The sequence below is a fragment of the Glutamicibacter sp. NPDC087673 genome, assembly GCF_044743255.1.
Taxonomy (GTDB): Bacteria; Actinomycetota; Actinomycetes; order Actinomycetales; family Micrococcaceae; genus Glutamicibacter.
On record NZ_JBIUWB010000003.1, the window covers coordinates 57,672 to 286,005 of the forward strand.

Sequence of the window (228,334 nt, forward strand, 5' to 3'; positions counted from 1 at the left end):
GGCGTTTCCTATGTCATGCCCGTGCTGAACGAAGCGGACTACCTTGAAGAAGCGGTAAGTTCGATCTTGGGGCAGGACTATTCTGGCGAGAAGGAACTTGTACTGGCATTAGGGCCCAGTACTGATACAACAAACAACGTTGCCCGACGCCTGGCTGATGCCGACGCAAGAATCGTATTAGTCCATAATCCTCTTGGCAGAACACCCATTGGTCTCAACTTGGCTATTCGGGCGTCTACTTTGCCGATAGTTATTCGCGTCGACGCCCATAGCGAGCTGCCGTCGCACTACACACAACGTGGAATCGAAACTCTTTTTCGCGTGAATGCGCACGACGTTGGGGGACTGATGGACGCAAAAGGGCGTACACCTGTCCAGCGAGGAATCGCAGCGGCTTATCATTCGAAGTTTGGTTTTGGCGGACCGGCATATCATTCGGGTGCCCCAGAAGGCCCTGCTGAATCTGCGTACCTCGGTATCTTTCGTCGCGAAGTATTTGAAGAAGTCGGTTACTACAACGAGGAACTATGGCGAGCCCAGGATTGGGAACTCTGCTTGCGTATTCGCCAGGCGGGCCACACCGTTTGGTTCGATCCAGAACTAAAGGTCGGCTACTATCCGCGTGATAGCTTCAAATCCTTGATTAGCCAGTCCAAGGCCTCGGGGACTTGGCGAGCAGAAATTGCGCGGCGCTTCCCTGAAGGTAAGTCGTTGCGCCACGATGTTCCACCACTATTGCTTTTGGGGGTTGCAACGGGACTAGCGGCAACTGTAATTGAGCCGCTAGTTCGCGAAGCAGCCCCAACCGGTGTGAGCGTAGTTTTGAACTTGGCCAAGGCCGTACCTGCGGTCTATGCAGCGATCGCGTTGGCTGCGGGGCTGACTAGCAACGCAAAAGGATTGAAAGACAAGTTGCTGGCAGCATGTGCTTTCCCCGCAATCCATTTGCCTTGGGCTTTTGGATACATCAAGGGTCGTTTTTGCGGGGCAGCCGGCACTGTCGACAAAGGGCGCGTTAGGTAATCATGGTTGAACGTCCAAAGAATCCAACGCTCGAACAGCTGCGTGCGGTCTGCCAACCTCCGGAAGTCCGTGCGCGTAAGAATGCCGAGCACTGGACAGCTGAGCTGTACCTGCGCCATATCTCCATTTACCTCACCGCAATACTGGTGCGCACGCGTATCAGTGCCAATGGCGTTACCGGCTTGATGATTCTTGCGGGTTGGTTCATGTCTCTAGCGCTGTTGATCCCTGGCATCTGGGGACCGTTGCTGGCAGTAATCTTGTCGCAGCTCCAGCTGTATTTTGACTGTTCTGACGGAGAAGTCGCACGTTGGAGGGGAACTCAATCTCCTCGCGGTATTTTCATTGACATGGTTGGGCACCACACAACAGAGGCGCTGATCCCAATTGCTTTGGGCTACCGAGTCTTCAGAGAACTATCTGCGGATGATTCCTCAGTTGAGCAGGCCTGGCCTACACTGTTCATGGCCGCTTGCCTGTCGGTTCTTCTGGTCCTGAACCGTTCGCAGTCACTCATGGTTCATGCGGCCAGAGGCATGGCGGGTCTCGGGAGATTGCCGGATACTGCCGCCGCCAGATCTGTTCCAACAATTTCATTCGTTGGAAAGCTGCGTTCCTTGGCTCGCTTCTTGCCATTCCATAAGCTACTGCACGCAGTGGAACTATCGCTGATCATTCTTGGATGCTCAATTATCTCCGTAATCGTTGGTATTCCAGGAGTCGCTGAAAAGTGGATGATCTGGATCCTGTTGCCTGCATGCGTCTTGGTGAACTTTGGGCATTTCCTTTCCAATATGGCCTCGTCCCGACTCAAAGCATAGTTTGACCTAATTCCGTATATCCCACCGCCTTAGAGGACAAATGCCTGCAGAGATCAAGCCAACCATCGGCGTAGTTGTGTTGACCATGGGTAACCGCCCGGTTGAGCTCCGACGCGCCCTGGAATCTTTGCTGGCCCAACGCTCAGTGCTGATTGACGCTGTAGTCGTAGGCAACGGATGGGATCCTACGGATATCCCTGAAGGGATCAAGACTCATTTTCTTCCAGAGAATTTGGGCATTCCGGCCGGCCGGAATGCTGGAGTGAACCAGGTAAATGGCGAATACTTGTGCTTCCTCGATGACGATTCATGGTTCATCGATGATGACTTCTTGATTACGGCTGTCGAACGGTTCAAGCATTACCCTCGCATGGGGCTGTTGCAGCCGCGCATCACTGATCCGGAAAACGAAGAACAGAATCCACGACGTTGGATCCCGCGATTGAAAAAACGAACGGCAGTTGAACCAAGCAAAGTTTTCCACGTGGGTGAAACTTGCCTAGTTACTACCCGTAGAATTTTTGATTCCACCGGTGGCTGGGCAGGGGGATTCTGGTACGCGCATGAAGGCATCGAACTTGCCTGGCGTGTATGGGACACCGGCACTTACGTCTGGTATGCCGGCGACATGCAGATTGGCCATCCAATCGTGGATCCACGACGCCACGACGAGTTCTATCGTTTGAATGCCCGAAACCGGGTGTGGCTGGCTCGCCGTAACTTGCCCGTGCCGCTGCGTTGGATCTATCCAACAACCTGGATGCTCATTGAGTGCTTGCGGCTGCGACACAACAAAAGCGCTGTGTCCCAGTACATAGCCGGATGGCGGGCAGGTTGGACCGGCAGCCCCTGGTACCGTGAACCACGGCCTAAACTTAGATGGAAAACAATAGTTCGCATGACCCTCGCGGGTCGTCTGCCTATTATCTAACGACGAATACAAGTGAGCGCCACTAGCTGAGCAAGCGAAGCTATTACCTTACTTCGAAAGGGACCCATGACTAAAACTGTTTTGACGTACGGAACTTTTGACCTGTTCCATATCGGCCACCTGAATATCCTGAAGCGTCTTAAGGAGAAGGGCGACCGCCTGGTTGTTGGCGTATCCACTGATGAGTTCAACGCCATCAAGGGCAAGAAGCCTGTAGTTCCTTTCGAACAGCGTCTCGAGATCGTCCAGGCCATCAAATACGTAGACCTCGCCATTCCCGAAGAGAACTGGGAACAGAAACGTACTGACATCAAGAAGTACGATGCAAAGGTCTTCGGCATCGGCGAAGACTGGAAGGGCAAGTTTGACGACCTCGGTGATGAGGTCGAAGTTGTCTACCTTCCACGTACCTCCGGTATCTCGACAACCGAAATGAAACGTGTCCTGAGCGAGTTCGATGAGCGACATGTCACGTCGTTAAAGAACACATTGGACACTTTGAGCCAGATCGTAAAGGAACTGAGCTAGTAAACTCGTTTGGTTGTAAGTTGTTGTTTTCGAGATTTGAAAGTACTCATGGCTAGCGAGCACATCACAGACTCCATCAAGTCCAGCGTAAAGGGCGCCCTGCAAAAAGTGGGGCGACGTCCGGAAGCAAAACGGATATCCCGTCTGATGGGGCTAACCGGTCGTCCGTCGGCCAATGTGAATGTTGGTGTATCCAATATTCCGGTACCAGGATCTGTAGCGGTTTACTTCGGAGATGGCGCTGACAAGATCTATCAGGTGACTCAGTGGCTTCCGGTGCTTGAAGAACTGCATGAGAAAGAAGAAGTACTGCTGGTCTTCCGTACTTTGAGTGCTTTCAAAGCGGCGGAGAAATTTACAGACCTGCCACGGATCTATGTACGCCGATTGACCGATCTCATGGATCTTTATGATGACAATGACCTGAAGCTGGTCATATACACCAACAATTCGCGCACGAATTTCCAGTCCCTGGATCACCCAAGGCTTGTTCACGTGCATGTAAACCATGGTGAGAGCGACAAACTCTCGATGGTTTCGAATAAGGCCAAGGCCTACGACAAGGTTTTTGTCGCAGGCCCTGCAGCCATCAAGCGCCACGAGGCAATGTTGATTGACTTCGAGTTCAACAAATTAGAAGTCACCGGTCGTCCGCAGCTGGATATCAACTTCGAACTCGAATTGGAACCAAGCGAGAAGTTCGATGTCATGTATGCGCCGACGTGGGAAGGGGAAAACGAAGACAACAACTACACCTCGTTGGACAAATACGGTGTTGCCATTGTCGAGTCATTATTGGAGAACCCTTCTTGGCGCGTCGTCTACAAGCCGCACCCACGAATTCAGGAAAGCAATACTCCTGGCGTTGCTCAGGCACACGCACGCATTCTGGAAATGATCGAAGCTGCCAATGAAGCCGGCGCAGAGCACGTGATATCCGAACAGGGCAATATCTTGGCCATGTTCGAGTCGATCGATGCGCTGATTACCGATGTTTCCAGCGTAGGCCTGGACTACCTGTACCTCCACCCGGGCAATCCGTTAGTCATTTCCGACCGACGTAGTAACCGCGAAATTCTTCACCGCGATGCACCCGTTGCGCAGGCCTGCCACGTGGTAGACCAAGATAGCGTGAAGAACGTTGGAGACCTGCTCGCCGATGCACTGACTCGTGACGGACACAAGGATCAGCGCATTGAAATGCGCCAGTTCTACTTTGGCGACCTGAACCGAGGCGATTCAACTAAGCGGTTCCAGGACGTCATTCAGAAGCTGATTGTTGAACGTCAAGGAAAGCTGGAGAACTTCCGGGGTTGGCACAGCTAGAGGTCCGCTGACTCCTTGGTCCCGATTCGTACCATACGAATTGGGACCAATTGCTTTAAGCGCCAGATAATGACAACGCTCCAGTCGAGGCAGACTCTATGGCCATTTGCAGGTGTCCGTGGCGGTTTCAAACTGATTTGAGCGCCCATGGGCGGTAATCTTAGACTGTGGATCACATGAAATGACGGCCACTGCCGTGTGGTGCTAGCGGCCTATTCATGTTGTACACGCGCGATTTCCAGGCTGTTCCGCTGAAAGACTGACGCGGGGGATAACAGCTAAAACATTGAAGGACACTATTCGTGGCAGTTGAAATTCGAGCTATGCAAGACTTGGCGCAGTCAGCGATGCAGACTTTGCGTACCCAGCGGTTAAAGCGCAAAAAGTATCGCTACTACAGCGGCTACCAAGAGCTGAACCTTGCAATTCGTGATGAAGTTCTGCATCTGGACGCTAGCGTTGCCCATCCCGTGCAATCCGTTTCGGTATTACACGGTAGCCACATCGTTCTTTCTGTTGCGCCACTTACGTCTGATCTAGTCAAAATCGGTCACGATGAATCCCATCGAATCTATGCTGAGATCTCTCTGGATCCCCTTCTTGATCGGTGGCAAGACTATCGCGAACTCGCTTCCAGCAACGAAGAGCCGGAATCCAGCGTTCCTGATTCGGATGACGCAGATGACAACCAAGTGACTCTGGAAAATGACCTGTACGCCGGTACGGTTCGTCTTGCACTGACCTTCAGCTCCGAATTCGATCAATTGCCTCCGGGAATCGCATGGTTGCAGCTAACTGAAGACGGTGAATTGCTCAGGCGCAAAGAGGTCCGGGAACGGATCGACGCCGGGGAACTAATCCTCAACGGCCCTGTTATCGCCCACCGTATTCTGGGGCGGTTCTCGTCGACTACTTTTAGCCATGACACGGTCTATAATTCAGGCGAACGCAGCGTAGGACTTTATATCAATAAGAAGGCCGAAGTGGCTTTGGCCCTGAACCGTCCTCTACGCTTCAAATATCGAATTCGTACTGACATCACCCGGATCCACGACGGCATGCTGTCGTTGGGCGGAGTTCTGGAAACGCAGAGCGACCGGTTGTCCTCAGTCACTTTGCAACTGGTTGGACGTAAATCGGAATTTGCAGTTGAAGTTCCAGCGGAGCTGGTTTTCGACGAAAAGCATGCAGCAAAGCGCTTTGGACGTGCTATCTACAGCTGGTCAGCAACCCTGGATTTCAAATCTGCTGACTGGGAGGCGATCGATCGTGGCGATAACTACGATCTCTATCTGCTGGCGACTTCGAATTCCAGCGGTGAGCTTGCACGCATTCGAGTGACTCGTACCCCGTTTGCCGTGCGCAGCACGACGCGTGCAGATGCGGTGACAATCGGTGAAAAGACTCTAGCGATTTCTCCGTATTTCACCTTCAAAGCAAAATCAACATCGGTGATTCTGGAAGTGTTCGACAAAGAAGCCTTTGCCGTACTTGCTAACGCTAAACAGCGCAGTTTCCCAATCAGCCAGCCATCGGATTCGAAGCCGATTTGGATCGTCGGCGAACTATCCTACAAGGCTCAGGACAACGGGCTGCATCTGTTCAAATACCTGCGCAAAGAACGCCCAGATATTGATGCATACTATGTCATCGATGAGAAAGCTCCCGATTTGCGGAATTTCGATTCCATGGATCACGTCGTTTTCCATGGCAGCAAAGAACATTTTGAATTGGCTATTCGTGCGCAACGAGTCATCGGCACGCACCATGCCGATTACTTGTACCCAACAAGGCACCATAGCTTCTCCTCGCGTTGCCGCGCTACTCGGGTGTTCTTGCAGCATGGCGTCATGGGAACCAAATGGATGGTTCCCAACTACGGCAAGAATTCACCTGGCTTTGCGACGGACCTTTTCATGGTTTCCTCTGAGCGCGAGAAGCAGTACATCGTTAAGGACTTCCTCTACTCGCCTGGCGAAGTCAAGGTCACCGGGCTATCGCGGTTCGATTCCTTGCTGGCGACGGATTTGAGTGTTAACGAGAACATGCTCCTGATCATCCCAACGTGGCGTGATTGGTTGCAGAATGAGGAAGTTTTCCTAGAATCGGACTATCTCGAGCAATGGAAAAACCTGCTTAATTCGGCGGAACTTGCCGAATTAGTCCAGAGGTATGGCCTGGAAGTTGTTTTCTGCCTCCATCCCAACATGATGCAATTCAGGGATCATTTTGCTGGCGCGCCCGCTCGACTAATTGTCCAAGGTGAAATTGACGTCCAGGAACTAATCAAGACCGCGGCAATCATGGTCACGGATTACTCTTCAGTGAACTTTGACTTCAGCTTCCTGCACAAGCCTGTTCACTACTACCAGTTCGATCGCTCTCGCTTCTTGGGACCGAGCGGATCGCATTTGAACTTGGACGACGAATTGCCAGGCCGCATTGCCTTTGACGCAGAAACATTGCTGGATGATCTTTCACGTACCCTGCAACGAGGGAAAGCCATGGAAGACAAGTACCGCCAACGTGCTGACGTGTTCATGACCCATCGGGACCAAAACAATTCGCAACGCATAACGGAAGAAATCGAGCGAGCCGAGCTGCGCGGCAAACCCAACGTTGGCTGGCGTGCCGAATTGCCGGTTAAGTTGAAGAACAAGTTCCGTAGGAACAAGCGGTACTTTGACGTCATGCGCAAGCTATACAAATTGTACAAGCTTGCTCCCATGGAAGAAGACCTCATCGTCTTCGAATCAGGTCTCGGGAATCAGTACGGCGACTCTCCTCGGTATATTTACGAGGAATTGCTGCGACAAGGTGACACACGTCGCAAGGTATGGGTTTACTCGGGCAAGCACCGCTTCTCCGATCCTCTGACGACTACCGTTAAGCGATTGTCACCGGAATATTTCTGGCACCTCGCACGGGCAAAATACTGGGTGAATAACCAGAGCTTCCCGCACTATGTGAAGCGTCGCGCGAAGGGAGTGTTCCTGCAGACCTGGCACGGAACACCACTCAAGCAGATGGCACTCGATGTTCGCGAAGTTCAAGGCCGCGATGAGGGGTATCTTGAGCGTGTTACACGAGCAACGCGCCAATGGACGCACCTCATTTCGCCTTCTCGCTACACGAGCGAGATCATGCGATCCGCCTATGCATTCTCAGGCGAAGCCGTGGAGCTTGGCTATCCCCGAAACGACATCTTGACCGGTACCGACGTTGCTGAGCAAGAAAAGCGTGTTCGTGATGAGCTTGCGATACCCCCAGGAATCAAGACCGTACTTTACGCGCCGACATTCCGTGACGATGCGGCTTCAAGCCGCGGTAAATTCAGATTCGACCTGCCAATGGATCTGGAGGAGTTCGACCGTCGTTTTGGCGAAGATACCATCTTGATGTTGCGCATGCATGTGCTGGTATCAAATGCCGTGTCGATTCCGGAGAGCCTGCGGCACCGCATTATCGATGTCTCGAGTCATCCAGATATTCAGGAACTGTACCTTGCTTCTGATGTATTGATTACTGATTATTCGTCGGTGTTCTTCGACTACTCGCTGTTGCGACGACCAATTATCTTCTATGCATACGATCTGGAGAACTACCGGGACAATCTGCGTGGTTTCTATTTGGACTACGAGAGTGCGTTGCCTGGCCCTATTCTTGAAGAAGAGAACGACCTTTGGGATGCACTATCGTCAGCTTTGGCGGGGGCTGATCTGCCAGGGGTGAATCGAGACGAATTCATTGAAAAGTTTGCCCCAAATGATGACGGACATGCCGCGCGGCGCGTTGTTGAGCGCTTCTTCAAGTAAGGAAGACACCGCAGCTTATTGAAATTGTGGTGCCGGGCCTCTTGCAGGCCCGGCACCACTATGCTGCTGAAGCTGGCTAGTGATCAGTGACGCTGTCTTCTTGCACTAGCGCCAGCGTTTCTGCAATGAAACGTTGCATGCTGGCACCGGGGGAAACGTCGCCAAAGTAGTAATTGACCAGTCCTCGTAGCTGCGGGTTGCTGCCGGCCAAGGCCTCTCGCGCCAGCCGGCTGATTTCCGTTGCCGACGCAGCTGTAAGGGCAGGCACCTGTCGCAGCGCTGGAGTTTCATCAACGGTAGCCTCGGTGGACACTGGTTGCGTCACGAACATTGGTTTCCCTGTCGCCAAAAAGTCATAAGCAACTGCGGAAATGTCAGTCACGCAAAGGTCGGCAGCTGACCACTGCCAGCCCCAGTGGGCCGAGTCATCGAAAATGAATTGGGCTTTTGAAGTTTCGCTGTGCGCCCTCAGCTGTTTTCGGATTCTTTCTACGCCTTGCCCATAGGGTTTCGCACCCATTCCAGAACGTGGATGGGGACGAAAAATAACGTTGAATCCGCCGTCCTTGATCAGGGCGTCAATTAATTGTTCACCATGGGATAGTACTGAGCCATAATTCATGGAAGGCCGGTCGCCTTCCCACGTTGGGGCATAGAGAAGTGTTGGTAGTTCCTTATTCAGGTTCACCGGCGACGCATAATCCACATCTATTTGCGGACGCCCAATTAACCGGCATCGCAACGAAGCGTCGAAATTGCGCAAGTGATTTACCAGGCGATCTTTAGCTGCTACACCGGCTGAAAATACATAATCGTAGGCCTTGAGCTGGTTGGACCACATGTAGGCTTTTTCGCTTTCGCCATGGCAGATGAAGACATGATTAGGCGCATTGAACCGCATGATTTGAAAGTTCCGGATATTTTGATTCACGTAGAACACCACACGTAGATCCTGGGATTGCATGAATCGCTCAACATCTACAACGGCGGGGGCGAAGTGAATCGGTAGCGGGCATTCCTTGCGCAGCGACAGTGCAGTATCAGGACTTCGTACGATGATTACCACCGGCACGAATTCTGCCAAGGCTAAAAGCGGTTCGTACCATTGCCTGATCTGGTAGGCGTTGGCCATCTCATCGGGAAAGTGCAGCGCTACCTTGTACCGGTCAGCGTCCACGGGCAGGTGACGTAGTTCTGTGGCGTGGTTCTGAATGAACTTCAGGTGTCGCCGTGTCTCAAAGCGCGATTGCACTTTCTTGACGACGCTATTGACGGTTCGTAACACTTTCACAGAGAATCCCTCACCACTTAATTCGAAGCATGACCAAGCATAATTCGCTGGGCAGGCTTTCTTCGGGACGTTTGCTATAAGCCGTTTTGCGTCGCGCTCGCCCGTGGCGTTATTCCGATTCTTCTTCGAAGTCCGCGGCCCGGATTGCAAGGTCGGGAATGTTGGATTAGCAACGCGTGCAAGTAGGGATTGGCAGGTCGTCTACGATATGCTGTGGTGAGTGCAACACCGGCATCGAGCTCTGAAAACTGGTTTCAGTTTGGGAACTTGGCCTACGGCAAGCTAAGATGAAATGTCGGACTATGTTTCTATAGGAGTCATCATTAGCGAAAAGCGTTCTGATCGATCGTCACACGGCGAACTCGATCGCAACTCGCCTCTGGTTTTTTCAACCAGGGAGCTCGGCCGTTCGCCTGGCTCAATGAAAACTCTCAATGAGCAGGTTTCGGCACCCGCAGATGTGGGAAATGCACTCATCGGTATTCGTGGAGGATCTGAGCTTGACTTAGATCTTCGCTTTGAAGCCGTGCATGAAGGAATTCTGGTATCGGGTACCGCTACAGCGCAAATCGCTGGGGAATGTGGACGATGCTTGGAGCCCATCGAGTACGACTTCGAGGCTGATATTCAAGAGCTCTTCTATTATGAAGAGAGCGAAGAATTCGAAGACGATGATGATGTGGATCAGTATTGGGTGGTCGGTGACTTGATTGACATCGATCCGGTAGTACGGAGCGCAGTGGTTACCGCCCTGCCGTTCCAGCCGGTTTGCCGGGAAGATTGCTTGGGGCTCTGCAGTGAATGCGGAATCAGTCTCAACGATGACCCTCAGCATGATCATGAGATTCTGGATCCACGTTGGGCAGCGCTAGCGCAGCTGTCCGACATTGTCGCAGAGGATGCGACAAATGATAAAACGTCAGACAAGAGAGAAGAGAAGTAGTCGTGGCTGTTCCAAAGCGGAAGATGTCCCGTGCGAATACTCGTGCCCGCCGTTCTCAGTGGAAGGCTACCGCACCGAACCTGGTGAAGACCGTTGAAAACGGTCGCGTAACCTACAGCCTGCCTCACCAGGCTAAGGTTGTCACCGACTCGGCTGGTACCGAATTGTTCCTTGAGTACAAGGGTCGCAAGGTCGCAGACGTCTAAGACATGTCTTCAAAAGAAGGACTTATGAAGCGTCTCGGAATCGATATTGATTCCGAGACGTTTCGTCTTGCATTTACCCACCGCTCATATTCCTATGAGAACGGTGGCATTCCAACGAATGAACGCCTTGAATTCTTAGGCGATTCAATTCTTGGCTTCTGCGTTGCAGAATACCTATACGCAACTTTCCCGAATCTGCCAGAAGGCGATCTCGCGAAGCGGCGAGCGGCTATCGTCAGTACCCGCGCCTTGGCGATCATTGCCCGTGATCTGGAAGTGGGGGAGCACCTGCTCCTAGGACGTGGGGAAGCCCAGTCCAACGGAGCCAATAAATCCTCCATTCTGGCAGACACCATGGAAGCAATTCTTGGGGCCACCTATTTGGTTCAAGGCATGGAAGCTGCGCGCTCGTTTGTGCTTCGTTTCGTCACTCCACTGCTGGAAGATCATCGGCTGCTGGGCGCGACGACTGACTGGAAAACTGTAATCCAGGAAGAAGTAGCCTCCCAAAAGCTAGGCGAGATGCACTACCAGGTCACTGGTTCCGGTCCTGACCACGCACGCACCTACCTTGCCGAACTCCGCATCGGAAACGAGGGATACGGCCAGGGACATGGGCCATCCAAGAAGGAAGCTGAGCAGGAAGCGGCGCACAAGACTTGGCTGTTGCTGCATCCAGGTGAGCAGCTACCTAAGGGATAGCGTTTAGTTCATGCCAGAACTGCCAGAAGTTGAAGTAGTCCGCGAAGGGCTGGATAAGTGGGTTCGCACTCGAACGGTACTAACCGCTCAAGTGCTGGACCCGCGTTCCGTCCGCCGTCATGCCGACGGCGTTGAAGATTTTGAACAGACATTGAGCGGTTGCTCTATCGCTTCCGTGGTTCGCCGGGGCAAGTTCCTCTGGATGGACCTCGAAGGCCTTTCAACTCCTGCAGCATTGGTTGCCCACCTCGGCATGAGCGGTCAACTTCTTGTCGAAGAACCTGATGCTCCCGATGAGAAACATCTAAAAGTCAGGCTCTCACTCAGCGAAAGATCCGATTTCCCCAGTGAACTGCGTTTCGTAGACCAGCGTATCTTTGGGGGAATGTTCCTCTCCCCACTGGTTGCAACAACCGATGGGTTGCCTGCCGGAGCCGGGTCGCTAAAAGCATCGATCCCACAGGCGGCCGCTCACATTGCCAGAGACGTGATGGATCCTCACCGCAACCCCGAAGACCTGTACGTCGCGCTTCGCAAAAAGACGACAGAACTCAAGAGAGCCATTCTGGACCAGGGGATCATTTCCGGAGTCGGCAACATCTATGCGGATGAAGCACTCTGGCAAGCAGGCCTTTCAGGTTTGCGCAATACTGGCACTATCAGGCGTCCAGAAGTGCAACGCCTCAATAATGCTTTGGTTGATGTGATGACACGCGCCCTCGCCGCTGGTGGTACGAGCTTTGATTCTCTATACGTGAATGTTAACGGCGCTAGCGGTTACTTCGCCAGGTCCTTGAACGCCTACGGGCGCGAAGGCAAAGCCTGTCTGCGTTGCAGAGAAAACGGTCGTGAGTCTCTTATTCGTCGTGATCCCTTCATGGGCCGTTCTTCCTACAGCTGTCCCGTGTGCCAGCCGCGACCACGCCGAACAAGACGTTAGCTGCGATTCCAAAGTATCGTTTACTCGTGGCTGGCACTCCCGGGGATCCGATCAAGAGGCAACACGCGATTCGTGCTAGCCCCGGGAAGTCAATTCACATGTTCGATGAACAACGACTACGTGATCCTGAACCCCACAGTGACGATTCCGTCCCAGGCTGAAGGCTGTGCGGATTGTCCGCAAAAGTCCGAAACTTTATCGACAAGTGGTTGTGCCGCAGACTCTGAACTAGCGGCAACAAATAATTCAAGTGCACCATCCGGGCGGCTTGTAATTTTACCTGAAATGCCTCCAATTCGTGCTAATTTCTTGATGGTTCTACCTGAATATGGACGTAACTGAACAGAACCGCTCTCAGAGTCGAAAAGGTACCTTTGGCGAAACGGAAAACCGTGCTTAGGCAGTGCGGGTAACGTTAGTTTCGAAGCCAAACCTTCTGCGAACAGATTACGCACCGCAGAGGGATCAAAGCGGATCGTTTTGAACGAGTCACCGGTGGGCCTGGAAGAGCTAGGGAAGAACGAGTCAAGTATGGCTTTTGGAACGTCGCGACCAGTGCCGATCGATGGATACATATTCACGCCAATCTGTGGCCGCGAATTGATTTCAATTATCACGTAGTTTGCCTCGTCAGATCCGTCGTAGAGCACGTCTACTCCAGCTATATGGATATTTGGGAGAACGCGCACTGCTCGTATCGCGGCTTCCTTGATAGCATCAGGAATAGTCTCTGTTACGTCCTGGACATCGCCACCGGCAGATGCATTTGCAACCCTGCGTAATGTCACTTGTTGATTTTTCCGTGGAATAGTGTCAATGGTCAGTCCTTGGTCCGTCAGACACTTGCGGACCTCGTAATCAACTTTGATTAACCCAGAACCCAAAAATGGATTTCTGGTCCGACGGTTGTTTTTGATGGCGATTAGTTCTTCAATGGTGGATCTTCCATCACCAACAATATTGGCGGGTATCCGCTTGACCGCGCCGACAACACGATTTCCTATCACAAGTAGACGGTAGTCGTCTCCTCCATGATGACGCTCTAAAAGGATCGTATCTTGTTTAAGCATGACAGTCAGTTCATGGAAAGCATCCCGAAGTTCGTTCCAATCGTTGAGGTTCGAGAAGACACCACGGCCCATTGAACCTTGATTTGGCTTCAAAACGAGAGGATATCCCATTATTAAACCGAGTTCACGCAGCTGTTCGTATGTTGTGTTCGATGTCTCTAGCAGAATACTCCGTGGCGACGGTATTGCGTGTCTTGTGAGTATCTGGTTGGTTTCTCCCTTTCTATCGAGGCGAAGATAGTCTGCTCGTGGGGTAAGTGAGTCGGGCCTAGCGAAATTGAAGTCGATCTTAGTGGTGCCATCTGAAATGGAGTAGAGGTGTAGCTCGGGCGCCGTGAATGTCACTTCTAGTCCTCGTCGCCATGCTTCTAAAGCGATCGCGAAACTTGAAAGGCCACTACTCCCCAAGCGCCGGCCCATCAATCGAGATGAGAAGTGAACGGGCCAAACTACTACCATGCTTATCTCCTTCGAGGGGGGCACCCAACTAATCTATGTTCTCGTAATCATTGTTTCACGGATGGTCGTCAACTGAATCGTGACCCAACGCGTTCGTCTCCCCCGAGTTTGGCTGAAGATATTCTATTCGTAAGTGACACAGCTGCGCGATTTATTCTTCCTATATTTTTGATTGTAGAAGTGCGAATCTTAAGCTATCAGCTGGGGACACACATCGCCTATAATCAATAGTTCTACGCCACCACTTGCGCGGTGGAGAACCCGCATTCAACAATGTTGCTAACCTAGGGGACAAGAACCCAGTCGGACGTGAAAGCCTTCATGGCATGGTTTGCACCCTTAGGAAAAATTCTGGCTCGGTATCTACCTTTCCGCGTTACAGTGAAGGCCATACTTTTAACCAACCCTCGGTGCTCGTGTATTAGTTCGTTTTCGTAGTAAATACGGATCACTGCTCGTGTGTCTTTGCTGCAACGATCAAGTCGAAGAACATGGTTAAGGCAAAGCAGAGTACCAAACTGTGATCTTTGACGATCCTTCACTTCGACTCCTTCATGTGGAATGGAAGGGAGGGCGCTAGAAACCTTTGGAGTCTCCTGTAGGCTAGTTATTTGCTTTGGGGTGGAGTTTCCAAGCTTCTTCGCTTCAAAGTCGAAGGTTGTGATGAGGGTAGTTACACTTTCCGACCGGCCCTCGAATATAACTTGAATCTGTGAGCCAGGGACTTTGTGACCAAAACTCGGAAAGCGCCATCCTCGCGGACGAGATCCACTTCGCCCGGTAAAGCGAACGATCTTCTGGATATCGACGCCAGAAAAATCGAGCCTGATGACAGGTAAGGAATCGATACAACCTATGACATAATTCTCAAAGATTTCTACTCTGAGAAACGGACCAAAATTCCAAATTAATGAGTAGATATGGTTAGATTCTGAACTTAGTTTGTCTACCACTCGGATGCGTTGCAGATCATCGGACATGAATAATGATCGATTATGGGTAGTGCCGGTGAACCTGGAGTTTGATGCTCTTACATAAATTTCCCCGAGTTCTCCGACTCGGCTGCGAGTCATCGAAACATGGTCATATTTTCTGTCATGCCGGGGTAAAGATTTATAGTCCAGCGCAATTGAATTGTGTGCAAATTGACTGAAAGCATACTTTGTCATGGCATCTTGCATTTGATAGCCGAAAGGTCCAGCTTCAGTCAGTAATTCGTAGCCATATTTCCAAAGGTACACGTGGAGATCATCCGAATGTTTGTGGTAGGCCCCGTTGTACGCAGCTATAAACGCCAGATATCCAGCCGAACTATCGCTCCAAGACGTGCGATGAAAAAAGTATCCAGAGACCGGTTCCGACAATGTGCGGGTACCGGGTTCACTACCTCGCGAACCGCAAGAAGACACGTAAGCAAACTCCTCGCTATTGAAAACGTTGTTCCGTGCTCCTGAAAGAGCAACTTGCGCAGTATCACTTAGTGGGAGAAATTTCCCGTCTGGTTGAACACAATGAATCGTATGCGATTCGGCACTCGCGAGTATCTTGCTTAACTCAGGGGGAATAACACCGAAAGCAGCCTCCATGAACAATGAGTGTTCGTGAATATGTCTAGCTATCATTAGGTGATAGGACGGACTGTGTTCGATATGCACTCCTTCGGACGTGAAGGAATATGCAAAATACTCAGAAATACGCGTCAGGGAGCGGGCTAAGAAGTTGGATCGAGTGGCATGCTCTGCCCAGTCAGCATAGACTGCATAGTCTCGCAGAGACTTTGCCTGGAACATACCGTGATTGTTTTTTCCAGCATAGAAATCGTCTGTGTACAGGAGTGCCGCGGTTTGGTCCATTAAACGTTGTAGTTCACTGATCAAACGGGTTCTTTTATGCCTCATACAAAGGTGATGTAAATGGATAGCTGCAGCTAATCTTTGCGCGGTGGTTTCATCATGATAGACAGTCTTGTAGCTTAAATCGGATTCCTGCAATGAGCCATATTGTTCAATCCAGATTAGAACGAAATTTTCAACATGGTCGAAGTCTTTGGCGGAGGACTCCAAAGCTGCGTACCACCCAGAAAGAAATATCCACCCCTGTACAAAACGATTCACGCTATTGTTATTCGATAGTTGAATAGTTCCATTCACTAATATCTCCACAGATCCCCAGTTGGGATGTGAGAGCGAGCCGGACAGAGTAAAATTCTGGAGATTCCTGAGGGTGCTCATGGTTGAACTTGATTTAAAACGATTCACGATGTACTGACGAATTTGGATTTGGTCCAGAGAATCGAAGACGTCAGGATCGTTGATATTTCTCTCCAATGAAAACAACTTTCTACGTGATCCTCTGGAAGTTCAGGGAGGAGTGCTATCTAGTGAATGTAGAGTCAAATGCGAGATATTGACACTTCAATAAATTTTATCATTGAGTCACCAGCATACATATTTTTCTGAAAGTGATGGAGTACTATTTCCATTCAGTAATAAGTACCCGCGCGGAAACACTAAGGATTAATTTGGGCGAAAGAACTTCTCGAAGCTCACAAAAATCGAGAGGTGCTTGAAGGGTTGATAGCAGACTAGGGCGTCAAGATCTACACAAGATCACGAAAAGTCGACCACTGTTTACCGTACGCGGTTTGATGCCACTGTCTTTCGAGAGAAAGATGACACCATACCCAAGAAGTAGCCTTCCGAAGATCGTGACCGTGCCGTACAGCTGGTCCTGGATCGTCTCCCCGAACACCCATGCGTGCACGCGGCTTGCAAGGTCTTTGCTCCGATACTGGATGCCGGTCCCGAGTCCTTGCGTCGTTGGGTGTTCCCGACCCATGTTGACACCGGAGTGAAGGATCGGTCAACCACCGATTATCAGGATTAGCGCAAGCGCCAACCTGCCCAAAACCGGGATCTGAAGGAAGTCAATGAAACCCTGAAGATTACATCGATTCTCTTCGCGGTGAAGCTGGACCCTCGCCGACGCTGATCTGCCGGGGCATTGAACAGTTCAGGGCCGAAGGTCATGTGGTCGAGTTGATCTGCGCCGTCCTCCGTCAGCAGGCGTGCGGGTCGATGCACGAACCAGCGGGTCTGGAAAACAAGACAGCGGGCACTGCGCGCCATCGAGGACGCCTAGATCATCGACTCGTGGCGCGGGCGCCGCGATCCAGATGCTGGGGGAGCGGCTTGGGCCGGAAATCCTCTACAGTCGTCAGAAGATTGCCGCATAGCTGCGCCGCAGCGGCTTCCCCGAGCTCTCCAAACACACGGTTGACCGGCTAATGCGGGACACGGGCACGAACGGCCTGGTCAGAAGACACGCCCTGCATCGCCACCCGTGACGGTGTATGTTCAAAAGTCAGCTCGGTGAGCTTTATCTGGTTAATTTCAGGTCGCAATCCAGCCCGTTGATCTGTTGTGCGCTGGACGTACAGCTTCACCGAGGGCGATACCAGTGCCAAGTGGCTCATCTCGTTCGCGCCATGTTGTCATACTCTTGCTCTGCATTGCGCTCAGCGGCTTGCGGGCATTCATATTTGAATCATTCGCCCGTATCAGCCTCGCCAGTGCGTTATTGACTCGAAGCCGATCAGTAATCATCTGGTCGCGCCTTACGCTATGTACTCTAAGCGCGGTCTGCACATCGCCTGCTCGACGGTCACACAGCTTTTCAAGATCCATTACTAGTGCCGATCTAGTTACTGTATTTTCGTCCAGATTGTCTGTTTTCCCTTGCCTCGGAGCCATTTGGCTGAAGGAGCGGGTGCTTCAACCACACCACATATCTTTCCGGCGTTAGTCGTTCGGATATGTCGGCTCCGTAAGAACCGGTGGACTCGCCCATGATAAGAACAGAGTCGATATTGTCCTCGGTTCGGCGCCTGATCCAGGTTGCTACATGGGTGAGGCCGGTGGAACTGGTCGAGAAGGTTTCTTGAGCCAGAACCCGACCTGAAGCCGATTCGAAAATCGCGTATGCATGCGTTGCTGCGTCAGTGTCCACGCAGAAATTAAATTGCTAGTGATCAGCCGTAATTGGCATAAGATGCCGCCTTCTTGTGAGCCGTGTCGTGTCCGATATCGGCCCGGGAGAAGTTCACTACGAGGCAGGCCTGTATGGGGCCACAATCCACGAAGATTGGGTTGGCTTCTAGTCAGGCCGTCGCGGTAGGCGGGGTCGATGCCTGTCCGTCCAGCCAGACGGACAGATACCGGAAATGACACCCTTTAGGAGTCAATCGGTTCATGAGTCACATCGGGTCCGAAGAACCAATATCACCCTGCCAGCTAGTCCCAGGCCAGCCCCTACAAACAGTTACAGACGGTTCAGAAGGGATTGCGAGCCCTACTTTTCTTTCAGGTTCACCTCGCTATAAGTCGAAGAGGGCTTACCGCTAATAAACTAGTATTCTGCTGGCGCACCAGCAGTATTCGCTTCTATGATCCTATGGATAGATAAAGGCTAGACGTCGTGACACGGATGGATAGCCGAGAGTAGAAATGTCCCCTCCTTCAGGAAGTATGCAAGATACCGGAAACGTCTGAGAATACTTCGTTGTTCTCTGGAAATTTCCTGGTGCCTATCGAAACCTGCATTGCTGAAAGTGTTTCTAACTTTCAATAAAGTAAAATTCTGCTCGAAGTGGAGATGTTCTATGGATCGCAGATGGCCGGATGATGACTAATTTGTATAAGCAGCTGCTGCTGCTATGAACTTCAGGTGCATTTCGAAAGATAAGTTATCAAGGTGTTATATTGGGCGAATGGATAATATTTCTGTCCCAGAAGCTGCGGATTCCAAAACGATAACTGGCACCGTTGCGCCCGTCATCAGATATGACCCATTGCGACAAGACGGCGCTAAAATGGCTCTCCTGAACGGGCAGTCCACAAACGTTGTCGGAGATAGAAGATACACGATAGACGGAGCGGCTATATTCGACGGCCGCGTCATTTCGGCTCGTGAGAATCTAGATTCTCTCGTCCCGTTGATCGCTGGTAGTGATACCCTTCGGAGCACCGGAGCAAGCTGGATATCTCGGACCCGCAACCCCAATGCTCTATTTGTGGTGGACGAGACGAACCAAGAAGCCGTAGTGGTGCCAGACCCGCTCGGCGGCGCGATAGTCTACTACTACAATGTAGAAGGGAAATACTATGCTTCAACAGATATAGCTTCATTGAACAGCGCATTGCAAGCTGACGGTGTTCGAACGACTAAGTCATACAACTTCCAAGTCGAACGACTTTTAATTGGTAATTGTGGTACTACTGATTCTAGCTATGACGAGATTAAGACACTAGATTCATTTGAATTCATCCAGATCAAATCTGGAACATTCCAAATAGTTAATATGAGAAATGAACTTTTGGAAAGCAACTCAGACTCTTATTTCGAGTTGCTCAGGAAGACGCGGCAAGACATTATCGAGAACGTTGTTGCTGTCGCAGGGTCTCGTTCTCAGATGAAAATCGCTCACATTACCGGCGGGTTTGATTCGCGTCTGGTGCTAGGAGCAATCACCCACGCAGGAGTAAAGGATAAGTTCAGATTTTTCTGTTCCGGTCCCGAGAAAACTCGGGATCGAATCATCGCGGATGGCTTGACCGAGCAATACGGATTAAAAAGGACAACTGGTCCAGGACTTGTCCCTGGACCAGCGCATTCCATCACTGAGCGACTTTTAGGTCCGCTATTTCACAGTGGGGGAATTCTTACCACAGGTCCTAATGGTAGAGAGATCCCAGTCGATGTTGTTGCTGTCGGTGGTGGATACGGCGAAATGTACCGAACCGTCTATGCAGACCGATTCGCCGAAATTGACAGGAATGATCCGAATGCAGCTATGCGGTCGATGCTTCCATGGTCTAACAAAGATTCTACGTATATTTCAGAGGAAGCCTGGGCCTCCTTATCACGGTCGATCAACGCAAAATGGCAGTCGGTCGCCGATCAGTACGAAGAAAAGGATTTCCGGGGTGATGCCCTTTGGATACATCGTCGCGCTAGGTTTCACTTTGGACAAGGTTCGATGGCCTGGAGCCGCGTAGGGACCCGAATCGATCCGGCTTATTCCCTCCATGGATTCAGGCTCGCAATGTCAACACCAATTCTCCTACGTTCGGGTAATGCCCTAGGCTACGATCTCATGCAATCATTCGATCCGGATCTGGTTAGCTTCGAGTTTGATAAACCGCGCTTTGAATCTGACGAATTCCAGAACTTGAGACGATTCAATGGTGTGCGTTCGTTGCCTTTGGGCAGACCGAGTTCTTATGAAAATGCTCCCAGCACGCCTCATACCAAGAATCGTGTCATTCCTAACACGTTGGATCCATTTATTTTGGACGATAAGAATCCCACTGCCGCGGAGAGAGCACAATTCGTCGAGCAGGCAAACCGTCTTGGCGTTAATTTTTGGCAGTCCGCTAGCTATACTGATGCTCAATCTGTTTTGACCAGGATGTTAGCGGATAAACAAATTCGTGGAGCGGCACCGGACTTAAACTGGGCGTATGTAAACGACCTATTGAAAGACAAACCCTTAACTCGTGGACGAATCAGGGATATATATTCGGTAGTCGCCTTAATCTCCTGGCATGCATCATAACAAAACTGGGCACCGTTCTTTACCCCTTTTCTCGTATAAATCGTGGGGTAAAGAACGGTCCATGGCATATCAACCCAAAATATTTAATATTTAGGGTAGCTAGATAAATTCATCTAGAGAGGTCAAATCCTTAACCGCGAGGGTTGTATTCATCAACTCCCGTAGGACAGACCCAATGAGCGTCCCGGATGGCGGAGCATGGCCCAATGCGAACTCTGCTAGGTAGACACCATGGTCATCTCCCAATAGATTTTTCCCTTGTACCAACTCACGCGTTGTCGTCTTGAACCAAAGCGGCTGCAAATGTTCTATACGGTGTGAATCACCTAGATTTTGAAGGTAAACCAATCTGCGCGGTCTATGTAGAGTTGATTCAGTGACCACTGACGTTCGTGACGCACGATCAGTACGGATTCGGCAGTATTCTTTCCAATCATCGCGGCGCAGAGTGTCGTGCGAAAAATTGTATTGACTACGAAGATAGTCCTTGACGAATCTGGGGGAGTATTCGAATATATCTGTTTGTGGGTTCCAAACCAATGTCGTAGTTCGGCTCGAAGTGTCCAGCCCGGCGTTCAAAGCAGCATATCCACCACCGGATCCACCAACCAGAATCAGTTCAGTCTCTAAAATCTGATGCAAGGCATCGAGAGTTGCGGACAGGTTTTCTCCGAAATTGTCGGTTGCGTCCCCTAAGTACCAGGCCAGCTTGAGATCGCGATCAGCATCGAGAGCTGGATCCGCAATCGCAATCAATGGTAGCCCAAGCCTCTTAGTCATGCCGAGACCGGAAAAAATGGTCCTAATTGAGTGGTTCGATTCGATATCGCTCCACTGAAAAATATCGGAGTAGCCTTATGAGTAGTCTCTTTAATATTTTCGTTGATGTAGAGGTCAATGTTTTTCTGCCCAGCGGCAAACTGGATAGTGTGAATTCCCGGAATGCGATTCCACGTATTCCTAAAATGCTCTAAAGAATCCCACAAATAGTGAAACTGTTTCCATTGTGCGTAGTTCGAATAGTTCATATTAAAATCTCACCATACCTAAATTTTTTGATTAAATATCAGTGCGATGTTTTTGGATCGATTTAAAATGCTCAAATTTCTTACCCGAAATGAGGTCCGTTCTCAATCGAGCATCTGCGCTCACCAAGTGGTTGCCTAAAGAATTGTCGATCGATGCAGCGAATAGATGTGCACCCCCAGGCTTGGGAGTAATTTCATTAACAACGGCACCGCTTGGTGAGGCCAACAAATCAACTCTGACAAATGGTGCTGGAATGCTATGACCTATTCGCTCAGCGATTTCGTAGAATTCTGGAGGAATCCCGTGCCCAACAAAAAGTTCCTTCGAGTATTTACCTGTGTTAACTAGGTTTGAATAGTTGTCGTACCAGCAACGTTGTACTTTAGGAATGCGAACGGTCTCCAGCGCAAGGAGCGGCTGACCGTAAAAGGTGTAGAATTTAATGTCGCGAGCAGGCTGGTCTACGACTTTATCATCAAGAATCAAACGTTCGCGGATCCACTGATCTTACCGCTCGTTATAAGATTCTTCATACACTGGCGTAAGTCAGTGAAATTAGAAATTATATGATTATTAACAAGGTCTATGATGGAATCAGCGGTTATGAGAAATACGCCCTGCGACATGACTCCTGTGAGTGGCTTTACGACAGTATTTCGCTCAAGGGGTATTTGATCGTGGTTAAAACTCCTCAATTCTAGTGCAGGGCTAGACAGTCCAAGACTTTCAGCGAAGGCATAGGCATTTAGTTTCTCGTCCAATAGCCACGCACTATTCTCTCGGTGGCCGAAAGCTTTTCTGCTCTCCCAATAGAGTAATGAATGGAAAGAAGCAGGAGGCTGATGGGCAGGGCGTGGTTTTAAAGTCCGCGGCCTTATCATCTGTTTGTTAAGTCCGAAGTCAAAAGGTAGGCTCGAAACTACTTCCATGGAAGAATTGGTTCGAATCATGCACGTAAAATGGTATTTGCCAGGAGCTAGAGATGGTGGCGTTTCCCATGTGTTCGAACTGCCTGCTTTGGACGTCGCGGTGACCTCGTTGCCACGGTGCAGTTTGAACGTGTATTCGGCGTCGTCAGGTCCGCCCGTCAGCCGCGCGTTGACTTTTAGGCCCAAACCTCTTGTCAATAATTTATAATTAGTCATTTAGTGTCCTAGCCCTTAGCGAGTTCTTCAATTATTTTATTGTAGAAGTCGTTTTGGTAGTGGTATTGAGAAGGGCCCCATTTGTGATTTTTGTCAGATAGAGAAATCTCAGGTCCTGGTTCTATGGTTGCGAAACCTAATCCAGAAAGGTAATCGTAGTATCGTTGGTATAGGGTGTTCGCCGTTGCTGAGTCCATGCCCCTGAATTGCGGAGTTGGAGTTCCCTGTATCGTTATGTCTGTCCAATTTGCCTTGATTAAGCGCGATTTTTCCAAGAGCCCCTTAGCCTGCAATAGGATCTTTAGTTGATCCGCGGATTTTGACCAAATATCAAAATGCCTATCGCTACCAAATCGAATTAGCGTTCGTGGAATCTTAAACGTTGACAGTAGATTTGAGCTAACAAGTTCAGTGGAATTCGTTATATAAGTTCCGCCGTGTATGCGGTATGCGCCTAGGCGCTCACTCAATATATCGAACAGGAAGATATCAATTTCGTCACTGTTTTGGATGATTTTAGGGAAAAGGGAGGACTGGATGTCTCCTCTAACCATTCGAGAGTTAAAGTTTAGCGGCAATGACTGAACTGGAATTCGTTTTTCGGGCTTAGATGCCGCACTAATTAGCGATTGCCTCGCGACATAGTGCGTTAAGGAGTTTTCATTTTTTATTAGCTCGTATGTGTCGCGCGAAACGCAACCGCCGTATACGAAAAATTTCTTCATTTCGTCCTGGAAAGTCGTTTAGATATCGTAAACATTCATATCTCGTCTGTATTGGCATGTATTCTTGTTGCTATAATACCGGTATTCTGATGTGCGGTCGCGAAGGGGAGACTCCGTGTCAGGCTTGGACCTCTTGGAGGGATCCAGTCGGACTTGAGAAATTCGAATGTCACTTGACCTTAGGGTGTTGGAAGTACATCGGATTCAGAACCGCAGGAAGTACGGAAAACTACGTTAGCTCAGACAAGATTTGCTCATTGAACGGCGCCCAAGCGTCAACAGCCCACTGGCCAAAGCCTTTGTCGGTGAGCGTCACACAGGCCAGACGATGTTCCGGGTCCACCCAGAGGAATGTGCCGGACTGGCCAAAATGCCCGAAAGTGGTACCGGGATGGTTTGCACCTGTCCAGTGCGGCGCTTTGGATGAACGGATTTCAAACCCGAGTCCCCAATCATTCGGGTTCTGCCGGCCATAGCCGGGCAGAATTCCAGCCAGGTTCTCGAAATGCACACGCGTTGCCTCGCTCAATGTTTCTTGCGCCACGATAGTTGGTTGCAAAAGTTCGGCAGCGAATTTTGCTAGGTCCGCAGCGGTGGAGCGGCCATCCTTTGCGCAGCTGCCGGCAATTTCCGTATCAGCCATGCCCAGGGGAGCGAAGACCGCTTCCTGGGCATACTGGGCCATGCTGATTCCGGTCTGTTGTTCCAGATGCTCTGCGAGCTTTTCAAAGCCGTAGTTGGAGTATCCGCGTTTAGTCCCTACAGCAAAGCGGATGGTTTCCGAATCAAAATCGTAGCCTGCGGTGTGCGCCAACAGGTGGTGCACGGTTGAACCCTCTGGCCCTGCAGGGTCTTCGAGGGTGATGGCTTCTTCTTCCAGAGCAACCAAGAACGTGTAGGCACTGAGCAACTTGGTCACCGAAGCCAAGGGGTAAACACGTGCAGTATCACCGTGCTGGTCAACGATTGCACCATTGCCGTTCACCACCACGGATACCGCGTTGTCACTTGGCCACTGGTCAATCTGCGTCAGAATGCTCATAGAATGATCTATCCCTCGATTTTCTTCCTCGGATTTTGCGAGCACAACCAGATAATCCCCAGTGCGCTTCGCTAGAATTGCGACAAGGATTGGGTTTGATTGCCCAACCCAACTTTAGCGATTTGGCCCAAACATAGGAACTTCACGCCGTGCATCTCAAGACTCTCACCGTTCGCGGATTCAAGTCTTTCGCATCGGCGACCACTTTTGAGTTTGAACCGGGTGTCACGGCTGTTGTAGGACCTAACGGTTCCGGCAAGTCCAATGTGGTTGACGCGCTGTCCTGGGTCATGGGTGAACAGGGTGCCAAGACGCTTCGCGGCGGCAAGATGGAAGACGTGATCTTTGCTGGCACTTCTGGCCGCCCACCACTGGGACGTGCCCATGTGTCCCTGACAATCGATAACTCTGATGGCCAGCTGCCTATCGACTATGCAGAAGTCACTATCTCCCGCACGCTGTTCCGTACGGGTGGATCCGAATACGCCATTAATGGAAGTTCGTGCCGTCTTCTGGACATTCAAGAGCTGCTTTCGGACTCCGGTCTGGGTCGAGAAATGCATGTGATTGTCGGACAGGGGCAGCTGGACCGCATCCTGCACGCTACCGCTGAAGATCGGCGTGGCTTCATTGAGGAAGCGGCCGGCGTGCTCAAGCACCGCCGGCGCAAGGAGAAAACACTGCGCAAGCTGCAAGCGATGCAGGGAAATCTGGATCGTCTTGAAGATTTGAGCGCCGAGGTTCGCCGCCAATTGGCCCCACTGGGCCGGCAAGCGAAAATCGCTCGCCGTGCGCAGACGGTGCAGCTTGATGTCAGGGATGCAAAGTCCCGTCTTCTGGCAGATGATTTGGTAACACTGAACAACAAGCTTGCACAGGATATTGATGACGAATCCAAGATCCAAGCTCAGCAAGAAGACGCTGCGGCACGTCTGGAACGCATCAAGAAGCACATCGCTGAACTGACTGCCCAGATGGAAACCATTACCCCGCGCCTGGTTCAAATCCAGGAAACGTGGGTTTCGTTGAGCACGCAGGCAGAGCGTTACCGATCGCTTGCCGCGTTGGCTCGTGAACGCGGGAAATTGCTGGAAAGCAATGAAACCCATTTCGATTCCAGCCGTGATCCTGAGCGTTTGGAAGCTCAAGCTGAGCGAATGAGCGAAGAACTTGAGGAACTTGAAGAAGCTCTTGAAGACCGCCACGAGATTCTTGCTGAAGCTGTAGAGGCTAAAGAGCAGGCCGAGGAAGCATCACGCGCCGAACAGCAGCGGATGGCTGCCATGCTCCGTGCCGCGGCGGACCGTCGAGAAGGCATGTCACGGCTCGCCTCGCAGGTGGCTTCCGCACGCAGCCGTGTCGACGTGACCCGGGCCGAAATATCCCGACTCCAGGAAGGCGTCCAGTCCTTCGACTCGGACCTTGAACTGGATTTGCGCTCTCACGCAGAAGTTGCCAGTGATCTTGAAAAACAATTGGCTGGCGAAGCCCAACTGAATATCGATTTTGAGAGTTCAGATCGGGAACACGCAGCATTGTCAGAAGAACACAATGCCGATAGCCAGTGTGAACGCGAGCTATCTGTGCGTGTTTCCGGATTGCGTGCTCGCCTTGAAGCCCTGAAGTTGAACTCCAAACCAGATGATCAGTCGTCACAGCTTCTTGGATCAACATCCGGACTGCTCCTCGGTCGTTTGGGGGAGCTGATTACGGTTAATCCGGGATATGAACAGGCCGTCGCCGCGATTTTGCGTGACAGTGCAGAAGCTTTGGTAGCCAAGAACCTCGGTGATGCGTTGGATCTCATCGAAGACCTCCAACAGCAGCAGGCCAGCCAAGTATTCCTGCACGCCGAAGTTCTTCCAAGTGGTGCAAAGGCTCCTGCGATGCCTAATGCCGTCAGCGCTCGTGAAGTTGTAGCTGCCGATGGCCCGCTGAACAGTTTGCTTGATCAGCTTCTTGTTGGCCATTACATCATTGAGGAAATGAGCCAAGCTCCTGCGGCTTTGGTGCAGAACCCATCTGCGCTGCTCACCACCTTGGATGGCATAACTGTTTCGGCAGTTCGCAGTTCCGTGGGGGACTCAGCAGTTGCTTCCCTGATCGCGCAGCAGGCCTTAGTGGAACAGACGGAAACTGAACTATCCCAGTGCCAGGAAGAACTTTCTACAGTCGAGCAACGATTGGCTCAGCGGGGACCAGAGCTTTCCATCGCTCAGCAACAGCGAGATGAAGCCCAGTCGGCGTTGGCTGAATCTGATGCCACCATTGATGAATTATCCACGTATCTGGCACGTCTTGGACAGAAACTTCGCAGCGCGCGATCGGACAAAGCCAAGCTGGAAGAAAAGCTCGAAGCAACGCTGGAGAAGCTGGAAATCGAGCAGGAATCTCTGGAAGAGATTACCGAGCGCATGGAGCTAGCTTCAACGGATCAAGATGAAGAAACCGTTGATGACGCGGCACGAGCAGCTCTTGCAGATGCTGCAGCCGCGGCACGACAGCAGGAATTAGAAGCCCGGCTTGCCTTGCGCAGTAGTGAAGAGCGCGTTTCTGCGTTGCGTTCGCGCGTTGAGGGGCTGCGCCGCACTGCGGCCGCTGAGCGCAATCACCGTGATGTTGCAGCTCGTCGAGCTGAGCAACGCAAGGCGCAAGCAGCCAATGCGATCCGTATTGAGCAAGCTGCTGAGCGCGTCCTGCGTTTCATTGAAGTATCGGTATCGATGGCTGGCCAAGAACGCGAAGAGCTGGCCGGAAAGAAATCCGAACTGGAATCCATGCTGGGCAGTCAACGCAAGGAAGCGGAGCAACTCTCCGCCGAGCTGGCCCGTCTTGCTGATGCTGTGCACCGTGATGAGATGGCCCGTGCGGAACTGCGGATGCGCATTGAAAATCTTGAGACCAAGGCCCTGGAAGAACTGGGATACACCCCTGATCACCTCATCGCCAACTACGGTCCAGACCAGCTGATTCCGGAGGCCCTCGACGAAGATGACAAGTGGGGCGCGCTGCGGCAGAACGTTGATGAAGAAGGCAATCCTGTCGGCACCCGGGCATATGATCGCGTCGAGCAGGAAAAGCGGCTGAAGAAGGCCGAACGCGACCTGGCGGCCTTGGGCAAGGTCAATCCGTTGGCACTTGAAGAGTTCGCTGCCTTGGAGGAACGCCATAAGTTCCTTTCCGGCCAGCTCGAGGATTTGAAGAAGTCCAGAGGGGATTTGCAGCAGATTATTGCCGACGTTGATTCCCACGTCGAGCGGGTGTTCACCGAGGCCTATAACGACACAGCCGTGCAGTTCAGGCGGATCTTCGATCGCCTCTTCCCAGGCGGCGAGGGCCAGCTGGTGCTCACCGATCCCGAGAATATGCTCACCACAGGCATCGAGGTGGAAGCGCGTCCGGCCGGCAAGAAGATCAAGCGGCTCTCGCTGCTCTCCGGTGGCGAGCGTTCGCTGACTGCTGTCGCGTTGCTGGTCGCCATTTTCAAGGCTCGCCCATCGCCGTTCTACGTGATGGACGAGGTGGAGGCGGCCTTGGACGATATGAATTTGGGGCGCCTGATCACGATCTTCGAAGAGTTGCGCGAGTCCTCGCAGCTGATTGTGATTACCCACCAGAAGAAGACCATGGAAGTAGCTGATGCCCTGTACGGCGTCACTATGCGCGGCGACGGGGTTTCTACGGTGATTAGCCAGAAAATGGAACGAGCTGTGACGACGTAGCTATTGCGGTAAAGTAGGGAATTGCAGGAGCGAGCTTGCTTGCTCTGTAATTCACTGTCTCTACTGAGGATGACATGGCATTTTTCCGTAAACGTATCAATGATAACCCTGCTGTTACGAAGAGTCCTGTGCATCGGGAATCAAGGCAGGAGGATGTCCTCCCGAGCGGGTCGGTGCTCCAGGGACCTTCTCCATTGGTGAGTGTGGTTATTCCCGTTTACAACGCCATGCCATTCCTTACGGAACTGCTTAATTCTCTGGAAGCCCAGGACCTGAAGCCAGAAGAATTCGAAGTCATTGCCGTGGATGATGGCTCGACGGATTTTGGCGGAGAGATTTTGGATGTCTATGCGAAGCGAAATTCGAACTTCATCGCCCTGCATCAAGAGAACAGTGGTTGGCCGGGCAAGCCGCGCAATGTAGGCATTGAGAATGCGCGTGGAGAATATGTTTTCTTCATCGACAGTGATGACCGGCTCGGGCCTCAAGCGCTAAGGCGCATGACTTCATTTGCGCTGGAGCACGACGTGGATGTCCTCGTGCCGAAAATGGTCGGTTTGGACGGCCGGAGAGTTCAAGCGAAGCTGTTTGAAAAAACAATTCTCGATGTCGACTACGACTTTATTCTGCGGACCCTTTCGCCGCAAAAGATGATCCGGCGACGGCTTCTCAATTCGCATGGCATCCGCTTTGTCGAAGAAAAAGTCAGGCTTGAAGATGGCATCGCCATGGTCGAAGCCTATTCCGCTGCTCAGCGAATCAGCATCCTGGGCGATTACAACTACTACGAGATCCGGCTAAGGTCGGACGGCCAAAATATTAGTACGCAGCAAATCGATCCTGCCGGTTACGTAGGTTCTTTGACCAAGATCGCGGAAACTATCGCGACGTACACTGGGCCGGATCTGGAAGTGGCCAGGAAGCGCATTGCCGGATTGTTCGTTCGCAAGGGTTTGCGTTTCTATGACGGACAACGTTTCCTGCGTTATACCGCAGAACAGCGCGCAGCATGGGTGTCGAGCCACAAGAGTTTCTTGGAAACCTTCCAACTGGATAATTCTGCAGCGCTCTTCAAGCCGCAAGAGGCAAAGCTGGTCGATGCCATCCTCGCCGGCGACTTGGAATACCTGGAGCAGCTTGCCCAGAATAAAATGGAAGCTGAGAAAGCGCCTGCAGTTGTTTCGGTCGAGAATACTGCTGAACGCATCTGTCTGGTCGTCGATTTTCCAGTCTCGGGACCGTCGCCAATCGGCATTCATATAAGGGATCGAGACACCGAAACCGTGGCAAGAGGCGAGCTTGCAGTTGACGAAAGCGGATCGCGGCTCACTGCATCTTTCCCGCGTGCCGCCGTGCTTGAATCGATTTCTCGCTTGGGCAACATCTTCATCGAGTATCAGGGCGTTCCTGCAAAGCGGATCAGGATGGGGAAAAGCGTTGCGAGCCAGGAATTCTCGGGTTTGCTGGTCTACGCAACGGCCAATGGATATATGAGCATAGATGCTCGCCAAGCTAAGTAGCACCGCGCTATAGGGAGCCGGGGTGCCAGCCTTCCCTGGGACAGGCTCCCTCCTGCAGAACACAGAGAGGCTCGTAGTTGCCTCAAACAGCAACTACGAGCCTCTGTGCAGCTAGGCGAACCCTAACTCGCAACGCCTACGAACACGTATTGAGGGTTCCGTCATTTCGGTAGGCAACAGTCTCGTCGAGAACCAGCGGACCACCTATGAGCACGTTAGTCCAACCTTCCATGCCGGTCAGCGCTGAGCCTATGGACTTAGGCAGGCAGGACTTTTTAGCCAGCAGCATTGGCGCGCCGTTGTAGCCTGCAGCAACGGCACCGCTCAGTCCGTCGGGGAAGCTCTTGCCGTTGGCAATGAACTGGCGCTGCGCACCATTTGGCCAGAAGGCCTTGGCGATGACAGCACTGGTGTCATAACGCGTTTCTCCGCCGTAGCGAGCGATCCTGGCATTCGGAAGCGCTTTTCGGATCTCGTTTTCCGCATTTCTGGAGATCGCCAGAGGTCCACCAGCCAAGTACACGGTGGAGGGATTCAGGCGCTTGAGCTGCTTCAAGATGGTGCTTGGCACGTATTTCTTGCTGCTCAGCAGCAATGGAGCCTTGCGGTCTGCCGCGACAGCTGCCATGGACAGGGCATCAGGGAACGAGCGTCCAGATGCCACAAACACGTTCTTTGCAGAAGACCAATTCGTAGCAATCTCTGCGCTGGTTCCATAGCGCGTGTTTCCTGCTTCTCGGGATACCGGTGCATACTTCTTCAGCTGCGTGAACGTCTTGCTGCTGACTGCGGTCGGGCCACCTGCAATGATGATGCGGGACGGATTGAGCCGCTTGATTTCCGCAGCCACTGCGCTCGGCAGATAGGCCTGCTTGGTCAGCAACAGCGGTGCATTGTGGCGGTTGGCCAGCGAGGTAACTGATAGTGCGTCAGCGAAGTGCTCGCCGGAAGCCACGACAACAGTTTTGGCCCCGTAGGGGAAGGTGCGCTTGGAGATCGCAACAGGCGTTCCATAGCGGTTGGAGCCAGACATGCGTGATGGGCCCAAGCGGGTCGGCCAGACATCCATATTGCCAAAGTAGCTGGTAGTCAGCTTGTACTGCGTGCTGCGGCGGTTCTTCGCAAAGTCGCGCAGCGACGTCAGATCGCCGTTCCACACGTTGGCATCCACATTCTTCGTTGACCCCAACAAATTGGAGTTGGAAGAATACTGCCAGACATTGAACGTGGTCCAGCCTTCAGGAAGTTCGCGGGGATTCTTCGCAACGTCAGCGGTGGGGAAGATCGAGACGTGCAGTGGCCAGGACTTGAACGCTACAGAATCGCCCGTGCACTCATCCCACCACGACTGGGCCGTGTAGATCATCGGCAGGCGACCGGTCTTGGCCTTGACAGTATTGCCGAAGTCCTTGATCCAGGTAACCAATTGGGAGGGCGTCATGCCGTAGCACATATCGCCCTTGCCCTGCGGATAAGCGGTCTTGTTGTACGGGTTCCACTCGATATCCAGCAGTGGGGGCATGGTGTACCCGTCATTGGTCCAACCGCCACCGTTGGCCATGAATTCCCTGGCCTGAACGGCACCGGAAGAATGGGCAGGCATGGCGAAATGGTACGCACCGCGAATCAGGCCGGCATTGCGCGACTTGGTGTAGTTCTGGCTGAAATTCGGGTCCTTGTACAAGGAAGAAGGCCACGACTGGGTGGCCTTGATGTAGGCGAAACGTGCCCCGTTTGTCTTGGCAGTGGACCAGTCCACGTCGCCCTGATGGCGGGAAACATCGATCCCAAGGGTGCCGGGTGGACGCCAGGTCCGCAACTCATCAAGTGAAGCCGGCGCACCCACCTGGAACGGAACGGATGCCGCAGAATCATTTGACGACAGCTTCGCGAGATCCGCTAGCTCGTCCATGGTAGGGATCGTCGCGTCACCGGTTTCGGCAATTCGCTTGGCTCCCTGGCCCAGCTGGGCATCGAGGTGCTCGAGCTCCATTTCGGCCAGCGCCTTGTCGGCTAGCCGTACGCGTTCTTTCTTGGAAAGATCATCGTCTTTGGACAGTGCCTTGGAAATTTCTTCAGCTGCTGGAGTGGCAATAGCAGCCGGCGCACTTGGTGCTGGCGCCTCGGACTCAACTTCGCTGGTGCTGGTCCCAGTGGCCTCGGCCTCGCGAGACGGCGTAGACGATGGTTCCGGCGCATCAGCCACGGTAGCAGTGGGCGAGGGAGACTGAACAGTTTGAGCGGAGGGCTCTTCTGTTGGCGAGGCGAACCCCGGACCAGCAGAAAGCGGGATGGAAAGTGCGGCTATAACCGCAATTGATAGAGCTTTGGATCGTCGCGTCCGGATAGCCGGCATGGATTCCCCTGAATAATCGAGTGCAAGTGAAATGGCGAAAGCCTTTGCTAGTATATCTACCCGATGTTTCCCGGCAAGATTCCGGGAATTAATATCGCCGCCGATGCCAAGGGAAATCTAAAACTGCGGAATTGCTTAATCGGCCAATTCCACCGGTTTTATGGTCTTTGGAACCAACAGCCAGGCAATCACTCCGACCAGGCCCACGACAGCCGAAATGTTGAAGGCCAATTGGAAGCTGATCATGTCGGCCATGGCCCCGGCCAGCAGCGGGCCGATGATGGAGCCTAGATCGGTGCACATCTGGAATCCGGCCAGTGCCTTGCCGCCGTTGCGGCCGGAACCAATCACGTCAGCCACGGACGCTTGCTGTGCTGGGCCCAGCAGCCCGCCGCCAATGCCTGCCAGGACCGAGAAGACGATGAAGCCAGCCAGGGACGTCGAATACCCCATCGCGCCAATGGACACGAGCAGGACACTCATGCCAATGACCACGGGGATCTTGCGTCCAATGCTGTCTGTCAGGCGACCGGAGAACACCAGTGCGCAACCATTGCCGATGGCAAACACCGTCATGGAGATTCCGGCGGCCGTGGCACCCATGGTTTGGCCGAACACGGCCAAGGCGAAAAGCGGGATCATGCTGTTGCGCACGCCGAACGCCAGCCAGCCGTAGCTGAACCCGGAGAACAATGCCGCCCGGTAGGCGGGGGAGACCAGCGCCTCGCGGGTGGTCACCACTTCAATATCGGAATGCCTTGATCGCGGGTTTGCCGCATCTGCATCCAGATCGCGGCGACGGCCCAAGGCCATGTAGACCACGCCTGCGGCAATCACCAGGGCGGTACCGTAAATCAAGAACGGAATACGCATGCCCAGCGGGGCAAGCAAGGTTCCAAGAACCGGGCCGAAGACGTTGCCCAAGAGGAATGAGCCGGCGTACAAGCCTGAGATGCGTCCACGGGATTTCTCCGGAGCCAGGCGCGCAATTAATGCCATCGCTGAAATGGTGAACATGGTCGAACCGAACCCGCCCAGTCCACGAGCAATCAATAGCTGCGTATAGTCCTGGACCACCGCGCAAAGCAAAGTCGATACCGCAACCAGCAGAACGCCAGTGACGTAGATCTTGGGCTCGCCGAGCTTGCCTACCAGAACGCCTGCTACCGGTGCGAAAATCAAACGGGTAAAGGCGAAAATGCTGACAATAATCGTGGCGGCCGCATTGCCGACATCAAAGCTCACTGCATACTGGGGCAAGATGGGGGCGATGAGCCCGAAACCCAATGCGATGATGAATGCCGCAACCAGCAATACGCTGATCTCTTGGGGGATGGGCGCCTTGGCAGCACGGGTGGTTTTCAATGCCATATCAATTGAACAGATGGTTCTGCCGCTCAGCGAGCAGTAACCCTCAGCCTTTCTGGAACGACGAGCGGGGCTAAGCAACCCACCTGCCAGTCTAGCCTTGAATGCAAAATGTGCTGATGCTGGTGCTGCCTGCCATATGATCCCTAAATCGTTGGAGATATGAGACGATTTAGAGCGTGTCTGATTCGCTTATATTAACCATCATCATTGTCGCGGTTGTTGCCGTGGTGGCCATTGGCGTCATTGCCTTCGTCACCAAGGGCCGCAAGCCCAAGACTCCGTATACGTCAGAGCGCGATGCAGACGACTTGCCAGCTGGCCAGAGCGCTGAGGGCGATACTGATGCCGCAGCGGACACTGCCGGTGCAAGCGATGCGCCTGTCGCGGTCCAAGAGCCTGCCGCACCTGCTGCGCCACAGCTCGATGTTCCAGAACCAGTGCAGGGCCGTCTGGCCCGGCTGCGTGCGCGACTGACCAAATCCAACAGCATGTTCTCCAAGGGCCTGCTGGCCCTGCTCAGCCAAGACTCGATTGACGAGGATGTCTGGGAAGAGATTGAAGAAAATCTGCTGATGGCAGACCTGGGTACCGAGCCTGCGCTTGAGCTTGTTGACGCACTGCGTGAACGAGTGAAGATTGAAGGCAGCAAGGACCCGGCTCGCGTCAAGGCAATGCTTCGCGAGGAACTGCTCAAGCTGGTGGATCCTAGCCTGGACCGCAGCTACCTGCCTGAACCGCATCCGGACCGCCCAAGCATCATCATGGTGGTCGGGGTCAACGGTGTTGGCAAGACCACCACCATCGGCAAGCTGGCGCGAGTACTCGTTGCGGAAGACAAGGACGTCCTGCTGGGCGCCGCCGATACCTTCCGTGCCGCCGCCGCCGAGCAGCTGGCTACCTGGGGCGACCGCGTGGGCGTGCCTACCGTGCGTTCCGAGATCGACGGCGCCGACCCGGCCTCCGTTGCCTTTGAAGCCGTTTCCGCGGGCATCGAGCAGGAAGTCGACATTGTCATGATCGACACCGCCGGCCGCCTGCAGAACAAGGTCGGCCTGATGGACGAGCTGGGCAAGATCAAGCGTGTGGTCGAGAAGAAGGCCACCATTGACGAAGTCCTGCTGGTGCTCGATGCGACTACCGGGCAGAACGGCCTGCAGCAGGCCAAGGTCTTCTCCGAGGTTGTCAACGTTTCGGGTATCGTGCTGACCAAGCTCGATGGCACGGCCAAGGGCGGCATCGTCGTGGCTATCCAGCGTCAGCTCGGTGTTCCGGTAAAGCTCGTGGGATTGGGCGAGGGCCCGGATGATCTCGCGCCATTCAATCCGGAAGACTTCGTGGACGCACTGCTCGAAGGCTAATCGATAATTCCATATTTCCTGATCTCCCCGCCATTTGAAATGGCGGGGAGATCTTGTTTAAGCGGGCGCTGCGCATCTGCAATTCCTGCACAGAGCGGTTTTGTTCCTGTTGGGCCATCGGCGCACACAGGGCTTGGGATCAAGGAAATCTTGCAGTGAGGTCGATCACACCGCCTGATTCCGGGGCCGGAGCTTTCCTTGGAACCCCCGCGGAAAAGATCAAGTCAGCGAGCGAATAGAACTTTCCCGGCGCCTTCTGGCCGCAGCTCGCACAAGGAAGCAGTGGCCAGCGCTACAGAAAACGTCCAGACTACTTGGGTAAAGATGTTTTCTGGGGAAGTGTGTCCCATCAATCTGTACGCACTGCATGAGGGATACTCCGGTTGGTTCTGGATGCCCCCGTGCGGCTAGACCAGCCGGTAAAGGATCCATCCAGAAGTGTCGTCGAACCAAGACCTGCCCATACCAGTCAAGCAGGACCCTCAGCCCAGGGCTTTCCGCATGGACATCCAGGGCCTGCGTGCCATCGCCGTAGGTGTTGTTGTGCTGTACCACTTCTGGGGGCACTATCTGCCCGGCGGCTTCGTCGGAGTCGACGTGTTCTTCGTGATCTCGGGATTCCTGATCACTTCGCATCTGCTCGCCAAGCCGCCGAAGAGCATTGGCGATGTCGTCAATTTCTGGATGAGGCGAGTCAAGCGGCTGATCCCTGCCTCCTTCTTGGTGATCCTGGCCAGCGTCTTGGGCATCTGGCTCTTCGCACCGTCCACGGTGTGGCAGGACTGGGGACTGCAAGCGATGGCCGCGACGTTCTACTTCCAGAACTGGTACCTGGCACTGACCAAGGTCGATTACCTTGCCGAAGGCGAAGCTCCAAGCCCCTTCCAGCATTTCTGGTCCCTGTCTGCAGAAGAGCAGTTCTATTTCGTATGGCCAATTCTGATCGGCCTGCTGATCTTTGCTGCCATCAAGTCCGGAATCAAGCCGGCAACCGCCGCGTTGGCCGGGATCAGCGCCGTCTTCTTGATTTCCTTCGGATACTCGCTATACGCAACCGCGACTGAACCGGGCAGCGCATACTTCTCGACCTTTACCCGAGTCTGGGAATTCTCGGCAGGCGCCCTGGTGGCGGCCTTGGGAACGCGTGCGCATGCGGCCAAGAAGGATGCGATGAGCTTGATCGGGTCGTGGGGCGGAGTCCTTGCCATCGCATTCAGCGCGGTGGCCTTTACCGGGCAGATGCCATTCCCCGGATACATTGCAGCGATTCCCGTATTCGGCACCGCACTGATCCTGCTCTGCCATTCCACGCACAAGTACTCGCCGAACATGTTCTTGAGCAGCAAGCCGTTCCAGTTCTTCGGTGACAATTCCTATGCCATCTATCTCTGGCATTGGCCGCTATTGATCCTGATGCCGTTCATGGTGGATGATTTCAAATGGCCCCAGAAGATCATTGCCCTGGCCTTGACGCTGGTCTTGGCTGTTTTGACGCAGAAGCTTGTCGAGGTTCGATTCCGTAAGTTCATTGACGCCTCGGTACTGCTCACGGCGCCACGCTTCCTTGCCACGGGCAGCCTCGTCTTGGCTTTGGTTGCGGGAGCTTTCTACCTCAACACCGAACGCATTATCAATGACGCCCAAGACGTCGACAAGGCCTTGGCCCAGGTCGAAAAGGAGCTGGGCGAAAACTGCTTCGGTGCCGCGTCGCTCAGTGAATCATGCGGTGAAGCAGTGAATATCGAGACGGCCTACCAGCCGGTGGCTCCCGCCCCGGTAGTTGCGAAGACCGACAAGCCGGTTGTCTACAAGGACGATTGCTTCGCCAGCCAGGACGCCGACTACAAGGACCGCCCGGTATGCAACTATGGTGATGGCAAGATCAAGGTAGCACTGGTTGGAAACTCGCATGCAGGCCAGTGGATTCCTGCCTTGGAACCTATGGCGAAGAAGAATGGCTGGAGTATTGATACCTATTTGGCCAGCCGATGCGCCGTCATGGGCGAACCCCAGGTCTTTGACTCCAAGGCACGGGAAAAGGGCTGCGCTGATTATGGCAGCTGGGTGACCAAGCAGATCGAAAAGGAAGACTATGATCTGGTGATCAGCTCCAACCGCCAGTCCCTTCCGGTTTCCGGATACGAAATGGAAAACACCGCTGAGCCTGCCCAGAAGGCCTACGAAAAGATTCTCCAGGACTGGGCCGGCACCGGCGCCGCTGTAGCGGTCATCCGGGATACGTCCTTCCCGGGGGAGACCGTGGAGAATGTGCCTGACTGCGTGGCCTCCAGCGATGGCGAATTCAGCGAATGCAGTGGCGAGGCGAAGCAATGGATTCCGATGGATCCGCAAGCCGACGCGGTGAAGGCCCTGGATAAGCCGAATATTATCGACGTCGACATGAATGACCAGCTGTGCGAGGACGGACGCTGCTTTGCGGTAGTCGGTGGCATCGTGGCCTATTGGGACCACTCGCACCTGACCGAAACCTTTGCCGAGTCCCTGTCCCAGACCCTGGAATCCCGGCTGAAGAAGGAACTGGATTCGAAGGAACTGTTCCCGGCAGCATAGGGCTTTGCGGCACCTTGCTCGATAGGCTCTGGCTTCAACGCATTAATTGCGTTGCAGCCAGAGCCTATTTCTGATTCCTGATGCCCGTGACTGCCCCAGGAGCATCGCGGCCCAGGCGAAAAGCGGAAACGCTTGGCTCATCGGGCAGCCAGAATCGCCAGGGGAACTGCGGTCCGCCGGCTATCCCCGCGACGCCAACGCGGGGTCCAGTGCGCAAAGCCTCCGGGAGACCAGGGGCAGCATGGAGGGTAAAAGGTGCAGCGAACAGATCCAGCCCGTCATGTTCCACTCTCGTGAGTCCCAATGCGGTGGCCAAGTTCCCCGGTCCACGGGCCAGCTGGATTTCCGGGATGGGGCTGCGGGCGTAGCGGATGGGCCGCTTCTCCAGTCTTCGTGCGTGGGCCAGGTCGGCGCCGGAAATAATTTCGCCAGAACGTATCAGCACCCCGGACGCAGCTCCTGGCGGTGAGCAAACGAAATTCAGGGCGTAGTGCATTCCGTAGGTGAAGTACACGTACGCGTGCCCGGGTTCCAGGAACATGGACGCGTTGCGTTCGGTTTTCCTGTCCTTCGAGTGGCTGCCCGGATCATAGGGCCCTGCGGTTCCCAAGCCCATGTACGCTTCGGTTTCGGTGATGCGCACGCTGACCGGTCCATCACTGGAATCCACGGTGAGTACTGCCCCGAGCAACCGGGGCGCAACGTCCAAGGCATCGGGCAAGAAGAAAGATCGGTCCATGCTTCCAGTGTGCCTGCTCCAGCTAAATTGTCCCCGGCCCCTGTAAGGATCATGGGTACTTGAAACTTGGGGGTTCAAGCAACTCGCACTCGTGAAATGGGGAATGAGCATGAAAGGTTCTTAGCAACTGCAACCGCACTGGCCGGAATTCTATCGCTGGCTGCCTGCGGGGTATCGGCAGAAGAGTTCGAGGCTGCGCAAGCCTCGAGCGCAGCCATAGCTGCTGAAAAGGAAGCACTGCGAGCCCAGCTGGCAGAAACCGAAACGCAATTGGCCCTGGCCGAGGAAGAAGCAGCAGGGCTTCGCGCAGCCGAGGAAGAACGCGCAGCAGCCGCAGAAGCCCAGAAGGCCCGCAAGGCGAAGGAAAAGGAAGACAGGGAAGCTGCGGCCGCGGCGGAAAAAGCCAAGGCCAACAAGGCCAAGAAGGTCACCAAACGGGCTCTGGCGCACATCGTGAAGCAACCGGACTCGCACATCGATGAGAATGTGACTCTCTACGGTTTGGTCACCCAGTTCGACTCCGCGACCGGTCCCTGCACCTTCCGGGCCGAGCTGAGCCACGCGCAGGTGGGCAAATACGACTACGAGCACAATTCGATGTTCACTGCCGGTGACGGCCTGGCGGACTGTGATGCGCTGGATGACATCGTGGCCGAGGACATTGTCCAAATCACCGCCACGGTGACCGGATCCCTGAGCTACGACACGACCATCGGCGGATCCACTACGGTGCCGAAGTTCCAGGTCGTGAAGATCAAGCGGCTGTAGCCGCTGCCGGAGTCCGCCTTGCCAGCCCGGCATCAGCAGAAAGCACTTTCTGCTGATGCCGGGCTGTTCTTTTGACCGTCGGCCAGCAGCACCGTGAACTGTTCGAAACGGCGGCGAAACATTGCCGAGAAGCAAACGTTACCCCCGGCAGGAACTTGATACACAGCGGAAACGAAGCAGCGAGTGTTCGGAAACATCGGGCGCGTTAGATAGTCATAACACCACCGATACACCGAATACCTTGAGGGGAAGTGATCCAGATGGAGTTGGATGTAGCCAGCTTATGGATCCTGATAGCTGCCGCACTCGTATTGCTGATGACACCGGCACTGGGACTTTTCTACGGCGGCATGACTCGCGCCACCGGCGTGGTGAACATGATGCTGATGAGTTTCTCCGCCGCGGCGATCACCGCCGTCGTCTGGGTGCTCTGGGGCTACTCGTTCTCCGCCGGGGAACCAGCCATCGCCGGAATCGTCGGCAATCCAATCAGCGACTTCGCCATGCACAACACCGAGCAGTCCGAGCTGCTCGCCGCCGGGTTCGCCGGTACCTTCGCCATGATCTCGGTAGCCATCATCTCCGGAGCCATCGCCGACCGTGCCCGCTTTGCGCCATGGCTGTTCTTCGTCCCGCTGTGGGTCACCCTGGTGTACGCACCGGTGGCCTTCTGGGTCTGGGGTGGAGGCTTGCTCTCCGCAGACGGATTCCTGGGCAGCATCTTCGGCGAAGCCATTGACTTCGCCGGCGGCGCAGTGGTCCACACCAACGCAGGTATCGCAGCCCTGGTCCTGGCCCTGAAGCTGGGCCAGCGCCACAACTTCCACGATCGTCCGCAGCCGCACAACACCCCGCTGGTCATGCTCGGTGCCGGCCTGCTGTGGTTCGGCTGGTTCGGTTTCAACGCCGGTGCGGCGACCACCGTCGAGCAGGCTGGACTCATCTGGGTCAACACCCTGGCAGCTCCGGGTGCGGCCGTCCTTGGCTGGATCCTGGTTGAGAAGCTTCGCGGTTCCCGCCCCAGCTCGCTGGGTGTCGCCTCCGGCTTGGTGGCCGGCCTGGTCGCCATCACTCCTTCTTGCGCAGATGTGGCCCCGTGGGCCGCGATGCTGCTGGGCATCCTGGCTGGAGCCGGTGCAGCCTGGGCAGTGAACCTGAAATGGAAGCTGGGCTACGACGACTCGCTGGATGTTGTCGGCGTGCACCTGGTCGCCGGCTTGATCGGAACCCTGTTCCTTGGCTTCTTCGCCCTGCCAACCGAGGAAAGCGCTGGCGGACTGTTCTACGGCGGAGGCGTCGCACAGCTGATCGCCCAGGCAGCCACCCTGATTGTGGTCATGGTCTTCTCCGCGGTGATGACCTGGGTCATCGCCACGGTCATTGGAAAGTTCAGCCCATGGCGTGTCGCGGCAGATATTGAAATTGCCGGGATCGACGAGGCGGAGCACAACGAAAATGGATACCAGCTGGTTTCCAAGTAAGGAGCGGAACCTGGAAAATAACGCAACACAAGCACGAGGGGCAGGGCGTTTCTGAAACGTCCTACCAAGACCGCCGGTGGGCCATGCAGCCACCGGCGGTCCTGGCGTGTTCACGCCCGGTGGCGGGCACATGTGTAAATCATGGGAATCGCCTAGTGCGCTGGCATCAGCGGTGCACCGGCCCCTAGCGTGGCATTCACCAGCCGATTATTCCCAAGCAGCTAGGAGAGTGCCATGGCCAGCGAACCACAACAGCAAGCAAGCCCGGGAGGGGAACCGGTGTTGTCCGGCCCCGGCCAGGACAGCGAATTCCTGACCACCAACCAGGGAGCTCCCGTCAGCGATACCGACCACTCGCTGAAAGCCGGAGAGCGCGGGCCCACGTTGTTGCAGGATCACCACCTGCGCGAGAAGATCATGCATTTCGACCACGAGCGGATTCCGGAGCGCGTGGTCCATGCCCGCGGGGCTGGCGCCCACGGCTCCTTCATCAGCTACGGCAACGCCTCCGAACTGTGCCGGGCCGATTTCCTCAAGCCGGGAAAGCAGACCCGGGTCTTCGTTCGGTTCTCCACCGTGGTCGGTTCCCGCGGCTCGATGGACACGGCCCGCGATACCCGCGGCTTTGCCACGAAGTTCTATACCGAAGAGGGCATTTTCGACCTGGTGGGCAACAACATCCCGGTGTTCTTCATCCAGGATGGCATCAAGTTCCCGGATCTGGTCCATGCCGCGAAGCCGCACCCGGATACCGAGATCCCGCAGGCGCAATCGGCCCACGATACCTTCTGGGATTTCGTCTCCCTGCATACCCCTGCCCAGGCCCACGTGATGTGGCAGATGAGCGACCGCGCGATACCCCGTTCGCTGCGCATGATGGAAGGCTTCGGCGTGCACACCTTCCGCATGGTCAACGAGGCGGGCAAAGCGTCCCTGGTGAAGTTCCATTGGAAGCCCAAGCTCGGCGTGCACTCGCTGGCCTGGGAAGAGTCCCAGCTGGCCGCCGGCGCGGATCCGGACTTCCACCGCCGCGATCTGGCCGAAGCCATTGATGCCGGAGCCTACCCCGAATGGGAACTGGGCGTGCAGATCTTCCCCGACGACGGTTCGGGGGTCTTCGAAGGCATCGACCTGCTGGATCCGACGAAATTCGTGCCAGAAGAGCTGGCCCCGGTCCAGCCGCTGGGCAAGATGGTGCTGGACCGCAACCCGGAGAACTACTTCGCGCAGACCGAGCAAGTGGCCTTCCACCCCGGGCATCTGGTTCCGGGCATCGATATCAGCGACGACCCGCTGCTGCAGGCGCGGCTCTTCTCCTACCTGGACACCCAGCTGACCCGCTTGGGCGGGCCGAACTTCGCGCAGATCCCGATCAACTCGCCGGACTCGCCGGTCAACGACATGTTCCGCGACGGCTTCCACCAGCACCGGGTGCCCAAGGGCATCGCGCCGTACAAGCCGAATTCGCTGGATGGCGGCTGCCCGTACATGTCGCAGGTTCTCTCTGGCCAGCAGCCTCCGCTGGACTTCCCGCAGCCTGTGGCCTCCGGGAAGAAGGTGCGTTCCGAACCGGCCAGCTTCTCGGACCACTACAGCCAGGCGCGCCTGTTCTACATCAGCCTCTCGGCCGTGGAGCGCGCCCACGTGCAGCAGGCCTACTCCTTTGAGCTGGGCAAGTGCACCGATACCGCGATCCGCCAGCGGCAGGTGGAATGCCTGGCGAAGATCGATACCCAGCTGGCCGCTGGTGTGGCCCAGGCACTGGGCCTGCCGGCGCCGGCCGCAGTGCAGCTGGATGACCCGGTGGCCAGCCCCGCGCTGTCCCAGATCGGAAAAACCTGGCCGGTGGACGGGCGCAAGGTCGGGGTGGTGTTCAACAGCGGCAACCACCAGCATGTGCCGGCAATAGCCCAGGCGCTGGCCGAACGGGGCATGTCCCCGCTGCTCGTTTCGGCCTCCGGCGGCGAGGTGGCCCCGGACCTGCCCATTGACCGCACCTACCTGACGGCGCGCTCCATCGAATTCGATGCGCTGGTGCTCATCGGCCCGCTGCCGCCGGCCCCGGACGCCGCGGTTGCGCTGGATGCCAAGGCCGGCGCCCTGGGGGCAGGCGGGGTTCCCATCGACCCGCGCGTGGCGTTGCTGGTTGCAGAGGCCTACCGGCACAACAAGGCCATCATCACCCTGGACGGGCTCTCCGATGGCCTGCTGCAGGCGGTCGGCCTGGAGGAAGATGCGCCGGGCATCGCACTGGTCGAGCTTTCGGCGGTGGCCGAAAGCGCCGAGCAGCTGCTGTCCACCCACCGCGCGTGGGAGCGTTTCCCGGTCGCCGAGTAGCAGCGCGGCCACGCTGGCCTACTAGGTGGCGCGGCAGGTGCATGACTCGATGCGCCTGCCGCGCCGGCCTGGCCCAGCAGCAGGGCCGGCGGCAATCAACTGGCACAGATAGCTGATGAAAAGAGGTGCAAAATGCCTTCAGGAACCGAAAGCCATGCCGGGAACGGGAACGCGGCCGAAACCGCTGCCAAAGCCCGGCACGCTCCTGGACCCGATGCCGAATCCAAACCCGATTCCCCGCCGGATATGCACTCCAGGTCCTGGAAATACGCGGCCAAGCGCTCCATCAGGGAATTCTCCCGGAAGAAATGCACGGATATGGCGGCCTCGCTGACCTATTTCGCGATGCTCTCCATTTTCCCGGCCCTGCTGGCGGTAGTCTCCCTGCTCGGAGTTGCCGGCCAGGCGGAGAACATGACCCGCAACATCCTCTCGCTGATCCAGGAACTGGCCAGCAAGGAAGTGGTCGAAACCCTGCGCCAGCCCATCGAGCAGCTGGCATCGGCCCCGTCGGCAGGCCTGGCCCTGATTGCCGGTCTGGTCGGTGCGCTATGGAGCGCCTCGGGGTATGTCGGGGCGTTCGGACGGGCAATGAACCAGATCTACGAGGTGGCCGAAGGTCGCCCGTTCTACAAGCTGCGTCCGCTGATGTTGCTGCTGACACTGGTGCTTCTTGTGGCCGTGTCCGTGCTGGGGATGCTGCTGATCGTCTCCGGTCCGCTGGCCCAGGCGCTGGGCAACGCCATGGGGCTGGGCGAGGGTGCTGTGGCGATCTGGAACATCGCCAAATGGCCGGTGATCGTGCTGTGCGCGATTGTGCTGGTAGCAGTGCTCTACTACGGGGCTCCCAATGTGAAGCAGCCGAAGTTCCGCTGGATCAGCCTCGGCTCGGCCATCGCGCTGCTCGTGCTGGCGGTAGCGACCGTCGGCTTCTTCTTCTACGTTTCGAACTTCGGCAACTACAACAAGACCTACGGCGCCATCGGCGGGGTCATCGTGCTGCTGCTGTGGCTGTGGATCGCCAACCTGTCGCTGCTGTTCGGCGCGGTTTTCGACGCGGAAACCGAGCGCGGGCGCCAGCTGCAAGCGGGGATTGCCGCCGAACGCTCGGTCCAGCTTCCGCCGCGGGATACCAAGGCCAGCATGAAGCAGGAGGAAAAAGAAGTGCAGGACATCAGCGACGGACGGCAGCTGCGTTTCGCCAGCGAGCTGGACGCCGAAGAGCAAGCGGATGCGGAATCCAGGCGGAACCCGGAAAGCTGAGCAGGAGCCGAAGCTGGCCATCGCCTGACGCGCCTTGGCGCGGGCCGGCACCTCGGTAGCGTGTGAAACGACCAGACCATTACAAGACAAAGGAGCTCATCATGGCCAACGAAGAGGCAAGCAAAGTCATCAGCATCATCAAGGACCTGCGGATCGCCATGGTCACAACCCACAGTGCTGGACGGCTGGCTAGCCGCCCCCTGACGCTGATTGAAGCCACCGACGAAGGAGAGCTCTGGTTCTTCTCTACCGCCGACGCCGGGATTGTCCAGGAAATCCGGGCCCAGGGACTGGTCAATGCCGCGTTCAGCGGATCCAAGGCGTGGGTGTCGGTCAGCGGCCACGCCGAGGTGGTGCTCGATGTCGCGAAGAAGAAGGAACTGTGGAACGCCGCGGTGGAAACCTTCGCCAGCGAAGGCCCGGAATCTGCCCAGACAGTGCTGCTGCGCATCGATGCCGACTCCGCTGAATACTGGGAGAACCCCGGCGGGGCAGCGAGCCTGGTGGCCGGCTGGGTGAAGCAGAAGCTCACCGGAAAACCTGCCGAACCCGGGGACTCGAATAGCGTCGAACTCTAGGGCGCCGGAAGCTGGCAACGGCCGCTGCTCCGTCTTCCCGGAGCAGCGGCCGTATTGCTGTGCACATTGCCTGGCGCAGAGCTATGCCCCATGGATACGCATCCATGGGGCATAGCTGGTAGTGCGGTTTAGGACAGGTCGTCCTTGACATCCTTGGCGGCGTCCTTGACGTGTTCTCCTGCTTGCTTTGCCTTGGCGGCGGCCTGGTCCTTCACGCCTTCGGCTTGCAGGCGCTCATTATCAGTGGCATCGCCGTAGGCCTCCTTGGCCTTGCCAGATGCTTCCTGGGCCTTGTTCTGGATCTTGTCTCCAATTCCCATGATTCTTACCTCCTGTGTGGATCTGGTTACTGACAATTTGAACTATAGGGCAGATTGCAAATCGGGGTCCCGAAGCTGAAAGTTTGCTTGCGGCCAACTTTGCAGATCATCACAGTGCCTCCTTCGCGGCGGAAAATCCCATAAGCTGCCTCGCTGAGTTGCGTGGTCCTTTGCGGTTATCAGGAGTCATTCAGCTGGGCCGGGCACGAATGGGCCGTGACCTAGACTGGCCAAAAGTTCCGCGCAGAGAAGGAGAGCCGATGGACCAGCGGCCGGTGTCGTTTAGAGCAGCCGAACCAGGATCCCGCCCCCGCAACAGCGAGTCATGGTGGGGCGCCGAAGAAGCGGTGCGTGCGGCCGCCGTGCGCTGCGAGGGCAACCCGGAAGCGATGCTGCGTACGCTGGAAAGCTCGGGGGAGAACCCTCCGGTGCCAGCGGCCGGACAGACCCAGCGCCTGTGGGAGCTGCTGGCCTCCGTGGCCGCCACCGACCTGGTTGCGGCCAGGACGCTGGAACCGCATTTGGACGCCGCGGGAATCCTGAGCCAGTCGGGCATGTCGTGGCCGGCCGGCACTGCATGGGGCGTTTTCGCCGCGCAGCCGCCCAACGCCACCCTGGAAGCGGTTCGCCAGTCCGGCGGGGGATGGGAGCTGAATGGCGTCAAGCCCTGGTGCTCGTTGGCCGCGCAGCTGACCCATGCCCTGGTCACCGCCCCTACGCCCGAGGGTGTCCGGCTGTTCATGGTTTCCTTGCGGCATCCGGGCGTTGAACCGGCACCGGATGCCTGGGTCAGCCGCGGCATGGCGCAGCTGCCCAGCGGCAGCGTGAACTTCACCGGCGTGCCGGCCCAACCGGTGCAGGACGCCGGCTGGTACCTGTCCCGTCCCGGGTTCGCTGTCGGGGGCGTTGGCGTCGCCGCCTGCTGGTTCGGGGCAGCGGTGGGAATCTACCGCCATCTGCTGCGAAGCGCCCAAACGCGCACCCCGGATCAGCTGGCCCTAGCCTGGCTCGGCGAAGCAGACCGCTTGCTGGCCGGCTGTGCCGCGCTGCTGGAACAGGCCGCCGGGCTGGCCGATGCCGGAGCGCTGGATGCTATTTCGGCCCATCGGGTCCGCGGCCAGGTGGCCGGGGCGTGCGAGCGGGTGTTGCAGCTCAGCGGCCAAGCCACCGGCCCGGGCCCGCTGACCGCCGATGAGGAGCATGCGCGGCGCGCAGCAGACCTGGGCATCTATCTGCGCCAGCACCACGCGGCCCGCGACGACGCGGCGCTGGGCCAGTTGATCGCGGACCGCGCCGGCACGGAAGGCGGCAGCGCATGGTGAACTTCACGCATCAGGACCAGGGAACATCTGCAAGCTGCTGGCAGCAGGCTGGGCTAGAGCGGATCGCCGCACTGGATCCGGAGAAGCTCTTCCACGCAATCGCATCGGTGATTGTTCTGGCCGCCCACCCGGATGACGAGACGCTGGGAGCCGGAGGGCTGATCCGCATGGCGCTTGGCCGGGGGATCGATGTCCACGTGATCGTCTGCAGCTTCGGGGAAGCCTCGCACCCGGACTCCACAACACACTCCGCCGCCCAGTTGGCCGCGCTGCGCCAGGCCGAACTGGCCGAGGCCATGGACACGCTGCGCGCTCAGGGACCGCGCAGCGGAACGCTGCATCTGCACTGCTTGGGCCTGGGTGACGGGAAACTCGAAGCGCAGCAGGAGCCGATCCGCGCAGCTCTTGAGCAGCACGCCGGCGAGCGCTGCCTGATCGCCAGCACCTACCGCGGCGACGGGCACCCGGACCACGAAATCCTGGGCCTGCTCGCCGCGGACTGCGCCCTGGCGCACAATGCCTGCCACCTGGAATTCCCCATCTGGTTTTGGCACTGGGCGCAACCGGACCGGCAGCCCAGCTTCAGGTATTGGCGCCGGCTGGCCTTGGATGCTTCCAGCGCCCAGGCTAAGGCCCGCGCCCTGGAGGCCCACCGTTCCCAAACCCGGCCGCTCTCTGCCCTGCCAGGAGACGAAGTCCTCCTTAGCGAAGGCTTCCTGCAGCATTTTTCCCACGGCGGCGAGATCTTCCGCGCCACCTGGCCTGGCCACAAGGACGCCGCGTCGGCTCCGGCGGTCTTCGACGAGCTCTACGGGCAGCGCGAAGATCCGTGGGAATACCGCAGCAGCCGCTACGAGCAGCGCAAGCAGCAGATCCTGCTCGCCTCCCTGCCCCGGGAGCAGTATGCGGCGGTACTGGAGCTGGGATGCTCCATTGGGGTGCAGAGCGCCGAACTGGCCCGCCGCAGCACCAGCCTGCTGGCGGTGGATGCCAGCGCTACCGCGTTAGCCCAGGCCCGGCGTGCCGTGGCCGGAATGGAGCATGTCCGCTTGCTGCAGGCCACGGTGCCCCGGCAATTTCCGCAGCTGGAGCCGGGAAGCGTGCAGCTGGTAGTGCTCAGCGAAATCGGCTATTTCCTGGCCGCCGATGAACTGGAGCAGGTGCTCGCCGCCAGTGCTGCAGCACTGGAAGCCGGCGGAGAGCTGGTGCTCTGCCATTGGCTGCATCCCATTGAAGGCTGGCCGCTGGACGGGGAGGATGTGCACCGGATAGCGGGAGACCTGGGGTGGGAGCGCATCGTGGAGCATCGCGAGCCCGATTTCCTGCTTGAAATACTGCGCAAGCCCGCTGGTGCCCATGGGTAGGCAGCTGGCGGCCATGGCGATCATCATCCCGGCCCATGACGAGGAAGAACGCTTGGGCCGTTGCCTGGATTCGGTGCGTGCGGCCATGGACCGGTTGGCGTGTGCCCACCCGCAGCTGCAGGTCCGGGCCATCGTGGTTGCCGATAGCTGCACCGACCGCACGGTACAGGTTGCCCAGCGGCAGATCAGCGCAGATCGGCGGATCAGCTTGCTGCAGGCCAGCTTCGGCAATGTCGGAGCCAGCCGGGCTGCCGGGGCACGCCACGCCCTGGCCTGCCTCGGCGCGGCCGCGGACCCGGACGCCATCTGGTTGGCCAGCACCGACGCGGATACCTGCGTCGCCGAGCATTGGCTGGAGGGCTTTGCCTGCCTGCACGCCGGCGGGGCCGATGCGGTGGCCGGAACCGTGGAACCGGACCGCGGCGAACTCGATGAGCACATCTTCGCCTTATGGGAGCAGGCCTACCAGCCGATCGAGGGGCATGGCCACATCCACGGCGCGAACTTCGGCGTGTGCGCTGCTGCCTACCTGGCTGTCGGAGGCTTCGAGCCCTTGGCGGCCCGGGAGGATGTGGCGCTGGTCGAGGCGCTGCGCCGCGCCGGCTACCGGGTCCAGGCCACGGCCCGGTTGCAGGCGATTACCTCGGGGCGCTTGCGCGGGCGGTTGCGCGAGGGCTTTGCAGACTATCTTGCCGCGCTGGATCACCAGATGCTCCACGCCCGCTAGCGCCCAAGTCAGCGGTCCCGGTCCCTGGCATAGGAACAGCCCCCGGGGAATCTGCGCGGATGCGCGGTTTCCCCGGGGGCTGTGCCCGTTGGGTCGGTGCTTGCTGCTACACGCTGCTGCCGGACTCCTGCGTGGCGTACCTGTGTCCCAGCTTGCTGGGGTCGAAAGGTGGGACCGCGTGGGCGAGCGCAGTGTATTGCCAGTACTTCACGCGGAATGCGGCCATTCCGCTGTGCTCGGCCTGGCCGAACAGATCCTTGATCTTGCTGCGCGGCGCGCTGGCCTGAACCACTTCCAAGACTGGAGAAGGCTCGGAAATGTGCAAGAACTTCAGTTCCTCGGTCTGCGGTTCAACCATCGCGACCAGCACTGGCCGCTTGTGCACCGAGACCAGGCCCATCACATCATCGAGCGCTTCCAAAGGCTGTGTCATGACCACTGGCATTCCTTGGGTCCAGCCATAGCTGCTCAGATGCCTTCTTCCCTCGCGTGATCCCAGCAGCTCTGCTACGCGCAACGCGGTCTGGGACCTGACTAGCCTTCCTGGCATGTGAACTACCCTCCACTTCTAGACGATACTTCTCACTTCAACAATGCAGTTATCCGTCCCTCCGGACTGGGCAGCGTGGCCCTTAAAATACGCTGTGGACCATGCGGCGAGCGGTGGGGACTCGATAAAAAATTATCATTGGCCCACCAAGTTGTTGCGAAGAGGCCGCGATTCTGAGGAAATTCCCAGACTTTATTCTCTACTAGTCAGTATCCTTATTCAGCTACCGTGATTGCGCTGCTCAGTCCCGCCCAAGATCACGCAATGCCCGGTGCGCCGCATGCCAGCCGGCCATGCCATGCACCCCGCCGCCCGGAGGGGTGGAGGAGGAACACAGGTACAGTCCCGGCACGCCCAGCGAATAGGGATTCAGCGAGGGCGAGGGGCGGAAGAACTGCTGAGAGCCGGCCAGTGATCCGCCGCCGATATCCCCGCCGACCAGATTCGGGTTCCAGGCCTGCAGCTGCGCCGGGCCGCTGACCACCCGCTGCACGATCCGGTCCTTGAAGTCCGGCGCGAACCGCTGGATCTGCGCATCGATGAGGGCCCCGGCATCCCCGATGTAGCCTTGGGGCACGTGGGCGTAGGACCAGATGACCTGGCGGCCGGCCGGGGCGCGCGAAGCATCGGCGCTCGAAGGCTGGACCACCATCACGAACGGGCGTTCGGGCATTGACCCGGCAGCGACCTGGCGCTCGGCCCGGGCCAGCTCGGCGGCATCGCCGATGACATGCACGGTGCCGGCTTGCGCGGTGCGCGCGTCCTTCCAGGGAATCGGCCCATCGAGCAGGTAGTCCACCTTGTAGGCCGCGGTGCCATAGCGCCAGCGCTCGAACCGCCCGCGCAGGCGTGCCGGGAGCCGGTCACCGGCGAGCTGCACTACCTGGCGGGGCGTGGCATCCAGGAAAGTGAGGTCCGCGTCGGGGAGCTGAGCAAGGTCAGTGATCTGGTGCCGGGTATGGATCTGCACCCCCAGCCCGTCGAGCACCCGCAGCAGCGCGTCGATGATGCTGCCGGTGCCGCCTTGCGCCACCGGCCAGCCCCAGGACTGGCCCAAGGCCCCGAAGAGCACGCCGAATCCCGAGGTGAACGGATGGGAGAGCGGCAGCATGGAATGCGCGCTGGATCCGGCAAAGAGCGCCGCGGCGTGCCGGGTCCGGAACGCGGCGGAAGCCAGCAGCTTCGCCGGCGGCAGCGCGCGCAGCCCGAAGCGGGCCATGAGCACCGGATGCGGCGGGATGCCCAGCAGCGGGCTGGTGGCATTGTCCAGGATCTCCTGCGGATGGCGCACCAGCGGCCCATGCAGCAGCTGCCAGATCTTCCGGTCGGCGGGGAACTGCGCCATGGTGGCTTCCAGGTCCTGGTGCAGGAAGACCGACTCGGCGTCGTCGAGCGGGTGGGCCAGCGGATAGCCGTGGAAATCCCACTGCAGCCCATGGGCGGCCAGATCGAAATGCGCGAAGGCCCGGCTGCCATAGGCGAAGGGGTGGGCGGCAGCTCCCAGATCCACGATGCTGCCCTCGCCCAGCGTGCTGCCGGAGGCCGCGGCACCGCCGGGACGGGCATTGCGCTCGAAGACCTGGACATCGAATCCCTGCTCGGCCAAAACCGCCGCGGCGACCAGCCCATTGGGGCCGGCGCCGACAATGTTCGCTTTCTTTGGGGTCATGGGCGGTGTTCCCCCTGTTCATCGTTCACTGGCGGGGCGAAGCGCTCGGGCCAGGTTTCGTCGCTGAGCGCCTTGAGCTGGCTGATCTGCGACTCTGCGCGGTGCGAAAGGTCCTGCAGCAGCGTCTGGTCCAGGCGCGGATCATGGGGCAGCATCAGCAGCAGCGTCTGCCACATGCGCAGCTTGGCATTGAGCAGCCCGGTGAGCACATCGAGCTGCACCTGCGCGGCGGCCAGCTTGCGCATGCGCAGCGGATTGAACGGGTTGACGTGCCCGGCGAGCTTGGCCGCCGGAGCGAGCAGGCGGGCCATCGGCCGCTTGGTGCAGCCCAGCCGGTCCATGATCCGTTTCAGGTCATCCTGATCCGCTTGGACCTGCTGGTGCAGCGATTCGAAGCGCTGGGCATAGGCGGTGTCCGCCCAGGTGCCGTGGGCGGCCTTGAAGTGGTTCAGTCCCGATTCGGAACCCAGCAGGTGTTCGCTCAGGTACCGGTGCAAAGTCGTCTGGTCGATGGTGTTGTGCGGCATGGGCCCGTCCTTAGTTCTCGCCTGGGGTCGCAGTCTTCTGCTGGCTGAAACGCTAGGGCACCGGCCGCCGCTGGCCAATGGCCGGGCACTGATCCGCAGGCAGCACCCAGCATCCGGCGGCTATCGGGCGGGGAAAGGCCGGGCTTTGAGCAGCCGCGCCAGATGGGCTGCGTTGCGCGTGGCGATCTGCGTGGCGTTGGCCGTGACCTGCGGGGTCTGGTCCAGATCCTGGTAGTCGGTGGTGTGCATGGCCTGCCCCACCCAATAGGTGGAGCCCTGGGCTGGCAGGGTGAACCCGACCTCGGCCAGGCCCTGGCCCAGCTCCGCAATCACGTGGTGCGCGCCGTCCTCATTGCCCACCACGGCCACCACGCCCACCTTGCCGAAGAGGATCGGGCGGCCCTGCTCGTCGGTCTGGGACAACTCGGCATCCAGCCGCTCCAGCACTCGCTGGGCCAGACTCGAGGGGTGGCCCAGCCAGATCGGGGGTGGCCAGCACCACGATGTCCGCGGCCAGCAGCTTCTGCCGGATCCCCGGCCACTGGTCGCCGCCTCCCATGTCCTTGAGTACTCCGGGCTTTACGTCGAAATCGGCAATGCGCAGGATCTCGGAGTGGACCTGGTGCTCCTCGAATTCCGCCGCCACCTGCCGGGCCAGCAGATCGCTGCTGGAGGCTTTGGGCGAAGGGGAAAGGGTGCAGACCAGGATCAGTGCATTGATCGGTGTCTGAGCCATGGCTATCATTCCTTGTCGTCGAGGGTGCTCCCGGGCAGCAGGATCAGCGCTTGATGCGTGCATCAATGCGTGCGGCCAGCTGCGTGGCGGTCTGCATCGCCCGCTCCAGCGATGCTGCGGTATCCCATAATCCGGAGTGCTGCGCGTGCGCCGGGCCGAAGGGCAGCTGGGACAGGTCGTAGCGCAGGTTGCTGCTGGCGGCCTGCAGCACTGCGCGGACCATGCCCAGCGCTGCGGCGACATCGGCCACCAATTGCGGTTTCGCATGCTGGTCAAGCCAGCGCAGGTCATTCACGGCGGTCATGGCCAGCGCGCCGAGTGCGGCCGAGGATTTCGCGGCCTGCAAGCAGGCCGCGGCGAGCTGGCGGTCGCGCTGCTCCGAGGGCGGTTGCGCGGAGGCTTCCCCGAAATCCGCGGAGGCCTTGGCATCCCGGTCGGCCATGCCCAGCGCGTCGATCCGCAGCTGCTTGGCCCGGGCCTGCAGGCCGGCGAGCTCTGCGTGGGCGGGTCCGGAGGCCGAGACGTAGCCGGCGGACATGGACATCAGCGCGGCGGCAGCACCGAGCATCAGTGCCGCCGCGGCTCCGCCGCCCGGGTTCCCGTCCGATTCGGCCAGCTCTTCAAGCCAGGGTCCTATGCGCGCCTCGCTGATCGGACGCTGCGGGCCGCTATTCGCCATGCCCCTGGTCTTGGCTCATCGAGCCTTCACCGGGCGGGGTTTCGCCCGGCGGCACCGAACCGCCCGGCTCCAGTCCGGTAATCAGCTGCTGCTCTGGGTCGGGGTTGGATGTGGCTGCGGCTTCGCGATTGGCGTCTTGGGCTTCATCCAACTGTGCGTCGGGCTGCGACGCGGAGGATTCCTGCGGGTCCATCGGCTGCTCCTGTCTGCATCTGGGCTGCGGGCTGGGGATCCAGCCCTTGTCCGCTCACGCTAGGCCAGGGCCCCGGCGGGCTCAACAGCACCGGGCGATTCACACGGAACGCACGGATTGCGGTGCGCTGCCTGCCGGAATTCAGCTGGCCGGAGGCAGTCCAGGCGCCAAGTGCTTGAGCACTGCGGCGTGCAGGCGCGCATCGGCCAGCAAGCGGAAATGCCCCAGCGTGGGCAGCTTGATGTTGGTGGCTCCGGCCAGGTCGCAGCCGCCGGGGATGTGCGGGTCGAAGCTGCTGTAGATGGAGATGATCCGGGAATTCACGCTCAGGTTGGCCGAGAGCTTGAGCAGGCCCTGGTCGTTGGGCGACAGGGAACGCAGGGAGCGGACCGGCGCATAGCGTGCATAGCGCGAACCGGAGAAGGGGGTGCCAATGGCGATCATCCGATTGATCCGGTAGCCCTGCGGCGAGGCGGACATCAGGTACTTGCCGATCAGACCGCCCTTGCTGTGCGCCACCAGCACCGCATCGTCGAGCTGCGCCCGGTCCAGGTAGCTGGAGACCACCTGGGACATCTCCGGCACCGTGCCGCGGTTGAAGCCGAGCTGCGGGATCACGTGCACCGGGTGGCCGGCCTGGTGCAGCGCGTCGGCCAGCGGGAGCAGGAATTTCCAGGATTCCCAGATACCCGGAATCAGCACCACCGGTTCGGCTGCCGGATGGCTGCCGGAGCGCAGCCGGCCGGCCTCCGTACCTGGCAGCAGCGAACGCAGCTGCCAGGCACCGGCATAGAGATAATCCTGCAGCCAGGCGCGGGACAATACCGCCCACCGCGACAGCCTGCTGGACAGGGTGCTGGTCTCCACCGGTGCTCCTTTGCTGCGTGTTGCGCTGTGGGACCGGTTGCGCCGCGACGGGGTCCCAAGAGCATTATCACCACATGAGTAGGGCTGAGTCCGGCAGCGACATTGCCCGGTCTGGGGAATTCCGGGCGTGGGGCCGCCGGCCATCCCGCTGCCGCGGCGAGCCGAGGCCCTCTTCATGGCCCATGCCAGCCCACGTGCCATGTGGGGCCTGTAAATGGTTCAGCCCAGCAACCAGCGAAGATGCGCCCCGGGAGCTGCAGATTGCATCCAGTTAGCGCACGCCTGCCTGCTGGCTGCGCCGGATTGACGCTGGATTCCCGAGCCGATTTTAGGGTGCTGCAGGCCTCGCGCAGGTGCCGAAACCGCATCGAGCTGGTACTGGATTTCCACGCGCGTGGCGTGGCCGCGATGGCGCGGAGGGGAAAGTGGTGGTGCATGGAATCCTCACGCTGCTGAAGAAGGCTTCAACTAGCCATGGATTAATCATCGCGCCGGGGCTATTCTGAGGTTCTGTTGAGTAGTTGCAGTTTTTGGGGGACTGGCAAGTTATGAAACGACAACATCATGGTTTAAGCAGCTCTGTGCCGCGCGGCGTTTTGGGGAATGGCCGGCGGCTTCCGTATGGGGCGCTGGCCATTGCAGCGGCCTTCGCTTTAAGCAGTGCATTGGCTTGGCCCGGGGCGGCCGGTGCAGTGCCAGCCAGAGCCCAATCGAGCACACTGGCCTTTCCCGCCGCGCCAGCGCCGGCGCTCGGGAGCGAGCCTGTCACCGCACCGGATCTGGGCGGAACATCCGCTATCCAAGTCCTCGGACTGAGTTCACTTGGCGGAAGGACCGGAGGGTCCGCGCCCGACCCGCTGGCCCACGTGGCCGCCAATCGGGCGGCGATGACAGCAAAGACAAGTCCTGGAGCGCTGGCACAGCCCGCGCCGCTAGCTGCCGACCAGGGCATTCGTCCGGCAATGCTGAGCCCTGGTCTGCTTTTGGAGCATCCAGTGGCCACCCGCCGGATTTCCAGCCCGTACGGTTGGAGGTTCAACCCGACCGGGTTCGGCCGCCAAATCCATATCGGCCAGGACTATCCAATTTCCTGCGGTTCGCCCGTGCGCGCTAGCGAGTCGGGCCGGGTGGTCGTCGCGGGCTGGGCCGGGCATTCGGGCCAGCGCGTCACCATTGACCACGGGCATGAGGTGCAGACCGGATACAGCCACAACTCGCTCTTGCTCGTCAGAGTGGGCGAGCTTGTCGTCCAAGGCCAGATCATCGCCCTGGCCGGGACCACCGGCAACTCCACGGGGTGCCATGTGCACTTCGAGGTCATCGTCAATGGCCAATGGCATAATCCGCGCAACTACCTTCCTTCAGGCGGAGGGCAGCGCCAGGCATTGTTCGCTTCGACGCAATTTGCAGTGGATGCCGGCAGTGCGATGCGCCATCAACCGGCAACAGGAAGAAGCGGGCAGTACGCCGGGGCGGCCAGGCATCACGGATCGACCCGAACGGAGCATCCAGCGCCGCCGAAGACCACGAGGCACTCCCACGCGGATCCGCTCCAGCCGCCAGCGGCGAGCAAGAAGAAACAAGCCGCGCCAGCCAAGCCGAAGGCCCAGCCGAAAAAGGAATCCGGCAAGCTCCGCCCGGCCCCGCGTCCCGCGCAACCGGCACCAGAGCCGAGCAAGACGCACAAGCCGAGCGAGACGCCCGAGCCGCCGCAAAAGTTGAATACCGGAAGCCCGAAGGCCACGCCATCTGCATCAGCGTCACCAGCACCCGTTTCGGCCAAGCCGAGCGCGCCGAGCGCAGCGCCGACGCCCAGCACTGCACCAGTTGCTGAGCCGAGCCCGTCGACGGCGCCGACCGCCTCGCCAAGTCCTTCGGCACTACCTTCCAGCGTGTCGCCATCAGCTCCGGATAGCGTTCCGGAGGCAACGGAATCGACCAACTCCACGCCAACCTCTGAACCAACCCAAGTGCCTGGACCCAGCGAGGAAACTGGCGTCGAGCCCCGGGAGGACCAGGGCCCAGGCGGTAAGGATGCTCCAGCCAGCGAGGAACCCACCGACCCTGCAGCTCGTGTCGAGCGCCAAATAGGTGCAGCCCAACCCAAAACCGTGGACTTGCAAGCACAAGAGCCGGAGAAGAAACCGCCAGTGGCCAAGGCCCTGCCACCGGCCAAGTCCACAACTGCGAAAAAGCCGGCCGCGAAGGAAGTACCGGCTGAAAAGTCCAAGCCCGAGGTTGCAGTGCCGGCTGCCAAAAAGCAGGCCAAGCCGCCAGTGAAGCCCAAGGCCCCGGCCCCGGCCCCGGCCAAGCCTAAAGTTGCAGCGCCCGTGAAGCAGGTCGCCAAGGCGCCGGTTGCAACCCTGCCCAAGCCGAAGCCCACGCCTGCCATTGCAGCGCCGGCTGTGCAGAAAGTTGCCCCGGCGCCGGCCAAGCCGAAGCCTCAGGCGACAGCTGCGGTGAAGCCCCAAGCGGGCGCCCCGGCCAAGCTCCCGCAGGCGCCGGCTGCAGCCGCACCACCTGCCAGCGAGGCCAAGCCGTAGTCCGTTGCTGCCCGGTCCCTTGATGCTGCTCCCGTCCTTTTGGGCGGGAGCAGCGTGGTGCTGGGGAGGAGACAACTGGTGAAACGCTGCACAGCTGGTTAGTCCAGCGCCCGATTATTGATATTCTTGGGAGTTGAGTCCTGTGCGATTTTCCAATGCGCACCACAAGACCTATCGAAAGAAGTGCCCGGCACGTGTTTAATTCACTTTCCGATCGCCTGACAGCAACCTTCAAGAACCTGCGCGGCAAGGGCCGCCTGACTGAAGCGGATATCGACGGTACCGCACGCGAGATCCGCCGCGCCCTGCTTGACGCCGACGTTGCCGTACCGGTGGTCCGCGGCTTCGTGGCCCAGGTGAAGGAACGCGCTCTGGGTGCCGAGGTCTCCGAGTCGCTGAACCCGGGCCAGCAGGTCGTCAAGATCGTCAACGAGGAACTCGTTGGCATCCTGGGCGGGGAAACCCGCCGCCTGAACCTGGCCAAGAACCCGCCGACGGTGATCATGCTCGCCGGCCTGCAGGGTGCCGGCAAGACCACCCTGGCCGGCAAGCTGGCCAAGCACCTGAAGTCCGAGGGCCACACCCCGTTGCTGGTGGCCTGCGACCTCCAGCGCCCCAACGCCGTCAAGCAGCTGCAGATCAACGGCGAGCGTGCCGGCGTGCCGGTCTACGCACCGCACCCGGGCGTCTCCTCGGAATTCGACACCGCCACCGGCGACCCGGTAGCGGTAGCCCGCGACGGCGTGGCCGAGGCCAAGGCCAAGCTGCACGACATCGTGATTGTCGATACCGCCGGCCGCTTGGGCGTGGACACCGAGATGATGGCCCAGGCCGCGAACATCCGCGCCGCCATCAACCCGGATGAAGTCCTCTTCGTCATCGACGCGATGATCGGCCAGGACGCGGTCAACACCGCCCAGGCCTTCCACGAGGGCGTCGACTTCACCGGTGTCGTGCTCTCCAAGCTCGATGGCGATGCCCGCGGCGGTGCCGCGCTGTCGGTCGCCTCGGTCACCGGCAAGCCGGTCATGTTCGCCTCCACCGGCGAGAACCTGGACGACTTCGAGATCTTCCATCCGGACCGCATGGCTTCGCGCATCCTGGACATGGGCGATGTGATGACGCTCATCGAGCAGGCCGAGAAGAACTGGGACAAGACCGAAGCCGAGCGCATGGCGAAGAAATTCGCCGACCAGGAAGACTTCACCCTGGACGACTTCCTGGCCCAGATGGCCCAGATCAAGAAGATGGGCTCGATGAAGAAGCTGCTGGGCATGATGCCCGGCGCGCAGATCTCCCGCCAGCAGCTCGAGCAGTTCGACGAACGCCAGATCGACCGCGTTGAGGCCATCGTCCGTTCGATGACCCAGCACGAGCGCGTGGCTCCGAAGATCATCAACGGCTCGCGCCGCGCGCGTATCGCCAAGGGTTCGGGCGTTTCGGTCTCCGAGGTGAACCAGATGCTGGAGCGTTTCGCCGAAGCGCAGAAGATGATGAAGAAGATGGCTGCCGGCGGCGGCGTCCCGGGCATGCCGGGGGCCGGCAAGGGCGCTGCCCGCAAGGCGAAGGCCAAGGGCAAGGGCAAGAAGCAGCAGAAGTTCGGCAACCCGGCCAAGGCCGCGCAGGCCGAGCTGGAGGCCAAGAACAAGAAGGCCGCCGCCCCGAGCGGTGCCGCCTTCGGGCAGGGCGCCAACCAGGACTTCGATCCTTCGAGCCTGAACCTGCCGGCGGGCTTCGAAAAGTACCTTGGCAACAAGTAGCAACCAGTCCTTGCAGGGCGGCGACCAGGAGCACACGCTGGTCGCCGCCCTGACTCTTTTCTTCGAAGAACCCCAGGCGCAGCAGGCCGAAGCCAAGGTCCGCGAGCTGCTGGCCGCACGCGAAGTGATCTCGCTGGTCTCCGTGCCGGTGCCCTGGAACGGGCTGGCGATGATCGAGGCCAGCCTTGCGGTGAACCACGAGGGGCTCTTGCTGCTCGATGGCGCCGCGGGCGCCATCAGGCTGGGCCAGCAGGTCGAGGACTTCGCGCTGGCGCTGAAGCTGGGCACCGGTGCGCTGTACATCGACCAGGACGACGCCGAGGTGCAAACCGGGGAGCCCATCGAGGATCCGCGGCTCGACGCCATGCCGCCGGGGCGGACCGTGGCCATCGGCGCGCTGAACGAGCCGGACATGGGGGTGTGGGCCGCTGCGAGCAAAACCAGCTGGCAGCTCCTGCCGCCGGAATCCGCCGGCGCAGCCGTGGCCGTGCACGAAGGCTTCCTGGTGGGCGGCGTGCTGGCTGCCAGCCAGCATCCGGCGATCATGCTCAGCCGCACCGGCGCGCGCTTCACCGCGAGCTTCTGGTTCGAGAAGCAGCCGGCCAAGCTCGGCGGGCACCCGGCCTGGGTGCACATCTGGCCGGTCGCGGCCAGCCCCGCCTTCTGGCCTCAGGCCTCAACACCCGCCCGGCGCGAACTGGACTGGCTGCTCGCCAACCAGGACAGCGTCGATAGCCAGGAGCTCGACGAGCTGGCCGGGCTTGCGGTCGGTGCCGAGCACATCGAGCGGCTCAAGCAGGCGCTGGTGGGCACCGGCAGCCTGCAGTCGGCCCAGCTGGTGCTGGAGACCTTCGGGCATCCACCGGTCCTGGCCCGCTATCTGGACGACGCCGATCTTCCCGAGGGCGTGCGATGGATCGAACCGGTGTCAATGGCCCGGGCAGTGGGCCGTGCACTGATCGCCGAATCCCGCACCTCCGGTGCCCGGCGGCGATGGTACAACACGTTGTCGTGGAAACCCGCCGCGCAGCTGGCGCTGGGGCTCATCGAGGCCCTGGTGTTCTCGCTGGTGCTTGCGGGCACCCATTGGCAGCAGCCCTGGGCGCCACCCTGGGTAATCGTGCTGCTGCTGGTGCTCGGCTCTGTTGATGCCACCGGGAATACCGTCCTCGGCGCGGTCCGCTGGTTCCGCGCCCGGCGCCGGCGCTAGCGCCAGGCAACCACCCGGGCGCTGCCTGCCAGGACGGCACGGGTTACCGCCTATGATTGACTTATCGCCATATCCAATTAACCAAAGGGGTTACTTTTCGTGGATTCAACCGGGTTCAACTACCTCAACCTAGAGTTCATTTTCATGGGCGACAAGCCTGAATCTGCACAACTGGTACGCACCGCGCTGGCCGATCGCCGCCTGCTGGGTTTCATTGGCGGAGCTGTTGAGCGCGAGAACTCCACTGAAGTAGCCGCCGAGGTGGCCACGGTGAGCGAAGCCCGCGATGCGGTGCTCTACCGCATCGATGCCAAGGGCAAGCTGCGCGAAGGCTCGCGCGTGACCAAATTGGTCCACGAGCTGAAGAACTCCACCGGTGCCAGCTACGTGCTGGTTGACGGGGACGAGATTGACGGCCCCAACCCGGATGACGAGCAGCTCGGCGAGTACGGCGGCACCAACGAGCTGCTGCACGGGCCGAAGCTCAAGGGTTCCGAACTGGTGCTGGCAGCAGGCTTTGCCGAGAACGAGATCACCGTTTGGGAGAATGCATCCGGGCTGATGGCCATGCCCAAGGAACCGGTCTATGCCCCGAGCATCTCGCGCTCGAACCGCCCGTACCTGTGCTTGGACCGTACCGGCAATGTCATTACCGCAACCATCGAGGCCAAGGGCTCGCGCCGGACCATGTTCGGTTCGTCGGTGTCCATGGTGGTGGACCTGGAACGCACGGCAATCCTGGAACCGGAAGCCGGTTCGCCGGCAGCGGTGCGCCTGGATGAGCTCAACAGCTTGCTCTTTGGCTGGGACGAAGAAGAAATGCAGATCATCGAGCAGCTGATTTCGGATCCGGCCGACCGCTCCGAGGCCCAGCAGCTGCTGTGCAGCAGCGGGGACCTGAAGGATATGAAGCGCCTGGTCTCGCTCTTCGGCTTCGATACGCGCAGCATCGATTACCTCACCGGCCGTCCGCTGCCCGAAGACCGAAGGGTGATCACCACCGGCGGCCCGTTCAAGACCTTGAAGTCCGCATTGGCTGAGCAGGAGCGCGAGGCCACGGGCCTGGAACGGCTGCTGTACCGGCACAACTGGAATCCGAAAGCGCTGATGGGTTCGGGTGCCGCCGTACTGGCCTCCGGCGCGGCAGCGCACCTGGTCCTGGCCAAGAGCGGCAAGTTCGCCTGGTTCCCCAAGCCGGCGCGCCAGCTGCTGATGCTGGCCTGGTACGCCGATGGCGCCTTCTATCTGGGCAAGGGCATCGTCGATGCGCTGAAGGCCAAGAACAAGCGCTAGGCGCTCACCGCAGGCAAAGGACAGCCCGGCGGGAAGCTGGATCCGCTTCCCGCCGGGCTGTCTTCTGCTTTTCGTTCCTAGCCGCGTTCCTTCAGCTCAGGGAAGTCGGTATCGCGGTATTCGCCGCTCGGGGTCGTGCCGGCCGCATGCTGCTCTTCCTCGGCCAGGCGCAGCTCCACGCGGCGGATCTTGCCCGAGATGGTCTTGGGCAGCGCGGTGAATTCGAGCCGCCGGATCCGCTTGTACGGAGCCAGGTGCTCGCGGCAGAAGCCGAGGATGTCCTTGGCGACCTCCGCGCCGGGCTCGACGTGCGATGCCAGCACCATAAAGGCCTTGGGCACCGAGAGCTTCAGCGGATCCGGCGAAGGCACCACCGCCACCTCGGCCACCGCGGGATGCTCCAGGACCACTGACTCCAGCTCGAAGGGGCTGAGCTTGTAGTCGCTGGATTTGAAGATGTCGTCGGCACGCCCCACATAGGTCAAGACGCCTTCATCATCGCGTTCGGCGATATCACCCGTGTGGTACACGCCGCCACGCAGCGCCTCGGCAGTTTTCTCCGGATCGGCGAAATAGCCCTTCATCAACCCGGCAGGCCGGGGATCCAGTCGCAGGCAGATTTCCCCGATTTCGGCCAGCTGCCCGGTGGTCGGATTGCGCAGCTCCACCGCATAGCCCGGCATCGGGCGGCCCATCGCGCCGACCTTCACCTCGGTACCCGGCGAATTGGCAATCTGCACCGTGCTTTCGGTCTGCCCGTAGCCATCACGGATCACCTGCCCCCACGCGGTGCGCACCTGGTCGATGACCTCGGCATTCAACGGCTCGCCGGCAGAGACCAGCTTGCGCGGGGGAGTCTGCAAGCTGCCTAAGTCCGCCTGGATCAGGTAGCGCCAGACGGTGGGCGGTGCGCAGAAGCTGGTGACCTTCTCCGTATCCATCTGGTTCATCAGCGCCAGCGGATCAAAGCGCTCGTAGTTGTAGACGAAGACCGTCGCTTCGGCGATCCACGGGCCGAAGAAATTCGACCAGGCGTGCTTGCCCCACCCGGGGGACGCCACATTCAGATGGACATCGCCTGGTTCCAGGCCGATCCAGAACATCGTTGCCAGGTGGCCGATGGTGTACGAGGTATGGGTGTGCTGGACCAGCTTCGCCAATGAGGTGGTGCCCGAGGTGAAGTAGAGCAGCATGTTCTCATCGGCCAGGGTCGGGGAGTCCAGGCGGAATTCGGCCGGAGCGTCGTGGGACTTGGCATAGTGCAAGGTCCCTTCGGCGGCCTGCCCGCGGACCTGCACGATCCGGTAGTCCCCGGGGACTGCTTCGAATTTGGCGACCTGGTCATGGCTGGTGATCACCCAGTTCGCGTTGCCGCGCTCGATGCGGTCGGCGAGGTCCGCGCTGACCAGCTGCGTGGTGGTCGGGATGATGACTGCGCCGAGCTTCATGCCGGCGAGCATCACTTCCCAGAGGGCCACCTCGTTGCCCAGCATGACGATGATGGTATCGCCGCGCTGCAGGCCTTCGTCGGCAAGCCAGCGGGCCACCTGGGTGGAGCGGCGTGAAAGTTCGGCCCAGCTGTAGCGTGCCGAGCTGCCATCGGGTTCGGTCAGGATCAGTGCCGGCTCATTGGCTCGCGCCGGGTCCTTGGCTACCTCGTCGAACCAGTCGTAGGCGAAGTTGAAATCGGTGAATTCCGGCCACGTGAACTCTGCCCGAGCCCGGTCGTAGTCATCGCGTGCTGCCAGCAGCAGATCGCGTGCTGCCCGGAACTTCTCGGTATTGCCCATGGGGGTCCTTTGCGTGATGGGCGCCTGCGCCCGACAGAATTCTTCGGTCTTCAGGATTCAATATACTTCAGTGCACAGTTCTGGCGAATTGTTGCGTCACCATGCGCGGTGCAGGTGCTGAATTTCACGAATTTTGTCCAGTAGCTTCCAATACGGGCATGCATAGTGACCGAACGACCGATCCGGCTGAACCCGCTGGCGGGGACGCTGCCGGTGGCAGGCTGGCCAAGGCGCCTGCGAGCAGTGCCGGGCAGGCAACTGGACTCGCAGATGCCGATGGTCTAGCGTCTGGACTATGCCAAAGGAAGAGACCCCCGCCAAGAAGCACAACCCCCTATTGGTCTTGGGAAAAATCAGTTCCATCCTCGATTCCTTTTCACTGCGCCAGCCGGTGATGAACTTGGCCGATATCCGTGAAGCAACGGATTTGCCTGCCTCCACGGTGCAGCGGCTTGTCGCGAATTTGGTGGGGCAGGGTTTCTTGGACCGCGAGGATGACGGCTTCCGCATCGGGATGAAAATGGCCTACTGGGCCGCGCCGGCGACCCGGGGGCGGGAAGTGCTGGACGTCATCAGCCCGTCGTTGCGCGAACTGCGCGACGTCACCGGGGAAACAGCCTGCCTTTTCCGTGCCGAGCAGCAATTCCGCGTGTGCGTGGGCATTGCCGAAACGCGCCACGCGCTGCGCAGGGAAATGCACCTGGGTGAGCTCGCCCCATTGCATGCCGGATCTGCCGGCCGCGTGCTGCTGGCCTGGAAGCCCGAGCTCATGCAGCGGTTGCAGGAATCTCAGCTGCAGCCGTTGACCGATGCCACGATTACCGGCATGGCCAACCTGGAAAAAGCGGTTCAGCAGACCCGCGCCGATGGCTTCGCGATCACCACGGGGGAGCGTGAAAGCGGGGCCTCGGGACTGTCCGCACCGGTGTTCGATTCCGCGGCGGGCCTGGTGGCGGCGGTGACCATCAGCGGACCCACCCTGCGCATGCCGCGGGAGACCTGCCAGAGCTGGATCGAGCCGTTGCTGGACACTGCTGAACGGATGACCCGGCTGATCGGCGGACGCTTCCCGGGCGAAACCCACCGGCCTTCCGCCTAGCGCCGCCCGCCCGGTCCGAGGGCTGCGGCGGCACCAGGCAATAGCGGCACTAGAGGCTGGTGCCGCAATCCGGGGTGGCATCGGAGGGGATCACCCAGGCAAAGGCTTCTGCCTTGGAACGCGCCCCCTGGGCCGACTTGGAACGGTTCGGCTCGCCCAGCTCCTGCAGCAAGGATTCGGAGAGCCCGACGAGCCCGGCAAAGCGCTGCGGCGTGAGCCATGGCGGCTGGGTGGCGAACAGGATGTCCTCGCTGGAAGTGTTCCCGCTGGCCCCGGGGGCGAAGGGACAGCCTCCCAGGCCGCCGAGCGCTCCATCAACCAGGGTGGCTCCTGCCGAAATGGCTGCCAGCGTATTGGCAACACCCAGCCCCCAGGTATCGTGGCCGTGGAACACGATGCGCCGTTGCGGGGTTTCGCCGCGGACCCTGGAGATGAGCGAGGCGACCTGTGCCGGAACTGCTTGGCCCAGGGTGTCGCAGATGACGATGTCGCAGGTGCCCTCGGCCCGTGGATCATTGGCGATCTCCAGCACGCGCTCGGCGGGGACCTGCCCCTCGAAAGGGCAGGTGAACGAGGTGGCCAGGCACAGCTGGATGCGCCCGCCGGCTTCCTGGGCATAGCGCACGGCTTCTGGCAGGGCGGCAAGGCTTGCTTCCGTGCTGCGCCCGATATTCGCCTGGTTGTGCGCATCGGAAACAGAGAGGCAATACTGGAAGTTCCGGATACCCGCCTTGGCCGCCTTGGCCACATGCCCCGGGGTCGCCACCCAGATCCAGCAGCGTTCCAGCTCGTCGGGGCGCAGCCCCCGGGCAACATCGAGGGTATCGGCCATGGGCGGCACCAGGTCGGCACGCGCCATGGAGCCGAGCTCGATTTCCTGGACTCCGAGCCGGATCAACTCGCGCACGGTCCTGATTTTCTCCGGGGTGCTCAGCAGCTTCCCGGTCAGCTGCAGCCCGTCACGCAGCGTGACGTCGCGCAACGCGGCTGCGGGGGTGAATGAGTAGCTCACGCGATATTCCTTTCGCCAGCCGAGGCTTGCGCGATTTGCGCATCGGTCATTCCCAGCAATCCGCCCAGTACCTGTTCGGTATGCTCCCCGAGGTCGGGGCCGAGATTCCGGATGGGCAGCGAGGTGCCTCCCATGACCGGGACGATGCCGGGGAAGCCGACACCGTGCAAGGTTTCCTCGCCGGTGGAGACATCCAGATGCTGGATCATGTTCCGGCAGATGTATTGCGGCTCGTTGGCAATGTCCTTTGCGGTGTAGATCGGGCCGGCAGGAACTCCTGCCGCGTCGAGGATGGCCAGGGCCGTGCTCGAATCCACGCTTGCGGCCCACTGGCCAATGGCGGCATCCAGCATTTCCCTTGCCTCCCAACGCTGGGCATTGCCCTGCAGCCGCGGATCGGCCCCGAGCTCCGGCCTGCCGATGGCTTCCATGTAGCGGCGGTAGATTCCGTCACCGTTTCCGGCGACGACAATGCTGGCCCCATCGGCGCAGACATAGGCATTGGATGGCGCAATGCCTTCCATGCGTCCACCGGTGCGGGTCCGGGTTTCGCCGTAGGCGCCGTGGTCAGGGAGCAAAGATTCCATCATGGAGAACATCGCCTCGTGCAGCGCCACATCGATCACGCGATGGTCCAACCCGAGGGAGGCCTTTTCCCCGCGCGCCATCTCCCGCTGGTAGAGCGCCATCACCGCGCCGAACGCGGCGTACAGTCCGGCAATGGAATCGCCAATCGATACGCCGACACGAACCGGCGCGCGATCTGGATCGCCCACCAGATTGCGGAAGCCGCTGAAGGCTTCGGCCACGGCGGCAAAGCCCGGGCGCTCGGAGAGCGGCCCGGTCTGGCCGAAGGCCGAGATGCGGGTGATCACCAGGTCCGGATTCACGGCGCTGAGTTCCTCTGGACCCAGGCCCCACTTCTCCAAGGTGCCCGGACGGAAGTTTTCCAGCAGCACATCGCAGTGCTTGGCCAGTTCCAGCACGGCCTCCCGGCCGGCGTCGCTGCGCAGGTCCAGGACGATGGACTTCTTGTTGCGGTTGATCGTCCGGTACAGCATCGAGACGCTGCCCTTCTTGAGCCGCCAATTTCGCAGCTCGTCCCCGGTTCCCGGGCGTTCCACCTTGATGACTTCGGCGCCGAAGTCCGCCAGGAGCCGGCCTGCAGTGGGGGCGGCAATGTAGTTGCCCAATTCGAGAACGCGGACACCCTTCAATGGGGCGATGTGCTCTGACATGTTCTGCCGTTCCTTTGCTGTCGCGCTAAATGAAGATGTTGAGGATCATGACCATTGCAAGGGCCACGATGGATGCGACCGAGACGCCTACGCTGACGGTCTTCAGCGCACCGCGCACGGTCTGCCCGAACAACGACTGCAGGAGCCAGAAGGTGTTCGAGGTGACGTGGACCATGAACAGCGCTCCGGAACCTGCCGCCAACGCGATGAGCACCGGGTCGATGCCCAGGCTCGGGGCGATCGGTGCCAAGAGGCTTGCGGCAGTAATCCCGGAAAGGGTTACCGAGCCAACGGCAATGTGAAGCAGGGCCGCGATGCCCCAGACCACTACCAGTGGTGCAACGGTGCTGGCCGAGAAGAACTGGCCCATGATGTCGCCCAATCCAGCCGTGGAAACCGTGGCTGCCAAGGAGCCGCCGACACCGGTCAGCAGCAGGATCTGCCCGCTTTCCCTGAACCCGCTGGCCACGCCGCGGTCAATCGCCTTCTGGCCGATGGTGTAGCGTGCCACGGCGATCGTTCCGACCAGGCCGATGAGCAGGGCAACTACCGGATTGCCAACCAGCTGGATCCAGCTGGCCTCATAGCCGAGGATTTCGGCCAGCGCGCCGCTGGCGATGAGCAGCAAGGATGCGAGCAGCGGCAGGAAGAGCAGGGACAGGGGCGCCTCGCGGCGCTGCCCGGTCTGCACCGCGGTGGCCGCGGCGGCCGTTCCGGCGTTACCGGTGCGTGCCGCATCCTGGCCGGTTCCTTCGCCGCGCTCCAGCTTGCGGGTTCCCGGTGTCGGCTCGTCTTGCGCCAGCAGCTGCTCATCGCTCTCGGCTTTCCAGAAGCCCCGGTCGAAGAAGAAGGACATGATGGCGACGGAAATCAAGACCGTGGGCACGACGACCAGCAGGCCGAAGATCAGCATCTTGCCCAGGGGAACTTCAAGCATGCCGGCCAAGGCGACGGCGCCGACGCCAGGGACCATGAGGACGATGCCGACCTCGCCGGCGATGGCCATGGCCGTGGCAATGCGCGCGGTTCCGTGCTTGCCGATTTTCGGCGCCATGCGCCGGGCCAAGGGGGCCGCGATGACCAGTAGCACATCGAGGAAAATGGTCTGCAGCGCGGTGCTGACAGCCAACGCCATGGTGTAGGGCAGCCGTTTGGGGCCGAAAGTGTTCAGCAGGTGCTCGACCAGGCGGCGGATGGCGCCGGTCTCATTGAGGATGGAACCCATCAGCACGCCGAAAGCCACCAGTAGTCCGACTTCCACCATGATGTCGCCGAAACCCTGGGTGATGGTCTCGATGGTCTTGGTGACTCCCAAGCCGGTGGATAGGCCCAGGTAGAGCGAGCCAATGACCAAGGCGATGACTGGGTTGACCTTGAATCTCACGATAAGCACCACGGCGGCAAGCACGGCCACCGCGGTATTTATCAGAATCGCGATATCGGACATGTTGGATCCGTTCTAGAGGAATCGGGGAGCAGTGTGACATAAGCCACGGCATGAGAACTCATAGTATGAGTGTCAGCTCACGATGTAAACTATTGGCTTCTTAAGCGGGAAACCTCTGGAAATAAACCCGCGGCGAACCCTGGCGGCTTGACGCGAGGAAGGGGAGCGGTGATGGGCTGGCGGACGTTTCGAGGGAAGAGAAAAATCCAGGGCGCCTGCCGAAGCCATGTCCGGAATGCGCCCTGGATGCTCGATCCGGTTGCAGCCGCTGGCGAAGACGCTGCTGGTGGCGGGCTCTCGCAGCGGGCTTCGGGGTCGGAGTGCCGGTTGCCAATGCAGCAGCACCGGCGCTCATGTTGCGTCTTAGTCCCTTTGATGCAGGAGAATCATGCTTATTTTAGTGGTAAATCGGTGGTAAGGTCGTGGTATCAGGGAATCTCGGCGAGAAAGGCAAGGGGCCTGCAGGTGGGAATCACAACGACGATTGGAACGGCTCACGCGGAAACGTCTCGCATGGATTTCCGTGAGATTGTGCGGAGATTGAACGCATCCCTCGGAGCCGCAATGGTATCCGCGATAGCGGGCGCGAAGGACCCTAAAGCAAGCTACCGCTGGCAAAAGGAGAACGGAACGGTCCCCTCGGATGCGTCCCAAGCTCGTATTCTGCTAGCTCACCGTGCGTGGATGATGGTCTCGGATGTTGATGGAGAACAGGTAGCTCGCCAATGGTTCCTCGGCGCTAATCCCTGGCTCGACGAGATTTCACCCGTCGAAGCCATTTACCAGGATCGGTTCAAGGCTGTGATCGATGCAGCCGAGGCCATGTCCTCAGGTGGGTACAACGGATAATGAACGGCACATCGGAAGAAGTGGACGGTCAGCCGAGCATTGTGCGCGAACCCCTGGCCGGCTTCCGCATCGCAGCTGAAAGCTACGGTGCGATTAATCCCCCGAAGCGGGGTTACTTCTTCCCTGATGATGTCGGAGTATGGAACAGGTATGACACAACCGGCCGCACTCTGTACGCGGCGTCCACGCGCCAGGGCGCCTTTACTGAATGCCTTGACGGTTACCGGCTGGACCGTAAGTCCCGGACTGCCATCGACTTCATGGCAGAACTGTTCAACATCACACAGGCAGAGGCCCACGCTCTACACATCGAGGAGCAGAAAGCGCTGGGGCACGATGAACCCGGAACGTTTCCTAGAAATTGGCGCGAAGGCCGCCGGCTCTACGAACTGACGAGCAAGACCGACCTGCTGTGGTTCGACCTGAACACAGCGCATTCGCTGGCCTATATCGACCGGACCTTAGGCTCCGAAATAGCCAATACCTGTGGTGTGAACGCCGTTGACCTATCTCACCTGCTCGGAGCAGATCGCAAACTCACCACCTTGATTTCCACGAGATTGCGTAACTTGCGGCTCCGCGATGGTAGCTTCGCGGACGGGATCCGCTTCACTTCCCGCCACGGCGTCGGTACTTGTTGGGCGTTTTGGATGAGGCGTACCGATGACGGGCTCGACAACGAACTGGTCTTCGCAAGCGAGGGCCGGAAGATACGCGCAGACGATCGGGATCTGCTGAATGTCTCTGAACGGTTCAACATCCGTTTTAGCTAAACGGCTATTCTGCTTCTATGTCTTCTTCTGATCGTGCAGCCTGGGCCGTTAGCTTATCCGTGCTTTCTGATAGCGATCCCTGCAGTTTGTTGCACTGGTGGCCAACGTGCAGCACTAGAAAATGCCCTCACTCTCAGGGCTTTCGCGGCGGTTGCCATTGGACGCAATGTTTCAATGTTCTCGGAAGCTTGGCGTGGCGCGGCAGGCTATTTACTTCTGGTGCGGAAAAGCTCGGGAAACAAACCCATAGGAACCAGCATCGTCGACTCCGAATGAAGTGCACTGCCCTCGAACTTCGCGCGCAGACAGAATCTGTTGGATGCTCTCATCGCAAGGCGAATCCAGGGCACCTGCCGAAGCCATGTCCGGAAGGCGCCCTGGATGCTGGAGGTCCCTATCCCTTGAGATTCGGGAAGTCGGTGTCCCTGTATTCGGTGCCCGCGGGGGCGCCGGCGCGGTGCCGGTCCTCTTCAGCCTGGCGCAGCTCCACCCGGCGGATCTTGCCCGAGATCGTCTTGGGCAGGTCCGCGAATTCCAGCCGGCGGATGCGCTTGAAGGCCGAAAGGTGCTCGCGGCAGTAGGCCAGGATCGATTCGGCCAATTCCGGTCCGGGCTCATGCCCGCCGGACGCGACGATGTAGGCCTTGGGCACCGTGAGCCGCAGCTCATCCGGTGCTGGAACGACGGCCGCTTCGGCCACGCCCGGATGCTCAATCAGAACCGATTCGAGTTCGAAAGGGCTGATCTTGTAGTCGCTGGATTTGAAGACGTCATCGGCGCGCCCCACATAGGTCAGGACGCCGCGTTCGTCCCGCTCGGCGATATCCCCGGTGTGGTAGACCCCGTCCCGGAAGACCTCATTGGTCTTTTCCTCGTTCTCGAAATAGCCTTTCATCAGCCCCAGCGGGCGCTGGGCGGTGACCAGGCAGATCTCGCCCACATCGCCTTCTTCCCCGGTGGCCGGATCGCGCAGCACGATCTCGTAGCCGGGCATCGGGCGCCCCATGGCGCCGATGGTGATGGGCTCTGCCGGGGGATTGGCGATCTGCACCGTGGTTTCGGTCTGCCCGAACCCGTCGCGGATCACCTGCCCCCAGGCCTTGTGGACCTGGTCGATGACCTCTGCGTTCAGCGGCTCGCCGGCCGAGACCAGTTTCTGCGGCGGATGCTCCAGCGCACCGAGGTCGGCCTGGATGAGCAGGCGCCAGACCGTCGGTGGCGCGCAGAAGCTGGTGACCTGCTGGGCGTCCATCTGGTTCATCAGGGCCACTGGGTCGAAGCGGTCGTAGTTGTAGATGAAGACCGTCGCTTCAGCGATCCACGGGGTGAAGAAGTTGGACCACGCGTGCTTTGCCCAGCCCGGCGAGGCGACGTTCAGGTGGACATCGCCTGGTTCGAGGCCGATCCAGAACATCGTGCTCAAGTGCCCGACCGGATACGAGGTATGCGTATGCTCGACCAGCTTGGCCTTCGAGGTGGTGCCGGAGGTGAAATAGCGCAGCAGCGTTTCATCGGCGCGGGTCGGGTGCTCCAGGGCGAAGGCCGCTTCTGCCGAGGATGACTGGGAGTAGTCGAGGATTCCGGCCGGTGGCTGCCCGCCGATCTGGATCAGCGTGTAATCGCCCGGCACCGATTCGAACTTGGGGATTTCGCCCTCGTTGGTGACGACCCATTGGATATGGCCGCGGGCAATGCGGTCGGCCAGATCGGTGGGCGTCAGCTGCGTGGTGCAGGGGACCATGACCGCACCCAGCTTGATGCCTGCCAGCATCGATTCCCAAAGCTCGACCTGGTTGCCCAGCATGATGGCGATTGAATCCCCGCGCTTGATACCCTGGTCGCTGAGCCAGCGCGCAAGTTGGGTGGACCGGGTTGATAGTTCTGCCCAGGTCCGCTGGGTGCAGCTGCCGTCGGATTCGGCGATGACCAGTGCTGGGCGCTCGGAGCGCTGCGGATCCCGGGCGACGTGGTCGAACCAGTCGAAGCCGAAATTGAACTCGGTGAATTCCGGCCAGGCGAACTCGGCGCGAGCCTGGTGGTAATCCTCCCTTAGCTCCAGGAGACGGTCACGGGCTGCTCTGAATTCTTCGGTAACGCTCACAACTAACCTTCCGTAGCTCTGGGTAAACCACCAAAACCCAAGGTGAGGTGGATCACCAGTCAATATACTTGGAAGTCCTAGCGAGTGGAAGATCGCCACCGATATAAAACCGGGCCACCCCATGATTGCTGTGCGAAGTCGGACTGAATCCCGGTCCCTGGTTACGCGGTGACCAGAGCCCAGCTAGCAGTTTGTTCCCGATATCCCGTCTGCAGCCGCGGCGTGTGGCCTTGCATTATTTCTGGGGTCCGACTGCCCGGACGCAGGCTTCGTCGTTTTTGGCCTTGAGGTCTTCGACCAGGGCTGTTAATGCTGCATTTCCAGGGCAGTGGTTTTACCGATCCTCGCGGATGCAACCCGTACGCCGGGGCAATGGCATGGAATGCAGTGGCTGCAGTGTGGCCCGGGGCCGCTGCGGAATCTGCCTGATCGGCGAGCTCGTCTGCCTGTTCCATTGTTGTCGCATCAGCGGTTTCGCTTGCGACCGGAGTAGTTGAAGCGGGTAGAAACGTGCTGTTGATTGATCTGGATCCACGAGCAGTCCAGACCTATCCTCTATTAAGTGCCGACCAAGAAATGGGACTGGGTGACCCATGGTTAAAGCCAAGCGGCTTTGTCCGGGCAGCCCATTTTCCGTGAAATCTGAGTATCAACTGCGATGCCCCATGGAAACAGGGATCGGGTTGCACTTGGGGATAGAGTCTCTCGAAGACGGCTAGAAGTTGTACCATATCCAGTACTGACCAAGGAGGGGCATGGCAATCACAGCGAGTGAGGCGCGCCGCGATCTTTTCGGCTTGATCGAACGAGTCAATCTTGACCATGCCGAAGTGGAGATCTTGTCAAAGCGCGGATCTGCAGTCCTCATGTCTAAAGATGAGTATGACTCTCTGGTGGAAACGAGCTACCTTCTGCGCTCGCCGAGGAATGCGCTCCGCCTGCTTGCTTCGCTGGAAGCGGTACGCGGTAGCCAAGTGTCCGAGCGTGGACCTATTGATCCCTGAGTGAAAGACTGCTGACCTGGACGACTGCCGGCTGTGAAGACTATTTCCACTGGCAGACCCAAGATCGCAAAACGCTCAGGCGTATCCATGCGTTGATTGAGGCTGTGCTGCGCTGTGACCCATTTGAGGGTATTGGCAAGCCTGAACTGTTGAGGCGTACCCTGGCTGGCGCATGGTCGCGCCGCATCGATGAAGCTAATCGACTGGTCTATATTGCCGATGATCGCGCGGTGGCAATCCTGCAGGCCAGATACCGTTAGTGAACGGTTTCAAGCATTCGGTCGCCTGGCAGGCGTGCGTTATCGCGGCGCTTCGAGGGGAACGTGCGGGCGATATCCCTATTGATGGGCAGATCGCTTCCATGGACGGCTGCAAGGGTCCGGCACGCATGGCCCGTGCAGGGCACGTTGTAATCCCAAGCTGACTCTTTGTCCTGCCGGCAGGGTGTGCTCAAGATATTCGGCAGCCGCTGGCCCGAGGCATTTGACCCCATTGCCCGGGTGAATGGCTTCGGGGATGTCGATGTTCAGCAGCTGGACTCGAGTTTCTGCGCCCGCCACCTTGGCATCCATGGTGTCGCCATCGCCATCGGCAACCCGGGTGGCCGTACCGCGATTCTCCGATCCGCCACTGCTGGTGAGTTCTATGGCACTGGCAAACAGCGACCCTGCCGCCGCAAGGAAATCCGGATGGCCTTCGTGGTTTTGGCAGCGGGGGTTCTTGGTGTGCGAGCAGGGGAGGCTAATGCCATCCCCGGAACAGAATTCGCTGTGATCGGCTGAACATCCCAATTTCATTGAAGCATCAAGTAATTTGCGATAGGCTGTTAATCAATAAGGAATCGATGCACTTGGAAAAGGAGCTTGCCATGTCAGTACTCCAGCAAGACAAACTAGCGGCCACCACCCACATGAACGCAGTCCAGCTCAAGGTCGGCGACATGAAAACCATGAGCGAGTACTACCAGAAGGCCCTGGGCCTTGAAGTGCTGGCCGAATCAGCCGAAGGCACCCGCCTGGGCCGCGGAACCCAGGAACTGGTCAACCTGCAGAACGCGCCAGGACTGCAGCTCCCATCGCGCAACGAAGCGGGCCTGTTCCATACCGCGCTGCTCTTCGACACCAAGGCTGATCTGGCTGCGACCGTCCTGTCGGCAGCCCAGTTCGACCAGAGCCGCTTCGTGGGCAGCTCCGATCACCTGGTATCCGAAGCGTTCTACTTCACCGACCCGGAGGGCAACGGCATCGAGCTGTACTGGGACCGCCCGCGCGAGACCTGGAGCTGGAACGGCGGCGAGGTGGCCATGGACACCATCTACCTGGATCCGAACACGTTCCTCAATGAGCACCTGACCGAGCAGTCCATTGCCGGACAGCGCAAGGCCGCCGCGGATGTAGGCCACGTGCACCTGCAGGTGGGCGATGTCGCAACCGCCCGCCAGTTCTACGTCAGCACCCTGGGCTTTGACGAAACCACCACCCTGGGCGAGCAGGCACTGTTCGTCTCGGCCGGCGGGTACCACCACCACATGGCCATGAACGTCTGGAACTCGCGCGGAGCCGGCCCGCGCAAGGACACGCTGGGGCTGGGCGAAGTGCTGATCAACGTCCCGACCGAAGAAGAAGTAGGCAAGCTGGCCGAGCGGCTGGCCTACGCCAAGGTGGCAAACCACCACACCGGAGCCGAACTTCGCTTCCGGGACCCGTGGAACAACGAACTGCGCGTCGCCGTAGGCTAACGCGGATCCGGCGCACCGAGGCTTCATTGTCCCCGGCGCGCTCGCCGAATCGGCGAGCGCGCCGGGGACACTTCCTGTCTTCACCCGGTTCCGGTGCCCAGGGCCTCCAGGTGCTCGGCAATGGTCTTGGCGGTCAATGGACGCGTCCGGAATGGCCGAACATTCCCTGCCCCGGCCTGCTTGAGCACCTGCTGGGCGAAGGCGGCCGGGTTGGCCACGTCCAGGTGGGTCAGGTTCTCCGGGGCGTACTGCCACCACTGCGATGCCTGGAGGGCCTGGACGGTCGGCGCATCGAAGCGGTCGTGGATCTTCTTGGCCGGCAGGCCGCCGACCACGGTGTACGGCTCGACGTCGCTGGTGACTACGGAATTCGAGGCGATGACCGCGCCGTCGCCGATGGCGACCCCATGGCCCAGCGTGACCTTTTCGCCGATCCATACATCGTTGCCAATGGAGATCTTCCCCGGCGTGTAGCCGTACTTCGTCGTGCCCAGTTCCGCGCCGTGATCAGCCGCGTAGGTGCGCATCAGCAGCCGCTGGTTGTAGAACACCGGGCTGGTCGATGCCCACTCCAGGGGGTGCTTGGCTCCCATGACAGTCATGCCCTTGGCGATCGAGGTGAACCGTCCGACGCTGATGGCCTTGTTGAGCTTTGAATGGGTGTAAGAGAACGCGCCCATGCGCGGAAGGGCTGTTCCGCTGGTTCCCCAGAAGGTGGTGTAGGGATCCAGCGCGAGGTCTTCCTGGTAGCTGATCCACGCCTCGGGATTGCAGGTGCTTCCGGTGTCCTGGAAATCCTTCATGCCCGGAACCGTCATGAGGATCCGGTGGCTTTTGAGCAGCGGTCGCAGTTGGGACATCTGAATTCGCATGCGATCGACTTTATGGGACCGGACTTGGAGAATTGTCAGCAAGTCCCGAACGCGCGCTGGATGCGAGCTGCTGCCCGGCTACTGCTTGGGGCGGAAGGAGAGGTTCTTGTGCGTGGTGAAGTACGGCAGGATCATTGTTTCGGGCAGACCCAGGCGCTTCATTTCCATGGCCTTGCCCACGCGCAGGCGCAGGTTCACGTCCACCGCTGCATCCTGGTCCTGGGTTTCGCCCAAGAGCTGCGGTTCCACATCGAAGACCGCCAGCTGCTCGTCCACACTGCTGCTGGCCACGGCCGCGATTTCTTCCTTGCTGTCCCGATTGACGAAGACCAGCTCGAAGGTTGCCGGTTCGGGCAGGTCTTCGACGTGGGCCCGATGCTCCACCCGCACCTGCAATCCCTGGCCGTCAGGGAAGTCGACGCCCCGCAGTTTTGCTTCGAAATGCGGGACGCGGTTCTTCGCGCCGAGCTTCTTGAGCATCTTGGCTATGGACATGGTGTCCTCCCAAAGTGAGACTAGATCGCGAGCTTGGTACTCGCTGGCAAATGTGCGGGCCTGCTGCGACATCCGGGCGGCCAGGGCGGGATCGTCCATGAGCTGCTGCACCCGGTCGGCCATGGCCTGGATATCGCCATGGCGGACCAGGAAGCCGTTATGCCCATCGGTGATGCTGTCGGCAGGGCCGAAGTTGATGTCGAAGGACACCGGGATGCATCCCTGGGCTTGGGCCTCGAGGATGACCAGCGCCTGGCCCTCGTTGGTCGAGGTGAATAATTGGGCCGTGCAGGAAGCGAAGTGGCGGGGGAGCTGGTCGGAGTAGCCGTGGAAGATTACCGACTCGCGCAGGCCCAGCTCGGCGGCCCTTTCCGCCAGTGCGGCGTGTTCGCTGCCCTCGCCCACAACGTGCAGTGTCGGCCGCTTGCCGCGAAGGGCCAGCTCGTGGAGGACATCCAGGGCGGCGGCTACGTTCTTGTTGGGGGTCAGCGAGCCGGCAACAATGAGGTCGGTCGAGCTGCGTGCCGGCATAGGTGGCTGCACCATTGCGGGCTTCAGCGGGTTGGGAATGACGAATGCCGAGTCTGCTTCGCCGAAGCGGTCGACATAGGCCTGGCGCTGGGCGTGGGTCAGGAAGACAAAAGCATCCCAGTTGGATCGTTCTTCGATGATGGGTTCGTGGCCCTTGGAGAGCTGGCCGCTGGCAAGGTCCTGCCCCTTGGCCACATGGATGCTGTGGAACGCGAATACCTTGGGCACGTGCACCGGTTTCCAGGAAGCGAGCATGGCCGCGGTGTACTTGCTGTCGATGACCACCAAGGAGTTCGGGTGGTCGACGATCTGCGACAGCCAATGGCGGTAGAACGACGCCGCGCTGGGGAAGCGGGCCACCAGGGTTCCGCTGTGGTCAAAAGCCTCAACGATACGACGGGCCTTCCCGTCATGGAACTTCATATCGGACAAGAAGGCGGTGCCATCGGCGCGGTAATACGTGGTCTTCTTGATCCCGTCTTCGGGGCCTGCGACGCTGTGCTCGCAGAACAAGGCGGCGTCCTGGCCAGGGTGGTGGACGGACTCGCTTACCGTGAAGTCCAGGCAGCCCGGTTCGGCCTTCCGCTCGGGGATGCTGCCCTGCGGCTGCAGGTCATGGTCCGCCAGATGGAGGTAGGGATTGAGCACCCGGACCTTGGGCGAAAGCTTACCGCGCGCGGCGAGTTCCTCAACGATCTGCGGGAGCTGTTCGTTGGGGCCGAAGGTCACCACCGCGGCAGAACCGTGCCGCTGGGCGAAAGCGGCCGCGCGCTGGGTGCAGACGGTGGTCATCCCGCCGAATTCGCGCTCGAGCTTCCACGTGACCATGTAGGCGTCCAACTGCTGTTCCCTGATATCCACGGAGAATGATCCTTAGTTTGACCACGGCAAAGTTAATTTCGCGCGAGGATATGCAGTTCCTCGCGCCAAACTCCAGACTACGCGGTGAAGCTAGGCGGGCGCTGGGAAGACACCGTCGTGTCGGCCTCGATTTCCCTGAGCTGCACCTCAAGGCGGGCCCAGTGGCCGCAGAGGCCGCCAACGCGGATTCGAACGTATCTTCGAGAACGCCATGGCGCTCGCCGAACGCCGTGGGAGAATCGCCGGGAAGGCTCCAGCCCTTGCTCTTCGGCGCGAAACTTCCTATGGTTCAGGTTATGGGGTACTCTCCTCACACTTGTTGGAGGCGCAGCGCGTCTCCGGTAAAGGACGGCACGTCATGTCGAGCAAATCCCCACGCAAGGGCGAAGCGAAAAAACCAGGCAAGAGCATCAAGGAAAAGCGCGCTGAGAAGCGGCTGAAGCACGCGGAGGTCGCTGTCGATCCGGTGCGCAAAGCTGCCAGATAACCACTGATTGGCACCGGCTCCCGCGCGCGGAGCCGGTAAATGAATCGAGTCCCTGCCTATGGCGAACGACGCCGGGCAGGGACTCGAGTATTTTAATTGCCGGTTTTCCGGGCGCCGCTTACGGCAGCTGCGGGTCGACCTCGAAGTGCTCGGCCACCTGGGTGATGACCTCGTGGGCGCCCTGCAACGACACCGAGGAGAGGAAGATCGAGTCGTCGACCTGCATGACCTCGCCTTCCAGCTTCTCCCACAACGGGTTGGAGGTGAACTTGTCTTCCTGGGCGCGCGACGCGTCGCCCTCGGCGCCTTCCGGGGCCCAGGTGGACTGGAAGATCACTTCGGCGTCGGCCTTCAGGATTTCCTCCGGCGACAGCGGAACGAAGATCGACTCGGTGGTATCCGGGGCATCCTCCGGGCGCGGAATGCCCATGTCCACCATGATCTCGCCGATGAACGAATCGGTGGCGTACAGGCGCGCGGTGTCCTCGCCGGCGAAACGCACCAGCGAGTAAGTGGTCTCGGGCTTCTTCGCCAGGATTTCCTTGCCCACCGCGGCGGCGCGGGCCTCGTAGTCAGCCACGGCCGTTACCGCCTGCTCCTTCTTGCCCAGGGCCTCGCCCAGCAGCACCACGTTTTCCTTCCAAGTTGGTCCGGTGGACTCGGAGAAGATGGTCGGGGCGATCTTGTTCAGCTGGTCGTACATGGCGCCCTGGCGCACGTCGGCGGAGATGATCACGTCCGGCTCGGTGGCCAGCAGCTTTTCCAGATCCGGTTCGGTGATGGTGCCGACGTTCACGGCCTCATCGGTCAGCTCGGTGATGTCCCCGAGGTACTCGGGGAAAGGGTTGTTGCCCTTGCGGTATTCGGTGTAGGCCACCAGCTCGGCTCCCAGCAGCATGGCGGCATCCACGTAGGAAGGGTCCAGTGCGGCGACGCGCAGCGGGCGTTCGGCCAGCTCGGTGGTGCCGCGGAAGTGCTTGATGGCCGCCGGGAAGCTGGAATCGGCTTCCGCGGTGGCGGCGGTTTCTGCCGGCTCGGTGCTCGGGGAGGAGCTGGCGCAGGAGGACAGGGCCAGTGCGGCCGCGGCCAGTGCGGCGCTCAGGGCGAGAATGCGGGGAGTGTGCATGCGAGTGCTTTCCATGAAGGTGATTGACTAATTAGCGCATGATGTATTTTTGCTTGCCCCACTTAGGCAAGGGTAAGCTTAGCGCGCGAGAAGAACAGTAGCATGGATCCGGCCGTCCCGGTCAAGGTCCTGCGACATCATTGCTTCGCATATCCTGCACGCACCCGCCGCGCACCGCGCGGCCCGAGAAAGGCCACCGACCATCGACCGCACCACACCGCGCATCAGCTCGCTGCTGGCCCTGGCCGCCGGCGTGGGCGCCGCCATCGGGCTCAGCCTGTGGATCGGCAGCACCACCTCCAGCTTCGCCGAGCTGCGCCACGCGCTGCTGGCCCCCGACGGCCAGGTCAGCGACATCGCCATCCGCGAGATCCGCTGGCCGCGCACCGTCACCGCGCTGGCCGCCGGCGCCGCTTTGGGGATGGCCGGCACGCTGATCCAGGGCCACACCCGCAACCCGATCGCCGAACCCGGCCTGCTGGGCATCAACCAGGGCGCGGCCCTGGCCATCGTCTCGGTCGCCGCTTTCACCGGTCCGCTGCCGGCGTGGACCCAGGCGCTGCTGGCCCTGGGCGGAGCGCTGCTGGCGGCCCTGGTGGTCTTCGGCATCGGGCGCATCGACGGACGCGGGGGGTCGCCCATGACCTTGCTGCTGGTGGGCGCGGCGGTCACCGCGCTCTGCGCCGGAGTGGTCTCGGCCATCGTGCTGCTGAGCGAGGCCGCCCTGGAAACCCTGCGCTTCTGGCAGGTCGGCTCCGTGGTCCAAGGCTACGAATCCTTCTTGTCGCTGTGGCCGCTGCTGGTGGCCGGCACCGTGCTGGCGCTGGCCAATGCCCGCGGGCTGAACGCGCTGACCCTGGGCGAGGATTCCGCCCGCAGCCTCGGGGTCACCGCCCTGCATGCCCGCGGGCTGGGGCTGGCGGCGATCGTGGCACTGTCCGGGCTGGCGGTCACCTTGGCCGGGCCGATCGCCTTCCTGGGCCTGCTGGTACCGCATATTTCCCGGCGCATCTTCGGCGCCGACTACCGCTGGGTGATTCCCGGCTCGGCCCTGTGCGGCGCGCTGCTGCTGTGCGTGGCCGATGTGCTCGGCCGCATGCTGGCCCGCCCCGGGGAACTGCCCGTGGGCGTGGTCATCGCGCTGCTCGGCGCGCCCTTCTTCATCTACGTGGCCCGGCGCCGCAAGGCGGTCACCGTATGAGCGCCCCGGCGATCCGCACCCCCGCTTCCGCGGTGCGCGCCCGGCGCGCTGTGGCTACCGGCCTGATCCTGCTGGCCGTGGCCCTCGCGGCCTTCTGCCTGCACCTGGCCATCGGGGGCACCCCGATCGCGCTGGGCGATGTGGTGGCCACGCACTTCGGCGCGGCCCCGGATCCGCGCACCGAGCTGACGATCATCGAGTTCCGGCTGCCGCGCAGCGTGGCTGCGGTGCTGGCCGGGGCCGGCTTCGGAGTGGCCGGGGCGCTGACCCAGAACGTGGCGCGCAACCCGCTGGCCAGCCCCGACATCCTCGGGGTGACCAACGGCGCGGCCCTGGGCGCAGTGGCCGTGCTGGCCCTGAGCGTGCACGCCGGCGGGCGTTCGGAACTGCTGGTGCACTACGGGCTGCCCATTGCCGCCACCTTGGGCGGCTTGCTGGTCTCGACCCTGGTCTTCGCGCTGGTCTGGCACAGTTCCCTGGAAAGCAACCGGCTGGTGCTGGTGGGCCTGGGCTTCTCCGGGCTGTGCGCCGCACTGACCTCCTGGATGCTGACCCTGGGAGAAATCTACAACGCCCAGCAGGCGCTGACCTGGCTGGCCGGGACCATCAACGCGATCTCCTGGGCCGACCTGGCCTTCGCGCCGGTGGTCATCGTGCTGGGACTGGCCGCGGCCGCGCTGCTGCGCAACCAGCGCGAGGTGCTGGCGCTGGATTCGGATACCTCCCGCGCGCTGGGCATGAACCTGGGGCGCGACCGGGTCCTGATGCTCGGCATCGCCTCGCTGCTGGCCATTGCCGCGACCGTGATCGCCGGGCCGCTGGCCTTCGTTGCGCTGGCCAGCGGGCATGCCGCGCGGCTGGTGGCCCGCGGCACCATCCCGCCGGTGCCCCATGCCGCGCTGATCGGGGCGATCTTCGTGCTGCTGGCCGACCTGGTTGCGGCCCGGGCTTTCCCGGTGATCCTGCCCGCCGGGGTGGCCACCGCGGTGATTGGCGCCCCGTACCTGATCTTCCTGGTCATCCGCCAATCCAAGGTCCGCCAACGCGGCTAGCGGTTTATCCACAGCTGGCGATGGCTGCCAGCTCGGGCCTCTGGCCGCGCCCATGATGGGTCCATGGGCATCCACCAGCTAGCCGCAGCGATCCAGATCCTGCGCGAATCCATCACCGGGTCGCTCCCGCGCGGAGCGATCCAAGTGCTCCTTGAGCTGATGGCTTCCTGCTGCGCGCTGCTGGCCAAGCTCTCCTGCACCCTGCGCGAGTCCGATGACCCGCGGGTGGCGGCGGGGCATGCACGGCTGATTGAAACGCTCTACCGCTACACCCTGCGGGAGCAATTGCACTGCGCTATCCATCTCGAATCAACCGGCGCCCACCTGCTGGAAGACGATGAGCTGGCGGCCGTTTCCGCATCGCGGACCAGCTACGACCGCCCCGCCCGACAGCATTCAGGCCGCGCCCACTACCAGAACACCGGCGACTTCCTGGCCAGCTGGCTGGGGATCAACGCCCATGAGGGGCAGCACCGGGTGAATGACGCGCACCTGCTCATCGCCCGGCGCCTCATGGATGGCAGCACCGCCGCCCCGCGCTTGTCCCAGCTGGCCAGGCTCTACGCCGAAGCGCCGGATCTGGACCCGCGGCTGATTGCCCGCACGGCCCGCGCACTGGACAAATTCGAGCCGGCTGACACGAGCTTCCAAGGCCGGCCGCTGGAACCGGCCGCCCGCAATGAACAGGGCCAACTGCTCGATCACCAAGCCGCGGCCCTGCTGCAGGAACCTGACCGTGCCACCCGCGAGACCCAGCTCGCGGCGATGCTTTCCGCCGAGCGCAGGGCCCGCAAGCAAACCAGGAACCCGGCACCCGGAATCTATCCGCGAGGCACCGTGGGCGACTGCGACAAGTACGAGCTCTACATCGCCGGGACCCAGCGCGAGGAATTCCGCTCCACCCTGGCCCAGGCCGATAACCCGCGTACCAAAGCAGGCAAAGCCGCCCGTGCCGCCAAATCCGGTTCAGGCGCTGCCCCTGATGATGGCCAGAACGCCTCAGAGGACCAGCAGGAAGCGGATCCCGGGGCAAATGCCGGGCAATCAGCCACCGACGACCTGTTCAGCAGCAAGGAACCACCACCGCCATGGGCCCAGGACGGGCACGGGGAGGAAGAATCCTTGTCCGGAGCGCAGCAACAACCTGACAAGCTTGTTGATGAGCAGGAAACGCGCGGCGCAGGCGGAGCAGGCGAAGGCCTCCAAGCGTCCCTGCTGCTTGGCGATGGGGAGGTTCCGGTGGCCCAGCGCCGGCTCAACGCACTATTGGCCGCGCTGAGAGGGCGCACGGCAGGTGCCGCGCCCAATGGAATCATTCCAAGGATCGGCATCCATATCCAGTTGCGCGATCCGCAGGATCTTGGAGATCCGGCCAAGCTTCGCGCCACCTCCGACCACGGGGTGAAACTCGATTCCGTGGACACCGCACAGCTGATCTGCCAAGGCGAGATCTACCGGGTGGTCTTCGGACCCGATGGGCAACCGCTGGATGTAGGACGCAAGGAACGCTTCTTCACGGATGCAATGAAGCGCGCAATTTTCGCCCGCGACCGCGGATGCATCGTCCCGGGATGCACCGCACCGCCTGAAATGCTCGAATACCATCACGACAACTGGTGGGAACGTGGCGGGTGCACTTCATCGCGCAATGGCAGCTGCCTGTGCCGGAGGCACCACCATGCCATTCATGCAGGATTGCTGACCCTGGTTACCGTTGGGGGACTGGCTCACATCCTGCTGCCCAAGCACCTGGACCCGATGCAGGTACCGCGAAGAAACAGTGTTCCGGTGGCCGCCTGAGCACCCGGAGCCGCGAACTGCTGCACCTGCCGGCGTGGCCAAGATGCTATGGGCGCGAGAGCGCGACCTTCAGTCCGAAACCGATCAGCACCGTCCCGGTGATCCGGTCCATCCAGGACACCGACTTCGCTGAGCCCAGCCAGCGGCCAGCGATCCGAACCCCGTATACCAAGGCCACTGCCCACACCAGGGTCAGTGCAACATGCACCGCCGATAGCCCCATGCCCATGAATAGGGCGTTGGTGCCCGCCGGGGTGAACTGCGGGATCGCAGCGATATAGAAGACGCCGATCTTCGGGTTCAGCACGTTGGTCACCAGCCCGGTCAGGTAGGTTCGATACCTGCTGTGCGATACCGGGACATGGATCGTGGCCAACTGCTTGCCCCGCAGGCTCCGATGGATCATCTGCCCGCCCAGGAACACCAGATAGGCTGCGCCGGCATAGACCAGCACCTGGTAGGCCAGAGATGAGGCGGCCAGAATTGCCGAAGCTCCCGCGGCCGCGGCCACACCCCAAGCGAATACTCCCGTGCAGATCCCCAGCGCCGCCAGCAGCGCTTCACCGCGTCCCCGGGCAATGGCCGATCGCAGGATCAGCGCGGTATCGACACCCGGAATCAACGTCATCAGGGCGGCAACTATACTGAAACCCAGCAAGGCGGAAGCAACGGTCATGCACTCAATGCTAGAAGCTGCAGCTGGGCGCAGGCCCCAGGGTGAGCAAGCTCATGATCTTCGCCCGACGCGCGGGGCCAATTAGAGTTGGCCACCGCGCACGCTCTCTGGCATAATTGCAGGGTACTCGATTCGCAGTGGCCCCTCTCTCCGCTATGAGTCCTGTCCTTTTAGAATCCGACCAGTAAGGCCTGCCCCACAGGTGCTAAAAATTGGATTCGACCATGTTGAGAAACAGGAGACCACAAAAGTGGCCGTAAAGATTCGTCTGAAGCGCTTCGGTAAGATGCGCGCACCTTTCTACCGCGTTGTCGTCATGGACTCGCGCGCTAAGCGCGATGGCCGTGCCATCGAGGAGATCGGCAAGTACCACCCAACCGAGAACCCATCGGTTATCGAGATCGATTCGGATCGTGCACAGTACTGGCTGTCCGTTGGCGCTCAGCCAACCGAGCAGGTACACGCACTGCTGAAGATCACCGGTGACTGGCAGAAGTTCAAGGGCATCGATGGCCAGGAAGGCACCTACAAGGTTGCCGAGCCTAAGCCAGCATTCGTTGCTCCTGACAAGGGTTCGGTGATCCTCCCAGAGGCAATCACCAAGAAGGCTGAAAAGCCAGCTGCTGAAGAGGCAGAGGCCGAAGCTACCGAGGCTGAGTAACAGTGCTCGTTGACGCGCTAGACCACCTGGTACGCGGGGTTGTCGAGGAACCGGAAGACGTCAAGGTCGCCTTGAAGTCCACCCGCCGCGGCGACCTGCTCGAAGTACGTGTGAACCCTGAGGATCTCGGTCGTGTGATCGGACGCCAGGGACGCACCGCACGAGCACTGCGCACCGTAATGGCAGCGTTGGCCAAGGAGCCGGTACGTGTCGATGTAATCGACACCGACCGTCGCCGAGGCTAAGCAACTTAGAGGTCTGGCTTTTAAGTTGGCTTCGAAACGAAAGGAGTTTCCGTCCTAACTAGTGACGGAAACTCCTTTCGTGTTTACCCCTAGAATTTCCATTCCAGTCTCCCGGCACACGCCACGGAACACAGTGCAGAAAGAGCAGCAGACTATGCGATTGCAGGTTGCCCGCATCGGCAAGCCCCACGGCATCCGTGGCGAAGTCACCGCCCAGGTCATGACCGACACCCCGGAAGAGCGCTTCACCGCTGGCGAAGAACTCATCGTCGTCGACGGCCCGGTCAAGACGCTGACCATCGCCAATGCGCGCTGGAACAAGACCATCCTGCTGCTCTCCTTCAAGGAAATCGCCGACCGCAACCAGGCTGAAACCCTGCGCGGCGCGCGCCTTGAGATTGAAGTTTCCGACCAGCCGGAAGACGACTCGGACGAATGGTACGAGCATGAACTGCTGGACCTGAAGGTCATGCTCGATGGCGAGCAGGTCGGTACCATCACCGCACTGCGCACCAACCCCGCCCAGGACCTGCTGGTCTTCGAAGACGCTGACGGCCAGGAGATCTACCTCCCGTTCGTCGACGAATTCGTCCCAGAGATCGATCCGGAAGCCGGCATCGTGGTCATCACCCCGCCGGCAGGCCTGCTGACCTTGAACAGCGATGAAGACGGCAGCGACGAAGAGGGACAAAAGTAAGCCATGCGTCTTGACGTCATCTCGATTTTCCCTGAGTACCTCCAGCCGCTCTCGCTTTCGCTGATTGGCCGCGCCGCCGAAGACGGCATCCTGGATCTGAACGTCACCAACCTGCGCGACTTCACTGCCGACAAGCACCGCAAGGTCGACGACACCCCGTACGGTGGCGGCGCCGGCATGGTGATGATGCCGGAACCATGGGGACAGGCACTGGACGCGGTGCGCCCAGCCGATGCTGGCGGCCCCAAGCCAACCCTGATTGTCCCTTCGCCTGCAGGCGCCGTCTTCAACCAGCAGATGGCCTACGACCTTGCCGAGGAAGAGCATCTGGTCTTCGCCTGCGGCCGCTACGAAGGCATCGATGAGCGCGTCATCGAATACGCGCACGAGAACTTCAACGTCATCCCCGTATCCATCGGCGATTACGTGCTCAACGGGGGAGAAGTGGCCGTGATGGTGATGGTGGAAGCCATCGCCCGGCTGATCCCAGGAGTCATCGGCAACCCGGAATCGCTGGTAGAAGAATCCCACTCGGATGTTCTGCTGGAATACCCGGTGTACACCAAGCCGGCCTCCTGGCGCGGCCGCGATGTCCCCGAGGTGCTGCTCGGTGGCAACCACCAGCGGGTGGGACGGTTCCGCCGCGACGAGCAGATCAAGCGCACCGCAGCGCGTCGCCCCGACCTGATCACGCAGCTGGATGCCGAGAGCCTGAACCGCAGGGACCGCGATGCCCTATGGCACAGCGGATTCGCGCTCGTTGACGGTGCCATAACCCCCAAGTCCGAATTGGACTGGGCTACCGGCGCCGGCACCGAGAGCGACTAAGAGGCCAAAATCACTCGAAAGCCATTTCGGGCAAACTCGCATCGGCTTCGCTGATACGGCATAATTGTTTCTTGGTGTGTTTTTGTTCGACTCCTGCCGCAGGGGGAAGCTCGAGCAACAGAAGACCGCCGCACCGTTTGCTAGAGGCAATCGGTGGTACAACGTTCCGGGGATTTCACTGGTTTCGACCGGTGTCGGGCCCCGCTACGAGGATTCGGTGACCTGCGGCATTGATCCTAGGAGATGCACTATGCATATTCTTGACTCTGTTAACGCAGCCTCGCTGCGCTCCGACGTTCCAGCCTTCGGCCCAGGCGACACCCTGAAGGTTCACGTCAACATCATCGAAGGCAAGAACTCCCGTGTTCAGGTCTTCCAGGGCTACGTCCTTGGTCGCCAGGGCCAGGGTGTTGGCGAGACCTTCACCGTTCGCAAGGTTTCCTTCGGCACCGGTGTTGAGCGTACCTTCCCAGTTCACTCCCCAATCATCGACAAGATTGAGGTTGTGACCAAGGGTGACGTTCGTCGTGCAAAGCTGTACTACATGCGCGATCGTCACGGCAAGGCTGCTCGCATCCGCGAGAAGCGCGACTTCAGCGCAAAGAAGTAATCTGCGTTCTTCAATGAACCGGATTGCACGCACTGAGCGGGCAACAATGAAGCGCCGGGCCTTTTCATGGGTCTGGCGCTTCGCTGTACTCGCCATCATTCTTGGTCTGCTGGCCACCATCGTCATTCGCGCCACCCTGATCGACGTCTTCCATATCGAGTCCAACTCCATGGAATCCACGCTCAACCCTGGCCAGAGCATCGCCGTAGACCGCCGCGCTTACTCGGATGCCGAACCGCAACGCGGAGACATCATCGTCTTCGATGGCCGCGGCTCGTTCCTGCCCTACGCCAAGGCCAGCTTCGCTGATGATCTGCTGGGGGCGTTCAGCCTCACCGGGAGCAGCAATAAGTACGTCAAGCGCGTCATTGGCGTTGGGGGAGACACCGTGGAATGCTGCAGCGCCGATGGGCGACTGCTCGTCAACGGCGAGCCTGCAGACGAGCAGTACATCTTCGCCGGGGATGCTCCGAGCGAACAGAAGTTTTCCGTAGAAGTGCCGGTTGGCCGCTTGTGGGTCATGGGCGATCACCGCTCCACTTCCAAGGATTCGCGGGCATTGCTGGGCGCAAGCGGCGGCGGAATGATCAGCGTCGAGCGCGTCACGGGCAAAGCGACCGAGGTGATTTGGCCGCTCGATCAGCGTTCAGTAATCAGATGACACGCCGTAGCAACCGGCGATTTTGATAGCGCCAGATGGGTAGAACTACCCATCTGGCGCTATTTTTCTAGGTTAATGGAATTAATTCGGATGGATTTCCATCCCACCCGATTTGCTGTGCAATTGGTGTGTAAATTTCGCGACAACACTCAGGATCCACCAAGCTGACTAGGGATTAGAAAGAGAAGTCCAATCTTAAACCAATACTACTGGCACGTAAGTTGTAACCAAGCTCGATGAGGGTAGAGCTATTTGACTAGGTGAAACGGGTTCTGGAATTTATATTTTTGTTGGATTCGATGGTTGAAAAGCTGTGTCGGAACCAAGTATTGTTTCATTTTGGTAACAACACCTGTGCTTACGCGCGCGCCCTTAGGTAAGGGGACGCGCGGGCACTCGCACCATAAATCTGGGAGAAGCATTAATGCCACATCCAAAAAAGAAGACTGCGCAACGCGGCATCGTTGCAGCAGCCGCGACCGCCTTGGTGGTCGGCTCTAGCTTCATGCCTGCCGCAGCGGCGCCAACGGCCTCCGAATCGCCGTCTGCGTCCGCTACGGCAAGCGAGAAGCCTTTGGCCAGCGAAACCGCTCTGGACACCGAGGGGCTCGACAAGGCTATTGAGAAGGACCTCAATAAGTCCGTTGAAGAGTACGTCAAGGACGGGGAGACCAGCGACGCTGCTTCCAAAGTCCGCGACGAACTGAATGCGAAAGGCATTGACGCCACTGCCTCGGTGAAGGACGGCAAAGCCGAGATCACCGTAAGCAAGAAGGACGCTGCCAAGGCCAAGGAGATCGTCAAGGCCAGTGCAGCTCCGGCTCCTATCGTGGTGACCGAAGTTGACTCGCAGGTCAAGACCGTAGACAAGGTCTACACCGAGCTTTTGGCCAACATCGAGCCGAAGGAACTGAAGCGCATCACCGCTATCCTTCAGACCAACGATGGCTTGAAGATCTACGCAAAGGGCTTCGACGAGAAGGAAGCTGCGGACGAACTGAAGTCCAAGTCCGCTGGCTCCCTGCCTGAGAAGCTGACCGTTGAGCAGTTCGTCAGCGAAGCTACGCACGTTGACGGTGTAGAAAGCTCGGGTGTTGCCAAGACCACCGCCGCAGAGGATATTTACGGTGCTCTGGGTTACGCAATGGACAAGTCCGGCGCACCTACTAGCACGTCGACGGTCTGCTCGCTCGGATTCACTGCGTGGACCGCAGAGGGTGAAGATGCCATCATCTCGGCTGGGCACTGCTCGGAAGATGGCGCCACCAAGATTTTGGGCCTTGCCGAACAGTCGGTACCAGGCCAATCGCCAACGCTGGGTGCCGAGCTGGGTACCTTTGGATTCAACCAGTTCGGTGGTCCGGGTAATTCGGGCCTATCTGCCGACGAACTGAACTCCTTGACCGAGGAAGAGTTCAATAACCTGGAACCAGGCACGGATATCTCGGTGATCGATAACATCAATCCTGCGCTGAACCTGCATGCTGCTGTGTCCGAATGGGTTGACGGCAAGGAACCTCGCGACGACGTTATCAACGTGACTGGCACGACCAAGGCTCTCGTCGGGTCGGAAGCTTGCTCTTCGGGCCGTACTACCGGTTGGAGCTGCTCCCCGATCGTCGGCGAAGGTGTCTTCTTCGTCGGTGGCTCGGACCAGACCTACCGTTCAGTTGCTGGCTATGTCGCTGAAAATCCTGGCCAGCGCGTGCTCGACCAGGGTGACTCCGGTGGCCCAATGCTCGTTGGCAGCAAGGCTGCAGGCATCAACTCGGCCAACGCCGCAGGTGAAGACCTGGAGGAAAACACCGCTGATGACATCGCCATGTACACCTCGCTCGATGATGTCTTCGACAAGGGCTACATTGATGGCTACACGCTGAAATTCCATATCAATACCCCTGCCATCACGGTGGAAAACGGTACTGAAGTTGAACCTGGTGAAGCAATCACCGGTACCCTTGCCAATGCTCCGGCTGGCACCATCATCCGTGTGGTCGTTGACGGCAAGCTCTACAAGAAGGTTGAGCTGGACGCTAAAGGAAACTTCTCGTTCCCAGCCCCGGAAGAACCAGGAAAGTTTGCGTTCAGCGTTGTGGCCAAGAACGGCTTCAACACCTCTGAGCGGGTCAACGCCAACGTCTTGATCGTTGCTGCGCCGACTCCAACTCCAACCGAGGAACCAACCGAGGAACCGACTGAGGAGCCAACCGAGGAACCGACCGAGGAACCTACTGTGGAGCCTTCCGAGGAACCAACTACTGAGCCTTCCGAGAGCACCTCGCCATCGCCTTCCGAAGAAGAAAGCGACAAGCCTTCCGAGAGCACCTCGCCATCGCCTTCCGAGGACGAAAGCGACAAGCCATCGGAGAGCACCTCTCCTTCCGCTTCGGAGGACCACGACAAGTCGGAAGCTCCGAAGGACCAGAAGGACGACGAGCCAAGCAAGTCTGCAACTCCAAAGGAAACTCCTAAGAAGGACGATCCTTTGGCGGATACCGGTTCGAACAGCGTTCCGCTGATCGCCGCCGGTGGCGCAATGGCCCTGGCCGGTGCGGCATTCCTGCTGTTCCGCCGCAACGCACGTCGCCACGGCTAAGGGATTCTGTTCCGGCGGGACTGGGTCCTGCTGAAAATGCCCCGCTACTTGAGAACAAGTAGCGGGGCATTTTTACTTGGCACACATGTAGTTCCTTGGTTGCTCCACGATTTCGGCACTAGTCTCAAAGCTAAGATCGTTGCGGCAACGTGAATATCACCGAGGTGTAAATTATGAATTTCAACGCTAGAACTTCACGCACGCCAATCATGCTGGCCTCTACTGCCGCCATGGCTGCCCTATTGCTAACCGGCTGCGGCCAGGGCACCGATCCAGGTGCGCAGGCTACGGCCAGCGCCACGGGATCGGAATCCTCGCAGCAAACAGAAAACTCGAGCGGGAACACCGTGGACCAAGACGCATTGCTCCAGACCAATGACCAGCTCTCCGAAGCCTTGGGCGATGAATACGTCCAGGGTTGGATCAAGGACGGGCAGCTGAACGTTTCGACGACCAGCGAAGAGCAGCTATCCGCTATTGAAGAAGCCGGGGCCATCGGGCACCTAGTCCAATTCAGCAGCGAGGAGCTTCGTTCGGCGATTTCCGAAATCATGAAGTGGCAGGGCAAGCAGGAAAACCCCGTGCGCACTGCCATCCATGCATACACGCTGAATCCTGAAACGGGCGGCATCACCCTGTCGGTGGATAAGAACCAGCTGGACGAAGTCCAAAAGCTGATTGAAGTTGAGAAGCCAATCGGCGAAATCCCCGTGGACTACAAGCAGAGCGGTGGCATCATGTCGCCTGCTGCCACCCAGTAGCCCGCAGTCCGCTTGAACGGACGCACCAATGGCCAGGCCCGGCGACGGACCTGGCCATTGGTGCGTTTCTGGGCAACTGGCCGTGGCTATGCAATGATCCGCTGCGCCTGGCAAGACACGTAAGATGGGGATTACACGCGACAATGGAAGGTACTAATCGAATCGTGAGCGCAGCATCAGCAGAGACTCCTCCAAGCAGGGGACCCCTATACAAAATATGGCGCTTCGTCCGCGAGATTGTCATCATCATCGCGATCGCGCTGTTGCTCTCGTTCGTGATCAAGACCTTCTTCTTCCGTGCCTACTACATCCCATCAGGCTCCATGGAGCATACCCTCGAGGTCAACGACCGGATTTTCGCCAACCTCATGGTTCCCGGGCCGTTCGAGCTGGAACGTGGCGACGTCGTCGTCTTCCGCGATGACCAGGAATGGCTGCCACCGCTGACCGAGTACCCCACCGCGTTCCAGAATGTGCTCTCCTTTGTCGGCGTGCTGCCAGCGGCTGATGAGCAGTACCTGGTCAAGCGCATCATCGGCATGCCCGGTGACACCGTGGAATGCTGCACCGCGGAAGGCGCCATCACGATCAACGGCGAGCCCATTGACGAGCCGTATATCTTTGACGGCGACAGCCCGTCAGACATGGAATTCAAGGCGACCGTCCCAGAAGGAAAAATCTGGGTGATGGGTGATCACCGAGGTGCCAGCGCGGATTCCCGCTTCCACGCCGATCGCCAGGGCGGTTTCGTCGACCTCGAATCCGTCCAGGGCCGCGCTTCGGTGATCTCTTGGCCAACCTCGCGCTGGGGCATCGTCGACTCGCACGAAGAAGTCTTCGCCAACGTCCCGCACGCAGTGGCGAAGTAGGGGCACCGCCCATGGCCGTTTTGAAGAGCAAGGCAACCACGCTAGAACATGAGCGCGCCTTGGCAACCAAGCATGGGTTCCGCTATATCGCAGCGGTCGATGAGGTGGGACGCGGCGCCTTGGCTGGTCCGATTACCGTCGGCATGACGGTAATAGATATTGAGCAGGTCACGGAGTTCCCAGCGCTGCGCGACTCCAAGCTGCTGAGCCCGGAAACCCGTACGGAACTGGTCGATCCAGTTCGCCAGTGGGCCGTGGGCTATGGCGTCGGGCATGCCTCTGCGGCTGAAATCGATGAGCTGGGAGTTACTGGCGCCCTGCGCCTGGCCGGATCGCGGGCCATGGAGCTGTGCGCGGTACAGCCCGAGGCGGCGCTTCTGGATGGCAGCTACGACTGGCTGACCGCACCGGAACCGGATCTCTTCGACATCCTGGCCGATGACCGCGAACCCGTGGGCCTGCACATCCCGGTGACGACCATCATCAAAGGCGACATGACCTGCCAGGCGATCGCCGGAGCTTCCATCCTGGCCAAGGTCGAACGCGATGGAATCATGGTTGATCTGGCCACCGAGCATCCGGCCTTCGGCTGGGAGATCAACAAGGGGTATGCCACCGCTGCGCATCGTGCCGCGATCGTTGCGCAGGGTCCCTGCGACTACCACCGCAAGAGCTGGAACTTGACTTCGGGTGCTGATCAGGCCCAAGGTGAAGCCACGACAAAGAAAGCAAAGTGATGGCTGCCGACGACCTGGAAAACTACGAGACCGACATGGAACTGCAGCTATACCGCGAGTACAAGACCGTGGTGGGGCTGTTCAATTACGTGGTCGAGACCGAGCGCCGCTTCTACCTGGCCAACCAAGTGGACGTGAAGACCCTGTCCAACGCCGGGGAAGTGTACTTCGAGTTGAACCTCACCGACGCGTGGGTCTGGGACATCTACCGCCAAGGGCGCTTCGTGAAGTCCGTCAAGGTGCTGACCTTCAAGGACGTCAACGTCGAAGAACTGAACCCTGACGAGTTCCAGATCCCGAAGGATGGGCTGGGCTCCTAGCACGAGGCACTGCGGCATTCGATCGCCGGCTCTGTTCCTGGAACAGCGCCGGCGATCTCGCTTAAAGCGAATTGTCCACATTCCGCGGCGGGCGCCGCCGCTGTGGACCATAATTCTCCGACGATGTTTCCATTACGGATCGCAGACATCGAGGAGCAAACATGCAGACCGCGAAGCAACGCCTAGGGACCGATGGCGAACAAGCTGCCGCCGCATTTCTCACCGGGCAGCACTACGAAATTCTCGATCGCAATTGGAGATGCCCAGCAGGGGAGCTGGACCTGGTAGCAAGAGCCGGCAACGGCCAGATCACCGCCATCGAAGTCAAAACGAGGTCCTCGCAACGCTATGGATCAGGCTTCGAGGCGATCAGCGCGGCAAAATTCCGCCGGCTCAACAGGCTGCTGATTTCCTGGGCCCAATGCCATCGCATGTTTCTCGCCGAACTTCGCGTGGACATCGTCGAGGTCTATCTGACAACAACAGGGTTCGAATGCCGGCTGCATGAGAACGTGCGCTCATGAGCACCGCGCGCACCAGCGCAGTGGCCCTGCACGGGGTCAGCGCCTCACTGGTGGAAGTCGAGGCCGACCTCGGCAACGGCATCCCAGGATTCGTCCTGCTGGGCTTGCCCGATGCATCTTTGAGCGAGGCCCGCGAACGAATCAAAGCCGCGGCTAGGAACTCAGGGATTCCTCTGGCAAACCGGAAACTGACGGTCAATCTTTCGCCAGCCACCCTGCCCAAGTATGGATCAGCTTTCGATCTGGCCATCGTCATTGCCGCCTTGGCCGCTGATCAACAGCTGTTCGCGTCACCGAGCACGCTGTATATGGCGGAACTCGGCTTGGATGGCACCTTGCGGCCAGTACCCGGTGTGCTGCCAGCGGTGCAGCTGGCCAAGGTCCATGGTCTTGACCGGGTGATCGTGGCTGAGGCTAACGGGGCGGAAGCGAGGCTGGTGCATGGAATCGAGGTCATGGCGCTACGCCATCTGGGACAGGTCACCACTTACCTGCGCCACCGGCAGCCGCAGGCGCCCACCGAATCTGCCGGCCCTTCCGAAGGAACTGCTGCCTCGGGCGATGCGGACCTGGGCCTGGTCAACGGGCAGCAGGAAGCTCGGCTCGCCTTGGAACTGGCCGCAGCCGGCGGGCACCACCTGATCATGGTCGGACCGGCCGGCGCCGGCAAAACCATGCTGGCCAAGTGCCTGCCATCGATTCTGCCGCCACTTGATGACTTGCAAGCACTTGAAGCCACCGCGGTCCATTCCATTACTCGGGGCGGATCCGGGGAATTGGACCAGCTGCAACGCACCCCGCCTTTCGTGGCGCCGCACCACACCGCGTCCCGCTCAGCCCTGATTGGCGGCGGAACCGCACAACTCATTCCCGGGGCCATTACCCGCGCGCACCAGGGCATTCTATTCCTCGATGAAGCAGCGCAATTCCAAACCGGTGTACTTGATGCGCTTCGCCAACCGATCGAGGAAGGCTATATCAACCTCGCGCGGATACGCGGCCACCAGCGGCTACCGGCCCGTTTCCAACTCATCATGGCCGCCAATCCGTGTCCCTGCGGAAAAAACTTCGGCACCGGTACCGGGTGCACCTGTACGCCCATGGCCCGCCGGCGCTATTTCGCCCGGCTTTCAGGACCCATCCTCGACCGTGTGGATCTGCAAGTCAGAGTCAATCCGGTAGCGCAAGCACAGCTTCTTAGCGGGGTACCAAATGAATCCAGTGCACAGGTGCGTGAACGCGTCTTGGCCACCCGGGCACGCAGCAAGGAGCGGCTGGGAAAGTTCTCCATTGCTTGCAACGCGCAAATACCAACTCAGATCCTCAGGAATGAACTGGAATACCCGGCCAAGACCCGGGCGGCGCTTGAACAACTCGCCACACGACGCGGGCTCTCTGCGCGCGCCATCCACCGCCTCCTGCGGGTCGCGTGGACGGTTGCAGACCAGCAAGGGCATGCAGCACCGACCGAGGATGATCTGGCCATCGCCGCTCACCTTCGCCAGAACTTGGAAAATAGCTAGGTAAGGCCATGACTTTCAACGATGTGAACACTGCCGGAAAAGCCTCGCCTCCAACCAGCCAGGAGCGCCGGGTCTACGCCCATCTGAACCAACTTATCGAGCCCAACGACTATGTGGCCACGGCCTTGCTGGAACTGATGAGCCCACAGGAACTGCTGCGCATGATCCAGCGAGAGGATTTCTACCCGGCCGCGCTCAAAGCGCCGGTCGACGGAATCCTCGGATTCCACCCGCCCGGGGATGGCGCACAAGACTTGAGGGTAGCCTTGGCCCGATGGAGAAAGCGCCTGTCGCTGAGCAACCCAGCGGGAGCCTTGGATGCCGCTGCGCGCGCGGGTGGCGGATTGCTGATCCCGGACGATGCTTCGTGGCCGCGACAGCTAGCCGATCTGGAACTGGGACGTCCCCTGTGCCTGTGGTGGCGTTCAGCGAACCCGCAATTGCTCGAAGGCCAAGAGCTGGCGCGCAGCGTGTCCATCGTCGGCTCCCGCGATGCCAGTGACTACGGTGATCAAGTCACCTTCGATCTTGGCCGGACCCTGGCCCTGAACGGGTACACCATTGTCTCGGGTGGCGCTTACGGCATTGACGCCAGCGCGCACCGGGCCGCTCTGAGCGTGGACGATTGGCAGCATCCGAACCCGCCAACGATCACGGTTATGGCTGGCGGCATCGATCGGCTCTACCCTTCGGGCAACAGCAACCTGCTCAACCAGATTATTGCTCGCGGCGTGCTGATCTCAGAGGTGCCTCCCGGAACCACATCAGCACGCTTCCGCTTCCTGAACCGCAACCGGCTGATCGCGGCATTGAGCAGGCTGGTCATCGTCAGCGAAGCGCGCCACCGCTCAGGAGCACTGAACACCGCCAGCCATGCAGTCGAGCTGGGACGCGATGTAGCGGCCGTTCCCGGAAGTGTTTTCGCGCCCAACTCCGCAGGGTGCCACCGATTGATTGCAGAAGGCAGTGCGGCCTTGCTCGCCAGCCCGCAAGATGCGCTGGGCCTGGTTGGCCACCACTGCCAAGCAGAGCCGCGGAGTGCCAAAGTTCAGCAACGACCGACGGACATCCTGGGTAGGGACGAAGCAATGGTGTACGACATCATGTCCTTCACCAAAGGATTGCTGGTCGATGAGATCTCTGCCCGCAGCGGGGTGCCGCTGATCCAGACGCTACGCGCCATCAACCGATTGGAGACACTGCAAATGGCTGCCACCGATGGCCTGGCATGGAAGTTGGTGCGCCAAAACTGACCGGTGACGCAGCTGAGGGTATCCTCAATAGTGATGAAGCAAGAATCAACGACGCACGCCAGCAATGCGATGTCAGCAAAATTCGCTGAGCCGGTGGCGGACTACCTGGAGTACCTGCAACGCGAACGCGGCCGCAGTACTAATACTCTGCGAGCCTACGAAGTGGATTTGCGGAACCTCGGCCAGTTCCTGCTCCACCATGCGCAGGATCCGAGCCTCAAGCAGATTTCAGTTGATACGCTCCGCGATTGGTTGGCGCAGCTTCATGAATCGCAGATTTCCCGCACCACCTTGGCCCGCAGGATCTCTGCGGTGAAGAGCTTCTTCGCGTGGGCGCTGAAGCATCAGCTGATCGACGCGGACCCTGCCCTGCGGCTGGCCGCGCCCAGGAAGGAACGGCGTCTTCCGCATGTTTTGCAGCCAAGCCAGATCGACCGCTTGCTCTCCGAAACAGCCCAGCCGCCTGCTGGAAAAGAAGTCAGCGAGAGCAAGCCGGAACCTGCCCCCGATGCCAAGAGCCAGGCCGTAGCGGCACGCGATAAAGTCATCGCCGAATTGCTGTACGCATCCGGCCTGCGTATCAGCGAGCTCGTGGCCTTGGACGTTGACGACATCGACTTCGAACGACGCACCGTCAGGGTTCTCGGCAAGGGCAACAAGGAACGGGTTGTTCCGTTTGGCAAGCCCGCCGAGCGCGTGATCATCGGGTGGATTCGGTCGCATCGCAAGGTCCTGGCCCGTCAGGAAGCTCAAGGCGCTTTGCTCGTAGGGGTGCGCGGTGCGCGCTTGAATGTACGCCAGGCACGAGAGGTCATTTCCAAGGCCTTGCAATCGCTGGGGGATACCGCTGCCAGCGGCCCGCACGCGTTAAGGCACACCGTAGCCACGCATCTGCTGGATGGGGGCGCAGATTTGCGTGCTGTCCAGGAATTCCTCGGGCATGCTTCGCTGGCAACGACCCAGCTATATACTCACGTTTCGGTTGACCGATTGAGGCAAAGCTACCGCCAAGCCCATCCCCGAGCCTGACTATTTGGTACCAATCTGCAAAAATAGCCTTTCTGGGTGGCGAAAGGCCTCTTCATCGGGCAAAATGGAAGTATCGGCGGCGATGGCACTGGAACGATGTTGACGTAGGGGAAGACGATCAACACCGCAACGGAGGATGGCATGTCTGCACCGATGTCCAGAGGCGTGATTTATATTCATTCCGCCCCTGCAGCGCTATGCCCACATCTGGAATGGGCAATCGGGTCCGTGCTCGGTACTCCAGTAAAAATGGAGTGGACCGAACAGCACGTCGCACCCGGATTTTGTCGCGCCGAAATCGAGTGGGTAGGTACGCAAGGTACCGGCGCTTTGCTGACCAGTGAGATGCATGGTTGGCAGCACCTTCGTTTCGAAATCACCGAAGACCCAAGCCCGGGTGCCGACGGCAGCCGTTGGTCCGTGACCCCTGATCTTGGCATCTTCCACGCCACCGTTGATTGCGCTGGCAACGTCATGGTCAGCGAAGAACGCATCCGGTGGGCCTATGAAAAGGGCGACGGCAATCCCTCGGTCTTCTACCAGGAGATGTCCATCGCTCTCGGCGAGCCCTGGGATGAAGAACTTGAACCCTTCCGTCACGCAGGCGAAGACGCGCCTGTTCGATGGCTCAACCAGGTGGTTTAGCAACTGGTTATTTAGTCCCTGAGTGACTTATCAACAGACACTCAGATACAACCCCGATGGTGCGGGGTTGTTACCCAAAAGAAGTGGGATCCCATGCCGGGGATCCCACTTCTTGCTCTAAGAACTGCGGTTGTGGAGAAGTGTCGAAGCGCAGTGCTATGCTCGATGGCGATGAAGACCAGTCAGGCCGCATGCGGCCACTCCCGGAACGGCAAACTGGTCGTTCCCTGATCCGCGGCCCTCCCGTGCCAGATGCATTCCACCAAAGAACAGCACATCTGAACCACGAAAGGGAGACATGACCGCACAGTTCAACCACACCATCATCGCTTCACTCGACCCGCAACGCATGGCAAAGTTCTATCTTGAGCTGCTCGAAGCACGCGCGGAATCAAGCTGGGGACCATTTACCAACATCAGCCTGGCCCACGGGGTGCTGCTTCAATTCGCTGCACCACCGATGGACTTCCCAGCGCAGCACTATGCCTACCTGCTCGATGACGAGCATTTCGACCGGGCCTACGCGACTATCCGCGAGGGGAAAATGGAGCATTGGGCCGATCCCCAACGGCAGCTGCCAGGGCAGATTAATCATGAACACGGCGGCCGGGGAGTCTACCTGCTTGATCCTTCCGGGCACTACCTGGAATTGATCACCCGGCCTTACCTGCCCGCAGCCAGCTAGGACCAGCTAGCGCTGAACCTTGAACACGTTCTTCTGGATGCCGTTGGAGTAGACCTGCGAATCAATGAGGGCCAGCTTCTGCGCGTCCAGGCTCGCGTCGCTGAAAAGGCGCTTGCCTGCACCAAGCAAAACCGGGAAGACCAGCAGGTTGTACTGGTCGATGAGCTGATGTTCTTGCAGCGAGTGGACCATCGTTGCCGATCCATGGATACTGATCGGGCCGCCGTCGCCGGCTCGAAGCCGCGCCACATCGGCGACCGAGCGCAAGATCGCAGTCTCGCCCCAGTTCCCGGCCAAGTCCTTCTCCCGCAAGGTAGTGGAGAGCACGTACTTGGGCATCGCGTTGTACTGCGGGAACTGCTCGGTCATCGAGGGCCACACCGCGCAGAAGGCCTCGTAGCTGTGCCGGCCCAAGAGCATGGCGCTGGCTTCTTCTTGCTCGGCGCCCTTCAGTTCGTAGGCGGCGGGGTCGAACTCGACCGAGTTCATCGTCCAGCCTGAATTGCGGTAGCCGGGTTCGCCGCCCGGGGCTTGGACGACACCGTCCAAGGAGACGAAGGAAGTGGCGATCAGGGTGCGCATGGGAAGGGATCCTTTGCTCGTGGCAAGTACCGTCAGTTGCCTCCGACATGAGGCGGTACTTGAGCTTAACGAACATGTCAGGACCGAAGCAATGGCTCTGAACCAATTCTTTCGGGGTTAAAGACCACTGGGCTGGTTGAAGAGTAATCTTCAACCAGCCCAGTGGCGCGCCCGCCTGCAGCTGCCGGAACGGCTAGACGCTGCGGATGGCGACCACGGCGTTATGGCCGCCGAAGCCGAAGGAGTTGTTCAGCGCAACGATGGAGCCCTCTGCTGGCAGCTGCGCAGGCTGGCCGGTGACGACTTTCAACGGGATCTCTGGATCCTGGTTGTCCAGGTTAATGGTCACCGGGGCCTTGCGGTTGTAGATGGCCAGTGCGCACAGCACGGACTCCACGGCACCGGAGGCGCCTAGCAGGTGGCCCATCTGCGACTTGGTCGCGGATACCCACACGTTCTCGAGGTGATCGCCCAGGGCGTTCTTCAGCGCAGCGTATTCCGGCTTGTCGCCAACTGGGGTGGAGGTTGCGTGGGCGTTCACATGGACTACGTCCTCTGGCTGGATGCGGCCATCGAACATGGCAGCCTTCAGCGCACGGGTTGCACCCATGCCTTCTGGGTCCGGTGCGGTGATGTGGTGCGCGTCGGAGGTGACCGAGGAACCTGCCAGCTCGGCGTAGATGCGTGCGCCGCGGGCGATTGCATGCTCTTCGGCTTCCAGTACCAGCGCGCCAGCGCCCTCGCCCATGACAAAGCCATCACGGTCGGTGTCGTAGGGGCGCGAAGCCTTGGTCGGATCATCGTTGCGGCGGGAGAGTGCATGCATGGACGCGAAGGCGGCCATCGGCATGGGGTGGATCGCGGCTTCTGCGCCACCGACCATGACCACATCGGCCTTGCCCGAACGGATCAGTTCCAGGCCAACGTGCATCGCTTCGGTACCCGAAGCGCAAGCCGAAACCGGGGTATGCGCGCCACCGGCGGCACCCAGGTCCAGCGACACGGCAGCTGCTGGGCCGTTAGGCATCAGCATTGGCACGGTCATGGGCAGGACGCGGCGTGGGCCCTTTTCACGCAGGGTGTCCCAGGCGTTGAGCAGGGTCCAGACGCCGCCGATGCCGGTAGCGAAGGCAACGGCCAGCTTGTTCTGGTCCATCTCTTCCTTGTCCAGGCCTGAGTCGGCCCAGGCTTCACGGGCCGCAACCACAGCGAACTGGGTCGATGGGTCCATGCGCTTGGTCTCCGGGCGGGAGAGTACCTCGGTCGGCTGCACAGCAGCGCGGGCGGCGAAGGTGACCGGCAGGTCGTATTCCTTAACCCAGTCATCTTCCAGGGTTACGGCGCCGGAGACGCCCTTGAGGGCGTTTGCCCATAGGGTGGGGACATCCCCGCCGATTGGGGTGGTGGCTCCGAGACCGGTGATCACTACTTTGCGCGCCATCATCAAACTCTCTACTGTGCGAATAAGAACTGTGCTTGGAAATTCAGGGGGCCGGCTTGACGTACCGGCCGGTGTGCGCGGCTTGCCCGCACAACGGTGTGGCGAAAAACGCCGGGAAGCTTAGGCCTGTGCCGCAGCGATGAAGTTGACGGCGTCGCCGACGGTCTTCAGGTTCTTGACCTCTTCGTCAGGGATCTTGACCTCGAACTTTTCCTCAGCCTCAACGACGATGGTCATCATCGAGATCGAGTCGATGTCCAGGTCCTCGGTGAAGGACTTGTCCATCTGCACGTCTGCTTCGTCCAGGCCGGTCTCGGAGTTGACGATTTCGGCGAGGCCCGCCAGGATTTCTTCGTTGCTAGCCATGGATGGCTCCTTTTCTTCTTAGCCGGAGGACTCCGGTCATTTTTGTGGCTGGGCGCGGATCCTGTTTCCAGGAACCGGTTCCAGCCGGCTTAATGAAACTTTGGTGGCGCATCAAGAATGCGCGGCACGTTTCGTCGGTTTAAAGCTTAGGCCAGAGACGCGCTCGGCGGACGCAACATGACGTTCCCGGCGTGCACAATCTGTGAACGGCGCAAAAGCCTAGTTGGCGGTGTGCTCGGCGATGAACGCCTTGGCAGCTTCCAGATCCGCTGGACTCTTCACCGCCAGGGTCTTCACGCCCTTGAGACCACGGCGGGCCAATCCCACCAGGGTTCCGGCCGGTGCCAGTTCCAGCACACCGGTCACGCCAGCTTCGGCCAGCGTCTGCATGCACAGGTCCCAGCGGACCGGGCGCGATACCTGGGCGACCAGCGAATCGAGGTTCGCCTGGCCATCGGCTACGGCCTTGCCGTCGAAGTTCGAGAGCAGGGTTGCCGCTGGTTCCTTCGGGGTGATGGTTCCGGCCAGTTCCTCCAGGATGCCAACTGCTGGCTGCATGTGCGCGGTATGGAATGCGCCGGCAACCTTCAGGGGGATCACGCGAGCCTTGGCCGGCGGGTTCTCGCCCAGGGCCGCGAGCTGCTCCATGGTTCCTGCGGCCACAATCTGGCCGCCGCCATTGGCGTTGGCCGGGGTCAGGCCCAGCTCGTCGAGCTTGACCAGCACCTCATCCGGGTCGCCGCCGAGCACTGCTGCCATGCCGGTCGGAGTCGCCGCAGCGGCTTCGGCCATGGCGTTGGCGCGGACCTTCACGAAATTCATGGCGTCAGCTTCGTCCAGCGCACCGGCCAGCGCCGACGCGGTGATCTCGCCAACCGAGTGGCCGGCCACCATGGCACCTGCCGGCAGTGAGCTGCCAAAGAGCGCACGGGCTGTAACCAGGCCGGCGGCGACGATCAGCGGCTGGGCGACGGCGGTGTCCTTGATGGTCTCTTCATCGGAGGTGGTGCCGTGGGCGGTGAGGTCGCGCTCGGTGATCGAGCTGAGCGCCTGCAAATGCTCGGCCACACCATCGACGTCGAGCCATTCGGTGAGGAAACCTGGGGTCTGGGAGCCCTGTCCGGGGCAAACGATTGCTAACACTCTTACAGCTTTCCAAATGTTGGGAGCTTTTGGCGCTTCATTTGAGTACCAAGCTCGTGGTGACTGTTTGTAGGATCTCTACAAAAGCCTAGCGTATCCAGAAGCTGAATTCCGCTGTAATGCGCGATCAACTCGGAATTATCGGTGTCGGGAGCTCGATGCTCTTTGGTTGAAGCCTACAAGTTCGATTCGTGAAGCCGTCCGAAAAGTAGCGCGGTTTGCAGTACGAACGCATCCCGGGGAACCAGTGGATCCCAACCGGTGACTTCGCTGACCCGCTTGAGCCGGTAGCGCACCGTGTTGGCATGGACAAACAGTTCCCGGGCGGTGCCTTCGAGCGAGTGGCCGAGCGCCAAGTAGCTGGAGAGCGTTTCAGCCAGGCCATTGGAGGCCTGCTGCAGCGGCATGTAGACCTGGTCCACCAGCGCCGTGCGGGCCAGTTCATCGCCGTTGCAGGCACGCTCTGGCCACAGGTCATCGGCACCGACCGGATTCGGCGCTTGCGGCCAGGCCTTGGCGGCGCTGAATCCCGCCACGGCTGCCACCGCGGCGTGGTGCATCTCCTTCACCGTCGGAGCCATGGGGGAGTAGACCAGCGGGCCGGGCCCGAAGAACCGGGTCAGCCGGCTCAGATCCGCTTCTTCGAATTTGGTGTCCGAAAGCATCAGCACCGAGCGGTCGCCGAGCACGCCCACCAGCGAATCGCGCGAGTAGCGGATGGCAATACGGCGCAGGGCCGAGACGAAGGTGGCCGGGTTGGACGAAGGGGTGGTGCCCACCAGGATGCGGATATTCTTCTGCGACTTCCAGCCAATGGCCGCAATGCGCGAGGAGAGCGAGTCGTGGGCCTCGCCGTGCAGCACCGCGTCGACCACATGGGCCTCCAAGCGCGAGTCCCAGGCGCCGCGGGTTTCGGCGGCGCGGGCATAGACATCGGCGGCGGCAAAAGCTACTTCGCGCGAATAGCGCAGCACCGCTTCGCGCAGGGCTGCCTGCTCATGCTCGGCGGCGATGTCGGGCACCTGGGATTCGACCACTTCCACGATGGTGCGCAACAGGCCCAAGGCCTTCTGCAGGGAGATGGATCGGGTCAGCTCCGTGGGAGCGGCGCCGAAGACGTCGGTCACCACCCAGGACGGGGTGGAGGAGGGATCCTCGTACCAGGTAACGAAGGTGGAGATGCCCTTCTGGGCGATCAGCCCCAGGGCGGCGCGCTCATTGGGCGCCAGCGATCGGTACCAGGGCAGTTGCTGGTCCAGATATTTCAGCGCGGTGGTGGACAGGACGCCAATATGGCTTTTGAGTCGCTTGAGCGTTTCACTGCTGGGTGCCTGGGATCGGCTGGGACGGTTCTTCGGAGCTGCGGCGGCATCCATTTCAGGACTCATGGGTTCCAGCTTAGTTTCTTTTCTTCCCCCGCGCCCGGCACAGCAGGTAATGGTGAGATTAAATGAGCCAGCTGCCCGGCAACGAGGAAAACCTCGTCATCGGGCAGCTGCTCAATGCGGCGCCGGAGCAAGCTCCGGGCACCTGGACCCTGGGGCCTAGGCGTCGCCGCCAGCGTTGCCGGACTGGCCGGCGTTGGCGTTGTTCAGGTCGTACTTGGCGTGCGCCTTCACTGCGGTGTCCGCAGGGATTTCGCCGCGCTCAACCAGCGACTGCAAGGTCTGCACTACCAGCGAGTGCGCATCGATCTTGAAGAAGCGGCGGGCTGCGGCACGGGTATCCGAGAAGCCGAAGCCGTCCGCGCCCAGGGTGTGGAACTCACCTGGCACGTACGGGCGCAGCTGCTCGGGCACGGCGCGCATGTAGTCGGTGGTCGCGATGACTGGGCCCGGGGTGGACTCCAGCTTCGAGGTCACGTACGGGGTGCGGCGCGGCTTCGATGGATCCACGAGCACCTCGGCGTCGGCGCGCTGGCCGTCGCGGGCCAGTTCGTTCCACGAGGTGACCGACCAGACATCAGCCGAAACGCCCCACTCCTCGGCCAGGATGGCCTGGGCTTCCAGCGCCCATGGCACGGCCACGCCCGAGGCCAGCAGCTGTGCGCGCGGGCCGTCGGTGGTAGCTTCCTTGAGCAGGTGGATGCCCTTGATGATGCCTTCGATGTCAACGTTCTCCGGCTCAGCTGGCTGGCTGATCGGCTCGTTGTACACGGTCAGGTAGTACATCACGTTCGGATCGGCGTGGGTTCCGCCGTACATGCGTTCCAGGCCGGAGCGCATGATGTGGCCGATTTCGTAGCCGTAGGCCGGATCGTAGGTGATCACAGCAGGGTTGGTCGAGGCCAGGATTGGCGAGTGGCCATCTGCGTGCTGCAGGCCTTCACCGGTCAGGGTGGTGCGGCCGGCGGTAGCGCCGATGATGAAGCCACGGGTCATCTGGTCCCCGGCTGCCCAGAACTGGTCGCCGGTGCGCTGGAAGCCGAACATCGAGTAGAACACGTAGATCGGGATCAGCGGTTCATCGTGGGTCGAGTAGCTGGTGCCGGCAGCGGTGAAGGCTGCGACGGCGCCGGCCTCGTTGATGCCCGGGTGGATCAGCTGGCCCTGAGGGGATTCCTTGTAGGCCAGGACCAGATCGCGGTCCACGGACAGGTAGTTCTGGCCGCCCGGGTTGTAGATCTTCGCAGTCGGGAAGAACGAGTCCATGCCGAAGGTACGGGACTCATCTGGCACGATCGGCACGATGCGGTGGCCGAATTCCTTGTCGCGCATCAGGTCCTTGAGCAGGCGCACGAAGGCCATGGTGGTGGCCGCCTGCTGCTTGCCCGAACCGCGCTTGGCGATCGCGTAGGTCTTCTCGCCTGGCAGGGCCAGCTTCTTCGAAGCTTCCTGGCGGCGGGTAGGCACCGAACCGCCCAGGGCCTCGCGGCGCTCCATCATGTACTTGTACTCAGCCGAATCCTCGGTTGGGCGGTAGTACGGAGGAGCGTAGAGGTCCGCTTCGAGCTGCTCGTCGGTGATGGGGATGCGCAGGTGATCACGGAACTTCTTCAAGTCCTCCATGGTCAGCTTCTTCATCTGGTGGGTCGCGTTGCGAGCCTCGAAGTGCGAACCCAGGCCGTAGCCCTTGACGGTCTTGGCCAAGATGACGGTCGGCTTGCCCTTGAACTCCGCAGCAGCCTTGTAGGCGGCGTAGACCTTGTGGTAATCGTGGCCGCCACGCTTCAGGTTCCAGATCTCGTCGTCGCTCATGTCGGCAACCAATTCCTTGGTTTCCGGACGCTGGCCGAAGAAGTGCTCGCGAACGAATGCGCCGGACTCGGCCTTGTAGGTCTGGTAGTCGCCATCCGGGGTCTGGTTCATGATGTCAACCAGCGCGTTGGTCTTGTCTGCTTCGAGCAGGGCATCCCACTCGCGGCCCCAAGCAACCTTGATGACATTCCAGCCGGCACCGCGGAAGAAGGCTTCCAGTTCCTGCATGATCTTGCCATTGCCGCGAACCGGGCCGTCAAGGCGCTGCAGGTTGCAGTTGATGACGAAGTTCAGGTTGTCCAGCTTTTCGTTGGCGGCCAGCTGCAGGAAGCCGCGCGACTCCGGCTCGTCCATTTCGCCGTCGCCCAGGAAGGCCCAGACCTGCTGGTCCGAGGTGTCCTTGATGCCGCGGTTCTGCAGGTAGCGGTTCAGCTGCGCCTGGTAGATGGCGTTAGCTGGGCCGATGCCCATCGAGACGGTTGGGAATTCCCAGAAGTCTGGCAGGGAACGCGGGTGAGGGTAGGAAGGAAGCGCGTGGCCTTCCTTCGACTTTTCCTGGCGGAAGCCGTCCATGTCCTCTTCGGACAGGCGGCCTTCGAGGAACGCGCGGGCGTACATGCCTGGCGAGGCGTGGCCCTGGAAGAAGACCTGGTCGCCGCCGCCTGGGTGGTTCTTGCCGCGGAAGAAGTGGTTGAAACCTACTTCATACAGGGTCGCTGCACCGGCGTAGGTGGAGATGTGCCCGCCAACGCCGATATGAGGGTTCTGGGCGCGGTGCACCATGATGGCGGCATTCCAGCGCATGAAGGCGCGGTAGCGGCGCTCGAGGGCCTCATCGCCCGGGAATTCTGGTTCCTGGTCCACAGGAATGGTGTTCACGTAGTCGGTGGTGGTCACGTGAGGCACGCCCACGGACTTGGCACCTGCACGCTGCAGCAGCGAGCGGATAATGAACTGGGCACGCTCGGTGCCCTGGGTCTCTACGAGGGAGTCAAACGAGTCCATCCATTCCTGAGTTTCCTCAGGATCCCGATCGGACAGCTGGTAAGTCAACCCGCTACGGATCTGGGAGATGTGTTCCTCTACAGCCACGGAAGCTCCTTGATTGAATTGCGGCTCCGACGCTGTGCAGTTTTGCGCTGCGGTGCATCGGTATTGGGACAACGGGTGCAGTAGCACTGGAATGATGTGCACTGCCGGTTCATATGCAACTCTAGTGTTAAACGATCCAGTTTTGTGGCGCGTTTTCCAGCAAAAACCGGTTTAAATCAGACATTTGAAGTGACTTGCGCAACTAGGTACGGGAGCTAACTTCCTCATGGCCATGTCAATATGATGCGGGTCACTGGAATGTGGGTTATATTTGTTCGGCGTGTTATCGCTGTAGCGCTTGAACGGAGCGGCAAAACCGTGTTTCGTTGGTAGTAACGCTTTGCACCAGCAGGAGGAATGAAGTGAGCGACGCCGTATCGGCAAACTTGGAGCCCGCCAAAAAATTGGGCTTCGCTAATGAAGACCTTATTCAGGAACTGGGTTACGACGATGACGTGGATTACGATCTGCGCGAATCGATCGAGGACCTGATTGGTTCAGAGCTGCTCACCGAAGAGGACCATGACGTTGTCGACGCAGTCATTTTCTGGTGGCGCGACGGCGATGGAGATCTAGTTGACGCATTGATGGACGCGCTGAACTGCCTGGACGAGAGTGGCATCGTTTGGTTGCTTACTCCTAAGCAGGGCCGCGAGGGACATGTATCCCCAGCACTTATCCAGCAGGAGGCGCCAACCGCTGGCCTGCATGTAACTACTAGTGAAGGCGTTTCGGAGGATTGGTCCGCAATCCGCCTCGCCCCGCGTAAGAAGAACTAATGATTCAAACAGGTTCACGCCTGTTCGACTTCTCGCTGGAAAATCAGTACGGCGAAACGATAACCAGTACCGGGCTGTCTGGCGGCCGGGTGCTGGTTGTCTTTTATCCCTGGGCATTTTCGCGGGTATGCGGGTCGGAACTGGCAACACTCCAAGAGCACTACGAATTCTTCACGCAGCACCGGGTGCGCATCGTGGCCATTTCGGTGGACCATAAATTCACCCTGCGCAACTATGCGCAGTCGCTTGGCTTGGACTTCGAGCTGCTGGCCGATTTTTGGCCTCATGGGGCGGTGGCGCAACAGGCCGACGCCTTTGACCCTGAGCGTGGGGTCGCGGCCAGATTGACGCTGTACCTGGTTGACGGTGAAGTGCGCGATATTTTCCGCAGCGAGATGACGCAGCCAAGAAGCATTGATGATTACAAGGCGGCAGTGGAACGCGCCGTTTAGCGTGCCGATATGGGCTGTGCTCCAGTTCACGAAAAAAGTCGGCTCACCGATTTGCCCGGACGCAGAAACCTGTGTAGAGTTATTCCTCGTTGGCTTGCAAAAGCGAACATGGTAAGGGCCTTTAGCTCAGCTGGTAGAGCGTCACGTTTACACCGTGAATGTCATCGGTTCGATCCCGGTAGGGCCCACCAAATAAGAATCCTCGATCCATTCGGATCGGGGATTTTTTGTCTCCTTGAGGCGATTTTTCCACTCGGGCAAGTCCTGCGGTGCCCATAGTGCCGGCTTCATGGAATATTTGATCCTCGATGACGCTGGACTCCTGGCATTGTCGTCCGAAGCCAGCGTGGCTGAGCCGGTGGCCCTTGCGCGGCACCGGAGGGTGCTTCGAATCTGCGAACCCGGTACAGCGATCTGGCATCGCTGTTTTCCAATGCCCCGTGGAGGGTGGCGGCGTCGTCTTCGATCACCGCTTCCTGGTACGTGCTATCGCTCATCGAGCTGCTTCGCTTCCACCTGCGGGGCAAGTCCGCAGATCCAGGCGCCTCGTGTTCTTCCGCGCTGGACTGAGCTCGCGCCTCGGTGGCGCTGGTCCCAGTGGTGCAGCGTGGAATAAGCAGGTGTGGGGGCGATGCTGGCGATTGCGGATTACCCGTGCATGCGAACAGCCTCGAACTTGCCGGCAACGCCACTGGAGAGTAGGTTCCAAGATCAGGCGATGTGGTGACGCTCGGCACTCTTTTATGAAAACCTCCATTTCAATTTGCCAAGTCAGTTCGGGATGCATTAGATTATTACTTGTTGCAGCGAAGGACTGAAGGAAAGAAGCTTCCCGATTTCACACACTGCAGGAGGGCCTTTAGCTCAGCTGGTAGAGCGTCACGTTTACACCGTGAATGTCATCGGTTCGATCCCGGTAGGGCCCACCAAAACGAAGACCGCTTCAATCACTCTGGAAAGAGTGATTGAAGCGGTCTTCTTCGTATTCCCGGCCGGCGCCAGCCAATCGCCGAATGCCAGCGAAAGTGCGAAACTGGATGCATGACTGCACCAGAAGAAAACCTTTGGCTCGCCACCGTTCGCAAGAACCCGGACCACTCGCAGAATTTTGCCCAGCGCTGGCGCACGCTTGCCGCCGAAGGCCAGGATATTTTCGGGGAAGCTCGCGCCGTTGACGCGATGGTTGCCCGGGGCAGCAGAATTCTGGATGCCGGATGCGGGACCGGGCGGATCGGCGGCTGGCTTTCCGAGCAAGGGCACCAAGTGGTTGGCGTGGACCTCGACCCGCATTTAATCGATGTTGCCCGGGCAGATTACCCCAAAGCCCAATGGCGGGTCGGCAATCTGGCTGACTTCACCATCGCTGACGCAGCGGGGGAGAACCAGGAATTCGACCTGATAGTTTCTGCCGGCAATGTCGTCACCTTCCTCTCCGAGTCCGAACGCCGCCCGGCGCTGCAGCAACTGCGCGGGCATCTGGCGGCAGACGGGCGCATGATCATCGGCTTCGGCTCGGGACGCGGCTACGGGTTCGATGACTTCGAGGCCGACGCTTTGGAGGCGGGGCTGGCACTGCAGCAACGCTATTCGACCTGGAACTTCCATTTGCCTGCCGCCGATTTCCTGGTGGCCGTGCTCGGGCGCAAATAGCGCCATGCGCAAACCGAGCGCTGCAGGAAAAATCCACTTCGCTTCCAGGCGACGTGCAATCGCTCTTGAAGGGCCCTGGCCTGCGGCTTCTGCCGTGGTCAGGAAACGGTGGGGCACGAGTCTGCGCGGTTGCTGCCGGCAGCGGTTGGCATCGGCACCGCAGTTGCCTCATTCCTCATCGCGATCGTGATTTCCGCCGAGCATTCGGCCAAGCGCAGGTCGGGGACCAACGGTCCCTCGATGGCGCAAGGGGCGATTTACGGCAACACCTTCTGCCTGGGCCTGATCATCACCGCCCTGCTCGGATGGCGGCTGCATGCCCAGGGGCTGAGCTCAATAGGCATGGCGGCTTTAGCCATCACCGGCCTGTGCCTGGTCATCGGTGTGCTCGTGGTCGCCGGCTCGGTGCTCTTCAACGATCGGGTCCAGCTGTTCTTCGGGGCTTGGATCCTGGCTATTGCCCTGCTCTCACTGGCCTCGACGGCACCGCTGAACCTCTTGGCCGGTGCCGTTGGCGGGCTGGGATTCATCGTGCTGGGCCTGCTGCACGGCAGCAAGCCGGAACTGGTCTCAGGAGCGTTGATCCGGGGTGGGCATGCAGGAGCTTGACCCGCTGATCCACGCCCAGGCACGGCTGAGGACCGTCACGGTCCTGGACACCTTGCGGGCCGGGGACAGCATCTCGTTTCCCAAGCTGCAGGGCCTGCTGTCGATGACCTCGGGTAATCTGGCAACGCATTTGCGCACGCTGGAAGACGGTGACTACGTGAAGGTGGACAAGATCCTGGAGGGGCGCAGCCCAGTGACCTACATTGCCTTGACCCGCGCTGGGCGAACCGCCTTCGAAGAGTACAGGGAACAGCTTCGCGCACTGCTGGATGCGGTGTGATCGCCGGACGAACGTGCAAGGATACACGCAATTGCGCAGCCGGGGAGGAACCGGGAAAATCTGCCAGCTAATGCAGAGGCCCGGGACAGGTGAATCATCTGGGCGGCCCATTAGGCTGGAGAAGGTACGCTGACGAATCAACTGCAGAAGGAGATTTTCCAATGGGCCTAGGCGATAAGATCCAGAATAAGGCGCAAGAAGTTTCGGGCAAGGCCAAGAAATCCGTAGGCGATGCGACCGGCAATGAACGCCTGCAGGCTGAAGGCGTAAAGGACCAAGCCGCTGCGAAAGCCAAACAGGCCGGCGAGTCAGTCAAGGATGCGGCCAAGGACGTACGCGACGGCCTGGACAAGTAGCAACAGGCACGCAGGAGCTTAAACGGCAAAGGTGCCCGCGAATACCGCGGGCACCTTTGCCGTTTCTGCATGGAACGCACTCGGGGCTACTTGGCCTTGAGCCTCCACAATGAAGTGACTTCCTTCGAACGGGCCGCATGCAGCACGTCCTGGGCATCCTGTGCGCGGTGGTGCCTTGGCGCGGTGTCGATCTTGTCGATGACTTCAAGGCCTGCCGCCTCGATGGCCTCCAGCAGCAGCGCGCGGGTACGCAAGCCCAGCAGCTCGGCGAGATCCGAGATGATCAGCCATCCTTCGCCGTTCTCGGTCAGGTGACCGGGCAATCCGCGCAGGAACTGCATCAGCATCTTGCTCTCGGGATCGTAAATAGCCGCATCCAGGGTGCTCGGCGCGCTGCCCGGAAGCCACGGGGGATTGCACACGACCAGCGGGGCCCGGCCTTCGGGGAACATGCTGGTCAGTTGCGCACGGGCGGCGCCGGAAATACCCAAGCGCGCGAAGTTGTCGTTGGCGCAGTCCACCGCGCGCTGGTGGATGTCGGTGCCGATGACCTGCTTGACTCCGCGGCGGGCCAGCACTGCCGAGAGCACTCCGGTTCCGGTGCCGATGTCGAAAGCCAGCGAGAGGTCCTCCAGCGGAGCCACCGCCACCAGATCCACATATTCCTGACGGGTGGGCATGAACGTCCCGTAGGCCGGGTGGATTTTCGCTCCCAGTACCGGAACGTCCACACCCTTCAGGAACCACTGGTGGGCACTGAGCATGCCAGCTAGTTCCTGCAGGCTGGCCACAGCCCGGTGACCTGCCAGGTCCGCGGCCTGCTCGTAGCCGAATGCCACCGCCGGACCGACGATCGGCGCCCGGGGCAAGTCCAGGACGGCCAGGCCGTCCTCGGCGTGGAAATCCAAGGGAACCAGGATCAGCGACAGCATTCGTGAACGCTGGGCCCGGGCCTGCCGGATGGCGTAGAACTTCTGCGCATCATCCAGGACCTTTTTCTTGGCCTTCGCGCTGCTGGCCTTGGCCGCGTTGGCGGCCGCCATGCGCCGGTCCATGGCGGCAAGCAGCTGCTTGGCGTTGTGGAAGTCGCCGGTCCACAGCATGGCCGTGCCGCGGGCTGCGTGGCGCATGGCCGCATCCGCGCTCAAGCGGTCATCGGCCACCACGATGTGTGCTGGTGCCCGGCGGGAATTGGCGGACAGCCAGATGGCTGTGGTGCTGGTTCCTTCGTGGTCCCAGGAAACGGTCACAGGGGCGGTGGCGGAATGGGAAGCGATGGGATGGCCCTGTCGATCAGCGTTGCTCAAGCGCATGGCAACCGCGCATGAGCTGTTCTGTTGCGAGGGGCTGGAGTTCCAATTCTACCGGTCCCGGCCAGGCTAGCTGGGCCGGTGCCTGGCGCCCAGCTGTTCGAGGATCCTTATCACTGGAATCGAGCTGTCCGTTTCGGCTGCCAGCTGCCGGGCAATTCGCCGGGCGCCATCGGCCAGGTCCTCATTGGCCAGGACTCCGGTAATCGAGGACGCGAGCCGCTGCGCAGTCAAGTGCTTGTAGGCAATGGGCTCGGCAGCCGCGCCGAGCCGGTGGATGCGCTGGGCCCAGAACGGCTGGTCGGTGAAGACTGGAACCGGAACTGCGGGGACGCCTGCCCGCAGGCCAGCGGCCGTGGTGCCGGCCCCGGCATGGTGCACGACGGCTGCCATCTGCGGAAACAGCCAGTGGTGCGGTACCGCGCCGATGCCCAGGATGCCAGGTTCGTCGATTTCCGGTTCCCCTTGCACGATAGTCCGTCTTCCGGTGCGCCGGGCAACATCCGTGATGAAGTCCGGTTCCAGCGCCTGCGTGCTGCCGAAGCCAATGAAGACTGGCGCCGGCCCCTCGTCGATGAAGTCGAGCAGCCTCTGCGACGGTGTCCATGCCGGATCGGCTGGCGGCCACCAGTACCCGCAATTGACGATCCCCTCATGCCAATCAGCGGACCGTGGAACGATAACTGAACTGAAGCCGTGGAGAATGGGGCTCCGGTGCTGGCGGCGAAGGCGTTCGGAGGCGGCACGGCTGCGTGCGGGCAATCCCAGGGATTCGCGTACCCGCTTTGCTGGGAGGTCGTAGGGCGCCTTGGAAGCGGCGAAGAGCTGGCCGAGCAGCTTGTTGCCCAGTGGCCCGAAGCTGCGCGATGCACCCAAAGCCATGGGCGAGTACGCTGCACTGGGTTCAATGGGTTGCAGGTGCGCGCCGATCGCGGGGATGCCCATGGCCTCGGCCACGTCGTAGGCATAGGGTGCTACCGCATTGGTCATGATGATATCGGCACCTCGCTCGGCTGCGGCCATCGTTCCGGTAGCTGCCAGTTCGAAATAGTCCCGGAGCTCCCGGAGGTACCGGCGCAGATCCTTGGGGCTGGCCTTAGCGCCCGGAGCTGCCGGCTTGACCAAGGCGCCCATGTCGCCGGGGAGCTCCCGGAATCGGCAGCCTGCGGAAACCGCAAGGTCCTTGTATGCCGGGTTTGCCGCAATGGATACATCGAAACCATGGAGCGCCAGCTTCTGGCCGAGGCCGGCCATCGGCGCGACATCGCCTCGTGTTCCCGGTGCGATCATCAGCAAGCGCATGGTTCCTCCTGTAGAGTTAAATGCGAACAGTGTTCGCGGTTAACTATACAGCCAGAGCACGGCGCGCGATGCGCCCTGCGGGAAAGGACGAGCGATGACCGGCAACCAGCCTCGCACCGGGCCCAGGCCCCGGCACTCCCGGGACAAGATTGCCCAGGCGGCGATCGCGCTGGCCGATGAAGAAGGCATGGGAGCGGTATCCATCAGAGCCGTAGCTGCAAAGATCGGAGCAGGAGCCGCCTCCCTGTACCGTTACGTTGAGTCCCATGAGGAGCTCACCGGCCTTATGGTTGAGCAGATCAGCGCGGAATATGAACTGGAATCGCTGGCAGGTTCGGCTGCCCAGCAGCTTCTCGGCCTGGCCGCCCAGGGCCTACAGATCATGCGCAGGCATCCCTGGGTGCCCTCGCTGGCCATGGGCAAGTCGTCCATGGGGCCGAACGCCTTGGCCTACCTGGAACGCGGATTAGCGGCCCTGGAAGGCAGCGGGCTGGAGGCAGGGGCCAAGCTGCATTGCCTGGCGATGCTCAACGCCATCACCGCAGCATTTGCGCTCAATGAGCAAAGCCAGCAGCGGCCCGATGACCCGGCGGCGCTGTTCGCCCAGCTGGAAACAGGCCGCTACCCCCACCTGTCGGCCGCGCTGGGCCAAGCGGCAAGGCCCGTGGACCAGCAAGAGGCCTTCGTGAACGCGATCATGCACTATCTGCGTGGTGCCGGCGTTATTCCCAACTAGCCAGAGGCCATTCTTTGACATCTTCTAGGTGGTGCGGGAGCAATGTGGAAGCATGAATCCATAGCATCATCGCCTAGATCCAGGAGCTGAAATGCCCGCGCCCAGCGAAGCAAGCATGAAAGAAATCCACGAGCTCATCGCCGTGGACACCACCAGCCGCGACAGCAACCTTGCGCTGATCGGGAATGTCGTGAAGAAGCTGGACGCCTATGGCATCAGCTCCCAGCTGATCCACAACGAAGAGGGCACCAAGGCCAACCTGCTGGCCACCATCCCCGCCGCCGATGGAACCCGCACCGGCGGCATTGTGCTTTCCGGGCACACCGACGTGGTGCCAGTGGACGGGCAGAAATGGAGCAGCGATCCATTCGACGCCCAGGTGCGCGCAGACAAGCTCTATGGCCGCGGCACCTGCGACATGAAGGGCTTCCTCGGAGTGATCCTGGCCAAGCTGGACCAGTTCACCGCCGCAGAACTTGCCGAACCAATCCACCTGGCGCTGTCCTACGACGAAGAAGTCGGCTGCGTCGGCGCGGTGTCGCTGGTGCAGAGAATTGTTGACGAGAAGCTGGCGCCTCGCGGATGCTTCGTGGGGGAGCCATCGAGCATGCGGGCGATCCGCGGCCACAAGTCGATGAACGTTTTCCGCGCCGAATTCAACGGCGTCGCAGCGCACTCCTCGCTGCCATCCGAGGGAGTCAACGCCATTTCCTATGCGCTGCGCTTCGCGAATTTCGTCGAGGAGGTTTCGGCCGAGCTGCGCAACCATGGCCCGCGCGATGAAGCATTCATCGAACCGACCACCACCATGAACGTGAACAAGTTCGACGGCGGCATCGCGGTGAACACCATTCCCTCGCAGGCGGTGGTGTTCTTCGAGTACCGCTCGCTCGCGGTGGTGGACCGCGAGGCGCTGACCGCGCGCTTGCGCGATGAAGCGGCCAAGCTGGAAGCCCAGATGCGCGAGCAGAACCCGAGCTGCTCCGTGGAGTTCTCCCAGCAGGCGGGCGCTCCGGGACTGGATACCGCTGCGGAGGAAGAGATCGTGTCCTTCGCGGCCGCCTGCGGCGCCATTGCCACCGATGAAAAGGTCACCTATGGCACGGAGGCCGGGCTGTTCGCCGCGGCCGGCATCCCCACCGTGGTGTGCGGTCCTGGCGATATCGCCCAGGCCCACGCTCCGGACGAATACATCGAGCTGGAGCAGATCGTGGCGTGCGAGAACTTCATCGATTCGCTGATTGCGCAGGTCAGCTCGTGAGCGCAGAGGTGAAGGCGACACCCGAGCAGATCGTCAAAGCCCGCAAGGCGGTCATTTCCAGTTCCATTGGCGCGGCGCTGGAATGGTTCGACATCATTGTCTATGCCACCTTCGCGACCACCATTGCCAAGGTGTTCTATCCGGAATCGGACGGCACGTTCGCGCTGATTCTCACCTTCGCCACCTTCGCGATTTCCTACCTGATCCGCCCCCTGGGCGGCATGGTGCTGGGCAGCTACGCCGACCGCAAGGGACGCAAGAACGCGCTGACGCTCACGCTGGGCCTGATGATGCTCGGTACGCTGATCATGGCCGTGGCGCCGCCCTACGAGGTCGCGGGCGTAGCCGGTGCCTTGATCATCCTGCTCTCGCGCATGATCCAGGGCTTCTCTGCCGGTGGCGAGTTCGGCACGGCCACCGCATTCCTGATTGAAACCGCACCGCACAAGAAGGCGTTCTACTCTTCGTGGCAGGTCGCCAGCCAGGGTGCATCCATGCTGCTGGCTTCTGCCTTCGGCTACTTCCTGACCACCGGCCTGAGCCAGGAAGCCCTGGAGAGCTGGGGCTGGCGCGTGCCGTTCTTCGTTGGCCTGCTGATCGGGCCGGTGGGCCTGTATATCCGCGCCAAGCTGGATGAGACCGACGAGTTCGTTTCCGCCGCCAAGGAGAAATCGCCACTGGGCACGCTGTTCACCCAGCACTACGGCCGCCTGCTGGCCGCGGCGGCTACCATTGGCGTGGCCACGATTTCGGTGTACATGATCCTGTACATGCCGACCTTCGCCGTCACGAACCTGAAGATCCCTGCCGACGCGGCTTTCCTGGGCGGCATCTCGGCGGGCATCATCACATTGTGCGGCGTCCCGCTGGTGGGCCATCTGGCTGACCGCATTGGCCCGGCCCGGGTGATGACCTACGCCGCGGTCGCGGCGTTCGTGCTGGCCTATCCGCTGTTCAAGCTGATGACCTCGAACCCGAGCGTGATCGTGATGGTGATCGTGATCGCGGTTCTCGGCGTGATCATGTCCTTCTACTTCGGTCCGCTGCCGGCGTTGCTCTCCAACCTCTTCCCGGCTGCCATCCGGGGTTCGGGCCTGTCGGTGGCCTACAACGTGGGCGTGACCCTTTTGGGCGGAATTGCCCCGCTGGTACTGACTTGGCTGCTGGACCTGACCGGGTCGCTGGATGCACCGAGCCTGTACTACATGGCAATTGCCGTGATTTCGCTGATCGGCCTCGTGGTCGTGCGAAAGCGCTACGGCCAGCGCTAGTCCAGCCTGGGATTCAGCCATAGATCGCCGCAAGCTTCCTCGTGGAGCTTGCGGCGATCGCTTTTTCCAGCGGGTGCGCGCTTACAGAGCCACTAGAAGCACAGCCGTCCAGTGGCACAGGAAGGCCATGACGGTGCAGGCATGGAAGAGCTCGTGGAATCCGAAAATGCTCGGCAACGGATTTGGCCGTTTGGTGGCGTAGAAAACCGCGCCGATCGTATAGGCCAGGCCACCAGCGAGAATCAGGATCATCACCGCGGGGTTCGCGGCCCAGAACGCTGGCAACTGCATCAAAGCGCCCCACCCGAGCAGGATGTAGAGGCTGACTCCAACCCAGCGGGGTGCCGCGGGCCAGAATGACTTGATGGCAATTCCGGCCAGTGCACCGGCCCAGATGACGGACAGCACGATGATCGCCTGCGGACCGGGCAAGGTCAATGCCGCTACCGGAGTGTAGGTGCCGGCAATGAGCAGGAAGATGTTCGCATGGTCGGCCCTGCGGAAGAGGCCCATCACCTTGTCGGTCCAGTTGCCACGATGGTAAAGCGCCGAGGTGCCAAAGAGCAGGATCGAGCAGAGCGCGAAGACCGCGGTGGTCCATTCCGCCAAGCGTCCGTTAGCCAGCACGACCAGCACCAGGCTCATGATGATGATGCCCGGGGTGGACCAGGCGTGGATCAGCCCGCGCCAGCGAGTGCGCTCGGTGCCGATGTGCGCAAAGGTTCGCCCCGCTCGGCCTTTGCCTGCAGATGGTAGCGGTGCGGTAGCCATGGGTCTCCTTAATGTCGTGCGCGGGCGCTGGGCCCAACATCGAACTATACGATAACCGGCTGTCAGCGCGCTGTGGGGGGCATCGCGATAATTCCCGATTAGGATTCGAATATGGCAGATGACCAAGAAATCACCGACCACCTGAAGACTATTGCTCAACTCAATGAGCCCGGAGAAGTGCTGGCCAATGATTCACCGTTCATCTCCGTGCGCAACCCTGACTGGTTCGAAGAAGTGGGCCCGGGTTCGTGGAAGGCGATCGGGGAACGTGATCAGTTGCATCGGCGGCTGATCGACCAGGAACTGCGGGCATCGGGCAGCGCCAAAGCGCAGCGCCAAGCTGTTGTGCTTGCCGGAGCTCCGGGAGCCGGCAAGAGCAGCCTGCTGCGCGAACTGCTTGGCGGTCATGAGGATCACTATGTGGTGATCGATGCCGATGAATTCAAGGCGAACCTGATGCGCGAAGCGCAAGAAGACGGAACCTACGAAGGATTCTTCAAGCCTCGGGAAGTCAAAGAGCGCGAGAAGCGCGGTGAGCAGTTCTTCCCGATGGACATGGCGAGCCTGGTGCATGAGGAATCTTCCATGCTCAGCGAGAACCTGCGTGCCGCATGCTTCGAGCAAGGACTGAATGTCGTCATCGACAAGGTCCTTGCGTCCGAGGATTCAGCGCAGAAGCTGGCAGCTCAACTGCAGGAGGCCGGATACGAGATTCAGATCGTGGAGGCGTATGCGCCGCAGGATGTCTCGGAAGAACGGATCGTTGAACGCTGGGAAAAGCAGCAGGAAGCTTCCCTGGATGGCGACGACAACCTTGGTGCACGCTGGGTTCCCGAAGGATTTACCGATATGGTCTTCGACGCCCCGGGCCAGCGGTCCCGGCCAGCCGCCGTGGCCCAGATGTTCGCACGCAACTGCCCCGCGGTACTCAGCTTCAAGGTGTTCCATACCGCGCTTGGGGAAGCCGCGGACACTGAGGGGAGCCTTCTGCTTTTCGAATTGCGCAGGGAAACCGTGGGCTCTGAGCTGCTGCGGGTGAAGTAGCCAAGACAAGAGAAGAACCCGCCGAGCAGCAGTTGGTACTGTTGCTCGGCGGGAATTCAAGATCCGCAGGACAATGGTCCCTCGGGAGGTGCGTTATGCCCGTCGTTTGGTGATGAAGCCCCAAATGACCAGGACGATCAGGGCGCCACCGATGGCAAGAAGCCAACTTGAGATCGAGAAGAACTCATCCACGCCCTCACCGAAGATAGCACTTCCGATCCAGCCTCCGAGAAGGGCGCCTACGACGCCCAGAATCAGGGTAGCGATCCAGCCGCCACCTTGCTTGCCGGGCAGAATGGCCTTTGCGATCGCTCCGGCAATCAAGCCCAAAACTATCCATCCAATGAATCCCATGATTCGCTCCAATGGTCAGACTGTGCAGTGGTCGGGTTCGATCCACTTAAAAACCGAGAGTACATGGCATTGAGCTGGGGTTCTACAACGACCTCGAAGAAATTCAGCATTTTCAAAGGCTAGGTTCAAGCCATGCTTGAACCTCGGGCCAACTGATCCGGGAATTCCTCATCTGGCCACATGCTTTGCAGAATCTTCCTAGTGAACCAGGTGCAACCTGTTGACAGCGTCCGCTGCCGCTCCTACTCTAGTTAAATCATACTTTATGACTTTGGCTACAACATAAGTCATATATTAGGTTCACGTACGACGGAGTAAATGGATGAGTGAACAGGTCCCGCCCCTTGTTGTAATGGGTGTCTCGGGCAGCGGCAAGACCACCATCGGAAAGATGCTGGCTGACCAGCTGCATCATGAATTCATTGATGGCGACAACCTGCACCCCAAGGCCAACAAGGAAAAAATGGCCGGCGGACAGTCTCTGGATGACGCTGACCGCGAGCCGTGGCTGCAGCTGATCGGCGCCAAACTGGCCGAAAGCAATCGGCACCAAGCGCCGCTGGTTATTGCCTGTTCCGCACTCAAGCGCAGCTACCGGGATCTCATCCTCAGCTTGGAGCCAGCAACGATCTTCATCCACCTCACCGGTGTCCCGACGCTGATACGGGACCGGATGAACGCGCGCTCGCACGAGTACATGCCCACCAGCCTGCTTGACAGCCAGCTGGCCACGCTTGAGGCTCCCGATGCGGACGAGCCGGTGCTCAGCGCCGATATTGCCGATAGCCCCGAGGGCATCGTTCGACAGCTGATCGCCAAACTGTCCTAGTGCAGTGCGCCGACAGCAATCCACAGACCACCTATGGCATAAGCCTCCCATTGATCAAGGAAGACAATGACAACTGAGCTTGAACTGAACTGGACGTTAAGTACGCCCGGGCTCCTGATGCTGGCGGTCGGTGCGGTAGCGCTGCTGCTGGTGCTGATTATCCGCTTCCGCGTCCACGCGTTCCTCGCACTGGTGCTCACCAGCTTGCTGACCGCGGTGGCCTCCGGCATCCCTGCTGAATCGGTCATTACGACGCTGACCAGCGGCTTCGGATCCACCTTGGCCAGTGTGGCCTTGCTGGTCGGCCTTGGCGCAATGCTCGGACGCATGCTGGAAACTAGTGGCGGCGCCGATGTGATGACCAGCTGGCTGATCTCCAAGTTCGGCGAGAAGCGCGCACCGCTGGCCTTGTCGGTTGCGTCGCTGCTCTTCGGCTTCCCGATCTTCTTCGATGCCGGGCTGGTAGTCATGCTGCCGATCATCTTCACCGTGGCCCGCCGCTTGGGCGGCTCGCTGCTGCTCTACGCCATCCCATCGGCCACCGCATTCTCGGTGATGCATGTCTTCGTTCCGCCGCACCCGGGCCCTGTGGCCGCCTCCGGCCTGCTGGAAGCCAACGTCGGGCTCGTGCTGGTGCTCGGCCTGGTCGTCGCGATTCCAACGTGGTTCGTTGCAGGCCATCTCTTTGGAAAGTTTGTCGGCAAGAAGTTCAACATCCCGGTACCGAATATCCTGGATGCGGCACTGGGCAACGGCGCATCTAAGGACGAGTTCAAGTCCTCTCCTTCCGTGGGCACGGTGTTCAGCCTGCTGCTGCTCCCGCTGCTGCTGATCTTCATGAACACGGGGCTGAATATGCTCGGCTCAGCCGGCGTCGTGGACCCGGAAACCTCCTGGGTGCGCTGGCTGCGCCTGCTGGGTGAAACTCCGGTGGCCCTGCTGATCACCGTGCTGCTGGGAATGTTCCTTCTGGGCTTCCGCAAGGGCAAGGACAAGACCCTGACCGAGACCATCGTGGACTCCGCGTTGGGCCCGGTCTGCTCGATCATCCTGATCACCGGCGCTGGTGGCATGTTCGGTGGCGTGCTGCGTGCCAGCGGCATCGGCAACGCCATTGCCACCTCGCTTGAATCGGTGGGCATGCCGCTGATTGTCGCTGGCTTCCTGATCGCGGCCATCGTCCGGCTGGCCCAGGGCTCGGCAACAGTAGCGCTGACCACTGCGGCCGCCATAGTCCAGCCGGCTGTGCTGGCGGATGCCTCGCTGACCGCTTTCCAGGTCGCCGCCATGGTGCTGGCGCTGGCAGCAGGCTCGGTCTTCGCCGGCCACGTCAACGACTCCGGCTTCTGGCTGATCTCGCGCTTCCTGGATATCGATGTGCCAACCACCTTGAAGGTATGGACCGTTGGCCAGGCGCTGGTATCGGTGGTCGGCTTCGCCTGCGTCATGGTGCTCTACGGCCTGGCGACCGCGCTGGCCTAACCAAGGGCAGCGAGCAGGACAAAAAATCCGCCGGGGCAGCGATGCAGATCGCTGCCCCGGCGGATTCGCATTTAAGTCGGGAATGCCGGGTTACTGGGAGCTCTTGGCCGGGTCCACGAACAAGCGCGGCGCGCCGTCCCAGAGGCTGCAGATCTCGTTGTGCGTTCGGCGCATGATGCTTTCCATGTTCTTCCGCGCGCTGGCGGAGTCCGAATTGGAGATGGCATCGGCGACTGACTGGTGCCAGAGCAGGGCTTCCTCGTGCGGGCGTTCAGGCATCAGGCCCAATTCGGTGCGGCCGCGCAAAATCGCTCCGATCGGGGTGGAGAGGTTCGCGAACATCTCATTGCCGGAGGCGGCCAGCACCACAGCGTGGAATCGGATATCCAGTTCCAGGAAACGTCGCAAATCGCCTTGGCGCCCGTAATGGTTCATCTGCGCCGAGAGCATCATCAGCTCCTTGCGCATCGCTTCGGGGGCGAACTCGGCCGCCAGTTCCGCGGCCATCGGCTCTACGGAAATGCGCAGCTCGGTCAGCGAGCGCAGCTGTGCGCCCTTCTGGTCGCTGGCCAGCCGCCAGCGGATGACATGATCGTCGTAGGGGTTCCAGCGCTCCGCTCCCAGCACGCGGATGCCCACGCGCTTGGTGCTGGTGACTAGGCCGCATTGGGCCAGAACGCGGATGGCTTCACGGATCACCGAACGCGAGACCTGGAGCTTCTGCTCGAGGTCGGCGGCGAGGATGATGGAGCCGCGCGGAATTTGCCCGCTGATAATGCGAGAGCCGAGGTGCTCAACCACATGAGCGTGCAGACTAGTTGCCATGGGGTCAGTTTAGCCAATGACTTGCGCCAAATCGGACTATGGCGAGTCGATCCGCGAAATAAATATGCTTTAATTTACGCGATCCTCTGTAAAACACGGGCGTCGCCCTTGTAGGATGGAAAGGTCACGTGGCCGTGAACAGGGATCGTGACTCATCCGGTCTCTGCTTGGCGGTTCAACTCCCCGTAATCGATGGAGACTTATTTTTATGCCTGCACAGATTGGTGTCACAGGTCTGGCCGTCATGGGCGCAAACCTTGCCCGTAACTTCGCTCGCAACGGATACACCGTCGCCCTGCACAACCGCTCGGTCGGCAAGACCGACGCGCTGCTGGAAGCACATGGCGATGAGGGCGATTTCATTCGCACCGAAAGCCTGGAAGAGCTGGTAGCAAACCTCGAAACCCCGCGCCGCGTGCTGATCATGGTCAAGGCCGGCGGTCCAGTGGACTCGGTCATCGACCAGCTGGTGCCGCTGCTCGAAGAGGGCGACGTGGTCATCGACGCCGGCAACTCGCACTACACCGACACCCGCCGCCGCGAAGCTGCCCTGGCTGAGAAGGGCCTGCACTTCGTGGGCATCGGCGTCTCCGGTGGCGAAGAGGGCGCACTGCTCGGCCCATCGATCATGCCCGGCGGTTCCGCTGAATCCTACAAGTCGCTGGGCCCGATGCTGGAGAAGATCTCCGCCAAGGCCGACGACGGCGCACCGTGCTGCGCTTGGATCTCCACCGACGGTGCAGGCCACTTCGTGAAGATGGTCCACAACGGCATCGAATACGCCGACATGCAGGTCATTGGCGAAGCCTACGATCTGATGCGCAGCGCCGCCGGCATCGAGCCAGCCAAGCAGTCGGAGATCTTCAACGAATGGAACCAGGGCGAACTGTCCAGCTTCCTGATCGAGATCACCGCTGAAGTGCTCGGCCACGTCGATGCTTCCACCGGCAAGCCGCTGGTCGACGTCATCCAGGACTCCGCAGGCCAGAAGGGCACCGGCCGCTGGACCGTGCAGTCCGGCCTGGATATGGGCTCGCCTGTTTCGGCCATCGCCGAGTCGGTCTTCGCCCGTTCCCTTTCCTCGCAGCGCGATATCCGCGCCGGGGGCCAGAAGGTGCTGACCGGCGAAACTGCCGAGGTCACCTTGCCGGAGAACTTCGTCGAGGATGTGCGCCAGGCACTGTTCGCTTCGAAGCTCGTCTCCTACGCGCAGGGCCTCGACATGCTCACTTCGGCTGCCGGCGAATACAACTGGGACCTGAAGCTCGACGAGATCGCTGGCCTGTGGCGTGAAGGCTGCATCATCCGCGCAGCCCTGCTCAAGGACATCACCGCTGCCTACTCGGCAGGCGAGAAGCCTTCGAACTTGCTGTTCGCTCCGGCATTCGCTGAAGCCATCAACAAGGCAGTTCCAGCATGGCGCCGCGTGGTTTCCGTTGCTGTCCAGCTGGGCATCCCTGCACCAGTGTTCTCCTCGTCGCTGGCTTACTACGATGGCCTGCGCCGCGACCGTCTGCCAGCAGCCCTGACCCAGGGCCTGCGCGACTACTTCGGTGCGCACACCTACCGTCGCACCGACAAGGAAGGCACCTTCCACACGCAGTGGAGCGGTGACCGTACCGAAATCGCTGCCGAGGACACCCATTAAGCGGAGTGATTTGACGCTAGCAGCAGCTGGCTGATCCGAAGCCCACCAGTTCAATTCGATTGAACTGGTGGGCATTTGCCATTTGGGCCCTTCTGCGCGCTGTCCCGCTTAGCTGGAACTGGCAGCCGTGGGGCGTGCTCAGCAGAATGCTGGGTGGGATAGGCGCAGGTCCCGGCCAGCGCCATGCGCTCAGGGGAGAACGGATCCTAGCGGCGCGGAAAATCGGTGCGGCAGCCAAAGCCAGTTGGGTTTTCTGCGGCAAGCGCGACGAATAAGGCCCCCTGCGTGCGAACTCATCTGCCAAGCATGCGCCGGTGATTGCAGAACGATCTGCCGCTGGCGGCAGTCGGCGGAGCCCCCGCGCATCGAGCCGGCAGCCCTCCGCGATGCATTCACTGAATGGATCCGTGGATCAGCGCCTGGCTAGAAGCAATCCGGACAACAGGTGCCCCAGGGCTTGCGCCTTAATCCCGGAAAGGAATAGGTGCAGAAGGCCGGTACTAGTCTTCCAGCAAGTTCTCGGCGCATTGCAACAAGCGAACAGCTTCACTGGGGGAGATGCGCACCAGTGCGAAGGCCGCTACCACCAGGCCGGTAATGGTGTCGCTCAGCAGGGCATGGCGTTCTACTGAAAGATCCGGACGAAGGGCATGCAAGCCACGGCCCATGGCTTCATCAAGTTCTTCCCGGTACGCGGAAATGATGGCGGCGATTTCGTTCTCTGCTGCAATCGGTGCGCTGGCGGTGTTGATCAGCAGGCACCCATGGGCTGCAGGCAGGGACTCCGGCTTCGCGAAAACGGAAGCAAGCCCACGCAGATAGTCTCCCAACGCCTGTGAAGGTACTGGGTCCTGGAGCAGCGGACGCAACCGCGGGCGGACAATTTCATTGAGGTAGCTGTTCACTGCGGCGTCGAACAGTCCGCGCTTGGAGCCGAAGGAGTTGTAGATGCTTGAACGGCTCAGGCCCGTGGCATTTTCAAGTTCGGGAATGGACGTGGCCTCGAAGCCCTTGGACCAGAACACCGAGCGGGCGTTCTGGATAGCCGTTTCCTTGTCGAATGCAGATGTACGAGCCATCACACCCACCTCCTCTTTTCGTAACGACCATTCCAGTATATATTGAAATGGTCGTTACAGAATAGTTGCCTTCCCAACACCAAGGACAAGCCATGATCATCGCCGCGCAGATCTTCGCAACCGCCGCTGCCCTGCTCCACATCTACATCTTCTCGATGGAGTCCATCACCTGGACCACTGGAAAAACCCGCGCTTTGTTCAAGACCAGCGAGGCTGAAGCAGAAGCAACGCGCGAAATGGCCTTCAATCAGGGGTTCTACAACCTCTTCTTGGCAGTTGCCGCACTTGCCGGGGTGATTGCCTTGGGTATGGGCCACTTGGCTGCGGGTGCCACGTTGGTCTTCGCTGGAGCCGGCTCCATGCTGGCCGCTGCGTTGGTGCTGGCACTGGGAAGCCCGGGCAAAGCCAAGCTGGCCGTCAAGCAGGGGATGTTCCCGCTGCTGTCAGTTGCGCTGCTGGTCCTCGGCCTGGCGCTGGGCAACTAGAACGACACCGAGAGTTTCCAATATCACCGAGAATTGAAAGAACTGGTAACCATGACTGAAGCAACCAGCACGCAGATCCTGCTCGCCTCCCGTCCGTCCGGTTGGCCAACGCAGGAGAACTTCACCGTCCAGACCGTTGAGCTGCCGGAGCTGAAGACCGGTGAAATCCGGGTGCGCAACGAGTTCATTTCCGTGGACCCGTACATGCGCGGACGCATGAATGACACCCGTTCCTACATCCCGCCATTCAAGATTGGCGAGCAGATCCTCGGAGGCGCAATCGGCCGTGTCATCGAGACCGCGGACGAAGCGTTCCCGGCAGGTACCCTGGTCCAGCATCAGCTGGGCTGGTCTGACACCGTGCAGGCTGACTCTGCCAATTTCAAGTCCGCACCTGATCTGCCCGGCGTTTCCTCGTCGCTGCGCCTGCATATCTTGGGAATGACTGGCTTGACCGCCTATGTAGGCCTGAGCGCAGTCGCCAATCTTGCCGAGGGCGAGACCGTCTTCGTCTCCGGCGCTGCAGGTGCCGTGGGTACGGCTGCCGGGCAGATCGCCAAGCTCATGGGTGCCAAGCGCGTCATCGGCTCGGCCGGCAGTGCAGAGAAGGTTGAACTGCTGACCAGCAAGTACGGCTACGATGCCGCCTTCAACTACAAGGATGGCGATGTCCGCGGGCAGCTGGCCGCCGCAGCCCCGGAAGGCATCGATGTCTTCTTCGACAACGTGGGCGGAGACCACCTTGAAGCCGCCCTGGCAGCGTTCAACGATGGCGGTCGTGCTGCCCTGTGTGGCGCTATCGCCAGCTACAACACCACCGAGTCGACTCCTGGCCCGCAGAACATGGCCAACTTGATCACCCGCGGCCTGAAACTGCAGGGATTCACCCTCTCCAGCTACCTTGACCTCGCCCCGGAGTTCGGCGAGCGCATGGGCAAGTGGTTCTCCGAAGGCAAGATCGCCTACGACGAGACGATCGTTGACGGCATTGAGAATACCGTGGACGCCTTCCTTGGCATGATGCGCGGTGCGAACACCGGCAAGATGCTGGTACGCATCTAGTTCTGCCAACCCGAGGATTGCTCTGGTCCGCCCCCCGATTCAAGGGCTAGGATCGGAGCATGAACGGTTATGGTGGTAGCTGGGGCGCGGGGCTGGGGATCCTGCTCTCGCTCGTCCCGCTTTTGACAGTACTCATCGCGACCGCAGGCGTTGTTCTCGCCTTGCGGACACTGCGGCTGCGCTCGAAACTGGATACCGCCGGGCAATGGTTGCTGCGTGTCCAGTACGCCATCGACCGGTGCCTGTCCCAAGACATCACCGAGCAGAATGTCGGTACCTCGATGCTCGACCACCTGCAAGGCGTCGGCGAGCTGCCCGAAGGCTTGGAGGGGGCGCGGCGCAAATCCTGGCTTCGTGGCCATAGGGATAGCTGGGCGGTGCAGCCAGAGGATTTGGCCTTGATCCGTGATGTGCTCAAGGAGCTGGCCATGGACAAATCGCGCCAACTCAGCGCCACTGGAATCCGCGCGACCCCCGATCCTGGCCCTGAATACGGCACACTGATTCGCCAGGCTCAGCTGGTGCTGGAAATCGACGCGAAACTGGGTCGTGGGAGCGACCCGGAGATCGTCGGGATTCTCTCCGCTTGCTAGCTACCGGATCATTCTTGCGTCGGTAATTTTCGGAGCAGCCGGGTCGTCCTCGCTCACGCCGTCGAAGGCGAATCCGTTGCGTTCGTAGAATCGGATGGCACGCGGATTCTGGGCCGCCACCCACAGCACGGCCGGCTCATCGCCAAGGACTGCATCCAGCAGCACCTGCCCTGTTCCGTCGCCGTGGAAGTCCTTGAGCACATACAGGTTGTACAGCTGGCGAGAAACGTTCTCCGGTATCCCGTCGGTATTGCCGGTGGGAGGTGCGCTGAGGGCGAAGCCGACAAGCTTCCCGTCCTCATTTTCCGCCACCGAAATCCTGAAGAGCGGATTCGGGTCCTCCAGAACCGTGTCCCACATGCGCAGCCGCTGCTCACCGTGGGCAGGGTCGAGGAAACCATCTGGCAGCAGCTGCGTGTAGGTTTCTTTCCAGCATTCGACATGCAGCGTGGCAAGCTCCTGCGCGTCGGCAGGCAGCGGTTTCCTGAGCTTCTGGGCCATTCCTATCCCTTGATGTAGTCGGACAGATGAACTCCGGTCAGCGTGCCGGAGGCGGCAAGGTCAGCCGGGGTCCCTTCGAAAACAATGCGTCCTCCCTCGTGCCCTGCCCCGGGACCCAAGTCAATGACCCAATCGCAGTGGGCAACCACTGCCAGATGATGCTCGATGACCACGACGGTATTGCCTTCATCGACCATCTCGTCCAGCAGGCGCAGCAGGTTCTGCACGTCAGCCATGTGCAATCCTGTGGTTGGCTCGTCCAGGATGTAGGTACCGGCGCCCTGGCCTAAATGGATAGCCAGCTTGATTCGCTGCCGTTCGCCGCCCGAAAGCGTGTTCAGCCGCTGTCCCAGTTTCAGGTATCCCAGCCCCACCTGGTTCAGGCGTTCGAGCACGGTCTTCGCCTTGGGCACTTTGAGCTGCTCCAATGCTTCTTCCATGCTCAAGTCCAGGACTTCGGCAATGTTCAACCCATCAAGGGTGTATTCCAGCACATCAGCGGTGAATCGCTTGCCGCCGCACTGCTCGCAAGGCAAGGCCACTCCGGCCATGGAAGCCAAATCCGTATAGGTGTATCCGACACCGCTGCACCCCGGGCACGCTCCGGCCGAATTGGCGCTGAACAGGGCAGGCTTCACGCCGTTGGCTTTCGCAAACGCCGCACGGATCGGATCCATGATCCCGGTATAGGTGGCCGGGTTCGAACGCCGGGAGCCCCGGATGGCGGTTTGGTCCACCACCGCCACGTCATCACGTTTGGCGATCGTCGAATGGATCAGCGTGGATTTGCCCGAACCGGCGACACCGGTGATCGCGCACATCACGCCGGTAGGGATATCCACGGAAACATTCTTCAGGTTGTGCGAGGAAGCGCCGCGCACTTGCATGGACCCCTGTGCCTCGCGCGGGTTCGCATTGAGCGCAGCACGCGTGGTGAAGTGCTTTCCGGTCAGCGTATCGCTGGACAGCAGGCCGTCCACTGGACCGCTGTAGCAAATGGTGCCGCCATGGGTACCAGCGCCCGGGCCCAAGTCGATCACGTGGTCCGCGATGCCGATGACCTCGGGCTTGTGCTCCACCACCAGTACGGTATTGCCCTTGTCCCGAAGGCTAGCCAGCAACCCGTTCATCCGCTGGATGTCATGTGGATGCAATCCAACGGTGGGCTCGTCGAAGACATACGTGACATCACTGAGCGCTGATCCAAGATGCCGGATCATCTTCACGCGCTGGGCTTCGCCGCCCGAAAGGGTCCCTGCCGGACGGTCAAGGGACAGGTAGCCCAACCCCAAATCCACCATGGATTTGAGCACGGCCTTCAAATTGGTGGTCAACGGCGCTGCATCCGGAATCTGGATCTTCTCCAGGGTTTCGAGCAGCTCGGAAACCTGCAGTGCCGTCATGTCCGCGATTCCCAAGGAATTGATCTTCGAAGCGCGAGCGGCCTGGCCGAGCCGTGATCCGGCGCAGGCAGAGCACGGTGCGGTGGTGGAGATGCGTTCGATCCAGGCACGAATATGGGCTTGCTTGATCTCCCTGCCCGAATGGATGTAATTGGACTTGATGCGCGTGACCAAACCGGAGTAGCTCATGTTGGCCCCATTGAGCTTGACCTTGCCTGCTTCCTCATGGAGCAAGCGGTCCAGCATGGCACTGGGCATGTCACTGAGCTTCATGTCCAGATCTGCTTGCGTGCCGGCAGTCAGTGTCTGCCACAGCCAGGAATCCGGGGCAAAGTTCGGTGCCTTGATGGCTCCCTCGTTCAGCGTCTTGTCCCAATCCAGCAGCTCATCAAGGTCGATGCTCGCCTCGGTGCCGAAACCCTCGCACACCGGGCACGCGCCCTGGCCGAGATTAAACGAGTACGCGCCAGCACCGCCGGCGCTCGGAGTGGAATAACGCGAATACAGAACGCGCAAGAGCGAGTAGGCGTCGGTAGCCGTGCCCACGGTAGAACGCGAATTCGCACCCATGCGTTCCTGGTCGACCACGATGGCCGTGGAGAGATTCTCCAGCACTTCTACATCAGGCCGGGGCATCGAGGGCATGAAGCTCTGGATGAAGGTCGTATACGTTTCATTGATCAGGCGCTGGGACTCTGCGGCAATCGTGCCGAACACCAGGGAGGACTTGCCCGAACCGGAAACACCGGTAAACGCGGTAATGCGCCGTTTTGGAATATCGACGTCAACACCTCGCAAGTTGTTTTCCCGGGCTTGGCGTACTCGAATGGTGTCATGGCTATCGGCAGGGTGCTGGCTCATGCCCCAAGCCTACTGAGAAATGCCCCAACCGACACCTGCCATAGGACAGCGGACTTGCAATCGCTGCCGATTCGCGTGGAGTATCGAACCCATAAGGAATCAGCGACCCCTTGCGAGAACGGAGAAAGCCATGCCGGATAGAACTACGAAACTACTCAAGTTCAGCTCGGTGGCGGCACTGGCCGGCTGCCTTGCGCTCGCCGGTTGCGGCAGCACTGCAGGTGGCACCGCAAGCCAGGAGCCGTCAACTCCTGAAGCCAGCCCGACGCAGTCCGCGTCGCCAACGGCATCCACTTCGGGGGATGCCGGGGAGTCGGAGCAATCCGAAACCATCGGGGGCCAAGAGCTGGGCAAGCTCCCATCGAGCGCCACGGAGTATGCAGATGCCCTGGTCGTTGCTTGGGGCAACGGAAATGAAGCCCAGATGAAGCAGCTGGCCACCGTTCAGGTGGTCGACTTGCTCACTGGCCATTCGGCGGCGGGCGGACCGAACTGGTCGCAAACGGGCAGCGATGCCGCAGCCGGGTCGGTCTTCGTGAGCTATGAAAATGCCGATGGCGGATCCGTGCTCAACCTCCGCGTGCAAAGCCAGGTGGTGGGCCAGGGCCAGGAGCAAGGCGTAGTCGAAGCGAACTTCGAATAATCAATGAATCCAAGCCAGGGCGGGACTGCTTAATGGGGCAGATCCGCCTTGCTGCCGTTAAATCGACGAATATTCAACTCCTGAACCCTTGCCGCACCAGGGATCGAACCTGATTGAACGTGTGGGATTTACGGTAGAGAATATTCGGCAGAAGGGCGTATTCTCGTAACACTCAATCCATTCACAGGATTTCGGTGTAACAAAAATTACGTCTATCATGATTGAGGCGTGCGCCACGACACACTTGTGGCCCGTCCAACAGTGCGCTCCGATCCCTAACCGTTTAAAGGACATTCATGAAGCTGCTGAAATCTATCCCACTGCTTGGCTGGGTGCTCGTTGCCATCCTGCTGGGTATTCTGCTTGGCCCGGTTATGCCGGTGTGGCTAGGAAGCGTATTCCTGACCTACAACTCGATCTTCTCCGGATTCCTTGGATTCATCGTGCCGTTGATCATCTTCGGCTTGGTGGCACCGGCTATTGCTGAACTCGGCAAGGGCGCAGGAAAGTGGTTGGGCATCACCGCGGTCATCGCCTACACCTCCACCCTGTGCGCGGGACTGCTCGCGTACTTCGTGAGCCGTTGGCTATTCACCAAGTCGCTTTCCGGCGGTGGCGTCGAGGAAGTTGGCGCAGGCGAAGGATCAGGTTTCGAACCGTATATTTCCCTGGTCGGCAGTGCGGGCGAATCGGCAACCGAAATCGTGCTGACTCCGCTGATGGGCGTCATGACTGCACTGGTACTGGCATTCATGCTGGGCCTGGGCCTGACGGCCTTCCGATCCACCGTGATCTTCCGCGGGACAGTGGAGTTCCGCAGCATTATCGAGATGGTTATCCGCCGTGTGATTGTTCCAGCCTTGCCGCTGTTCATCTTCGGAATCTTCCTGGATCTGTCGGCCGCCGGGGACGCCGTCACCGTGGTGCAGAAGTTCCTCTTCGTCGCCGTGGTCTCCTTCGCACTGACCCTGGTTGTCCTGCTGGTGCAGTACTCCATCGCTGGGGCGATGAACAAGCGCAACCCGCTGGCTGCACTGTGGGGCATGCGCAATGCCTACTTCACCGCCTTGGGTACCTCCTCCTCGGCTGCAACCATTCCGGTGACGCTGGAATCAGCCAAGAAGAATGGTGTGTCCGACACGGTAGCCGGCTTCGTCGTCCCGCTGTGCGCCACCATCCACCTCTCAGGCTCGATGGTCAAGATCACCTGCTTCTCCATCGCAGTGCTCCTGCTGACCGGTGGCGACGTTTCCTTCGGCACCTACTTCCCATTCATCCTGATGCTCGGCGTCATGATGATTGCGGCACCAGGCGTGCCAGGTGGCGCTATCGCCGCCGCTGCCGGACTGCTCGCACAGATGCTGGGCTTCGGCGAGGTCGAAGTCGGCCTGATGTTCGCAGCCTACATTGCCCTGGATAGCTTCGGCACCGCAACCAATGTGACCGGTGACGGCGCGCTGGCCATGATCATGCACAAGCTGACCCGTGGCAAGCTCGGCGCCCAGCCCCAGGATCCTGAGGACGAGGTCGTAGAGCTGGCCGATGGCACCGAAGCTGCGGACCACAAGCTGGCCTAAGCGGCTTCCATCACTCGCAGAGGCATCGATGCCCGGTACCAGACTCGCAATGGTACCGGGCATCGATGTTTTGCTTTGCCGGCAAGGGTCGGGGCCAAAGCGAAAACCCGCCCAGCAGGCGGACCGTGGCCGGTCCGTGTGCTGGGCGGGTTTGTTCTGCCGCAGTGGCAGGAGGAATAGAACTAGATCCACATGGCCGGGTCGATGTACTCGGCCGGGTCTACAGCAGGCTTGCGCTCTTCGGGCCTGCGCGGACGGTTCTGTGCGGGGATTCCGGTGACAATCGAGCCTTCCGGAGCATCCTTGACGACCACGGCGTTCGCGCCGATGGCGGAATCGGCACCGATCACGATCGGGCCGAGCACCTTGGCTCCGGCACCGATGACCACGCGGTCACCGATGGTCGGGTGGCGCTTGACCTTGGCCAGTGAACGGCCGCCGAGGGTCACCCCGTGGTACAGCATGACGTCATCGCCGATTTCGGCAGTCTCGCCAATGACGATGCCCATGCCGTGGTCGATGAAGAAGCGGCGCCCAATGGTGGCGCCGGGATGGATCTCGATCCCGGTCAGGGCGCGGTTCGCCTGGGATAGCAAACGCGCTGGCCACTTCAGCGAGGGGTTCTGCCACATCTTGTGGGCCAACCGGTGCAGCCAGATTGCGTGCAGTCCGGAATACACGAAGAAGTTTTCCGGATCGCTTCGCGCTGCCGGATCGTGCTGGCGTGCGTTGGCCAAATCCTCACGCAGGCGGGAGAAAAAACTCATGAATACTACCTTAGGGGTTGCGGTTCGCTCGGGGACAATCCGCAGATGTCACACAGCAAATCGGCGCGAGCTGCACCGATACAGGTCTCTCTATAGACCCAACAGTGGCTCGCGCCGATTTATTCTGTTTCTGCAAATTTACTTAGCCGCGGATGTCGTCGAAGAGCAGGGTGGAGATGTAGCGTTCACCGAAGTCCGGGATGATCGCAACGATCTGCTTGCCGGCGTTCTCTTCACGCGCGGCGATCTGTACCGCACCCCAAACGGCTGCGCCAGCGGAGATGCCGCCGAGGATGCCTTCTTTGACGCCCAGCGCGCGAGCGGTCGATACCGAATCCTCGATGCTGGCATCAAGGACTTCGTCGTACAGCTCGGTGTCGAGCACCTCGGGGATGAAGTTCGCTCCCAGTCCCTGGATCTTGTGCGGGCCGGGCTTTCCGCCATTGAGGATCGGGGAATCCTTGGGCTCAACGGCCACGATCTTCAGGTTTGGATTCTTTTCCTTCAGGTAGCGGCCTGCACCGGTGATAGTGCCACCGGTACCGATGCCGGCAACCAGGACATCGATCGTGCCTTCGGTATCGGACCAGATCTCCGGACCGGTGGTCTCTGCGTGGACCTGCGGGTTGGCGGTGTTGGCGAACTGCTGCGCCCAGATAGCGTTCTCGGAAGTCGCAACAATTTCCTTGGCCTTCTCCACAGCACCGCGCATGCCGTCGGCGCCCGGGGTCAGTACGATCTCGGCGCCGAAAGCGCGCAGCATCACACGGCGCTCGGTGGACATGGTTTCAGGCATGGTCAAGATGACCTTGTAGCCGCGGGCTGCACCGACCATCGCCAGCGCGATGCCGGTGTTGCCCGAAGTGCCCTCAACGATGGTGCCGCCTGGCTTCAACGCACCAGAGGCCTCGGCTGCATCAACGATGGCCACGCCGATGCGGTCCTTGACGGAGTTCGCCGGGTTGTAGAATTCCAGCTTCACAGCGATGTTCCCTGGCAGGCCCTCGCCGACGCGGTTCAGCGTCACCAGCGGGGTGTTGCCGACGACTTCGGTGACGTTGTTGTAGATCTTGCCCATCTTGTATGCAATCCTTACGTGACTCTATGCGGCCGCAGTTTAGTTGCGGCGAAATAATTGCCGGAATCTGGCGTAACCGCCGGAGACCTATGAGGTTCACAACTAACCCTAGTAGGCCAAAAGCGCGACTAGGCTTCGTTTAGCCATTGAGCGTAATATTTCCTGACTTTCGCGATCTTTGGATCGATAATCACGCGGCAATAGCCGACTTCCTGGTTTTCGGAGTAATAATCCTGATGGATTTGCTCGGCAGGATAGAAATCTTTGGACTCTTCCAGCGTAGTGACGATCGGATTGGGGTATACGCGCGAGAACTTCTCGATGGCGTCCTGGAAGAGGCCGCGCTGCTGGTCATCGAGCGGGAACATCGCCGAGCGGTACTGCGTGCCCACATCGTAGCCTTGGCGGTTCAGCGTGGTGGGGTCGTGCACGGTAAAGAACATGTCCAAGATGACTTCGGCCGGAACCACTTGCGGGTCAAAGATCACGGCGACACCTTCGGCATGGCCAGTGGTGCCGCTGCAGACTTCGCGGTAGGCCGGATCCTTGGTGTGGCCGCCGATGTATCCGGAAATCACGGCGTGGACGCCACGGGTTCGCTGGTACACGGCATCCAAGCACCAGAAGCAGCCGCCGGCTAGTACGAAGGTGCTCAGCTTGGTGTCCTGGACTTCCAGGAACGGGCTGAATTGATGAGGGGACTGAAGGCTGGGAATACTCACACAGTTCACAACGTTGCGGCGTTGCATTCTGTTCCATCCCCATACCCACCGCGTAGGGTGGTGGGTATGCAGAGCAAGGCAGATAACTCGCAAGACCTGGGGAAGAGCAGTGATTCCCTGGACGCCTCGACGCTCAAGCCCGTTACCGGAGAAACACCAGAGCAACCGGTGGAAGACACCTCGGTTCCGCAGACCACCTTGGGTAACGTCCTTGAAGCAGCTGAGGAACTTTGGCCAAAATCATTGGCCGAAGATTGGGATGCCGTTGGCTTGGTGACCGGACGTACCAGCCAGCAGATTTCCAAGATCGTGATGGCTGTTGATCCAACGCTGGAGGTGATCGAGGATGCAATCGAGCGTGGGGCCGATCTGCTGATCACTCACCACCCGTTGCTCCTGCGCGGAGTCACCCAGGTTGCCGGCACCAATTTCAAGGGCGAAGCCATTCACCGCCTGATCGAATCCGGAACCGCATTGCTTACGGCGCACACCAATGCCGACAGCGCCATCGGGGGAGTCAACGATGCTCTCGCCGATGCCTTCGGGCTGAAGGACTGCGTGCCGTTGATCGAGTCCAAGGACGGACTGCCAGAAGAAGGCTTGGGACGAGTTGGCTTCTTGGAGAAGCCGATGAAGCTCGAGGATTTCGCTGAACGCGTTTACACCGTGCTCCCAGCGGTGGCTGGCGGTGTACGTGTCGCCGGAGACCGAACGGGCATCATCCGGAAGGTCGCCCTCTGCGGCGGTGCCGGCGATTCCCTGTTTGACGCGGTGCGCTCGCACCAGGCCGATGTCTACGTGACTGCTGATCTGCGCCACCACCCGGCAAGCGAAGCACGCGAAGCTGCCAACGGCGGGTTCCCTTACCTGATCGATGTTTCCCACTTCGCTTCGGAATGGGTCTGGCTGTCGGCTGGTGCCCGCGCCTTGGGCAACGTGCTCAACGATCTTGGGCACACCGTGGAGATCGAGGTTTCCCAAGTGAATTCCGATCCATGGGACTTCGTGCTGACTCCTTAGTCAGTGAATTCCATGCTGCATCATCTGGAAATATGGGTTGAGGATTTGGCAGCCAGCACAGCTTCCCTGGGCTGGCTGCTCACTCGCCTTGGCTATGTGGTGGATTCCCAATGGGCTGACGGCATCAGCTATGCCCGCGACGGATTCTATATAGTCCTGGAATCCGGACCGGATGCCAAAAAGCAACGGCATGACCGCCTGGGTCCCGGGCTGAATCATTTGGCTTTCCATGCTGGCACCAGGCAGGCGGTGGAAACGTTGGCTTCCCAGGCGCTGGATCACGGATTCACCCTGATGTTCCCGGAGCTGCACCCGTACGCCGGGGGACCAAAGCACTACGCGGCGTATTTGGAAGATGCTGCCGGATTCGAGATTGAACTAGTCGCAGCGCTTTGACGAAGCCGCATTAGCCATGCCAGCACCCTTCATCGGCAGAGCACCAGCCGCCTTTGGCGACTTGCCCAAGGACGTTAATTCACGGTGGTGAACTGGTGGTCTTCCGGCAACAGGATGTTCAGCGCCAAGCCCTTCTTGTCTTCGATGAGGGACGCTTCCCACTTGGTCTGGACCAGTTCGAGCAATTCTCCAGGGTTTTTCGGTGCGACCGGTTGCTGGACCAGGAAACCGGCGACCTCGCCACGGGTGTGCTTGGCAAAGTGCGAGACCACCTTCGGGACCCCATTGCGCATCTGGAAGACGTTGACCGTAACGGTGTTGCCATTGGCCGGCTTGTAGGCGGCCGCATAGGTGCTCGATCGCGCGTCCACGATCAGCTGGTCGCCGGAGACCGCATCCAGCACCGGAGCCAGACGCTTCTTCCACCAGGTGGCCAGCTTGCCCAGCGGCTCGAGCTTGACCGACATCGACAAGCGGTAGGGCGGAATGCGATCGCCAAAACGCACGGCACCCCACAGGGCGGAGACCACGATGATGGATTCATCGGCGCGACGCTGCGCTGCTTCATCCAGGCTTGCGTAGTCCAGGGCCTCGAAGAGCACCCCCGAGTAGATATCGTGCGCCTTGGCTGCGGGCTCGGTGTGCAGATTGATATTCCGCGCTACTTCCTTGGCCAGCGAGGCTCCGACTCCCAGCAGGTCCATGGCATCTTCGCGGGCTGAGACTTCAGCAAGGGCGCCAAGCACCAGCCGGCGTTCCCCGGAAAGCTCCGGAAAAGACAGATCCTCGATTTCGAACGGAGAACCTTCGGCGTGGGCGGTTTTGCCTTCGGAAGGCGGCAACAAAATAAGCACGCGTTCCAGCTTATCGGAGTTCACCTGATCTTCTGCCCAGGGCATGTACCCGCAGCGCAGATCTGGCTAGGCTGAACCCACGACCCAGCAGCGCTTCACGCAGAGCAAGGACAGAGCATGCCCCAGCAGAACTCAAGAGCTAGCCAAACTGCCTCCGGGCAGCACTGCGACTTCGACGTGATCGTGATCGGCGCCGGGCCGGCCGGGGAGAACGCCGCCGACTATGCCACCCGGCAGGGCCTGAAAGCGGCCATCGTCGAATCCGAGCTGGTGGGCGGGGAATGCTCGTACTGGGCATGCATGCCTTCCAAGGCCCTGTTGCGCAGCGGCGATGCGCTGCGCGCGGCACGCCGGGTTCCCGGGGCCCGCGAAGCGGTGACTGGTGCGCTGGATCCCGAGGCGGTGCTCGCGCGGAGGGACGCCTTCACCAGCAACTGGGATGATGCCGGGCAGGAACGGTGGCTGCGTTCGGCCGGCATCGAGTTGATCCGCGGCCGGGCGCAGCTTTCCGGGCGCGGCCTGGTGCAGGTGGCGGATCGCGAGTACTCGGCCCGGGCCGTAGTCCTGGCCACCGGATCCACTCCAGTTCTGCCTGGGATCGAGGGATTGGCTGAAGCCAGGCCGTGGGGCACCCGGGAGGCCACTGCGGCCAAGGCGATCCCGCCAAGGCTGGCCATCATCGGTGGCGGAGTTGCCGGGGTGGAGCTGGCATTCGCCTTCGCCTCCCTCGGATCCAAGGTCACCATCCTTGCCCGCGGGTCGCTGCTGGGCCGCGAAGAGCCGTTCGCCGGCGAGCTGGTGGCCCAGTCGCTGGCCGAGGCCGGGGTAGTGGTGCACCAGGACACCACTCCGTTGCAGGTCCACCGCGGTGAGCACGGGATAGCCGGCCTCCAGCTGCCCGGAGGATCCCTCGTGGAAGCCGAGGAAGTGCTCGTCTCCACCGGGCGGCGGCCGGAGATCGGGAACCTGGGACTCGAAGCACTCGGGGTGGACCCGTCCCGGCGGCTGCAGGTCGATGACACGATGCTCGTGGCGGGCGCCGACTGGCTCTACGCCGTGGGAGATGCCAGCGGGCGCAGCCCGCTGACCCACCAGGGCAAGTACCAGGCCCGGGCCGCGGGCGAGGCCATTGCCGCGAGGATCAATGGAACCGGGGTTCTCGATGCGCCCTGGGGCAGGCATGCGGCCACGGCGGACCACCATGCGGTGCCGCGCGTGGTCTTCAGCGATCCGCAGATCGCCGCGGTCGGACTCACCGAACGCCAGGCCCGCGACGCCGGTCTGCAGATTTCGGTTATCGAGCACGAGCTGGGTGCGGTGGCCGGGGCGAGCCTGCACGCCGACGGGTATTCCGGGCGGGCCAAGCTGGTGATAGACCAGGCGCGTTCGGTGATCGTCGGCGCCACTTTCGCCGGCCAGGATGCCGCGGAACTGCTGCATGCGGCCACCATTGCGATCGTCGGCGAGGTCAGCCTGGACCGGTTGTGGCATGCGGTCCCCGCCTATCCGACGATCAGCGAAATCTGGTTGCGGCTGTTGGAAGCCGAGCGCTTCGGGTAGCGCCAGTGTGGCCAGTGGCTCTCGGTGGTGGTCAGCGTCGGGAAACTCGCGGGGCTAGAATGGTTAATGAATGGGATGGCCAGACGGTCGCGTGGCAAGCAATTGCCCCGAGGAACGTCCGGGCTCCGCAGAACAGGGTGGTGGGTAACGCCCACTCGGGGTAACCCGCAGGCTAGTGCCACAGAAAATAGACCGCCAGGTTTTCCTGGTAAGGGTGAAACGGTGGTGTAAGAGACCACCAGCACCCCAAGTGATTGGGGTGGCTAGGTAAACCCCACTCGGAGCAAGGTCAGACAGACTGCGTTATGAGGGCTGTTCGCCCCATGCAGTCGGGTGGACCGCTAGAGGCTGCCGGCAACGGCAGTCGTAGATAGATGACCGTCCCGCTTCGGCGCGACAAAACCCGGCGTATCGGCCATCCCATTCACACTCTTCCTTCCTGCGATTGCGCCGGCATCAGCCCTTGGTGCGCTGGTGAGATGATTCACAGTCCCCGATCCTCAGTTTTTCTGCGCACGGTCTAGAATGGATCATGTACTTACGAGGATGATCCTGTTACCTCGTGCCACCGCAAAAGCAATGGTGCTTCCCACGGTGCCAACCGACTTTATGGATCTGCGAGTCGGCTGAATTGGAAGGATTTTCTGTGACCCAGCAGTCTGTCGTTGCCCAGCAAGAATGGAGCGGGCGCGAAGAGCTCGCCGAGGCCATGATCCCACTGATCGGACGTCTGTACCGCAAGAACAATGTGGTGACCTCCGTCTACGGCCGCAAGCTGATCAACCAGTCCGCCATCGACATCATCAAGGCCCACCGCGTAGTGCGCCGCATCGATGGCGAAGAGCTCGACCTGAACGACACCAAGGCCATCCTGGATGCCATCGAGGCCCTGAACGTCGGTTCGGTAGCAGTTGACCTCGGCCGCGTGAACAAGAAGTTCAAGGAATCCGGTTCCGCTGATCTGAACGCCTTCCTGGCCGATGAATTGGGCGAGAAGGTTGGCCAGGCCGGCGCAACCGACGCTGAACCCCAGGACGTTGTCCTCTACGGCTTCGGCCGCATCGGACGCCTGCTGGCCCGCATCCTGATCGAGCGTGGCGGCTACGGCCTGCGCCTGCGCGCCATCGTGGTCCGCAAGGGCTCGGATGACGACATCGTCAAGCGCGCTTCGCTGCTGCGCCGCGACTCGGTGCACGGCCGCTTCGAAGGCTCGATCACGGTCGACGAGGAAAACAGCACGATCCTCGCCAACGGCACCCTGATCAAGGTCATCTACTCGAATGACCCGACCACCGTCGACTACACCGAACACGGCATCGACAACGCCATCGTGGTGGACAACACCGGCCGCTGGCGCGATGAGGCCGGCCTGTCCCAGCACCTGGCCGCCAAGGGCGTTTCCCGCGTCCTGCTGACCGCACCGGGCAAGGGCGATCTGAAGAACATCGTCCACGGCATCAACGATTCGTGGATCACCGCGGAAGACAAGATCGTCACCGCTGCCTCGTGCACCACCAACGCCATCACCCCAGTGCTCAAGGCCCTGAACGACAAGTTCGGTGTCACCCACGGGCACGTCGAGACCGTTCACTCGTTCACCAACGACCAGAACCTGATCGACAACTTCCACAAGGGCGAGCGCCGCGGCCGTTCGGCAGCGCTGAACATGGTGATCACCGAAACCGGTGCCGCCAAGGCAGTGGCCAAGGCCCTGCCGGAGTTCGAAGGCAAGCTGACCGGCAACGCGATCCGCGTACCGACCCCGGATGTCTCCATGGCGATCTTGAACCTGAACCTGGAGAACGGGACCACCAAGGAAGAGCTCAACGCCTACCTGCGTGAAACCTCGCTGACCTCCAGCCTGCACAAGCAGATCGACTACATCGATTCGCCTGAGGTTGTCTCCACCGACTTCGTCGGCTCGCGCCGCGCCGGCATCGTTGACGGCCTGGCCACCATCGTGTCCGGCAAGAACGCTGTCGTCTACGTTTGGTACGACAACGAGTTCGGCTACTCCTGCCAGGTTGTCCGCGTCATCGAATCGATGGCCGGCACCCACCCGGCAGCAGTACCAGCGCTGAAGGCTGAAGCCGTCACCGCCTAGGACCTCGCTGCTTGCAGCTGAAGGGACCATCCCAACGCATTGCGCGCTGGGATGGTCCCTTTTGCTATTCCATCCGGGCGGCACGAAGCCCTCCAAAGGACCTTCCGGTTCCAGGGGGCCAACGAGAACCAGCACCTGGCCAGCACCTCTCCAGCAAAGTCCAGGCAGGTCTCGACCTTTGCGCGCATCCGGGCTTGGAGGTCCGCTTGAGCCTGCGACGCCCCTGCATCAACGGCGGCTGCAGGTGCGCCGCTTCGCGGGCATCTCTGTACCTCCGCACTGCTAGGCTTTAGGCCATCAAGCATTGGATCGAGGTTGGTTAATGGACAGTACCCGGACGCTGGCGGCGCGCATGGCGAGCCAGCTGCTACTGGAGCCGGCAGAATCCGTACTGCAGGCCGCAGAACACATGCTCGCGTTCCAGTCCCAGGACTTCGCTGCAGGACGCTACGCGCTGGCTCAGCGCTCCGCAGCGCAAGAATCCCGCCAGCAAGTCGATGCGCTCTTCAGCGAAGGACGGCTCGTGCGGTCATGGACCATGCGGGGCACGCTGCATATCTGCTTGGCCGAAGATGCGCGCTGGATGACTCGCGCAACGCGTGAACGCACCTTGCGCTCCTCGGCCACACGGATGCGGGGACTGCAGATCGGCACCCAGGACATTGACCAGGCAGCTGGCATCATCAGCGCGCATCTGCAGCAGCACGGGCAAGCCAGCCGCACCGCGCTCTTCAAGGCACTGAACCAGAATGGAATGGAGACCGGCCAGCAGCGAGGACTGGTTATCCTGCAGGTCCTCGTCCTGGACAGGTTGATCTGCCAGGGGCCCATTCCACAAGACGCGAAACTCATCGCGCAGGACTTCGTGCTCGTGGATGAATGGATTGCACGTCACCGGGAACCAGAAGATCCGTTGGCGGAACTCTTGCGCCGCTACCTGCACTCGCATGGGCCAGCTACCCTTCGCGACGCAGCCTGGTACACGGGACAGACGCTGACCACCATGAGAACCGCCGCGGAAGCACTCGGCGGCTTGCTGTCCAGCGCAGGAAGCGATGAGCGCGGGGAGTGCTACTGGGTCATCGCCGGCAGCCGCGCCCACCGGGAGCTTGAAGCGATGGAGCCCACCGGGCTGCCACTGCGCCTGCTCGGTCCCTTTGACGAGTACTACCTGGGCTACGCGAATCGCACGCTGGTAGCCGACGAGCAGATGGCCGCGCAGATCCTGCCCGGCAAGAACGGCATGTTCCTGCCCTTCTGGCTAGAACAAGGCAGGGCTTCGAAGCTCTGGAACGCAGAAACAGCGCCCACCGGCAAAATCGGTGCGGCGCTGCATCAGCGGTATCTGGACTTCAAGACTGCCCGGTAGGCGGCGGGAGGCCTAGTGGCCGAATGGATCCTCATCGGTACCCGGCAACCAGGTGTTGCCAGGCACGCCCCAACCCAGAGCCTTCTTGGCCTTCTTCCACTTCTTCTCCCAGCGTGGCTGCAACTTGTCCACGTAGAGGTAGCCGTCAAGGTGGTCGTACTCGTGCTGCATGATGCGCGCGAACCAGCCGTGCGCTTCGAAAGAGATCGGATTGCCGAACTCGTCGAAACCCTCCACCTTCGCATAGTCGGCACGCTGCAGCGGGTAGTTCAACCCGGGCACGGACAAGCAGCCCTCGGAGTCGTCATCAGCATCCGCGGGAGCCTGCGACACCTTTGAAAGCGTCAGCTTGGGGTTGATCACTACGCCCCGCTCGGGAGCATCGTCCTGGTCCGCGAAGACGTAGGTGAACATGCGCAGGCCCAAACCGATCTGCGGAGCCGCCAGGCCCACGCCATGCGCTTCATCCATGGTGAGGTGCATATCGGCAACGAGCTCGCGCAAGGCGCCATCAAACTCGGTGACCTCCACCGCACGCTTGTGAAGTACAGGTTCTCCGTAAACAGTGATCTGCCGAATAGGCACGTGATCGGTTCCTTTCAAAAGTGCTTAGAGTGCTCGTCCAATAGTTTCACGCATGATCTCGCTTGTGCCACCGAAGATGGTCAGCAAGCGGGAGGCAGTGAAGGACTGGGCAATCGGGTACTCCATGATGTAGCCATAGCCGCCATGCAGCTGCAATGCCTGATCGGAAAGCTTTTTAGCGCTCTCACTAGCCCAAAGCTTGACCTCGGCAGCCTCGGAAGGATCCAGCTCGCCGTCGTTGAATGCCAGGACGGCCCGGTCCACGAAGCTTTGGGTGACATGCGCCTCAGTCTTCAGGTTAGCCAGTTCGAAACGGGTGTTCTGGTACTCGGTCAGCGCCTGGCCAAAGGTCGAGCGGTTCTTCGCATGTTCCAGCGCCTGCTCGAAGGACGCGGTGCAGATCGCCGAGGCAGCCACGGCAATAGCCAGACGGGCCTGGGGAAGCTGCGCCTTGACATGGGCCAGGCCCTGTCCAGCCTCGCCAACAAGATCTGCAGCTGAGACGCGGACATCGTCGAAGAACAGCTCAGCGGTATCAGAAGCCCGCAGCCCAATCTTGTCGAAGGGGCTGCCGTTGGTGTACCCCTCGGAACGCTCGACCATGAACAGCGAGAATGACTGCTCGCCCGCCCGTCCGCTTTCGCCATCGGTGCGCGCAAGCACCAGAGCGGCATCGCCAAACGCAGCATTGCCGATGAAAGTCTTCTGGCCGCTAATCAGCCAGTCATCGCCATCGCGGACCGCCTTGGTGCGCACCGCGCGCAGGTCAGACCCAGCGCCAGGCTCGGTAAACGCGCAGGAGGTAATGGTGGAGCCATCGACCATGCGTGGAAGCCACTTGGCCTTGAGCTCGGCAGAGCCGTAGGAGAGCAGGTACGGCAGCACCAGGTCGTCGTGCAGGTGGAAGGCCAAGGCTACGGACAGATGCCCCGAACGCACGAGCTGCTCATCAAGCACTACACGGAAGCGGTAATCATCGATGCCCATGCCACCGAACTGCTCAGGCACTGCAAGACCCAGCAGGCCGTTTTCACCGGCAGACTGCCACACCTCGCGGGGGATCTGATGATCCTTTTCCCACTGAGCGTATTTACCGGAAATCTCCCGGGCGTTGAATTCCGTAGCCAGTTCACGGAACTGCTCGTGGTCCTCTTCAAAGAGCGCGCGTTTCACAGGGGGAGTACCTTTCGGTGGATGGAACGAAGGCATAAAGCTCACTGGCTTGCCGAAGTACATCATCCATTATGGTCGCTCAGGCCAATGCGTGCCTATTCGCCAGGGCAAACAACGATTCAAGTCACTAGATAACGCAAAAAGTCTCGAAAAACACGGGGGTAGACCCCAAAACACAACGCATTCGAACATAGTTTCGAATCCGTGTTCCTAGCCACCGAAATATGACTTAACGCCGCATCCGGGCAGCACTGCGCTCGCCGGTAGGTTCGAACTGCCTGTTCAATCGGTCCTGTCGGCGACGAGTCTGCAGCTCGCATCCGCGCGTAATGGCGTTGGCTTCACCGGAGCCAACGATAATTCAGATCGGGCCCCGGGTAGACGAGTGGCTCGTTGTGCAGGGCGGGCAGTGCCAATAGTGCAGCCCTGGACTGTCCCGCGGGTTGCGGATCACTCCACGCGAAATCGACCCGGTTGTCGCTTGATGGAATCTGTTTGTTTCGAGACTGCTGGCAGGGTTGCGTGCGATCGCGTCGAGGCGCCCGACCTGTGCCATGGAAGCGATCTTTTCGGCGTCGGCAGGGTGCCTGGGCATCTGGTGGTTCCATGCGGTGGCCATTGCCGGCGGTGAAGGCGGGTTGGCGGCTAGCGGCGCGATGCTGAACGCCGTGTCGGATTCGCTGGCGGGGACTGGTGGCGAGTGCCTCTGGATTCCAGATGTTCGGTCTGGAATCAACGAGGCCCGGTGCCTTGCTGATTGCGCTTCAAGGCGTCGGAAACGAGAAAAGACCTGGTTCGGAATTTCCATTCCGAACCAGGTCTTTCGATCTGGGGTGAGTAACGGGGTTTGAACCCGCGACCTTCTGGACCACAACCAGACGCTCTACCGACTGAGCTATACCCACCATGTCTACTTCGTTACTAGTCAGAAGCTGTAGTGCTCATGATCTCGTACCGGGCAACGAGAAATACTATACACGTATCCAGGCCGGAAATACCAATTCGCATGGAGCCATTTCCGGGATTGTGACGGGATGCTCATTATTCATGGCCGTGGGGCTGTTGCTCGCCGCTGAACTGACTCATGAGATGGATCCCCGTGCCGTGATCACGCCTTTGCCAGCAGTACTTGCGGGAAATGCTTTGCTGCAGGTGCAGGGCCCGACGATGCTAGGCATCGACGGTGGAAGCCGATATAGTTTGAGCCACCGTGAAGAATTGATGATGGGGGGAATTCTTGGGCATTGACGATCTTCTGGAAGCCTTGAATGCTGGCCAGAGAATTACCGCCGGTTCGCCGCTGCATGCGCTCATGCATAGCACAAGCCAGGACGCGCTGCGCATTTGCGCGGAGCTGAACGACGGCTACCGCAGCCCAGGGCAAGTGCGGGATTTGCTGCGGCAGCTGACCGGAACGAACGTTGACGACTCGGTGGTGCTATTCCCGCCGTTCAACTCGGAGTTTGGCCGCAATATCGAACTGGGGAAAAACGTCTTCATCAATGCTGGCTGCAAATTCCAGGACCAAGGCGGCATCAGTATCGGGGATGAGTGCTTGATTGGGCACAACGTCGTTGTGGCAACACTTAATCACGATCTTGAACCTGCTCGGCGGGCGGATATGATTCCGGCTCCAGTGATCATTGGGCGCAACGTCTGGATTGGCGCGAACGCGACCATACTTTCCGGTGTCACGATCGGCGAGAACGCAGTTGTCGCTGCCGCCGCGGTCGTAACGAAAGACGTACCTGCCGGCGCTGTTGTGGTTGGCTCGCCAGCCAGGGTGGTGCGCACGGTCTAATTCTGCGGCTCGTCAGCTGAGCGGCGGCGTTGCCAGGCGTGCGGGTAAAGCAAAAGACTCGATCCGGAACTTTCGTTCTGGATCGAGTCTTTGTCTCTGGGGTGAGTAACGGGGTTTGAACCCGCGACCTTCTGGACCACAACCAGACGCTCTACCGACTGAGCTATACCCACCATGTTTACTTCGTTACTAGTCAGAACGCTTTTGCGAACCAATTCCGTATCTGGCAACGAGAAATACTATACACACAATTCCGCGCTTGATGCCAATCGGAAGGCCCCTGGGGCACTGTGCAGTGCATCACCAATGCGCCGGGGCCTTCGTTTAGCGGCTAGCCGGCGCTTTGGGTGATCCCGGCGGCGATCTTCCTGGCCTCATCGGAGGTTGGTCCCGGCGCCGGAACCATGATGGCGTCGCGGTAGTAGCGAAGCTCGTTGATCGAATCCTGGATGTCGCCCAGTGCGCGATGGTTGCCGGTCTTGGCTGGAGCGCCGTAGTGCGCCTTCGGGAACCAGCGGCGGCTCAGCTCCTTCAAGGTCGACACGTCGATAATGCGGTAGTGCAGGTGCTCGATGACTTCGGGCATATCGCGTGCCAAGAAGTTCTTGTCGGTGCCCACCGAGTTGCCGCCCAGCAACGCCTTGTTCGGCTCCGGAACGTGCTTCTTGATGTAGTCGACCACCAGGCGCTGGGCTTCCTCCATGGAAATGCCGTTCTCCAGCTCGGGCAGCAGGCCGCTAACCACATGCATATTGCGAACGAAGTCATCCATCTGCGCCAGGGCTGCCGGCTCGGGCTTGATGACTACCTGGATGCCCTCGTCGACGATCTCCAGATCGGAGTCGGTAATGAGCACTGCTACTTCGATCAATGCGTCGTTAACCAGATCCAAGCCGGTCATTTCGCAATCGATCCATACAATTTTTTCTGAGTTACTAGCCACGTAACCAATCTACACTTCAAGCAGCGCTGTGGGGGAGCGCACCCTCGTCGCACGGCGGAAGGCCAGTGTTTCAACCGGCCTGGACGCGTGCTCGATGCTAAAATCGTCTGAGATTTCCGGCTGTTGAATTGCCTGCTTGCAAGGGCACGGCACATGCGACGCTGGCTTAATTACTCTCGAACTCATGTCCGTTACAGCCCGAGGTGTCAGTGTGTCAGCCAGCAAGCCAGCAGCAGTGAGCTCCCCGCCCTACGCTGGAGTGAATAGGACTCTTCTCAGCGGCGTCATCGGTTCCTCCCTGATCCTTTTCGGATCCTTCGGTACCGGGTGGCTGGCCAGCGTATCCCCGCTGAACCGCGACCCGTTCTTCATCATGCTGCGCACCGAACCGGCCGGCGTGATCACCTGCGTGATCCTGCTGGCCCTGGGTTGCTGGGTCCTCTTCCGTTCCTGGTGGCGCCTGGGCCAGAAGCTCAAGGGCTGGGGCGAGGGTTCGCTGAAGGTGGTCCGCCGCGCGGTCTGGCTGTGGAGCATCCCGATGTTCGTCACCCTGCCGATCATGAGCCGGGACGTGTTCGCCTACATCGGCCAAGGCCGCCTGGTGGCTGCCGGGCAGGATCCTTATGTTGACGGAATATCCTCGTTGAATAACTGGTTCCAGCTCGGTGCCGACACCATGTGGGCTCAGGACGGCACCCCCTACGGCCCGCTCTACCTGAGCATCGAATTCCTCGTGGTCAAGCTGACTGGCCCTTCGACCGACGCGGCGGTCCTGGCCTTCCGCGCCATTGCATTCATCGGCGTGCTGCTCTGCCTGCGCTACGTGCCCAAGCTTGCCGAACTGCACGGTGTCTCCGGGGCCAAAGCCGCCTGGATGACCGTGGCGAACCCGCTGTTCCTGGTGAACTTCGTGGCCAGTGCTCACAACGATGCCCTGATGACCGGCCTGTCGGTCTGGGCCGTCTACCTGGCATGCAAGCGCTACGGCTTCTGGGCCATCGTGGTGCTGGCGGCCTCGGTGGGGGTCAAGCCGATTACCCTGGTGCTCCTGCCGTTTATCGGCCTGCTCTGGGCAGGGCCTAATGCTGCCTGGCCGCGCCGCATCCTCTACTGGTTCTACACGGGAATGATCTTCCTGGCTCTGATGACCGTGGTTGGGTGGCTCAATGGCTACTGGTTCGGTTGGCTGAAGGTCATGCTCTTCACCGGTACCGGATACTCCATCTTCTCCCCGGTAGGCATCGCGGTCATCGCCCTGAGCGGGCTGGTCTCCGCCATCGGGCTGTCCACCGAATGGATCCTGCCCGCGGCCAAGCTCTTCGGCCGCCTGGTCGGCGTAGCCATCGCCTTCGTCTTGATCTTCCGCGGAAAGCATTCGCACCTGGTGCAGCGCATGGCCATCGCCTTCGCGGCGATTGTCGTGCTCTCCCCGGTGATCCAGCCGTGGTACCTCCTGTGGCTGCTGCCGTTCTTCGCCGCGACCGGCCTGCGCGATGACTGGCAGATGCTCTGGCTGCACCTGACCACCATCTTCTTCCTGGCCTACCAGGCCGCTGACCAGATCTTCGTCTGGCAGTTCCTGCAGGACTCCCTGGTGCCACGCGTCCAATTGATTTCCTGGGGCATCTCCATCGCCTGCGCCTTGTACCTTGTCTTCTTCGATCCGAAGACCAAGAACATCTGCGCTGATCTGCTCAGCTCGACCAACTGGCTGAAGAAGAGCAAGAAAGCCTAGTGGCAGTGGAGCAGCCGAAGCTGGCACCGCAGCGCGCAAGCCTGCGGTCACTATCATGGCAAGGGTTCACCGCCTCGGCCATGATCACCGTCGCCTCCTGGGGGATCGGCTGGTTCCCGCGCAACCAGCTGTCCCCGCTGGCACGCAGCGGCTTCTTCATAGAATTCCGAACCGAAGTGCCAGGTGTCATCAGCTGCATCGTGCTGATGGCCGTGGGAATTGTCTGGTTGACCCGAACCTGGATCCTGGCCCGGCCATGGGTCCAGGCTGCCGGTGAGATCACCGGGCGGGGACTGGCCCGCGTGCTGGCCATGTGGTCTGCTCCGCTGATGCTCAGCTTCCCGATCCTCAGCCGCGACGTCTACTCCTACCTGGCCCAGGGACGCATGCTGCACGCCGGCAAATCCCCGTATGCCGAAGGCGTGTCCGCGCTTCCGGGCTGGTTCGATGGCGGATCCGACAGCCTGTGGGCGCAATCGCCCTCGCCCTATGGCCCGTTCTTCCTCGTGCTCGCCCGCATCATCTACTTCGCCTCCAACGGCATTCCCGAAATCGGCGTGGGCCTGCTGCGCATCATTGCCGTGCTCGGTGTCTGGGGCTGCTATCACTTCACTGCGAAGCTGGCGCAGAAAATGGGGCAGAGCGCGAACTGGGCCAACTGGGCCATCGTGGGCAATCCGCTGTTCCTGCTGACCATGATCGGCGGCGTCCACAATGACGCGCTGATGATCGCCGGTGTCTTCAGCGCCTTCGCCTATGCCTACGACCGCCGTCCCATGGCCGCCACGATGGCGCTGGCCATAGCCGTGTCGGTCAAGCCGATCGTGCTGCTGGCGCTGCCTTTTATCGGCTTGGTCCTGCTGGGCAGGAGCCCGTCGATGCGCGAGAGGTGGAAAATCTGGGCCAAGGTCGCGGCCCTCTCCCTGACCTGGCTGCTTTTGATCGGTGCGGTCACCAACCTCTGGTTCGGCTGGCTGCTTGCCATGTTCACCGCGGGCGATGCGGCGTTCCCGTACGCTCCCGTGGGACTGATCGGCTGGTCCCTGAGCAATCTCGCTGGCATATTCGGCGCCGATATCTCCTTGGTGAATGCGATCGTGGTGGGCGTCTTCCAGGTCATCGCGCTGGCCATTGTGGCGCGCCTGGCGCTGGCCAAGGACACCTCCAGCCCGGTGCGCCTAGCGGCGTGGGCGCTCTCGGCGGTGGTGCTGCTGGCTCCGATTATCCAGCCGTGGTACATTCTGTGGCTGATGGCGCTGTTCGCCATTTCGCACAAGGTGTCCTGGGGATCTGAAAAGCTGATGATCTATGCATCCAGCCTGATCCTGGTGGCGGTTTTCGTCGACCAGCTCTCCATCGAGCAGTGGCACTCGGCCTGGGTGATGAAGACCCTGGCTGGCGTGCTCGTAGCGGGCTTGTTCATCGGCCTCTTCACTGCCGATGCCAGAACCAGGCAAGTGCTGCGCGGGCCGAAAGCATAGCCAAGGTCACATTCTGCAGCCCAGCTTTCTCCCGGAAAATTCCGCTTAGATAGAAATATGCAAACAATGTTCTGGCCAGCGGCAATCGCCATTCTCGGCGGCGCCCTCTTCTTGGCGTCCGCCGGCGTTTTCCTGCTGGCCGTGCAATACCGCCGGCATGGACGGTTGTCCTGGCGCCGCACCATCACCACCACAACCGCAGCCGTCTACGGATTCGGCCTGTTCAGCTACACCATGCTTCCGCTGCCGTCCACGCGCGACGAATTCTGCCGTCCCGGGGTGGCCATCCCGCAACTGGTGCCCGGCCGTTTCGTCGATGACTTCAGGCTGGCCATCGTGGAACGCGGACTGAGCGGATTCGCCACCAGCTTCACCCTGTGGCAGGTGCTGTTCAACATCATCTTGTTCATGCCCCTGGGCATCTTGGCCGTGCGCTGGCTGCGCGGCAACATTTTCACCGGTGTCCTGCTCGGCTTCGCGGCCTCGCTGGCCATCGAGCTGACCCAGTACACCGCTATTTGGGGGTTGTACACCTGCGCCTACCGCGTGGCCGACGTCGATGACCTGATCACTAACACTGCCGGCGCGCTGCTGGGCGCGATGATCGCCTACCTGCCGATGTTCCGCTTCCTGTCCGGCCCGGTGGAAGCGGACGCGGCCAATGCGCCGGCGCGGCCGGTGACCCGCGCCCGCCGTGCACTGGCCAACATCTTCGATGCAGGCTTCACCGCCGGAGCGCTCCTTGTCATCGGTGCTGCCCTTGAACTGCTGGAGCGCTTGGGTGCCCCGGAGTTCGGCCAACAGTGGATGAACTTCTGGCTTCCGCTGATCGTGGTCTTCTGCGTCTTCTGGCTGCCGAGCCTGGCGCCGGGACGGGCTACCCTCGGCCAGCGCTGTGCCTGGCTGATGCTCACCGACGGGCAGGGGCAACCGGCTCCGGCCGGCCGGGCCTTGCTGCGCAGCCTGCTCGGATTCGGCGGGATTAACTTCCTCTTCCAGATTTCCACCAGCATGGTCGACTTCACGCCCTACCCGCTGCTGAACATGCTCGTTGTGATCTATATCGCGATCAGCGCCTTCTACTTCATCTTCGAGGCGAATCACCGGGGGCTGGCCGGAAAAATCAGCGGTACCGGTTTCATCGACCGTCGCGCCCTTTGAGCCAAGGCACCCCAGCACCGCAAGGCGCACGCTAAAATGGAACGCGGTGGTCTGCGCCTCGGGTGCGGTCCAGCAAACTCGCGTTTGAAGACATACCGATAATTCCCAAAAAGTTAGGTCTGCTCAGCAGCATGGAAGATAACAAACCAGAGGTCCCGGCCGAACCGCACCGCGCCGTCCTAGGCACGGCCGTAGGCGCGACGGTCCTCATTGCCATCGGCGCATTCGTGCTCTCGTTCGCTGCATTGACCGACCTGGCCGAGCGCTCGGGCATCAGCCCGCGCCTGGCCTGGATCTGGCCAATCATCATTGACGGCATGATCGTGGCCGCCACCGTGGCCATCGTGGCCCTGAACGGCTTCCATCGCAAGGCCATGATCTACCCGTGGTCGCTGCTGTTCTTCGGTGCGATCGTTTCCACCGCGGCGAACTCCACCCACGCAATCTTGACCGTGGACTCGATCGAAAACGGAGTCCCGCCGCTGGTTTCCGCGCTGGTTGCCGCCATGCCGCCAATCGTCTTGCTGGCCATCACCCACCTGACCGTGCACATGTACCAGAAGAAGTCCGAGGCCGCGAAGCTGCGCGCTGAGCTGGAATACAACGAAGAGCGGGAAAACGCCGAGAAGTACGGCGTCGCTTATGATGATGGCTACAACGCTGCGCTGACCGACACCAAGACCGCCGAGGAAGAACGCCTATCGGTCCTGGAACAGGATCACCAGGACGCGCTGGCCCGAGCCCGCGCCGAAGGCATCGCGGCCGGCCGATCGGACTCGAAGGTCACCCCGATCAAGCAGAACGCGCAGCCAGCCAAGGAAACCAAGCCTGCCGCGCAGAAGAAGACCGAGGACAAGGCGCCATTGTTCGACGACATGGCTAAGCGCCTTTCCCGCCCATAAGGGCCGTCGCCGCACCCGGCTGGCGCCAGGGCATGAGCATGAGGACAGCATTTTCAGGAACGCTTTAGCATCCAGGAGGCATCAATGATGGATCCGGCGCAGGGCCAGGCGAACGACGAGTTCTCCGAACAGATTGCGGCCGCCGTTGAGCAGTACAAGTCTGTGACCGGCGAACTCAATACCGTCATGTCGGCCATGAAGGCGAAGATCCGCCGGTTGTTCGCGAATTCCGAGGTGCAACCGCTGTTCATTACCGGCCGGGTGAAATCGCCGCAGTCCTTCGCGGCCAAGGCCTCGCGCCGGCTGCAGGAAAGTTCCGAGACCGCCCCGGTGCTGGAATTCCCCAACCCGCTGCGCGAAATCCACGACATGGTGGGCATCCGCATCATCGTGATGCTGCCCCATGAAATCCAGCAGGTGGCCAGCCTGATCAAGTCGCACCGCGACTCCTTCGACTGCCGCAGCGACCGGGAGAAGGACATCGGCTCGGTGGAGTCCGGCACCTACGGCTACTCCTCGCGCCACCTGCTGCTCAAGACCCGCAGCGAGCCGATCGTGCGCAAATTCCAGGAGGCTTTGGGCAAGCCGGTGGTAGCCAGCGGCAACTTCGTTTTCGAAGTGCAGATCCGCACCGTGCTGCAGCATGCCTGGTCCGAAATGGAGCACGACATCCGCTTCAAGCATCCCGGCGAGGCCGCCTGGAATCCGCAGATCGACCGCCACTTCACCGCCACCGCGGCGATGCTGGAAACCGTGGAGGACTACTTCACGGACATCGACGAGCTGTACCACCGCCTGAACGGCTACCACGACCAGCAGGGCGCCGGATCCGAGCCGTTGACCGGCGAGAAGATCGGCGAAATATGGCAGACGCTGTTGCCGCACGTCGACCGCAAGCGCGATGACGATTGGTCCTGGGCCGCCGAGCTGCTCGGCTCCCACGGCATCGACCAGACCTGGCAGCTGGCGCAGCTGCTGGATGCGAATGTGGTCACCGATGTGCGTGCGGCGCTGGACCACCGGTACTCGCCGGGTCCGGACCGCTTGCTGGACGACGTGCTGCTCTGGCGCTTCGGCAAGGACCACATCGACAAGACCAGCGGCGGGGACCTGCGCCGCGAAGCCTCCTTGCGCCGCCGCCTGATCCAGATGATGGATTACCGATCGCAACCCAGCGACAAGGAATAATTTCGATTCGAAGCCCGGATTTCCACTGCGGTGGAAGTGCGGGCTTCGATTCTTTAGCCAGCTCAACCCCAAACTGTTAGTTTGTGCACGTTCCGCAGGCCACGGCGTGGTTGGCCGGTAGAATAGTCAAGTTGCCCAATTTGTGGGCCGCACAATTCTTGTACCCGCATGAAAGGGCCACACCATATGATTTCCGTAGCCAACCTTGAGCTACGCGTCGGCGCCCGCTTGCTGATGGACGAAGTGAACTTCCGCATCGACAAGGGCGACAAGATCGGACTGGTGGGACGCAACGGTGCCGGCAAGACGACGATGACCAAGGTCCTCGCCGGCGAGACCCAGCCAGCCTCGGGTGAGGTCACCTTCAAGGGCTCCATCGGCTACCTGCCGCAGGACCCCAAGACCCCTGACATGGAGCAGCTGGCGCGCAATCGCATCCTTGGCGCCCGCGGCCTGGACGTGGTGGTCACCAAGCTGGCCCAGAACCGCGAGGACATGGCCAGCGAGGACGCTGCCGTCTCCGCCAAGGCCATGCGCCAGTACGACCGGTTGGAAGCAGAATTCATCGCTGCCGGTGGCTACGCTGCCGAATCCGAAGCGGCCGCCATCTGCGCCAACCTGGATTTGCCGGACCGCATCCTGGACCAGCCGCTGCGCACCCTGTCCGGTGGACAGCGCCGCCGCGTCGAGCTGGCCCGCATCCTCTACTCGGACGCCGAGACCCTGCTGCTCGATGAGCCGACCAACCACCTGGACGTCGATTCGATCATGTGGCTGCGCGACTTCATCAAGAACTACCCCGGCGGCGTGCTGATGATCAGCCACGATACCGGCCTGATGGAATCCACCGTGAACAAGGTGCTGAACCTCGACGCGAACCGCGGCGTGGTGGATGTCTACAACATGAACTGGAAGCGCTACAAGATCCAGCGCGAAACCGATGAGCGTGCCCGCAAGCGCGAGCGCGCCAACATCGAGAAGAAGGCTTCGGTCCTGCTGACCCAGGCGAACAAGATGAAGGCCCGCGCCTCCGGCGCCTCGGCGGCGCAGTCCATGCTCAAGCGCGTGGATCGCATGCTTTCCGGGCTGCAGGAAGAGCGTTCCTCCGACAAGGTTGCAGCCCTGCGCTTCCCGGATCCGGCTCCCTGCGGCAAGACCCCGCTCATGGCCGAAGGCCTGTCCAAGGCCTATGGCTCGCTGGAGATCTTCAACGATGTCTCGCTGGCCATCGACCGCGGCTCGAAGGTTGTCATCCTGGGCCTGAACGGTGCCGGCAAGACCACCTTGCTGCGCATGCTCGCCGGTGTCTCCGAACCCGATACCGGAAAGATCATTCCGGGCCACGGCCTGAAGATCGGCTACTTCGCCCAGGAGCATGACACCTTGGATCCGGAAGCCAGCGTGCTGGAGAACATGCGCCGCAACGCGCCTGACCACCTGAACGATGCCGACGTCCGCTCGATCCTCGGCTCGTTCCTGTTCGTCGGCGACGACGTGACCAAGCCGGCCGGCGTGCTCTCCGGCGGCGAGAAGACCCGTCTGGCCCTGGCCACCATCGTGGCTTCCAGCGCCAATGTGCTGCTGCTTGATGAGCCGACCAACAACCTCGACCCTGCCTCGCGCGCCGAGGTGCTGGGCGCGCTGTCCACCTTCCCGGGTGCCGTGGTCATGGTGTCCCACGATGAGGGCGCAGTGATGTCGTTGCAGCCTGAGCGCGTGGTCATCCTGCCTGATGGCGATGAGGACCTCTTCAACGAGGATTACCTGGAATTGGTTTCGCTGACTTAAATCCTGACAACGCGCAATAGCTCTCGTAGGCTTGGCAGATCACCATCTTCAAAGGGAGCTGCCAAGCCATGAGTGTTTTTGGACGCAAATTACCGCGGATCGCAGGCGCTGGGCTGCTGCTTGCCAGCGCGCTGGCCGGCTGCGCCGCACAGGTTTCCGATGAGGTCAACGCCCAGTGGACGCTGCTGGACCCTGCCGGGGTGTATGCGTCGAGCACCAGCCTCGACCTCGGGGTCATGCGGCTTGCCTGTTCCTCCGGGGTGACCGGCGAGGTGACCGCCACCCAGGTGGAGCTGTCCAATGACCAGATCGCCATCGGGATCGTGGTTGAACCGCTGGAAGGCGAAGCGCATGCCTGCCAGGGCAACGAGACCGCGCCCTACACGCTGGAACTGCAGGAGCCGGTGGGGGACCGCACCCTCATCGATGCCTCCTGCCTCGAAGGCGAGTGGCACAAGACTCCTGGGTGCAGCGACAGCGGGATCCGCTGGACGCCGCCGGCCAACGGCAGCTGAAAGAAAACTGCATTAAGCAGAGAACCGCGCGGCAACTGGAATATTCCAGCTGCCGCGCGGTTCCCTTGTTTCCCGCAGCTACTTCGGGAGGCCCCCTGGCGTGTGGTCGGCCTGGTCGAGCAACGCATCCTCGATGGCTTCATCGGTCGGCGTGCCGTCACGGCGGAACTTCTTATCCGGCTTGGCGCGAATCTTGCGCACCTTGTGCAGCGGCTCGTCCAGGCCCAGCGCCTCGGCTTCGGCTTGCTCGGCGGCATCCTCGGCGTTCAGCTTCTTCTGCTGGCGAGCGGCATACCAGAAGCCGATGAAGGCCAGCACGCCAAAGATGTACCACTGGATCTCGTAGGAAAGATGCGGACCTTCATCCATATCCGGAGCGTCCAGCTGCAGTGGCGCAGTGGCCGGGGCCGGATCCTCTTCATACATCAGGCCGTAGGCGCCCTGGGCGATCTCGTAGTCCAGGAGCTTGGCGTAGTCTTCGAGCTGGATCGAAGCCAATTGGCCCTCCGGGGCGCCGCGGTCCAAGCGGATTTCCGATGGTTTCAAGCGCACATCCACAGTGACTTCTCCGGCAGGTGGCGCTGGAACAGCATCCGGGTGGCCGTCTTCCTGGTTGCCGATCGGCAGGTAGCCGCGGTTCACGACGACAGTTCCGCCCTCGTTGGTCCTGAACGGCACCAGCACCTCGTAGCCGGGGCTGCCGGCCTTGATGCGGTTGCGCACGATTATGGTATCCGCGGGCAGATATTGGCCGGTGAGCTGCGCGGTCATCCAGGTCTTGTCCTCGTCCAGGTCCTGGAAATTCTCCAGGGCCTGCGTGCCGGTGACCGGCTCTGCGAAGTAGTTGCGGTTGACCCGTTCGATGCCCTCGAGGACTTCGGCACGGCGGTCGGCTTGCCAATTGCCCAAGCCAATGCAGGCGGCGGCGAAGATCGCCACCAGAATGAGCCAGCCGACCCACCGGGTACTGGCCAGAAAACGATACATCTACTTGCTTTCTCCTTCATTGCCCGGCATCGGCAGCGTTTCCTTGTAGAGCAGGCGTTCCTTCAGATACGTTTCGAGCCAGTCGCGGTGCTCTTCGCAGGCCAGCCAGATTTTGCGCCGGTCCGGGGTGTGGATCTTCGGATTATTCCACAGCAGCTGGTGGCTGGCGGCGTTGCGGCAGCCCTTTCGCGAGCACTGGATTTCGGCGGCGGCAGGGGAGCCGCCGAGCGAACCTAGCAGATCCACTAGTCCTCCTTGGGAGCAGTTGTTGGCTGTTGCACCGGTTCAGCTTCTTCGGCGAAGCTTCCGTCGATCACTTCTGGTTCCGGTGCCTGCTGCGCGGCCGGCGCGGTTTCGTCCGGTGCGGCGATAGCCTCGGCGCCGGGAGCCTTGTAGAACTCGGCGGGCGGTTCGCGTTTGGTCAGATCCGCACCGCCGTTGGCGATCACCACTGCGATATAGGGAAGGATAATTGCTCCCGCGAGCAAGACCCAGCGCAGCCAGCCATCGAAGAAGAAAGCGAGAACGAAGCAGATCAGGCGCACGGTCATGGAAATCGTGTATTTGCGCACACGTGAATCGCGCTCGGTGGTATGGGACTCGCGCGCTTCGGTAATGCGGTGAACTTCCGGTTGGCTGGAACCGTGATTCGTGGGCTGTGGGGACATGTAAAAGACTTCGCTTCGCAGTACGGGATCTGCTCCCATTGTCTCACCTGCGGCACGAAGAGTGTAATTTCTACGCGCTGTCGAAGCGGTAAAACTGGGTAGTAACTAATAGGATTGTTCACGGAGTAGCTACTTAACTAGGCAAAGTGCGCTTTTCGGCTGGCCCTTGGAGAGATTTACCATGCCAGGACAGCGAGCGCATGAACGGAGAAATACATTGACTACGGAACCAACCACTGGCCGCAGTGTCCTCGTGACCGGCGGCAACCGCGGCATCGGACTTGCTATTGCGCGCGCATTCGAAGCCAACGGCGACAAAGTGGCCATTACCTACCGCAGCGGCGAGGTTCCCGCCGGACTGCTCGGCGTCAAGGCCGATGTCACCGACGGCGAATCGATCGACGCGGCCTTCAAGGAAGTTGAAGCGGCCCACGGTCCGGTAGAAGTCCTCGTCGCCAATGCGGGGGTCACCAAGGACACCCTGCTGCTGCGCATGAGCGAAGACGACTTCACCTCGGTGATCGACACCAACCTCACCGGCGCCTTCCGCGTGATCAAGCGCGCGTCCAAGGGCATGATCCGGCTCAAGCGCGGCCGTGTCGTGCTGATTTCCTCGGTCGTCGGCCTTTACGGCTCGCCAGGGCAGATCAACTACGCGGCGTCCAAGGCCGGCCTGGTGGGCATCGCCCGCTCGCTGACCCGTGAACTGGGCTCACGCGGCATCACCGCCAACGTTGTGGCTCCGGGCTTCATCAACACCGAGATGACCGCTGTTCTGCCAGAGGACACCCAGAAGGAATACCTCTCCAGCATCCCGGCCAACCGCTTTGCTGAGCCTGAAGAGGTTGCCAACGTGGTCCGCTGGATCGCCAGCGACGAAGCAGGCTACATCTCCGGTGCCGTGATCCCGGTTGATGGCGGCCTGGGCATGGGCCACTAGAAGATTTAAGCAAGAAATCCAAAGGAGTACCACCATGAGTGAATTCAAAGGTGCCGTTGTAACCGGTTCCTCGCGCGGCATCGGTGCGGTGACCGCGCAGCTGCTGGCCGAGCAGGGCGTTGGCGTAGTGGTCAACTACCGCGCCAAGGCCCCGCGCGCCAACAAGATTGTTGCCGCTATTGAAGAAAAGGGCGGCAAGGCCGTTGCCGTGGGCGCCGACCTGACCACCGTTGAGGGTCCGCAGGCTCTGGTTGACGCGGCTGTTGAGAACTTCGGCTCGCTGGATGTCGTCGTGCTCAACGCTTCGGGCGGCATGGAAACCTCCATGGGCGAAAACTATGCGCTGCGCCTGAACCGCGACGCGCAGGTGGCCATGCTGGAAGCCGCGCTGCCCCAGCTGAGCGAGGGCGGCCGCGTGGTCTTCGTTACCAGCCACCAGGCGCACTTCATCAACGAAGTAACCACCATGGATGCCTACGACGCTGTGGCCAAGTCCAAGCGCGCCGGCGAAGATGCACTGCGTGAAATGATCCCGAAGCTGGCCGAGAAGAACATCACCTTCGTGGTGGTCTCCGGTGACATGATCGAAGGCACCATCACCGCAACCCTGCTCAACCGCATGGAGCCAGGTGCTATCGACGCCCGCCGCGAAGCTGCCGGCAAGCTGTACTCCGTCGAGGAGTTCGGCGCCGAGGTAGCCAAGATGGTCTTCGCCGACGTCGAGACCGGCCACACCGAGCTGGTTGGCGGCGCAGGCGACTTCCTGGAGCAGTCGGGCAAGTAAGCCCCGCAGCAGCGCGCATCAGCTGGCGGCAGTTACCCCGTGCAGGGGTTCCGACCGCCAGCTTTTCCGTGCCTGGGGCAAAATGCGCAGGGTTAAGCGAAATCGCCGGGCACCTCCGAAAGGGAGGCGCCCGGCGATTTCGCTTGGATCAGTCCTTGGGCTTGTCGCCGCAGACGATCTTGTGCCATGGGCTGTAGGTCCAGCTCTTGGTTTCAGCTGGCAGCTTCTTGGATCCATCGAAGGCTTCCCGGTAGCGGGTGATATCGATGCTGAAGCCCTTCTTGCCACCAGATTCCGAGACGCACTTTTCGGCCGGGTTGTACTTGGTTTCGGGGTTGGTCTGGTTGTACTTGCCCGAGCTCTTCTGCGAGACATCCCAGTACTTGGTGGACCACAGGCGGGTATTGACCTTGTCGCCCGAAACCCAGGCCTGGATCATCACGCCGTAGGGGGTGTTGTTCTCCCAGATCATGTCGATCTGGCCTTCCCACAAGGTGGCTTCGCGTCCCGCGGGGTAGCGCTCGAACCAGCGCGAATGCGGCTTGTGGGTGATGTCGTCGTATCCGGCCAGGAAGCCGACGTTGTACATCTGGGTGGAGATCTGCGAGAGTCCGCCGCCTACGGCTTCGGTGCTGAAGCCGCTTTCCACGACCCCGGAGCTGTAATAGCCGTTGGCCACGGTGATCGGGCCCAAGGCCTGCAGCAGCGAGAAGCGTTCGCCGGGCTTGATGATATCGCCATTGACGCGCGCCGAACCGGCATGCAGGTTCTTGGTGCGTACGGTATCGGAAGCCGGGTAGGGAGTGGAGAAGGTGACGATCGGTTCCTTGATGCCGAGCTTCTTCGCATCTGCGGTGGTGAAGTCGGCTTCCTTCTCGGTCATCTCAACTTCGGCAGTGCGGTTCTTGGCAGCGGTGGCGGCCAGGACCTTGGCGCCCAGGCCCTTGGTCTCCAGCGAGATGCCCTTGGAGGACTTGATGATGGACGGCTTGCCGTCCTTCAAGACGATCTGCGCATCCTTGGCAGTGCTGGAAAGATCTGAATTCTTCGTCGCAGCCTTGTAGAGCTTCTCGTCATCCAATGCGATCGCTGGGGCGCCATCCTTGGGCGCGTACTTTGCCGCCGCGGCAATAGACGCGGCCGAGATGGACGCCTTCTTGTCATCCGATGCCAGGATGACCTCGTCCTTCAGCAGCGCCTTGACGTCCTTGTCGTAGAACGCCTGCAGGGCGTCGGCAGAGATCGCCGGCTTGCTGACTTCGGCAGGAAGGTCGATCGCCGCGCCGGCAATTTCCCATTCCTCGCTGATCAGTGTGGCGGCTTCTTCGGTCTTCAGCGCTACGCCGTCAACGGGCTTGGTCAGCTTCGAGGTGCCATCCTTGAAGTCGATAGTTCCTTCGGCGACCTCGGCATTGGCCTTCTTGGCCAGCGCTTCAAGCTGCGCGCCCAGTTTTTCCTGATCTACGTCGACCGCTGGGGTGACGTGGAATTCGCCGGTGAGCCGCTCGTAGAGCTTGGCCGGGTTGATTTCGTAGGAAGTCAGTTCGTTGATGGTTTCATCAACGTTCAGTTCCAGGCCGGCCTTGGCCGGATCCAGGGTGTACTTTTCACCGTTGACGGTGACATCCATTGGCTTTTCAGCCAAGGGGAGTACCTCGCGTTCCAATTCGGCGCGAGCCTGGTCCTTGTTCATGGATCCGATGTTCACGCCCGCAAATGACGCGTTGGCTGGAACCTGGGAACTGACATAGGCGGCTCCGCCGAAATATGCTGCGGCTACGGCTGCAACACAAGAACCGGTAATGATCCAAGGCTTGGCCTTGCTCTTCGGCTTCTTCTTGTCTTGTGCGGAGTGCGTAGGCGTAGTTGAGGAACTGTCCGGGGAGGGGGTCTGCACTGGTCTGGTAGCTCTTTCGAAAGCGATAGGGGCTACGCGCGCGGCTAGGACTTATGCCGCCAGCCGTTAAACGCGTCAATAGAAATACTAACCGCTGGAACAACCGATCAAGTTACCGAAAGCCGCTATCGGCAGAATTGTTATGCAGTTGTTGGATTCCGCTAAGCCAAATCATTGAGTACTAGGTCGGCGATGACGTCCAGGCGCGAGAAGTCCAGGCGCACGTCCGCCTCATCGCGCAGGGCAGGCTTCGCATTGAAAGCCACGCCCAAACCCGCGGCAGCAACCATGGCCAGATCATTGGCGCCATCACCGGCGGCGACGGTTGCCGTCATCGGGATGTGATGTTCCTCGGCCCAGGCGCGCAGCATCGTTTCCTTTATGCCGCGATCGACGATCTGGCCGTGAACGGTTCCGTCAAGAATTCCCTCGGAAATGCCCAAGGTGTTAGCCAGCGCATGGTCCAGGCCCAGATGGGCAGCCAACGGATCCAGGATCTGCTGGAACCCGCCGGAAACTACCCCGACCTTGTGCCCAGCAGCGTGGAACCGCTTGACCAGGGCTTCGGCGCCGTCCGAGAGGACAATGCGCTGGCCTACCTCGGCAAGGACAGTATCTGGCAGATCCTTCAAGGTAGCTACGCGCTGGATCAAGGACTGGGCGAAATCCAGTTCACCGCGCATCGCGGCTTCGGTCACCGCAGCCACTTCTTCTTCCCGTCCAGCGTGAGCGGCGAGCAGTTCGATGACTTCCTGCTTGATCAAGGTGGAATCGACATCCATCAGCAAGAGCAGCTGCGGAGCATCGACGAGTTCGGCCGGTACCACCGCTACGCACATGTCCGCGTATTCCAGTGCGCCGTCGGCGACCTGCGCATCGACGAATGCCGCAGCGGCCTGCTGCAGCTTCGCCTGATCGGCCTGTTCAAGGCGGAACTTGGCGACCAGCCGCTCTTCGCTGGCTTTGATCTGGCTCTCGTCCGCGGCGGGAATGAGCCCGGCGGCGGCCGCTTGCTGCAATACAGCGTTGAAGTCTGTGCGGGAGAAAGCGGGGCGGGATGCGAAAACCAATGATGAAGCCATGCAACCATTTTTCATTGCTTCGGTGTTTACGACCAAACATGACGTGTTGGCGCAAAGCTGCTGACCAGGCCCAGGGGAGCGAACTAGTATTGCCGTTGGACGCAATACAGGTCAATCCGGCGATCTCAGGCCCCGTCCGGCATTTCCAATTAGTGAAACAGGGGCGAAAAGTCTAATCTTGAATACCATGAGCGAAGTGCTAACTTTCAAAGATGTCAGCGTTGTACGCGGGCGAAAAGACCTGCTCAAGGACGTGTCCTGGGAAGTCAAAGAAGGACAGCGGTGGATTGTGATCGGCCCCAATGGCGCCGGCAAGTCGACCTTGATGAACATTGCGGCCACCCGGCTGCACCCAACCCGCGGTACCGCGGATATCCTTGGCGAACGTTTGGGCAAGGTGTCGGTCTTCGATCTGCGTCCGTTGATCGGCCTGAGCTCAGCCCTGGTTGCCAACTCCATTCCAGCCAACGAAACCGCGCTTAACGTAGTACTCACCGCGGCTTACGGCATGACCGGTCGCTGGCGCGAGAAGTACGAGAAGCTCGATGAGCGCCGTGCTTTCCATCTGCTGCACAACTGGGGCATGTCCACCTTCATGAACCAGCCTTTCGGCAAGCTTTCCGAAGGCGAGCGCAAGCGCGTGCTGATCGCCCGTGCCTTGATGACCGATCCCGAACTGCTGATCCTCGATGAGCCTGCAGCAGGCTTGGACCTTGCCGGGCGCGAAGACCTGGTTGGCAAGCTGGCGGAACTGGCAGCCGACGAGGATGCCCCGGCGCTGGTTCTGGTAACCCACCACCTTGAAGAGGTGCCAGCGGGATTCACCCACATCTTGATGATGCGCGACGGCGAAGTTGTCGCTGCCGGCGAGATCGAATCCACGCTGAACGAAGCGAACCTGGAAGCAACCTACGGCATGCCGCTGAGCCTGCGCCGTGAAGGTGGACGCTACTCTGCTTTTGCACGCAGCTAACAGCAATAACTAAAGGGGAAAATTCCACGTGATCGAATTTTGGCGCGAAGCCCTGGTCTTCATTGGCGGACTGTGGGCCGGAACTATCAACACCGTCGTCGGTTCGGGCACGTTGGTCACTTTCCCCATTCTCGTGGCGTTGGGCATGGCTCCGGTGAATGCCGTCGTCTCCAACGCCATGGGTCTGGTTGCTGGTGGCTTCTCCGGTGCCTGGGGGTACCGTCGAGAAGCTGCCAGCGTCAAGAAGACGCTGCTCAAACTCGTGCCGGTTTCACTGGTCGGCGGGTTGATCGGTTCCTTGCTCCTCCTGAACCTGCCGGAGTCCGTCTTCGGCATCGTTGCGCCGGTGCTGCTGGTTTGCGCGCTGGTGCTGGTGATCTTCCAGCCCCGTCTTGCGAAGTGGGCGAAGACCCGGCAGGCCGCTTCCGGCGGCACCGACCCGGATGATGCAGATCGCGCCCAGATTCCAATGGTCCTCTACATCCTGGTGTTCATCATCGGTGTCTACGGCGGCTACTTCACCGCCGCGCAGGGAGTCCTGCTGATGGCGGTATTCGGCGTGTTCTTGCAAGCATCCCTGCAGCAGTCCAATGCAATCAAGGTCATCCTCTCCCTGATCGTGAATCTCGTGGCGGCCGCGATGTACCTGATCATTGCGCCGGAACGCATCAATTGGCTCGTCGTCCTGCTTATCGCTGTCGGCTCGCTGATCGGCGGATTTGCCGGCGCCAAGATTGGCCGCAAGCTCTCGCCTGGGCTGCTGCGCCTGGTCATCGTCATCCTGGGCCTGGTTGCCCTGGGCAACATGCTCTACAAGTTGGTGTAGCTCGTGGTTGAAATTCTCAACCCTGAACGGATCCTGCCGGTCGCGGATCTGGCTGATTCCCGCCTCGACGAGTACCTCCGGCTCTCCGAAGCGAACCTGCGTATGCGTAGCGATGTGGAAAACGGCCTCTACGTTGCCGAGAGCACCAAAGTGGTTCAGCGTGCGATCAACGCGGGACACGTGCCGCGCAGCTTCTTGCTCGCCGAAAAGCATCTGGACCAGCTAACCGAGGAGTTCAACCGTTTCCCGGACGCGCCGATTTTCATTGGGGATGATCGGCAGCTCCAGGATCTGGTCGGCTTCCACTTGCACCGCGGCGCCATGGCAGCGATGAATCGTCCCGAACCGCTGGATCTGGACGAAGTGCTTGAAGCCAGTTCGCGCGTTGCCATCTTGGAAGACATCGCCGACCATACTAACCTCGGCGCAATTATCCGTTCGGCTTCAGGGCTCGGCGTTGACGCCGTGCTGCTCACCCCCAAATGCGTGGACCCCTGGTACCGTCGCAGCGCCCGCGTCTCAATGGGGACGGTCTTCGACCTTCCTTGGGTACGCATGCTGTCGTGGCCAGAGGACATCCAGACCTTGAAGAGGCATGGCTACGAGATGCTCGCCATGGAACTGACCGAGGACGCGATCCCGCTAAACGAAGTAGAGATCAAGTCTGGCCAGAAGGTCGCCATGATCTTGGGCAACGAAGGCAGGGGAGTTACCGATGAAGCTCTGGCCGCCGTTGACCGGACCGTGATCATCCCTATGTACCGCGAAGTGGATTCCCTGAATGTTGGTGCCGCTAGCGCAATTGCATTCTGGCATTTGTGCTCCGCGCCACGCTAAGAAGGTTTCTGCCGCCGCCGCTTTTGCGATAGGATGGACTGTCTGTGCATTGAGGTCTCTTCATGGAGCCCTGAATGCGGGACACAATTTCCGAGTAAGTAGCTACTGGCAAAATCCAGTGGCCATAAAAAAAGGTGTATAGCTATGAAGGCTGATATCCATCCACAGTACGGCCCAGTTGTCTTCAACGACCTGGCATCCGGCGAGAAGATCCTGACCCGTTCGACCGCTAAGTCGGACAAGACCATCGAATGGGAAGATGGCAACACCTACCCAGTAATCGACGTCGAAATCTCGGCAGCTTCGCACCCGTTCTACACCGGCAAGCAGCGCATCATGGACACCGCTGGTCGTGTCGAGCGCTTCAACGCCCGCTTCAAGGGCTTCGGCGGCAAGAAGTAATACTTCGCCCCTAGCAAGCTTTCGCGGCGTGTTTCCAGTATTTGGAAACACGCCGCTGCTGCTTTAACAGCACACCTGTCCATCAGTGACTGAAAAATGTTTTCACGGAACCGTCTAGGAGGATTCCTTTTTCGCGCCGCGATGCGCTAGTGGCATTTTGGTAGTCGTCTCGATGCGCCAGTGACTGAAAAATATTGTCAGCAGCGTTCGCCCCAGCGTCGTTCGGCGCAATAGCCGTCGGGGCAGCCGGGGATGACTGAAAAATATTGTCAGGAGCGTTTGCCCAGAGCTTTTCGGTGCTATAGCCGTCAAAGTTTCCAGTGGCGGCTGAATAAGGATTCGCTGACTCGTCGAAGCAGACGTCTTGGCCGCACTGCTCCGAGCAACTGGCTCCATCGCCGTTGCGTGAATGGTGTTATTGGTGGTGTGGAGGTGCTGGTGACTGAAAAATTCTGTCACCCAAAAACCGGTCAATCGGGATAGCGTCCTCAGCCTGTTTCCCTCTTGCCGTCATCTGGCGGCGATTCAGGACCGGGATCCTCGTCTGGAATGTCGACGCGAGGCTTGAGCCCAAGTACCCTGCGTACTTCTGCCGTGAGTCGAATATGCGGCAAAGGAATGACCTTAGGGCGCTCTGGGCAATGATCATTTACATGATCGAATTGGTCCACACGCTTGACGCTTTCCGAAATAACGAGTGCGCTCAGCCCGTGTGGAGTCACCCACATCTTGGATCCGTCAGGACGCGGAACGACTTTCCAACCCAATGCATGCTTGAACATTTGATGCTGCTTGCACAGCAGATGCGTATTGTCCCTGGTCGTATGCCCTCCGTGAGCCCAGCCATTTATATGGTCAATCTCGGAGCGGTCAGCTGGACGGCGACAGCCGGGGAAGCAGCAATGCTCATCGCGGTGCCGTAACAGATCCTTGAGGCTCTGCGAGGGCCGGTAGCGCCTTCGCTCGACATCTATCGCGGCGCCAGTCCATGGGTCGGTCAGCACGCGCTGGAACGAAGGCGCATCCTTTGCCAACACCAATGCGACCCCCAGTGGGATGGGGCCGTAGCCTTCCAGGTCAGCCACGGTCCTTGTAGGATCCGCCAGCATTTCCACCGCGGGAATCGTGATGGATACCCGTGGCTTGAGGGGCGTGCCTTCCCGGTCCGGCCAGCCGTTGAGGATGATGTCTGCAAAGGCGTCCGCTTCTATTTGCTCCCGGGTGCGGGGATCCTGCGGATCGTTATGCTGATCAGCTAGCCACTTCACGGAGTTCTTGATGGAGTGAATCACTGCGGCACTGTTGTAGTACTTGAGGGTGGACATGCCATTTTCGTTATCCCATAGCGTGAGCTTGCGATTCTTTTCAGACTTCTTGTGCCTTTGTTCGGCGGCCTCCGGGCACATCCTGTCATGGAACCGGCGTGCGCGTTGGTATATCGCGTCATCAGACGCAGTCTTCGCCATGGGCAACAGCACGCGTTGCATCTGCATGATTTGTTCGGGGAGCAAGTCCTGCGAATACTTCACGATGTCATGCGCTGCCTTGGGCGTGATCTCTCCTGCAGCCAGAGCCGTGAGGGTTTCCTTGCAGGCGTAGCGAAGACCCTTGGCATAGAACATCCGCTTGCCTACCATGCGAGGGGTCTCACGCAGCGCGACAGCCGCTTCTGCGATGAAGTTGGAGTTGATGACCTGGTCACTTCCGCGGTCAACGCCATAGTATTGAGCACTTTTCCGAGCCTCGCGTTCCTCCTCCTCGGTAGTGGTCCCCGCGGTGGCGATCATATCGGCAAATGATTCACTGACTTGTTCTACTGAATCGGCCAGCAGCACAGATGTCATTGCATCGAGGGTGCTCTGAATGCGTTGGATCTTCTTCAGCCGTTCGAGGGCGTCGTCGGGGCCATTGAGCGGGCCCGCGTCGTAGAGCTCATCTGCCAATTGCTTCAGCGGACCATGGAACAGGTGATGTTCGAGATGGTCGCTGAATAACGAATCCTTGTGGGATTCTGTGCGAGTGCCAGCTGGGGGCAACGGTAGACGATGTTCATCATCGTCGTCATGGATGAAATCGGGTATAGCCATAGTTAATCATCCTGCCGGCAACAGACAGTTTGGCCCGGAAATCCGCGGAATGTGGAAGTATTCTCGAATATTTATTCGATTGTTATCCGGCGTCGAATGTTGCCACTGCGAACCACCGAATCCGGGGGCGCGTGGATTCGACTAGTGGGCAGCCGGGGATAGAATGAAACCATGAAGCATCATGGTGAATACAAGGTAGTCGGTGGCAAATTAGTCGTTGTAGATCTGGATACTTCCGATGGCGTGATCACCGAAGTGTCATTGAATGGCGACTTCTTCCTGGAACCAGATGATGCACTGGATGACTTGAATGATGCGCTACGCGGTTTGCCAGCGGACGCCAGCCACAGCACCATACGCAATGCGGTAACCGACAATCTGCGTGAAGGCGCAGTGATGTTCGGTTTTGACGAAGACGCCATCGCGCGCGTCGTCCGCCGCGCGCTGGGACACGCCACCAAGTGGGAAGACCACGAGTGGGAAGTCCTGGGCCCGGAGATCATTCCAATCACCGAGCAAGTGGCGCTGGATGAGGTGCTGACCCGGCAAATCGCCAAGGGGACCCGCAAGCCGACCATCCGCTTCTGGGACTGGAGCGAAGGCGCCGTCGTGATCGGCTCCTTCCAGTCGCTGAAGAACGAAGTGGACATGGAGCAAGCCGAAAAGCACGGCATCCAGGTGGTTCGCCGCATTTCCGGAGGCGGCGCGATGTTCATGGAAGCTGGCAACTGCATTACCTACTCGCTCTACGCTCCTGAATCCCTGGTGGACGGCATGAGCTTTGCCGATTCCTACCCGTACCTGGACGCCTGGGTGATGGAAGCGCTGGAAAGCATCGGCCTGGAAGCGTACTACAAGCCGCTGAACGACATCGCGACCCCTGCCGGCAAGATCGGCGGCGCAGCGCAAAAGCGCCTGGCCAATGGTGCGATGCTGCACCACGTCACGATGAGCTACGACATCGACGCGGAGAAGATGACCCAGGTGCTGCGCATTGGCCGGGAGAAGATCTCCGACAAGGGGATCACCTCAGCGGTCAAGCGTGTGGATCCGCTGAAGTCGCAGACAAAGCTGGATCGCATGGAGATCATCAACGTCATGATGGACACCTTCGCCAAGCGCACCGGGGCCAAGCCGGCACAGCTGGATGCCGAATCCCGTCTGGCGGCGAAGGAATTGGCCGAGGCCAAATTCGCTACCGCGCAATGGACCGCGCGGGTTCCGTAGCGAGCCAAGATCCAAGGGCCTGTTCTCGATCAAGTTCGAGGCCAGACCCTTGTTTTGCTTAAAGTCATGGTGCTGTGGCCCTGCCATCTCCGCTGCGCCGGCAGCGTGTAGCGGCACGGAAAAGCCGGCCCGCTGCGTGGATAAGCAGCGGGCCGGCCTTCGGAGGGCCAGCGCCTAGCGGCTGGTGCGGCTGTAGGCCTGGGCCTTCAGCGAGCGTTCCAGTTCTGCGCGTTCCTCAAGCAGGATGCGCTTGAGGGCGGCCGGTGCGCTCTCATGGCGTTCCAGCCATGCGGTAGCGGTAGCCAGTGCATGGTTCTGCTCGATGGCGCCCTGGAGATCCTGGTGCCCTGGATACAGCCCCTCGATCACGCGCGTGGCGAATTCCATGCCCATGGTCTCGAAGGCCGGCAGGATCGCGGCCCAGTAGCGTTCCTCGAACGGTGCCAGCAGGGCGGAGGAACCCATGGTGAAGCCCAGCGCGGTGGCCGAGAGGGCATCGTTGGACAGCTCCCCGTGTTCATCGCGCGCCATTAGCACGGTGTCGAAAGCGGTGTCCTTGGCCTGCGGATCCGGGCGCGCCGCCAGCGCGGTGCGAACCGAATTCTGCGCCACGCTGGTGGGGTTGGCCTTGGCCGCTTCGTGCATGGATGCCTCGGCGGCCTCGTCGAGCCGGCCGGAAGCGGCCAGCGCGATGTAGGAACCCCACAGCAGCTGCTCATCGACGGTGACCTGGTAGGCATTGGGCTGCTCGCCCAGGAAGGCGTCGAGCACCTCCGGAGCCACGCCGGCACGGGCCAGGCGAACCAGGGTGCGCGCGGTGGTGGTCTGCTGGTCTCCGCCGGCCTCGAACCGGGTGAGCCACCCGGTGAGGGTTGCGGCGGCCTTCTGGCGCAGCTCCGCGCGCAGCTCGGGGGCAACGTACTTGGAAATCGAGGTGGCCAACTGGTCGGTAAGCACCCCGAAGACGCCCGCGTCGGTGACGGCGTGCGCGTGATCGAGGATCGCCTGCACGTAGCTTTGCGCATCCAAGGTGGCCGAACGCACCGCATCCCACAGCGACGCCCAGCAGGTGGCGCGGGGCAGCGAGTCGCCCAGGCCCGAGAGGTGGCCGAGCAAGGTGGCACGCGAAACCGGGTCGAATTCGATCAGCGCATAGGTCTCATCGCCGTCGTTGGGCAGCAGCAGATCCGGGATCCGGCGTCCGACCAGGAAGTCCAGGGCCGCCGATTCGCCGGAGAGCTCCACGTCCACCGAGTCGGTGCGCACCAGCTGGCTCCCGTCCAGCTGGTAGGCGCCGACCGAAAGCACATGCGGGCGGGCGATCTTCTGCCCGGTGACCGGATCGGTGCCCGACTGGATCAGCGATGCCGCGGTGATGGTGCCGCCGGCATCGGTGGTGTACTCGACGTGCAGCTTCGGCACGCCGCTGGTCTTCAGCCAGGCATCCGCCCACTGGCCCATATCGCGGCCGCTGGCCGCTTCGAGCGCTTCGAGGAAGTCATCCAGCGAGGTATTGCCGTAGGCGTGCTTGCGGAAGTAGGCGCGGGCGGCGTCGCGGAAGGCCTCGGCGCCGACAAAGGCGGCCAGCTGCTTGAGCACGCTGGCGCCCTTGGCATAGGTGATGCCATCGAAATTCTGGTCCGCGGCCAGCAGGTCCGGGATGTCGGCCACGATGGGGTGGGTGGTGGGCATCTGGTCGGCCACGTAGGCCCAGGCCTTGCGGCGCGCCGCGAAGGTGGTCCACGCGGTGGTGAAATCGGTGGCTTCGTCGTTGGCCAGGGTGCCGATGTAGTCGGCGAAGGATTCCTTGAGCCACAGGTCATCCCACCACTTCATGGTGACCAGGTCGCCGAACCACATGTGCGCCATTTCGTGCATCAGGGTGTTGCCGCGCTGCTCGTACTGGCCTTCGGTGGCGTGCGAGGTGAAGACGTAGCGTTCGGTGAAGGTGACCAGGCCCGGGTTTTCCATGGCGCCGAGGTTGTACTCGGGCACGAACGCCGAGTCGTACTTGCCCCACGGGTAGGGGTAGTCGAACAGCTGGTGGTAGTAGTCCAGGCCCTGGCTGGTCAGCTTGATGATCTCGTCGCCGTCGAAGTGCTCGGCCAGCGAGGCGCGGCAGGTGGCGGCCATCTCGATGCTCAGCTCTTCGCCGTCCTCCAGCCGCTGGAGGTGCTCGCCGCGCACCACGTGGTACGGTCCGGCCAGCACCGCGGTGATGTAGCTGGAGATCGGGGGAGTCGGGGCGCAGGCCACGGTCTTGGTGCCGTCATCGTGCAGTACCTCATCGACGATCGGCTGGTTGCTGGCCAGATGCCAGGTTGCCGGGCCGGTGAGGGTGAAGCGGTAGCTGGTCTTCAGGTCGGGCTGCTCGAAGCAGGCGAAGACCCGGCGCGCCTCGGAAGGCTCGAACTGGGTGTAGAGGTAGGTTTGCCCATCCTGCGGATCCACGAAGCGGTGCAGCCCCTCGCCGGAGCGCGAGTAGATCGCCCGCCCGGTGATCTTCACGGTGTTCGGCACGTCGGTGCGCAGCTGATCGAGGTAGATGCGTGCATCGAGCACTGCGGATTCCAGGTCGATCGCGGTGCCGTTGACCAGTACCTCGTCCACGGATTCGTGGATGAAGTCGATGAAGGCTGCCGGATCCTTGGAGCTGAAGTTCAGCGTGGTGATCGAGCTGAAGCTGGTGGCTGTGCGATCGGTGGCATTGGAAAGATCGAGCTGGACCTCGGCGAAGTGCCATTCGATATTCCGTGCGCGCCAGGCCGCTTCGTCGCGCCTGAGGTTTTCATTGGGTGCATAGCGTTGAAGTGTGTCCACCACCCCAGCTTAGCTGTGAAAGGAATGCTTTAGGGTTCTTTTTGCTAAACTTCCCGGCTCGCCAGCAGGGCGCGAATGCCGTGGAAGTGCTCGGAGATCAACTGCCGGGCGGTTTCCACGTCCTTGGCGCGTACCGCGTCGAGGATATCGCGGTGGTCCTGGGCGGTCTTGGCCGGCTGGGTGATTTCCAGATCGGAGTCGATCGCATCGTAGATGGTGCGGTAGACATCCCAGAACACTCCGAGCAGGTTGGTCAGCAGCTGGTTGCCCAGCGGCTCGAAGAGGATGCGGTGGAAGGCCTTGTCCTGCTCGACGAAGGTCTCCTCGCGCGCCGCGTGCTGCTCCATCTGGCTTACGCACTGCTCCAAGGCCTCCAGGTGCTCGTCGGTGACCGCGCGGATGGCCAGGCCGATCAGGCCGGTTTCCAGTGCCTGGCGGACATCGACCAGCTCACTGGCCTCATGGCCATGGTGGCGCAGCGACATCTGCCCGCGGAAGGCCAGGGAGTCATGCAGGGCGTTGAGGTTTTCCTGGGCCACGAACATGCCGAAACCGTGGCGGGTGTCGATGATGCCCAGGGCCTGGAGCACCTTGATCGCCTCGCGCAGGGAGTTGCGCCCCACGCCCAGCTCGGCCATGAGTTCCTGCTCGGTGGGCAGCGGGTCCCCGGGCAGCAGTCCGCGTTCCAGGATCAGCGCGGTGATGTCATTGGTCAGCGCGCGCAGGCGGGCACGGGCATCTGATCGGCGGGCTGGCATCGTGCTCAACGGATCCTGCTTTCCTCGGCGGGCGGAGAAGTTCATGTGACGCAGTTGACCATGCGGCGTGACGTCCACTACAGTCTAGACCATAGATCGGACATCCTACGTCCTACAACACTCACTCATTTTCCTGGAGGTGGCAAGAATGGCTTTGAACGAAGTAGCCAACAAGCCCTTTGCACGACGAGATTTCCTGAAGATCACCGGCATGGTTGGCGCTGCTGCGGCATTCTCGGCCAGCCTGGCCGCCTGCTCCCCAGGAGCCAGCGGTGGCGCGGGCAGCACCGCAGCTGCCGGCACGGGCACCATCGAGGCAGGCATTTCCTACGCCCTGTCCACCGGTTTCGACCCGATGACCTCCTCCGGCGCGACCCCGTTCGCCGCCAACATGCACATCTTCGAAGGCCTGGTGGACCTGCACCCGGCCACCCGTGAACCGTACCTGGCGCTGGCAGCGGCGGAGCCGAAGCAGATTGACGACACCAGCTGGGAAATCACCCTGCGCGACGGGGCCACCTTCCACAACGGGGAAGCGGTCACCATCCAGGACGTCGTCTACTCCTTCGAGCGGGTGCTGGACACCGGCAACGCCTCGTTGTTCGCCCAGTTCATCCCCTTCATCAAGTCGGTGAAGGCCAAGGACGAGAAGACCGTGGCGTTCACGCTGAACTACGCCTTCCCGCTGTTCCCGACCCGCATCTCGGTGGTCAAGATCGTGCCGAAGGCCGTGGCTTCCAAGGACCAGGCCGCCTTCGACGCCGCACCGATCGGCACCGGCCCGTACAAGCTGGTCTCGGCCACCAAGGACGACAAGATCGTCTTCGAGAAGTTCGAGGACTACAACGGCAAGTACCCGGCGGCCGCCAGCGGCATGACCTGGTTCCTGCTCTCCGATGCGGCGGCCCGCGTGACCGCCATGGAATCGGGCCGCGTGCAGGCCATCGAGGACGTTCCGTACCTGGATATGGACCGCCTGGCTTCGAAGGCCACGGTGAAGAGCGCCGATTCCTTCGGCCTGCTGTTCCTGATGTTCAACTGCGCCAAGAAGCCATTCGACAACGCGCTGGTCCGCCAGGCACTGCACTACGGCCTGGACACCGAGTCGATCATCAGCACCGCGTTGCTGGGCAACGCCAAGGCGGCCAGCTCCTATGTGCAAGAAAGCCACCCGCAGTACATCAAGGCGGATACGGTCTACGGCTACGACGCGGCGAAGGCCGCGGCGCTGCTGGCCGAAGCCGGCGTGGACAAGCTGGAATTCGAGCTGCTGACCACCGACACCTCGTGGGTCAAGGACATCGCCCCGCTGATCCTCGAATCCTGGAACAAGATCCCGGGCGTGAAGGTCACCATGAAGAACCTGCAGTCCGGCGCGCTGTACACCGACAACGTGGACAGCGGCACCTTCTCGGTGGTGGCCGCCCCGGGCGACCCATCGGTCTTCGGCAACGACCTGGACCTGCTGATGAGCTGGTTCTACCGAGGCGATGTCTGGCCGAAGAACCGCTTCCGCTGGAACGATACACCCGAATACAAGGAGCTGCAGAAGCAGCTGGACGCGGCCATCCAGACCGATGATTCGAACAAGGCCATGGCGGCGTGGGGCAAGGCGATCAACATCGTCGCCGACCAGGCCCCGCTCTACCCGGTGCTGCACCGCCAGCTGCCATCGGCCTGGGACGAAAACGCGCTGGAAGGCTTCGCACCGCTGCCAACCACCGGCATCTCCTTTGTCGGCGTGAACCGCAAGGCCTAGCTGGCCCCGGCCCCGCGCAGCAGGCCGGGAGGCACGGCACCCACGCCGTGCCGCCCGGCCCGCACAGCGCAATGACCTGCACACTTCGATACTCGACGGAGCTACTCCATGGGGAATTTCCTCAACCTGCTCTTACGCCGCCTGGCCGCGCTGCCGGTGATGGTCCTTGGCATCTCCGCCATGGTCTTCATCATCATGAAGCTGGCCCCGGGCGATGAAGCCACCTCCGCGCTGGGCGAGGGTGCCTCCGAGGCCGCCAAAGAGGCCTACCGCGAGGAACGCGGCCTGAACGACGCGCTGGTGGTCCAGTACATCAGCTTCATCGGCCGGCTCATCCGCCTGGACTTCGGACTGACCACCCCGCCGGCCCAATCGGTCTCCCAGATGATCGCCGGCGCGTTCCCGCTGACCTTGCAGCTGACCTTCCTGGGCGTGGTCATCGCCGTGGTCATCTCGCTGGCCTTCGGCCTGCTCGGTGCGCTGTACCGCGATGGCTGGCCGGACCAGCTGGTCCGCATCTTCTCCATCGCGGCGATCGCCACCCCGTCCTTCTGGCTGGGCATCCTGCTCATCCAGTGGTTCGCCCTGGGTTCCAGCCCGCTGTTCCCCTCCGGGGGAGCTGCCCCCGAAGGATCGGGCCCGGGCACCTGGCTGCTGCATATGGCGCTGCCGGCCCTGGCCCTGGCCATCCCGGTTTCCGCCTCGCTCACCCGCGTGGTGCGCACCTCGATGGTCGAGGAACTGGACCGCGACTACGTGCGCACCGCCATCGGCAACGGCGTGCCGCGCGGCGAAGTGATCTCCAAGAACGTGCTGCGCAACGCCCTGGTCACCCCGGTGACCGTGCTCGGGCTGCGCATCGGCTACCTGCTGGGCGGTGCAGTGGTCATCGAGATGATCTTCTCCCTGCCCGGCATGGGACAGCTGATCATGAACGGCATTACCAACAAGGACACCAACCTGGTCCAGGGCGTCACGCTGACCATCGCGATCACCTTCGTGCTCGTGAACATCATCGTCGACTTGCTCTACCTGCTGATCAACCCGCGAATTAGGACGGTGTAGGGATGAGCATCATGGCCCCACGCAACAACCTCGTGAACCGCCTTTCCGAGTCCGGCGCCCGCTTCAAGGCGCTGCCGGCAGGCTCCAAAATCGCCTTGGCCTTCCTGCTGGCCATCGCCGCGGTGGCCCTCTTCGCCCCGCTGATTGCCCCGCACGACCCGCTGGCCACCGGAATCCCGGCGCAGAAGCCGAGCGCCGAGCACTTCTTCGGCACCGACCGGCTGGGCCGCGACATCTACTCGCGCCTGCTCTTCGGCGCCCAAGCCTCGCTGCTGGTCGGCCTGGGGTCGGTGGCGCTGGCACTGGTCATGGGCGGGCTGCTCGGTGCGTTGGCCGCCACCAGCGCCAAATGGGCCAATGAGACGATCATGCGCATCATGGACATGGTGATGGCCTTCCCGGGCATCGCCCTGGCCGCCGCGCTGCTGGCTTCGCTGGGCAACACCTTGCCGGTGATCATCTTGTCCATCGCGATCATCTACACCCCGCAGATCGCCCGGGTGGTCCGTGCCAACGTGCTGGCCCAATGGGGCGAGGACTATGTGCGCGCCGAACGCGTGATCGGCGCCGGGCGCTTCTACATCCTGGGCACCCACGTGCTGCGCAACTGCGCGGCCCCGGTGATGGTCTTCGCCACCGTGATGGTGGCCGACGCCATCATCCTCGAAGCATCCCTGTCCTTCCTCGGTGCAGGCATCCAGGATCCGGCCCCGAGCTGGGGCAACGTGATCTCCTACGGCCGCACCCTGGTGCTCAACGGCGCGTGGTGGGCGACCACCTTCGCCGGCCTGGTGATCCTGCTGACCGTGCTGGCGCTGAACATGCTGGCCGAAGGCATGACCGATGCGCTGGTGAACACCAAGGGCTCGGCCAGGAAGCAGGCGAAGAAGAACGGCGAGCCTGCGCTGGCCAAGGCCAAGGCGGCCGCGGACCCGCAGGCCGCCGAGCGGCTGCGCGGGGAACTGGACCTGCTGGCAGCGGCCGAGGCCCAGCGCACCGACCGCCTGGTGCTCGATACCTCCCAGGGCGCGCCGCGCACTATCCTGGAGGTCAAGAACCTGTCCATCCGCTTCCCGGAGCGCTACGGGGACACCCCGATCGTGCAGGATGTCTCCTTCGCGGTGCGCGAGGGCGAAACCATGGCGCTGGTGGGCGAATCCGGCTGCGGCAAGTCCATCACCTCGCTGGCCATCATGGGGCTGCTGCCGGGAAGCGCCCGGCTCTCCGGTTCCATCACCTTCGAGGGCAGGGAACTGCTGCCGGCCACCTCCGATGGCGGCACCCGGGCCGGGGACGACAAGGTCTACAAGGGACTGCGCGGCCAGCAGATCGCGATGGTCTACCAGGACGCGCTCTCCAGCCTGAACCCCTCGATGCTCATCGGCGACCAGTTGCGCCAGCTCACCCGCCGCGGCGGACGCAAGACCCCCGAGGAATTGCTCGCCCTGGTCAAGCTGGACGCCAAGCGCACCCTGCGCTCCTACCCGCATGAGCTCTCCGGCGGCCAGCGCCAGCGCGTGCTGATCGCCATGGCCCTCTCGCGCAGCCCCAAGCTGGTGGTCTGCGACGAGCCGACCACCGCGCTGGATGTCACCGTGCAGAAGCAGGTGGTCGACCTGCTCAACGAGCTGCGCGAGCAGCTGGGCTTCGCGATGGTCTTCGTCTCCCACGACCTGGCACTGGTGGCCTCGCTGGCCCACCGGGTCACCGTGATGTACGCCGGCCAGGTGGTGGAGTCCGGTCCGATCAGCGAGGTGCTCACTGACCCGCATCACGAATACACCCAGGGCCTGCTCGGCGCGGTGCTCTCCATCGAGTCGAAGGCTGAACGCCTGCACCAGATCCCGGGCACCGTCCCCAGCCCGTACGATTTCGCCGCCGGCGACCGCTTCGCCGAGCGTTCGCAGCGTGCCGGCGCCGACCCGGACCAGCACCTGTCCTTCGTCCCGGTGGACGCCGGCAGCGAGCACCGCTGGGCCAGCCACCAGGGCAATGGCAGCCACCTTCAAGGAGCCAGCAAATGAGCAACGCGATCATCGAGCTGCAGGATATCCACGTGCACCACAAGATCCGCGGCGGCAAGCTGTTCTCCCCGCGCCTGATCAAGGCCGTCAACGGGGTGGACTTCGCGGTGCGCCGCGGGCAGACCGTGGGCATCGTGGGCGAATCCGGTTGCGGCAAGTCCACCCTGGCCTCGGTGCTGGTGGGACTGCAGGAACCCACCAGCGGGCAGGTGCTGTTCAACGGCAAGCCGGTGGGCAAGCGCAACGCCGCAGGCCGCAAGGAGTTCGGGCGCAGCGTGGGCGTGGTCTTCCAGGACCCGGCCACCGCGCTGAATCCGCGCATGTCGATCATGGACACGCTCACCGACCCGCTGCGCGTGCATGGCATCGGCAGCGATGCTTCGCGCAAGGCCAAGGCGCTGGAACTGCTTGAGGTGGTGGGCCTGCCGGCTTCTGCGGCCTCGGCCCTGCCCAGCCAGGTCTCCGGCGGCCAGCGCCAGCGCGTGGCCATCGCCAGGGCGCTGGCCCTGGAACCTGCGGTGATCGTGGCCGATGAGCCCACCAGCGCGCTGGATGTCTCGGTGCGGGCACAGGTGCTGAACCTGCTCACCGACCTGAAATCCGAGCTGAACCTGGGCATGGTGTTCATCTCCCACGATATCCAGACCGTGCGCTATGTTTCGGACACCATCTGCGTGATGAACTCCGGGCAAATCGTCGAGCGAGGCGATGCCGCACAGGTATTCGACGCGCCCACCAATGACTACACCCGCACCCTGTTGGGTGCTGCCCCGGCACTGCTGGAGCACTAACCAATCGCCGCAATTGCGGCACCTAGAGAAAGACCGAATCCCCGTGGCTTACACGAACAACCCGAAGTACTCCGGCGTCATCCCGCCGGTCATCACCCCGCGCACCGCCGATGGCGCCATTGACGCCGCCGGCCTGGATGCCGTGGTGGAACACCTGATCGACGGGGGAGTGGCCGGCCTGTTCGTGCTCGGTTCCTCCGGCGAGGTGCCTTACCTGGCCAATGCCGAACGCGACGCGGTACTCGCCCGGATCGTGGCCGCCAACGCTGGCCGCGTGCCGGTGCTGGTCGGTGCCAGCGAGCAGACCACCGCCCGCGTCATCGACGAGGGCCAGCGCCTGATCGCCCTGGGCGCCGACGCGCTGGTGGTCACCACCCCGTTCTATGCCATCTCCAACGGCCCGGAGATCGAAGCGCACTTCACCGCCATCCACGACGCCCTGCAGGTCGACATCTTCGCCTACGACGTGCCGGTGCGCACCCACCACAAGCTGCCGCTGGATGTGGCCATCCGGCTGGCGCAGTCCGGCGCCATCGTGGGCGTGAAGGACTCCTCGGGCGACGACGTGTCCTTCCGCCAGCTGCTGCTGGCCACCAAGGACATCGAGGGCTTCTCGGTGTTCACCGGCCATGAGGTCGTCGTGGACGGGGCGCTGCTGGGCGGAGCCCACGGCGTGGTCCCGGGCCTGGGCAACGTGGACCCAGCCGGCTACCGCCGCCTGTTCGACCTGGCCGTGGCCGGCAATTGGGCCGGCGCCGCGGCCGAACAGGACCGCCTGGCCCGCGTCTTCGACATCGTCTACACCCCGGATGCTTCCCGGGTGTCGCCAGGGGCTGCGGGCCTGGGCGCCTTCAAGACCGCCCTGGTGGAACTGGGCATCATCGCCAATAACGCCATGAGCGCCCCGATGGCGTCGCTGGATGCCTCCGAGGCCGCCGCGATCCGCGGGATCCTGGCCGAAACCGGCCTGCTGCCGGTGGCCGCCAAGTAGGCCCTGGCCCAGTGCAAGAACAACTAGCAGGCGCCGGCGAGGTGCTCGCCCTGGATCTGGGCGGCACCAAGATCGCCGGCGCCGTAGTGCGCCGCGATGGCACCATCACCGCGCGCAGCCAAGCACCCACACCGGCCCGCGAAGGCGCCGCCGCAATCATCGCGGCCATGGCCGGCGTGGTGCAGCAGCTGCGCGGTGCATGCTCGGCGCAGCCGGCCGGATTGGGTATCGGCGCCGCCGGGGTCATCGACCCGGAAACCGCGAAGGTGGTATCGGCCACTGATACCTTGGCGGGCTGGGCCGGCACCGACATGGCGGCCGAACTGGGACGGCTCACCGGTTTAGCGGTGCGCGCGGTCAATGACGTGCACGCCCACGGTTTGGGCGAGGCCCGCTTCGGCGCGGGCCGGGGAACCGGCCAGGTGATGCTGTTGGCCATCGGCACCGGAATCGGCGGAGCCTACCTGCACGGCGGCCAGCTGGTCACCGGCTTCCACCACGTGGCCGGGCATATGGGGCACATCGATTCGGCCTACGCCACCGGGCTGGAATGCTCCTGCGGACGCACCGGGCATGTGGAGGCGATCGCCGCCGGGCCCGCGATCCACCGGCACTACCAGCGCTTGGCCGGCAACCCGCAAGTGCGCGACACCCAGGCGGTGACCGCGCTGGCCGAAGCCGGCGACGCCTTGGCCTATCGGGCAGTGCATACCGGAGGCCTGGCCGCAGGCGCCGCCGCCGGATCGCTGGCCAACGTGCTGGACCCGCAGAAAATCGTCATTGCCGGCGGGATGGCCGGGGCGGGGAAGATCTGGTGGGAGGGTCTGCGCGAGGGCTTCGCCGCCAGCGCCATCGACCTGGTGCGGGGCACCGCGCTGGAACCTGCCCGTTTGGGAACCGATGCCGCCCTGATCGGGGCGGCCAGCCTATTCTGGCCACAAGACTAAGAGGAGAAAGACATGTTGCTTTCGGCAGCAGCACTGCAAGCCCTGCGCGGACGGCTGATCGTTTCGGCGCAAGCCTATCCGGGGGAGCCGATGCGCCACCCGCAGACCATGGCGCAGGTGGCTGCCTCGGCGGTGATCGGAGGCGCCGGCGCGGTGCGCGTGCAGGGCATCGCGGATATCCAATTCACCCGTTCGGCCGTCGAGGTGCCGGTCATCGGGCTGTTCAAGGACGGCCATGAGGGCGTGTTCATCACCCCCACCATCCACCACGCCTTGGCGGTGGCCAACGCCGGGGCGCACATCGTGGCCCTGGACGGCACCCGCCGCGAACGGCCCGACGGCAAGAGCCTGGAACAAACCATTAGCGCGGTCCACGAACGGTCTGCCGCCTTGGTGATGGCCGACTGCGGGTCGCTGGACGACGCGCTGGCCGCCGCGCAGGCCGGGGCCGATCTGATCGGCACCACGCTGGCCGGCTACACCGGGGAACGGGACAAGACTGAGGGGCCGGACCTTGAGCTGCTGGAGCAGATCGCAGCAGCGGGCCTGGAGCCGCCACTGATTGCCGAGGGCCGGATCCACACCCCGGCGCAGGCCAAAGCCGCGCTGGATGCCGGCGCGTTCGCCGTGGTGGTGGGCACCGCGATCACCCATCCGGCGAGCATTACCGGATGGTTCGACGCCGCCCTGCGAGGCTAGGCGTTTTCTTCGTGGCTGGTAACTGGCCTACGCTTAAGCGCAGAACCTAATTCCTGCAGAATCGGAGAATCACCCCGTGGACGTCTTTATCAAGGGCCCTTCCAAGCGCGATGTAGCCGGCATGAAAGCGGCCTTCGGCGAGGTGGAAGCCGGAGACGTGATCTCGGTGCTCTACAAGACCGCCCGCTTCGGCAACTTCCTGATCACCGGCGCCGCGCACGCCACGGTGCTCGACGACGTCATGGTTGGCGGGCTGAACGCGGCCGCTGCCAAGAAGAAAGCCAAAGACGCCGACGGCGGCGAAACCATGGCCCGCCAGCCTGATAAGGACGTGCGCGCCTTCCCCGCAGTCTTCGAAGGCGAGTTCGCCCCGGAAGACGTTGAAGTTTCCGAGCTGTCCCACGGCGATTTGGTTGCCGCATCCTTCAGCCAGGAACCCTACGGTGATTTCGTGATTACCGGCGTGGTCACCGAGGCCGAAAATGATCGCGGCTACCTGATGGTCGGTCCGTGGATCCTGCAAACCGCCGACGGCGCGCCGCCGCGGTTGCTGTCGGTTCAGCGCGTGGCGGCCAACGGCACGCACGTGGCCCCGGTGCCTACGCGCCGCGGCCTGGTCGAGGTAGACGGACTGTAGCCAGCAAAGAGTTCGACAGGCCCCGGTGGATGAAATTATTTTTCATTCACCGGGGCCTTCTTTCTTCTTCCGGAAAGGAGATGCTGGCCGGTCATTTCACTTCTGGCCAGTGCATCAATGCCGAGAGCCGCTATCGATCGGTGGAGCGAGCACCACTTGGCTATCCGCCGAACGGCACGAGAACGATTATGAGTAATGCAGTTGCTCGTAATTATTCCAAGAGGCGTTATGACTAAGAACAACGCTCATTGTTGACACTCGCTGTTCAGTGAATAACTGGTAGGGCAATCAGCCATTTCGTTGTGCGGCATCGCGGCAGAGCGGTCGTTGGATGGCGGCAATTACAAGCCAGTCCTCACCGCGTCCAGTAGCCCGTCTCAATAGCACTTTCAGTGATGAAATCACGAGATTCGCAGTACAGGCAACCACAAAGCTAACCAGGATGGAACGCGAGCTTGGTGGGCAAATCTCGAACTTCGTACCGGTACTGCTGTGCTTTAAAGAAATGAATACCCATCAGTGTGGTCCTTCGGTAGTAGTGAGTTTGAAAATTCCAAAGGCGGGGTGATGAAGGAAATCTATGGGTATTTGTACACTTCTTACCCTTTGCTCACATTGATTGGCGAGGGTGCCTTTAAGTTCGGGGAGGAACCTTTGAGGGTTTTTTTACGCTTTCGTTATGGACCGCACGGCATTCCATGGCCGGCCAGCCCGGTTTTCCCACTGAGAATCTCCGGCAGCTATTCGCGGTGTGCCGTTCGGAGCTGTTGCATGAGCTGTTGCCGGCGCAGCGGGGGTAGGGTGTGTCCGCGGGTGGTGAAGGGGAAGATGGCCAGCCCTTTCTATTCGAAACGGGTTCGCCATGCGCGGACCTTCCCCGGAGGTACCCTGGCCACCTTGGAGGCCGATTCGTTAGCCAGACCGTCGGTGGCCGTCAGCAGGACCTGCGCGCGTTGCATGTTAACTTGGGAGGCGGTCTGCGATCTCGCGATCACTTCCAGTGCGGCGCGTTGGGAGTCGGAGATCGCTAAGGCGGCAGTGGGATGGTACGCGTTCGCGGTCCACCATTGGACTCTTTGAGTATTTCGGAGACGTACAACTAGCCGCGCAGCACCTGGCCAATGATCTCGACTCCCTGGCTGAAGGCTCCGGGATTCGGACCAGCAAAGTTCAACCGCAAAAAGCGTCCGGTCGGCTCGGCAGGGAACCAGCTGTCGCCGGCCGCGATCGCTACACCGCGCATCTCGCAGTCGCGCACCAGCTGTGCCGGATTAGCTGTATCGGGCAGCCGTACCCAGAGGTTCAGCCCGCCTCGGGGGATCTGTTCAACCTGGGCTTCGGGCAGATGCTGCGCCAAAGCATCCAGGACCAGGTCCCTGCGGGTTGCCAGCTGCTGGCGCACGGAGCACAAATGGGTGCGCCACCCGGGTTGCGTGACCACATCCAATGCGACCGCTTGCAGCGGGCCGCTGACATACATCGATTGCGCTTGGTTGTCGGCCAGGATCCGTTCACGTGCCGGGCCCCTGGCAATTACCCCGGCCACGCGCACTGCAGGGGAAACGCTCTTGGTCAGGGATCGCAGATACACCACATGGCCGCTGTCATCACGGGCGGCGACCGGTGAAGAATCCACGTCGATCCCGAAATCCTTGGCCCAGTCATCTTCCACCAGGAACGCGCCGCGATGCTTCAGGATCTCCAGTACCCGCAGCGAAACCTCGGGCGACCAGCGGGCGCCGGTGGGGTTGGCGAAATTCGGGTGCGCGTAGAAAGCGCGAGCCCCGGTTTGCTCGAAAGCACGGTCCAATACCTCGGTGTCCGGACCGTGCGGCCCAGCGGGAATGGGGATGAGCTGCACGCCGACCTGCGCGGCAGCCAGGATGGCGCCCCAGTAAGTGGGGGATTCGATGAGCATCGGCTTTCCGGACCCAACCAGCGAGCGGAAGATCGACCCCAGTCCGCTTTGGCTGCCCGGGAGCACGACAACATCGCTGGCCGCCGGGGCGCTCAGTCCCGGCGCGGTGATCGCCCCGAGTTCGCTGGCGAACCAGCTTTGCAGCTCCGGCAATCCCGCGGCTTCGGTGCGCTGGAGCACGGCGTCGCTGCGTGCAACTCGGGCGAAGGCGCTGCGCACCAGGCGTTCAGGCAGCAGCTCGCGATCCGGGTATCCAGAATGCAAGGAGATGACGTCATTGGGTGTCGCCCGCTGGGCGGCGGCCAACTCCGGCAACGGGCGATGGACGACCCCCAGCGCGGCGGTTTGCCAGGCGTAGTCGTGCGCCCGGGCTACCGGTTGCTTGCGGATGAAGGTGCCGATACCGGGGCGTGACTCAACGACGCCTTGGCCGATGAGCGTGCGCAAAGCCTTTTGCACCGTGACCGGGCTGACTTCGTGTTCCGCCACCAGAGCACGCGTGGAGGGCAACTGGCTCCCGGCAGGGGCTGCCGCAATCCACTCTTGGAGTTTCGCAACCACACGCTCACTGCTACTGTTAAACATGAAGCTACATAGTACCGCTACTGTCAATAATGGACAACCGCTATCCACCCCGGGTGCCGGACCGCTCTGGGGGCTACTGGGCGTTCTCGCTTTCTCCTTCACCGTGCCCTTCACCCGCATCGCCGTAGAGCACGGCCACCTGCATCCGCTGTTTGCCGGTGCGGGGCGATCGGTGATCGCCGCAGTGCTAGCCATCGCCGCACTCTGGTTGACCGGCCAGAAATTTCCTACGCGGCCGCAATGCTGGCGGCTGCTTGTCGTCGCCGGGGGAGTTGTCGCCGGGTTTCCGCTGCTGACCTCTTTTGCAATGACCTCGGCTCCGGCCAGCCACGGTGCGGTAGTCATCGCCATTTTGCCCGCGGCGACGGCAGTTGCCGCAGTGCTGCGCACCAAGGAACGTCCGAGCACCAGGTTCTGGATTGCGGCAGCTGCCGGGGCACTGGCCGCCCTGGCTTTTGCGGCTGTGCAAGGTGGCGGGCTGGGCGGGCTGCACGGAGCAGACTTGCTGCTTTTCGGCGCCGTACTGGCTTGCGCTATCGGCTACGCGGAGGGCGGCTTGCTCTCGCGCGAGCTCGGCTCGTGGCAAACCATCTCCTGGGCGCTGGTTCTCGCATCTCCGGTGATGCTGACGCTCGCCACCGTCTCAGCGGTCCAGCACCCGCCCACGGCGACACCCGGCGAGTGGGCTGCGTTTGCCTATCTCGGTGTCGTGAGCATGTTCCTGGGCTTCATCGCGTGGTACCGGGGATTGGCCATCGGGCCGATGGCGCAGGTGAGCCAGGTGCAATTGGCGCAACCGGTGATGACCATCTGCTGGGCGGGCTTGCTGCTGCACGAATCCATCGGTTGGCCCACCGTCGTGGGCGGATGCGCGGTCATCCTCTGCGCACTGCTCGCCGTAAGATCGAGGAACCAGCGCATCATTAAGGAGAACGGATCATGAGCTTGGCAGCGAAAAACAACGCGGCGCCGGCAACTGCGTGGACCGGGCTCAGTGCCTTCCCGCTCACGCCCTTGCGCGATGACCGGCTCGACGAGCCGGCATTCATTGGCCTGGTGCAGCGGCTAGTGCGGGCCGAGGTGGATTCGATCACCGTGCTGGGCTCAACTGGCTCGTATATGTACCTGGATCGCGCCGAGCGCCGGCGCGTCATCGAGCTGGCCGTGCAGCACGCGGACCGGATCCCGGTGCTTGCTGGCGTGGGTGCACTGCGCACTTCCCGCGTCCTGGAACATATTGGCGATGCCCGGGACGCCGGTGCCGTCGGCGTGCTGCTCGCCCCGGTGGGCTATCAGCAGCTGAATGACGATGAGGTCTTCGCTTTGTTCAAGGCGGCCAGTGAACACAGCGAGCTGCCGGTCATTGTCTACGACAATCCCCGAACCACCCACTTCGCCTTCAGCAACCGGCTCTACGGGCGCATCGCGCAGCTGCCCGGGATCGTGTCAATCAAGATTCCCGGGGTTCCAGCCGATCCGGTGCAGGCCAAGGAGCACGTGGCCGCAATTCGTGCGGTGCTGCCCGAACACGTGGGCATCGGCGTATCGGGCGACGCTTTAGGGGCAGCTGGCCTGATCGCAGGATGCAACGCGTGGTTTACCGCGGTGGGCGGAACCGTTCCGGCTCCGATGGTGGCAATAACCCGTGCCGTGCAGGCAGGAGACCCGCAAAAGGCGTTGGCGATCTCAGCGAGACTGGAGCCGCTGTGGGAGCTGATGGCACACTGCGGCGGGAGCCTTAGGATCAGTGCCGCCATCGCCGAGCATTTCGGCTGGGTAGCTGAAGATTGCTTGCCGCTGCCGGTTCAGGCGGTGAGCCCGAAAGAGCGGGAGCTGGTAGCCAAGGTGGTGGACGAGCTTTCACTGGGGGCTAGCTAGTTTGCCGGTGCCAAAAGGCAGCGGCGATCTGGTTCGCCGCCGTCCATCGGGGTAGGCTGTGGCGTACCTTCGAGCGAAAGCGAACCGATTCCCATGCCGCGACCCATTCGATTCGACCATGTAGGCATCACTGTTGCCGACCTCGAGATGGTGACCGGCTTCTTTGTCAGCCTGGGGCTGGAAGTGGAAGGCCGGGCGAACGGGCTTGAAGGCGAGTTCCTGGAGACCGTCTGCGCTGTGCCCGACTCGCGCACGAATATCGTGATGCTCAAGGCTCCCGGATCCAATGTGGGAATCGAGCTGTCGAGTTTCGAAAGACCAGCGCACCTGCCGGGAAACCGTGCGGCGATGGCCAATGAATTGGGACTGCGTTCGATCGCTTTCGAGCTCGATGACCTGCAGGCCACGGTGGATGACTTGAACCAGCACGGCTATCCGCTGATCGGCGGCATCGGACACTATGAAGGCGTGTGGAAAATGGCATACATTCGCGGACCTGAGGGGATCATTGTGGCGCTGGCCCAGCGCTTGAACGGTTAACCACCCGATACCCGCACCCAGAATGCTTTGGGATACGGGCATCGGCGTGGCTACGGGTTAGCCCTTGGCTTTCTGCAGCGACTTTTCGCTGACCGGCGCGTCATCGCTGGCGCGCAGCTTGCGGAAGTACTCCATGGCCTCGTCCTGGCGCTCGGCTTCGCCGCCCGAGGAGATGTCCGCGCGCAGGTGGTCCTGGGTGTAGGCGAAGGCCTCGACCAGGTCCTGTGCGTGCGGGCGCAGGCGGGCGAGCAGGCGGTTGAGGTAGCCGGGCAGGGTGCGGGCACGCTGCATGGAGAGCAAGCCGTGGGACAGGTACCAGCCCAGGTCGTCTTCGACCAGGCTCAGGGCGAAGACATCGCGCAGCCAGGTCAGCACCTCCTTGGTGGCAGCATCGCCGGTCTGCTCCAACGCGGCGGTGAACGCTTCCCAGCGCAAGAGCTGGCCGTGGTCGCGTGCCGCGGAGATCAGCAGGTCCTGGTTCTCGTTGAATGCCGCGGCGCCCTTGGCCTTGTCCTTGCCGGCAGCACGCAGGGCGCCGGCAACTTCGGCCACCTTGGCGTTGATGCGGTCGGTGAGCAGGGCACGCTGGTTCTCCGGGTCCTTGAAGAAGTTGGCGCTCTTGCGCTCGTCGGAGATATCCGCGAACGCCTGGCCGACGCTGCGCAGGCCCGAGCGGTGCAGGGCAGTGGTGCCCACCTGCTTGGCCACGTACAGGGCCATGGCCCCGGTATCGAGCTTGCGGAATTCGGCGGCATAGTCGGTGAGCAGGCGCTTGCCCACCAGCTGCAGCAGCACATTGTTGTCTCCCTCGAAGGTCACGTAGACATCGAGGTCTGCATAGAGCTGGGTGAAGCGGTTCTTGGCGATGAACCCGGCTCCGCCGCAGGCTTCGCGGCATTCCTGCAGGGTGTCCAGCGCGTCCCAGGTGCTCAGCGGCTTGAGCGCCGCGGCGAGGGTTTCCAGATCCTGGCGGTCCGTGTCGCTGTCCTCGCGCCCGGAGAACACCGCGTCGAACTTCTCCAGCAGCCCGTCGTGGGCGAAGGAGGACGCATAGGTGCGGGCCAGCCGGGTGAGTAGCCGGCGCTGGTGGCGCTGGTAGTCCAGCAAGGTGGTTTCCTCGGTGTCCGAGACGGAGTTGAACTGGCGGCGCTGATTGCCGTAGGTCACCGCGATCTGCAGGGCGATCTTCGAGGCGTTGGTGGCGGCGCCGTCCAGCGAGACGCGGCCCTGGACCAGGGTGCCGAGCATGGTGAAGAAGCGGCGGCCCGGGGAGGCGATCGGCGAGGAGTAGGTGCCGGATTCATCCACGTTGCCGTAGCGGTTGAGCAGGTTGGTGCGCGCCACGCGCACATTGGTGAAGTGCAGCCGGCCGTTGTCGATGCCGTTCAGCCCGCCCTTGAGCCCGTCGTCCTCTCCGCCGATGCCCTCCAGAAAGTTGCCCTGCTCATCGCGGATCGGCACGTAGAAGCAGTGCACGCCGTGGTTCACGCCCTTGGTGACCAGCTGCGCGAAGACGGTGGCGGCCTTGCCGTGCAGGGCCGCGTTGCCCAGGAATTCCTTCCAGGCCGCCTTGAAGGGGGTGTGGATGACGAATTCATCGGTGGCCTCGTCGTAGGTGGCGGTGGTGCCCACCGCGGCCACGTCGGAGCCGTGGCCGATTTCGGTCATGGCGAAGGCGCCGGGGGTGTCCAAGTTCATCGCGCCGGGCAGCCATGCCTTGTGGTGCTCTTCGGTGCCCAGGTGCAGGATCGCCCCGGCAAACAGGCCCCACTGCACGCCGGCCTTGATCTGCAGCGACGGGTCCGCGGCGACCAGTTCCTCGAAGGCGGCGATGGATCCGCCGTGGTCGTTCTTGCCGCCGAATTCGGTGGGGAAGGCGCGCTGGACGGCTTCCTGCTGCACCAGGATGCCCAGCTGGCCCAGAACGCGTTCGCGGTGCTCATCCATGCCCAGCAGCGGGTCGCGCTGCAGCTGCGGGTCCGCGGCGCGGGCGCGAGAGGCCTTGCGGATTTCGGCATAAGGGCCGAAGAGCTGTTCGGACAGGGCGTTGACGTTGATGCGGTTCACGCTCATGACGTACCTTTCATTTCGGTGGTGTCTCGGTTTGGGGTTGCACCTGGGTGCTTCAGCAGGTTTTCGGGGTCCGGGTGGAGGCGATGCCATAGGCCAGCCAATTGGTCAGTTCTTCGGCCAGCGACGGCAATGCCGGCTTGTTGGCGGAATCCGGTTGGCGCAGCCACTGTTCGCCGGCCGCGCGGACCATGCCCAGCGCCGCGCGCGGCCACAACTCCAGGGTCGCGGAAGTGGCGCGCTGGTCATAGAGCTTGAGCAGGCGTTCGCTCATCAAGCTGGATGCCTCTTCGAAGAAGGTGCTCAGGGCGCCAGCGGATTCATCGTCGGCGCAGCGCGGGGCCGATGTCACGAAGAAGTACAGGTTCGGGCTGTTGGCTGCCAGCTCCAGGTAGGAGGAAACCATGGCGTGCAGGGCGCTGATTTCGTCTTCCTTGGCCAGGCCTGCGGCGATGACGCGTTCGCGGAAGTCGTTGATCACCATGGCGCTCAGTGCCTGGCGCAGGCCCTCCTTGTCGCCGAAGTACCGGTAGTACACCGGTTTGGAAGTTTTCGCGTGATTGGCGATGTCTTCCATGGAGACCTGCGGGCCGAGCTTGTGCACGGCTTTGCGCGCCAGCTTGAGCAGTTCTTCGTGGCGCGCGGTGCGATGCGCTTGCCAGCGAGCTGCCCGGCCGTCGGTCTCGCGGTCGATTTCCCCAGTGATCTTGTTCACGTAACTCACAGTATCATGTACTCTTGGTTACAGTAATACTTGTCACACCAGAATATTTGTAGGAGTTCAACGAACATGAGCCAGCCCTCTGTGCGCAATGCCGTGATCATCGGTGGCAACCGCATTCCCTTCGCCCGTTCCAATACCGCCTACGTCAATGCGTCCAACCAGGACATGTTCACTGCAGCACTCGATGGCCTGGTCGCCCGCTTCGGCCTGCAGGGACAGCGCATCGGCGCCGTCGCCGGCGGCGCGGTGCTCAAGCATTCCAAGAACTTCAACCTGATCCGCGAATCGGTGCTCGGCTCCTCGCTGGATCACGCCACCCCTGCCTATGACGTGCAGATGGCTTGCGCCACCGGCATGGAAGCCATCGGCTCGCTGGCCAACAAGATCAAGCTGGGACAGCTCGATTCCGCCATCGGCGGCGGCGTGGACACCACCTCCGACGCGCCGATCGCCGTCTCGGATGCGCTGCGCGGCATCCTGATGGAGCTTTCCCGCGCCCGCAGCACCAAGGCCAAGCTCGCCGCGCTGGCCAAGCTGCGCCCAGGCCATCTGGCCCCCGCAGCCCCCGGCACCGGCGAACCGCGCACCGGCCTGTCCATGGGCGACCACCAGGCAATCACCACCAAGAAGTGGGGCATCACCCGCGAGGCCCAGGATGAACTGGCCCTGGCCAGCCACCAGAACCTGGGCGCCGCCTACGACCGCGGCTTCTTCAACGACCTGGTCACCCCGTTCAACGGCCTGTCCAAGGACAACAACCTGCGCGCCGACTCCACCATGGAAAAGCTGGGCAAGCTCAAGCCCGCTTTCGGCAAGAACCTGGGCGATGCGGCGACCATGACCGCCGGAAACTCCACCCCGCTGACCGACGGCGCCTCGGCCGTGCTGCTGGGCAGCGAAGAGTACGCGCAAGCCAACGACCTGCCAATGCTGGCCAATTTCGTGGACTTCGAAGCGGCAGCAGTGGACTTCGTGCACGGTGCCGAGGGCCTGCTGATGGCTCCGGCCTACGCCACCGCCCGGATGCTGGAGCGCAACAACCTCACCTTGCAGGACTTCGATTTCTACGAGATCCACGAGGCCTTCGCAGGCACCGTGCTCTCGACGCTCAAGGCGTGGGAGGACGAGGAATTCTGCCGCGAGAAGCTGGGGCTGGATGCCCCGCTGGGCGCCATCGACCGGTCGAAGCTGAACGTGAACGGCTCCTCGCTGGCCGCAGGGCACCCCTTCGCCGCCACCGGCGGGCGCATCATCGCCAGCACCGCGAAAATGCTGCATGAAAAGGGCTCGGGCCGCGCGCTGATTTCGGTCTGCGCCGCAGGTGGCCAGGGCGTCGTCGCAATTCTGGAGGCTCGCAGCTAATGGCGGACAAGTACATGGAACTGGTTAATTCCGGGATCACCAAGAAGCTGGCCACCCTGCTGGGCTTGCCGCGTCCTCCGCGCTTGCGCCGCTACAGCCCCGATGCGCCACTGCTGCCCGGCCCGGTGCTGGTGCTCGGTGCCTCGTCCAACGCCCAGGACCTGAGCGACACCCTGGTCGCCTGGGGGCTGGATGTGCGCCGGCACGACGCCGGCGATGCCAAGCTCGGCGGGCTGGTGCTGCTGCTCGATGAACTCGAGCACCCCACCGAGCTGTCGCCGCTGATGCTGGCGGCCGGCCAGGCGTTGCGCAAGCTGCTGCCAGGTGGCCGCGTGGTGGCCTTCTCCCGTCCCGCCAGCGATGACGATGCGCCGGAGCTTTCCGCCGTGCGCCAGGGGATCGACGGCATCGTGCGCTCAATGGGCCGCGAAATGCGAGCGGGGGCCACCGCCAATGGCATCGTGCTTGCCGAAGGCACCAGCGTTGCCAGCCCTAGTGCGCTGGCCGCGCTGCGCTTCTTCTTCTCCGGGCGCAGCGCCTACGTGGACGGCCAGTTCCTTTCTGTGCGCACCAATGATGGCGTGCTGCCTGCCGACTTCGCCAAGCCGCTGGCCGGCAAGGTCGCGGTGGTGACCGGTGCCGCTCGCGGCATCGGCGCGGCCATCGCCAAGACGCTGTCCCGCGACGGCGCGCAGGTGGTTGTGGTGGATATGCCTGCTGCCGGCGAATCGCTAGCCAAGGTCGCCAACTCCATCGGCGCCACCGCCTTGCAGCTGGATGTCACCGCCCAGGATGCCGCCCAGCAGATCATGGACCATGCGATCGGCCGCCATGGCTCGCTGGATCTGGTGATCCACAATGCCGGCATCACCCGGGACAAGCTGCTGGCCAATATGGATGCCGGCCGCTGGGACTCGGTGATTGCCGTGAACATCGCTTCGCAGCTGCGCATGAATGAAGCCTTCCTGGCAGCCAAGCTGCCCGGTTTGCGCATCGTTTCGCTGGCTTCCACCTCCGGCATTGCCGGGAACCGCGGCCAGACCAACTATGCAGCTTCCAAGGGCGGGGTGATCGGCATGGTGCACGCCAGCGCCAAGCTGTTTGCAGAAAATGGCGGCTCCATCGCCGCTGTGGCTCCCGGGTTCATCGAGACCGAGATGACCGCGAAGATCCCGCTGGGTACCCGCACCGTTGCCCGCATGGTTCTGCCTTCGCTGATGCAAGGCGGTCTGCCGGTAGACGTTGCCGAGGCGATTAGCTTCCTCGGGTCGGATGCCGCAGCCGGGTTGAACGGCCAGGTGCTGCGGGTCTGCGGCCAATCGCTGGTAGGTGCCTAGATGGGTGCGCAGTTCGTCACCGGGATTCCCTCGATGGCCTCGGTCTATGCCAAGGCCGTGAAGACCCTGAAGCGGAAGCCGAAGAATCCGGTGCTGCCCGAAACCGTCCTGGTCTTCCAGGGCGCCAAGGCCGATCCGGTGAAACTCGCCGAGTTCCGCCAGGCCGTAGGCGCGCCGATGAACGGCGTGCTGCCCAGCCTCTACCTGCACTCGCTGGCTTTCCCGCTGGCTATGTCCTTGATGGTGCAAGATGATTTTCCCATGCCGCTGCTGGGCATGATCCACCTGTCCAACCAGGTCGACCTGGACCAGCCGCTGGGGGAGCACGAAGCATTCGATATCGAGGTGCACAGCGAGAACCTTTCGGCCCATCCCCATGGGGCCACCTCCGACTTGGTGATGCGCCTCGTGGTGGACGGGCAGGACCGGGTGCTGCTGCGCAGCACGTTCTTGGCCAAGGGCGTGCGGCTCGAGGGCCGCACACCGGAGAAGAGCGCGCATCCGGCCTTTGCTGCACCGCAGCGTACCGCGAGCTGGAAACTGGATCAGGGAACGGGACGTCGTTGGGCCGCAGTAGCCGGCGACTACAACCCGATTCACCTGTCCGCGCTCAGCGCCAAGGCGTTGGGCATGCCAGCGGCTATTGCCCACGGCATCTACCTGGCAGCCCGGGCATTGGCGGGGATCGAACCAGCCAACGGAACGTACCACTGGAGCATCGAGTTCAAGACCCCGGTAGTGCTTCCGGCATCGGTTGACCTGGCCTTCCAGCCGCAAGCCGATGGGTACAAGGTCCACGCGTGGAATGCACGCAAGTCCAAGCCCCACTTCGAGCTGGATCTGGTGCGCAGCTAGGCTCCACCGCTAGTGCCTTGGCCTTCAATGGATTTCCAATGAAGGCCAAGGCACTATTGCATTCAACGTACTTGGCGCTCGGACTGGGCGACACGGTAGCTGGCCAGGGTGGCCACGGCCGCGCGTTCCCAGGTGAAGAGGGCCGAATGTTCCAGCGCCCCATGTCCGGCAGCGGTAATCTGTTCAGGATCCCGGGCCAGTTCAAGCAGCTTAGCGGCCCAAAGCTGGGCATCAGGCTCGGTCATGAGCCAACCGGATTCGCCGTCATTGACGGCGTAGGCCAACCCTCCCACCGCATTGGCCAACACCGGCGTGCCGCAGGCCTGCGCTTCGGCGGCTACCAACCCGAAAGTCTCGGAGAGCGACGGTACCGCAACGACGTCGGCATTGGCGAAGACGAGCGCCAGCTTCTCGGGGGAGAGCGGATCGAAGAACCGGACGACGTCCTCCAAGCCGTGGCGTTGGGCTTGCGCTGGCAGGTCGTAGTCCGTTGCCCCGGACAGCGCGCCGAACAGCGATGCGGTAATGCGCAGGGCTGGATCCTCGCGACGCGCGATGCCCATGGCTTCGAGCAGAAGATGGGCTCCCTTCAGCGGTTGCATGCGCCCGGCGTAGACCAGGTGCAAGTCATCGTCGCCCAGAGGCCGGCGCAGCTTGTCCTGATCCGGGTGGAAGATGCGGTGGTTGACGCCCGGCAGGACGATGTCGAGCTTGTTCGAGTCCACGGCGTAGAAGCGCTGCAGCTGTTTCGCCTCGACGGGCGTGTTCGCGATGATGCGCGCGCAGGCGGCGAGCAGCTGCTTCTCCGCTTCCTTTCGCTTCCCCGGCTCGGGGAGACCTGATTCGTGTTCCTTGGCCGCGGCCGAGGTGTGCATCGAGACCAGCAAGGGAGCGGACCAGCGCTGCGCCAGTTGCAGCCCCACCATTCCGGAGAGCCAATAGTGCCCGTGGACGACATCGAACTTCACTCCGTGCAAGTGCGTTGCGATTTCCTCCGCGGCCTCGTCGATGATCGCCGGGAGCTGTTCCTTGGCAAGGTTCCGATGGGCAGCGATCTGCACCTGATGCATCCACACGCCCTCGCTGACCTGGAGCGACTCGGATTCGTTGGCGGTGCGCGTGAGCATGTGGACTTCGTGGCCCAGGGCGCCCAGCGCATAGGAAAGGTTCTGGATGTACACGTTCATGCCACCTGCATCGCCGGAGCCCGGCTGCTGCATCGGTGAGGTATGCAGGGAAAGCATGGCTATGCGCATGTTCAGTACTCCAGTAGTGCTGTGCTAGTGACGGAATTTTTCGTTCAAAACTCCGCCTCTGATGCTATCAAGAAGCCAGGTCCAGCATGTTCGCGTTCGCCGATGTCCAGTGATCGACCATCTCCGCTCCGCCGTGGCCATCGGTCTCGCAGATAACCAGTGAGGAAGCTGGCCAGAGCTGGTGAAGTTTCCATGCCGTCATTGACGGTCCGGAAACATCGGCTCGTCCGTGGATCAAAACGGCCGGCAGGTGCCGGATCCCAGCCATATTCTCGATGATCGGCGGCTGGCAGAAACCATCATGGGCCCAGAAATGAGTGGTCAGCCGTGCCATCGAATGCCGGAAGCGGCGGTCATGCCAGCGCGGATCGCGGATTACCTGCTCCGATCCGAGGGAAATGTGGGTATCCTCCCATAGCGCCCATTCGCGGGACGCCGCATCGCGAAGTTCCAGATCGGTGGAGCCGAGCAGTTGCGCGTAGGCCTCGACCAGTCGCAGTTCACCCGCCGCGTAGGCCGGAATGTGGCTGCTGGCGAATCGCGAGAAGCGGTCCCATGCTTCCGGGAAGAGCGCTCCAACAGTTTCGGTGATCCATTGGACTTCTTCACGGCTCGTTGTCGTGACGGCGAAAAGCACCATGCCGACGACGCGTTCGGGATGGGCCTGTGCGTAGGCGAGAGCCAAGGTCGAGCCCCAGGACACGCCATTGATAATCCATTTCTCGATACCCAGCCCGACACGCAGCGTTTCGATATCGTCTATCAGCCGCTGGGTAGTGAATTCTCCCATGTCCGTATCCGCAGCGGCTGCCGAGGGGAGAGAACGTCCGCAACCGCGCTGTTCAAAACCAATGAGGCGAGTACGGGACAGATCCCAGCGGTTCCGGTAGCCGCTCGCGCCGAGTGTTCCTCCTGGTCCACCGTGCAGGTGCAGTGCCGGGATTCCCTCGGGACTGCCGAACTCTTCCCAGTACAGCTGGTGGCCATCATCAGTTGGCATGAGCCCCTGCTGGGCGGGGATGTTGCCCGGGGAAGAATCAGTCATATAAGCACTTTACGACAGCGCACGTGCAAGCGCGGCGGAGGCATGCGCCGCATCCTCAATCGAGGGCGGGGATCCGTTCGGATTAAATAAAGAAATCCCCGGTTGACCGAAGTCAACCGGGGATTCTACCTGTGCGCGAAAGGGGACTTGAACCCCTACCCTCTTGCGAGGACTAGCACCTCAAGCTAGCGCGTCTACCTATTCCGCCACCCGCGCAGGTTGTCTGTTGTTCGCGTTGTTATCGCTGGCAACGAAGTAAAACTTTACCACCCCCAGCAGGGGATTTCCAATCGGGAAACTCCCCGCAACTGGAGGGTGAAAACCCCGGAATTCCGCGGGAAAACCGGGATTGAGTAGAGGTTTAAGGTAAAAAATCAGAAAATCAGTGTCGAGTGTCACAGGAATATGATGCGATCTGCCTAGTGAAACGCGGGTTTAGCGGTTCTACTGCGAAGATGGGCCGAGCCTGGCGGACAGCGTTGCCGCATCGAGAACTTCGTTGAAGATCGCGCCACCAGGTTCCAAGCCGCGGCCCGCGGCCAAGTTGGGCAGGAGGACCGGAGAGAAACCCAGGGCGACGGTAAGTTCCGAAACCGTCTGGGCATCCTGCTTGTTATCCGAGGCGACGCCCAAGGCGCGTTGCGCGGATTGCTTGGTTGCCCGATCCGCGTCCATGTCCCAATGGCTGATGTGATTGAGGGCTTTGACCACGCGAGAGCTCTTGAAATGGGTTGCAATGCCTTCGGAGCTGGACAAGCCAGCGTCAAGTGATGTTTCCAGCCAGTCGGGAAGCGGCTCGTCTTCCCAGCGATTGGTCGCATCCACCAGCAAGATGCCAGCCAGGGATGGGACATCAATGTCGTCGAGTTCCTCTTGGGGCACCATGAGCACCACCAAATCGGCATCCTCGGCAATGTCTTCGGCCAATACGGCGGTGGCATGCGATGCGTACTGTGCCAGGTGGTACTTCATCATCCGTGGCGGCCTGGAACCTGCGATGCGTACGTCGATTCTGGCCGATGCTGCTGCGCGGGCGAGGGCTGTACCGGCTCGTCCCGCTCCGAGGATTCCAATCCGCTTGATGCTCATAATCTCCAGCCTAAACGCGAAAGCCATGGTGGCATGCAATTCATTGCATGCCACCATGGCTTCTGGACCTAGTGAAAGGCCATCAGCTCCAGAGCGGAGCCAGGGACTTGTACAGCTGCTGTACACCCAAGATGATGAACAGTACTGCGGTAATCGCCAACGCGGTGTTGGTGTGCCAGCGGTTGGCCCATTCCTTGGGGATGCGCTTGCCATTGAGCAGGCCCAGGAGGGTGACCGCCAGGAATGGCATGAACAGCGCACCGAGGACGCCATAGGCCAGAATCAGGGCAATTGGCTTGTCCAGCAAGAAGAGCACCATTGGCGGGAAGGTCAGCCACAGCACATAGAACTTGAAGTACTTGCCACCGGTCAGCGTATCCGGGTGGTTTGCCGGCTTCTTGCGCATATGGCCCCAGAAGTCGGCGAACATCAGCGAAACGCCATTCCATACGCCGATGATCGACGAGAAGGACGCGGCCCAGAAGCCAATGAGGAAGCCGTTGCCTACGACATCGCCGTATTCGGCTTTCAGCACGTCGCCCAGTTCCAGCAGGCCCTTGTCGCCACCGGAGATGGTCACGCCGGCGGCGCGAACAACTTCCGCGCCAACGATCAGCATGGCCAACACGAAGATGCCGGTCATGACGTAAGCCATGGAGTTGTCGATGCGCATGACCCGCATCCACTTAGGGGTGTACCAGCCTTTCTCGCGCAGCCAGTAGCCGTAAGCGGCCAAGGTGATGGTACCGCCGACGCCGCCAGCCAACGCCAGGGTGTAGACCACGCCGCCTTCCGGGATCATCGGGATTAGGCCCTTGAGCATTTCCGGAATATTTGGCACAGCGATGAAAGCCAAGCCCACTACGGTCACGAACATGATGCCTACCAGTACAGCGGTGATCTTCTCGAAGAAGCTGTACTTTCCGAACCAGACCATCGCGAAGCCCAGCAGGCCCATGAGCACTGCCCAGATCTTCAGATCCACTGCCGGCATCAAGGCGGCCAGCGGCAATGCAGCGGAACTCATCGCCGTAGCGCCGTAAACGAAGCCCCAGATGATGATGTAGGGACCGAAGTACCAGGTGGTCCACTTGCCCAGGGTCTTCCAACCCTCGAAAATGGTTTTGCCAGTTGCCAGGGTGTAGCGGCCGGCGCCTTCAACCAGAACAATCTTCAGGATTACGCCGACAATCACTGCCCAGAGCAGCGCATAGCCGTACTGGCTGCCTGCTACTAGTGTGGCAACCATGTCGGCTGCGCCAACGCCGGTAGCCGCAACGACCAGTCCCGGGCCAATGACTTTCCAGCGCGGTGGGCCGCCACCGTCTAGGTCGGCGCGTTGCGCCTGGATGTTTCCGCTCATTTGATTTTCCTTTTGCCACAGTGCGATGCCGCCGCGGAGTCGCATCGGCAGTGACGCGGACCACGGGGGTGTGAGATCGTATTCAATCTTGGTAGTGATCTTTCTTACTGGCAAACTCTCAGTCAAGTACTAACACTTTCTTAGGAATGCAGTGACGTGGAGAACACGGCGTGTTCCGAATTGCTAGAATTGATCAGTTACCCATGGGCACCGAGCCCGGATCTGAACGTCGAGGATGATGCCGTGCAGCTGTTGATCGTCGAAGACGACCACGCCGTCGCCCGCGCCCTGATCGATGCCGTGAGCGCCGCAGGACATCAGGCCGAGCATGTCAGCCGCGGTGCTGACGCGCTGTTGAAGCACCACAATGCACAGATGATCCTGCTGGATCTGGGCCTGCCGGATATGGATGGACTGGAAGTCCTGCGCAAACTGCGCCAAATCAGTGAAGTCCCCGTGGTCATCCTCTCGGCGCGCAATGACGAGCGGAGCGTTGTCCGGGGACTGCGCCAGGGCGCCGACGATTTCCTGGTCAAGCCCATCGGGCTGGCGGTCCTTCTGGCCCGCATCGATGCGGTGGCCCGCCGCGCCAAGGTCCAATCCAATGACAACGGCGGTGTGCTCATCGCCGGCGGATTGCGTGTGGACACCGGGAAGCACGAAGCAATTCTGAATGGACGGCACCTCCAGCTGACCGCCAAGGAATTCGAGCTGCTGGCATTGCTGGCCCAGCATGACGGAGCGGTGGTATCCCGGGAGCAGATTCTTGATCGCTTGTGGGGCGACGCGTTCGTGGCGGTGTCGCGCTCCTTGGATGTGCACCTCACCGGTTTGCGCTCCAAGCTTGCTGCGCCCGGGATGATCGTGAACGTTCGCGGAGTCGGCTACCGGCTAGAGACGCCAAGCCCGTGAGGCTGCGCGTACTGGGGATCCTGGGCACGCTGCTGCTTGCAATCGTCGCCATCGTCAGCGCGATGCTGTTGCAGAGCGTCAGCCGTGATGCCACCGCTGAAGTCCAGTTGAACCGGTTGTCGGCTTTGAACCGCTTTGTCCAGCTTGCCGCCCATGCTGATCTGGCAAATGACATGTCGCTGCTCCAGCTGGAGATGGACACCTATAGCGACCTCTATGGCGAAGGGCTGCTGATCAATCTGGGCCAGCGGCAACTGGTCTCGGGCAGTATCGATCCTGCGGATCCCGAGGTCGCTGGCACCGTGCGCAATTCAGAGCTGAATCTGGGACTGGTCCAGATCCCGCCGATCGATCCTCTCTCGGATGCCACCGCCTTGCTCTCGCAGCCGTTCGGCAATTCTGCTCAAGTGCTCGGCTCTGTCACGATGCAAGTGAACTTGGAAACTGCACGCGCCAAGGTGCTGGAAAAGTCCAGCCTGCTGTGGCTTGTCGTCATTTCCATTGGCGCTGGACTCCTGCTCTTGGCCGACCGCCTGACCTTCTGGGTGCTCCGTCCGGTGCACCAGCTCAATGATGCCGTCAATGACATTGCGCGGCATCAGGCACCGGTTCTCCTCGAAGAGCAAGGCCCACCGGAACTGCGCCGGCTATCGCGGTCGCTGGGCAGCATGGCCCGAACTATGGCCGAGAGCCTGAAGCAGCAGCAGGAGTTCATTGCTGAAACTTCCCATCAGCTCCGGAACCCCGTTGCCGCCTTGCGGTTGCGCGTGGATCTTTTGAAGATGCGCATGGGCGACCAAGCGGATCCCGTCGGAGTGCACGCGGTGGAAAACGAACTGCATCGGGTGGAAACCTTGCTGGACGGCGTCATGCGCTTGGCCAGCGCCGAGCATCGGCTAGCCGAGCAAAATGCGGGGGAGTCCTTGCCCGAGACAGCCGTGCACGGCCAACAAGTCGACGTCGGGCAAATGCTCGCCGAGGAAGTCGAACGCCAATCCGAGGTTGCCCGGCAACGGGGAAACCAGCTGGTGCTCGATGGCAGTGCCACCTCGGGGCCGACCGCCATGGTGTGGTGCAACGGATTCGATTTGCAGCAGATGCTCGCAGAACTACTGGAAAACGCCTTCAAGTACGCCCCTGGCAGCAAGATCGTCCTGGGCCTGCGGCTCGATCCGGGAACTGCCAGCATCCAAATACAGGATCACGGAGCCGGAATGAACACTGCTGAACTCGCGAATGCAGGCGAGCGGTTCTGGCGTGCAGAACGTGTGCGGCACAGTCCGGGAACAGGTTTGGGACTGGCTATCGTGGATCGCTTGGCGCGCGCGAATGCCGGTGAGCTCACGCTTGAATCGGCTCCGGGCGAAGGGCTCAAAGCAACGATCAGCCTGCCCCTGCATGGCGGCAAGCCCGAGGTGCCCGATGAATCCTGAGCCCATGCCGTCGCGGCGGAACTTGCTTCGATATCTCCTGGCAGCCCCAGTCGCCGCCGGACTGCCAGTACTGAGTTCCTGCAGCTCGTTGCCCGCTGCGCATCGATTGGATATCGCCTCCGGTGAAGACGGGGGCATGTACTTCCAATTTGCCTCGTTGCTCTCCAACGCCTTGGTGGACCACGGCGTCGCCGAGCATTCCACAGCCCTCAACACCCAGGCCAGCGCCCAGAATCTGGCGATGCTCGCAGAAAACAAGGCCGGGCTGGCTCTTGCCCTAGCCGATACGGTGGACCAGTACCGGAAGGACAGTGCTCCACACGCGCAGCCGCTGGCCCTGGGCCGCGTCTACCAGAACTATTTCCATTGCATCATCCGCACAGCAGCCGGGATTAGCTCGCTGCAGGATCTGGCAGGACGCACCATCGGCACCGGCGCGCCAGGGTCAGGTACGTGGGTGACCGGCCAGCGCATATTGCGGGCAGCGAAGCTGAAGAATAGCGGGATCGCGCCCAAGGAGCTGCAGTACGGGTACGTGGCAGGGCTGGAGGCGCTGGGCAAGGGAAGCATTGACGCGTTGTTCCTTTTCGGCGGCCTGCCGGTTGCTTCGCTGAGCCGGCTCGCTTCAGCCATGGACTTGGGCCTGCTCGATGTTTCAGCGGTGCTGCCGCAGCTGCGCGAGCAGTACCCGGATCTCTACGACGGGGTAGTCATCCCGGAGGGAACCTACCGCGGAATCAAGTCCGTGGAGACGATCGGGGTTGGCAACCTGTTGATGGCGCGCGCGGACATGCCCGAGGAGCTGGCCGGAGCCGTCGTCAAGCTCCTGGTCGCCCATGCCGATCAGCTGGTGCCAGAATCCAGTGCCGGCATCCAGTTCTTGACCCCCGAAACCTTGGTCAGCACCGGAGGCCAGCCCCTGCACCCGGGCGCGAGGAAGGCCTACCAGGAACTTCACGGCTAGAAATTGCGCACGTGCGCACACGACGGTGAGGGCTTTGCCCACTAGTGTGTATTGCAAAGCACTGCTACGAGAGGATCATTGGCGATGTCCACTGCTGGCGACATTCCACTCATGGAAAATGAAGCCGTAGAGATCTGCAGGAAACTGATTCAGATCGACACGACGAACTATGGAGGCAACAAGGGCGCGGGGGAGCTTGAAGCCGCCCGCTATGTCGCTGGGCTGCTCGAGGACGTCGGCCTGGATACCAAGATCTATGAATCCGCTCCCGGGCGGGCCAACGTGGTCACCCGCATCCCGGGGGCCGATCCGTCATTGCCGGCCCTGGTCGTGCACGGCCACCTGGATGTCGTGCCGGCCATCGCCGAAGACTGGAGCGTGGATCCTTTCGGGGCCCGGATCATCGATGGGATGATCTGGGGACGCGGAGCGGTGGACATGAAGAACATGGACGCGATGATTATCGCCGCCATCCGGCACCTGCAACGCGAGAACATCACCCCGCGGCGCGATCTGGTCATCGCCTTCTTCGCCGATGAGGAAGCTGGCGGGGACTATGGCTCCGGCTGGATGGTGCAGAACCATCCCGAACTCTTCGCCGGGGCGGCCGAGGCCATTAGCGAAGTCGGCGGGTTCTCGGTCGAAATCAACGGCCGCCGGGCCTACATGCTGCAGACTGCGGAAAAGGGCATCGCCTGGCTGAAGCTGGAATCCAAGGGCATGGCCGGCCATGGCTCGCAGCTCAACACCGATAATGCGGTCACCCATCTGGCAGGAGCCGTCCATCGCATCGGTGAGCATCAATGGCCGCTGTCCTACACCAAAACCACCCGCGCATTGCTTGAGCAGGTGGCCGAGCTGTCCGGACTGGACTTCGATGAAGCCGATCCGGCCCCGCTGCTCTCGGCCATGGGCAATGTCTCGCGCTTCGTCGGGGCTACCTTGCAGAACACCGCGAATCCCTCCGCCCTGGAGGCAGGCTACAAGCACAACGTCATTCCCGGGCAGGCCCAAGCGCTGATCGACTGCCGCACCCTGCCCGAGCAGCACGAAGCCACCTTGCAGACCCTGCGTGAACTGGCCGGGGAACACGTCGAGCTGTCCATGGTGCATGAGCAGGAATCCCTGGAGGTGCCCTTCGCCGGTGCGCTGGTGGATTCCATGATCGCGTCGTTGCTGGCTGAAGACCCGGATGCCGTGGTTCTGCCCTATATGCTCTCTGGCGGAACCGATAACAAATGGCTGGCCAAACTGGGGATCACCGGCTACGGATTCGCGCCGCTGCAACTTCCTGCCGAGCTGGATTTCACCGGAATGTTCCATGGCGTCGATGAACGCGTGCCGGTGGACTCGATCAAGTTCGGCGTGCGGGTGCTGCAAAACCTCTTGCAGGAATACTAGAACCAGCGTTGGCCCAGCCAGCACAACAGAATCCAGGAGCAGAATCCTTGACCATCGAATCCATACTGAGCGACGAGCTGCTTGAGCGTTTCCGGGACCGGGCCGCCGGCTATGACGAGTCGAACTCGTTCGCCATCGAAGACTTCAACGAACTGGTGGAACTGGGCTACCTCAAGGCGCTGGTGCCGGCAGAGCGCGGGGGACTGGGGTGGAACTTCCAGACCTTGGCCCTGGCCCAGCGCCGCCTGGCCACCGCGGCACCCGGCACGGCCCTGGCGATCAACATGCACCAGGTATGGGCGGGCGTCGCGTATTTGCTGCAGGCCCGCGGGGACCGGCGCCTGGATATGGTGGCCGATTGGATTGCCGAGGGCGAAGTGATGGCGTTCGGGATTTCGGAGCCCGGCAACGACGCGGTGCTCTTCGACTCGAAGACCAGGGCGAGAACTGCTGCCGATGGCTCGGTGGAGTTCAATGGCGTGAAGATCTTCACCTCGCTGGCGCCGGCGTTCACCCGATTGGGGGTGTTCGGCAAGGATGAGGAATCCGGGGAACTGGTTCACGGCTTCGTCGCCAGGGGCGAGGGCGTGCATTCCATGAACGACTGGAACACCCTGGGCATGCGGGCCAGCCAGTCGCACACCACGAAGCTGGAAAATGCGGTGGCCCCGCGCGAATGGGTGCATAGCCGGCTGCCGGCCGGTCCTAACCAGGACCCGCTGGTCTTCGGCATCTTCGCATCCTTCCTGACCCTGACCGCAAGCGTCTACGTGGGCATCGCAGATCGTGCGGTGACCCTGGCTCAGGAGGCCCTGGGCCAGCGGGTGCACCAGGACGGGACCCGGTATGCGCAGGATGTGCGTGCCCGCGGGCTCTTGGCCGAAGCGGCGATGCGCCTGCTGGCCCTGGATGCCCTGCAACGCTCGGTGGCCGGTGACCTGGAGGCCAAGGCGGATCACCAGGGCGCGTGGTTCCCCAAGCTGGTGACGCTGCGCACCCTGGCCGGGGGCACTGCACGGGAGAACATCCAGGTTGCCGGACAGCTGCTGGGCGGTGGCGGATATTTCCGGGGATCGGAGTTCGAACGGCTCTACCGCGACGTGCAGGCCAGCTGGTACCACCCGTCCAATGCCGCCTCGGCAGCCAATACGGTGGCCTCGTGGCTGGTAGGCCCGCTCGACAGCTGAGGCAAGGACCCGCGATTGCCGTGAGGGCCAATGGCGGGCATGGTGCCATGTGCCCTGTTGCCGGTTCAGGGAGCCAGGGTGCTGCGAATGCGCATCACCCGGCGGCGCAGCCAGTACTTTTGGGCGCCGCCTTCATAGCGGCAGGTGCGCATGAGCTCCCATTTGCCGTTATCGGCGTGCTCCCGCAGGGCGGCGCGGGCGACATGCTTTGGTTCGCCCGGGAAAGAAGTTATGACCAGGTATTCAAAGCGCTGGTCATCGGGATGATGCAGCGGTGGCTTAATTCTTTCTTCGAGCATCCTGCCCCCTATCTAAAGAACGCCGTGCGTTGTAGCCTCATGCTATGAGTACTGAACCGAGTTTTGCACTGCAAGCATTTATTGCACGCCTGGAGCAGCACCTGGCAATTGTGTCGCAGAGCCGCGGTGCTGGCGAGGCATCCGTCGACGCGGCTTTTGGCGCGCTGGCCGATGCCTTCGAAGACTATGAAGACGCCCTCTACGATCAGTATTCCGAGTTATTGCCCTTCACCATACCCTCGGATGATGCGTGAGTACGACCACGGAGTGAATTTTTCCTATTCCGTGTTTCTGAGTCCAGATAGTCGCAATCGGTGAAGTAATGTCGAGGGGTGAATTGGTTTGAAGCAGCTTTCCTAGGATTGATCCAGGGCCTGACCGAGTTCCTCCCGATCTCGTCCTCAGCCCACTTGCGTATCGTTGGCGAACTCCTGCCCAACGCCCAAGACCCCGGAGCGGCATTTACCGCCATTACCCAGCTGGGTACCGAAACCGCAGTGATCGTCTTCTTCTGGCGTGACATCGTGCGGATCATCGGCGCCTGGTGCAAGGCACTGGCCGGCAAGATCCCGCATTCGGATCCGGATGCCAAGATGGGCTGGCTGATCATTATCGGCTCCCTGCCGATCGCGATCCTGGGCCTGCTGCTGGAAGACTACATCGATACGAACTTCCGTTCGCTGTGGATTGTTGCGACCACACTGGTGGTCTTCGGCCTGATCCTGGCCATCGCCGACCACTACGGCAAGCAGCAGCGCACCTTGGACAAGCTGACCGTCAAGCACGGCATCTTCTACGGTTTCGCCCAGGCCATGGCCTTGATTCCGGGCGTCTCGCGTTCGGGCGGCACCATCACCGCGGGTTTGCTCATGGGGTACACCCGTGAAGCCGCAGCCCGCTACTCGTTCCTGCTGGCGATCCCGGCGGTGTTCGCCTCGGGCCTGTACAAGCTGGTCAAGTCCTTCGACGAACCAGGTGTCTATACCCTGGCGCAGACCGGTGTCGCTACCGTCGTGGCCTTCGTCGTCGGCTTCCTGATTGTGGGCTGGTTCCTGAAGTTCGTTTCCACCCACTCCTACCGCTTCTTCGTCTGGTACCGCATCCTGCTGGGCCTGGCGCTGTTCGTCGCTCTGGGATTGGGCTGGATGGCCGCCTGATCCAGGTTTTCCAAGATGTCCGTGGACTGCTTCACGGGCATCTTGCAGTTAACGGGAATAAACCTCGCCTTGCTTCACTTGGAGTTAAAGGAAGAAATACGTCGCATCTGCGAAAGGATGTCCATAAGTGCACGCGTGGAATAACCCTGAGGTACCTCAGGTGGCTGGTTCAGCACCAACACTGGAACTTTTCAATACCGCCACCGGAGCCCTACAGGCCACTGCGCCAGCGGATGAAGCTATTGCGCCGGCCAGCATGTACGTTTGCGGTATCACCCCCTATGACGCCACCCATATGGGCCACGCCGCCACATACGTCACCTTCGACCTGGTGCAGCGTACCTGGCGCGATGCCGGTCGAACCGTGGCCTACACCCAGAACATCACCGACGTGGACGACCCGCTGCTCGAACGCGCCGCAGCAACCAACGTCGATTGGCGCGAACTGGCCGAGTCGCAGATCCAGCTCTTCCGCGACGACATGGAAGCCCTGAACGTCATTCCGCCGCAGAACTACATCGGCGCGGTGGAATCCATCCACTGGCTGGTCCCGGTGGTCGAGCAGCTGCTCGATGCGGATCTGGCCTACCGTGTGCCAGCTGGTGCCGATGGGGTGGAAGGCGACGTGTACTTCGACACCCTGGCCGCCCAGAACGATGCCTGGAAACTGGGTGCCGTTTCGAACTACGACCGCCAGACCATGCTCGGCTTCTTCGCCGAACGCGGCGGGGATCCGGATCGTGCCGGCAAGCGCGATGCGCTGGACCCGCTGCTGTGGCGTGCCGCCCGCGAGGGCGAACCGTCATGGGATGGCGGCAAGCTCGGTTCCGGCCGCCCGGGCTGGCACATCGAATGCTCGGTGATTGCCCGCAAGACCCTGCCGGCCCCCTTCACCGTCCAAGGTGGCGGCTCGGACCTGATCTTCCCGCACCACGAATTCTCCGCGGCCCACGCAGCTGCTGGCGATAACGCGGAACTCGCGCAGACCTACGTGCACACCGGCATGGTGGGCCTGGACGGCGAAAAGATGAGCAAGTCCCTAGGCAACCTGGTGCTGGTTTCCAAACTGCGCGAAGCTGGCGTCGAGCCGGTAGCGATCCGCGCCGTACTGCTCTCCCAGCACTACCGCAGCGACTGGTTCTGGACCGAGCAATTGCTGGCCGCAGCCCAGCAGCGGGTGGCTGCCTGGCGCCAGGCCTTGGCCACCACCAGCACCGAGGACGCAGCCAAGGTAGTGGAAAGCATCCGCAAGCACATGGCAGATGACATCGATGCGCCCTCCGCGCTGGAGGCACTCGACCGGTGGGCTGCACAGCCGGCCGGCTCGAATGGCGACGGCGCCGAAGCGTTGCGCCACGGCATCGACGCGCTGCTGGGGCTCAAGCTCTAGGCAGCACCGCGCCAAGCATCCCGGGGTCCGGCTTCAGATATCGAAGTCGGACCCCGGGCTGTCTTTGCGGTACTTTCCCCGGCGGCGCAGATAGCGTTCGAATTCCCGGGCAATGGACTCGCCGCTGGCCTCGGGAAGCTCGCTGGTGTCCGTTGCCTGCTCCAGCTGTTCAACGTACTTGGCCACATCCGGATCCGCTGCCGCGAGCTCATCGACCCCATGCTTCCAGGCCAGCGCATCCTCGCGCAGTTTCTGGTCCGGCACGGAGACCGGGATGACTTCCTCCAGCAGCTCGATGATGGCCAGTTGCACCCGCGGGCTGGGGGACTGCGCAACATAGTGGGAGAGCTGCGCCCACAGCGACAGGCTCGGGATCCCGTACCGTTCGAACTCCACGCCGAGCACCGAGGGGATTCCGGTGGGCCCCTCATAGGTGGAGGCGCTGATCCTCAGGTGCTCCTGGAACCGCGGATCGTCGCTGGCCAGCGAGGTCGGCACCGGCCGGGTATGCGGCACATCGGCCAGCAAGGCGCCCAGGGTGAGCACGGTATGGGCATTGTGGGATTGGGCCACCTTGATGATCCGCGAGCAGAAGGTCTGCCATTTGAACGTCGGCTCGACACCCAGCACCACCAGCAGGTCGGCGGCCGCCTGGGGCAAATGGATCTTGAAGATCTCGGTGCACGGCCAGTCCACTACGCGCCCGCTCCCGGTGCGCCGGGTCTTGGGCCGGGTGAACTGGTAGTCGTAGAAATCGTCCTCGCCCACGGTGGCCACATGCTCATGGGCGTTGGACTCGAGCAGCAGGCGGACGGCGTCCGTGGCCGCCGAACCGGCGTCGTTCCACCCCTCGAAGGCAGCCAAGACGATGGTGGGGCGAATCTCATGCTGGGTCTTGGCGATATAGCTATTCAGCGTCGGGGCGTGGTATTCCTCGTTCATTGAAGACTCCTTGGCAGCACTCGATGCTCTCGGCGTGGCTCGCCGAAGCGGCTTAGCCCCACTCTTCCATCTAGAATGGACTCATGCCAAGCACCAGTTTTGACTTTGCCGCCGGAACCGAGCCCGCAACCCCGCAAGCTGTCCTGTGGGATATGGACGGTACGCTGATCGACACCGAACCCTATTGGCTGGCTGCCGAAGCTGAGCTGGTGGCTTCCCATGGCGGCTCATGGAGCCATGAACAAGGCCTGGCCCTGGTCGGCAACGCCTTGCCAGATGGCGCCCGGGCCCTGCAGCAGGCCGGGGTCAAGCTGGAGATCCGCGAGATCATCGACTGGCTCTCTGCCCGGGTGGTTGCCGGCATTCGCCGCGAGACCCCCTGGCGGCCAGGAGCCCGCGAATTGCTCGCGGCGTGCAAGCAGGCAGGCATCCCGCAGGCCCTGGTGACCATGTCCGAGCGCAGCATCGTCGATGAACTGATGCTCAGCATCCCCGAAGGCATCTTCCAGGCCAGCGTTACCGGTGAAGAGGTCGCCAACGGCAAGCCGCACCCGGAACCTTATCTGGCTGGACTGCAGCTGCTGGGCCAGTGCACCGGGAAAGAACTGGAAGCAGCCAGATGCATTGGTTTCGAGGATTCCGTGCCGGGCATCGCCTCGGCGTCCGCGGCCGGGCTGCATGCGGTGCTGGTCCCCAACGCCACCGACCCGGGCGAAGGCAATTGGCGCCGGATCGACAGCTTGGCATCCGTGGATGTACATGAAATGACTCGATGGTTGGTGCAGGTTAGCGCGTGAGCGACACTCAGGAAAAGTCCCCTGGAATCAAGCTGGGGCGTATCGGCGGCGTCCCGGTCTACCTCTCCAGCTCGTGGTTCATCATCACCGCGGTCATCACCTTCAGCGTTGGCATCCAGCTTTCGCGCGGCGGAATCATTCCGCCGCTGAACGCCTACCTGATGGGCCTGGCCTGCGCGGTGGCTATTGCCGTGGCCGTGCTGATCCATGAGGTCGCGCACGCGATGACCGCGCGCGCCTTCAAGTGGCCAGATGCGCACATCGTGTTGACGCTGATGGGCGGGCACACCCAGTTCGGTTCCTTCAAGGCCAAGCCCGGCGCCTCGCTCTGGGTGGCACTCTCCGGACCGCTGTCGAACTTCCTGCTGGCCGGAATCGGCTGGCTGGTGATCGAGAACGCGCCCATGGGCGTGTACCCGAACCTGCTGCTGGACTTCTTCGTCTATGCCAACCTGCTGCTCGGCGCCTTCAACGCGCTGCCCGGGCTTCCGCTCGATGGCGGGCGCCTGGTCGAATCGATCGTCTGGAAGGCCACCGGATCCCAGTTCAAGGGCACCATCGCCTCGAGCTGGGTGGGCCGGGCGATCGCCGTGGGCCTGGTCTTCTACTTCGTGATCTATCCTCTGGTACGCGGCGAGCAGCCCCAGATCATCACGGTGGTGGTCGGCATCATGGTGGCGATGTTCATGTGGCAAGCCACCACGCAGCTGATTGCGCACTCCAAGATGATGCTGAACCTGCCCACCGTGATCGCCACCGACTTGATGCGCCCGGCTTCGGCCATGGTTTCGCACGCAACCGTTGCCGACGTGCTCTCCCGCCAGAACGCGCGCGGGGGAGAGATCATCCTGGTCGACCCGAAGGGGATGCCGGTCGGGGTCATCGATGCGCAGGCGCTGTCCCGGGTGGACCCGAACCAGGCGGCCCAGGTTCCGGCCCTGGCCGTGTCCCGTGCCCTGGGCCAGGGCGCGATCGTGGCCGAGGATTCCGATGGCCGCGCATTGATCGACTACCTGGCCAGCGTGGACAGCGCCGAATACGCGGTGATCAGCGCCACCGGGCAGGTGGTGGGCCTGCTGCACCAGCGGCAGATCGTCAACGCCGTCACCGGACGCCGCTAGTAAACTCTATACAGACTGAAAAGCACCAAGAAAAGGATCACATCAGTGAGCGAAGCTAAGAGCCAGGCGCCGCACGGCGCGGCAGCCCGTCGCGGCCCCTTCCGTGTCGGCGACCGCGTGCAGCTGACCGACGAGAAACGCCGGATCAACACCATCACCCTGCAGCACGGTGGAGAGTTCCACACGCACAAGGGCGTGCTGCCGCACGAGGCCATCATCGGCCTGCCCGAAGGCTCGGTCATCGAGAATATCGACGGCTTCCGCTACCAGGCCCTGCGCCCGCTGGCCAAGGATTTCGTGCTCTCCATGCCGCGCGGCGCCACCGTGGTCTACCCGAAGGATGCCGCGCAGATCGTGCAGTTCGGCGACATCTTCCCGGGCGCACGCGTCGTCGAAGCCGGCGTCGGTTCCGGCGCGCTGTCCATCTCGCTGCTGCGCGCGGTCGGCGATGAGGGCTTCCTGCACTCCTTCGAGCGACGCGAGGAATTCGCCGATATCGCCCGCGGCAACATCTCCACCGTCTTCGGTGGCGAGCACCCGTCGTGGCAGATCTCCATCGGCGACTTCCAGGACAGGGTCGTCGAGCTGGAAGAACCGGGCAGCATCGACCGCGTGGTCCTGGACATGCTCAGCCCCTGGGAGTGCCTGGATGCGGTAGCTACCGTGCTGGCGCCAGGCGGCGTGTGGACCAACTACGTGTCCTCGGTGACCCAGATGTCCCGCGTGGTCGAGGCCATCCGTGCTTCGGGCCAGTTCACCGAGCCAGAGTGCTTCGAAACCCTGGTGCGCGGCTGGCACGTCGACGGCCTGGCCGTCCGCCCGGATCACCGGATGGTGGCGCACACCGCATTCCTGATCACCTGCCGCCGTCTGGCCGATTCCGCCGATGGCATCCCGAAGGCCAAGCGCATCAAGGAGCACTCGTACTCCGATGAGGACCTGAGCGCATGGACGCGCGATCACGCCGACGGCGAGTGGACCGCTGAAGCACTGGGCGAGCGCGGCTTGTCGGATAAGAAGCTGCGCCGGGCCGCCCGCGATGCCAACCAGTCCGTGCGCGTGCGTGCCGCTGAAGAAGACGCCGAAGGCGCTGGCGGCGAAGCCTGAGCTGCAACCATATATTGAGATATTGCGTCTCATTATGTGACATTGGGCCCCGAGTGTTCTGCACTCGGGGCCTTCAGTTCCTAGGATGGAAGCAAGACGGTGCGCCAAGCACCGGAAAAAACCTCATCAGGGCGCACGAACCGCCCCGGTGACGTTGGATGTTGGAGGTTGGAACGTGAACGATAATCGCGAGGCAGAACAATTGGCCGAGCGGCTGCAGATGACCGAACGCCAGGTCAACGTGCTGCGCGACAAGAATCGCAACCTCGACAAGCAACTCGCCGGGATCAGCGGCAATAACAAGCGCCTGGTGGCCCTGCTGGAAACCACCCGCGAGCAGATCATCAACCTGAAGTCGGCGCTGGAAAAAGACGGGGACACTCCCTTCAGCCACGGCACCATCGTGGCCAAGCACCCGCGCAAGCACCCCGAACCCGGGCTCGGCATCGAATCCACCGGCGCCCAGTCCGCAGATGTCATCTACTCCGGGCGCAAGATGCGCGTGGCCGTCAGCCCGCTGATGGATTTCGACAAGCTGGTCATCGGCCAGCAGGTGCTGCTCAATGAAGCACTGGTGATCGTCGCGGCCCTGGGATTCGAGGAGACCGGTGAACTGGTCACGGTCAAGGAACTGCTGGAAAATCACCACGCCGTAGTCATGGCCCGTGCCGATGACCAGCGCGTCGTTGAACTCGCTGGCCCGCTGCGCGAGATGCACCTGCGCGTGGGCGACCAGCTGGCCATCGACTCACGTTCGGGCATGGCGGTATCCCGCGTCCAGCTCACCGACATGCAGTCACTGGTGCTCGAGGAAGTCCCGGACATTGCCTACTCGGACATTGGCGGGCTGAACTCGCAGATCGAAGCCATCAAGGACTCGGTGGAGCTGCCCTTCACCCACCCTGAGCTGTACCGCGAACACGGGTTGAGCGCGCCAAAGGGGATTCTGCTCTACGGCCCTCCGGGCTGCGGCAAGACCCTGATCGCCAAGGCGGTGGCGCACTCCCTGGCCCAGCGCGTCGTCGAGCGCAAGGAAGGGGCCAGCAACCGCAGCTACTTCCTGAACATCAAGGGACCGGAGCTGCTGGACAAGTACGTGGGCGAAACCGAGCGGCACATCCGCCTGATCTTCGCCCGCGCCCGGGAGAAGGCGCTGCATGGAGATCCGGTGGTGGTGTTCTTCGACGAGATGGAAGCGCTGTTCCGTACCCGCGGCACCGGTGTCTCCTCGGATGTGGAAACCACCATCGTGCCGCAGCTGCTGGCCGAAATTGACGGCGTCGAGCGCCTGGATAACGTGATTGTCATCGGCGCGTCCAACCGCGAGGACATGATCGACCCGGCGATCCTGCGTCCGGGACGCCTGGACGTCAAGATCAAGATCCGCCGTCCCGATGCCGAGGGCGCCACAGAAATCTTCAGCAAGTACCTGACGACCGAACTGCCGCTGCACGCCGATGAGCTCGATGCCGATGCCGGGGATGCCGGCGCCACCATAGCGCGCATGATCCGCGGAGCCGTCCAGGCAATGTACTCCACCGAGCGGATCAACGAATTCCTCGAAGTCACCTATGTTACCGGTGCCACCGAAGTGCTCTATTTCAAGGACTTCGCCTCGGGCGCGGTCATCCACAACATCGTGGACCGCGCCAAGAAGCATGCCATCAAGGCGCTGATTACGCAGAACGAGCGCGGACTGAAAATGGAGTACCTGCTGCGTGCGGTGCGCGAAGAGTTCGCCGAGCACGAAGACATGCCCAACACCACCAACCCCGATGATTGGGCCCGGATTTCCGGCCGCAAGGGCGAGCGGATCAGCAACATCCGTTCCCTGGTCCAGCAGCAGGCCGGCAAATGAGCGCCCGTCGCCTGGTCGGCCTGGAAACCGAATACGGAATTATCCGCCCGAACATGCCCAAGGCCAACGCCACGGTGCTTTCGGCGCAGATCGTTGACGCCTACGCGCAATTGGTCGCCGAGCAGGATTCGGCGGCCAAGGCAGCACGCTGGGACTACAGCGACGAATCCCCGCTGCAAGATGCGCGCGGATTCGCCATGGACCGGGCCCAAGCGCATCCGAGCCAGCTGACCGACCTGGAGCCGGGGCTGGACGACGAGGGCATCTGGACCGCCGAATCCATTGCGCTGGATGGCAATGACGCGCATCTGGGTTCCACGCTCTATCAGGAGAAGGAATCCACGGATGTCGTGATGAATATGGTCCTGGGCAATGGCGCACGCCTGTACGTCGACCACGCCCACCCGGAATACTCCAGCCCCGAATCGATGACTCCGCGTGATGCGGTGCTCTGGGACCAAGCCGGCGATGAAGTGATGCGCCGCGCCGCGGCCGCCGCCCAGCGCCTGGGCAGCGGGGAACTGCTGCTGTACAAGAACAACACCGATAACAAGTCGGTCTCCTACGGCTCGCATGAGAACTACCTGATGCCGCGCGGCATCGAGTTCTCCTCGATTGTCCGCGGGCTCACCCCGTTCTTTGCCAGCCGGCAGATCTTCTGCGGTGCCGGCCGGGTGGGCCAGGGCATGCTCAACGAGCGCGCCGCCTTCCAGGTCTCCCAGCGTGCCGACTTCTTCGAGGCGGAAGTGGGCCTGGAAACCACGATCAACCGCCCGATCATCAATACCCGCGATGAACCGCACGCGAACTGGGACAAGTACCGCCGCCTGCACGTGATCATCGGGGATGCGAACCTCGGGCAGATTTCCACCCTGCTGCGCGTGGGCACTACCAACTTGGTGCTCTCGCTGATCGAAGCGGGGATGGCCCCGCAGCTGGAACTGGTCGAGCCGGTCCTGGCCTTGCAGCAAATCAGCCACGACCCCACGCTGAAGGCCAAGGTGCGGTTGCGCGGCGGGGTCCAGCTCACCGCCATTGAAATCCAGCGCCATTACCTGCATGCGGCAGAAAACTACTGTGCGGCACGCGGGATTGATGATCCGGACACCACCGAGATCCTCAGCCGTTGGGCGCAGATCCTGGATTTGCTCGAGCGCGACCCGATGGACGCGGCAGATCAGATTGACTGGATCGCCAAATACCAGCTGGTCAACGGCTTCGCCCAGCGCCACCAGCTTGAGCTGTCCGATCCACGCGTGGCGATGCTGGACCTGCAATGGGCTGATCTGCGGACCGACAAGGGCCTGTACTACCGCATGGCCGAACGCGGGGCCATCCAGAGGATCTTCAGCCAGCAGGAGATCAACCAAGCCGTGGGCGCCCCGCCGGAGGATACCCGCGCCTACCTGCGCGGCATGACCCTGCAGCGCTATGCGCCCTACGTCGTCGCAGCGAACTGGGATGCGTTGTCCTTCGCCGTCCCCGGGGCGCGCAAGATCAGCCGCTTCCACATGCCCGAGCCGCTGGGCGGAACCCGTGCGCAGGTTGGCGAGCTGTTCGACACGCAGCTGGAGATTGCGGAATTTATCGACGAATTGGCCAGGCGTCGCTAATCGGCGCAGAATAGGTATGAGTCTCGGCGCGTAATTCCGGGATTCACGACGACTTAGGAGAAAACGATGACTCAGGAAAGCTTCTCGGCCCGCCGCAGCACCCAGAACCAGCAGGCCGAAACGGAACAGGTCCAGGTGAATACCACCGGCCAGTCCGCCGGCGTGGATGACCTGCTGGACGAGATCGACTCGGTGTTGGAATCCAACGCTGAAGAGTTTGTCCGCGGATTCGTGCAAAAGGGCGGCCAGTAAGCCCCAACGGGCACACAGCTTTGGAAGTCGTGTTCTGACCAATGTGGCGGAACCGCAGTTGAGGGGAAGTAGCTTCGCGTGGATCGCAGAATCTTTGGTCTGGAAACCGAATTCGGGCTGAATTATGTCCCGTCGGATGGGCGCCGGCTCACCCCGGAGGATGCCGCACGGCACCTGTTCAAGCCGGTAGTCAGCTGGGGGCGCAGTTCGAATGTGTTCCTGGAGAACGGCTCGCGCCTCTACCTGGATGTGGGCTCGCACCCGGAGTACGCCACCGCGGAATGCGACCAGCTCAAGCAGCTGATCGCCCACGACCGCGCTGGGGAGGCGTTCATGCTGGACCTCGTTGACCAGGCAGAGGACCAGCTGGCCGAGGAAGGCCACGAAGGCCGGATCTACATGTTCAAGAACAATGTGGACTCCGCCGGGAACTCCTATGGCTGCCACGAGAACTACCTGATTCCACGCAAAATCGAGTTCAAGCGCCTCGCTGACATGCTCATCCCTTTCCTCGTCACCCGCCAGCTATTGTGCGGTGCCGGGCATCTGATCACCGATGAAGAGCAGACCAAGTACGTCTTCTCCCAGCGCGCCGATCACATGTGGGAGGGGGTCTCCTCGGCCACAACGCGCTCGCGTCCGATCATCAATACCCGCGATGAGCCGCACGCCGATGCCGAGTACCACCGCCGGCTGCATGTCATAGTGGGCGACTCGTCGATGAGCGAAACCACCCAGCTGCTGAAGATCGGCGCCACCGACCTGGTGCTGCGCCTGATCGAATCCGGCGAAATCTACCACGATCTGCGACTGGAAAACCCGATTCGCTCCATCCGCCAGATCTCCCACGATTTCACTGGCCAGACCGTGGTGCGGCTCATGGGCGGCGACGAACCGACCGCACTGCAGATCCAGTGGATCCTCTTCGAATCCGTCAAGGAATTCATCGCCCGCCACGGCGCGCACCACGACCAGGTGGATACCGTCCTGGAATTGTGGGAACGCACGCTGAACGCAGTGGAAAGCCAGGACTTCTCGCTGATCGACCGGGACATCGACTGGGCGATCAAGCACAAGCTGCTCACGGGCTATGCCCAGAAGAACTCCCTGGAGCTCTCGGCGCCACGGATCGCGCAGCTGAACCTGACTTACCATGACATCGACCCGCAGCGCGGCCTGTTCCACCTGCTCAAGCGCCGCGGCCTGGCCAGCGCAGTCGTCTCCGACGCTGAAATCAATCAGGCTGTGAACAACCCGCCAGCCACGACACGCGCGGCACTGCGAAGCAAATTCATTCACGCCGCCCGCGCCAATGGGCGACGCTATAGCGCCGATTGGGTCCACATGAAGTATGAGGATGGCCCGGGCGGAATTGTGCTGTGCAAGGACCCGTTCGCAACCACCAATTCACAGATTGACGAGCTCATTGAGCTGATGGGCCAGCAGCTTTAGCTAGCTGGAAACAAGTATTTACACAGCAAAAACCTCTAAGCTGGACGCAGATCATTACGGGCCTTGCCCTGTGCAAGCCCGCAATGCATGACCAGCTAGTCCAACCGGAAAGAAGATTCGTGCGAAAAGTTTTGGCAGTATGCGCCACCGCGTCCATCCTTGCCCTGGCGTCCTGCGGTTCGGGTTCGTCATCCCTGAGCGGCATCGACGTCAAGCCAGCAGAAGATAGCAAGACCGCACCTGAGGTCAAATTCGATGCGCCGCTCCTGACCGAAAAGTCAGAAGCAGTCACCGTGGTGGAGGGCGAGGGTTCCGACATCAAGGAAGGCGACACCATCCAGATCCAGTCGGGCCTGTACAAGACCATCGACGGCCTGCTGACCAATGAGAACTTCACTGCTGATCCGGCTCCCATGAAGGTTGACGAGACGCTCAAGGAGCAGATGCCCGAGCTCTACGAAACCCTGCTGAAGTCCCAGATTGGCGACTGGATCGCCTACGCAGCCATCGAAGGCGTTCAGCAGCCGGACGGGTCCATCGCCGAACCGGCCGAAGGCTCGCGTGCCGAACGGCTGATCGTGATCAAGATTGCGGACTCCAAGAGCCCTAGCCAGACGATGGGCAAGGAAGAAGTCCAGCAGCTCAAGGACGACGGCAAGCTCCCCACCGTGAAGACCGGCAAGGGCGATCCGCAGATCACCATCCCCAAGGACACCGAAGCCCCGGCAGGCCTGGCAGTGGACGTCCTTGAAGAAGGCGACGGCCCAGCCGTTGGCCAAACGTCCAAGGTCACTGCCCACTACCACGGCGTGCGCTGGGAAGATGGCAAGAAGTTCGACGGCAACTTCGGCAACGAAGAAGGCTTCGAAGCCGATATGGCCGGCGGAGTCATCCAGGGCTGGCTGCAGGGCTTCCAGGGCCTGAAGGAAGGCAGCAAGGTCTTGCTGACTGTCCCAACGGACTTGGCCTACGGCGAAACAGCTGAAGCCCAGGGGCGTCCTGCAGGACCACTGGTCTTCTACGTAGAATTAGACAAGGTAAGCGAAAGCAAGTAACAGAAAGGCCGTGACTATGTCGTTCGGAGAACGCAACTACGACCGCACCAAGCCTGAGATCGATTTCCCGGGCACCGACGCTCCTGAAGAACTGGTCATCACCGACCTGGTCGAGGGAACCGGCGCCGAGGTCACCCCAGGCACCACCGTTGAAGCGCACTATGTAGGCGTTGCCTGGTCCACCGGCGAAGAGTTCGACTCTTCCTGGGGCCGCGGGCAGACCCTCGACTTCCCAGTGGGTGTCGGAATGGTTATCCAGGGCTGGGACCAGGGCCTGCTGGGCATGAAGGTCGGCGGCCGTCGCCGACTGGATATCCCATCGCACCTGGCCTACGGCGAGCGTGGCGCCCCAGGCGCCATTGCGCCTAACGAAGCACTGATTTTCGTTGTGGATCTGATGGGCACCAAGTAATTCCAAGTGCTGGCAATGGCCTCGATTAAATAATCGGGGCCATTGCTGTCCCAGAAGTCATCCTTATCGGCGAAAGTTGGTTAGTCTAGGCACGTGAGCACAAAGCAATCCCCGGGACCCAGCAAGGCAGAACGCCTGACCAGCCTCATCTATGCGCTGGCAACTAAATCACGGAAGTTCAACGCCGACCGCATTGGATCCTATTTGGTGCCAGGCGGTACCAAGGAGACCCGAGAGAAGGCGCTGGATCGCCTCAAGGACGATATCCGCAATGACTTCGGGTTGCAGCTGGACAAAGAAGTAATCGACGATGTTACGTACTACAGCATCGACACGACCGAGTGGTTCTTGCCGCCGGTGGAATTCAGCCCCGCAGAAGCCGGCCTGGTCGCATTGGCCGCGAGCCTTTGGAAAGACACCAAGCTCCAGTCATTGGGGCTCAATGCCGCGGCCCGAGTCACCGGCCATGATGGCGTGGCCTCGCCGGTCGCTCCGTTGGCCGGCTCATTGGTCCCACGCCTTTCCATGGATGAACCGAACTTCCGCGAATGCGCCCTGGCGGTCTTCAACCGCAACACGCTCAAGTTCGCCTATACGTCCTCTGGCGGCGCACAGAGCGAACGAATTGTTGATGTGTGGGGGATCGGGCAGCGCTACGGCAACTGGTACTTCACCGGCTATGACCACACGCGGAAAGATACCCGTGTCTTCCGCCTCTCGCGGGTTCAGGGCAAGTTCACGAATTACCGGCATGGCGGCGCTAACGCCGACGGGCAGTACCACGCCCGCCCCCAGGATTTCGACATGACCCAGGTCTTGCAGGATTTCGACCTGCAGAATCCGGGACTGGTGGCAACGGTGCGGCTCTTGGGCGATGAAGCAATCCCGCTGCGCGCCCAGGCAGTAAATGGCCGCAGCGATCAGGATGAGCTGCAGATCGGCTATGCGGATCCGCATTCATTTGCCCAGCAGCTGGCAGCTTATGGTCCGGCCGTGAAAGTCCTGGGACCCTCCGAACTGGTGGCCCAGGTGCGCCGGATTCTGCGCGACGCGCGCAGCTCCCAGACCAGCCAGGGCAACCAGGATGCCTACGCAGAGGTGAAGTTCCGTCCGCATCGCGCCACCGGCCGTGGCACCACCACAACTCAGGTCATGCGAAATATCGACATGATCCAGTATGTGCACGCCCATGGTGCCGTAGAAATCGAAGCGCTGGCAGAACGCTACTCCATGAGCGTTGCCAAGGTCCGTGAAGAGCTGGCCATGATCATGATGTGCGGTGTCCCGTACGGCCAGCATGACGAACTGATCAACGTCAATGACGGCGACGTTGAATCCGATACCGTTACGATCTCCAATGCAGCCCTGCTGGCCGAGCCGCAGAAGCTGGCGCCGCTGGAAGCAGTAGCCGTGCTCGGCGGGCTCAACGCCCTGGCAAGCATTCCCGAGTTCGAGCACCAGCAGGTGCTCGACGCGGCACTGGCCAAGGTGAATTCCGCGGTGGCCCGTTTTGACGGCTGGAGCGGGGCGCTGGGCTTCGCACTGTCCGAGGCGCGCGAGAACGATATTCCGCAGCAGCTGATTCAGGCGATTCGTTCCCAAGACGTCGTGCGCATCGATTACTACTCGGCCCGTTCGCGAACTCACCAGGTTCGCGATGTGGAACCGATCCGGCTCATTGAAGACGGAGCGGTGCAGTACCTGCGGGCTTGGTGCCGAAAGCGCCAGAGCCTATTAACTTTCCGGGTGGACCGGATGTTAAGTGTGGAAACTGCCGGTGAACAATTCGAGCTGGCGGCTCGGCATGAAGACCAGCAAGATGTCCAGATCCGGTATGCCTCCAACGACGATGACTTAGAGGTCATGGTCTATGTAGACGCCGAGATCTTACCGGTTATCGAAGCTTTCCATCCTCTTTCCTGGTCCACGGGAAAGGTCGGTACGGGGTATCTGGCCAACGTCCGGTTCTCGGATCACCAGGTAGCTGCGCCGCTCGTGGCTCGCCATAGCGGTAAACTGACTGTGGTCTCTCCTGACGCTACGCGCGAACAGGTAGTGAACTGGTTGGACGAGGCTATCGCAATGTATGAGGATTAATAGATGCTTCCTTGGTGGTTTTGGGTACTTTTGTGGACTGTGCTCGTTTTGGCGACAATACTTGTTGCGGCACTTGCCGGCTTCCGTTTGTTCAAACGGGGAATGGCGGTCGTCGAGGGCCTGGGCGACGCTGCGGATCACATCAGCGCCGGTTTAAGCCAGGAGGGCACCGTCGTCGAGTACGCTACGAACCCTCGTCGCTACCCGCACGGAACCAATGCCACGCACGCGGATCCGGAGAAGATCAAAAAGCTTCGCGATAAGGGCAAAGCTGAAAGAATCGAGGCGCGTCGAGTTCGCCGCGTCGCACGTCGCGCACAGCGCGGCCAAGCTCAGAACTTGCGCGATCTTGGCTTGTTCTGACGTAGACTTTAGATAGAGAGAAGGGAATCCACATGGGTGGCTTACAGGGATGGCATTTGGTCATCATTATCGTGCTTGCACTGCTGCTTTTCGGCGCTCCAAAGCTTCCAGGCTTGGCTCGCTCGATGGGCCAGTCGCTGCGCATTTTCAAGTCCGAGGTTCGCCAGATGAAGGATGATGATCCTAAATCTGAAACCGTTGATGGCACCATCAATGATCCGAACCCCAACGAAAAGAACAACTCGTAGACCTCTTCAGTGGCAACAAATAAAGACAAGAACCCGCGCAGCAAGAAGAAGCGGGCCAAGGACGCAGAAGGTCGGATGGCTCTCAAAGAGCATCTGATTGAAGCACGGAACCGGTTATTCAAGTCGCTCATCGCGCTGACCTTGGGCACGGTAGCCGGTTTCTTCGTATACGACTGGCTGCTTGCCTTGCTGATCGCGCCTGTGAAAGCTGCCGGCGGCTCGGTAGTGTTCACCGCGGTGATGTCACCCTTCGACATCATGATCAAGGTGGCGCTGTTCGTCGGCCTGATCGTTTCCTCGCCGGTGTGGCTCTACCAGCTGTGGGCATTCATCGTGCCGGGACTGAAAAAGAACGAGCGCCGTTTGAGCTACAGCTTCGTAGCAGCCGCGGTTCCGCTGTTCCTTGGCGGCGTGGCGATGGCCTACTTCGTTCTTCCGTTTGCGCTGGAATTCTTCATTAGCCTGTCGCCGGAGAACTCGGATAACCTGCTGAACATTTCCGAGTACCTGCCGTTTATCTTCCGCCTGCTCCTGGCATTCGGCTTGGCCATGCTGGTACCGGTACTGATGGTTGGCCTGAACATGGTTGGCGTCCTGCCAGCCAAGCTCATCTTGAAGAACTGGCGTATCACCGTCTTCCTCATCGCCCTGGTTGCCGCTATGGCAGCACCAGGCGGCGATGCAATCACCATGTTCGCGTTGGCTGGACCGTTGTTCCTCACCTTCGCCGTTGCCACCTTGATCTGCCACTTCAACGACAAGAAGCGCGCAAAGAAGCTGGCGGCACGGGAAGCCGAGAATGAACGCCTAGCAGCTGGTGAAACTTCTGGCATTGAAACCCCTAGCTCGATTGACGAACCTAAATCCCAGCTCTGAACCAGGGCAAGAAAGTGAACGACCACAAGTGACTTCACCCGCGGAACGCTACGCGAATTCCAAGGCACGGCAGGTCGAAAACGGCACTGCACTTCCTGGATTCCGGGCAAGCATCTCCTTCGACCTGGATCCATTCCAGGCCGAAGCTTGCCAGAAGGTCGCAGAAGGGCACAGCGTACTGGTCGCTGCGCCCACCGGCGCCGGAAAAACTGTTGTTGGCGAATACGCCATCTACCAGGCTCTAGGCGAGAACCGCAAGGCTTTCTACACCACGCCCATCAAGGCGCTGAGCAACCAGAAGTATTCGGAACTGGTCAATCGCTATGGAGCGCAGAAGGTCGGGTTGCTGACCGGCGACACCTCCATCAACTCCGAAGCGCAGATCGTCGTCATGACCACCGAAGTGCTGCGCAATATGCTGTACGCGGATTCCCAAACCCTCGACGGCTTGGGCTACGTGATCATGGATGAGGTCCACTACCTCGCCGATAAGTTCCGTGGTGCCGTATGGGAAGAAGTCATCATCCATCTGCCGTCCAACGTGCAGATCATTTCACTCTCGGCAACCGTGTCCAACGCCGAGGAATTCGGTGGCTGGCTGGATACCGTCCGGGGCCAGACCGATGTCATCGTCTCCGAGCATCGCCCGGTGCCGCTCTTCCAGCACGTCATGGTCGGCCCTAACGTGGTGGACCTGTTTGCCGAAGACGTAGCCTTCGACAAGGTGGCTGAAGACGATTCAAAGGCCTCGGTCAACCCCGAACTGCGAAAACTCGTACGCTCCCACAGCCCTGGCGGCCGAGTGCAGCGCGGCCGGGGTCGCGGCGGCCGCGGCCCCCAGCGCAGTTCAGGCATGGGGCACCGCATCAACCGTCCAGCGGTTATCGGGAAGCTTGACCGGGCTGCTCTGCTGCCAGCTATCTTCTTCATTTTCTCCCGCAAGGGCTGCGATATGGCCGTGCAGCAGTGCGCCATGGCTGACCTGCGCCTGACGACCAATGAAGAAGCCGCCGAGATCGCGCAAGCGCTGGATGAAGTCGCCTACCGGATCCCCAGCGAAGACCTGGACGTTCTGGAATTCTGGTCCTGGCGCGATGGTCTGGTTCGCGGCTTCGCTTCCCACCACGCCGGCCTGCTCCCGATCTTCAAGGAAATCGTTGAAGACCTCTTTGCACGCAACCTGATCAAGGTGGTGTTCGCAACCGAGACCCTGGCACTGGGCGTGAACATGCCAGCACGCTCGGTCGTGCTGGAAAAACTGGTCAAATTCAACGGCGAATCCCACGTGCAGATCTCTTCGGGGGAGTACACCCAGCTCACCGGCCGTGCCGGGCGCCGCGGCATTGACGTCGAAGGCCATTCAATTGTTGTCTGGAACCCCGACCTGGAACCGGAATCCTTGGCAGGACTCGCTTCGAAGCGAACCTATCCGCTGAATTCCTCGTTCCGTCCGACCTACAACATGTCCACAAACTTGCTGGCGCAGTTTGGCCGTGAACAGACTCGTCAAATCCTCGAAACCTCCTTTGCCCAGTACCAGGCGGACCGTTCCGTGGTGGGCATGGCGCGCCAGGTGCGTTCCAAGGAAGAATCCCTGGCCGGCTACGCCAAGTCGATGGAATGCCATCTCGGAGATTTCACCGAGTACCTGAAACTCCAACGAAACCTGGCCCAGGTCGAGAAGAACGCTGCGAAGGACCGCCGCCACGAGCGCCGTTCGGCAGCTGAGCAGTCACTGCAGGCCGTGATCCGCGGCGACGTGGTGGACCTGCCAGGTGGCCGCCGCTTCGGCCGCGCCGTGGTCGTCGAGCTTGATAAGGCCATGTACAACCCGCGACACACCGTGCTGACCGAAGAAGCGCAGCTTCGCCGGCTCTCGGTGGAAGACCTCAACGGACCAGTGCAGATCATTTCGCGGATCAAGATTCCCAAGGGGTTCAACGGGCGCACACCGAAGGAGCGCCGGGACCTTGCTTCATCCTTGCGCAACGCGATCTACGAGTCGCGTCCTCCACGCCAGGACGCCCAGAGCTTTGATTTCGAAGGCTCGGATTCCTTCGAGCGTGAAATCAACGCACTGCGCCTGGAGCTCAAGGACCATCCTTGCCACGCCTGCTCGGAGAAGGACCAGCACATGCGCTGGGCCGACAGGTACTGGAAGCTGAAGAAGGACACGGACAAGGCCCGTCGCGCCATCCGCGGGCGAACCAATACCATTGCCACGCAGTTCGACAAGGTCTGCAAAGTGCTCGAGCAGTTCGAATACCTCGTGCCTTCCGAGGGCGGCGAAGATTTCGCGCTGACCGACTCGGGCCGCCGCCTGCGCCGCATCTATGGCGACCGAGATCTGCTCACCAGCCAAATCCTGGAGACCGGCAAGCTCACGCAGCTCAATGCGGAAGAACTCTGCGCGGTTGTCGCCAGCCTGGTCTACCAGGCACGCCGCGACGGGGACCGTGCCGATCCGAAAATGCCAACGGGCAAGATCGATGACATCTGGAATAGCACCATCAAGATTTGGGGCGAGCTATCGGACGCTGAAGAGGCCTTGGGCCTTGACCCGACCGCTCCACCGGAATCCGGTTTGATCTGGCCAATGTACAAGTGGGCCCGCGGTTCGAGCCTGAACAGCGCGCTGCGCGGTACCGATCTGGCACCGGGTGACTTCGTGCGCTGGGCCAAGCAGGTCATCGACACATTGGACCAGTTCGCAAAGAATAGCGACCTTCCGCCATTGCTGGTTCGCAATGCCTACAAGGCAGTAGACCAGATCAAGCGCGGTGTAGTGGCCTACTCGAACGTGCTGGACTAGCCAGCAGGTCCAGCCGAAAAACTTATTAGCCAGTGCACGAGAAAAGGGAGACGCTGATGGCAAAAACACTCTACCGAAACGGGTCCATCTACTCAGCGGCCGATCCATTTGCTACCGCAATGGTGGTGGACGGCGACACCATTTCATGGTTGGGCGGCGAGGACGCAGCCGAGCGCCACGCGTCTGCCGTCGACGAAGTGGTCGACCTCAATGGTGGTTTGATTACCCCGGCGTTCGTCGAATCCCACACGCACCTTGCCGCCTTGGGCCGCACCCTTTCGGGAGCCGATTTGGGTGCAGCAACCTCGGCTTCTTCGCTGCTTTCCCTCGTCGCCGAGCAGGCGCAGAAGTCGACCAAGCTGGTCCTGGCTCAGGGGTGGGACAACTCGAACTGGGCTGACCAGCAGCTGCCCGCGGAAACCGACCTGACCAGTGCCGCGGAAGGCCGCGGCTATTACCTGGCGCGTCGCGATGTGCACAGTGCCCTGGTCAATCGGGAACTGCTGGATCTGCTGGACCTGGGCCACCTCGCCGCTGGCATCATTTCTGGTGCGGATCACGACGCCGTGCGTGAAGCACTCACCAATACGCAGAAGGCCGAACAGGAATACCAGCGCCTGGCACTGGAGCACTACGCCTCGCGTGGTTTCGCCAGCGTTGTGGAGATGGCGGCCCCGCATATTGAGGGCCGAGAGGCGCTGGAGCAGTTGCTGGCCATCGACAACCCTGAACTGCCGCAAGTCCATGCCTACTGGGGCGAACTGGTTAGCGATGCAGACATCGCCCAGGAACTGGTCGCATCCTTCCCAACGGGAAAGGTGCTGGGCTTGGGTGGCGATCTTCGCGTGGATGGTTCGCTAGGCAGCCACACGGCGTACCTGCGCGAAGACTACAGCGATCAGCCGGGCGAACGCGGCACCCTGTATCTGAAGCGTGACGAAATTGCGGCCCACCTGGTCGCTTGCAGTTCCCGGGAGATCCAGGCCTCGTTCCATGTGATCGGAGACGGCGCCCTGGACGAGGTGTTGGCAGGTTTTGACCTGGCTGCTGAGCAGATTGGGGCAGCTAAGCTGCAGATGTGCCGGCACCGTCTGGAGCATGTCGAGATGGTTGATGAAGACTCGCGGGCCCGTTTGCTGCAGTACGCCATCATGGTTTCGATGCAGCCGGTCTTCGACCAGGCGTGGGGCGGCTCGAACGGCATGTACGCGCAGCGCCTGGGGGAGCGCGCAGCATCGATGAACAACCTCTCCGCTATGCTTTCGGCTGGTGTGCCAATGGTGCTTGGCTCTGATGCTCCGGTAACGGAGGTTGATGGCTGGCAGGTTGTTCGCGCCGGCATGAACATGACGAATGCTGAGGCTCGCATTTCGGCTCGTGCGGCCTTCTTGGCTCAAACCCGATCCACCTACCGCGCCATGGGCGAGATGAACCCGTTTGCCGGGCAGCTCGTGATCGGCGCGCCGGCGACTTTTGCAGTGTGGACTGCCTCTGAACTTGCTGTGCAAACTCCGGACGTCCGAATCAGTTCTTGGAGTACCGATGCACGAGCTGGAACTCCGATGCTTCCGGTCGTTGATGAGGAAATTCCGCAGTGCCTGCGTACAGTACGCGCTGGAATCACGCTTTTCAATACCCTTGAGCCAAGCGAATCGGCTTAAAGCGAAACAGATGCTCAATAAGCAGAATGAATTCGCAAAATTTGCCCTGACTAGTGGTGTCTAGGTAAAGAGTGAAGTCATTTGATGGTTGACAGCCTAGGTGGGGTACCCACTAGGCTGGTCTAAGCGCCTCTTCGAGATGCACATGCATTGCGTTGTAAACTACGCAATTTAAACAACGATCCTCAGTGACCTTAGATAACATTCTCTGTGCCTTTCGGCGTGGAGAATAGGGCCGAAGTCACTGAGGATCGTTCGTTAATGCGGTGTCTCCAGCGCGCTGATTGGCAAATGATGACTATAATTTGAATTTGGATTAACTCTTTTCGACCCGGTGTCCTGCATAAGCCATGCAGTCGACGCCGAGCAGGCAAGAGGCTTTGTGTTGTATACCCAGAAAGGTGCCGCCGCGTGCGCGTCATTACAATCATTCCGACTTACAACGAACTGGAGTCGCTCCCGCTGACCGTAGGACGCTTGCGTACCGCAGTTCCTGACTCGGATGTATTGATCGTTGATGATAACTCGCCTGACGGCACCGGAGAACTTGCAGACAAGATGGCTGCTGAGGACTCGAATATCCACGTATTGCACCGTACCGGCAAGGATGGCCTGGGAGCCGCCTACATTGCAGGTTTCGAATGGGCGTTGGCTCGCGACTACGACGTACTGGTAGAGATGGATGCCGATGGCTCGCATATGCCAGAGCAGCTTCCACGCCTTTTGGAAGCCAGTGCCGCGGGCGCAGATCTCGTAATCGGTTCGCGTTGGGTCAAGGGCGGCGAAGTCGTGAACTGGCCAATGCTGCGCAAGATCATCTCGCGCGGCGGCAGCTTCTACTCGCGCACCATGCTGGGCTTGCCTCTGCGCGACATCACCGCAGGCTACCGCGCCTTCAAGCGCGAAACCCTGGAAGCAATCGATTTTGACGCCGTTGAGTCGCGCGGCTACGGCTTCCAGGTGGACATGACCTTCCGCGTGGCCATGCTGCGCAAGACGATCGTTGAAGTTCCCGTGACCTTCGTAGAGCGCGAACTGGGCGCGTCGAAGATGAGCGGCAACATTGTGTTCGAAGCAATGTGGAATGTCACCCGCTGGGGCTTGGGCGCCCGGTGGAAGAAGCTGACTTCCAAGAAGTAATACCCGTGTTTAAGCGAACTGGCGTGCAACGATGGATCGTTGCACGCCAGTTCGTTTAACCAGGAATCATCATCAGGTCTCGGGCAGGCAGTGAAATACAAACCAGCCCACCGCCCCAAAGGCGGACTGTGCAGGATGAAGATAGCTTCTACGAAGCTGCTTAGGCCGGCGGCGCTGGCCGCGCAATTTCATGCAGGCTCTTTGACGCAGTTGAAAATACTGGGCGTGGTCTTTGAGCCCCATAGCAGACAGGCAAAAGAGTGAGGGCTGGGTTTGATAACCATTGGTCATCAAACCCAGCCCTCAACCAAGCCCCTACGGCCATGCTAAGGCAGCATGGAACCGTGCGTGGGGGAGATTAGGCAGTTTCCCCGCGAGCAGCGCGCAGCTGCTGGAGGCGGTCTGCCAGAGTCTTTTCCAGTTCTTCTTCGGAACGGCGCTCAAGAAGCATGTCCCAGTGGGTACGGACAGGCTTTTCATTGCCCGGTTCTTCGGCCTTGGCTTCGCCGTGGACGAGCTTGGCTTCCTTACCGGTCTTGGTGTGCCAGGTTGCTGGAATTTCAGCTTCGGCAGCAAAGACGACGAAGACGGTCTCGCCCTCTTCGGTACGGTATTCCACACGCTGACGGGCAGCCGGCTCCACACCTGCCTCAGATTCCATGCTCTGTGCACCCAGGCGCATGCCTCGTAGGCTGCGATCGCTCATGTTTTCCCTCCGCGATGATTGAAGAATTCGCTACACGTACCAACGTTTGGCACTCGGAAATAATTCCCTCCGACTAGAGGTGAAGATAATTCTTGGTGCCAAAACATCCATTATACGCGTCTGCGGCGAGGTGCATTGTATGCACCTCGCCGCAGACGGCTAATCGGTTCTAAACCAGCTGTTGCTACAGGTTGCTACCTGGGGCCGATGGCGATTCCGGAGTGGCAGGCTTGCTGCCCGATCCGTTGCCGCCCAGCGCTCCGCCGATGCCCTTGAGTGCTTCGGTCAGTTCGCTTGGAATCACCCACAGGGTATTCGAAGTGCCTTCGGCAAGCTTCGGCAGAGTCTGCAGGTACTGGTAGGCGAGCAACTCATGGTCCGGCTTGCCGGCGTGAATTGCATCGAAGACCTTCTGGATGGCCTGGGACTCGCCGTCAGCGCGCAAGATTGCGGCCTGTGCATCGCCCTCGGCTTCGAGGATGGAAGCCTGGCGTGCGCCTTCGGCAGTAAGGATGGAGGACTGCTTGGTGCCCTCAGCGGTCAGGATGGCAGCACGGCGGTCACGCTCGGCGCGCATCTGCTTCTCCATCGAGTCCTGGATGGACAGCGGTGGATCGATAGCCTTCAGCTCGACACGGGAAACACGGATGCCCCACTTGCCGGTTGCCTCGTCAAGGACACCACGCAGCTGGCCGTTGATCTGGTCGCGGCTAGTCAGGGCCTCTTCCAGATTCAGGCCACCGACGACATTACGAAGCGTAGTGGTGGTCAGCTGTTCTACGGCCTGGATGTAGTTAGCGATTTCATACGTCGCGGCACGCGGCTCGGTGATCTGGAAGTAGACCACGGTATCAATCGAAACTACCAAGTTGTCCTCGGTAATAACTGGCTGCGGCGGGAAGGAAACAACTTGTTCACGCAGGTCCAGCAGCGGCAGCAAGCGATCCACAAAGGGGATCAGGATTGTCAGACCGGGATTTAGGGTTCGGTTGTACTTGCCGAGGCGCTCAACGATGCCAGCACGTGCCTGCGGCACGATGCGCACGCTGCGCAGTAGGACGACAATCACGAAGATTGCCAGAACGACAAGCACAATAGTCAAGCCAAAGCCATCTGAATTCATGGTTCGTACTCTCTTTCCTTGTGCAGTAGTGATGAATTTGGGGGCGTCAGGCTAGCTAGCCGTTAGCAGGGTCAGGGGACTTCGCGGTGAGGTATGCAGTTGCCCCGTCGATACGTGAAACCACGGCATAGGTGCCGGGATTCATGGTCGGAACGCTGGATTCAGCACGGGCGGTCCAGATCTCTCCACGGATCTTGGCCGAACCCGACATGCGCGAGGTCGGCTCGAGAATAAGTGCATCCGCACCGATTAATCGCTCGATATTGGTGCGGAAGCCCTCGGGTGATTTCCGTAAATGTTTGACGGCAATAGGTCGAACCAGGAAGATCATCAACAATGAAATGACGCAGAATACAAGGACCTGCAACCACATGGGTCCACTGAGCAGTGCGACCGCTACACCACCAAGGGCACCTACGCCGAGCATGATGAAGTAGAGATCAAGAGAAAGCATCTCGATGATCGCCAGCAGCAAGAACAGTGCCAGCCAGATCACCCAAGCGTTGCTGATGATCCATTCGGCTGTTGTCATGGCATTCACCTAAATTCTGTTAGGACATTGACCAGTCGTAACTGGTCTTTCCTACATTCTGCCGTAGAAGGCAGATAAAAGGTGTAGTCATTTTGGGGTATCTTCTAGCCCTGCGTGACGAATGCGTGTACTCCAAAGGAAGCTGTTACAGGCTGGGAACCCAACGCCAGCGTCTGCTGATGAAGAATTTCAGGGGAGAGGTGGTGCCCGGACGGACCCATGAATGCAAGGTTATAGAGATCGTCCGCATTCAGGTTCATCCGATATGTCAGATTCTTGGATCCGCGATGATTAAGGCCTTCAGCCGCAAATTTTTCCACCAAGGCGGCTTGCTTGCCCTGTCCTACGGTGAGCATGCCCAGCGGGTCGACGACTTCGTTGAGATGATCTGGTTCGCCGGTCACGACAATGCATAATCCACCAGTACGCAGTACACGTTGGAACTCTGCCGGGTTATGCGGTGCGAAGCAGTTGATCACCACATCGCGTGATCGGTCGGCAGTAGGCAATTTGCGCCAGACATCCCAGACCACAGCGAGCGTGCTTGGAACCTTCGCGGCACGACGCATGGCAAAGCGGGAGATGTCCAGAGCCAAAGCATCAAGTTCAGCAGCAGGAGAGTTCTCTAGAATCTTCCCCAGGTAGTAGCCGGTACCTGCGCCCGCATCCAGCACGTCAAGCGAATGTCCGTCGTGATGATCATTGATCAGCTCGGACAGCGCGCGCGCCAGAGGCTCATAATGTCCCTTTGACTGGAAAGCATCGCGGGCTTGGACCATGGCCGAGGTGTCTTCGAGGAAGTTCGTTCCTTTGCCAGTAAGGAAGTTGAAGTAACCCTGTTTGGCAGCATCAAAACGATGCCCGGCTTCGCAACTCAGGGTTCTATCCCGAGATTCCTCGAAGCCAAGGGGTTGCTCGCAGACCGGGCAAGTAACGTTCGTGGTGCCGGAGAACATTAGAATTTCAGAACCTCTTGTGCCGTTGCAACGTCCATGCTTTCATGGCGCCACAGTTCGGATTCGCTAATCAAGGAGCGGGTAAGTGCTTTGTCGATATAGACAGTGCCCGACAGATGATCAGTTTCGTGCTGGACAATGCGGGCCTGCCAACCGGAGAAGCTTCGAGTTATTTCCTGGCCGTCCCGATCTTTATAAGTGGCGGTGATATCGGCGGCCCGGCTCACTACGCCTTGGAATCCTTCGAAAGACAGGCAACCTTCGTAGAAGACTGCCGCGCGCTCTGTTGATGCCGTATATACGGGGTTGAAGATCTCGAAGTACTCCAGCGGCTCACGCTCTCTGTGCGAGGCAGCTTCCTCCGGAATGGGATAGAGATCTTCGAGCACGGCAATCTGCAGGGGGATACCCACCTGAGGAGCGGCGAGTCCTACGCCAGGGGCGTCGTACATGGTCTGGCGCATTGCTTCAAGGAGTTCTTCGAGCAGTTCCTGCGGAAGCTGCTGCTCGTAGGCCACCGCCTGCTGGCGGAGAACGGGATGTCCCAGCTGGACAATAGGCAGTATGAGGTTCTCATCTGCAGTCTCCAGGACTTCTCGAACTATATTCTCGATGTCCTGTTCGGTGTACTCGGTGTTCATCGGCAAGCGCTAGTCCGTTCGTATTCGTTGAGCTGAAGTTGAGCCAGGCGCGAGGTGAGTCGGGCCTTTTCAGTGTCATGCAGCATGTGTCCAAGATTGCCCAGATTGTCTGCGGCGTACAGATGGACTTCCACGTTCTTGTCGTAGAAGATATCGATAAGATTCGCCAATCGGCGTTCCTCATCCATTGGCATGGTGGCACTAGCTGGGATGCAGGTTATATGCCAGCGCGAATACCGGCTTGCCAAATCCAGATAGTCGGCAGTGTTGCGGCGGGTTCGGCAGATCTGATCGAAGCTGATCCAGATCTCATACGCATTCACGTGGACTGGCCCGATTTCGTCGTAGCCGATCTGGATCATCGTATCGTGGACCGGCAGTTCTCCTGGTGCTTCGAAGAGATTTAGCGTGCCTCTCCGATACCCGTCCAAGACCTGCTCGGGATCGGCGGCGAGCTGTCGGTAGTCCACCGAATGATCCAGCGAGAATACAGTGAAGTCCCGTTGGATCCGGTCAATAATTGGCTGAACCAGGTGATGGAAAGTGTCATCGTCAAGCAGCTTCTCCGGCCCGTAGTTCGACGTAATGACCAGCTGGATCTCGTGTTCCGTGCAATGCCGAATGAGCTTGGCCATGAACATCGCGTCGCCAGGTTCGGTGCAATGGAACTCATCGAAGACCAGCAACTGCAGTCCAGCTAGCTCGCGCTCAAGCCCTTGCGAGAAAATCGCGCCCAGCGGCTGGCCCGGGACACGGTTGACCGGGGAATTTACGCGCTGGAAGAACTCGTGGAAATGGAAGCGCGCTGTCGTGGTTTCAGGCAGCACCGAGACCAAGGTATTGATGATGAGGGTTTTGCCTCGACCAGGAGGGCCATAAATGTAGACGCCAGGGTGCTTTGCCGTCATCGTCGTACGCAAAGTACGTCCTAGAAGGTCGATCAGATCACTCTGAACCGGGTCAACTTCGATACCTTGCAGCTTGAGAGCTTCGCGGATCTGAAGAGCGTACTTATTCCCGTGGGGAATGCGTAGCAACGGATTAGCCATATCTAAATTTTGCCACTGAGCGCAGACGCGGCCAATCTTCTGTGATGCAATCGCCACCATTCCAGCTTGCAGGGATGCCTTGCGGTGCCGAGGCGACGTTAAAGTGCCTAGTCAAGAAGCCTTCGATTTATTTCGAAACGGATGATTTAAATAGGGGAGTGCTCCCAAAGATGGCTACGAGCCTGTTTAGTCTTGTG

The 228,334-nt window shown here is 60.9% G+C and carries 202 protein-coding genes, 5 tRNA genes, 1 other RNA gene and 1 pseudogene (1 of these 209 running past the window's edge); 134 read left to right on the forward strand and 75 right to left on the reverse strand.

The genetic code is table 11. The annotated features are described in order from the left end of the window. The 6 genes from ACIOTL_RS07840 to ACIOTL_RS07865 form a co-directional block, all read left to right on the forward strand. Nucleotides 1–1,023, forward strand: the 3' portion of a protein-coding gene (locus tag ACIOTL_RS07840) for a glycosyltransferase family 2 protein (RefSeq protein WP_388021784.1). The gene continues 15 nt to the left of window position 1, outside the view; the window shows 1,023 of its 1,038 coding nt (coding positions 16–1,038); its start codon lies beyond the left edge, outside the window; the stop codon is at nucleotides 1,021–1,023. 2 nt (nucleotides 1,024–1,025) lie between these two features. After that, entirely contained in the window at nucleotides 1,026–1,844 is an 819-nt protein-coding gene (locus ACIOTL_RS07845; RefSeq protein ID WP_400342285.1) for a CDP-alcohol phosphatidyltransferase family protein, read from the forward strand. 40 nt (nucleotides 1,845–1,884) lie between these two features. Beyond that, on the forward strand, nucleotides 1,885–2,775 hold the full coding sequence (locus tag ACIOTL_RS07850) for a glycosyltransferase family 2 protein (protein ID WP_400288827.1): 891 nt from the start codon (nucleotides 1,885–1,887) through the stop codon (nucleotides 2,773–2,775). Nucleotides 2,776–2,841: 66 nt separating this feature from the next. After that, nucleotides 2,842–3,303: an adenylyltransferase/cytidyltransferase family protein gene (locus ACIOTL_RS07855; protein WP_105659212.1), complete on the forward strand. Its 462-nt coding sequence runs from the start codon at nucleotides 2,842–2,844 to the stop codon at nucleotides 3,301–3,303. Nucleotides 3,304–3,351: 48 nt separating this feature from the next. Further along, nucleotides 3,352–4,629 (forward strand): CDP-glycerol glycerophosphotransferase family protein, encoded by a 1,278-nt coding sequence (locus ACIOTL_RS07860; RefSeq protein WP_400342286.1) that lies wholly within the window; start codon nucleotides 3,352–3,354, stop codon nucleotides 4,627–4,629. A 302-nt stretch (nucleotides 4,630–4,931) separates the two neighbouring features. After that, a complete protein-coding gene (locus ACIOTL_RS07865; protein ID WP_400342287.1) occupies nucleotides 4,932–8,444 on the forward strand; it encodes a CDP-glycerol glycerophosphotransferase family protein in 3,513 nt (1,170 codons plus the stop codon). Between the two features lie 76 nt (nucleotides 8,445–8,520). Here ACIOTL_RS07865 and ACIOTL_RS07870 read toward each other — a convergent pair whose 3' ends face one another. Beyond that, a complete protein-coding gene (locus tag ACIOTL_RS07870; protein ID WP_400342288.1) occupies nucleotides 8,521–9,729 on the reverse strand; it encodes a CDP-glycerol glycerophosphotransferase family protein in 1,209 nt (402 codons plus the stop codon). A 427-nt stretch (nucleotides 9,730–10,156) separates the two neighbouring features. Here ACIOTL_RS07870 and ACIOTL_RS07875 point away from each other — a divergent pair, with 427 nt between their 5' ends. From ACIOTL_RS07875 to mutM, 4 genes are read left to right on the forward strand one after another with little or no spacing between them, the layout of a single operon-like run. Next, entirely contained in the window at nucleotides 10,157–10,678 is a 522-nt protein-coding gene (locus tag ACIOTL_RS07875; RefSeq protein ID WP_181148963.1) for a DUF177 domain-containing protein, read from the forward strand. 2 nt (nucleotides 10,679–10,680) lie between these two features. Then, nucleotides 10,681–10,884, forward strand: a complete 204-nt coding sequence (rpmF, locus tag ACIOTL_RS07880) for a 50S ribosomal protein L32 (RefSeq protein ID WP_013348816.1) — start codon at nucleotides 10,681–10,683, stop codon at nucleotides 10,882–10,884. Nucleotides 10,885–10,887: 3 nt separating this feature from the next. Continuing rightward, nucleotides 10,888–11,586 carry a ribonuclease III gene (rnc, locus tag ACIOTL_RS07885; RefSeq protein WP_400342289.1) on the forward strand — a complete coding sequence of 233 codons (699 nt, stop codon included), beginning with the start codon at nucleotides 10,888–10,890 and terminating at the stop codon, nucleotides 11,584–11,586. 10 nt (nucleotides 11,587–11,596) lie between these two features. Further along, nucleotides 11,597–12,526 (forward strand): bifunctional DNA-formamidopyrimidine glycosylase/DNA-(apurinic or apyrimidinic site) lyase, encoded by a 930-nt coding sequence (mutM, locus tag ACIOTL_RS07890; RefSeq protein WP_400342290.1) that lies wholly within the window; start codon nucleotides 11,597–11,599, stop codon nucleotides 12,524–12,526. 116 nt (nucleotides 12,527–12,642) lie between these two features. Here mutM and ACIOTL_RS07895 read toward each other — a convergent pair whose 3' ends face one another. Together ACIOTL_RS07895 and ACIOTL_RS07900 are read right to left on the reverse strand one after the other, a co-directional pair. Further along, entirely contained in the window at nucleotides 12,643–14,055 is a 1,413-nt protein-coding gene (locus ACIOTL_RS07895) for a hypothetical protein (RefSeq protein ID WP_400342291.1), read from the reverse strand. A gap of 284 nt (nucleotides 14,056–14,339) precedes the next feature. Further along, nucleotides 14,340–16,391 carry a heparinase II/III family protein gene (locus ACIOTL_RS07900; RefSeq protein ID WP_400342292.1) on the reverse strand — a complete coding sequence of 684 codons (2,052 nt, stop codon included), beginning with the start codon at nucleotides 16,389–16,391 and terminating at the stop codon, nucleotides 14,340–14,342. A 2,432-nt stretch (nucleotides 16,392–18,823) separates the two neighbouring features. Here ACIOTL_RS07900 and ACIOTL_RS07905 point away from each other — a divergent pair. Continuing rightward, on the forward strand, nucleotides 18,824–20,671 hold the full coding sequence (locus ACIOTL_RS07905; RefSeq protein WP_400342293.1) for a hypothetical protein: 1,848 nt from the start codon (nucleotides 18,824–18,826) through the stop codon (nucleotides 20,669–20,671). A 99-nt stretch (nucleotides 20,672–20,770) separates the two neighbouring features. Here the strand turns inward: ACIOTL_RS07905 and ACIOTL_RS07910 are convergent, their stop codons facing one another. From ACIOTL_RS07910 to ACIOTL_RS07925, 4 genes are all read right to left on the reverse strand, one after another. Continuing rightward, nucleotides 20,771–21,451, reverse strand: a complete 681-nt coding sequence (locus tag ACIOTL_RS07910; RefSeq protein WP_400342294.1) for a hypothetical protein — start codon at nucleotides 21,449–21,451, stop codon at nucleotides 20,771–20,773. A 279-nt stretch (nucleotides 21,452–21,730) separates the two neighbouring features. After that, nucleotides 21,731–22,198 (reverse strand): ATP-grasp fold amidoligase family protein, encoded by a 468-nt coding sequence (locus ACIOTL_RS07915; protein ID WP_400342473.1) that lies wholly within the window; start codon nucleotides 22,196–22,198, stop codon nucleotides 21,731–21,733. 655 nt (nucleotides 22,199–22,853) lie between these two features. Further along, a complete protein-coding gene (locus tag ACIOTL_RS07920; protein ID WP_400342296.1) occupies nucleotides 22,854–23,570 on the reverse strand; it encodes a DUF6270 domain-containing protein in 717 nt (238 codons plus the stop codon). Nucleotides 23,571–23,799: 229 nt separating this feature from the next. Further along, nucleotides 23,800–24,657, reverse strand: coding sequence for a serine hydrolase domain-containing protein (locus tag ACIOTL_RS07925; RefSeq protein WP_400342297.1), 858 nt, complete (start codon nucleotides 24,655–24,657; stop codon nucleotides 23,800–23,802). A 104-nt stretch (nucleotides 24,658–24,761) separates the two neighbouring features. Between ACIOTL_RS07925 and smc the strand changes: the two genes are divergently transcribed. Together smc and ACIOTL_RS07935 are read left to right on the forward strand one after the other, a co-directional pair. Continuing rightward, a complete protein-coding gene (gene smc / locus ACIOTL_RS07930) occupies nucleotides 24,762–28,334 on the forward strand; it encodes a chromosome segregation protein SMC (RefSeq protein WP_400342298.1) in 3,573 nt (1,190 codons plus the stop codon). Between the two features lie 74 nt (nucleotides 28,335–28,408). Further along, nucleotides 28,409–29,854 (forward strand): glycosyltransferase family 2 protein, encoded by a 1,446-nt coding sequence (locus tag ACIOTL_RS07935; protein ID WP_400342299.1) that lies wholly within the window; start codon nucleotides 28,409–28,411, stop codon nucleotides 29,852–29,854. Nucleotides 29,855–29,990: 136 nt separating this feature from the next. Here the strand turns inward: ACIOTL_RS07935 and ACIOTL_RS07940 are convergent, their stop codons facing one another. Together ACIOTL_RS07940 and ACIOTL_RS07945 are read right to left on the reverse strand one after the other, a co-directional pair. Continuing rightward, nucleotides 29,991–32,060, reverse strand: a complete 2,070-nt coding sequence (locus ACIOTL_RS07940) for a cell wall-binding repeat-containing protein (RefSeq protein WP_400342300.1) — start codon at nucleotides 32,058–32,060, stop codon at nucleotides 29,991–29,993. Between the two features lie 285 nt (nucleotides 32,061–32,345). Next, the gene (locus tag ACIOTL_RS07945; protein ID WP_105657693.1) at nucleotides 32,346–33,581 is read right to left on the reverse strand and encodes an MFS transporter; all 1,236 of its coding nucleotides are present in this window, start codon (nucleotides 33,579–33,581) and stop codon (nucleotides 32,346–32,348) included. 176 nt (nucleotides 33,582–33,757) lie between these two features. Here ACIOTL_RS07945 and ftsY point away from each other — a divergent pair, with 176 nt between their 5' ends. Then, nucleotides 33,758–34,939, forward strand: coding sequence for a signal recognition particle-docking protein FtsY (gene ftsY / locus ACIOTL_RS07950; RefSeq protein ID WP_105657694.1), 1,182 nt, complete (start codon nucleotides 33,758–33,760; stop codon nucleotides 34,937–34,939). A gap of 438 nt (nucleotides 34,940–35,377) precedes the next feature. After that, nucleotides 35,378–37,510, forward strand: coding sequence for an acyltransferase family protein (locus ACIOTL_RS07955; protein WP_400342301.1), 2,133 nt, complete (start codon nucleotides 35,378–35,380; stop codon nucleotides 37,508–37,510). A gap of 64 nt (nucleotides 37,511–37,574) precedes the next feature. Here ACIOTL_RS07955 and ACIOTL_RS07960 read toward each other — a convergent pair whose 3' ends face one another. Continuing rightward, nucleotides 37,575–38,249 carry a DNA-3-methyladenine glycosylase gene (locus ACIOTL_RS07960; RefSeq protein WP_400342302.1) on the reverse strand — a complete coding sequence of 225 codons (675 nt, stop codon included), beginning with the start codon at nucleotides 38,247–38,249 and terminating at the stop codon, nucleotides 37,575–37,577. 96 nt (nucleotides 38,250–38,345) lie between these two features. Between ACIOTL_RS07960 and ACIOTL_RS07965 the strand changes: the two genes are divergently transcribed. From ACIOTL_RS07965 to ACIOTL_RS07985, 5 genes are all read left to right on the forward strand, one after another. Further along, nucleotides 38,346–39,017: a hypothetical protein gene (locus ACIOTL_RS07965; protein ID WP_400342303.1), complete on the forward strand. Its 672-nt coding sequence runs from the start codon at nucleotides 38,346–38,348 to the stop codon at nucleotides 39,015–39,017. A 260-nt stretch (nucleotides 39,018–39,277) separates the two neighbouring features. After that, a complete protein-coding gene (locus ACIOTL_RS07970; RefSeq protein WP_400342474.1) occupies nucleotides 39,278–40,498 on the forward strand; it encodes an ammonium transporter in 1,221 nt (406 codons plus the stop codon). Nucleotides 40,499–40,732: 234 nt separating this feature from the next. Next, complete coding sequence (locus ACIOTL_RS07975; protein ID WP_400342304.1) at nucleotides 40,733–42,835, forward strand: catalase; 2,103 nt, start codon at nucleotides 40,733–40,735, stop codon at nucleotides 42,833–42,835. A gap of 132 nt (nucleotides 42,836–42,967) precedes the next feature. Then, a complete protein-coding gene (locus tag ACIOTL_RS07980; protein WP_400342305.1) occupies nucleotides 42,968–44,098 on the forward strand; it encodes a YihY/virulence factor BrkB family protein in 1,131 nt (376 codons plus the stop codon). A 101-nt stretch (nucleotides 44,099–44,199) separates the two neighbouring features. Next, nucleotides 44,200–44,676 carry a pyridoxamine 5'-phosphate oxidase family protein gene (locus ACIOTL_RS07985; protein ID WP_400342306.1) on the forward strand — a complete coding sequence of 159 codons (477 nt, stop codon included), beginning with the start codon at nucleotides 44,200–44,202 and terminating at the stop codon, nucleotides 44,674–44,676. A gap of 128 nt (nucleotides 44,677–44,804) precedes the next feature. Here ACIOTL_RS07985 and ACIOTL_RS07990 read toward each other — a convergent pair whose 3' ends face one another. Next, nucleotides 44,805–44,996 carry a CsbD family protein gene (locus ACIOTL_RS07990; RefSeq protein ID WP_105657701.1) on the reverse strand — a complete coding sequence of 64 codons (192 nt, stop codon included), beginning with the start codon at nucleotides 44,994–44,996 and terminating at the stop codon, nucleotides 44,805–44,807. A 275-nt stretch (nucleotides 44,997–45,271) separates the two neighbouring features. Between ACIOTL_RS07990 and ACIOTL_RS07995 the strand changes: the two genes are divergently transcribed. The 3 genes from ACIOTL_RS07995 to ACIOTL_RS08005 are packed head-to-tail and all read left to right on the forward strand — an operon-like array spanning nucleotide 45,272 to nucleotide 48,409. Beyond that, nucleotides 45,272–46,318, forward strand: a complete 1,047-nt coding sequence (locus ACIOTL_RS07995) for an acyl-CoA dehydrogenase family protein (RefSeq protein ID WP_400342307.1) — start codon at nucleotides 45,272–45,274, stop codon at nucleotides 46,316–46,318. Beyond that, nucleotides 46,312–47,682, forward strand: a complete 1,371-nt coding sequence (locus ACIOTL_RS08000) for a PIG-L family deacetylase (RefSeq protein ID WP_400342308.1) — start codon at nucleotides 46,312–46,314, stop codon at nucleotides 47,680–47,682. Before ACIOTL_RS07995 ends, ACIOTL_RS08000 begins: the two co-directional genes overlap by 7 nt. Continuing rightward, entirely contained in the window at nucleotides 47,675–48,409 is a 735-nt protein-coding gene (locus ACIOTL_RS08005; RefSeq protein ID WP_400342309.1) for a glycosyltransferase, read from the forward strand. Before ACIOTL_RS08000 ends, ACIOTL_RS08005 begins: the two co-directional genes overlap by 8 nt. A 106-nt stretch (nucleotides 48,410–48,515) precedes the next feature. Here the strand turns inward: ACIOTL_RS08005 and ACIOTL_RS08010 are convergent, their stop codons facing one another. The 7 genes and pseudogenes from ACIOTL_RS08010 to ACIOTL_RS08040 all read right to left on the reverse strand — a co-directional run bounded on the left by ACIOTL_RS08010 (nucleotide 48,516) and on the right by ACIOTL_RS08040 (nucleotide 53,630). After that, nucleotides 48,516–48,842: a hypothetical protein gene (locus tag ACIOTL_RS08010; protein WP_400342310.1), complete on the reverse strand. Its 327-nt coding sequence runs from the start codon at nucleotides 48,840–48,842 to the stop codon at nucleotides 48,516–48,518. A 358-nt stretch (nucleotides 48,843–49,200) separates the two neighbouring features. Next, nucleotides 49,201–50,628, reverse strand: a complete 1,428-nt coding sequence (locus ACIOTL_RS08015) for a phytoene desaturase family protein (RefSeq protein ID WP_400342311.1) — start codon at nucleotides 50,626–50,628, stop codon at nucleotides 49,201–49,203. Beyond that, a complete protein-coding gene (locus ACIOTL_RS08020; RefSeq protein WP_105657707.1) occupies nucleotides 50,625–51,155 on the reverse strand; it encodes a hypothetical protein in 531 nt (176 codons plus the stop codon). The genes ACIOTL_RS08015 and ACIOTL_RS08020 overlap by 4 nt, the downstream gene beginning before the upstream one ends. Nucleotides 51,156–51,275: 120 nt before the next feature. Then, a pseudogene (locus ACIOTL_RS08025) lies at nucleotides 51,276–51,891 on the reverse strand (flavodoxin family protein). Nucleotides 51,892–51,934: 43 nt separating this feature from the next. Further along, nucleotides 51,935–52,570, reverse strand: coding sequence for a cyclodeaminase/cyclohydrolase family protein (locus ACIOTL_RS08030; protein WP_400342312.1), 636 nt, complete (start codon nucleotides 52,568–52,570; stop codon nucleotides 51,935–51,937). Next, a complete protein-coding gene (locus ACIOTL_RS08035; RefSeq protein WP_400342313.1) occupies nucleotides 52,560–52,763 on the reverse strand; it encodes a DUF6480 family protein in 204 nt (67 codons plus the stop codon). The genes ACIOTL_RS08030 and ACIOTL_RS08035 overlap by 11 nt, the downstream gene beginning before the upstream one ends. Before the next feature lie 141 nt (nucleotides 52,764–52,904). Then, entirely contained in the window at nucleotides 52,905–53,630 is a 726-nt protein-coding gene (locus ACIOTL_RS08040) for an alpha/beta hydrolase (protein ID WP_400342314.1), read from the reverse strand. 887 nt (nucleotides 53,631–54,517) lie between these two features. Here ACIOTL_RS08040 and ACIOTL_RS08045 point away from each other — a divergent pair. The 4 genes from ACIOTL_RS08045 (at nucleotide 54,518) to ACIOTL_RS08060 (ending at nucleotide 60,436) form a co-directional block, all read left to right on the forward strand. Next, nucleotides 54,518–56,173, forward strand: a complete 1,656-nt coding sequence (locus ACIOTL_RS08045) for a peptidoglycan DD-metalloendopeptidase family protein (protein WP_400342475.1) — start codon at nucleotides 54,518–54,520, stop codon at nucleotides 56,171–56,173. 194 nt (nucleotides 56,174–56,367) lie between these two features. Then, nucleotides 56,368–57,933 (forward strand): signal recognition particle protein, encoded by a 1,566-nt coding sequence (gene ffh, locus ACIOTL_RS08050; protein ID WP_133833460.1) that lies wholly within the window; start codon nucleotides 56,368–56,370, stop codon nucleotides 57,931–57,933. After that, nucleotides 57,920–59,143 carry a hypothetical protein gene (locus ACIOTL_RS08055; RefSeq protein WP_400342315.1) on the forward strand — a complete coding sequence of 408 codons (1,224 nt, stop codon included), beginning with the start codon at nucleotides 57,920–57,922 and terminating at the stop codon, nucleotides 59,141–59,143. The genes ffh and ACIOTL_RS08055 overlap by 14 nt, the downstream gene beginning before the upstream one ends. Before the next feature lie 99 nt (nucleotides 59,144–59,242). Next, a complete protein-coding gene (locus ACIOTL_RS08060) occupies nucleotides 59,243–60,436 on the forward strand; it encodes a hypothetical protein (protein WP_400342316.1) in 1,194 nt (397 codons plus the stop codon). Between the two features lie 77 nt (nucleotides 60,437–60,513). Here ACIOTL_RS08060 and ACIOTL_RS08065 read toward each other — a convergent pair whose 3' ends face one another. Further along, nucleotides 60,514–62,226 carry an AMP-binding protein gene (locus tag ACIOTL_RS08065; protein ID WP_400342317.1) on the reverse strand — a complete coding sequence of 571 codons (1,713 nt, stop codon included), beginning with the start codon at nucleotides 62,224–62,226 and terminating at the stop codon, nucleotides 60,514–60,516. Nucleotides 62,227–62,521: 295 nt separating this feature from the next. Between ACIOTL_RS08065 and ACIOTL_RS08070 the strand changes: the two genes are divergently transcribed. Further along, a complete protein-coding gene (locus ACIOTL_RS08070; RefSeq protein ID WP_400342318.1) occupies nucleotides 62,522–63,325 on the forward strand; it encodes an IclR family transcriptional regulator in 804 nt (267 codons plus the stop codon). Nucleotides 63,326–63,374: 49 nt separating this feature from the next. On the opposite strand, the gene ACIOTL_RS08075 is transcribed toward ACIOTL_RS08070, so the two are convergent. The 3 genes from ACIOTL_RS08075 to ACIOTL_RS08085 are packed head-to-tail and all read right to left on the reverse strand — an operon-like array spanning nucleotide 63,375 to nucleotide 67,022. Next, nucleotides 63,375–64,337 carry a hydroxymethylglutaryl-CoA lyase gene (locus ACIOTL_RS08075; RefSeq protein WP_332728597.1) on the reverse strand — a complete coding sequence of 321 codons (963 nt, stop codon included), beginning with the start codon at nucleotides 64,335–64,337 and terminating at the stop codon, nucleotides 63,375–63,377. Continuing rightward, complete coding sequence (locus tag ACIOTL_RS08080) at nucleotides 64,334–65,575, reverse strand: CaiB/BaiF CoA transferase family protein (protein ID WP_400342319.1); 1,242 nt, start codon at nucleotides 65,573–65,575, stop codon at nucleotides 64,334–64,336. The genes ACIOTL_RS08075 and ACIOTL_RS08080 overlap by 4 nt, the downstream gene beginning before the upstream one ends. A 25-nt stretch (nucleotides 65,576–65,600) precedes the next feature. Further along, entirely contained in the window at nucleotides 65,601–67,022 is a 1,422-nt protein-coding gene (locus ACIOTL_RS08085) for a GntP family permease (protein WP_400342320.1), read from the reverse strand. Nucleotides 67,023–67,706: 684 nt separating this feature from the next. On the opposite strand from ACIOTL_RS08085, the gene ACIOTL_RS08090 reads away from it, so the two are divergent. After that, complete coding sequence (locus ACIOTL_RS08090) at nucleotides 67,707–67,871, forward strand: hypothetical protein (protein ID WP_286172108.1); 165 nt, start codon at nucleotides 67,707–67,709, stop codon at nucleotides 67,869–67,871. Beyond that, nucleotides 67,871–68,644: a hypothetical protein gene (locus ACIOTL_RS08095; protein WP_133833451.1), complete on the forward strand. Its 774-nt coding sequence runs from the start codon at nucleotides 67,871–67,873 to the stop codon at nucleotides 68,642–68,644. The genes ACIOTL_RS08090 and ACIOTL_RS08095 overlap by 1 nt, the downstream gene beginning before the upstream one ends. Before the next feature lie 394 nt (nucleotides 68,645–69,038). Here ACIOTL_RS08095 and ACIOTL_RS08100 read toward each other — a convergent pair whose 3' ends face one another. Then, a complete protein-coding gene (locus ACIOTL_RS08100) occupies nucleotides 69,039–70,745 on the reverse strand; it encodes an AMP-binding protein (RefSeq protein WP_133833450.1) in 1,707 nt (568 codons plus the stop codon). A gap of 755 nt (nucleotides 70,746–71,500) precedes the next feature. Between ACIOTL_RS08100 and ACIOTL_RS08105 the strand changes: the two genes are divergently transcribed. Both ACIOTL_RS08105 and ACIOTL_RS08110 read left to right on the forward strand, forming a co-directional pair. Further along, a complete protein-coding gene (locus tag ACIOTL_RS08105; protein WP_133833449.1) occupies nucleotides 71,501–71,749 on the forward strand; it encodes a type II toxin-antitoxin system Phd/YefM family antitoxin in 249 nt (82 codons plus the stop codon). Between the two features lie 11 nt (nucleotides 71,750–71,760). Then, the gene (locus ACIOTL_RS08110; protein ID WP_400342476.1) at nucleotides 71,761–72,009 is read left to right on the forward strand and encodes a Txe/YoeB family addiction module toxin; all 249 of its coding nucleotides are present in this window, start codon (nucleotides 71,761–71,763) and stop codon (nucleotides 72,007–72,009) included. A 78-nt stretch (nucleotides 72,010–72,087) separates the two neighbouring features. On the opposite strand, the gene ACIOTL_RS08115 is transcribed toward ACIOTL_RS08110, so the two are convergent. Next, nucleotides 72,088–72,546: a thermonuclease family protein gene (locus ACIOTL_RS08115; protein WP_400342321.1), complete on the reverse strand. Its 459-nt coding sequence runs from the start codon at nucleotides 72,544–72,546 to the stop codon at nucleotides 72,088–72,090. A gap of 71 nt (nucleotides 72,547–72,617) precedes the next feature. Between ACIOTL_RS08115 and ACIOTL_RS08120 the strand changes: the two genes are divergently transcribed. After that, nucleotides 72,618–73,487, forward strand: a complete 870-nt coding sequence (locus ACIOTL_RS08120) for a VOC family protein (RefSeq protein WP_400342322.1) — start codon at nucleotides 72,618–72,620, stop codon at nucleotides 73,485–73,487. Between the two features lie 80 nt (nucleotides 73,488–73,567). Here the strand turns inward: ACIOTL_RS08120 and ACIOTL_RS08125 are convergent, their stop codons facing one another. Together ACIOTL_RS08125 and ACIOTL_RS08130 are read right to left on the reverse strand one after the other, a co-directional pair. After that, entirely contained in the window at nucleotides 73,568–74,359 is a 792-nt protein-coding gene (locus ACIOTL_RS08125; protein ID WP_400342323.1) for a CatB-related O-acetyltransferase, read from the reverse strand. 78 nt (nucleotides 74,360–74,437) lie between these two features. Continuing rightward, complete coding sequence (locus ACIOTL_RS08130) at nucleotides 74,438–76,246, reverse strand: glycosyltransferase (protein WP_400342324.1); 1,809 nt, start codon at nucleotides 76,244–76,246, stop codon at nucleotides 74,438–74,440. Nucleotides 76,247–76,604: 358 nt separating this feature from the next. Between ACIOTL_RS08130 and ACIOTL_RS08135 the strand changes: the two genes are divergently transcribed. Continuing rightward, nucleotides 76,605–76,733 carry a hypothetical protein gene (locus ACIOTL_RS08135; protein ID WP_286134218.1) on the forward strand — a complete coding sequence of 43 codons (129 nt, stop codon included), beginning with the start codon at nucleotides 76,605–76,607 and terminating at the stop codon, nucleotides 76,731–76,733. Between the two features lie 118 nt (nucleotides 76,734–76,851). Here ACIOTL_RS08135 and ACIOTL_RS08140 read toward each other — a convergent pair whose 3' ends face one another. After that, on the reverse strand, nucleotides 76,852–77,859 hold the full coding sequence (locus tag ACIOTL_RS08140; RefSeq protein WP_388021878.1) for an ABC transporter substrate-binding protein: 1,008 nt from the start codon (nucleotides 77,857–77,859) through the stop codon (nucleotides 76,852–76,854). A gap of 253 nt (nucleotides 77,860–78,112) precedes the next feature. On the opposite strand from ACIOTL_RS08140, the gene ACIOTL_RS08145 reads away from it, so the two are divergent. From ACIOTL_RS08145 to ACIOTL_RS08155, 3 genes are all read left to right on the forward strand, one after another. Further along, the gene (locus ACIOTL_RS08145; RefSeq protein WP_400342326.1) at nucleotides 78,113–79,060 is read left to right on the forward strand and encodes a FecCD family ABC transporter permease; all 948 of its coding nucleotides are present in this window, start codon (nucleotides 78,113–78,115) and stop codon (nucleotides 79,058–79,060) included. Continuing rightward, entirely contained in the window at nucleotides 79,057–80,112 is a 1,056-nt protein-coding gene (locus ACIOTL_RS08150) for a FecCD family ABC transporter permease (protein WP_400342327.1), read from the forward strand. The genes ACIOTL_RS08145 and ACIOTL_RS08150 overlap by 4 nt, the downstream gene beginning before the upstream one ends. Nucleotides 80,113–80,175: 63 nt before the next feature. Next, on the forward strand, nucleotides 80,176–81,912 hold the full coding sequence (locus ACIOTL_RS08155) for a hypothetical protein (protein WP_400342328.1): 1,737 nt from the start codon (nucleotides 80,176–80,178) through the stop codon (nucleotides 81,910–81,912). Nucleotides 81,913–81,958: 46 nt separating this feature from the next. On the opposite strand, the gene ACIOTL_RS08160 is transcribed toward ACIOTL_RS08155, so the two are convergent. Beyond that, nucleotides 81,959–82,588, reverse strand: a complete 630-nt coding sequence (locus tag ACIOTL_RS08160; protein ID WP_400342329.1) for a LysE family translocator — start codon at nucleotides 82,586–82,588, stop codon at nucleotides 81,959–81,961. A gap of 250 nt (nucleotides 82,589–82,838) precedes the next feature. Between ACIOTL_RS08160 and rpsP the strand changes: the two genes are divergently transcribed. From rpsP to ACIOTL_RS08245, 17 genes are all read left to right on the forward strand, one after another. After that, nucleotides 82,839–83,249, forward strand: coding sequence for a 30S ribosomal protein S16 (rpsP, locus tag ACIOTL_RS08165; RefSeq protein ID WP_105657730.1), 411 nt, complete (start codon nucleotides 82,839–82,841; stop codon nucleotides 83,247–83,249). A gap of 2 nt (nucleotides 83,250–83,251) precedes the next feature. After that, complete coding sequence (locus tag ACIOTL_RS08170; RefSeq protein ID WP_038991490.1) at nucleotides 83,252–83,494, forward strand: RNA-binding protein; 243 nt, start codon at nucleotides 83,252–83,254, stop codon at nucleotides 83,492–83,494. 154 nt (nucleotides 83,495–83,648) lie between these two features. Continuing rightward, nucleotides 83,649–84,191: a ribosome maturation factor RimM gene (gene rimM, locus ACIOTL_RS08175; protein ID WP_133833441.1), complete on the forward strand. Its 543-nt coding sequence runs from the start codon at nucleotides 83,649–83,651 to the stop codon at nucleotides 84,189–84,191. 3 nt (nucleotides 84,192–84,194) lie between these two features. After that, nucleotides 84,195–85,019, forward strand: coding sequence for a tRNA (guanosine(37)-N1)-methyltransferase TrmD (gene trmD / locus ACIOTL_RS08180; RefSeq protein ID WP_105661210.1), 825 nt, complete (start codon nucleotides 84,195–84,197; stop codon nucleotides 85,017–85,019). A gap of 250 nt (nucleotides 85,020–85,269) precedes the next feature. Continuing rightward, on the forward strand, nucleotides 85,270–85,629 hold the full coding sequence (rplS, locus tag ACIOTL_RS08185; protein ID WP_105657733.1) for a 50S ribosomal protein L19: 360 nt from the start codon (nucleotides 85,270–85,272) through the stop codon (nucleotides 85,627–85,629). Between the two features lie 13 nt (nucleotides 85,630–85,642). Next, nucleotides 85,643–86,290: a signal peptidase I gene (gene lepB, locus ACIOTL_RS08190; RefSeq protein ID WP_332727385.1), complete on the forward strand. Its 648-nt coding sequence runs from the start codon at nucleotides 85,643–85,645 to the stop codon at nucleotides 86,288–86,290. Nucleotides 86,291–86,714: 424 nt separating this feature from the next. Continuing rightward, the gene (locus tag ACIOTL_RS08195) at nucleotides 86,715–88,886 is read left to right on the forward strand and encodes a S1 family peptidase (RefSeq protein WP_400342330.1); all 2,172 of its coding nucleotides are present in this window, start codon (nucleotides 86,715–86,717) and stop codon (nucleotides 88,884–88,886) included. A 173-nt stretch (nucleotides 88,887–89,059) separates the two neighbouring features. Continuing rightward, complete coding sequence (locus ACIOTL_RS08200) at nucleotides 89,060–89,647, forward strand: hypothetical protein (RefSeq protein ID WP_400342331.1); 588 nt, start codon at nucleotides 89,060–89,062, stop codon at nucleotides 89,645–89,647. A gap of 164 nt (nucleotides 89,648–89,811) precedes the next feature. Then, the gene (gene lepB, locus ACIOTL_RS08205) at nucleotides 89,812–90,516 is read left to right on the forward strand and encodes a signal peptidase I (RefSeq protein ID WP_286134220.1); all 705 of its coding nucleotides are present in this window, start codon (nucleotides 89,812–89,814) and stop codon (nucleotides 90,514–90,516) included. An 11-nt stretch (nucleotides 90,517–90,527) separates the two neighbouring features. Further along, complete coding sequence (locus ACIOTL_RS08210; protein ID WP_400342332.1) at nucleotides 90,528–91,253, forward strand: ribonuclease HII; 726 nt, start codon at nucleotides 90,528–90,530, stop codon at nucleotides 91,251–91,253. Continuing rightward, complete coding sequence (locus ACIOTL_RS08215; RefSeq protein WP_400342333.1) at nucleotides 91,253–91,573, forward strand: DUF2469 domain-containing protein; 321 nt, start codon at nucleotides 91,253–91,255, stop codon at nucleotides 91,571–91,573. The genes ACIOTL_RS08210 and ACIOTL_RS08215 overlap by 1 nt, the downstream gene beginning before the upstream one ends. A 161-nt stretch (nucleotides 91,574–91,734) precedes the next feature. After that, on the forward strand, nucleotides 91,735–92,097 hold the full coding sequence (locus tag ACIOTL_RS08220) for a YraN family protein (RefSeq protein ID WP_105657740.1): 363 nt from the start codon (nucleotides 91,735–91,737) through the stop codon (nucleotides 92,095–92,097). Next, nucleotides 92,094–93,620 carry a YifB family Mg chelatase-like AAA ATPase gene (locus tag ACIOTL_RS08225; RefSeq protein ID WP_400342334.1) on the forward strand — a complete coding sequence of 509 codons (1,527 nt, stop codon included), beginning with the start codon at nucleotides 92,094–92,096 and terminating at the stop codon, nucleotides 93,618–93,620. The genes ACIOTL_RS08220 and ACIOTL_RS08225 overlap by 4 nt, the downstream gene beginning before the upstream one ends. Nucleotides 93,621–93,628: 8 nt before the next feature. Continuing rightward, nucleotides 93,629–94,873: a DNA-processing protein DprA gene (dprA, locus tag ACIOTL_RS08230; RefSeq protein ID WP_400342335.1), complete on the forward strand. Its 1,245-nt coding sequence runs from the start codon at nucleotides 93,629–93,631 to the stop codon at nucleotides 94,871–94,873. Nucleotides 94,874–94,906: 33 nt separating this feature from the next. After that, on the forward strand, nucleotides 94,907–95,902 hold the full coding sequence (locus ACIOTL_RS08235; protein WP_332489100.1) for a tyrosine recombinase XerC: 996 nt from the start codon (nucleotides 94,907–94,909) through the stop codon (nucleotides 95,900–95,902). 141 nt (nucleotides 95,903–96,043) lie between these two features. Next, nucleotides 96,044–96,547, forward strand: a complete 504-nt coding sequence (locus ACIOTL_RS08240; RefSeq protein ID WP_105657742.1) for a DUF3145 domain-containing protein — start codon at nucleotides 96,044–96,046, stop codon at nucleotides 96,545–96,547. A 298-nt stretch (nucleotides 96,548–96,845) separates the two neighbouring features. After that, nucleotides 96,846–97,232 (forward strand): VOC family protein, encoded by a 387-nt coding sequence (locus ACIOTL_RS08245; RefSeq protein WP_105657743.1) that lies wholly within the window; start codon nucleotides 96,846–96,848, stop codon nucleotides 97,230–97,232. A gap of 6 nt (nucleotides 97,233–97,238) precedes the next feature. Here the strand turns inward: ACIOTL_RS08245 and ACIOTL_RS08250 are convergent, their stop codons facing one another. The 6 genes from ACIOTL_RS08250 to aceE form a co-directional block, all read right to left on the reverse strand. Continuing rightward, complete coding sequence (locus ACIOTL_RS08250; protein ID WP_105657744.1) at nucleotides 97,239–97,814, reverse strand: dihydrofolate reductase family protein; 576 nt, start codon at nucleotides 97,812–97,814, stop codon at nucleotides 97,239–97,241. Nucleotides 97,815–98,007: 193 nt separating this feature from the next. After that, nucleotides 98,008–99,255: a beta-ketoacyl-ACP synthase II gene (fabF, locus tag ACIOTL_RS08255; RefSeq protein WP_388021895.1), complete on the reverse strand. Its 1,248-nt coding sequence runs from the start codon at nucleotides 99,253–99,255 to the stop codon at nucleotides 98,008–98,010. Nucleotides 99,256–99,375: 120 nt separating this feature from the next. Then, nucleotides 99,376–99,621, reverse strand: a complete 246-nt coding sequence (locus ACIOTL_RS08260; protein WP_105657746.1) for an acyl carrier protein — start codon at nucleotides 99,619–99,621, stop codon at nucleotides 99,376–99,378. Between the two features lie 219 nt (nucleotides 99,622–99,840). Continuing rightward, a complete protein-coding gene (locus ACIOTL_RS08265) occupies nucleotides 99,841–100,764 on the reverse strand; it encodes an ACP S-malonyltransferase (protein ID WP_388021898.1) in 924 nt (307 codons plus the stop codon). Nucleotides 100,765–100,940: 176 nt separating this feature from the next. Then, nucleotides 100,941–102,152, reverse strand: coding sequence for a PucR family transcriptional regulator (locus ACIOTL_RS08270; RefSeq protein ID WP_388021900.1), 1,212 nt, complete (start codon nucleotides 102,150–102,152; stop codon nucleotides 100,941–100,943). 156 nt (nucleotides 102,153–102,308) lie between these two features. Further along, complete coding sequence (aceE, locus tag ACIOTL_RS08275; protein ID WP_400342336.1) at nucleotides 102,309–105,053, reverse strand: pyruvate dehydrogenase (acetyl-transferring), homodimeric type; 2,745 nt, start codon at nucleotides 105,051–105,053, stop codon at nucleotides 102,309–102,311. A gap of 362 nt (nucleotides 105,054–105,415) precedes the next feature. On the opposite strand from aceE, the gene ACIOTL_RS08280 reads away from it, so the two are divergent. The 8 genes from ACIOTL_RS08280 to ACIOTL_RS08315 all read left to right on the forward strand — a co-directional run bounded on the left by ACIOTL_RS08280 (nucleotide 105,416) and on the right by ACIOTL_RS08315 (nucleotide 109,179). Then, a complete protein-coding gene (locus tag ACIOTL_RS08280) occupies nucleotides 105,416–105,832 on the forward strand; it encodes a DUF3052 domain-containing protein (protein ID WP_105657750.1) in 417 nt (138 codons plus the stop codon). Beyond that, the gene (locus ACIOTL_RS08285; RefSeq protein WP_388021904.1) at nucleotides 105,832–106,284 is read left to right on the forward strand and encodes a redoxin domain-containing protein; all 453 of its coding nucleotides are present in this window, start codon (nucleotides 105,832–105,834) and stop codon (nucleotides 106,282–106,284) included. Before ACIOTL_RS08280 ends, ACIOTL_RS08285 begins: the two co-directional genes overlap by 1 nt. A 115-nt stretch (nucleotides 106,285–106,399) precedes the next feature. After that, nucleotides 106,400–106,475 (forward strand) — tRNA-Val (locus ACIOTL_RS08290). A gap of 662 nt (nucleotides 106,476–107,137) precedes the next feature. Beyond that, nucleotides 107,138–107,213: transfer RNA gene (locus ACIOTL_RS08295), tRNA-Val, on the forward strand. 112 nt (nucleotides 107,214–107,325) lie between these two features. After that, nucleotides 107,326–107,934 carry a class I SAM-dependent methyltransferase gene (locus ACIOTL_RS08300; RefSeq protein ID WP_388021906.1) on the forward strand — a complete coding sequence of 203 codons (609 nt, stop codon included), beginning with the start codon at nucleotides 107,326–107,328 and terminating at the stop codon, nucleotides 107,932–107,934. Nucleotides 107,935–108,042: 108 nt separating this feature from the next. Next, entirely contained in the window at nucleotides 108,043–108,543 is a 501-nt protein-coding gene (locus ACIOTL_RS08305) for a hypothetical protein (protein ID WP_388021908.1), read from the forward strand. Next, the gene (locus ACIOTL_RS08310) at nucleotides 108,530–108,823 is read left to right on the forward strand and encodes a transcriptional regulator (RefSeq protein WP_388021910.1); all 294 of its coding nucleotides are present in this window, start codon (nucleotides 108,530–108,532) and stop codon (nucleotides 108,821–108,823) included. The genes ACIOTL_RS08305 and ACIOTL_RS08310 overlap by 14 nt, the downstream gene beginning before the upstream one ends. Nucleotides 108,824–108,984: 161 nt before the next feature. Beyond that, nucleotides 108,985–109,179 (forward strand): CsbD family protein, encoded by a 195-nt coding sequence (locus ACIOTL_RS08315; protein ID WP_105657755.1) that lies wholly within the window; start codon nucleotides 108,985–108,987, stop codon nucleotides 109,177–109,179. 86 nt (nucleotides 109,180–109,265) lie between these two features. Here ACIOTL_RS08315 and ACIOTL_RS08320 read toward each other — a convergent pair whose 3' ends face one another. Further along, the gene (locus tag ACIOTL_RS08320) at nucleotides 109,266–110,492 is read right to left on the reverse strand and encodes a methyltransferase (protein ID WP_388021913.1); all 1,227 of its coding nucleotides are present in this window, start codon (nucleotides 110,490–110,492) and stop codon (nucleotides 109,266–109,268) included. A gap of 66 nt (nucleotides 110,493–110,558) precedes the next feature. After that, nucleotides 110,559–111,791, reverse strand: coding sequence for a glycosyltransferase (locus tag ACIOTL_RS08325; RefSeq protein WP_400342337.1), 1,233 nt, complete (start codon nucleotides 111,789–111,791; stop codon nucleotides 110,559–110,561). A 94-nt stretch (nucleotides 111,792–111,885) separates the two neighbouring features. Here ACIOTL_RS08325 and ACIOTL_RS08330 point away from each other — a divergent pair, with 94 nt between their 5' ends. The 3 genes from ACIOTL_RS08330 to ACIOTL_RS08340 all read left to right on the forward strand — a co-directional run bounded on the left by ACIOTL_RS08330 (nucleotide 111,886) and on the right by ACIOTL_RS08340 (nucleotide 115,059). Next, nucleotides 111,886–112,527, forward strand: a complete 642-nt coding sequence (locus ACIOTL_RS08330; protein ID WP_388021917.1) for a TetR/AcrR family transcriptional regulator — start codon at nucleotides 111,886–111,888, stop codon at nucleotides 112,525–112,527. Nucleotides 112,528–112,618: 91 nt separating this feature from the next. After that, a complete protein-coding gene (argE, locus tag ACIOTL_RS08335) occupies nucleotides 112,619–113,788 on the forward strand; it encodes an acetylornithine deacetylase (protein WP_388021919.1) in 1,170 nt (389 codons plus the stop codon). Continuing rightward, nucleotides 113,785–115,059, forward strand: coding sequence for an MFS transporter (locus ACIOTL_RS08340; RefSeq protein ID WP_105657759.1), 1,275 nt, complete (start codon nucleotides 113,785–113,787; stop codon nucleotides 115,057–115,059). The genes argE and ACIOTL_RS08340 overlap by 4 nt, the downstream gene beginning before the upstream one ends. 81 nt (nucleotides 115,060–115,140) lie before the next feature. On the opposite strand, the gene ACIOTL_RS08345 is transcribed toward ACIOTL_RS08340, so the two are convergent. Further along, nucleotides 115,141–115,830, reverse strand: a complete 690-nt coding sequence (locus ACIOTL_RS08345; protein ID WP_181148856.1) for a hemolysin III family protein — start codon at nucleotides 115,828–115,830, stop codon at nucleotides 115,141–115,143. A 111-nt stretch (nucleotides 115,831–115,941) separates the two neighbouring features. On the opposite strand from ACIOTL_RS08345, the gene ACIOTL_RS08350 reads away from it, so the two are divergent. Next, a complete protein-coding gene (locus ACIOTL_RS08350; protein ID WP_400342338.1) occupies nucleotides 115,942–116,874 on the forward strand; it encodes a zeta toxin family protein in 933 nt (310 codons plus the stop codon). A gap of 93 nt (nucleotides 116,875–116,967) precedes the next feature. Here the strand turns inward: ACIOTL_RS08350 and ACIOTL_RS08355 are convergent, their stop codons facing one another. Further along, nucleotides 116,968–117,228 (reverse strand): GlsB/YeaQ/YmgE family stress response membrane protein, encoded by a 261-nt coding sequence (locus ACIOTL_RS08355; RefSeq protein ID WP_105657761.1) that lies wholly within the window; start codon nucleotides 117,226–117,228, stop codon nucleotides 116,968–116,970. Between the two features lie 322 nt (nucleotides 117,229–117,550). On the opposite strand from ACIOTL_RS08355, the gene ACIOTL_RS08360 reads away from it, so the two are divergent. Together ACIOTL_RS08360 and ACIOTL_RS08365 are read left to right on the forward strand one after the other, a co-directional pair. Then, a complete protein-coding gene (locus ACIOTL_RS08360; protein ID WP_400342340.1) occupies nucleotides 117,551–118,057 on the forward strand; it encodes a gluconokinase in 507 nt (168 codons plus the stop codon). Between the two features lie 66 nt (nucleotides 118,058–118,123). After that, a complete protein-coding gene (locus tag ACIOTL_RS08365) occupies nucleotides 118,124–119,539 on the forward strand; it encodes a GntP family permease (protein ID WP_332504551.1) in 1,416 nt (471 codons plus the stop codon). Between the two features lie 90 nt (nucleotides 119,540–119,629). Here ACIOTL_RS08365 and ACIOTL_RS08370 read toward each other — a convergent pair whose 3' ends face one another. After that, the gene (locus tag ACIOTL_RS08370; RefSeq protein ID WP_400342341.1) at nucleotides 119,630–120,364 is read right to left on the reverse strand and encodes a FadR/GntR family transcriptional regulator; all 735 of its coding nucleotides are present in this window, start codon (nucleotides 120,362–120,364) and stop codon (nucleotides 119,630–119,632) included. 208 nt (nucleotides 120,365–120,572) lie between these two features. On the opposite strand from ACIOTL_RS08370, the gene gndA reads away from it, so the two are divergent. Then, nucleotides 120,573–122,012 (forward strand): NADP-dependent phosphogluconate dehydrogenase, encoded by a 1,440-nt coding sequence (gene gndA / locus ACIOTL_RS08375; protein WP_400342342.1) that lies wholly within the window; start codon nucleotides 120,573–120,575, stop codon nucleotides 122,010–122,012. A gap of 500 nt (nucleotides 122,013–122,512) precedes the next feature. Here gndA and ACIOTL_RS08380 read toward each other — a convergent pair whose 3' ends face one another. Then, nucleotides 122,513–123,091, reverse strand: coding sequence for a TetR/AcrR family transcriptional regulator (locus ACIOTL_RS08380; protein ID WP_332727893.1), 579 nt, complete (start codon nucleotides 123,089–123,091; stop codon nucleotides 122,513–122,515). 92 nt (nucleotides 123,092–123,183) lie between these two features. On the opposite strand from ACIOTL_RS08380, the gene ACIOTL_RS08385 reads away from it, so the two are divergent. The 3 genes from ACIOTL_RS08385 to ACIOTL_RS08395 are packed head-to-tail and all read left to right on the forward strand — an operon-like array spanning nucleotide 123,184 to nucleotide 125,231. After that, nucleotides 123,184–123,576, forward strand: a complete 393-nt coding sequence (locus tag ACIOTL_RS08385; RefSeq protein WP_332498661.1) for a DUF1304 domain-containing protein — start codon at nucleotides 123,184–123,186, stop codon at nucleotides 123,574–123,576. A 51-nt stretch (nucleotides 123,577–123,627) separates the two neighbouring features. Beyond that, nucleotides 123,628–124,638: an NADP-dependent oxidoreductase gene (locus tag ACIOTL_RS08390; protein WP_400342343.1), complete on the forward strand. Its 1,011-nt coding sequence runs from the start codon at nucleotides 123,628–123,630 to the stop codon at nucleotides 124,636–124,638. A 59-nt stretch (nucleotides 124,639–124,697) separates the two neighbouring features. After that, complete coding sequence (locus ACIOTL_RS08395) at nucleotides 124,698–125,231, forward strand: hypothetical protein (RefSeq protein ID WP_388021937.1); 534 nt, start codon at nucleotides 124,698–124,700, stop codon at nucleotides 125,229–125,231. On the opposite strand, the gene ACIOTL_RS08400 is transcribed toward ACIOTL_RS08395, so the two are convergent. Both ACIOTL_RS08400 and ACIOTL_RS08405 read right to left on the reverse strand, forming a co-directional pair. Next, nucleotides 125,232–125,732, reverse strand: a complete 501-nt coding sequence (locus ACIOTL_RS08400; RefSeq protein WP_400342344.1) for a GNAT family N-acetyltransferase — start codon at nucleotides 125,730–125,732, stop codon at nucleotides 125,232–125,234. It lies immediately after the preceding gene. A gap of 2 nt (nucleotides 125,733–125,734) precedes the next feature. Further along, nucleotides 125,735–127,996, reverse strand: a complete 2,262-nt coding sequence (locus ACIOTL_RS08405) for an ATP-binding cassette domain-containing protein (protein ID WP_400342345.1) — start codon at nucleotides 127,994–127,996, stop codon at nucleotides 125,735–125,737. 130 nt (nucleotides 127,997–128,126) lie between these two features. On the opposite strand from ACIOTL_RS08405, the gene ACIOTL_RS08410 reads away from it, so the two are divergent. Further along, nucleotides 128,127–128,639, forward strand: a complete 513-nt coding sequence (locus ACIOTL_RS08410; RefSeq protein WP_400342346.1) for a hypothetical protein — start codon at nucleotides 128,127–128,129, stop codon at nucleotides 128,637–128,639. 296 nt (nucleotides 128,640–128,935) lie between these two features. Beyond that, the gene (locus tag ACIOTL_RS08415; protein WP_400342347.1) at nucleotides 128,936–130,216 is read left to right on the forward strand and encodes a dicarboxylate/amino acid:cation symporter; all 1,281 of its coding nucleotides are present in this window, start codon (nucleotides 128,936–128,938) and stop codon (nucleotides 130,214–130,216) included. A gap of 182 nt (nucleotides 130,217–130,398) precedes the next feature. On the opposite strand, the gene epsC is transcribed toward ACIOTL_RS08415, so the two are convergent. The 3 genes from epsC to msrA form a co-directional block, all read right to left on the reverse strand. Next, entirely contained in the window at nucleotides 130,399–130,983 is a 585-nt protein-coding gene (epsC, locus tag ACIOTL_RS08420; RefSeq protein WP_105657773.1) for a serine O-acetyltransferase EpsC, read from the reverse strand. Nucleotides 130,984–131,125: 142 nt separating this feature from the next. Continuing rightward, on the reverse strand, nucleotides 131,126–132,061 hold the full coding sequence (cysK, locus tag ACIOTL_RS08425; RefSeq protein WP_400342348.1) for a cysteine synthase A: 936 nt from the start codon (nucleotides 132,059–132,061) through the stop codon (nucleotides 131,126–131,128). 128 nt (nucleotides 132,062–132,189) lie between these two features. Next, on the reverse strand, nucleotides 132,190–132,717 hold the full coding sequence (gene msrA, locus ACIOTL_RS08430) for a peptide-methionine (S)-S-oxide reductase MsrA (protein ID WP_332489255.1): 528 nt from the start codon (nucleotides 132,715–132,717) through the stop codon (nucleotides 132,190–132,192). Between the two features lie 132 nt (nucleotides 132,718–132,849). Here msrA and ACIOTL_RS08435 point away from each other — a divergent pair, with 132 nt between their 5' ends. Together ACIOTL_RS08435 and ACIOTL_RS08440 are read left to right on the forward strand one after the other, a co-directional pair. Beyond that, nucleotides 132,850–133,803 (forward strand): Nif3-like dinuclear metal center hexameric protein, encoded by a 954-nt coding sequence (locus ACIOTL_RS08435; RefSeq protein WP_286172103.1) that lies wholly within the window; start codon nucleotides 132,850–132,852, stop codon nucleotides 133,801–133,803. A gap of 12 nt (nucleotides 133,804–133,815) precedes the next feature. Beyond that, on the forward strand, nucleotides 133,816–134,199 hold the full coding sequence (locus ACIOTL_RS08440) for a VOC family protein (RefSeq protein WP_332489260.1): 384 nt from the start codon (nucleotides 133,816–133,818) through the stop codon (nucleotides 134,197–134,199). Between the two features lie 74 nt (nucleotides 134,200–134,273). On the opposite strand, the gene ACIOTL_RS08445 is transcribed toward ACIOTL_RS08440, so the two are convergent. After that, on the reverse strand, nucleotides 134,274–135,053 hold the full coding sequence (locus ACIOTL_RS08445) for a YaaA family protein (protein WP_400342479.1): 780 nt from the start codon (nucleotides 135,051–135,053) through the stop codon (nucleotides 134,274–134,276). A gap of 117 nt (nucleotides 135,054–135,170) precedes the next feature. Here ACIOTL_RS08445 and ACIOTL_RS08450 point away from each other — a divergent pair, with 117 nt between their 5' ends. The 4 genes from ACIOTL_RS08450 (at nucleotide 135,171) to ACIOTL_RS08465 (ending at nucleotide 140,086) form a co-directional block, all read left to right on the forward strand. Next, nucleotides 135,171–136,613, forward strand: a complete 1,443-nt coding sequence (locus ACIOTL_RS08450; protein ID WP_400342349.1) for a dihydrolipoyl dehydrogenase family protein — start codon at nucleotides 135,171–135,173, stop codon at nucleotides 136,611–136,613. 71 nt (nucleotides 136,614–136,684) lie between these two features. After that, nucleotides 136,685–137,040, forward strand: an RNA gene (rnpB, locus tag ACIOTL_RS08455) — RNase P RNA component class A. A 219-nt stretch (nucleotides 137,041–137,259) separates the two neighbouring features. Further along, nucleotides 137,260–138,717 carry a glyceraldehyde-3-phosphate dehydrogenase gene (locus tag ACIOTL_RS08460; protein WP_332489257.1) on the forward strand — a complete coding sequence of 486 codons (1,458 nt, stop codon included), beginning with the start codon at nucleotides 137,260–137,262 and terminating at the stop codon, nucleotides 138,715–138,717. A gap of 322 nt (nucleotides 138,718–139,039) precedes the next feature. After that, nucleotides 139,040–140,086, forward strand: coding sequence for a winged helix DNA-binding domain-containing protein (locus ACIOTL_RS08465; RefSeq protein WP_400342350.1), 1,047 nt, complete (start codon nucleotides 139,040–139,042; stop codon nucleotides 140,084–140,086). 12 nt (nucleotides 140,087–140,098) lie between these two features. Here the strand turns inward: ACIOTL_RS08465 and def (ACIOTL_RS08470) are convergent, their stop codons facing one another. The 3 genes from def (ACIOTL_RS08470) to ACIOTL_RS08480 all read right to left on the reverse strand — a co-directional run bounded on the left by def (ACIOTL_RS08470) (nucleotide 140,099) and on the right by ACIOTL_RS08480 (nucleotide 142,749). Then, nucleotides 140,099–140,671 (reverse strand): peptide deformylase, encoded by a 573-nt coding sequence (gene def, locus ACIOTL_RS08470; RefSeq protein WP_105657783.1) that lies wholly within the window; start codon nucleotides 140,669–140,671, stop codon nucleotides 140,099–140,101. Between the two features lie 24 nt (nucleotides 140,672–140,695). Beyond that, a complete protein-coding gene (locus ACIOTL_RS08475; protein ID WP_332489259.1) occupies nucleotides 140,696–141,844 on the reverse strand; it encodes an acyl-CoA dehydrogenase family protein in 1,149 nt (382 codons plus the stop codon). A gap of 829 nt (nucleotides 141,845–142,673) precedes the next feature. Further along, nucleotides 142,674–142,749 (reverse strand) — tRNA-His (locus ACIOTL_RS08480). A 1-nt stretch (nucleotide 142,750) separates the two neighbouring features. Here ACIOTL_RS08480 and ACIOTL_RS08485 point away from each other — a divergent pair. Both ACIOTL_RS08485 and ACIOTL_RS08490 read left to right on the forward strand, forming a co-directional pair. After that, the gene (locus ACIOTL_RS08485; RefSeq protein ID WP_400342351.1) at nucleotides 142,751–143,092 is read left to right on the forward strand and encodes a hypothetical protein; all 342 of its coding nucleotides are present in this window, start codon (nucleotides 142,751–142,753) and stop codon (nucleotides 143,090–143,092) included. Further along, complete coding sequence (locus ACIOTL_RS08490; RefSeq protein WP_105657784.1) at nucleotides 143,082–143,645, forward strand: DapH/DapD/GlmU-related protein; 564 nt, start codon at nucleotides 143,082–143,084, stop codon at nucleotides 143,643–143,645. Before ACIOTL_RS08485 ends, ACIOTL_RS08490 begins: the two co-directional genes overlap by 11 nt. A gap of 97 nt (nucleotides 143,646–143,742) precedes the next feature. Here ACIOTL_RS08490 and ACIOTL_RS08495 read toward each other — a convergent pair. Together ACIOTL_RS08495 and orn are read right to left on the reverse strand one after the other, a co-directional pair. Further along, nucleotides 143,743–143,818 (reverse strand) — tRNA-His (locus ACIOTL_RS08495). A gap of 158 nt (nucleotides 143,819–143,976) precedes the next feature. Continuing rightward, nucleotides 143,977–144,588 carry an oligoribonuclease gene (gene orn, locus ACIOTL_RS08500; protein ID WP_105661234.1) on the reverse strand — a complete coding sequence of 204 codons (612 nt, stop codon included), beginning with the start codon at nucleotides 144,586–144,588 and terminating at the stop codon, nucleotides 143,977–143,979. 235 nt (nucleotides 144,589–144,823) lie between these two features. On the opposite strand from orn, the gene mptB (ACIOTL_RS08505) reads away from it, so the two are divergent. From mptB (ACIOTL_RS08505) to ACIOTL_RS08535, 7 genes are all read left to right on the forward strand, one after another. Next, a complete protein-coding gene (mptB, locus tag ACIOTL_RS08505; RefSeq protein ID WP_400342352.1) occupies nucleotides 144,824–146,323 on the forward strand; it encodes a polyprenol phosphomannose-dependent alpha 1,6 mannosyltransferase MptB in 1,500 nt (499 codons plus the stop codon). 5 nt (nucleotides 146,324–146,328) lie between these two features. Continuing rightward, nucleotides 146,329–147,804, forward strand: coding sequence for a polyprenol phosphomannose-dependent alpha 1,6 mannosyltransferase MptB (gene mptB, locus ACIOTL_RS08510; protein WP_400342353.1), 1,476 nt, complete (start codon nucleotides 146,329–146,331; stop codon nucleotides 147,802–147,804). Nucleotides 147,805–147,861: 57 nt separating this feature from the next. Further along, on the forward strand, nucleotides 147,862–148,965 hold the full coding sequence (locus tag ACIOTL_RS08515) for a VanZ family protein (RefSeq protein ID WP_332488926.1): 1,104 nt from the start codon (nucleotides 147,862–147,864) through the stop codon (nucleotides 148,963–148,965). 131 nt (nucleotides 148,966–149,096) lie between these two features. Further along, nucleotides 149,097–149,867, forward strand: coding sequence for a DUF2637 domain-containing protein (locus ACIOTL_RS08520; protein ID WP_133833406.1), 771 nt, complete (start codon nucleotides 149,097–149,099; stop codon nucleotides 149,865–149,867). An 84-nt stretch (nucleotides 149,868–149,951) separates the two neighbouring features. Further along, on the forward strand, nucleotides 149,952–151,055 hold the full coding sequence (locus tag ACIOTL_RS08525; RefSeq protein WP_105657790.1) for a GTP pyrophosphokinase family protein: 1,104 nt from the start codon (nucleotides 149,952–149,954) through the stop codon (nucleotides 151,053–151,055). Nucleotides 151,056–151,241: 186 nt separating this feature from the next. Then, nucleotides 151,242–152,843, forward strand: a complete 1,602-nt coding sequence (locus ACIOTL_RS08530) for an ABC-F family ATP-binding cassette domain-containing protein (RefSeq protein WP_400342354.1) — start codon at nucleotides 151,242–151,244, stop codon at nucleotides 152,841–152,843. Between the two features lie 68 nt (nucleotides 152,844–152,911). Then, entirely contained in the window at nucleotides 152,912–153,358 is a 447-nt protein-coding gene (locus tag ACIOTL_RS08535; RefSeq protein ID WP_400342355.1) for a hypothetical protein, read from the forward strand. 78 nt (nucleotides 153,359–153,436) lie between these two features. On the opposite strand, the gene ACIOTL_RS08540 is transcribed toward ACIOTL_RS08535, so the two are convergent. The 3 genes from ACIOTL_RS08540 to ACIOTL_RS08550 are packed head-to-tail and all read right to left on the reverse strand — an operon-like array spanning nucleotide 153,437 to nucleotide 155,013. Continuing rightward, nucleotides 153,437–154,345, reverse strand: a complete 909-nt coding sequence (locus tag ACIOTL_RS08540; RefSeq protein ID WP_400342356.1) for an SURF1 family protein — start codon at nucleotides 154,343–154,345, stop codon at nucleotides 153,437–153,439. After that, a complete protein-coding gene (locus ACIOTL_RS08545) occupies nucleotides 154,346–154,591 on the reverse strand; it encodes an acetone carboxylase (protein ID WP_105657794.1) in 246 nt (81 codons plus the stop codon). Further along, entirely contained in the window at nucleotides 154,591–155,013 is a 423-nt protein-coding gene (locus ACIOTL_RS08550; protein ID WP_105657862.1) for a DUF3099 domain-containing protein, read from the reverse strand. Before ACIOTL_RS08550 ends, ACIOTL_RS08545 begins: the two co-directional genes overlap by 1 nt. A gap of 181 nt (nucleotides 155,014–155,194) precedes the next feature. On the opposite strand from ACIOTL_RS08550, the gene ACIOTL_RS08555 reads away from it, so the two are divergent. After that, nucleotides 155,195–155,953, forward strand: coding sequence for a beta-ketoacyl-ACP reductase (locus ACIOTL_RS08555; protein WP_181148862.1), 759 nt, complete (start codon nucleotides 155,195–155,197; stop codon nucleotides 155,951–155,953). Between the two features lie 34 nt (nucleotides 155,954–155,987). Continuing rightward, nucleotides 155,988–156,737: an SDR family oxidoreductase gene (locus ACIOTL_RS08560; RefSeq protein ID WP_105661240.1), complete on the forward strand. Its 750-nt coding sequence runs from the start codon at nucleotides 155,988–155,990 to the stop codon at nucleotides 156,735–156,737. A gap of 148 nt (nucleotides 156,738–156,885) precedes the next feature. Here the strand turns inward: ACIOTL_RS08560 and ACIOTL_RS08565 are convergent, their stop codons facing one another. Beyond that, nucleotides 156,886–158,634, reverse strand: a complete 1,749-nt coding sequence (locus ACIOTL_RS08565) for a VanW family protein (protein ID WP_400342357.1) — start codon at nucleotides 158,632–158,634, stop codon at nucleotides 156,886–156,888. A 161-nt stretch (nucleotides 158,635–158,795) separates the two neighbouring features. After that, nucleotides 158,796–159,716 (reverse strand): phosphoserine phosphatase SerB, encoded by a 921-nt coding sequence (gene serB, locus ACIOTL_RS08570; protein WP_332728408.1) that lies wholly within the window; start codon nucleotides 159,714–159,716, stop codon nucleotides 158,796–158,798. 187 nt (nucleotides 159,717–159,903) lie between these two features. Here serB and ACIOTL_RS08575 point away from each other — a divergent pair, with 187 nt between their 5' ends. From ACIOTL_RS08575 to ACIOTL_RS08590, 4 genes are all read left to right on the forward strand, one after another. Next, nucleotides 159,904–160,689, forward strand: coding sequence for an ABC transporter ATP-binding protein (locus ACIOTL_RS08575; RefSeq protein ID WP_105657799.1), 786 nt, complete (start codon nucleotides 159,904–159,906; stop codon nucleotides 160,687–160,689). Between the two features lie 28 nt (nucleotides 160,690–160,717). Beyond that, nucleotides 160,718–161,515: a sulfite exporter TauE/SafE family protein gene (locus ACIOTL_RS08580; protein WP_133833401.1), complete on the forward strand. Its 798-nt coding sequence runs from the start codon at nucleotides 160,718–160,720 to the stop codon at nucleotides 161,513–161,515. A 3-nt stretch (nucleotides 161,516–161,518) separates the two neighbouring features. Continuing rightward, nucleotides 161,519–162,352, forward strand: coding sequence for a TrmH family RNA methyltransferase (locus ACIOTL_RS08585; RefSeq protein ID WP_400342358.1), 834 nt, complete (start codon nucleotides 161,519–161,521; stop codon nucleotides 162,350–162,352). A 144-nt stretch (nucleotides 162,353–162,496) separates the two neighbouring features. After that, a complete protein-coding gene (locus ACIOTL_RS08590) occupies nucleotides 162,497–162,754 on the forward strand; it encodes a type B 50S ribosomal protein L31 (RefSeq protein WP_013348950.1) in 258 nt (85 codons plus the stop codon). 488 nt (nucleotides 162,755–163,242) lie between these two features. On the opposite strand, the gene ACIOTL_RS08595 is transcribed toward ACIOTL_RS08590, so the two are convergent. After that, a complete protein-coding gene (locus ACIOTL_RS08595; protein WP_400342359.1) occupies nucleotides 163,243–164,841 on the reverse strand; it encodes a DUF222 domain-containing protein in 1,599 nt (532 codons plus the stop codon). Nucleotides 164,842–165,012: 171 nt separating this feature from the next. Between ACIOTL_RS08595 and ACIOTL_RS08600 the strand changes: the two genes are divergently transcribed. Further along, nucleotides 165,013–166,068, forward strand: a complete 1,056-nt coding sequence (locus tag ACIOTL_RS08600; RefSeq protein ID WP_400342360.1) for a biotin/lipoate A/B protein ligase family protein — start codon at nucleotides 165,013–165,015, stop codon at nucleotides 166,066–166,068. A gap of 174 nt (nucleotides 166,069–166,242) precedes the next feature. Here the strand turns inward: ACIOTL_RS08600 and pepN are convergent, their stop codons facing one another. Both pepN and ACIOTL_RS08610 read right to left on the reverse strand, forming a co-directional pair. Next, nucleotides 166,243–168,888: an aminopeptidase N gene (gene pepN / locus ACIOTL_RS08605; RefSeq protein ID WP_400342361.1), complete on the reverse strand. Its 2,646-nt coding sequence runs from the start codon at nucleotides 168,886–168,888 to the stop codon at nucleotides 166,243–166,245. A gap of 44 nt (nucleotides 168,889–168,932) precedes the next feature. Then, entirely contained in the window at nucleotides 168,933–169,691 is a 759-nt protein-coding gene (locus ACIOTL_RS08610; RefSeq protein ID WP_286172099.1) for a FadR/GntR family transcriptional regulator, read from the reverse strand. Nucleotides 169,692–169,794: 103 nt separating this feature from the next. On the opposite strand from ACIOTL_RS08610, the gene ACIOTL_RS08615 reads away from it, so the two are divergent. The 8 genes from ACIOTL_RS08615 to ACIOTL_RS08650 all read left to right on the forward strand — a co-directional run bounded on the left by ACIOTL_RS08615 (nucleotide 169,795) and on the right by ACIOTL_RS08650 (nucleotide 178,559). Beyond that, a complete protein-coding gene (locus ACIOTL_RS08615; RefSeq protein ID WP_400342362.1) occupies nucleotides 169,795–171,405 on the forward strand; it encodes an ABC transporter substrate-binding protein in 1,611 nt (536 codons plus the stop codon). Nucleotides 171,406–171,513: 108 nt separating this feature from the next. Beyond that, the gene (locus ACIOTL_RS08620) at nucleotides 171,514–172,470 is read left to right on the forward strand and encodes an ABC transporter permease (RefSeq protein ID WP_332488901.1); all 957 of its coding nucleotides are present in this window, start codon (nucleotides 171,514–171,516) and stop codon (nucleotides 172,468–172,470) included. Between the two features lie 2 nt (nucleotides 172,471–172,472). Continuing rightward, complete coding sequence (locus ACIOTL_RS08625) at nucleotides 172,473–174,494, forward strand: dipeptide/oligopeptide/nickel ABC transporter permease/ATP-binding protein (protein ID WP_400342363.1); 2,022 nt, start codon at nucleotides 172,473–172,475, stop codon at nucleotides 174,492–174,494. Then, nucleotides 174,491–175,285: an ABC transporter ATP-binding protein gene (locus tag ACIOTL_RS08630; protein WP_105657809.1), complete on the forward strand. Its 795-nt coding sequence runs from the start codon at nucleotides 174,491–174,493 to the stop codon at nucleotides 175,283–175,285. Before ACIOTL_RS08625 ends, ACIOTL_RS08630 begins: the two co-directional genes overlap by 4 nt. A 43-nt stretch (nucleotides 175,286–175,328) precedes the next feature. After that, a complete protein-coding gene (locus ACIOTL_RS08635; protein WP_400342364.1) occupies nucleotides 175,329–176,276 on the forward strand; it encodes a dihydrodipicolinate synthase family protein in 948 nt (315 codons plus the stop codon). Nucleotides 176,277–176,287: 11 nt separating this feature from the next. Beyond that, entirely contained in the window at nucleotides 176,288–177,223 is a 936-nt protein-coding gene (locus tag ACIOTL_RS08640) for an ROK family protein (RefSeq protein ID WP_400342365.1), read from the forward strand. A 12-nt stretch (nucleotides 177,224–177,235) separates the two neighbouring features. Then, on the forward strand, nucleotides 177,236–177,922 hold the full coding sequence (locus ACIOTL_RS08645; protein WP_332498801.1) for an N-acetylmannosamine-6-phosphate 2-epimerase: 687 nt from the start codon (nucleotides 177,236–177,238) through the stop codon (nucleotides 177,920–177,922). Nucleotides 177,923–177,998: 76 nt separating this feature from the next. Continuing rightward, on the forward strand, nucleotides 177,999–178,559 hold the full coding sequence (locus ACIOTL_RS08650; protein WP_105661251.1) for a hypothetical protein: 561 nt from the start codon (nucleotides 177,999–178,001) through the stop codon (nucleotides 178,557–178,559). A gap of 1,099 nt (nucleotides 178,560–179,658) precedes the next feature. Here ACIOTL_RS08650 and ACIOTL_RS08655 read toward each other — a convergent pair. Further along, the gene (locus ACIOTL_RS08655) at nucleotides 179,659–181,062 is read right to left on the reverse strand and encodes a PLP-dependent aminotransferase family protein (RefSeq protein WP_105657814.1); all 1,404 of its coding nucleotides are present in this window, start codon (nucleotides 181,060–181,062) and stop codon (nucleotides 179,659–179,661) included. Between ACIOTL_RS08655 and ACIOTL_RS08660 the strand changes: the two genes are divergently transcribed. From ACIOTL_RS08660 to ACIOTL_RS08670, 3 genes are all read left to right on the forward strand, one after another. After that, on the forward strand, nucleotides 181,061–182,005 hold the full coding sequence (locus ACIOTL_RS08660; protein WP_388021992.1) for a DMT family transporter: 945 nt from the start codon (nucleotides 181,061–181,063) through the stop codon (nucleotides 182,003–182,005). The two genes, ACIOTL_RS08655 and ACIOTL_RS08660, sit on opposite strands and share 2 nt — an antisense overlap. Further along, nucleotides 182,002–182,940 carry a dihydrodipicolinate synthase family protein gene (locus tag ACIOTL_RS08665; protein WP_105657816.1) on the forward strand — a complete coding sequence of 313 codons (939 nt, stop codon included), beginning with the start codon at nucleotides 182,002–182,004 and terminating at the stop codon, nucleotides 182,938–182,940. Before ACIOTL_RS08660 ends, ACIOTL_RS08665 begins: the two co-directional genes overlap by 4 nt. Before the next feature lie 93 nt (nucleotides 182,941–183,033). Next, nucleotides 183,034–183,480: a VOC family protein gene (locus ACIOTL_RS08670; protein WP_105657817.1), complete on the forward strand. Its 447-nt coding sequence runs from the start codon at nucleotides 183,034–183,036 to the stop codon at nucleotides 183,478–183,480. A 57-nt stretch (nucleotides 183,481–183,537) separates the two neighbouring features. Here ACIOTL_RS08670 and ACIOTL_RS08675 read toward each other — a convergent pair whose 3' ends face one another. Both ACIOTL_RS08675 and ACIOTL_RS08680 read right to left on the reverse strand, forming a co-directional pair. Continuing rightward, the gene (locus tag ACIOTL_RS08675; RefSeq protein ID WP_400342366.1) at nucleotides 183,538–185,553 is read right to left on the reverse strand and encodes an acyl-CoA dehydrogenase; all 2,016 of its coding nucleotides are present in this window, start codon (nucleotides 185,551–185,553) and stop codon (nucleotides 183,538–183,540) included. A 52-nt stretch (nucleotides 185,554–185,605) separates the two neighbouring features. Then, the gene (locus tag ACIOTL_RS08680; RefSeq protein WP_400342367.1) at nucleotides 185,606–186,265 is read right to left on the reverse strand and encodes a TetR/AcrR family transcriptional regulator; all 660 of its coding nucleotides are present in this window, start codon (nucleotides 186,263–186,265) and stop codon (nucleotides 185,606–185,608) included. A 75-nt stretch (nucleotides 186,266–186,340) separates the two neighbouring features. Here ACIOTL_RS08680 and ACIOTL_RS08685 point away from each other — a divergent pair, with 75 nt between their 5' ends. From ACIOTL_RS08685 to ACIOTL_RS08695, 3 genes are read left to right on the forward strand one after another with little or no spacing between them, the layout of a single operon-like run. Next, on the forward strand, nucleotides 186,341–187,636 hold the full coding sequence (locus ACIOTL_RS08685) for an acetyl-CoA C-acetyltransferase (RefSeq protein WP_400342368.1): 1,296 nt from the start codon (nucleotides 186,341–186,343) through the stop codon (nucleotides 187,634–187,636). Continuing rightward, nucleotides 187,636–188,973 carry a 3-oxoacyl-ACP reductase gene (locus ACIOTL_RS08690; protein WP_388021998.1) on the forward strand — a complete coding sequence of 446 codons (1,338 nt, stop codon included), beginning with the start codon at nucleotides 187,636–187,638 and terminating at the stop codon, nucleotides 188,971–188,973. Before ACIOTL_RS08685 ends, ACIOTL_RS08690 begins: the two co-directional genes overlap by 1 nt. Beyond that, nucleotides 188,974–189,828: a MaoC family dehydratase gene (locus tag ACIOTL_RS08695; RefSeq protein ID WP_400342369.1), complete on the forward strand. Its 855-nt coding sequence runs from the start codon at nucleotides 188,974–188,976 to the stop codon at nucleotides 189,826–189,828. Between the two features lie 62 nt (nucleotides 189,829–189,890). Here the strand turns inward: ACIOTL_RS08695 and ACIOTL_RS08700 are convergent, their stop codons facing one another. The 5 genes from ACIOTL_RS08700 to ACIOTL_RS08720 form a co-directional block, all read right to left on the reverse strand. Continuing rightward, nucleotides 189,891–191,084 (reverse strand): glycosyltransferase, encoded by a 1,194-nt coding sequence (locus ACIOTL_RS08700; protein WP_332727068.1) that lies wholly within the window; start codon nucleotides 191,082–191,084, stop codon nucleotides 189,891–189,893. A gap of 67 nt (nucleotides 191,085–191,151) precedes the next feature. Beyond that, entirely contained in the window at nucleotides 191,152–192,129 is a 978-nt protein-coding gene (locus ACIOTL_RS08705) for an alpha/beta fold hydrolase (RefSeq protein WP_400342370.1), read from the reverse strand. 132 nt (nucleotides 192,130–192,261) lie between these two features. Then, a tRNA-Leu gene (locus tag ACIOTL_RS08710) sits at nucleotides 192,262–192,345 on the reverse strand. Nucleotides 192,346–192,573: 228 nt separating this feature from the next. Further along, nucleotides 192,574–193,218 carry an NADPH-dependent F420 reductase gene (locus tag ACIOTL_RS08715; protein WP_105657865.1) on the reverse strand — a complete coding sequence of 215 codons (645 nt, stop codon included), beginning with the start codon at nucleotides 193,216–193,218 and terminating at the stop codon, nucleotides 192,574–192,576. Nucleotides 193,219–193,300: 82 nt separating this feature from the next. Beyond that, nucleotides 193,301–194,581: an Nramp family divalent metal transporter gene (locus ACIOTL_RS08720; RefSeq protein ID WP_400342371.1), complete on the reverse strand. Its 1,281-nt coding sequence runs from the start codon at nucleotides 194,579–194,581 to the stop codon at nucleotides 193,301–193,303. 243 nt (nucleotides 194,582–194,824) lie between these two features. Here ACIOTL_RS08720 and ACIOTL_RS08725 point away from each other — a divergent pair, with 243 nt between their 5' ends. The 5 genes from ACIOTL_RS08725 (at nucleotide 194,825) to ACIOTL_RS08745 (ending at nucleotide 200,478) form a co-directional block, all read left to right on the forward strand. Beyond that, nucleotides 194,825–195,493, forward strand: coding sequence for a response regulator transcription factor (locus tag ACIOTL_RS08725; RefSeq protein WP_400342481.1), 669 nt, complete (start codon nucleotides 194,825–194,827; stop codon nucleotides 195,491–195,493). Then, the gene (locus ACIOTL_RS08730; RefSeq protein ID WP_400342372.1) at nucleotides 195,490–196,926 is read left to right on the forward strand and encodes a sensor histidine kinase; all 1,437 of its coding nucleotides are present in this window, start codon (nucleotides 195,490–195,492) and stop codon (nucleotides 196,924–196,926) included. The genes ACIOTL_RS08725 and ACIOTL_RS08730 overlap by 4 nt, the downstream gene beginning before the upstream one ends. A 4-nt stretch (nucleotides 196,927–196,930) precedes the next feature. Then, the gene (locus ACIOTL_RS08735) at nucleotides 196,931–197,890 is read left to right on the forward strand and encodes a TAXI family TRAP transporter solute-binding subunit (protein WP_166650695.1); all 960 of its coding nucleotides are present in this window, start codon (nucleotides 196,931–196,933) and stop codon (nucleotides 197,888–197,890) included. 111 nt (nucleotides 197,891–198,001) lie between these two features. Next, nucleotides 198,002–199,291 (forward strand): M20/M25/M40 family metallo-hydrolase, encoded by a 1,290-nt coding sequence (locus ACIOTL_RS08740; protein WP_388022010.1) that lies wholly within the window; start codon nucleotides 198,002–198,004, stop codon nucleotides 199,289–199,291. A 47-nt stretch (nucleotides 199,292–199,338) separates the two neighbouring features. Further along, complete coding sequence (locus tag ACIOTL_RS08745; RefSeq protein ID WP_400342374.1) at nucleotides 199,339–200,478, forward strand: acyl-CoA dehydrogenase family protein; 1,140 nt, start codon at nucleotides 199,339–199,341, stop codon at nucleotides 200,476–200,478. A gap of 65 nt (nucleotides 200,479–200,543) precedes the next feature. Here ACIOTL_RS08745 and ACIOTL_RS08750 read toward each other — a convergent pair whose 3' ends face one another. Further along, the gene (locus ACIOTL_RS08750; RefSeq protein ID WP_105657828.1) at nucleotides 200,544–200,777 is read right to left on the reverse strand and encodes a DUF5703 family protein; all 234 of its coding nucleotides are present in this window, start codon (nucleotides 200,775–200,777) and stop codon (nucleotides 200,544–200,546) included. Nucleotides 200,778–200,821: 44 nt separating this feature from the next. Here ACIOTL_RS08750 and ACIOTL_RS08755 point away from each other — a divergent pair, with 44 nt between their 5' ends. The 3 genes from ACIOTL_RS08755 (at nucleotide 200,822) to mshC (ending at nucleotide 203,324) form a co-directional block, all read left to right on the forward strand. Continuing rightward, entirely contained in the window at nucleotides 200,822–201,031 is a 210-nt protein-coding gene (locus ACIOTL_RS08755) for a hypothetical protein (RefSeq protein WP_105657829.1), read from the forward strand. 78 nt (nucleotides 201,032–201,109) lie between these two features. Next, entirely contained in the window at nucleotides 201,110–201,934 is an 825-nt protein-coding gene (locus ACIOTL_RS08760) for an undecaprenyl-diphosphate phosphatase (RefSeq protein ID WP_105657830.1), read from the forward strand. Between the two features lie 127 nt (nucleotides 201,935–202,061). After that, a complete protein-coding gene (gene mshC, locus ACIOTL_RS08765; protein WP_400342375.1) occupies nucleotides 202,062–203,324 on the forward strand; it encodes a cysteine--1-D-myo-inosityl 2-amino-2-deoxy-alpha-D-glucopyranoside ligase in 1,263 nt (420 codons plus the stop codon). 33 nt (nucleotides 203,325–203,357) lie between these two features. Here mshC and ACIOTL_RS08770 read toward each other — a convergent pair whose 3' ends face one another. Continuing rightward, nucleotides 203,358–204,266, reverse strand: a complete 909-nt coding sequence (locus ACIOTL_RS08770) for a PAC2 family protein (RefSeq protein ID WP_133833381.1) — start codon at nucleotides 204,264–204,266, stop codon at nucleotides 203,358–203,360. Between the two features lie 83 nt (nucleotides 204,267–204,349). Here ACIOTL_RS08770 and ACIOTL_RS08775 point away from each other — a divergent pair, with 83 nt between their 5' ends. The 16 genes from ACIOTL_RS08775 to ACIOTL_RS08850 all read left to right on the forward strand — a co-directional run bounded on the left by ACIOTL_RS08775 (nucleotide 204,350) and on the right by ACIOTL_RS08850 (nucleotide 223,130). Continuing rightward, the gene (locus ACIOTL_RS08775) at nucleotides 204,350–205,063 is read left to right on the forward strand and encodes an HAD family hydrolase (RefSeq protein ID WP_400342376.1); all 714 of its coding nucleotides are present in this window, start codon (nucleotides 204,350–204,352) and stop codon (nucleotides 205,061–205,063) included. Next, nucleotides 205,060–206,184 carry a site-2 protease family protein gene (locus tag ACIOTL_RS08780; RefSeq protein ID WP_388022016.1) on the forward strand — a complete coding sequence of 375 codons (1,125 nt, stop codon included), beginning with the start codon at nucleotides 205,060–205,062 and terminating at the stop codon, nucleotides 206,182–206,184. Before ACIOTL_RS08775 ends, ACIOTL_RS08780 begins: the two co-directional genes overlap by 4 nt. Before the next feature lie 45 nt (nucleotides 206,185–206,229). Further along, nucleotides 206,230–207,291, forward strand: coding sequence for a tRNA (adenine-N1)-methyltransferase (locus ACIOTL_RS08785; RefSeq protein WP_388022018.1), 1,062 nt, complete (start codon nucleotides 206,230–206,232; stop codon nucleotides 207,289–207,291). 220 nt (nucleotides 207,292–207,511) lie between these two features. Beyond that, nucleotides 207,512–209,149: a proteasome ATPase gene (gene arc, locus ACIOTL_RS08790; protein WP_166650701.1), complete on the forward strand. Its 1,638-nt coding sequence runs from the start codon at nucleotides 207,512–207,514 to the stop codon at nucleotides 209,147–209,149. Then, nucleotides 209,146–210,762 (forward strand): depupylase/deamidase Dop, encoded by a 1,617-nt coding sequence (gene dop, locus ACIOTL_RS08795; RefSeq protein WP_388022020.1) that lies wholly within the window; start codon nucleotides 209,146–209,148, stop codon nucleotides 210,760–210,762. Before arc ends, dop begins: the two co-directional genes overlap by 4 nt. Nucleotides 210,763–210,828: 66 nt before the next feature. Next, nucleotides 210,829–211,014: a ubiquitin-like protein Pup gene (locus ACIOTL_RS08800; protein WP_105657838.1), complete on the forward strand. Its 186-nt coding sequence runs from the start codon at nucleotides 210,829–210,831 to the stop codon at nucleotides 211,012–211,014. Between the two features lie 78 nt (nucleotides 211,015–211,092). Then, entirely contained in the window at nucleotides 211,093–212,466 is a 1,374-nt protein-coding gene (pafA, locus tag ACIOTL_RS08805; RefSeq protein ID WP_388022022.1) for a Pup--protein ligase, read from the forward strand. Between the two features lie 119 nt (nucleotides 212,467–212,585). Then, complete coding sequence (locus ACIOTL_RS08810; RefSeq protein ID WP_332486254.1) at nucleotides 212,586–213,521, forward strand: FKBP-type peptidyl-prolyl cis-trans isomerase; 936 nt, start codon at nucleotides 212,586–212,588, stop codon at nucleotides 213,519–213,521. Nucleotides 213,522–213,537: 16 nt separating this feature from the next. Next, nucleotides 213,538–213,933, forward strand: a complete 396-nt coding sequence (locus ACIOTL_RS08815; RefSeq protein WP_013348985.1) for an FKBP-type peptidyl-prolyl cis-trans isomerase — start codon at nucleotides 213,538–213,540, stop codon at nucleotides 213,931–213,933. Between the two features lie 93 nt (nucleotides 213,934–214,026). Then, entirely contained in the window at nucleotides 214,027–216,030 is a 2,004-nt protein-coding gene (locus ACIOTL_RS08820) for a helix-turn-helix transcriptional regulator (protein ID WP_388022025.1), read from the forward strand. A gap of 102 nt (nucleotides 216,031–216,132) precedes the next feature. Then, nucleotides 216,133–216,393, forward strand: a complete 261-nt coding sequence (locus tag ACIOTL_RS08825) for a hypothetical protein (RefSeq protein WP_400342377.1) — start codon at nucleotides 216,133–216,135, stop codon at nucleotides 216,391–216,393. 32 nt (nucleotides 216,394–216,425) lie between these two features. Continuing rightward, nucleotides 216,426–216,641 (forward strand): Sec-independent protein translocase subunit TatA, encoded by a 216-nt coding sequence (tatA, locus tag ACIOTL_RS08830; RefSeq protein ID WP_105657843.1) that lies wholly within the window; start codon nucleotides 216,426–216,428, stop codon nucleotides 216,639–216,641. 9 nt (nucleotides 216,642–216,650) lie between these two features. Continuing rightward, nucleotides 216,651–217,517 (forward strand): twin-arginine translocase subunit TatC, encoded by an 867-nt coding sequence (tatC, locus tag ACIOTL_RS08835; protein ID WP_105657844.1) that lies wholly within the window; start codon nucleotides 216,651–216,653, stop codon nucleotides 217,515–217,517. A 28-nt stretch (nucleotides 217,518–217,545) separates the two neighbouring features. Further along, entirely contained in the window at nucleotides 217,546–220,329 is a 2,784-nt protein-coding gene (locus tag ACIOTL_RS08840; protein ID WP_332727056.1) for a DEAD/DEAH box helicase, read from the forward strand. A gap of 56 nt (nucleotides 220,330–220,385) precedes the next feature. Continuing rightward, nucleotides 220,386–221,990, forward strand: coding sequence for an amidohydrolase family protein (locus ACIOTL_RS08845; protein ID WP_332594754.1), 1,605 nt, complete (start codon nucleotides 220,386–220,388; stop codon nucleotides 221,988–221,990). A 411-nt stretch (nucleotides 221,991–222,401) separates the two neighbouring features. Beyond that, nucleotides 222,402–223,130, forward strand: coding sequence for a polyprenol monophosphomannose synthase (locus tag ACIOTL_RS08850; RefSeq protein ID WP_105657847.1), 729 nt, complete (start codon nucleotides 222,402–222,404; stop codon nucleotides 223,128–223,130). Between the two features lie 358 nt (nucleotides 223,131–223,488). On the opposite strand, the gene ACIOTL_RS08855 is transcribed toward ACIOTL_RS08850, so the two are convergent. The 6 genes from ACIOTL_RS08855 to zapE form a co-directional block, all read right to left on the reverse strand. Beyond that, nucleotides 223,489–223,836 carry an RNA polymerase-binding protein RbpA gene (locus ACIOTL_RS08855; protein ID WP_105657848.1) on the reverse strand — a complete coding sequence of 116 codons (348 nt, stop codon included), beginning with the start codon at nucleotides 223,834–223,836 and terminating at the stop codon, nucleotides 223,489–223,491. A 184-nt stretch (nucleotides 223,837–224,020) separates the two neighbouring features. Beyond that, nucleotides 224,021–224,959 (reverse strand): SPFH domain-containing protein, encoded by a 939-nt coding sequence (locus ACIOTL_RS08860; protein WP_105657849.1) that lies wholly within the window; start codon nucleotides 224,957–224,959, stop codon nucleotides 224,021–224,023. A 55-nt stretch (nucleotides 224,960–225,014) separates the two neighbouring features. Then, on the reverse strand, nucleotides 225,015–225,491 hold the full coding sequence (locus ACIOTL_RS08865; protein ID WP_105657869.1) for an NfeD family protein: 477 nt from the start codon (nucleotides 225,489–225,491) through the stop codon (nucleotides 225,015–225,017). 104 nt (nucleotides 225,492–225,595) lie between these two features. Next, complete coding sequence (locus ACIOTL_RS08870; RefSeq protein ID WP_133833368.1) at nucleotides 225,596–226,447, reverse strand: putative RNA methyltransferase; 852 nt, start codon at nucleotides 226,445–226,447, stop codon at nucleotides 225,596–225,598. Continuing rightward, nucleotides 226,447–227,088 carry a peptide deformylase gene (def, locus tag ACIOTL_RS08875; RefSeq protein ID WP_400342378.1) on the reverse strand — a complete coding sequence of 214 codons (642 nt, stop codon included), beginning with the start codon at nucleotides 227,086–227,088 and terminating at the stop codon, nucleotides 226,447–226,449. The genes ACIOTL_RS08870 and def (ACIOTL_RS08875) overlap by 1 nt, the downstream gene beginning before the upstream one ends. Continuing rightward, nucleotides 227,085–228,197, reverse strand: a complete 1,113-nt coding sequence (gene zapE, locus ACIOTL_RS08880) for a cell division protein ZapE (protein ID WP_400342379.1) — start codon at nucleotides 228,195–228,197, stop codon at nucleotides 227,085–227,087. Before zapE ends, def (ACIOTL_RS08875) begins: the two co-directional genes overlap by 4 nt. Between the last annotated feature and the right edge of the window lie 137 nt (nucleotides 228,198–228,334).

What these genes read in the sequence shown, in the direction of transcription:
- ACIOTL_RS07845 (WP_400342285.1), top strand. Translation starts at nt 1,026, where the DNA reads ATGGTTGAACGTCCAAAGAATCCAACGCTCGAACAGCTGCGTGCGGTC.
- ACIOTL_RS07850 (WP_400288827.1), top strand. Translation starts at nt 1,885, where the DNA reads ATGCCTGCAGAGATCAAGCCAACCATCGGCGTAGTTGTGTTGACCATG.
- ACIOTL_RS07855 (WP_105659212.1), top strand. Translation starts at nt 2,842, where the DNA reads ATGACTAAAACTGTTTTGACGTACGGAACTTTTGACCTGTTCCATATC.
- ACIOTL_RS07860 (WP_400342286.1), top strand. Translation starts at nt 3,352, where the DNA reads ATGGCTAGCGAGCACATCACAGACTCCATCAAGTCCAGCGTAAAGGGC.
- ACIOTL_RS07875 (WP_181148963.1), top strand. Translation starts at nt 10,157, where the DNA reads ATGAAAACTCTCAATGAGCAGGTTTCGGCACCCGCAGATGTGGGAAAT.
- rnc (WP_400342289.1), top strand. Translation starts at nt 10,888, where the DNA reads ATGTCTTCAAAAGAAGGACTTATGAAGCGTCTCGGAATCGATATTGAT.
- mutM (WP_400342290.1), top strand. Translation starts at nt 11,597, where the DNA reads ATGCCAGAACTGCCAGAAGTTGAAGTAGTCCGCGAAGGGCTGGATAAG.
- ACIOTL_RS07895 (WP_400342291.1), bottom strand. Translation starts at nt 14,055, where the DNA reads ATGGTAGTAGTTTGGCCCGTTCACTTCTCATCTCGATTGATGGGCCGG.
- ACIOTL_RS07905 (WP_400342293.1), top strand. Translation starts at nt 18,824, where the DNA reads ATGGATAATATTTCTGTCCCAGAAGCTGCGGATTCCAAAACGATAACT.
- ACIOTL_RS07910 (WP_400342294.1), bottom strand. Translation starts at nt 21,451, where the DNA reads ATGACTAAGAGGCTTGGGCTACCATTGATTGCGATTGCGGATCCAGCT.
- ACIOTL_RS07920 (WP_400342296.1), bottom strand. Translation starts at nt 23,570, where the DNA reads ATGAAGAAATTTTTCGTATACGGCGGTTGCGTTTCGCGCGACACATAC.
- ACIOTL_RS07935 (WP_400342299.1), top strand. Translation starts at nt 28,409, where the DNA reads ATGGCATTTTTCCGTAAACGTATCAATGATAACCCTGCTGTTACGAAG.
- ACIOTL_RS07945 (WP_105657693.1), bottom strand. Translation starts at nt 33,581, where the DNA reads ATGGCATTGAAAACCACCCGTGCTGCCAAGGCGCCCATCCCCCAAGAG.
- ACIOTL_RS07960 (WP_400342302.1), bottom strand. Translation starts at nt 38,249, where the DNA reads ATGGACCGATCTTTCTTCTTGCCCGATGCCTTGGACGTTGCGCCCCGG.
- ACIOTL_RS07965 (WP_400342303.1), top strand. Translation starts at nt 38,346, where the DNA reads ATGGGGAATGAGCATGAAAGGTTCTTAGCAACTGCAACCGCACTGGCC.
- ACIOTL_RS07970 (WP_400342474.1), top strand. Translation starts at nt 39,278, where the DNA reads ATGGAGTTGGATGTAGCCAGCTTATGGATCCTGATAGCTGCCGCACTC.
- ACIOTL_RS07975 (WP_400342304.1), top strand. Translation starts at nt 40,733, where the DNA reads ATGGCCAGCGAACCACAACAGCAAGCAAGCCCGGGAGGGGAACCGGTG.
- ACIOTL_RS07980 (WP_400342305.1), top strand. Translation starts at nt 42,968, where the DNA reads ATGCCTTCAGGAACCGAAAGCCATGCCGGGAACGGGAACGCGGCCGAA.
- ACIOTL_RS07985 (WP_400342306.1), top strand. Translation starts at nt 44,200, where the DNA reads ATGGCCAACGAAGAGGCAAGCAAAGTCATCAGCATCATCAAGGACCTG.
- ACIOTL_RS07990 (WP_105657701.1), bottom strand. Translation starts at nt 44,996, where the DNA reads ATGGGAATTGGAGACAAGATCCAGAACAAGGCCCAGGAAGCATCTGGC.
- ACIOTL_RS08000 (WP_400342308.1), top strand. Translation starts at nt 46,312, where the DNA reads ATGGTGAACTTCACGCATCAGGACCAGGGAACATCTGCAAGCTGCTGG.
- ACIOTL_RS08005 (WP_400342309.1), top strand. Translation starts at nt 47,675, where the DNA reads ATGGGTAGGCAGCTGGCGGCCATGGCGATCATCATCCCGGCCCATGAC.
- ACIOTL_RS08010 (WP_400342310.1), bottom strand. Translation starts at nt 48,842, where the DNA reads ATGACACAGCCTTTGGAAGCGCTCGATGATGTGATGGGCCTGGTCTCG.
- ACIOTL_RS08015 (WP_400342311.1), bottom strand. Translation starts at nt 50,628, where the DNA reads ATGACCCCAAAGAAAGCGAACATTGTCGGCGCCGGCCCCAATGGGCTG.
- ACIOTL_RS08020 (WP_105657707.1), bottom strand. Translation starts at nt 51,155, where the DNA reads ATGCCGCACAACACCATCGACCAGACGACTTTGCACCGGTACCTGAGC.
- ACIOTL_RS08030 (WP_400342312.1), bottom strand. Translation starts at nt 52,570, where the DNA reads ATGGCGAATAGCGGCCCGCAGCGTCCGATCAGCGAGGCGCGCATAGGA.
- ACIOTL_RS08035 (WP_400342313.1), bottom strand. Translation starts at nt 52,763, where the DNA reads ATGGACCCGCAGGAATCCTCCGCGTCGCAGCCCGACGCACAGTTGGAT.
- ACIOTL_RS08045 (WP_400342475.1), top strand. Translation starts at nt 54,518, where the DNA reads ATGACAGCAAAGACAAGTCCTGGAGCGCTGGCACAGCCCGCGCCGCTA.
- ACIOTL_RS08065 (WP_400342317.1), bottom strand. Translation starts at nt 62,226, where the DNA reads ATGGGCAATACCGAGAAGTTCCGGGCAGCACGCGATCTGCTGCTGGCA.
- ACIOTL_RS08070 (WP_400342318.1), top strand. Translation starts at nt 62,522, where the DNA reads ATGCCAAAGGAAGAGACCCCCGCCAAGAAGCACAACCCCCTATTGGTC.
- ACIOTL_RS08080 (WP_400342319.1), bottom strand. Translation starts at nt 65,575, where the DNA reads ATGTCAGAGCACATCGCCCCATTGAAGGGTGTCCGCGTTCTCGAATTG.
- ACIOTL_RS08085 (WP_400342320.1), bottom strand. Translation starts at nt 67,022, where the DNA reads ATGTCCGATATCGCGATTCTGATAAATACCGCGGTGGCCGTGCTTGCC.
- ACIOTL_RS08090 (WP_286172108.1), top strand. Translation starts at nt 67,707, where the DNA reads ATGATGGTCTCGGATGTTGATGGAGAACAGGTAGCTCGCCAATGGTTC.
- ACIOTL_RS08095 (WP_133833451.1), top strand. Translation starts at nt 67,871, where the DNA reads ATGAACGGCACATCGGAAGAAGTGGACGGTCAGCCGAGCATTGTGCGC.
- ACIOTL_RS08105 (WP_133833449.1), top strand. Translation starts at nt 71,501, where the DNA reads ATGGCAATCACAGCGAGTGAGGCGCGCCGCGATCTTTTCGGCTTGATC.
- ACIOTL_RS08115 (WP_400342321.1), bottom strand. Translation starts at nt 72,546, where the DNA reads ATGAAATTGGGATGTTCAGCCGATCACAGCGAATTCTGTTCCGGGGAT.
- ACIOTL_RS08120 (WP_400342322.1), top strand. Translation starts at nt 72,618, where the DNA reads ATGTCAGTACTCCAGCAAGACAAACTAGCGGCCACCACCCACATGAAC.
- ACIOTL_RS08125 (WP_400342323.1), bottom strand. Translation starts at nt 74,359, where the DNA reads ATGCGAATTCAGATGTCCCAACTGCGACCGCTGCTCAAAAGCCACCGG.
- ACIOTL_RS08135 (WP_286134218.1), top strand. Translation starts at nt 76,605, where the DNA reads ATGTCGAGCAAATCCCCACGCAAGGGCGAAGCGAAAAAACCAGGCAAG.
- ACIOTL_RS08140 (WP_388021878.1), bottom strand. Translation starts at nt 77,859, where the DNA reads ATGCACACTCCCCGCATTCTCGCCCTGAGCGCCGCACTGGCCGCGGCC.
- ACIOTL_RS08150 (WP_400342327.1), top strand. Translation starts at nt 79,057, where the DNA reads ATGAGCGCCCCGGCGATCCGCACCCCCGCTTCCGCGGTGCGCGCCCGG.
- ACIOTL_RS08155 (WP_400342328.1), top strand. Translation starts at nt 80,176, where the DNA reads ATGGGCATCCACCAGCTAGCCGCAGCGATCCAGATCCTGCGCGAATCC.
- ACIOTL_RS08160 (WP_400342329.1), bottom strand. Translation starts at nt 82,588, where the DNA reads ATGACCGTTGCTTCCGCCTTGCTGGGTTTCAGTATAGTTGCCGCCCTG.
- rimM (WP_133833441.1), top strand. Translation starts at nt 83,649, where the DNA reads ATGCGATTGCAGGTTGCCCGCATCGGCAAGCCCCACGGCATCCGTGGC.
- trmD (WP_105661210.1), top strand. Translation starts at nt 84,195, where the DNA reads ATGCGTCTTGACGTCATCTCGATTTTCCCTGAGTACCTCCAGCCGCTC.
- rplS (WP_105657733.1), top strand. Translation starts at nt 85,270, where the DNA reads ATGCATATTCTTGACTCTGTTAACGCAGCCTCGCTGCGCTCCGACGTT.
- lepB (WP_332727385.1), top strand. Translation starts at nt 85,643, where the DNA reads ATGAACCGGATTGCACGCACTGAGCGGGCAACAATGAAGCGCCGGGCC.
- ACIOTL_RS08195 (WP_400342330.1), top strand. Translation starts at nt 86,715, where the DNA reads ATGCCACATCCAAAAAAGAAGACTGCGCAACGCGGCATCGTTGCAGCA.
- ACIOTL_RS08200 (WP_400342331.1), top strand. Translation starts at nt 89,060, where the DNA reads ATGAATTTCAACGCTAGAACTTCACGCACGCCAATCATGCTGGCCTCT.
- ACIOTL_RS08210 (WP_400342332.1), top strand. Translation starts at nt 90,528, where the DNA reads ATGGCCGTTTTGAAGAGCAAGGCAACCACGCTAGAACATGAGCGCGCC.
- ACIOTL_RS08215 (WP_400342333.1), top strand. Translation starts at nt 91,253, where the DNA reads ATGGCTGCCGACGACCTGGAAAACTACGAGACCGACATGGAACTGCAG.
- ACIOTL_RS08220 (WP_105657740.1), top strand. Translation starts at nt 91,735, where the DNA reads ATGCAGACCGCGAAGCAACGCCTAGGGACCGATGGCGAACAAGCTGCC.
- ACIOTL_RS08225 (WP_400342334.1), top strand. Translation starts at nt 92,094, where the DNA reads ATGAGCACCGCGCGCACCAGCGCAGTGGCCCTGCACGGGGTCAGCGCC.
- dprA (WP_400342335.1), top strand. Translation starts at nt 93,629, where the DNA reads ATGACTTTCAACGATGTGAACACTGCCGGAAAAGCCTCGCCTCCAACC.
- ACIOTL_RS08235 (WP_332489100.1), top strand. Translation starts at nt 94,907, where the DNA reads ATGAAGCAAGAATCAACGACGCACGCCAGCAATGCGATGTCAGCAAAA.
- ACIOTL_RS08240 (WP_105657742.1), top strand. Translation starts at nt 96,044, where the DNA reads ATGTCTGCACCGATGTCCAGAGGCGTGATTTATATTCATTCCGCCCCT.
- ACIOTL_RS08245 (WP_105657743.1), top strand. Translation starts at nt 96,846, where the DNA reads ATGACCGCACAGTTCAACCACACCATCATCGCTTCACTCGACCCGCAA.
- ACIOTL_RS08250 (WP_105657744.1), bottom strand. Translation starts at nt 97,814, where the DNA reads ATGCGCACCCTGATCGCCACTTCCTTCGTCTCCTTGGACGGTGTCGTC.
- fabF (WP_388021895.1), bottom strand. Translation starts at nt 99,255, where the DNA reads ATGGCGCGCAAAGTAGTGATCACCGGTCTCGGAGCCACCACCCCAATC.
- ACIOTL_RS08260 (WP_105657746.1), bottom strand. Translation starts at nt 99,621, where the DNA reads ATGGCTAGCAACGAAGAAATCCTGGCGGGCCTCGCCGAAATCGTCAAC.
- ACIOTL_RS08270 (WP_388021900.1), bottom strand. Translation starts at nt 102,152, where the DNA reads ATGAGTCCTGAAATGGATGCCGCCGCAGCTCCGAAGAACCGTCCCAGC.
- ACIOTL_RS08285 (WP_388021904.1), top strand. Translation starts at nt 105,832, where the DNA reads ATGATTCAAACAGGTTCACGCCTGTTCGACTTCTCGCTGGAAAATCAG.
- ACIOTL_RS08300 (WP_388021906.1), top strand. Translation starts at nt 107,326, where the DNA reads ATGACTGCACCAGAAGAAAACCTTTGGCTCGCCACCGTTCGCAAGAAC.
- ACIOTL_RS08310 (WP_388021910.1), top strand. Translation starts at nt 108,530, where the DNA reads ATGCAGGAGCTTGACCCGCTGATCCACGCCCAGGCACGGCTGAGGACC.
- ACIOTL_RS08315 (WP_105657755.1), top strand. Translation starts at nt 108,985, where the DNA reads ATGGGCCTAGGCGATAAGATCCAGAATAAGGCGCAAGAAGTTTCGGGC.
- ACIOTL_RS08320 (WP_388021913.1), bottom strand. Translation starts at nt 110,492, where the DNA reads ATGCGCTTGAGCAACGCTGATCGACAGGGCCATCCCATCGCTTCCCAT.
- ACIOTL_RS08325 (WP_400342337.1), bottom strand. Translation starts at nt 111,791, where the DNA reads ATGCGCTTGCTGATGATCGCACCGGGAACACGAGGCGATGTCGCGCCG.
- ACIOTL_RS08330 (WP_388021917.1), top strand. Translation starts at nt 111,886, where the DNA reads ATGACCGGCAACCAGCCTCGCACCGGGCCCAGGCCCCGGCACTCCCGG.
- argE (WP_388021919.1), top strand. Translation starts at nt 112,619, where the DNA reads ATGCCCGCGCCCAGCGAAGCAAGCATGAAAGAAATCCACGAGCTCATC.
- ACIOTL_RS08345 (WP_181148856.1), bottom strand. Translation starts at nt 115,830, where the DNA reads ATGGCTACCGCACCGCTACCATCTGCAGGCAAAGGCCGAGCGGGGCGA.
- ACIOTL_RS08350 (WP_400342338.1), top strand. Translation starts at nt 115,942, where the DNA reads ATGGCAGATGACCAAGAAATCACCGACCACCTGAAGACTATTGCTCAA.
- ACIOTL_RS08355 (WP_105657761.1), bottom strand. Translation starts at nt 117,228, where the DNA reads ATGGGATTCATTGGATGGATAGTTTTGGGCTTGATTGCCGGAGCGATC.
- ACIOTL_RS08360 (WP_400342340.1), top strand. Translation starts at nt 117,551, where the DNA reads ATGAGTGAACAGGTCCCGCCCCTTGTTGTAATGGGTGTCTCGGGCAGC.
- ACIOTL_RS08365 (WP_332504551.1), top strand. Translation starts at nt 118,124, where the DNA reads ATGACAACTGAGCTTGAACTGAACTGGACGTTAAGTACGCCCGGGCTC.
- ACIOTL_RS08370 (WP_400342341.1), bottom strand. Translation starts at nt 120,364, where the DNA reads ATGGCAACTAGTCTGCACGCTCATGTGGTTGAGCACCTCGGCTCTCGC.
- gndA (WP_400342342.1), top strand. Translation starts at nt 120,573, where the DNA reads ATGCCTGCACAGATTGGTGTCACAGGTCTGGCCGTCATGGGCGCAAAC.
- ACIOTL_RS08380 (WP_332727893.1), bottom strand. Translation starts at nt 123,091, where the DNA reads ATGGCTCGTACATCTGCATTCGACAAGGAAACGGCTATCCAGAACGCC.
- ACIOTL_RS08385 (WP_332498661.1), top strand. Translation starts at nt 123,184, where the DNA reads ATGATCATCGCCGCGCAGATCTTCGCAACCGCCGCTGCCCTGCTCCAC.
- ACIOTL_RS08390 (WP_400342343.1), top strand. Translation starts at nt 123,628, where the DNA reads ATGACTGAAGCAACCAGCACGCAGATCCTGCTCGCCTCCCGTCCGTCC.
- ACIOTL_RS08395 (WP_388021937.1), top strand. Translation starts at nt 124,698, where the DNA reads ATGAACGGTTATGGTGGTAGCTGGGGCGCGGGGCTGGGGATCCTGCTC.
- ACIOTL_RS08400 (WP_400342344.1), bottom strand. Translation starts at nt 125,732, where the DNA reads ATGGCCCAGAAGCTCAGGAAACCGCTGCCTGCCGACGCGCAGGAGCTT.
- ACIOTL_RS08405 (WP_400342345.1), bottom strand. Translation starts at nt 127,996, where the DNA reads ATGAGCCAGCACCCTGCCGATAGCCATGACACCATTCGAGTACGCCAA.
- ACIOTL_RS08410 (WP_400342346.1), top strand. Translation starts at nt 128,127, where the DNA reads ATGCCGGATAGAACTACGAAACTACTCAAGTTCAGCTCGGTGGCGGCA.
- ACIOTL_RS08415 (WP_400342347.1), top strand. Translation starts at nt 128,936, where the DNA reads ATGAAGCTGCTGAAATCTATCCCACTGCTTGGCTGGGTGCTCGTTGCC.
- epsC (WP_105657773.1), bottom strand. Translation starts at nt 130,983, where the DNA reads ATGAGTTTTTTCTCCCGCCTGCGTGAGGATTTGGCCAACGCACGCCAG.
- cysK (WP_400342348.1), bottom strand. Translation starts at nt 132,061, where the DNA reads ATGGGCAAGATCTACAACAACGTCACCGAAGTCGTCGGCAACACCCCG.
- ACIOTL_RS08435 (WP_286172103.1), top strand. Translation starts at nt 132,850, where the DNA reads ATGCAGAGCAAGGCAGATAACTCGCAAGACCTGGGGAAGAGCAGTGAT.
- ACIOTL_RS08440 (WP_332489260.1), top strand. Translation starts at nt 133,816, where the DNA reads ATGCTGCATCATCTGGAAATATGGGTTGAGGATTTGGCAGCCAGCACA.
- ACIOTL_RS08450 (WP_400342349.1), top strand. Translation starts at nt 135,171, where the DNA reads ATGCCCCAGCAGAACTCAAGAGCTAGCCAAACTGCCTCCGGGCAGCAC.
- ACIOTL_RS08465 (WP_400342350.1), top strand. Translation starts at nt 139,040, where the DNA reads ATGGACAGTACCCGGACGCTGGCGGCGCGCATGGCGAGCCAGCTGCTA.
- ACIOTL_RS08485 (WP_400342351.1), top strand. Translation starts at nt 142,751, where the DNA reads ATGTCTACTTCGTTACTAGTCAGAAGCTGTAGTGCTCATGATCTCGTA.
- ACIOTL_RS08515 (WP_332488926.1), top strand. Translation starts at nt 147,862, where the DNA reads ATGCAAACAATGTTCTGGCCAGCGGCAATCGCCATTCTCGGCGGCGCC.
- ACIOTL_RS08520 (WP_133833406.1), top strand. Translation starts at nt 149,097, where the DNA reads ATGGAAGATAACAAACCAGAGGTCCCGGCCGAACCGCACCGCGCCGTC.
- ACIOTL_RS08525 (WP_105657790.1), top strand. Translation starts at nt 149,952, where the DNA reads ATGATGGATCCGGCGCAGGGCCAGGCGAACGACGAGTTCTCCGAACAG.
- ACIOTL_RS08530 (WP_400342354.1), top strand. Translation starts at nt 151,242, where the DNA reads ATGATTTCCGTAGCCAACCTTGAGCTACGCGTCGGCGCCCGCTTGCTG.
- ACIOTL_RS08535 (WP_400342355.1), top strand. Translation starts at nt 152,912, where the DNA reads ATGAGTGTTTTTGGACGCAAATTACCGCGGATCGCAGGCGCTGGGCTG.
- ACIOTL_RS08540 (WP_400342356.1), bottom strand. Translation starts at nt 154,345, where the DNA reads ATGTATCGTTTTCTGGCCAGTACCCGGTGGGTCGGCTGGCTCATTCTG.
- ACIOTL_RS08550 (WP_105657862.1), bottom strand. Translation starts at nt 155,013, where the DNA reads ATGTCCCCACAGCCCACGAATCACGGTTCCAGCCAACCGGAAGTTCAC.
- ACIOTL_RS08555 (WP_181148862.1), top strand. Translation starts at nt 155,195, where the DNA reads ATGCCAGGACAGCGAGCGCATGAACGGAGAAATACATTGACTACGGAA.
- ACIOTL_RS08560 (WP_105661240.1), top strand. Translation starts at nt 155,988, where the DNA reads ATGAGTGAATTCAAAGGTGCCGTTGTAACCGGTTCCTCGCGCGGCATC.
- serB (WP_332728408.1), bottom strand. Translation starts at nt 159,716, where the DNA reads ATGGCTTCATCATTGGTTTTCGCATCCCGCCCCGCTTTCTCCCGCACA.
- ACIOTL_RS08575 (WP_105657799.1), top strand. Translation starts at nt 159,904, where the DNA reads ATGAGCGAAGTGCTAACTTTCAAAGATGTCAGCGTTGTACGCGGGCGA.
- ACIOTL_RS08590 (WP_013348950.1), top strand. Translation starts at nt 162,497, where the DNA reads ATGAAGGCTGATATCCATCCACAGTACGGCCCAGTTGTCTTCAACGAC.
- ACIOTL_RS08595 (WP_400342359.1), bottom strand. Translation starts at nt 164,841, where the DNA reads ATGGCTATACCCGATTTCATCCATGACGACGATGATGAACATCGTCTA.
- ACIOTL_RS08600 (WP_400342360.1), top strand. Translation starts at nt 165,013, where the DNA reads ATGAAGCATCATGGTGAATACAAGGTAGTCGGTGGCAAATTAGTCGTT.
- ACIOTL_RS08610 (WP_286172099.1), bottom strand. Translation starts at nt 169,691, where the DNA reads ATGAACTTCTCCGCCCGCCGAGGAAAGCAGGATCCGTTGAGCACGATG.
- ACIOTL_RS08615 (WP_400342362.1), top strand. Translation starts at nt 169,795, where the DNA reads ATGGCTTTGAACGAAGTAGCCAACAAGCCCTTTGCACGACGAGATTTC.
- ACIOTL_RS08620 (WP_332488901.1), top strand. Translation starts at nt 171,514, where the DNA reads ATGGGGAATTTCCTCAACCTGCTCTTACGCCGCCTGGCCGCGCTGCCG.
- ACIOTL_RS08625 (WP_400342363.1), top strand. Translation starts at nt 172,473, where the DNA reads ATGAGCATCATGGCCCCACGCAACAACCTCGTGAACCGCCTTTCCGAG.
- ACIOTL_RS08630 (WP_105657809.1), top strand. Translation starts at nt 174,491, where the DNA reads ATGAGCAACGCGATCATCGAGCTGCAGGATATCCACGTGCACCACAAG.
- ACIOTL_RS08645 (WP_332498801.1), top strand. Translation starts at nt 177,236, where the DNA reads ATGTTGCTTTCGGCAGCAGCACTGCAAGCCCTGCGCGGACGGCTGATC.
- ACIOTL_RS08660 (WP_388021992.1), top strand. Translation starts at nt 181,061, where the DNA reads ATGAAGCTACATAGTACCGCTACTGTCAATAATGGACAACCGCTATCC.
- ACIOTL_RS08655 (WP_105657814.1), bottom strand. Translation starts at nt 181,062, where the DNA reads ATGTTTAACAGTAGCAGTGAGCGTGTGGTTGCGAAACTCCAAGAGTGG.
- ACIOTL_RS08665 (WP_105657816.1), top strand. Translation starts at nt 182,002, where the DNA reads ATGAGCTTGGCAGCGAAAAACAACGCGGCGCCGGCAACTGCGTGGACC.
- ACIOTL_RS08670 (WP_105657817.1), top strand. Translation starts at nt 183,034, where the DNA reads ATGCCGCGACCCATTCGATTCGACCATGTAGGCATCACTGTTGCCGAC.
- ACIOTL_RS08675 (WP_400342366.1), bottom strand. Translation starts at nt 185,553, where the DNA reads ATGAGCGTGAACCGCATCAACGTCAACGCCCTGTCCGAACAGCTCTTC.
- ACIOTL_RS08685 (WP_400342368.1), top strand. Translation starts at nt 186,341, where the DNA reads ATGAGCCAGCCCTCTGTGCGCAATGCCGTGATCATCGGTGGCAACCGC.
- ACIOTL_RS08690 (WP_388021998.1), top strand. Translation starts at nt 187,636, where the DNA reads ATGGCGGACAAGTACATGGAACTGGTTAATTCCGGGATCACCAAGAAG.
- ACIOTL_RS08695 (WP_400342369.1), top strand. Translation starts at nt 188,974, where the DNA reads ATGGGTGCGCAGTTCGTCACCGGGATTCCCTCGATGGCCTCGGTCTAT.
- ACIOTL_RS08700 (WP_332727068.1), bottom strand. Translation starts at nt 191,084, where the DNA reads ATGCGCATAGCCATGCTTTCCCTGCATACCTCACCGATGCAGCAGCCG.
- ACIOTL_RS08705 (WP_400342370.1), bottom strand. Translation starts at nt 192,129, where the DNA reads ATGACTGATTCTTCCCCGGGCAACATCCCCGCCCAGCAGGGGCTCATG.
- ACIOTL_RS08715 (WP_105657865.1), bottom strand. Translation starts at nt 193,218, where the DNA reads ATGAGCATCAAGCGGATTGGAATCCTCGGAGCGGGACGAGCCGGTACA.
- ACIOTL_RS08720 (WP_400342371.1), bottom strand. Translation starts at nt 194,581, where the DNA reads ATGAGCGGAAACATCCAGGCGCAACGCGCCGACCTAGACGGTGGCGGC.
- ACIOTL_RS08735 (WP_166650695.1), top strand. Translation starts at nt 196,931, where the DNA reads ATGCCGTCGCGGCGGAACTTGCTTCGATATCTCCTGGCAGCCCCAGTC.
- ACIOTL_RS08740 (WP_388022010.1), top strand. Translation starts at nt 198,002, where the DNA reads ATGGAAAATGAAGCCGTAGAGATCTGCAGGAAACTGATTCAGATCGAC.
- ACIOTL_RS08750 (WP_105657828.1), bottom strand. Translation starts at nt 200,777, where the DNA reads ATGCTCGAAGAAAGAATTAAGCCACCGCTGCATCATCCCGATGACCAG.
- ACIOTL_RS08755 (WP_105657829.1), top strand. Translation starts at nt 200,822, where the DNA reads ATGAGTACTGAACCGAGTTTTGCACTGCAAGCATTTATTGCACGCCTG.
- ACIOTL_RS08770 (WP_133833381.1), bottom strand. Translation starts at nt 204,266, where the DNA reads ATGAACGAGGAATACCACGCCCCGACGCTGAATAGCTATATCGCCAAG.
- ACIOTL_RS08775 (WP_400342376.1), top strand. Translation starts at nt 204,350, where the DNA reads ATGCCAAGCACCAGTTTTGACTTTGCCGCCGGAACCGAGCCCGCAACC.
- arc (WP_166650701.1), top strand. Translation starts at nt 207,512, where the DNA reads ATGACCGAACGCCAGGTCAACGTGCTGCGCGACAAGAATCGCAACCTC.
- dop (WP_388022020.1), top strand. Translation starts at nt 209,146, where the DNA reads ATGAGCGCCCGTCGCCTGGTCGGCCTGGAAACCGAATACGGAATTATC.
- ACIOTL_RS08800 (WP_105657838.1), top strand. Translation starts at nt 210,829, where the DNA reads ATGACTCAGGAAAGCTTCTCGGCCCGCCGCAGCACCCAGAACCAGCAG.
- ACIOTL_RS08815 (WP_013348985.1), top strand. Translation starts at nt 213,538, where the DNA reads ATGTCGTTCGGAGAACGCAACTACGACCGCACCAAGCCTGAGATCGAT.
- ACIOTL_RS08825 (WP_400342377.1), top strand. Translation starts at nt 216,133, where the DNA reads ATGGCGGTCGTCGAGGGCCTGGGCGACGCTGCGGATCACATCAGCGCC.
- tatA (WP_105657843.1), top strand. Translation starts at nt 216,426, where the DNA reads ATGGGTGGCTTACAGGGATGGCATTTGGTCATCATTATCGTGCTTGCA.
- ACIOTL_RS08845 (WP_332594754.1), top strand. Translation starts at nt 220,386, where the DNA reads ATGGCAAAAACACTCTACCGAAACGGGTCCATCTACTCAGCGGCCGAT.
- ACIOTL_RS08855 (WP_105657848.1), bottom strand. Translation starts at nt 223,836, where the DNA reads ATGAGCGATCGCAGCCTACGAGGCATGCGCCTGGGTGCACAGAGCATG.
- ACIOTL_RS08860 (WP_105657849.1), bottom strand. Translation starts at nt 224,959, where the DNA reads ATGAATTCAGATGGCTTTGGCTTGACTATTGTGCTTGTCGTTCTGGCA.
- ACIOTL_RS08865 (WP_105657869.1), bottom strand. Translation starts at nt 225,491, where the DNA reads ATGACAACAGCCGAATGGATCATCAGCAACGCTTGGGTGATCTGGCTG.
- ACIOTL_RS08870 (WP_133833368.1), bottom strand. Translation starts at nt 226,447, where the DNA reads ATGTTCTCCGGCACCACGAACGTTACTTGCCCGGTCTGCGAGCAACCC.
- def (WP_400342378.1), bottom strand. Translation starts at nt 227,088, where the DNA reads ATGAACACCGAGTACACCGAACAGGACATCGAGAATATAGTTCGAGAA.
- zapE (WP_400342379.1), bottom strand. Translation starts at nt 228,197, where the DNA reads ATGGTGGCGATTGCATCACAGAAGATTGGCCGCGTCTGCGCTCAGTGG.